This window comes from Cellulophaga tyrosinoxydans, from assembly GCF_900176415.1.
Classification (GTDB): domain Bacteria; phylum Bacteroidota; class Bacteroidia; order Flavobacteriales; family Flavobacteriaceae; genus Cellulophaga; species Cellulophaga tyrosinoxydans.
This window is the reverse complement of sequence record NZ_FWXO01000005.1, coordinates 1-230,686: the sequence shown is the minus strand read 5'-3', so window position 1 is coordinate 230,686 and position 230,686 is coordinate 1. Positions and strand designations below refer to the sequence as shown.

The window sequence follows — 230,686 nt, the reverse complement described above, 5'->3', positions numbered from 1 at the left end:
TTTTAAAGCAATAGTTCAAAAAATAAAGTAACAATAACAATATATCTCGCTTATAAAAAATCCGATTCTAACGAATCGGATTTTTTTATGCTACTTTATTTTGGCTATTGCCATTTTAAATTCTTCCCAATCTATTAATTCATCTTTACTCTTATCGTAACCTTCAACCAATTTTGAAGAGACTATACCTCTGATAAAACCGCTAATTTCTGCCTTCTTTAATAACTCGGTTATTTCTCCTTTGGTAAGTTTACCGTCGCCATCTTTATCAAAAAAAGCAAATGCTTCTTCGGGAGTTTTAAAATGATTGGTTATTAGAATTTGTATTTTATTTAAAACATCTTCTTTAGTTCCCAAATTATTATATTAAGCAGTACTAATTTAATTATTTTTTTAATGTTATACGCCCATGGCTGTTATCACTATATTTCTAGAATGTGCTTTATTTCTATGCTCACATAAATATATGCCTTGCCAGATACCAAGATTTAATCTACCATTGGTAATAGGGATTTGAACAGAAGCCCCCATTAATGACGCTTTAATATGCGCAGGCATATCATCAGGACCTTCATACGTATGAATATAATAAGGTGCATTTTCAGGCACCATTTTATTCATATGGTTTTCAAAATATATCCTTACCGTTGGATCAGCGTTTTCGTTAATAGTTAAACTCGCTGATGTATGTTTGACAAAAACGTGCAGCATACCCACTTCTATATTTTTGATTAGTTCAAGTGCGTTAATAATTTCTGTAGTTATTAAATGAAAGCCCCTCGGCAAGGCTTTTAACTTTATTTCTTTCTGATAAAACTTCATTCTATTTAAATTTAAAAGTATTATTACTACAAACTTATCTATTTATTAACGTTGTTCCCATCTTATAGAATAACTTTACATTCTTAAAACAGTATTATATGGATTTATCTCAAATAAAAATGGTGGTTACAGATATGGATGGCACATTACTAAATTCTAGCCACCAAGCGAGTAACCGTTTTTTTAATTTATTTAGAGAATTACAAAAGAGAGATATTCACTTTGTTGCGGCCAGTGGGCGCCAGTATAAAAGTATTCTAGATAAATTAGACCCCATAAAAGATAATATAACAGTGATTGCTGAGAATGGAGGTTTCGCCATTCAGAATAATACCCAATTAGTTTTTACACCATTGCCAAACCAAAGAAAGAAAGAAATAATTAATTTATTAGAAGGAGTAAATAATATATATCCTGTTTTATGCGGATTGGATAACGCATATATTAAAGGAGATTCTCCAATCTTTGAAAAAAAATTAAAAGAGTTTTATTCTAATTACGAATTACTAGATAATCTTAATGATTACCCGGGAGAAATTCTGAAAATTGCTATTTACAATTTTGAAAGCTCCGAAAAGCATATTTATCCTAAAGTCTATCATTTAGAGCAAGATTTACAAGTGAAAATTTCTGGTCAACATTGGATTGATATTTCTAGCAAAAATGCCAACAAAGGGTATGCATTAAAAAAAGTAATGGAGCATAATAACATTCAGCCACATGAATTATTAGTTTTTGGAGATTATAATAATGATTTAGAAATGTTAGCATTAGCCGATTACAGTTTTGCTATGGAAAACGCACATCCGAATGTTTTAAAAGCTGCTAATTATACGACTCGAAGTAATGACGATTTTGGGGTAGAACTAATTTTAGAAAAATTAGTGGAATCTCAAAAGTTGAAAAGTTAATGTTTGTTCTAAATATAAACTTATAAAACTCTAGAATTAAGTTTTCTGTTTCTTCTTTTTTGCGGCGGGGAACAATACGTTATTAAGTATTAATCGATATCCAGGAGAAGAAGGATGCAGCTCAAGTTCCGTTTTAGGATCCCCTACTCTATGCTGATAATCTTCAGGATCATGCCCACCGTAAAAGGTAAAAAATCCTTTCCCTTTTATACCATGAATATAACGTGCTTCTCCATTAATTTTATTTTCGCCCAAAACTAGAACAGTTGGTTTTATTTCACTTCGCTCAAAGGAAGTAGTCTGACCCATAAATCCTTTTACTAAACTGGTATGATTTTGGCAAAGCATTGTAGGGATGGGATCCCATTTTGCAGAAAAATCCATTAACGAGAAATAATCAGACTCTTTATCAATTAAACGTTTATTTGTCATATCAATAGATGAAAACTCATATTGCATCGGGTTTCTCTCCAAAGTAAAGTTGGTAAAAGCAAAAGTCTTTTCAAAGTCTAATTTAGATTGGTAATTAGCATCAGATGGATCCCCATCAAACATAGCCTCACAAATATCAACATTGTCTGAAGCAGCTAATGCTATATCGAAACTATCTGTGGCGGAACACATTGCAAACATAAAACCGCCTCCAATTACATAATTGCGTATTTTAAGTGCCACCGCTCTTTTTTCTTCCGAAACCTTACTATAGCCCAATTTAGCTGCAAGAGCTTCTGCAACTTTTTTACTTTCTAAATACCATGGAGCAGCTCTGTATGCAGCATAAAACTTTCCATATTGCCCCGTAAAATCTTCATGATGTAAATGCAACCAATCAAACAACACTAATTTATCTTCTAAAACAGCTTCGTCGTAAACCGTTTCATAAGGTATTTCGGCATAAGTTAAGACCATAGTTACAGCATCATCCCAAGGCAAAGTACCTTCTGGAGTGTAGACTGCAATTTTTGGTGCTTTTTCTAAAATTACAGCTTCTTGGTTCCTAGACGGACTTGAAATTTCTTCTAGTATCTGGTTTGCCTGAATATCTGAAATTATTTCAAATGAAACCCCTCGAATTTGACATTCCTTACGAATATTTTCTCCGTCTGGAAGTAAAAAAGAACCTCCACGGTAATTTAAAAGCCACTGTACTTTTTGCTGTTTTGCCAACACCCAATAAGTGATCCCATAAGCCTTTAGGTGATTCTTCTGACTCTCTGCATCCATAGGAATTAGAATAGCAGATGCCATAAGCTTAAAAGAGAATGTAATAAATAAGAGTGTCCAAAAATATTTAGACATTGTTTTAGCGTCTTTGTAAATTGAATTATAAAGATAACGTAAAATCATCGCAAATTTTATTTTTGCGAATTTGAACTTTCAATTAATTAGAAAGGCACATCATTATCATCTAAATCGGGAGAATCATTCATAGCACTGCCAAACGCTTGATCAGCATTTGGAAGATTTTTGGTTATAAACGGATTCTCTTGATTCGCATTCATTTTTGATTGAAACTCAAAAGGAGAGTCAAAATCATCTAAATTATCGAACTTACCTTGATTACCAATGAATTTAAGACGTATGTTTTCTAAACCACCATTTCTATGCTTGGCAACAATAAACTCCCCTTGCCCTGCTGTAGGTGTGCGCTCTTCATCGTCCCATTCATCAATTTTATAGTATTCAGGACGGTAAATAAAAGATACGATATCAGCATCTTGCTCAATGGCTCCAGATTCTCTAAGGTCAGAAAGTAAAGGTCTTTTAGTTCCTCCACGAGTTTCTACGGCACGCGATAATTGCGAAAGTGCAATTACAGGAACATTTAGTTCTTTTGCTAATGCTTTTAAGTTTCTAGATATTGTAGATATTTCTTGTTCACGATTTCCACCACCTTTTTGGCTTCCACCAGCGGTCATTAATTGTAAGTAATCAATCATGATCATTTTAATACCATGTTGAGAGGCTAATCTTCTTGCCTTTGCTCTAAGATCAAAAATTGAAAGAGAAGGAGTATCATCTATAAAAAGTGGTGCTTTCTCAAGTGTTTTCACTTTTACATTTAGCTGTTCCCATTCGTGTTTTTCCAGTTTTCCTGTACGCAACTTTTCTGATGATAATCCTGTTTCTGATGAAATTAGTCTAGTAATCAACTGTACAGAAGACATCTCTAAAGAGAAGAACGCTACCGGAATATTAGAGTTTACGGCCATATTACGTGCCATAGATAAAGTAAGAGCTGTTTTACCCATACCCGGACGTGCCGCAATGATAATTAAATCGCTAGGCTGCCAACCGGAGGTTAATTTATCTACCTTATCAAAACCAGAAGGAACACCGCTTAAACCTTCTTTATTTGCAATTTCTTCAATTCTCTTTTTTGCTTGAATAACTAAGTTTTGTGCTGTTTCTGCAGAACGCTTTAGGTTTCCTTGCGTAACATCGTATAACTTAGATTCCGCTGTATCCAATAAATCAAAAACATCGGTTCCTTCGTCATAGGCTTCTTGAATAATTTCATTTGAAATTTTAATAAGACTGCGTTGAATATATTTTTGAAGAATAATACGCGCATGAAACTCAATATGTGCTGAAGAAGCTACTTTTTGGGTTAATTTTATTAAGTAAAAATCACCTCCAACAGCTTCTAATTTGCCGTCTTTCTTTAATTGTGATGAAACGGTTAATAAATCGACCGGCTCTGATGTTTCGAAGAGTTTAAAAATAGCCTCGTAAATAAAACGATGTGCGTCTTTATAAAAAACTTCAGGGTGTAAAATATCGATTACCTCATCAATACCTTTTTTATCAATCATCATGGCTCCAATCACAACTTCCTCTAAATCAATAGCTTGAGGCGGTATTTTTCCGCGCTCTAAACTAATTAAGTTAGATTTATCTATTTTGTGTCCAATAATTGGGCTTGGTTTCTCCATAAGTACGAAAGTATGCAATTAACCTTCAGTTAGCATTAAAAATGACTATTCTATATTCACAGTTCATCAACAATAACCTTGTTAATAAGTTACAATTTTATGTTGATAACAAAAAAAATCTGAAGAATTAATTCTTCAGATTTCTCATTTGTAAGAAAAAACAGCTTTTAACCATTAAATACACCCATATTGGCATATTTATCCATTCTGTTTTTAATCAATTCTTTTGGTGATAACTTTTTTAATTCTTCAAAATGAGAAAGAATTTTACCTTGAACAATTTCAAAAGTTTTCTCTCTAAAGCTATGAGCACCGCCAGCAGGTTCACGTACGATTTCATCGATTAGCTTTAGTTTTTTCATATCTGTAGCAGTTAATTTTAAAGCATCAGCCGCAATTTCTTTATATTCCCAACTTCTCCATAAAATAGAAGAACATGATTCAGGAGAAATAACGGAATACCAAGTATTCTCTAACATTAACACTTTGTCTCCCACACCTATACCTAATGCTCCACCCGAAGCACCTTCACCTATAATCACAACGATTATTGGCACTTTTAAACGTGTCATTTCCAAAATATTACGCGCAATTGCTTCACCTTGTCCTCGCTCCTCGGCCTCAATACCCGGGTAAGCACCTGGAGTATCGATAAAACAAACAACAGGAATATCGAACTTTTCGGCAGATTTCATTAATCTTAAAGCTTTTCTATAGCCTTCTGGGTTAGCCATACCAAAATTACGGTACTGGCGCGTTTTAGTATTGTAGCCTTTCTGTTGACCAATAAACATAAAACTTTGATCCCCTATTTTACCCAGACCACCAATCATTGCTTTATCATCTTTGACATTGCGATCTCCGTGTAATTCTAAAAATGTATCGCCACAAATGGCATTTATATAGTCTAAGGTATACGGTCTGTTTGGATGTCTAGAAAGTTGAACTCTCTGCCATGCGGTAAGGTTCTTATAGATATCCTTACGAGTTTCCAGTAGTTTCTTTTCTATTTGCTTACAGGTTTCTGTAACATCAACATCGCTCTCTTCTCCAATAATCATGCACTTATCCAACTGCTCTTCAAGCTCTTTTATTGGAAGTTCAAAATCTAAATATTCCATGAGTACTCCTGTTTAATTTTATTCTGTAGACAAATATAAAACATTAAATAAGTATGCCTAACTCCTGTTGATTTTTTTTGTTTTTCGTTTGTTCTTGAGAAGTCCATTTGCTACCACGGTACTCAAAATTAATAATCCGCCAACATAGAAAAGTGGATTCATTTTTTCGCTATCACCTAAAAACAAAAATGCCAAAATAATACCGTAAACTGGTTCAAGATTAACAGTTAACATAACCGTATAAGGCGTTATATACTTCATTACCCGTACAGAAGCTATAAAAGCATAAGCTGTACATATGGATGCCAACAGAAACAAAAACAACCAATCTGCTTGTGATAATTGAAAAAAGCTAGGTTTAAAATCTCCGGCAAATGCTAAGTAAATAGACAGAAATACAACGCCAGATAATAATTCATAAAATGATATTACACTGGGGCGTTCGGTTTTAATTAGTTTACCGTTAGCGAGCGCGAAAATGGAGGATAATAAAGCCGATATTAAAGCCAAAATAATGCCTTCCATATATTGAGTCTCTACATTAAATATAATGTAAAGTCCAATAATAACTACTATTCCGAAAACAATTTCATACCAAATCATTTTACGCTTGTAAACAATTGGTTCTATTAACGCAGTAAAAAATGCACCCGTTGAGAGTGTTGCCAAGGCAACAGAAACATTAGAGACCTTAATTGCCTTAAAAAAGGTTAACCAATGTAACGCAATGACAATTCCAACAATAGCCATTATTGCTATTTTTTTTGGAGCAATTTTTAATGAAAACTTATTTATAGCAATAAACAAGATTATAATAGCAACGGCAATACCCATTCTAAACCATACTAAAGGCAAGGCATCTATACTAATAAGTTTGCCTAAAACTGCCGTAAATCCCCATATAAATACAATAAAATGTAAATGCAGGTAATTTTTAAGCTTATCGGTCATGTGATAATTAAAAGTGAGTTTAAAATTGGCACTAGTTATCGCTTAGCTTGTTTTAGCAAATAAAATGCTAGAAAACCAAACAATAAATTTGGCACTATAACTGCTAATAATGGTGAAAAACCTGATTGTTCTGCTAGGGTACCAAATACCCTATCGAAAAATATGTAGATAAATGCAACTAAAATTCCAAAAGCTAGATTTACTCCCATCCCACCTCTACGCTTTTGTGCAGAAACAGCCACAGCAATTAAGGTTAAGATAAAGGCTGTTATTGGCAATGACCAACGTTTGTATTTGACCAAAATATAGCTATTTATATTTGAGGCACCTTTTCGTTTTTGGTCTTCGATAAAAGTATTAAGTTCAAATAAATTTTTCGTCTCCGCTATATATGACACAGGTGTTAAATCATTAATTTGAAAAGGAAAAATAGTATCTAATCGCCTTTTGGTCTCCACAATTTCCTTTTCTCCCTTAATACTCCTTTTTACATAAGATGTTAATCTATATAAAGTATCTGAAGGAACCCATCGAATATTGGCTGCAGATAATTTATATTCCATTACATTATTTTCATCAAAGTGCTCCATGGTAAAATTATACCCTATCTGCCGAACTGGATCAAAACGACTTACATATATAAAATCTCTTTCGTTTAGTTGATTAAATATGTTCTCGGTAACTCTATCTTGCCTACCTTTTTTCAGATATTTAAACTGAAATTCATTAAATCCAATACTCGCATTGGGCACAATAAACATCCCCATAAAAAACATAAAAACAGCGACAAAAGTTGCCCCAATTAAATAAGGTCTTAAAAATCTGTTATAGGATATTCCTGAGCTTAAAATGGCAACAATTTCAGTATTGCTAGCTAATTTAGAGGTGAAAAAAATTACAGATAGAAACAGAAAAATAGGCAATAAGATATTCCCAATGGTTATCGAAAAGTTACCTAAGTAAACCATAATTTCATTAAACGGTGCTTCATTATCTTGCATTTTGCCCAACTGCTCAGCCAAGTGCACCATAATTCCAATAGGAATAAAAAGCAATAACATTGCCGAGAATGTTATTAAATAACGCTTTAATATGTATCTGTCAAGGATTGTCAAACTTAAAGTCTTTTATCCATTTGTTTTACCATTTTGTTTTTCCACTCGTAAAAATCACCAGCTAAAATATGCTTTCTTGCCTCACGAGTCAACCACAAATAAAATCCTAAATTATGAATTGTGGCAATTTGCTTTCCTAAATATTCATTTGCAGCAAACAAGTGTCTTAAATAAGCTTTAGAATATTCCGTATCAACAAATGTGATCCCCATTTCATCTATGGGAGAAAAATCATCTTCCCACTTTTTATTTTTAATATTAATGGTTCCATGCGCTGTAAATAACATTCCGTTTCTTGCGTTTCTCGTTGGCATTACACAATCAAACATATCTATACCCAAAGCTATATTTTCCAATATGTTAATAGGCGTTCCTACACCCATTAAATATCGTGGTTTATCTTCAGGTAATACTGCGCAAACCACTTCGGTCATTGCATACATTTCTTCTGCTGGCTCACCTACTGATAGACCTCCAATAGCATTTCCTTCTGCACCTACACCTGCGATATATTCTGCAGATTGTTTTCTTAAATCTTTATATGTTGATCCTTGAACAATTGGAAAAAAAGTTTGACTATAATCATACTTTAAAGGTGTTTTTGCCAAATGCTTTATACAACGTTCCAACCATCTATGCGTCATATGCATAGAGCGTTGCGCATATTTATAATCACAAGGATATGGGGTACATTCATCAAAAGCCATAATAATATCAGCCCCAATAACACGTTGAATCTCCATTACATTTTCGGGAGTAAAAACATGGTAAGACCCATCTATATGAGATTTAAATTTTACACCTTCTTCTTTAATCTTACGATTGCCTGACAAGGAGTATACTTGATAACCACCACTATCGGTAAGAATATTTCTATCCCAACCCATAAATTTATGAAGACCACCCGCTTTCTCTATAATATCTGTTTTTGGACGTAAGTATAAATGATATGTATTCCCTAGAATAATATCTGGATTAATTTCATCCTTTAATTCTCTTTGATGCACTCCTTTTACAGAAGCTACAGTACCAACAGGCATAAAAATAGGTGTTTCTATTTTCCCGTGGTCGGTTATCATTTCTCCTGCTCTAGCCTTGCTATGAGGATCGGTATGCTTTAATGTAAATTTCAAATCTTTTGTAAATAAGCGCAAATATAGTTAACTAAGAAGGGAATTTACTTAAGAAAAAAATAAAGTTGCTATTATGCTAAAGTTATCTTTCTTCTACTAAAGTGTTAACTAGTTTCTATAGAGAATTTAACAATCCATTATCATTTTCTTGACAATATATTTTTTGAAATCTCGTTGAGTTGGTACGAACAAAAAAGTATTATGGTATTGTTCTTGATACTATAACTTTTTTTAAATCTATAGAAAATATGAAGAAAACAATTTTTACTGCAATACTAGCTTTTGCAAGTTGTATTGCTTTTGCACAGAAAGATTCTGGTTTTGGAATTAAAGGTGGTTTAAACTATGGTGCCAACGGGGATTATTTTGATAGTGCAGCACAAGCCTACAAAAATCCTGATAGTAATGTTGGATATCACCTAGGAATTTTCGGCAAAGTTGGAGACAAGATTTATTTTAGACCAGAATTAATCTACACCAAGACAAAATCTGACTATGAAAACAACAGCTTAGATATGTCTAAATTAGATGCTCCATTACTTCTTGGAATAAATATTATTGGCCCGTTAAATGTGTTTGCAGGGCCATCATTACAGTATATATTAGATACTGATTATAATGGCATTACATTGGGTGATGTTGAAAAAGATTTCACCATAGGCCTTAATATTGGTGCTGGACTAACCATAGGAAATTTTGGAATTGATTTAAGGTACGAAAGAGGTTTCACTGAAAATGAAGTTACCGTAATTGATACCAATGGAGGTAGTTTTATTGGAGATCGTATTGACACTAGACCTGATCAATTAATTTTAAGTTTATCTATCAAACTATAATACTATAAAAGTTTAATAACGCAAAAAAGGTTCAACTTACGTTGAACCTTTTTTTATACTATTCGGACTAAATTTTATTTAGTGTCTGCATCTAAATAATCAGGTATACCGTCTCCATCTGCATCTGGAAATGTTATCGATCCGTCTGCATTAATCTCAATTTCATCAATTGTTGGTGTGCCATCGCCATCATCATCTGGGTCTAAATAATTAGGAACAAAAGTAAAAGCTTTTGCTTCTTCTACTTCATCAGTATTATCATTATTTAATCTTCCATTACCATCAATATCTTCCATATAAGACGGAATACCGTCACCATCATGATCCGTTGGATTTACAGCTAATAAATCTATCTTAAATATTATTGGAGAATATGCTGGAATAGATCCTTGGCTATTTTGATAATAACCTAATGCAGAAGGTATAAATAAAGCACCTATACCATAACCATCAACATCATAGGTTCCGTCTGGATTTTCATTTTCAGGATCATACGAGCTTCCTGACTTTAAAGCTGTTATCCCATGAGAAAATCCTGTAACTAATCCAGGAAGATTAAACCAAATTGGAGCCGCTGATGAATCAAAAATGGTCCCATCTAATAATTCACCTTGATAACGAACATAAGTTGAGTCGGCAAAAGTTGTAGCATCACCAATACCCTGACGTGCAATTATATAATATACTTTATGCTCTATTTCTTCAGTACCATCAATACCTACATTCTCAGACTTTACAGTTAGTGTTTTAAACCCAAAACTTTCAGAATCTTTTAATGCTATTTTATCACTATTATCCCCAGCAATGGTATCAATAACTATTTTATAATCAAAATCAGCTGGTGGATTTGCAAATTCTTCATAATTATAAAAATGAGTAGAAAAATATTCTTGCATTTTTTGCTCATCTTGTTCAAAAATTACGCTAATATCTGTTGGCGGTACAATTACAATACCGTCATCATCTTTCTTACAAGCGGCAAAAAGCAATACACCAGACACTATAAAAATTACACTTCTTAATTTCATCAATCTTATTTTAAGTGCCGCAAGATACAATTTTCCCCTATTTTTGTTTAAAAGATTAAGAAAGAATTACCATAGTATATGCGAATAGATAAATACCTCTGGTGTGTGCGTTATTTTAAAACTAGAAATATTGGCACAGAAGCATGCAAGAAAGGACATGTGAAGCTCAATACTGTAATTGCCAAACCTTCGCGAGAAGTTTTACCTATGGATAAAATCATAGTCCGCAAGAACCAAATAAACTATGAACTGACTGTTTTAGACATTCCTCAAAGTAGAGTGAGTGCTAAATTGGTAAACATCTATAGGTTAGACACCACTCCTGCATCTGAATTTGAAAGTAATGAACTACTACAATATTCAAAAGATTACTACCGTAAAAAAGGAACTGGAAGGCCAACCAAAAAAGACCGTCGAGATATAGAAGATTATATTGATGAATCATCAGATATTAAAAAAGATGAAGAGTAAACAACAGTTTCTTTATCTTTGATTTGAAAATTAATTGATTATGCAAAATAGAATTTTAACACATCAAGAAATACAACATAAGGTAAAACGTATTGCTTACCAGATTTACGAAGCAAATGTTGATGAAAGTGAAATCATCATTGCCGGTATAGATGGAGGTGGGTTAAATTTTGCAAAAAAAATAGAAAAGGTGTTAAAAGAAATTACACAAGCTAAAATCACCATCTGCAAAGTAAGTATGGACAAAACCAATCCGCTTCTTACAGGTGTTAAAACATCTATTCCTGAAGATGAATACGCAAACAAATCGGTTGTATTGGTAGATGATGTTCTTAATTCTGGAACAACGCTAATATATGGAGTGCATCATTTTTTACGTGTACCCTTAAAGCAATTAAAAACTGCGGTATTGGTGAATAGAAATCATAAAAAATATCCAGTAAAGGCTGATTATAAAGGCATTTCATTATCTACATCTTTACAAGAGCAAGTAAAAGTTGAGTTTAAGACAAATAACGATACTGTTTACTTAAGTTAATCTCCCTATTATTTCTGCAACCACTTGGTCTGAAGTTTTATTATCACAAGAAATACTATTTGTAGCTTGTTGATAATAGAAGCTGCGTTCAAATAAATGTTTGCCAATAAATTCTGGCATCTCTGCAGTCTCTATATTTTTGATTAAAGGTCTATGTTCTTTTTCTAAAGTTAAACGTTCAACAAGTGCGGCTATAGAAAGTTTTAAATAAAATACATTAGTTGATTTTGAGTTTATCACCTCCATATTTTGAGAATAACATGGGGTTCCTCCTCCGGTAGATAAAATAAATGAATCTTTTTTACTCATTAATTCTTTTACAAAATTATGTTCCATTTTTCTAAAATAGATCTCACCGTGCTCTTCAAAAATTGTAGAAATTGATTTTTCAAGTTGTCGTTCGATGTAATCATCAAGATCTATAAAATTGATATTCAATTTCTTAGAAAGCAATCTACCAATAGTGCTTTTACCACTTCCCATATAACCAACTAGTACAATTTTCATATTCAGATTTTGTGTAAAATTGAATTAAAATATAGTCAATTCAAAAAAAAATAATTTTTTTTAAAAATAGGCTTGGATAATTAATTATTGATAGTATATTTGCAGCCGCTAACAGGGTAACTAACCTGATAGTTTTTTACTGAAATAATGACCTGGTAGCTCAGTTGGTAGAGCATCTCCCTTTTAAGGAGAGGGTCCTGGGTTCGAGCCCCAGCCCGGTCACAAAAAAAAGCCTCTTAAATCTTGGATTTAAGAGGCTTTTACTTTAATAATCCTTTCCCTATTAGTAACGAATAGAAAACTTCGTTAATGAAACTCTTTTCTTGATAAGATATGAAATGTATTAAACTTAATGTAAAAAACATCCTATATATAATGAGTAGTGTTTAAAACAAACTCAAAATTCTCGTTTCCCAAATTCACTATCAATGAATTTAGATTTGTTTTTGGCTTTATTAAATGTATAGGATAAATTTAGTGTTATCATATCAACTTCGTAAACATAATTTGTAGTGGTATAAAATTCATTCGCTCTCCAAGTAGTAATTCGTTGCTCGTTGGCTTTTAAAAGACCCATATCTATATTTTGCCATAGCAATGTACCTACCAGTCTACCATCAAGAAATGACTTCTTAAATGTTAAATTTGGTGTATAGAATTCTGAATCTTTACCTTGTGCTGTATTTGTCTGTGACAAATAATTAAAAGTAAATTGTAATGACGTATTTGTCCAAAATGAATACGTTGAATTAATATTAAAAGAGTATATAGTTGCACTACTATGTACATCATATACTCTTTCAATACCATCTCTATGCCTAAATACAAACAATCCATCAATGGCATTATTATAAATATTTGCGCCAATAAAATTACTCCAATTTTTTGCTGCTTTAAACTGTGTACCAATTTCTAAACCATAGGTATTACTTTTTCCAACATTGGAGTACACCCGATTCAAAATGGAATCATTAACAGATCCGTTTGTCTCATAAGCTAACGTATTTACTCTGTTTATAACATTGTCTACATGCCTATAATATGCTGTTGCAAATATTGAATTTCCACCGTTCAAATTCTTTGTAATTCCAAGTTCTACCAAATCAATAAACTCCGGTAAAAGTCTATTATCTCCTTGTTCAAAGACTTCTGAATGCTCACGCTCTGCAAAACTGTTCATTTTTAACGTTGTAGTACGCTCAACTCTTTTACTGTAGGCTGCCTTTAGCTTTGTGTCCTCGTCAATTGTAAATTGTAAAGATGCAGATGGAAATAATTTTACAAAATCATAATTATAAACATTTGGAATAGTTTCACTTTTTAGAGCTTCAGTGTACACCCTATCCATTGACTCCACCCTTAAACCAGTGGCATAGTCTACTTTGTTTTTTTTACCAGTTAATTGTGCATATGCTGAATGAATCGTTCTTTTTAATTCAATATCGCTAGAGAATTCAGGTACTATAACTGCATCCCGCTCATAGACAAATTCTCCTGAATGCTTTAACTGTCTGAACTGATAACCCGTTTCTATAGTACCAAAAGAGAATGGTTTCCATGCATAATCTAAATTATAGCGTACGCCATGCAACGGATTATCATTGGTGTTATACTCTTGCTGATAGACTATCCCATATGCTGGTGTATCAACATTATCATTATAGGTAGGACCTCCTAAAAAAGTATATTCATACAAAAACGAGCTTGAGATTCTAGAATCATTTATAAAATGATGTGTATAGTCAAAATTCCCTAATGCAAAATCGCCTTTTCGCGTTCTTAAATTATGATTATAATATTGAAAAGTATATAATCTATTCGCACTCCCAATTGGACTGATCGCATGGTTGTCAAAATATGTAATATCCGCGAGTCTATCAACGGTATGTTTTCCTGCAAAAACTCCTAACGAAAATTCATCAGATGTATTTGGAGTGAATGCAACATTAAACCTACCATTATAGCTCACATCATCAAAACTTCGCTCTCCATCTGATGGTAAAAAAGTTTGCTTATTTTCAGCTTCATCAATAATAAAAACATCACCTTCTCTCCTACCAGTTTTGTCATTACGTTGATAACTTGTTCCGAAAGAAATGTTCCATTTTTCAGTTTTGTTGTTTATGATAGCATCTATTCCATAACGTTGAGCGGGAACTTGTGTATTATACGGCTGTATGGATGGAAATCCGCCACGAAGATTAATCTGTGTAAATATTCCATCAGTAGCTCCTTTTTTGGTTAATATATTGATAATACCTCCTTTTCCTTCAGGATCATATTTAGCTGATGGCGCTGTTATTAATTCTACCTTCTCTATTGCATTAGCTGGTAACTGTGCTAAAATAGCGCTAACATCACCCTGTGTAGGTTTTCCATTTAATAATACAGTAAATCCTTTACTACCTCTTACGCTAATTTCTCCTTGACCGTCAATAGTTACAGATGGTAAATTTTTAATAACATCCACTACATTTCCTCCTTGACTACTCTGAAAATTTTTAGAATCAAACACTTGTCGATCTATTTTATGAACTACTGTTTGGCGATCAGATTTTACAACAACTTCGTTAAGTTGATTTCCTAAAACTAGTTCAATTACTCCAAGATCTATTTGTGGTTTTATTTTGCTTATTTCTATATTTCTTATGGTTATTGTTGCATACCCCACAAAAGAAGCCTCTATATAATAAATTCCATTTTTTGTTTCCGATATAGCAAACGCCCCTTCTTCATTGGTTATAACACCTGTTATTAAACTATTATCGAGCTGATTATAAAGGGCCACTGTTGCATATTCTAATGGATATTGATCTGCAGATTCTTGTATTTTTCCTTTAATTTGTGCTGATGAATTTGAGAACAGCAATAACAAAATAAGCACGCTTAAAATAGTTTTGAAATCCATAAAAAGTTAACCTAAATTAATAATTGTGCGGGTCTAGCTTAAAATCATGTTTCATTAACAAGTTTAAATTAGACAAAGAAGATTTTTTGTTTTATTTTTTGGTTTTTATTAAGTTAGTTAGCCATTATTTTCCCATAGACTTTCCATTTCTTCTAAGGTTTTTCCTTTAGTTTCTGGAACAAATTTCCAAACAAACCACATTGCAATTAACGACATTATACCGTAAACCCAATAAGCAAAACCATGATTAAACATCTCGGTTAGTTGCGTATTATCATTCATCATAGGAAAAGTTAAAGACACAATATAATTTGCAATCCACTGCGCAGCAACAGCAACGGCCATTGCTTTACCACGAATTTTATTAGGAAAAATTTCTGAAAGTAATACCCATGTTACTGGACCCCAACTTAGGGCAAAACTTGCCACATATAACATCATACAAGCAAGTGCTAAATATCCTGTTGCTCCAGTAAAAAATACAAATCCCAATGCGAGCATAGCCACTGCCATGCCTAAAGCACCAATCAACATTAAGGGTTTTCTGCCTTTATTATCTACAGTTTTTACTGCTACAATAGTAAATAAGAAGTTTACAACACCAACAATTATAGTCAGCAATAAGGCGCCATCGGTATTAGGATCAATAGATTTGAATATTTCGGGCGCATAATACAACACCACATTTATACCCACAAATTGCTGAAAAACAGATAAAGCAATTCCAATTAAAATAATTCCCCATCCATATGTCAAAAGTTTTCCTGATGTTTCTACTATTGAACTTTTTATTTCAGCCAAAATTCTAATACCCTCCACTTCACCATTTACTTTTTTAAGTACTTTTAATGCCTCTTCTGATTTGTTTTTTAGCATTAATGAACGTGGCGTATCTGGTACAAAAAATAATAAACCTAAAAACAATCCTGCAGGTATGACTTCAGAAGCAAACATCCATCTCCATCCCACTTCATTTAACCACGCATCAGATCCACCACTTTTTGAAATGAAATAGTTTACAAAATAAACAACCATAAAACCTCCTACAATTGCTAATTGATTAAAAGACACCAATTTACCCCTACTATTAGCAGGTGCTATTTCAGCAATATACAATGGTGATAACATTGAGGCTAATCCCACGCCAATACCACCAAGAATTCTATAAAAAATAAAAATATTGGAAAAAGTATGATCTAAATCACCTATTGGAGCTATAAGCATTTCAGGCATTGCAGATCCTAATGCTGATATTAAAAATAAAATAGCTGCTAATATAAGACCGTTTTTCCTTCCAAATTTTTTACTAACTAATCCACCAAAAATTCCACCAATAATACAGCCAATTAATGCACTTGCTACTAAAAAACCTTTATAAGCATTTGCAGCAGCTTCTGATAAGTCCTTAGGAATTACAAAAAACGTGTCTAAGGAACCTACTGTTCCTGAAATTACTCCCGTGTCATAGCCAAACAGTAAACCTCCAAGGGTAGCAACTAAGGTTAGTTTTATTAAGTACTTTGAATTTGATGATGTTTGCATATATACTAATCAATTAGATGAATTTCTAAATAAATATTAATTTCGTTTTTCAATAATTTTCAATGATACTCTCATATATACCTCTGAACAAACTAAACCTCACTTTTACAGATTGTTATATATAATTAGTAATTTTTCAGAAACTGATGTATCTATTTTTAATATTTGTTAAATCAACAAATAATTCTAGAAAATGTAACCGCTATTTTTGAAATCGTTTACTAAAAAACAAAAAGAGAATACCACATAATAACCATGCCGGAAGAGTTACAAAAGACAGAAACACATCGAACTTAATAGATATAAAGTAAAACAATCCAAAACTAATTGCCCAAGCCCAAAAAACCGAAATGTTAAAAGATAAATTGGCAGATTCAGCATAGTTTTTAATTATTCCTGCTTTTTTATAAAAGAAATGTTCAAATACAATTATTGCGCCAAAAGGTGCTAAAATAAATCCATAAAGCGCTACGAAACCTAATAATTTCATTGCAAATGCTGGAAACAAACCTGCAATTGTAGCTACAGCACCTGCCAAAATAGTAACTTTGGCTGTTGATAATTTAGGTAATATTGCCTGAAATGCTAATCCTGCTCTATAAATAGTTGGATTTGCAGTAGTCCAACCTGCTAACACTACCGCGATGATACCAAATATTCCAATAGCATTATTCGCCAAGGGTCCAGGAGCAACTGGTGGTGCTTCGCCATTGCTCAAAAATGTTTGAGCTTCTGGAGATTTTAAATATACAGCATATAATAATGCTGCAGCTATCCATGCCATATAATGACCTACATACATCCCTGCTGCAGTTGTCCAACCAGCTTTAGCTTCTTTTGCGAATCTAAATACTGATAAATCAGACATACCAACGTGCATAGCACCATTAGCAAACCATGACCATATAACCACATGCCAAAAGGTATATTTTATTTGTCCTGGAAAAGGTTCAGCACCTTCACCCCATATATTCCAAAAATCTGCGAAACTAGTAACACCTAATTGGTTTAATGCAACAATTCCACATGCTAGAAAAGCAACTACTATAATAGGACTCATCCAATCTGCCGCTTTTGATACAGTGTCATATCCCCTAGCTGCTATAATAGATATAACTGTACCAATCAATATTACTATAATAATCCAAGTAAGACCATTAGGCATTGTATCTGTTAATTTTGGCATAGGCATATTAAAGGGAATGCCCACGGCTGTAGCAGAGACCGTTATCATGGAACCAGCTAAAAAACAAAACAATATACCATTGGCTAAATTATAACCAGTAACTAATTTTTTACCACAAATCTTTTCTAATTGAAAATATAAAGTAAGTCTGTTTTTAACAGCTATTTCAGCTGTTAAAAATCGCCAACTTAAAACAGCTAATAGATTACCAATTAATAGACCTACAATTAGATCGAAGGCACTAACACCGGCAGTTAGGAACAAAGGTCCAATCATAAACTCGGTTCCAGCGGCATGCTCCCCTGCATACATTCCTATAAAAGTCTTCCACCCCTTTAATTTGGATTTCGGAACAGGTTCTCTTTCAAATTCTCCTCCTGCAATTTCCTCCACCTCTTCATCAATATTGTATTGGCTCATATTAGTTTAGCTTTAGTTAGTTATTCGTATGCGGTATAAATTATTTTATTAAATGGTTTGGAAAATCTGTAGTTTTTTCACAACAAATTTGCTCCATAACTTGTTGCAATTCTGTTTTTAATAATGAAATGGTATGGTTTCCTCCTCTTTTCCCAAGTGCAGAAACACCGTACATAAATGAACGACCCATAAAAGTAAATTTAGCTCCACTTGCCATTGCTCTTGCAACATCTGGTCCGGAACGAATTCCACTATCCATCATTACCTCTATTTGCTCACCATATTTTTCTGCTATCGAGGTAAGCGGTTTTACTGTAGATTCACCAGCGTCTAATTGGCGCCCTCCGTGATTAGACACAATGATTCCATCTAATCCAAGACGAATAGCTTCTTCAGTATCATAATCTGATGCAACACCTTTTAAAACTAATTTACCTTTCCACATATCACGGATAGGCTTTATCTTTTCTTCATTTAATCTTCCACTAAAAGTTTGATCCATAAACTTACCTAATTGTTTTAAATCTAAACCTTTTGGCATATAAGGTTTTAATGTTTCAAAGCCTGGTTGTCCATATTTTAGCGTTTCCAAAGCCCATTCTGGCCTGCCAAAAACTTGCAAAATATTATTCAGGTTCATTTTTGGAGGCATAGCCAAACCATTTCTTATATCGCGTGGTCTAAATCCAAAAGTTGGAACATCACAAAGTATTACCAATACAGGACATTCCGCAGATTCTGCTCGTTTAATTATATCGTCACGTAGCTTGTTTTCTGTAGGATGGTACAATTGAAACCATGCTTTTCCTTCTGTAAGTTCACTCGCCCTTTCAATACTTGTTGTGGTTACTGTACTCAATATAAAAGGGATATTATGTTGAAATGCTGCTTTTGCTAATATTTCTGAAGAATTAGGCCACATTAAACCTTGGAGACCAACAGGGGCAATGCCAAAAGGCGCATCATATTCTACACCAAATAACTTTGTTTTTAATGAAGAACCTTTATGTTTTCTAAGGTAATTTGGTCTTAATTGCACCTCTCTAAGTTCAGATGTATTTCTTTTTAGATTAACATCTTCATTGCATCCACCATCTAAATATTCAAATGCAAATTTGGGTATTTTCTTTTGCGCTCGTTTTCGTAAGTCATCAATAGAAGGAAAACGGGTATCAAATTTATTAGCCATACTTTCTTTTTAGTAAAAAATGTTAAACTTTAACAATAAAAGGAACATGCTTTTTCAACGAATAGTTCTCTTTTAAAAATTTAGAATTAAGTTTATTATCTGAAATTGAAATTGCTGCACCTAATGCAGATCCAAGAGATGCATCTGTTGTACTTAATTTTTTATCTCTAAAATAATGCGAAAGTAATTTTATATAAATATCATTATTACTAAATCCTCCATCAATATAGACTCTTGAAATTTGACATTTACCTAATGCTTCTTTAATATACTTTATCTGAACCAATACAATCTCAATCATTAATTGATGATAGGCATGTTCATATTTATCATACAACATATGTGTTTTTTCAGGCATGTCCTTATCATAAATACTTTCCCATTTAAAACAATGCTTAAAATCTTGCATAATTTCGAAATAAGTATCATAATTAAACTTGACTGATCTATGAAAATCATCTTTTACACCAAATTTTTCATCTAATTTAGCTACTTGCAATTTGTATTCATTGCCTAAAAACATTCGTGTTGCTTTAACAGGCTTGCCATTAATACGCATGTAATTTATAACATCGCTTTTAGAAGCTACTGAAGGAATAGAATTTTTCGTAAAAGGATTAAATACAATACTCCATGTTCCTGTTGAAACTAAAACAAATTTTTTCTTAATACTCCTAATATAGGGCAATAACGCTGCCGAACTATCATGAATTCCAACACCAATTTTTATACGGTTGCCATTATAATTCATATTTATACTTGTTTCGGTTGAAACAATCGGCGGCAAAATCTTGTCAAGTTCTTCTTTATAAACCCAATTATGGTAATCTTTTTTTTCGTAATCCCATAAGGCCGTATGACAACCTATACTTGTATATTCACTAAGAGGTATTCCGGTAAACACATAACTTAAATATTGAGGCAAGTGTAAGGAGTACTTTATTTTAGAGAAGATTTCCGGCTTATCTTTTTTTAACCAATAGAGTTGTAGGCCAGAATTTAACATGCTTAAGTCTCCACACCCTGTAACTTTTAAAAACTCATTTTTAGGTCCATACTCTTTAAAAAATGAATTTATTATAGTTTGCGGCAATGGTTTTGTATAATTATAAAGTGGTGTCAGTGGATTACCATTTTGATCTATATGCACTAAACTTGCCCCATAAGTAGAAAAGTTAATTGCTTTTACTTCAAACCGTTTAGACTCAATAATTCGGTTAAAAACTTTTTTTAACCATTTTTGTAATTCAGAAAGGTTTTCTGTTGGATGGCCATCTTCGTCTTCAATTTCATCAAAAGAAATATATTCTTTATGCACTTCTTTAAAATCTCTATCAAACAAAAAAAACTTTTTATTAGTCTTTCCAATATCAAAAACAGCGGTTACCTTTTCCTTCATTACATTTTGATTACAAGCCTGTAGCTATAGTATTTTTTCCTCTTTCTTTTATCAATTGCCCTCTCACGCCTAAAGCTCTAAATGCATTTATAGGCTTTATTACACCTCCATTATTTATTCTGGCTTTTTCTAATAATGGTCGAACATCTGTGCGATAAGCATTTTGTAATATTTCTTGGCATTTTACAACATCATTAGCTAGTTGCGCTTCTTTTAATTGCACTTGATCTACTAATAATGCTTTAGCGTAAGCCTCTTGAATAGCCTCTAACGATTGGATTAAATCTTCTAATGGATCCTTTACATTATGACTAGCATCTATCATCCAAGCCAAATCAGGGTTTTGCGGATTATTCCGCATGCCATAAACCAATTCATTAAAAATTAAAAATAAAGCATAAGGCTTAATACTACCAACCGTTAAATCATCATCGCCATACTTACTGTCATTAAAGTGAAAACCACCTAATTTACCTTTAAGCATTAAAATAGATACAATTTGTTCGATATTACTGTTTGGCAAGTGATGTCCTAAATCTACTAAAGAAAATGCCTTCTCACCACATGCATTTGCAAGCATAAATGAAGTTCCCCAATCTTGAATTACTGTACTATAAAAATTGGGCTCATATGGCTTGTATTCAATTAGCATAGACCAATCTTTAGGTAAACCTTTGTATATGTCTTTTAGGCTATTTTCTGTATTCTGCAAAGCTGTTTGAAAGTTACTCTGTCCTGGAAAACAAGATCCATCTGCCAACCAAACTGTTAAACTTTTTGATCCTAGTTTGTCTCCAATAGTAATTACCTCTAAATTATGCGCTATAGCTTGATCTCTAACTACCTTACTGGTATTGCTCAATGATCCATATTTATAGCTCTCTTTTGCATTTTTTTGATCCTGAAAAGTGTTTGAGTTTACCGAATCAAATTTTATATTCAACGCATCTGCCTGCTCTTTAATAGCCTTATAATCGGATGGAATGTCCCACGGAATATGCAATGATACAGCGCCTGCCGTTTGCGTTAAACTATGTATTACTCCTATATCTTCAATTTTTTGTTCTAGACTAGATGGTTCTCCATAAAATGAAAAACGCCCAAAGCGCGTACCTCCTGCACCTAATGCCCAACTTGGTATAGCTACTTGAAAATCAGATAATTTAGCCACTATTTCTGCAACCTTATGGCCTTTTTTATCTAGGGTACTGGATAAAAAATCAAAAGTTTCCTTATGATTTTGTATTTCTGATTTATTACAATCTAAGATTTGATCTTTTAATATTTTCATAATTCACATTTCTCTAAAAAGAAAAGAAACTTCCATAAAACGTAACAATTATGGAAGCTATCTTTTTACTTACTAACTCAACTAACAACTAAAAACACTTATCGTACAAAGGCATTTGCCATGCCTCCATCAACATTGATTATATTTCCTGTAGATTTATCTAAAACACCAACAAACGAAAATACTCCGTTGGCAATATCTTCAGGCGTAATAATTTCATTCAATAAATTTCTCTTGGCATAAAACGCTGGCAATTCTTCTACCGTTATTCCATTTGCCTTTGCGCGTCCTTCCGCCCAAGCACCTTCCCATATTTTACTACCTACTATAACGCCATCCGGGTTTACTGTATTTACTCTAATATGATCTTTACCTAATTCCGCTGCTAATAAACGAACCATGTGCTGTTGGGCAGCTTTAGCGGTACCATATGCAACATTATTAGGTCCTGCAACTAAGCCATTTTTACTTGCTATTGAAATATAATCTCCACCAAGCCCTTGTTTACGCATAATTGCTGTAGCTTGTTTTGCTAGATCAAACTGACCTTTAACTAATATGTTTTGTAAAATATTCCAATCTTTATCTGTAGTATCTTCCAGTGCTTTAGATATTGCTAAACCAGCGCTATGCACAACTATATCTATACCACCAAATTCAATTACAGCCTTTTTGTAAGCCTTTTCAATAGATTCAGTATTTGTAACATCACATATAGCATAAGTTGAAACGTCTCTTTTATATGTTGCATTTGCTTCAATAAGACTTGCTTCATTAATATCTGTTAACACAACATTTGCGCCTTCAGCCGCCAATTTATCTGCAATAGCTTTACCTATACCTCCACCAGCTCCTGTAACGAATGCAACTTTTCTAGAAAGTGGCTTCTCTTTCGGCATACGTTGTAGTTTTGCCTCTTCTAACAACCAATACTCTATATCAAAAGCTTCTTGTCTAGGCAATGATGTGTATGATGTAATAGCCTCAGCTCCGCGCATTACATTTATTGCATTAATATAAAACTCACTAGCCACACGAGTAGTTTGCTTATCTTTAGAGAAACTAAACATACCCACTCCTGGATAGATTATTATCACAGGGTTTGCATCACGTATAGCGGGGCTATTGTCTTTTTTGCAGGTATTATAATAATCTACATATTCCTGTCTGTATACTTCAAATGCAGGCTCTAATTTCTTAAGCACAGCTTGAGCATCTGTTAAATCTTCAGTTTTATCTAAAGTTAAAACTAAGGGTTGAATTTTTGTTCGCAAAAAATGATCAGGACAAGAAGTTCCCATAGGTGCCAAGCGTTCTAGATCATTACTATTAATATATTCCATTACCACATCGGTATCTGAAAAATGTCCTATCATTCGATTTTCCGAAGAACACAAACCACGTAATAACGGCATTAATTGAGCAGCTTTCTCTAAACGCTCTTCTTTAGGCAAACTTTCCACTTTTTGCCCACCAAAAACAGAACCGTTTTGTTTAATTTTTTTTGCAATATAATCTGAAGCCATTTCTATCACCTCCAAACTATTCATATAACACTCATAGGAGGTATCGCCCCAAGTAAACAATCCATGACTTCCTAAAACTATACCTCTAATTCCGGGGTTATCAGCCAAACATTTTTCAAGCTGTAAACCTAAATCAAAGCCTGGTTTTTGCCAAGGCACCCAGCCCATAGTATCTCCCCAAATTTCTTTGGTTACTTTTTCACTATCTTTTGCAGCTGCGACAGCTATTAACGCATCTGGATGTAAATGATCTATGTGTTTAAATGGTAATAATCCGTGTAATGGGGTATCTATAGAAGGAGCTTTACTATCTAAATCGTAAATACAGTGATTAAATAATCCAACCATTCTATCTTCATCATGCAGCCCATTGTAAACGTTCTTTAAATCTCTTAACCTTTTCGTATACAAACCAGCAATGCCAGATCGTGTTAAAGTACCTATATCCCCACCAGAACCTTTAACCCACATTACTTCAACTTTTTCATTTGTAAGGGGATCAGTTTCTATAGTTTTACAACTTGTATTACCTCCACCGTAATTAGTTATTCTTAAATCGGCTCCAAGTATATTTGAACGGTAAAGAAAAAGCTCAACCTGGTTATCACCCAAACTATTTGCTTTTTTTTCATCCCAAAGGTAATCTACGTGTTTAAAGTTTTTGGTTGTGTTTTCCATATATGCCATAAAATAAAATTATACTTTCAAAATTAAATAAGAAAAAAACCAACTCTATCCTGTACTGTACTGTAATATCAAATATTGCTATTCAAAAAATTTATTTTATTCGATATTATTTCAAATATAATCTTGTTAAACAACGACTTGGCATTTTAAATTAAGACATAATTTGCAAACAACACGAATAATATCTATTCCACCTTAAAGATTTTATGTTTATTTGTGTAAATTGAGTATTATAATACAAGAGAAAAATAGTGTATGAATTTATATAAGTTTATCAACATTGATGAAAATTCTAGAGTACCAAAATATCAACAAATTGTTGACTCTGTAATTGATAATATTTCTAAAGGAAATTTTAATATTGATCAAAAAATACCATCAATTAATAGGTTTAGTGAAGAATTTTATCTTTCCAGAGATACTGTTGAAAAAGCTTACAGTATACTAAAAGAAAGAAATATTATTATTTCCATACGAGGTAAAGGTTTTTATATTTCTCGAACGAAGTTAATTTCAAAAGTCAACATATTATTTCTTGTAAATAAGTTAAGTAATTATAAACTCCGAACTTACAATCATTTTATAGAAAGAATTGGGGCAAATTCTCACACTGATTTGCATGTTTACCATTGTAATGAAACCTTATTTTTAAATCTATTTGATAAAAACAAATCAGCATACGATTACTATATTATAATGCCGCATTTTAAAACGGATACATCAAATCATGTTAGTTTTACCGATAATGTAATTAAGGCGATGCAAAAAATATCGCAAGATAAATTAATCATATTAGATAATATAAAACCTGAATTAAGTGGAGCTTTAGGAGAAGTGTATCAAGACTTTGAAAATGATATTTATAATGCATTAACTGAAGGACTGAATAAAGTCAAAAAATACCAAAAAATAATTCTCGTTTATCCTGAAAAGGCCGTTTATCCGTATCCAAGGAGAATTTTAAATGGATTTAGAAAATTTTGCATTGAACATAAGTTAGATTTTGAAATATTAGAGCGGGTTTATGAGGACATGATTTTAAAAAAAGGTGATTTATTTGTTACCATTGAAGAGGCTGATTTGGTAAATTTAGTTAAGCAAATTCGAGAGGACGAATATAAATTAGGAAGTGATATTGGCATTATTTCGTATAATGACACACCCTTAAAAGAACTTTTAGGAATAACGGTCATCTCTACTGATTTTAAAATCATGGGAGAGACTGCCGCAGAGATTATTTTAAATAATAAAAAATGTAAATTAAAGGTGCCATTTAATTTAATTGAAAGGGACTCCCTTTAAGGAAAATTACTCAAAAATAGTATAGGTATACATTTGTATGCTCGATGGATTTTTAACATTGATATCCGATGATAGTTTTGTTAGCTTTCCATTGTGAACATTACGTTTGAATACAGTTATATTATCCGAAAATTGATTAGCAACTAATAAAAACTTACCATCTGGAGATATTGAAAAATTTCTAGGATGCTCTCCATATGTTAGTTCATGTCCTATTAAAATTAGAGTTCCATTTTGTTGATTAATTGAAAATAATGATATACTATCTTCTGCAGGACCGCGATTAGTGGCATATAAAAATTTACCATCAGGTGAAATATGTATATCGGCAGCTCTATAAATTTCCTGCTTATGGCGATAAGAAGGGTAATCTTCAAGACACTCCAAGTCTCCAGAATTATATTGAAAAGCTGTGATTTTACCACTTAATTCTGCAATCATATATCCATACTTACCGTTTGGGTGAAATGCAAAATGTCTTGGGCCACTGCCTGGTTTAACCAGTAATTGATTTTCATTAGCTAAAATAGAGTCGGTATTTTTAACAACTTTAAAACGTCTTATTTTATCCGCTCCTAAATCTTGTGCAAATAAATAACTACCATCTGGTGAAAAATTTGACGAGTGAATATGTGAGGCACTCTGACGGTTTTTAATAATACTACTATCTTTAAATTTTAAAACTTGACTATAAGGGTTAATACTACCATCTGAATTAATTTTAAAAACACTTAAACTACCATCGGAATAATTTGAATTGGTTAAAAGGTTCTCTACATTACTTATTTCTATATGCGCAGGGTTAATACCTCCACAATCCTCCATATTTAACAAGTGTATTTTTGTATTTATTGCGTCCACTCTAAAAGCAGCTACTTTACCCCTATAATCCATCTGACTATCAACTACTGAATACAAATATTTACCATTAGAAGATAAGCGTAAAAACGATGTATTTGTTAAACTATCAAGGGTGAATTTCAAGATGCTTTCTCCTGTATCGTTATTAAACTTATAAATATGAATACCTTTTCCTGGTTTTTTATCGGTAAAACTACCAACAAATAACAATGTTGTCTGCTTTTTTGATACACAAGCAAAATGCATCAACGCAATTAAGAGAAGTGATAATAAATTAAGCAATTTTTTTAAACGCATAACGGTGACTTAATAGGTCCTGTAATATTTTTTTCCAAGACCAATGTTTATAACCTTATTTTTATAAACAAGTTTATCACCTTGACCTACATAAATGTTTTGCAACATTTCATTTCCATCTAGGGTAATAACAGCTAAAGTACCTTTAAAATAAATATTTAATGCATCATTTTTAAACTCCTGACCTTTAGATTGAGTAATAATATATTGGATTAATTTACCTTTTGGTGATTCACTTATAACTTTTAGACCCTTATATACACCATCTTGTTCTAATTTTGAAACTGATGTAATTGTCGCATTTTCTTTGTCATTAAAGGGTTCATAAACCACCACAAATGGATTATTCCAAGCAGCACCTTTATTGCGAATAACTAATGTTGGTGTTGGTAATTTATCATAGGGTTTTGGAGCTTCAAAAGTATATGGCGCTTTTACTTGTGTGTATTCTCGGTTTTCAAATCCCGGAATGTGCATTTGCATATATATTTTGGCTGCTTGTAATTGTTCAACATTAAAAGTTGCCTTCACAGCCTCGTTATAAGGTTTTGATGTTTTTACCTCCTCAAAAAAGTGCCATCCAGGGTTTCTATATGTTCCTCTATCCCATTTAGCATTAGCATTTTGGCTGTATTTTTCTGGTGTACTTTCAAAAGCCATATTACTGTTTTCAAACTCCAAAGTATCCCCAATATTGTGATATAAATAATCATGAAACTGGTTTGGTAATTTAGACTTTGAACGAAAAACATCTACATAATATCCTGTGGTTGGTGAAGTTCTAATTAATGCAAGCGTACGTTCTTGTGTAGCTTCAGCTTTTTCTCCACCATTATCATCAAAAGTTGTTTGGCTAAATGAATGATATGGGGAAACGCCCTTTGTTCCAACTTGAGGTTCCATGGAAACAACTTCAACGGTATTAATGCCTAAATTACTCCAGCCACCTTCTCCTTGTGAGCTGCCATTTACTATAACCGTGTTGTGCGCGGCAAATATTCTTGAATAGTTTTCATGAATATCTTTAGCATATTTGCCTCTACCATTATCTACACCTAAAACCTGACCTTCTCCATACAGCTCAATATTCATGCCTTCTGCATGTCCGTGTACCATATGCGCACCACCAACAAAACACATTAAACCATCTTTAGGGTTATTGGTGCTACTTAAATTTCGTTGCATGACGATGCCTGCATGATATACTCTGTCTGTTCTGCTTAACTCAAACGATTCTGGCTCTCCAATAATTTCATCATCGTACCAAAAAATAGATTCCATATCCTTTCTTTTATATTTCCCAACTTGTATGGCTCGATTAATTAGTGGTCCAAATTTTTCTTTTAAATCATTCAAACCATCCATTTCAGCTAGAGCGTATGCATCTTCAAATGCGTTATATAGTGAGGATCCATGACGATGTCCATCGCCCCATCTTATAATTTCATTGTTAGGGTAGACAAAATAATCTAATCTAGGTAAAGCATATAACACATTGGGATATGTCTTAGCTAATTTTAATTCTGGTTTATACTTATTTACAACAAGCATCAATTTTGCTATAATAGCTGTGGAATGATTAAGATATTGCGATGTTTCTGGCCAAATATCACCTTTATTTTTATAGTTTTTAGCCATCACATTTAGCGCGTCTTGATTTTCAGTATTTTCAGTTAGAAAATAAGACAGTAATTTTTCACGCTCCTTTTTATCATCCATTGCTAGTGCATTATACACCAAACTTGGAGCTTCTAACACCGAATGATTAGAACCTGTATGCCCATAATTAATAGTAATATCTGCGTAAGTTCTAAACACATTTTGAGCTTCATTAAAAGGAAAGTCAACTATATCACCCTTTATGATATCTAAAGATTTACCACCGTTTTGAAAATATGGATATACAAAATCGTAAATTAAAGGTAGTTTATAGCCTATAACACGTACTTCTCTAAAACCATCATAAGGAAATAACCAACCACCTCTACTATGCCAATTAGATAGTTCTGCCTTTTGCACGGATTTTACAAAACTATATAAAATGCTACTGGCTACGTAGGCGTATTTTTCGTCTTGTGTAACATAGTAAATCATGCTACAATCTAAGGCTACTTGCAGATTTTTAATTAAAAGTTCGGCAGGCTTCCATTCTTCATCTGTAGCATTATCTAAATTTTTATGAACACCATTTTCTACATGGTCTGTTTTATAAAATGGTGGGAACTGATTCTTTTGAGCTTCATCCCAATTAAATGGTAATTGTTTAAGGTAACTTTCTGGATTTTTATAAAACAAATCGACTTCGCTATCTGTTTTTTTTAATAGCTTATTATAAATATCTTGAGCCCAAGGTTGTGTTTCTATTTTTTCTAAAACATTATTACGTTCACTTGCTTTAACCAAAATAAAAGGGCGTTTTAGTTCTTGACTATAAGAGCTCAATTGAATTAAAAGTATAAATAATAATACAATTAAATTATACCCAAATTTTCTATATTTTAATGATCCCATATTAATTATTTATTTCAAAAAATCCTTACCCCATTTTTGGCGTAATTCAATCGACAAGCTTTCTACCAATTCTGAATACTCTGGCTTTTCAGCCAAATTATCAAGTTCTAACGGGTCAGTTTTATGGTCGAATAACATGCGTGCATAGGCAACACCCATAGCATCTGTCCATTCGGTATAAAATATATCATCTTTAATAAAGGTTACAGCATCCTTAAATTTACTTACTGCCCAATTTTTAGTGCTTTTTTCTCCATTTATAATAGGAACAAAACTTTTACCTTCTACGGTTTTTGGAGATTTTAAACCAACCAACTCTGCTAAACTGGGGTATATATCAATATACTCCGTAATAGCTTCTGTTTTTTTGCCATTTGTTTTTCCAGGTACTTTTATCAGTAAAGGGGTTCTTAGTGCGGTTTCAAAAGTAACGTGCTTGCACCATAATTTGTGATCACCTAAATTCCAACCATGGTCTCCCCAAAGAATTACAATGGTATTCTCTTCCAAATCCAAACGTTTTAATTCGTCTAATACCAAACCAATTTGTGCATCTATGTAACTAACACAAGCGTAATAACCATGAATGAGTTCTTTCGCTAATTCATCTGGCAAATCGCCTTTATTAGGAATATTTTCATACTGGCGTAGTTCTCCAAAATTATGAAAGGCTTGTTTTGGTGTAGTTTCAGGTTGCATATAACTTTCCGGAAGTTTTATAGCATCTCTATCGTACATATCCCAATACTTTTTTGGTGCTGTAAAAGGAAGATGTGGTCTTGATAAACCCATGGTTAAGAAAAACGGTTGATTACTTTTTTTAAGTTTTCGTAAATCGTTCATCACTTTTAGGGTTACTTTACCATCTCTATAAATAGAATCATGAACATCTGCAGATTCAAAGGGTAAACCTCTGCTGGTGTTTTTTGCTATTTTTTGATTTTCGGGGATTGCAAAATTAAATACTGGTAGTGCTTGCCAAATTTCATCCCAAGCTTTTTCATCATCTTTATTATAATGATAAATTTTGCCATTAGAAATAGTTTTGTAGCCGTTTTGTTTTAACAACATGGGCAATGAAATCGCTTCTGGGAAATCGTCATCTTTTTTAGTATGTGCATCAAGAAACCGATTTCTTGTTGGTCTTGCCCCCGTCATTAAACTAGCCCGTGAAGCGCCGCAAACGGGTACATTGCAATATGCGCTATTAAACACCAAACTCTCAGCTGCTAGATTATCTAAATTTGGTGATTGTATATGGTGGGCTCTGTAAAAATTAAGTTCAGGTCGTAAATCATCAACAGCAATAAGCAAAATATTCATTGACCTTTTTTCATTAACAATTTTTTCTTTTTTAATGTCATTATTACGAGAAATTAAAAAGACTGCTGTTGTCAAAACAGTAATTAGAGATTTATTCATAGCAAAAAATTTACCAATGTTTTATAATTCTATAATCGTCTTCTTTTAAAGTATTTTTAATAGCGTCTGGGATTTTTCTTCGAGGCGTATCTTCGTCAAGTCTGAAACCCGCTTTGCCTTTTCCCTTTATCAGTGGCATAGTACCAGGTTGCTCGTTCAAAAAGTCGCCTTGAGCTTTCATCCAGCTAAAAAGATCTATCGTTAATCGCTCTTTAATTTCTTTTAATTCGGGTTTGTTTATTAGATTATGCTGTTCAAAAGGATCGTTTTGCAAATCATATAATTCTTCAAAGGGTTCGTTTTTAAAAGCATTAGCACCTCTACGAATGAAAAAATCAACATGGGGTTTATTTGTTAGATTTTGTTCTACCACTTCTACAGAATTAAAGTTACGGATGTATTTGTAACGGCTATCACGAATCATTCGAGACGGAAAAACTTCCGAATTGAGAATGTTTTGATTGGTTCTCACCCCATAAACATATTGATGAATGGCAGTTTCTGTCCCTTGTAATATCGGTAAAAAGCTTGTTCCGTCCATATCAGGTGTAGCTTTACCGCCTGCAATTTCCATAAAAGTTGGCAATACATCGGTATAATGAATGAGCTGTTTGGATTTTGTTCCCGGTTTTATCACTTTTGGCCAACGGGCTACCAATGGCACTTTCAACCCCACATCTTTTACTGTAAATTTCCCTGAAACTCCGTGGTCTGCACTGTAAATAACTAGCGTATTATCTCCCAAATAATTGTCGGCAGCCGTAAGTACTTGGTCTAATTGTTTGTTATCTTCTGCAATGCTTCTATAATAGCCTGCTTTGTCTTTTATAAAAGCAGGATTGTTCTTTTTGCTTTCATTAAAAGGATAAAACTTGATATCTTGAGCAGTGGCGCCCTCCACATTAAAATACTCTGCATGCGGATAATAGGAAGTAACCAGCATACAAAAAGGTTTCTTAGCCTTTTTAAAATAACTCTGAATACTGTCTATGGGAATGTATTCTCTTGGCCCTACGGGTCTTTCTACCGCATGCCATTCTTTGTCCCAATCAAAAACTTCATCAGGACTCACATGGCTTTTTCCTGCCAAAACCACTTCATACCCAAGTTTTCGCAGCTGCTTGGTGATACTAACGATATCGGGTTTTACTTTGGAATGATTGGCAAAACAACCGTTTTTCAAAGGATATTTTCCTGTAAATAATTGCGATCGACTAGGCGCACAGATGGCCTGAGCGGTAAAAGCATTTTCGAACAAAATCCCTTCTCTGGCAATCCTGTCCACAGCGGGAGTTTTTACTTTTTCGTTTCCGTAACAACCGTAATCATAGACATCTTGGTCATCAGCCAAATAAAATATAATGTTGGGCTGTGTGTTTTTAACATTTGCTTGCTCATTTTTCTTTTGAGCCGAACAAGAAGTCAATATTAAAGCGATATATCCAAAAACAAAGTGTATCAGATTGTTTTTTCTCATTTTATTGTACTAATTATTGTTTGTATTTGCTAACCCCATCTGCTTTAGGATAAGGCACTGTAATTCCATCTTTTACAAAAGTTCCCGTAGGTGCTTTATTTGCTTTTAACCAAGTCACCATATCCGCATTCATTTTTAAGGCAATCTTCATGTCTTTTGCAGATGGATTTTTCAAAAGATTGTTTTTTTCTTCTAAATCTTTATTCAAATTGTATAGGGTGAACTCTTCTGTTTCATAATAATAAAACAGTTTATAATAGGTTTTACCAATACGTTTTTGAATGAGTGTGGTAGGCCTGAATCGTTCGTCCATATAGCCTGGCAAGTGCCAAAACAAGTTTTCGCGCTCAATCCTTTTTTTATTTCCTGTTAAAACATCCGCAAAAGAAGCACCATCATAAACAGCTTTTTCGCCATTGTTTTTGTTCATAGAAGAAAGCGAAGCCCCTGCCATATGAGCTAGTGTAGGCAAAAAGTCGATACAATGAACCGCTTGATTGGAAATAGTATTTTGTTTGATTACCCCTGGATATCTAAAAATAAGCGGCACTCTAATTCCTCCTTCGTCCAGACTTCCTTTTTTTCCTTTAAGCGGAACATTATCTACCAAACCTCCGTTATCCGAATAAAAAATAAATATTGTATTGTTTGTAATATCATCTGATAAATCACCGTCTCCGTTAGGGTCTTTTAAGGCATTACTAATTTTACCCACGTTTTGGTCCAAAAGTTCTATCAAAGAACCATATTCGGCCAATCGAGGACTTAAGCCTTTTTTCAAATATTTATCTGTTAAATCTTTGCGACCTACCACATCAGAGTGAACAGCATGAAAAGGTACGTACAGAAAAAATGGATTTTCGCCCCTTGCTTTCTCTCTGATATAATCTACGGCATAATCACCAATGGCATCGGTCAGGTGTTTGGGGATACCCATTAAAACCGATTGTTCACTATTGTTTTTGTAGGGCGATAAAGTTTTGTCAATATATTCTTGATTATACGGATTAGCATATTTATCTACAAATTCTGAATCGAACGTCCATCCATTCTTATCTGATTTTAAAGCCAAATAAGAGGATTCTGTTTTTTTTCCGTTCACCATCACCTTAATTTCATGGTGAATATCGGCGGGTAAATCAATGCCGTAACCTGCTTTCAGCGGGTGTGGTGTACCATGACTTTTGCCAATTAAAGCAGTAGTATAGCCCTGGGTTTTAAGTACATCAAAAATACTGGTACCTACATCAGTTATAACATTTTGTTGTTCGTGCGGTTTAATAAGTAAATTAGGAAATCCTTTGGTACGCTTGTCGGGTCTATATAGCGAACCAACATTGTACACTCCATTGTCAACCCCAGTAGCATACTGACCGCTTATCAAGGCCGCACGAGAAGGCGCACAGTTTTGATTGGTGTAGGCATTTGTAAAAGACATTCCTTGATTTGCTAATTTATCAATTTCAGGAGTTTGATAGATTTTAGAACCATTATTGAAATTCGTATTACCTGTGCTTAAATCGGTCCAGCCTAAATCGTCTGCAAAAATCAATACAATATTGGGTTTTGATTTTTGTTGACTTTGAGCATTTCCTAAAAATGAAAACAGGAAAATTAGTAGTAAAGCAAAGCGTTTCGTTTTTTTCATTTATAACTATTTATAAAATTTTAGCTTATTGAGTTTGTTGAAGTCTTCGACAAGCTCAGACTGACATTTAGATGTCAATTAATTCTTTTTTAAAAAATCCTTACCCCATTTTGCTCTTAATTCAGCAGCTAATTCCTTAACTATGTTTTGATAAACTGGTTTTTCAGCCAAATTATCCAGTTCTAAGGGGTCGGTTTTGTGGTCAAAAAGCATGCGGGCATACGCCTTGCCTTGGTCATCTGTCCATTCGGTATAAAACAAATCGTCTTTTATCAAGGTTACGGCATCTTTAAACTTACTTACTGCCCAATTTTTATCGCTTTTCTTTCCGTTGATAATCGGTACAAAACTTTTGCCTTCCACAGTAGTAGGGTTTTTCAAACCTGCTAGTTCTACCAATGAGGGATAGACATCTATATATTCTACAATATCATTGCTTACAGTCCCTTTTGTTTTTCCTGGTACTTTGATGATTAAGGGCGTTTTAAGTGCTCTTTCGAAAGTAGAATGCTTGCACCAGAGTTTATGCTCGCCTAGATTCCAACCGTGGTCTCCCCATAAAATCACTATCGTATCTTCTTCTAAATCCAAACGTTTCAACTCGTCTAGAACCAAACCAATTTGCGCATCGACATAACTCACGCAAGCGTAATAACCGTGAATCAATTCTTTGGCCATTTCATCTTGCAAGTCTCCTTTCTTTGGAATGCCATCGTATTGACGCAATTCGCCATAATTATGAAAAGCTTCTTTTGGAGTTGTTTCAGGTTGCACATAATTCTCTGGAAGTTGAATTGTATTTCTTTCATACAAATCCCAATATTTTTTAGGTGCATTAAATGGTAAATGAGGTTTCATAAAACCGAGTGCCAGAAAGAATGGTTTATTTTGACCTTTCAATTTGCGCAAATCTGCCATTCCTTTTTGAGCAATTTTGCCGTCAAAATAAGCGGTGTCGCTGACATTTGCATTTTCAAAGGCAACCCCTCCCGCTTCTGAAAGATTGGCTTGGGCATTTTTTTCAATATTTTCTGCTAATTGATAATTGCGAATATTTCCTTTTGGAAACCATCGGCTGTCCCAAGCTTTGTTGTCATCTTTTTGATGGTGATAAATTTTTCCGTTAGAAATGGTGGTATAACCATTATTCTTCAATAATAAAGGCAGTGACATCGCATCGGGATTGTCTTTGTCTTTTTCGGTATAAGCATCAATAAAACGGTAACGAGTAGGTCTGGTACCCGACAAAAGACTTGCTCTTGAAGCACCACAAACGGGAATATTGCAATAGGCTCTATTAAACACCAAGCCATCAGCGGCCAACTTATCCAGATTAGGCGATTTGATTTGGCTTGCCCCATAACATTTCAGTTCCGGACGCAAATCATCAACCGCTATAAAAAGAATGTTTGGCTTTTTCGCTTGTGATTCGTCATGCTTTTTTTGCGCTGTTTGTTGTGCATACATGGCAAGACTTGTTATAAAAAGCACTATTGATAAAAATTGCTTCATCATATTCTATTTAATTTATTATAAATGATTTAAACTCTTTATTTAGAGAATTAGCTTGGATAGATACTTTTGCTAAACTGAGTTTTTTCCCATCTCCAATATAAAGGCTTACAGTCTTTTCTCCTTTTATTTCCTCCACTCTTGCAATACCAAAACGACCTTCAAATTTTAAATTTAAATTTTTGTTTACATAACTGGCATGCGATGTATCTTGTGAAATAATAAAATCTGTTATCAAAGCTTTCCCTACTTTGGATACTACTTTTGCACCAACCACTTTTTGTCCATCCATTAAAGGCTCTACACTTTGAACACTTGATTTACTTCCTACTGATGGTTCGAAAATACTTATAAATGGTTTGTCCCATGCCTCACCGTTTTGCCTTATAGCCAACACCTGTGTTTTCTTTTTTAAATAACTATTTTCTGCTTCACGCGAAGGTGGCGCTAGGGCTTTGGTATATTCTCTTTCAATGCCTTTTGGAACAAATAGATGCATATATCTGTTGTCTTCATTGATATGAAATTTGACGTTTACAGCTTCTTGGGTTGGGTTGGTTACTTGCGTATTTTCAAAATAACGCCACCCAGGAGATTGAACAGGGTCTCCAATATCGTTTTGATAACGGTTTGTTTCTTCAAGACTAATTGGTTCATTCTTAATATTTGTAATTATAGTTTCATCACCAATATTATGATAGATATAATCATGAAACTTGTTTTTATCTAAGGATTTTGAACGAAACATATCAAAATAATAGGCTGTTTTTTCACTTGTTCTTATAATACTTAAAGTGCGTTCTTGATCACAATTATTAACCTCGTCTTTTAAAAACTGTGTTGCAAAATTGAAGTTTGTAGAAATAGGATCTTCTAAATGTTTCGGTTCTGAAGCTATGTTAACCGTTGTATTTTGCCAAACATAACTATTGCCTTTCCAAGTGTTTTTGTCTAAACCATGTGATGTGCCGTTAACAATAACCGTATTATTACCAGCATACAATCTAAAATAATTTTCGTGCAATGGAATTTGCCTTTCTTGAACCGAAGGCGGTAAACCGGCATTAGGCCCCATAACATATCCCGCGCCATATAATTCCATAGCAATGCCTGTGACATGTGAATGCACATAATGTGCGCCGCCAATAATGCCGCAAAGTCCGTAGGTTACATTATCCTTTTCAACATAATTACGTTGCAATGCAACACCAGCGTGTTTTACAAGAACCGTTGGCTTATTAAAATTAATGGCTCCCTCTGTTTTTTCAGGAATTGGAATGCCCCAAAACAAATCGAAAGGTTCAAAATTATTAAAAATATGATCATCAAGTTTTGGTTTAAAACCGCCTTTTACATCATATGCTTGTCTTAGTGCTATTTCTGCTTGTTGTTTTAAATTGGTATAACCCCTTCTTTCGGCGATGGCTAGGGTATATTTGTACAAATCTTCAGTACCATCATTATTACGTTTGGAATCTCCAAAACGTACAAATTTGCGATTCGGATATCTTAAATGGTCAAACAAAAAATTACCTTCAAAAATATGTTGATTTTCTTTTGTAACATTCATCTCTGGATAAACCCGGTCTACAATATTCAAAACCAATGTGATGATTGGCATGAAACTATAACTGGTAGATTCTGGCCAAATACCTTGTTCGCCAAACATAGGTAAAATGGTGTTTTTAAAAGAGTTTTGATGAGCTGTACCTGTTTCCCAAAAAATATCAAACAAGCGTTGACGCTCTTTGTCATTTTCAATGCATAAGATACCAAACAATGCTCCTGAAGCCGTCAGAATTGGGTGATTCGAAATGACTTTACCATGTTGATCTGGATTACCATATTCTTGTAATACATTGCCAACAATATTAGACATGGCCTTTTGCGCTTTGGCGTGACTAAAAGCAACGCGTCTTCCTTTGGTTTTGTTATACACAGTCACATTAGGTTTTTGCAAATAGGTATAGATAAAATCATACGTTAATGCAAAAGGGCCATAAGTAGTTCTAGGGTCAAAAAAATCGTAGCCACAAATGGTTGTTGTTTGAGGGGTTAATGGAGCGATATGTTCTATATAAAAAGCTAAAATATCGGCAGCAAATTGGGCATACTTTTCCTCTTGTGTGATGTAATATAGCATCCCCGCTTCAGAGGCGAGCGCCAAAACTTTGTTATGACCAGCCGCAATAGGTCCAGCTTTTTGTTCAGAATTCTCTCGATCGTGCTTTGCAAAAGCAGGAATACTATTTAAAATCCTATTGGGATTTTCTTGATGTGCTTTTAATTCGTCATCTACTTTATTATGTAATTGGTTAACAATACTTTTTGCCCAAACATATTTATCTATTTTATCTAAAATATCAACTCTTTCATCTTCGGTAACCCAAATAACAGGATGCTTTAAAGATTGCGCCTGTATGCTATGAAATAGCATAATATTGCAAAGTATAATAAGGCTTAAAACTATTTTTTTTATTATCATATTCTAAAAAAATATATGTGTGTATTTATAAAAATACTATTGAAAATAATCTATTATTTATCCGCACCAATAACCTCAACAGGTTTACCATCATCACCATTTACTCTTGCTTTTTGATCTACAAAATAGGGCTGAAACGTGTAAGAAGATTCATCATCCCAAATAACATTTACTTTGGGTAACAAACCTTTCATCAATTCTATTTGAGTTTTGTATTTTGGATTGTTAGCTTCATTAGTCCATTCATTCGGGTCTGAACTATGATCGTAAAATTCTTCTGTACCATCTTCATAACGAATATATCTGTATCCATCAACTTTAACGGTGTGGTTGTTCATTCCAAATGTTGTAATCGCATGCGCTTCTTTAAGTCCTTCATCATTTTGCATCAAGGATACTAAACTAGTCCCTTCATTTCTTTCATATGCGGGCAATCCGCTCAATTCCAACAAGGTAGGGTAAATAGAAAGCATTTCAACTGGTGCATTAATCTTTTTACCTTTAGGCAGGTTTGGTGCCGCAAACATTAAAGGTGCTTTTGTAGCAGATTCCCATAGTGCATGTTTTGCGAAGGTTCCTTTTTCACCCAAGCGATATCCATGGTCTGACCATAAAACTATAATGGTATTATCGCCATATTCACTATTCTCTAAGGCATCTAAAACGCGACCTAATTCATTATCTACAAAGCTTATACATGCCAAATACGCTTGTACAATTTTTTTCCATTCGCCACTTTCTATAGCCCATTCTGTAGAAGGCATCATGGGTAAATCGTTAATTTGTAACCCCACATTTGGTATATCATTCAAATCATCTGCTAAATAAGGTGGTGTTTGAATATCTTCTAAAGGATATAAATCGAACCATTTTTGTGGTACATAAAGCGGAACATGAACTCTTAAAAAACCTAAACCCATAAAGAATGGTTTGTCATATTTTCTATGCAAACGATCTACAACCCAATTAACAGATTGATGATCTGGCATTAAAGTATCATTTTCAGGAAAAGCACCCCAATCTGTACTGGTTCTTCCGTGTATTCCTTTGATGCCGTTGCCAAATCCATCCCAAACGAATCTTTTTTCTGGATATGGACCAAAACCTTTTACACGCCCTCCAGATTCATTAAACACACTGTCTGGTGCATGAATATGAAATAACTTTCCTATTCCCATAGTATGATAGCCATTATTCTCAAAATATTCTGGCAAAAATGTAATGTCTTTTGTTGCGGGATTTCCTTCTCGACGAACTTCATTATCATGTGTCATACCATAAATTCCTGTTGTTGATGGTCGTAACCCTGTCATTAATGATGCTCTTGATGGTCCGCACAAGGGTGCTTGACAATGAGCATTACTGAAGGTAACACCCATAGCTGCAAGCCTATCAAAATTAGGGGTTTTAACGTTTGAAAAATTATCAATGGGACCAATCATGTTGTTTAAGTCATCAACCGCAATAAACAACACGTTAGGTTTTGAGACTGCCTCTGTTTGCTCTATAGTTTTCTCCTGCTTGCAAGAAAACAAAACAGCAACCAAGGTAAATATTACAAGATTTCTTTCCATTTATATTATTATTCTGCTCTGAATGCCTTTATTTTTTCTGTCAAATCTTTTACGATTTCTGGATTGCTAGCAGCAATGTTATTTTTTTCAAAAGGATCTTTTTCGATATTGAACAACTGAACCACTTCGCCTTTCTTTCTTACTGGGTCTGGAACGATAATTTTATAAGGAGGAAAAATGGCCATGTTATAAAACATGCTATTTTCTATAGTATCAAAATCATGCGCATATACTTCACCAAAAATTCCTTTACGCTCGGTTATCGCTATGTTGTCTAAAACGCTAACACCTGGCAAATTCGCAGGTTTTTCGATACCTAAAATATCTAACACTGTAGGCACCATATCTATACTACTTGAAATGGTTTGGTTATCCATTTTAGGAATGATTTTCCCTTTCCATTTATACATAATAGGTGTTCTAATTCCTAAATCGTAAGGTGCCCTTTTTGATGTTTTTACGTAAGTATTTTTATTAGGTTCTTGTACCCAACCATTATCGCACACATAAACAAATAAGGTATTTTCTGTTAATCCTTTTTCTTCAAACATATCAAACAATTGCCCGCATGTTTCATCAAACCATTCACACATGGCCCAATATTTTGCTATGTATTCCGTAGGCGCTTTTGATACATATTTATCTAAAAGTCGCTGTGGAGGTGTGTGAGGTTGGTGTGGTAAAAACGGTGCATACCATAAAAAGAATGGTTTCTTTTCTTTTAACGCTAAATTTAAGTAGCTGTTTATAGTATCTAATCCTTTTCGCCCAATCTCTAGTCCAAAATCGCCATGTCTTCCACCTCTTTCTGGATCACCGTGTGTCATCCCATAATCAAAACCACCAACTTTATGGTTTCCATGCCACCATTTACCTGTTTGAAAAGACAAATAACCCTTTTCTTTTAGCATATCTGGAAGCGTAGTTTGCTTTTCAAAAGCCGAAATTATAGGTTTGTATGCTTCCGCTCTATTCTCTTTTCTATTACCGGAACGATCATAAACCTTATCATTTCCTAAAATACCATGGTCTTTTGGATATAGACCAGTAATAATGGTTGCTAAAGACGGTGAACACAAGGGTGTTGGAACATAAGATTGTGTAAAGGTTAAACTTTCGGAAGCGAATTTATCTAATCTTGGGGTTTCTATATGTTCATGTCCCATAAAACTGTAATCGGTCCATGATTGGTCGTCTGATAATATGAAAACGATATTTGGTGGTTGCTCTTCTGACTCGGAATTCGTATCTGTTATTGCTTTGTCATTCTTTGCTTTATTTCCGCAGGAAACAATCATGCTTAACATAACCAACATCATGCAAACATTTTTTAATTTTTCCATTTTTAGTTCTTTAGATTTTATTATTATTCAATTAATGTTATAATTTTTTTTTAGTTCAAAGATTTAACTGCTAATACATTTATCTTCACAGGACCTAATAACCCAGATGGTAACAAGTCATCATTTTTATTCCAATGTTTCCAAGATGGGAACGTTGTTCTATTTGAAGGACGCTGCGTATTATTTAGCAACCAATCTGGCAAGCTTTTCATTTTTTCTCCGTTGCGTTCAAAGTCTAACAAAAAATTCTCATCACCAATTAATCGGTTTACCCATAGATTGGTGATTTTAATTTTTAGATTATTTCTACCTTTTTTTACATAATCATCAATATTGATTCTAAAAGGTGTTTTCCAAAGTGTTGCTACTTTTTGGTCATTTACAATAACTTCTGCAATAATTGCTACACTTCCTAAATCTAACTCTAAAGCATATTCTTTAGATACGTGCTTTTTTGCCAAATTGAAAGTATTCTCATAAACAGCTGTTCCTGAAAAATGACGAATTTCTTCTTCTGAAGCTTCAGACCATGAGTTCAATGTCTTGTATGTTTTCTTTGTTAAAGTTCCATTTTTTAAAGGGAAAGTCACTTCCCAATTTTCAGAAAGCACTAATGGTTTTGGGACTATTACTTTAACATTTTTTGAAGTTCCTACATTCGTTTCATAAGACAAGGCTCCGGAAAAAGGAGTTTTCCAAATTGTATTTCCTTTTTCTATATAAATTTCTGAGGAAGAAATAGATGTATCCAGATTTAAAAATTCTCCTTCAGAAACAATTGAAGTTCTTGTGTTCCCATCTGTTTCAAAGGTAATTTTCAAGAAATTATTTTCGTTTTTCAGAGGTTTTCCTTCAACTAAATCATCTGAAATTTTGATATTATAAATTTCAGAAGCCACCTGTTTTTTAATCTTTTCAGTAACATCAAACGCTTCAAAGTTTTTAGGTACACCCGTGGTTTCAGGTTTAAATTTACCAAATATTGCCGAAATTATTTTGAGTTCTTTATTCCCTGCATCAATCGTAATAAACTCTCTTTCTTCTGCGTGAATGTATTTGATTTCATCACCAATTTGATATGCTAATCGGAATTCTTTTACATAGCCCATAGCTGGGTCACAATCGCAAAAACCTCTAGACATTTGAAAATTTAACTTTCCATTATGTACTTCTTTAACTACTTTATCTGTTATATCTATTAAACCTTCTTGCAAGAAATTTCCATATTCAGCTTTTAATATTTTTAAATTGGATAAGGGAACTGCTTGGGGTTTTTCTAAGCTCATATTCGCTTTTACAATATGACTTTCGCTTGCTAAATTCTCTCTAAAAACAACAAAAACAGAAGCTTCACTATCTAAAGTTAACGGAATGCTAGTTGTGCCGTCGGCATTTGTTTGCCAAACCGCTAATTCTTTAATTTCTCCCGTTTCCGAATTCCACAATTCAGGTTGTTTGTTTAATATTCTAAAACGAGCTGTAAAAGTGATGCTTTCTTTTTTTGCATTGGCTATAAAATAAATAGCTGCATTTGCTGTTTTTCTATGGATAAAACTGATGTCCGCTGCATTTCCTTCTTCAATAGAAAAATCTGGAGAAATCTTATTATTATTTAGGAAGTCTTCTACAGAAATATCTTGTATGAGATTGCTACCCCAAAGCGTTTGGGCTGTGGTTTTAATATAAGCATCATTTTGCGGATAATTGGTTAAACTTGGCGATTGAGTTGGTTTTGCTCCAATCACTTTTGCGCCTTTATCAACCAAAGAGGCTATTATTTTTAAGGTTTCAGCTGTTATCCAATCGCTTTTTGGTAGTAATAATACTTCATAAACAACACCAAATTTTGTTAGGATTTTTCCGTCCTTCACACTTAATTCCGCCAATTTATTCGCACCAATTAAATCGTAATCATACCCCGATTTTTTAAGTTCTGGCAATAAAAAAGCGGTATTTGGAGAAGAATCTCCCGTGAAAAATAACACATCTGCCACATTATTTCCTTGCTGCAATAAGTATTGTGATTTGGCAATATAATCTAAATACGATTTACTTTGTGTCCACCAGGTATTTAAACGATTAAAATCAAAACCGTGGTAACTTAACGCCAAGCCAGGAGCAATATCCCAAGGTTGATGCACATAGGTATGAAAAATAAAACGTGTAATACCTTCTGCCCAAGCTTTGTCTCCAATAGATTTTATAGTTGCAGGATGTTTATCCCAACCACCAATTCCGGTAAAAGACTCTGCACCTACAATTTTACTTCCATTTAAATGCGCAATGGATGATACAAATTTAGAAGAATCAAAAAATGGATAACCTCCACTCCAAAACTCACACATTACAATATCTCCTTTGGCACCTACTTGCATATTATCAAAAGGTCCCCAATACGGTTCTACAGAAAATTTTAAGTTGTTTTTATGACACAATTCTGCAAAATGGCCATAATAATTTTCAGCAATTAAATCGCCAATGGTTCTTCTAAAATCCCATTGAAAACGTTCTGTAATTTCGCCACTATCTACATAATACCCTGCAAATGTTGGCAAATAAGATAGTAAACTATAGCCTCTTAATTTTTGGAATTCATGTTCAAAACCAGCTGTCCAGTTTTGCGAACCAACCTCATAACTATCAATTAAACAATTATTAACCGTAGTGCCTACTAAATCGCCTAATTTGTTTAAAATAGGTTGAATTCCAGCATTCCAATAATTATCTAAAGCGGTTTTAGACATTTTATCGACCTCTAAACCTTGACCACCAGCTGGTGCAGGTCTATTTTTTGCGCCGTTTGCAGTATGACCAATTCGTAAAATAATCCATTCACCTTCTGGCACATTCCATTCTAAAACACCTTCACTAGAAAACTTAGAAGTGATATTAATAATGCTTTCTTTTTTTACAATGGCAGCTTCAGAAATTTCTTTAGTATCTGGCAATAAATGATTTCTAATTCTATTTGATAAAATCTTATAATCTAAACCATCAATTTTTAAAGAATCTTTTGGTTTTGGAAACGCTAAAACAGCAATATCTTTATAAAAATCAAACTTTGTTACAGGTTTGGGTAATTCGCTATGAAATTTGTTTCCACCTTTAACAGTTAGCTCACTAAAAACGACCGTTTGCATCGCATTTTCAGGGGTTACCAAAGGTCCTCCAGAAGAAGACCAACCAGGACCATTATGAAATGTCAATTCTAAGCCCAATCGTTTAGCTTCTTGAGCTGCAAAATGAAATAAATCTAACCACTCCTCGCTTAAATATTCTACAGGACCTTCTGGGAAACCTAAATGCACATTAAACAATTGCGCTTCTTGAATGCCCACTTGTTTCATGGCTTCTAAATCTTTTGTTATACCAGATCTAGATACGTTTCCACTAATCCAGTGCCACCATGTTCGAGCTTTTGCTTCGTTTGGGGGAGATACAAATTGATTTTCAAGCGTAGAAGCCTGGTTTTGGGCTGAAATTTCTAGAGAAAACAAACACAATAGGATTATAACTATTTTTTTCATAACTATTAAATTCAATAATTAAAAGCTTTTTCTTCCTCTAATTGAACTGCTGAAGCGCTTTATCAAAAGTCTTGTCATTAAATATTTCACAAGCATATTTCAAATCTGATATTAATTTTTCTTCAGAATGTTTTCTATCCTCAATTTGCTGGTGTTCCCATTTTTTTTCGTTCATTAAGTAAGGCAGCATATATTGATATCCTTTTTTTATACTTCTACCATCTTCCGATGCCAGATCCCAAAGATTTACACCAACTTTTTGACCCAAGCGCGCTAATTCCAAAAACCCATGTAAATTCATTGTAGAATAGGAAAATGATTTTGTTCTAGCTAATTCGAGTGGTTGACTGCCATCTGGCTCTATTTGACTAAAAATTCTATCTTTTGTTATTGTTGAGAGGTATTCTTTAACTTCTTCAATCTTATTTAAGTAGACCAAAATACTAAGTAGTTGAACATCATAATAGGTACCATGATTATTATCCCTGGTTGCCTCTTCCTTACCTAATTCACTGTTTTTTAACCAATTACTATATTGAGTAAACCAAATAAACATGCCTTCTTCTGTTTTTTTATCCAAAACATCTCTATCTTTCGCTAACTCTAGAAATTTTATTACTTCTATAATTCTTACAAATTCAATGATACCAAAACACCTACCCTCTGATTGTCCAGGAATGTACTGACCATAGCTAACATTAGCATTCATTTTGGTATCATCATTTAAAAACCATGTAGTAATTAACTCTAAATTTTTATCTACATATTTCTTTTCTCCACTATAATAATAGGCATTACTTAAAGTTTTTATAGTTTCAATAAAGTTTTCAATTGCTATAAAATCTGTGAAATTATTTCGCGCTTCAGGATTTATTTCTCCGTCTTTTCTAATATAAGGCAAGCCATCAGAAGTTTCTGGATTCGGCCACCAATAAGGTCCAATACTCATATAATCATGTTTGCTTCCACTAGGTGGAACACTAACTTTATTGACTACTGAAAACCCTTCAATTTTTAATAATTGGTTCGCTTTCTTTATTAATTTATTATAACCCTCTAGTGCCTTGTAGTCAAGATTTTTGATTAATATGCGTTGTTCTTCTAATACTTTATAATCTATAATACTTACTTTTTCACTGTTATTCTGTGCCCAAAGATTACTGTAGGCACCAATTAAAAGAACAGCTACAATATTTTTATAAAATGTTAATTTATTTCTCATAAAGCTATCATTAATCCACAAACATTTCATCAATGAAAGGCCCGCTTTCACCAGTTGTTTCTAGCCTAATGCTATTGGCACCCGACTTAAACACTACGATTGTATTTACAAATCCCCAATTTTGAATCCATCCGCCAGTAGCCTTAAATTCAAAGGTCTTGACGTAGGTATCATTTACAAATAATTTCATTGGATATTGCTTAACCCTATCATTATGCATATATCTAAATCGGATACTAAAATCGCCCGCTTCACCATCGTTTTCTTGATAAAAAGTGATGCTCCCTTCTTTATTATCAAATTTTACAAAACCAGTTCCTTTAAAATGTTGCGCATCGTTACTGGCTTGTGCCCCACCTGTTAAAATGGCTTCTTCTGCGGAAATATTAACACCACGACCTTTCCACGTATCTGCTGAATGTTCATCGCCCCAAAAAAGGCCTTCGTTTGAACCAAAAGTTTCCTCCATGGTTAATACCAATTTCCCATTCTGTTTTACTATGGCTTTAACTGTGATATTGTCTTTTACTTCGAAAGGTTTCGTATAAATTACACCTTCATTTAAGGGGTCAGCTCCATTAGTAGTGTATAAAATTTCGAAATTCGATTTTAAAGTTTTGCCAATCATGGCTATTTCTTTTACATCAATTGTAATTTCATTGGAAAGAAATAAAGCTTTGTCTCCTAAAATGGAAGCTGTGATAACCGATGCTTTTTTGGCATTGTCCTTTTCTCTTAAAAACAGGCGTCCTTTCCCAAAAAATAAGGCTCTAAAATCAGATTTTGTGCGACTAATGGAATCGATTGGATTTCCATTTTCCATGGAAACTTTCTCCAAATCACCTGTAATGGCATAATAGACTCTGCTCTCTCCATAAGGATACGGCGTGTTGTTGGTGTCATAAGCTTCAGAAGTTAAAATGTAACTTGCATTAAACCCATCTTCAGCATCCAACTTTGTAAGACTATTTTTTAGTTGTGAAGGTACTTTACTAGTTACCATAGCAGTTCTTTTTACTTCCTTCCCATTTTTATATGCTACGGCCTCTAACTTTCCTTCTTCGTAAGGTACCATCCATTCGCATTGCATCTCGTTCCAAACGGTACCGGGTTTGTCTTTACCTAACGATTTTCCGTTTAAAAAAAATTCAACTTCATCGGCATTTGAATAAACCCAAACTGGAATAACGGTTCCTTTTTTCATTCGAGGATGCGTCCAATGTGGTAAGATATGCACCATGGGTTCTTTGGTCCATTGACTTTGATAGAAGTAGTACAAATCTTTTTCAAAACCCGCAACGTCTAGCGCACCACCCATAAACAAATTAAAAGGAAGTCCGCCATGAACCAATCCTGCCTCGCCATAATAATCGAAACCCGTCCAACGAAAATGTCCACTATGCCAAGGCGTATCGCGCATCACTTCCCAATTTTTTCTAGCTGAAATTCTTACCGTGGCATTATCATACGATGAATTAAAACGCTGTTTTCTGTTTTTCCATTTTTTAGGATCTAAACCTTCATAAAAAAAGATTTCTTTTTCGGTTAAATTGGGTAATTCAAAAGTACCTGGTAATTCGTTATCGCGCCACCAAGTATGTGTTCTGTAATAACCTCTTGTTTGCCAAGTATGTGGTGCTTCGGTTGAAACAAAAGGCTTATCAAAACGAGCCGATTCTATAAACGATTGGGTTTCTGAACCACCATTAATGCCTGTAATTTCCATATCCTCAGGATTACCAGCTCCTGAAGAAAATAATCGTGTTGAGTCTAAACTTTTACCAAATTTCACTAACTCAGGTGCAATGTCGCCGTGTGTTTCATTACCCAAACTCCAAATAAAAACACTTGGATGGTTGCGGTCTCTGGTAATCCATTCTTGCATATCGCGTTGCCACCACACATCAAAAGCTTGTTTTCCGTAATCTTCGGGTGCTTTTTTGTGCCACCCATCAAAAATTTCATCCATAACCAACAACCCAATTTCATCACAGATATCATAAAATATAGGTGGCGTTGGATTGTGCGACGGACGAATGGCATTGATGCCCATATCTTTTAATAATTGCAATTTCCAGCGTAGCATAGGTTTAGTCCATGCGCCTCCAACAGGGCCACCTTCCCAATGTTCACAAACGCCCTTTAATTTAACATTTTCGCCATTCAACCAAAAGCCTGTTTCGGTTTTCCATGCTACAGTTCTAAAACCAAAAATGGTTTCTACTTCGTCTAATACCTGCTTATTTTTTATAATTTGAGTGCGTAATTTGTACAACACAGGTGTTTCAGGACTCCATAAAATAGGATTTTCTATTTGAAGACTTATGGTACTTTTCGTTTCGTTTATGTTTTGAGAGGTTGTTTTTAAAACCGTTCCTTCAGAAGATAATACACTGACTTTACATTCCAGATTTTCTGAAATATTTACATAATCAACATTAACTTGCACAGTAGCTTGAGACGGTTCAATTTCTGGCGTTCTAATAAACACCCCATTGGGCGCAATATGTGATTTATTCACTTCAATTAAACTAACGGGCGCATAAATACCACAAGGATGATACCAACGAGCAGAAGGTTCTAAAGAGTTATCAACTCTTACTGCAATGGTATTTATACCAGCTTTTAAATGCTTTGATATATCGTAGCGAAAACTAATATAACCATAAGGTCTTTTACCTAAATAATGACCATTCACCCACACCTCACTATTCATATACACACCATCAAAATTAACGTAGGTGGTTTTAAAAAGACTTTCTTTTTTCACATTGAATTGTTTACGGTACCAGCCAATACCACCATCGTGATAACCGCCACCTTGACCTTGATCGCCACCGTCTCTAACGCCTTTTTCGAACGACCAATCGTGTGGGATATTTAGGGTTTGCCATTTAGAGTCATCAAAATTTCCTCGAGAAAATGATAAATTATCTTCTAAAACGAAATTCCAGTTATTGTTAAAATTGGTTTCAATGCGTTGACCATAAACTGCAGATATGAATGCAAAAAAACATCCAATTGTTACTATTTTTTGGTTTAGTTTAAGCATGTTCTAAGACTTAAATTTTAATTTTCATAGCTAGCTTTTAATTGATGTTTCCCTGATGTTACTTCAACTTTCACATATTTGTCGTCTTCTTGAATTCCTATAACTTCTTTGTTCTTTTTAGCTTTTCCTTTTTGCCAAATTATGGTGCCGTTCAGAGAAATTCCGTTTATCTTTTTATCGTTTTTTGGAATTCCAAGAATGGCTTTTGTGTCCTTAGGGGCATTCAAATTCAAACTAAAGGTTTTATCATCTTTTTTCATTTCTACCTTAATGTCCCCTTTTACAGTAGGTACAATTTCGTTTAAAAAAGTTAGATGCACTAAGTTTGGCATTACCTCAAATGTATCCCATCTCGGTTCTAAAGGTTGAATTCCTGCAATGTGTTTGGATAAGATTGTATTGGGGGCATTCCAAGCGTGGTTATAGCTACCTCCTTTTGGAAACATTTCAAACAAAGTGGTTAAACTTTTATTCTCCATTTGAGGTTGGTATTGAACTTTCATTCTATCAAGTGCCGCTTCGTAATTCCCTGCCACACACATGGCCTCTTCAACCATCCATTCAAAATGAGGGCTGCTAAAACGATTTGGAATTAAAACATTCTCTATAATTTTATTGTAATTTTTAGGATCTGCAAGACCTGATAAAATAGCTATACCATTGGCCCTATCGTCCTTTAATTTTGATGCATCAGAACTATAAAAACCACCTATCCAAAATACTTTATCATAATTTGCTTTAATGGAATTTATACGATAGTTATACCAATCAATATCTTCTAATTTTCCCAACAACATAGCAATTTCTTTAGCCTTTACAAGTGCCATATAATAAAATGCAGCCTGAATTGGCTCTGTGTCAACTGTTTCTTTCACGCCCCAATCGACCCAATCCCAGGCATCTGGGCTTTGTTTGTTTCGGTATTTTGGTAAACCATTGGCTCCCATTTCAAATAAAGAGAGGTATGTTTTTACATAAGGGTATGCCTTTGCAATAGTTTCCTTATCTCCTGTATTAATGTAATATAAACCTAAGGTTTGAGAGATAAATTGGAGACTTTGCCCTACCAATTCTCTGTTTCTTAGTGGACCTAATGCTCCAAGAACACCTTCTTCACTAAAATTAATAGTAGTGAAAATTGATTTTTTTAATAGTTGGTGTCCTGTTTGATCCATAGTATAAAAAAGATAGCCTGCCTGGTCTGCAATATCACCTATCCAATGGGCGCGTTCTCTGTCTGGACAATCCATAAAATTGTCTCTTGCACATACAAATAAGGTGTTTTTGCCCATATCCCAAATGCGTTGGTAAAAAGGATCACTAGCCTCAAAATTTCCTGCCATTTGTCCTACACTCATCCAACGGTATTTTAATGCTTTTACAATAACGCCTTCTGGTATTGTGTACTTTACTTGATGCCCATTCATCCATGAAAAACTTTCAAATTGTTGTTCACCTTCTTTGGTTGTATATTCAGCATTTATTTTATTTAATCGGTTGTCTGTAGTGATTTCAATGACTTGTCCTTCTGTAGACTCTATTTCTAGATAAGGTGTAATTTGCATATTAAAAGGTAAATTGCAAATAATTGTTTCGCCTTTACTTACATATGGTAAGTTTAATTCCTTATTGTTTACGTAATCTTTTAGTTCATGGTTAATTAATCTTGGCACATAATTTTCTTCCAATCCATACCATGGGGCATCTCCTGCATTTGCCAAAACTGTAGCAGGACTCCAATTACTGTCGTTAAAATTTTGCAGATACCAAGCACTTTGAGTCCAATCCTTCAAATCATTATTGGCACTATATTTTACATTGAATTGTACAAGTGATTTACTTGCGACACAGTTTTCTGTAGCATAACCAGGGTGTGAACTTGATTTCCAACTAGCATCTGAAACTATGGTTTCACTTCCTATTTTAGCATTAAATAATAAGCCCGCTTTACCACTATCGATATGAGTTCCTTTATAAGTCTCTCTACCCCAATACCATACTAAAACCGCAATGGTATTCTTTCCTTTTTTTAGATACGGTTTAATATCAATAGTTTCGTACCAAGAATTTGCAGGTGTGATACTATCCTTTCTTATCCAATTACCTGTTTGACTTGGTCCTCTAGAAACTCCACCTTCAAAAACAACCATTTCGTCATTTATCCAAAGCCAAAATTTGCTATCAACTGAAATGCCAGCAATAGCTTCATTGAAAGAGACGTTTTCTAATTGAATATTTTTTCTAAATACAGACCAGTTATTTTCTGAACTTTGTTCTGAACTCCAAATCCATTTTGAGTTACCCCAATCTACCGACTGAGCAGAACAATTAAAACTTTGAGCTATTATTAAAAATTTAATCAATACTGTTTTTAGAACTATATTATGTTTCATTTATTTTTTTCTAGGTTGATCATTTTGTAAAAATGGTTTGCCATTTTTAGGGAATTGGGTTTCTAAAAGTGATTTCATTCTTTTTTCTACTAATGCATATTTCAAATTTCCAGACAGATTTACAAAAGATAACAGACTATTTTTATGTTCATACAATTCTGCTTGAATAACTTCGTGTGTTTTTGCGTCGCGCCATTCTGTGTAACGCCATTCCCCATCCGTTGAAGTACATCCCATGATTTTATTTCCTCTAGGATAAACACTTGTGGCGATCTCGTCCCATTTTATTTTTGGATTATCTAAAACTGGAATTAAACTTTTACCGTCAGATTTTGGGCCTTTTAAGTTGCATACATCTACCAAAGTTGAAAAAATATCTACATTTTCAACAAGCGCATCAGAAGTAACTCCAGCCAATCTAGATTCATATTTGGTTTCTCTGCTGATAATTAACGGAACTCTTACATCAATTTCTACATTAGAATGCTTATTCCAAGCTCCATATTCACCAATTTTATACCCGTGGTCACTCATAAAAATAACCATGGTGCTTTTACGTAAGTCTAACGCTTCAAGTGTTTGCATCACTTTACCAACCTGCGCATCGATGTAACTCACGCAAGCGTGATAACCCTGAATTAAAGTTTTGGTTAAATCATCATCTAAATCGCCCTCGGCAGGAATGCCATAATAGCCTCGTAATTCGCCCCAATTGGTTAATGCCAATTTATACATGTCTTTTGGCTTTCCTCTTGATGGCACTTCAAAATCGTTTTTATTGTGCAAGTCCCAATACTTTTTTGGTGCACTAAAAGGTAAATGCGGTTTACTTAAACCTACAAACATTAAAAATTTATCATCTTTAACTTTGTGCAAGGTTTCGATTGCATTTTTTGCAACCCGACCATCTTTGTATGCTTCGTCTTCCACATCGGCATCTTCAAAAGCAGGCCCATTAAGATTTTTATTACCTTCTTTTTTAAGTTTTTCTAACAATGTTATGTTCTCTGGTTTTAAATAACTATTGCCATCTTTTTCAAATTGGGTAGTCCAGCTTTCTTTATCATCAAATGAATGATGATAAACCTTTCCTAAACTTATCGTTTTGTATCCGTTTTCTTTAAAAAGTTGTGGCATGGTAACCACATCTTTATGCACTTTACGCAGCGGTGTAAATATGCTATAAATACCAAGTGTTTCTGGGCGCAAACCAGTCAAGGTACTCATTCTTGACGGTGCACAAATTGCTTGTTGAACATAAGCCTTATTAAACATAACGCCTTCTGAAGCCAATTTATCGATGTTGGGCGTAATGGCTGTTTTACTACCGTAGCAACCTAATTCTGCTCGTAAATCATCTACATAAAACACCAATACATTGGGTTGATTCTTTGTTTTGTTTGTTTTTAGTTTCTGAGCGTTGCTTAATAAAAAACCAAATAGGATGAAAATTATGTGAATGTATTTTTTCATTTAATAATAATTATTCTTGTTGAATTAATTTTGGTGACTGTACTATACCTTTCCCTTCAGCCCAACTTTTAAAATCAATGGCTCTGCCCTGCTCACCAAAAGAATAATTCCATTTTTTCATGTAATATTCTTGTGGTTTAAAGGGGTCATTAATTTTCTTTAGCTCCTTGTTTAATTGCGAATCTAATTGATTCTGAAGTTTTTTAAATTCGGGTTTATTTAATAAATTATTCATTTGATAAGGGTCATTTACATTATCAAATAGCATACTAGCCCCCTGTTGCGTTCTGGCATAGGTATATTGCTTTGTTCTAATAGCTCTATATGCCTTATCATTAAAATTATTTGCAAAAGGACGTACATTCATAACCAATGCGGCACGATCCGCATTCGGATCTGGACTCTTTATTAATTCTGAAAGGTTCTCCCCTTCTATCGTAATAGGAATCTCAATATTTGCTAATCCTAATAAAGATGGTAATATATCAGGAGTTGTAATTGGAGCATTAATAGTTGTCCCTTTGTTTTTACCAATGCCAGGGTAACTAATTAAAAAAGGGACTCTTATTGATTCATCCCAAGCTAACTGTTTGGTGAATGGTTTCACATCATGACCGCCCATCATTTCTCCATGATCCGAAGAAAAGACGATAATGGTGTTATCTGATAAATTAAGTGCTTTTATCTTATCCAATAGCGTTCCAATCGCTTCATCGGTTGCAGTACAATGCGCGTAATAACCTTGTGATTCTTGTAAAGCTTGGCCCTTCCATTGCGCTGATACATTTGGCGCTAATTTAATATTTTCAATAGGATACACATCTTTATATTTTTGAGGTGCACTGTTGTGAGGATAATGTGGTGTTGCTAATGAAACTACCATTAAAAATGGGTTTGAGTCTTTTGCATGAGTACTTATATATTCATTAACATCTTTTACTATTGCAAACGGTGAATAGCCCTCCCAATACTTTTTTTCAGAATCGTTATTTGCATAATAATGTTCTTTCTCATAATTATGATCGCATTCCGCACCTTTCCAATAATCAAAACCTTGTCGCCTTTCTGGTGCTACATTATTTTCTCTACCATGTCCGTCTAAATGCCATTTACCCCAATAGGCAGTACTATAACCTTCTGCTTTAAAGATTTCAGCCATACATAATTCTTCACTTGGCAAGTAAATATCGTTTAAAAACATGCCTGTAGTAGTTGGAAAACGGCCTGTTAATAAAGCTGCTCTATGAGGTGTGCATACAGGGGTTACCGATACGGCGTTAGTAAAATTTACAGAAGTTTTTGCGAGAGCATCTAGATTAGGTGTTTTCACATTTGGATCTCCTGCGTAGCCTAAAGCTGAACCTCTCCATTGATCCGTCAATATGTAAACAATATTAGGTTTTTTAGGATGGCTTGTTTTTACATTCTTTGCTATTTGTCCGCAACTTAGTTGCATCAAAAGCAAAAAAGATATTGAGATGATTATAGTTTTTATTTTCATGGGATACATTATTTTATTGATGATTGAAAACTATAAGTACCTGAGGGCACCATAATTTCATAAAAACCATTTTTTGCATTAATTAACTTTACATTTGAATCTTGCTTAAAAGTCTCACCATTTAATCGTAATTCTTCCTTTACATTTGCTGGTATTATAATGGTGGCTGTTGTATTTGGCGGAATCGTTGTTTCTAATTGAAATGTATTATTTTCTAACTTCCAAGAAGAAGACACTTTTCCATAAGGAGTATTCAGGATTGCTGAAGCTGAAGTTAATTTTTCATTAGGTATTGGCGAAATTCTTATTTTTTTATAACCAGCCTCAAGTGGAGCAATACCTGCAACACGTTCATACATCCATTCCCCAATAGCACCATAGGCATAATGATTTAAGCTATTCATATTTTGAGGGTTAAAACCCTCCGTTTTACTGTAACTATTCCAACGTTCCCAAATAGTGGTTGCTCCTTGGTTAATGGAGTAAAACCATGAAGGGTAAGTTTCGTTAAAAAGTAATTTATACATTAAGTCTATTTCACCCATTTCGTCTAGAACTTGAGATAATAGTGGCGTGCCTAAAAACCCCGTTCTTAAATGATTATCAGCTTCTTTAATTTTTTCCAATAAATTAGATTTTGCTATTTGTTGTTTGCTTTCTGGCAGCAAATCGAAAGCTAAAGCCAACAAGTATGACGTTTGAGTTTCAGTTACACCTTTGATTTTTCCGTTTTCATCAAAAAACTCATTTTCAAATGCCTTAGCAATCGTTTTGTATAAAGTGTGATACTTTGCTTGTTCTTCTTTTTTCCCTAACACCTTTGCTGCTTGGGCCGTTAACTTAGCTGAATAAGCAAAATATGCTGTTCCAATTAAGTTAAGAGAAGTATCCCCTTTAGTATCTCCATTTTCAGGATGTGGCTGCAACCAATCGGAAAAAGACATCATGTTTGAAATATATTTTTTCGATTTTAACTTATGATACTCCAACCAGTTTTGCATCATTTCAAAATTCTCCTCTAAAATTCTTGTGTCGCCGGTTCGCATATAAATCTTCCATGGGATAACAGTACAAACATCGCCCCAACCAGAACTTGCAATTTTATTGCCTCGAGAATCTGGAACCGTCCAAGGAATCGCTCCATCTTGTAGTTGTGCTTCTCGAACGCTTTGTAACCAACTTGCCCAAAATTTATAAACATCGGCATTAAACATAGAGGTTGGTCCAAAAACTTGTGCGTCACCGGTCCAGCCTAATCTTTCATTTCGCTGAGGGCAATCAGTAGGTATATCTAAAAAATTACCACGCAAGCCCCAAACAATATTACTTTGCAATTTGTTTAATTTATCATGTGAAGAAGTAAAAGTACCGTTATCATCAAAGTCAGAATACAAAACGATACCCTTAACCCAACTTTTTGAAGGTTCTTTTGAAGTATCAAATCCGCTTAATTCTACAAATCGGAATCCATGAAATGTAAACTTAGGCATATATTCAATATCGCCATCTTGAGCAGCTATAAAATAGTCTGTAGAATGTGCGCTTCTGTAATTTTTGGTGTAAAAGGTACCGTCCGGAGATAACATCTCAGAAAATCTAATTTTTAAGGTATCACCTTTTTTCATTGGCACCTTAACCAAAGGCACCCCAACCATATTTTGCTTTAAATCGAATATTATGCCACCATCTTTCTCTGTGATTTCTTGGGGTGTGAGCACCAACTTTCCTTTTACCGTGGTGTGGCGTTTTGGTTCTAACTTAACATTATCCTCAATAATTGCCACCTCAACTGGACTCCAATCTTTATCATCAAAATTGTTTGTAGACCAATTTGGTATTTCCAAGTTCTCATTATAAATTTCGCCATCATAGATTTCTGCAAACTGAAGCGGACCATTAGTCATTCCTTTCCAACTATTATCAGTAACAATAGTTTCTTTTGAACCATCTTTCATTGTTATTTCCAATTGTGCTAAAAATTTTGGAGATATGGTGTTATCCCATGGTGTTGTCCCCCAAAGTAAACGTCCTGAATGCCAACCCGAAGCAAGTTCCACTCCTATGGCGTTTTGCCCTGATTTAACTAGAGCGGTAACATCATAAGTCAAAGTTTCAATGCGTTTATCATAAGTTGTAAAACCTGGTGACATTACATCGTCTGAAACATTTTCTCCATTTATTGAAACGTCAAAAACACCTTTGGCTGTAATATATAATCTTGCTGAAGCTACCTCATTTGTTAAATCAAAAACTTTACGTAAATATTGAGGTTTATGAATGAGTACTTTTTCTCGACCTCTTATACTATCTTTAGCAGTATCAATACCAATCCATTGGGCTTTCCAGTCCTTATTATTTAACAATCCTAATTCGAAATGATTAATTTCACTCCAATTAGATTCCACATTTTCTTGATTCCAATATTTTACTTGCCAATATACTTTTTGACGAGAATTCAAGTTTTTACCCGCATATGCTATAAACGTTGATTGCTCTGAAACTTGTTTTTTAGAATCCCACAAATCGGCTTTATTTGGAAGCAAATCGGGATTTGAAGCCACCACAATTTGATATGCTGATTGGCTTTTTACATCTGTTTCAACGGGCAAATTCCATGAAAAGGTTGGTGCTGCATTGTAAAACCCAAGAGGATTTTTAAAGCCTTCAGAAATTGTTAAGCTTTCAGCATTTTGTAAAAAAGGTTGTTGATTTTTACAGCTTGTAAGATTAAGAATAACCAGACTTAATAAGGCATAAAAAGCAATTGCAAAATTTGATTGTTTTGTCATTTTGATTTAAAGTTTCGTTTGAAATTTATATGTTCCTGGTTCTGCTAAAACCTTGATTAGATTTTTATCAGAACTGATTAATTTTAAATTTGAAGTTTCCGTGAAATCATTTCCGTTTACGCGCAAATTTTCTTTTTCACCATAAGGAATTTGTACTTCTGCGGAAGTATTTGGAGGAATCACAATATCAAGAATAAAGGAATTACCTTCAATTTTCCAAGATGATGATGCTTCTCCATAAGGTGTTTTTACAATTGCGGAAGCCGATTTCAAATACTCAACATTAGGTATTGGTGCCATTCTAATTTTCTTATATCCTGGCTCTAAAGAAGCGATTCCTGCAATACGCTCGTACATCCATTGGCCGATAGCACCGTAAGCATAATGATTTAAACTATTCATGCTTTGTGGGTTATAGCCTTCGGCTTTACTATAACTATTCCAACGCTCCCACATGGTGGTCGCCCCCTGATTGATAGAATAAAACCAAGATGGGTAAGTTTCTTTAAATAGAATTTTATACATTAAATCTACTTCGCCCATATCATCCAAAACTTTCGGCAATAATGGTGTGCCTAAAAAGCCTGTTCCCAAATGATAATCTGCATTTTTTATTTCTTCTAGAAGGTGTTTTTGGGCTTTTAGTTTGGTTTCTGGTTTTAACAAATCAAAATATATTGCCAACAAATAGCTGGTTTGAGTTTGCTTTTTGATTTTGAATTTCCCGTTTTTATCAAAGAATTCATCTTCAAATGATAATGCTATTTCTTTATATAATTCTTTGTATTTTTTTTCATCTTCTGTTTTACCTAAAACACCCGCTATTTTAGATACTAAATGAGCTGAATGCGCAAAATAAGCTGTATTAACAAACAATCTTGGTGTATCACCTCTATTGCCAATTTTCCCTGTTTTTTCTGGGTAAGGCTGCAACCAATCTGCAAACGAATGTATATTGGGAATATTATTTTTTGCATTAGTTTGGTAGTAACCAATCCATTTTTTTCCCATTTCATAATTTTCTTCTAAAACAGTTTTGTCTCCTGTTATGTTATAAATATCCCAAGGGATAATAACACAGGCATCTCCCCAACCAGAACTGGCGTTGTTATTTTGTAACACATCTGGAATTATAAAAGGTACTAATCCATTATCATGTTCAGATTGTGTTTCACGCATACTCTGCAACCAAGCTGTCCATAAAGCATGTGTGTCATAATTAAACATGGCTGTTGGTGTGATTACTTGAGCATCACCTGTCCAGCCTAAACGTTCATCACGCTGTGGGCAATCTGTAGGCACATCTAATAGGTTATCACGTAAACCCCAAGTAATATTACTTTGTAATTGATTTAATTTTTCATGCGATGATGTAAATGAACCATTCTTTTTTATATCTGAATGTTGCACCAAGCCTTTAATCCAACTCGTATTTGGCTTTACTGAAGTATCAAATCCTGATAATTCTACATATTGAAACCCATGAAACGTGAATTTTGGAGACCATTCTATATATCCATCTTTAGCAGCAATGTAATAATCGGTTGATTTAGCAGAACGATAATTTTCGGTATAAAATGTACCATCTGATAATAACATTTCAGAAAAACGAATACTAAGCGTATCTCCTTTTTTCATGGGTACATTCACTTTTGGAACACCCAACATATTCTGTTTCATATTGAATATTACAGAAGATTCTGTAGTTGACACCATTTCAACATCCTCTAATACAGCTGTTTGCTTAACAGATTCGTGGCGTTTTGGTTCTAGTTTTACGCTATCCGCTATAGCTTCTGTTTCTGTAGTTTCCCATGTGGTGTCATCAAAGTTAGCTTCTGCCCAATTTGGTATTTCTAAGTTGGCATTATAAACTTCGCCATCATACAAACCTGCCAATCGTATGGGACCGTTTGTGGTTCCTTTCCATGTTCCATCAGAAACGATAATTTTTTTTGTACCGTCTTTCAAAGTCACTTCTAACTGACATAAAATTTTTGGTGAAGCAAAGTTTTCATAAACTGCTTTACCTCTACTGATTCTGCCTGAATGCCAACCCGATGCTAATTCTACCGCTATTGCATTTTTACCTAATGTCAGTAAGTCTGTAACATTATAAGTCATAGTTTCTATGCGATGATTATATGGTGTCCAACCAGGTGGCAGCACATCATCACTTACATCTTTTCCGTTTAAATGCACATCAAAAACACCTTTGGCTGTAATGTATAATCGAGCCGATTCAAACTCTGCTGGTAAGTCAAAACTTTTTCGTAAATATTGAGGTCTGTGCATTAAAAAGTTGCGAACGCCTTTAATACTATCCTTTGCGGTATCTAGACCTGCCCATTTGGCTTGCCAGTCTGAATTATTTAATAACCCTAACTCAAAATGATTGATTTCGCTCCACTCAGAACTAATTCCATCTTGATTCCAAAAACGTACTTGCCAGTATACTTTTTGGCGTGAATGTAATTCCTTACCCTCATATTTGATAAATATAGATTGCGAACTTAATTGCTTTTCAGAATTCCACAAATCAGCTTTGTTTGGCAACAAATCTTTTGAAGACGCAACAACTACTTGGTAAGCGGACTGAAATTTAATTTTGTCTGAAACAGGTAATTTCCAGGAAAATGTTGGTTTATTATGGTAGAAACCTAAAGGATTTTTAAAACTTTCGGAAATGACCAATTGCTCAGGCTCTTTGATCATCTCCACTTTACATGAGGTTAAGACCAAAAACAATAGGCAAAAAAGTAAAAACAATTTTTTTTCTAATTTCATTCTCCAATAAATCTCAAAACAGTGTTATACCAAGTAAGCAAGATTATTTTTTTCTTTAAAAAAACCATCCTGCTCTGTCTTGCTATTTATTGAAGAAATATACAAATGAACTACTATAACTTATTACTTAAATCTCATTTAGAAGCTCAATCCAATGTATACGCATTCCAAAACATCTTTTCCATCCAATATTTAAAAATATTTAAGCTTTTAATAGTCAGTCGTTGACCAATTACTTGCTATTACAATCGCAAAAACTTAAATTAGTTATTATAAATTTTATTATAAGTTGGGCCATATACATAAAGTGTAAATAACATCGATTGCATGACCATGAACTTTATTATATAAGTGATATGAAAGTTTTACACGTTAAATAGCATCGATTTTGTCAGTTACTTCGTCTCTTTTATGGCATCACACTATGTCTATAAAAGTTCAAAAGACTACTTTTAAAAGGCAGTCTTTTCTAATAAACTTTTTTTAGAACTTACGATACAAGAGTTTTATAGCATTAATACCCCAAAGCTAACAACTGTCGTAAATTCTACGAATAATCTTCTTTTCATATCATTCTATAATACTATTAAAAAAATAATATTTACCTAAATATAAGCGAAGTAATATGGATAGGTATCCTGTACAATACTGTGCTAGTAACATTGGAATTTAAGCCTCAATTATATTTTCTTGGCTTTCTTTTTAGTGATTTATTAGCTATTTTATTGTTTTTAAACTTTTCCTTTTCAGGGTTCCAATATAGTGTTTCATTCAATTCATAAGCAATATTCGCAATGTTACAGATACTAGCTGATCTATGACCGGTTTCAACGTCACAAATAGGCTGAGTTCTAGATTTAATTGCATTTAACCAATTTTGATAATGATTACCCTTTTCTCTTACTATTTTTCTATAATTGTCAGTTTCTGGTTGAAACAAATCAATTATACTCGAATCTAAATAGCTTCGGCTCACATCCATTGTACCTAATTCTCCAATAAAACGAACTCCCCATTCTCTACCAAAATCTTCATGCACCATTTCAATTCCATTTTCATAATACATCTTCAAACCACGTACGGCTTTAGGGTCCTTTGGTGGTATATAGGTAATTGGACCCGTATTATCCATATCTAAACACCATTGAGCAATATCAAACATATGGGTACCCCAGTCAGAAAGTATCCCACCTGCAACTTCTTTGTAATACCGCCATCTTGGATATTCTTTCACAATCTCTGGAGCAAGTATTGCATTATAAGGTAATATTGGCGCAGGGCCGCACCATAAATTCCAATCAATTCCACTGGGTACAGGTTCTGCAGGTAAATCATATGGTCGTGCTGGATCTCCAACATTAACTAACACCTTTTTTATTTTTCCCAGTTGCCCATTTCTTACAACTTCTTTTGCTTTTTCAAATCTAGCCCAGGAACGCTGCATACTCCCAACCTGCAGCACGGCTTTATTTTTATTAACTGCATTCACCATAGCTCTACCTTCAGCTATGGTATTTGTCATTGGTTTTTCACAATAAACATCCTTACCAGAATTCATTGCATCTATAGATTGAATCGCATGCCAATGGTCGGGTGTTGCAATTACCACAGCATCTACATCTTTTCGGGCAATAAGGTTTTGATAATCAGTATATGTTTTAATCCCTCGATAGGAGCTTACTTGTCTTTTTTCGGCATAAAAACCTTCTACCACATTTTTAAACCATTCTTGTTTTGGCGCCCAAACTTCTGCCCCAGCGACAATCTGAACATCTGTATTTGATATAAAAAAATTAGCGAGAATTCCACCTTGTTTTCCCAACCCAACAAAGCCTAAATTTATTTTATCACTAGGAGGAGTAAAACCTTGACCTAATACATGACGTGGAATAATACTAATACCACCTATTACTAATGAAGTATTTCGAATAAAATTTCGTCTAGATAGGGAGGATGCCTTTTTAGAATCTGTATTTTTTGAATTTTTCATAGATATTCTTTTGATTATAGTGCTTATGGTAAATAAAAAACTTCTTTTAATGGAATTGATATTGGGGAGTTATCAGGGTTTACTTCCATAATATCAGCCATAAAATTCCACCATTTTTTTACAATTTCATTATTGGCTAGATCTTGAGACCCTCCACTTCCTAGTACTTTCTGGAATGCAAAAAGGATACTTGTTTCTTCATCAAAAAATATTGAATATTCACTTACACCGTTATCTTTAAGTAATTTTTTCAAATCTGGCCAAAGTTCATCGTGTCGCTTTTTATAAGCGTCAATTTGTCCCTTATTAAGTTTCATTTTAAATGCTAATCTTTCCATCATGAGGTTATGTTTCTAAATTATTTCAAATAATGACTAAACTTTTTAGTATAAATAGTTTATTAGTAACTAGTTATAAGCTTAAATTTATGAAGCTATCTTGGGATATTATCAAACTTTTTAATTTAAATATTCTATTTGTTGTTACTATGTTTCCATAAAAAATAGCAATACCCATCTTTGAGTACCAATTTAAATTTTATTTTAGTTATTTTCAATTTTAACCACATAATAAGGTGCTATTACCTTTTCACTTAATAACCCAGGATGCATTATTACATGTCCATTATTATTTATAGACGTAAAGTAAACAAGCAAATCAAATTCGGGATTTAGGTCAGTTGAAGGTATCTGCGATACATAGTTTTTGCCATCCCAAGTCATACTTAACGTTTTAAATTTCCCTAAGGCCATATTGGCCGATCTATAATGAACTTTTGGAATTTGATTCGTATGCAAAATTGTATTTGTTATTAATGTAACGGTAATATTTTCTTTCAAATCTGCTACTTTCGGAACTAAAGCTTCAAAGTTATGTGAAATTGATTTCTCCGTATTTTTAAATTCATCCCAGTGATCTACTACTCTAACGCTCTTTAAATTAGTTAAAATCATTTTTAAGGAGTCTCTATCTTTCTCAATTTCTATTTGTCTGTCAACCCAAGTACCATTGTCATGTAAAAAAAGCGGCTTTTCATGATATGTTTTCTGGGTTTTAAACACTATACTGCTCCATTTATTTAGTGCTATTTCTAAATTATTAAGACTTGATTTAAGATAACCATTTTGATTTGTTCTTTGATAAAATGCAAAATTGGTAGCTGCCTTTATTTTAAAAGAATGATAGGCAGCAAGCAACGCCGTAATTTGCAAATCCGTTTCATTAGTTTTGTACTCCTTTTTGTAACTAATAGGAATATCATCAATTTTAACCCTAGCCAATGCCTCCAATGTTTTCAGAGAAAAATTTTCAAACTGGGCCGCTAATTGAATGGGATTAATTTTTGGCTTTAAACTATCGTTTAAAACATCATTTACATAATTTTCTATACTATAAAAAAGTCCCGGATCACCTGGTTCTGTAGATTGATAAGTTCTTTTCTTTTCTATATAATACGGATTAGCATTGTGATTAATAAATAACGCTCCACCGCTCTCTATTTCTGCCCAATTATAGTTAGCAGGATGAAAAGTAAGGTGTGAAGATGTTATTAATGGTAGAATTTTTCCGGCTACTCCATAAGCTTCAATTACTGGTTTATAAGTATTGCCATAGTGGGTTTTGAATGTTCTTTCCCATACCTCTTTTTTAGTATTAATTGAATAACCTAATCTGCCAAATAATTTATACCATGCCCAATAGCGTTGATCTTCCCACTGATAAAAGTTTAATGAATCATCTATAAAAAGATTCCATGTGTTTTCTTTTCTTGCTAAAGGTGGCGTTACTTGAAACCCTTTACTACCTGCAAAACTAGCTGTACTTGAAAAACGTTTTGCATAATCCGGATCTGCCCATGTGAACATTCGTATGGTGCCTATTCCCCATAATCTATTTATATAATCAAAATCACGAGAGCTATATAAAAAATCGGCGTAACCGTAGCGCTGACGCTTGTCAATGTTATCTAACATGGTAAGTTCACCATTACGCATTTCTGTGGGATGATATGGAAGTCCAACACCTTCCCAAGAATATTTACTTGTTACTTGTACGTTTATGCCCGTCTCTAAAGCCCACTCGCGTATGTTTACAGTGAGACCTTTAGCTCTTAAGTCTAAAAATAAGTTGCCATTACGTTCTTTGTGAATATCGCCAATAGCTGTAATAATCTCTTTCCAAAATATTTCGGCTGTATTTCCAAAACCACCAACTCCTGATTCATAGTTTACACGTAAATGAATACCATCAATTTCTGTTACTTTTCGTAATAATTCACGCATGCCGTTAGCACAATAACTGGTAAACAATGTGTCATCCTCTGGAAGCCCAATTACTAATTCATCACTTCTACCATGTCCCCAAATTCCAAAAACAAATTCTAACCCGTAATTATGGCTAATTTCACCAATGCGACTTAGTTGCTGCAGGTATTCCTGAGGGGTTTTAGTATATTGTTTTTTTAATTTTACAGTTTCAAATCCTGGAACTTCCACAAGATACGGATACACAGGTATCATAAAATCTTGATTAACACCGTCATTATAACCTGTTATTAATGTAAGTCTATTAAATCTATTTTCGGCTAATTGCTTTATATAATACTGCCAATAATCTTCAGAAAAAAACCAAATTGCGTCATTTTCATCATTTAAGAATTTATCTAATCCCCTTATTTTATTATCCGGAAATTCAACAGTGTTATTTATTTTAGTTAAGGCAGCAAGCCCTTTATCTTCAATTTGTTGGGCAAGTTCTGTTAAGGCATACATGAAGCCTTTGGCATCGGTACCTCCAATAATAAGAGCCAAACCTCCTGTTGTTTCACGCCGTTGATAAAATACACCTTCGGGTTTATTTGGCTCCAGTTCTTTATTATCAGAAACTAGCTTTTTAATAACATTATTATCTACAGTACCTAGTAAAATAAATACTTTTTGATTGGATTGTGTCCAATGCTGAACGGTTTCAATAGCCCCATTTGCTGATTCAATAGCATTATAAAATGCTTTTTTACCATATGCGATTACATTTGATTTATCATTAGAAACACCTGTTCTATCAACAATCGTAATGGTGCTATTTACAATAAGAGATTCCTTGTTTAAAGTTTGACTTGTTGCCTTAAACGCTGAACAGTATAGTAAAAACAATAATATATTAATTAGATTTCTCATATTCTAAGCCTACTTAATTCACTCTTAATGAAACTTTATTTAAATCTTTTTCTAAGGAAGAAGACCCAACGGAGATAGTGAAAGTACCAGGCTCTACCACCTTTTTCATTTCTTGATTTAGCACATTAAGTTCATCAAACCCTAATTTAAAGCTTACTTTTTTAGTTTCTCCTGGTTTTAAAGTGATCCGCTCAAAACCCTTTAACATTTTTAAATAACGTCCTACAGAAGCAAAATCATCTCTAACATACATTTGCACAACCTCATCACCTTCGCGCTCTCCCGTATTTGTAACCTCCACGGTAACCTTAGTAGAGCCATCGGTAGTTATGCTTGGGTTTTCTAATTTAGGAACACTATAACTAAACGTAGTATAACTCAATCCAAAACCAAATGGAAATAATGGTGTTTTATCCGTAAAAGCATATAATCCTTTACCAGAACCTATAAAATCAGGGCGCTCTAAATAGGTTGTTGGAATCTGCCCAACAGATCTCGGGAACGAAACTGTTAATTTACCGCCAGGATTTACGTCGCCAAAAATAGCATCGGCTATCGCATCACCTGATCTCATCCCCAAATACCATGTTTCAAGTATAGAAGGGATATTATCTGCAATGTAATTTATAGTTAATGGGCGGCCGTTAATTAACACCACAATTACTGGCTTGCCTGTTTTATGAATGGCTTCAACCAAATCATTCTGAACTCCAAATAAATCCAAATCAGATCTATCAACTCCTTCACCACCAGTTCTCCTTGAACCTCCTACTACCAAAACTACAGCATCTGATTGTTTGGCAGCACTAACGGCATCAGAAAATCCAGCTTTAGAATCACTCAACAAATCACAACCTTTTGCATAGTTTATTTTTATTTTGCCATTGGTTTTGTTCGTAATACCCTCTAAAACTGATGTGTAAAAAGGGGGTAATCCAGAATAGCCACCCAATAATGAATACGTGCCTTTATCTGGTTGATCTTCATGCGCATTTGGGCCAATAACCGCTAACGATTTTATTTTTGACATATCAAGTGGCAAAGTATTGTTCTCATTTTTCAATAAAATAATTGCCTTTTTTGCCATTTCATAAGCAAACTCTTGGTGTTCTTCTCTCCCTGCATTTACATTTTTAGTATCAATCTCTTTTGGTTCTGCATCAAACAAACCCAACTTATATTTTGCCGTTAAAATACGTGATGTAGCTTTATCAATATATTTCATCAATTCTGGATTCTTCGTTATAGTATCCTTCAATACATTTGTATGATACGATGATAGTTCGACACTCTTGCCAATGACTAAGTCCATATCAACACCCGCTTTTAATCCTAAGATAGCTGACTCAGCTCTCGTTTCAGAAATAAAATGCATGGTTTCTAAGCGGGCAACATCATTATTATCAGAAACTATAAAACCGTCGAAACCTAGTTCATCTCTAAGAATATCCTTTAGTAACCAAGTATTCATATGGTTAGGAATTCCATTATAATCTTGATGACCAGGCATAACCGAACCCACCTGCGCTTCCTTTATGGCAGCCTCAAAGGGTGGAAGATAAACCTCTCGTAAACGACGTTCTGACATATCACTAAAACCACCATTGATACCACGTCGATTTTCAGGATAACCTACAAAATGCTTAGCAGTTGCAATAACATGGTTCTCATCAAACCGCTCATCACCAATACCTTGTAAACCTTGAATAAAGGCAACGCCCATTCTTGATACCAAATAAGGGTCTTCACCATAAGATTCTTCTACTCTCCCATATCTTGGATCACCAGAAATGACATCTAAATTTGGAGAATAACAATGTGTAACACCTAAAGTACGTGCTTCTAATGCTGTCTGAGAAGCCATTTTTTTGATTAACTCGGGTTCCCATGTAGAACCAGCGGCAATAGCTTGAGGATAAACCGTTGTGTTACCATAATAATCAAGAACAAGCCATAATCCATGTAATGCTTCGCCATACTTCATATATGGAATACCCAAGCGATCATTGGCTGGTGCATCTTGCGTCATTTCAGCAATTTTTTCATCTAAGGTCATTTTACTAATAAGCTCTTCAACTTTTTCCGCAATTTCAACATCTTCTTGATTAGATGATTTTGATGTTGTGGTAGAATCTGATTTTTTTGAGTCGCAGCTAAACAATACCGCCGCAATAAAACATGTTAAGAATATTTTTTTCATTTATTTAGTTTTTAAATATTGTTAAATTTATTCCTTAAAAATTTCGTAACCCAGGTACAATTTTGATATTAGCTGCTTTATTATCTTGTGGCCATTTTAGGATAGTTAATTTTTGAGTGGATTCATCCCAAATAAAATCCGAAGAATTGAAATTAATGGGTGCCTTATAGGTTTCCAATCTTACTTTTTTTATTGGATCATTATACATAACAATAGTATCATCTATTAAAATAGAAAAACCATCTGGATAATGCCGATTTGCACCAATAAAAATTGTCGAAGCTCCTTTGCTATTGTCCGTAATAATATTAATATCTAGAGTTCTAGTAGCATGATTAAATAAAAAGAATTGAATATCACCTGCTATAGTTTGTGGAAAAGGCCGTGCAATAACATCGGTAATATACTTACGTTCAACAGTTCCTGCATCAGTACTATCACTAAAAATGGACCAAGTTGACGGGCCTCCTGGCATAAAATTCTGCATAGTTCTATTCCCCAAAAACCAAGCTTTTATTGATCCCACGCCCATACGATCAAACACCTCAGCAGTTTTTATATATAATTCTCTATACTCTAACTGCCCAAGTTTTCCTGAAATTAGAGTATCTGTAGAGGCGAATGTTGGAAAACCCCATTCCCCAATAAGAATAGGAGCATTTAGCATCTCTGATTCTTTATCAAACCTATCCATAACAGGTTTAATAAAATCTATTTTATTTTGATAGATATGTGGAGCAAAAATGATATTTTTTCTGTTAACTGGCGATGTTATTTCAGCATACTGATTGTTATCAATACCTTCTCCTTTATTCATAAATATGGATTGTAATAATACTTTTTTATTGGGGTTAATTTTTTGACTTTCATCAATTATTTCACTATAAAGAGGTATTAAGTATTTATTTGTCAAATCGTTATAAGAGATGTCCATAGTTAATTTTCTTGGTTCATTAACTACATCATACCCAAAAACAAAAGAGTCATTAGCATAACGCTCCCAGATTATTTTCCAAGCATCAATATAAGTATTGTATTCGCCTTTTTTGTTTAGCCAAAACTCTTCCCAAACAAATTTTTCCACACCGTAAACGGTCATTTTAAACACAGTCTTCATACCGGATTGCTTACCTAAATCAACCAAAGTATCTAACTTTTTTAGATAATTAGGTTCTAGTTTTCCGCCAGGGAAATTACTAAGCTTGCCTAGTTCTAATCTAATAACTTGAGTATTGGCGCCCATGCGAACCATACGTGCATAATCATCGCTATTAAAAAAGACTTCGCCACCACCGTCATTTGTATTTACAACAAAACCTCTTGGTATTATATGACGACCTTGCTCATCACGTTGACCGTGCTTTATTTGAGAAAAAGTGTGTAAGCAAGTTAAAGTTAAGGCAATTTGAAAAATAAGTTTTTTCATAACAAAAGTGTTTTAAACGAATGTAAGGTGGTGCCTATAATAAAGCATCCTGCACTATACTGCATGACAATTCATAACCAATTATGGAAAAAAAAAGCCGAAAGAAAATCTTCCGGCTTTAAAATTTAAATAATTAAATATTATCTATACCCATTATTGGTTGGGTCAGACTCCAATAATTTTGGATTTAATTGCAATTCAGTTAATGGAATTGGTAATAAAACATGCCATGGTCTTATATTAGTTGCAGGATCCCAGAAGCGGTATTCCAAATTCTGAACTACATCTAATAAAATTCCCCATCTAATTAAATCGTAACGTCTTGTACATTCCCCAGCTAATTCCCATTTACGTTCGTCATAAATTGCTTGTCTAAATTGCTCTTTGCTCAAACCTTTAATGGCTTCTGCCTCGGCTATTGTTGCAAATGATCGTTCTCTAATTTCTTTAATGTACTCATAAGCGGCATCTGGATTACCTCCAGGTCGTTCATTCTCACATTCTGCTGCCATTAATTTTACATCTGCTAAACGAAATACCAGTCTATTATCTGAATGATTAAAACGTGGAGAAGTGTCTAAATTAAGATTCCAAAATTTTGGCATGTACGGAAACGCTAATTCAAATCCTAAATAGTTATCCTGTACATTTAATGGTCTTCTTAAATCATTTAAAGGAAACTTTTCTGCAAAATCTTTTGATGCAATTTGCAAGCCTGTACCATTAAAAGCTTGTCCGTTGGCAGTAAGTGCTGCAGAAAGAGCAGCTCTTTGAGCAGTATTTTTTGGTTCATCTCTTAATCGAGGAGAAAACATACTTGGCCTCCAGTTACCGTTACCCCAAGCAGCAGATAATGGACCTCCTGCCTGACCCACCAAACCTTCTTCATATTGCCCACGTATATCTTTAGCAAAATCAAGTGACCAAATAATCTCGGCGTTATATTCATTTGAAGGATCAAAAACCTCGGCAAAAGTTGGTTGCATTTGATGCCCAGATTCATTAATAATTTCAAGACATTTATCTAATCCTTCTTGCCATTGTAGCCTTTGCATATAAATCTTAGCCATAACTATAGCTGCAGCCCACTTTGAAGCTCTTCCTCGTTGCGACTCTTCATAATTAGAACTCAAATTATCTTGAGCAAATTGTAAATCTTCCAGAACACTATCTAATATTATGTTTTTATCAGTTCTACCTAATTCTCTAATTTCATTTATTTTTAAGTTTTCTGTATAAAATGGTGCGTCTCCCCAAAGATTAGTAATATGCCAATAAGCTAAACCTCTTAAAAATCTTGCTTCTGCAATTACATCGGTTTGTGTTGTTTCAGAAATAGCATCGTTCCCCATCACTCTATCAATAATGATATTACAGTTTAAAACAATTTTATAAGCGTCTTTCCAAGTATCTGAAACGCTCATTCTTTGACTAGACTCGTCAGCAACTGCTTCATCCATTGTATAGTTTCCAATGGCATTTACTAATCCTGGACGGTTAGGTTCGATAATATCGCAGCCATTATCATAAAAAGTATCTAACCCTACTTGTCCATACATAGAGTTATTCTTATATATTGCATAAACCCCTGTTATTGCCTGCCTTGCATCAGCATCTGATGCGAAGAAATTTTCAGGTGCAACAATATCTCGAGGATCTTCTTCTAAAAAGCTCTCACAACTTGTGAAGGCAAATATTAAAATGAAGATTGATAAATATTTATAAACAGTTTTCATATATTTTTTTTTTAAAAAGTTACGTTTAATCCTAAGCTTAAAACCTTAGCATTTGGGTATTCTCCATTAGAGAAACCTTGAGCTATATTACCTAATCCATTACTACCATATGCGCTGGTTTCCGGATCTATTAATCTAAAATTTGATAATAATAATAAGTTAGTACCTGAGGCATAAACAGACATTTTCTTTACCCCTTTCCAATTTAATTTATCAATTGGTAAATTATAAGTTATAGTTGCAGTTTTTAAACGTAGGTGAGATCCATCCTCTACATCATATGAACTTGGAAAAATATTTGAAACACCATCGTGTCCTGCTCTTGGAATATCTGAAGTTGGATTATCAGGCGTCCATCTATCGGCAACTTCTATAAACTTTGGATTTTCTCCACGAGTCCAGAAATTTCCTCTTGTTCTTAAATTATAAACTTCATTACCAACTGTACCTTGAAAATATAAACCAAAATCAAAGTTCTTGTATGAGAAGTTATTTTCGAAACCAAAAATCAAATCAGGAAAAGGGCTACCAAGCACAATAAAATCTTCATTAGAAATTATTCCATCGCCATTTATATTTTCAAATTTAGGTCCTCCTACTATTTGAGTACCCGCATTTAAGCCAGATGCATCAATTTCATCTTGACTTTTCCATGTACCTAAATAATTAGCACCTGTAAAAACAGGTACCGTTTCTCCCACAATAATTCTCAAGTTACCTGCACCAACAATTTGATCTACAACAACGTCTATAAACTCTTGTCCTCCTAAGTCCAGTACCTTGTTTTTATTTGATGATAACGTTACTGTTGAATTCCAGCTAAAATTGTCATTTCTAATATTAGTAGAATTTATTAAAAACTCCCAGCCTTTATTCTGTAATGATCCAACATTCTGTAATTGACTTGTAAATCCTGTTTGTCTTGGAATAGTTACATTCAATAATAAGTCGTCAGTTTTTTTATAGTAATAATTAAATTCTGTGAAAATTTTACCTCCAAAAAGAGACGCTTCTAAAGCCAAATCTAGTGAACTTGTAGTTTCCCATTTCAGATCTGGATTTGCAGGCCTACCAAGCGTTAAACCAGGCTGTTCGGATCCGTTTAATGTAGTATTGGCTTCTTCTAATATTGCTAAAGTATTATACGGACCTATGGCTTGGTTTCCTGATTTACCATAACTAGCTCTAAATTTTAGGTCTTTAAAAAAATCTTGATCTTGCATAAATGCTTCCTCTGAAATTTTCCAAGCACCCGCAATTGATGGGTAAAACTCCCATTTATTACCTGGGGCAAAGACAGAACTACCATCTGTTCTACCAACTAAAGTTAACAGGTATTTATCTTTATACGAATAATTTAATCTACCGAAAAATGAAGCAATTTGAAAACCACTATAACCACTACCTACGACATTTCTTGTAGGATCAGTTCCTAAACCTATGTTATTAAAACCTGTAGCATCAGTAGTTATTCCAAAAGCGCGCATCTCAAAATTTTCAGTTGTTACTTTTTGAAATGATGCTCCACCAAGAGCAATTAAATTATGATCCTCGCCAAAGTTTGTTGTATATTGTATGGTATTCTCATTGTTCCAGCCAAATGAAGAAACTCCTGTAATTCTAGCATTCCCCGTTTCCCCTACTACGGTAAGATCTGGTCTTTGGCTTGAAGTAAATTCATTGCGTTTCCAATTATTTATTTCTGGATTAAATGTGGATCTGATAATTAAATTTTTTATTGGGCTGTATTCTAAATAAACAGTTCCTAAAAGGTTATTGGTTACGGTATTGTCCGTATCTAACAGTGCTGTAGCAACAGGATTATTAAATGGCGCACCAATGACATCATTAAAACCATTAAAAGAACCATCTTCATTATAAATTGGTTGTGTTGGCAGAATATTCAAAAGACCTCCATAACCTACTACACCATTATCTTGATTTAATCTAGAATAGTTAATTCTAAATCCTGCTTTTAATTTTTCACTTAATTTAAAATCAATATTTGATCTAAAAATATATTTCTTAATTCCTGAATTATCTATTAGACCATCTTGGTTAAAATAATTTAATGAGTTGTAATAATTTACGCTTCCATTTTCAGAAGAACCTGCAATTGAAACATCCACATTATGGATAGGGGATGCATTCAATAATAAATCAAAAAAATCATTGTCTGGATAATCCGATGGGTTTCCAGGGAATGGCTCAGCCACACCTCTAAATCGCGCATCTTCATTTGTATAATCTATTTGCTGCGCTTGGCTTAAATACTTTGGACGTTCAGGGACTAATTGCATACTTGTATAAGTACCAATATTTACCTGTGGTTTACCACCTCCAATACCCGAACCGTTTTTGGTAGTAACTAAAATAACTCCATTTGCACCTCTTGAACCATAAATAGCAATAGAAGAAGCATCTTTTAATATTTCAATAGATTTAATATCACTTGAGTTAATATTATTTAAATTAAAATTAGACCCAACTACAATTCCATCTATTACCCAAAGCGGTTCATTACTTCCTGTAATAGAATTACCACCTCTTACTCTAATAGAAGTTCCTGCACCAGGAGCTCCACTTGTTTGTGTTACTTGTACCCCAGCCGCTCTACCTTGGAGTGCTTGATCTACACGTGACACCGGTACTGATGTAATATCTTCAGCACTAACAGTAGATACCGAACCTGTTAAATCGGATTTACGTTGTGTACCGTAACCAATCACAACTACTTCATCTAACTTATTACCTTCTTCAAGTGTAACATTTATTTGAGTTTGATTTCCTACTAAAATCTCTTTAGTGGTATAACCAATATACGAGATTGATAATGTACTAGTTGCATTAGCCTCGATAGTGAAATTACCATCAAAATCCGTAGTTGTTCCTTTTGTTGTACCCTTTACAACAATTGATGCTCCAGGTAGTGGCTGCCCATCGGCAGATACAGTACCCGAAACTGATTGTGCGTTAGCCATTGTTACTGAACCGAGTAACAAAAACAAAAACACACATGTTTTTCGAAAACCTAAATGGTTCATTAATTTGAGTTTGAAATTCATAAATAGTTAGTTATTTTGTTATTAATATCATAAAATTATTGATTAAAAATTACGAAACCATCCTGTCCTTACCTGCTATATTATTTTAATTGATTAAAAAACCTGATAATAAGAACCTTTATGTAAAGAACAGGATAGTACAGGGTAGTAAATTAAATCTTACATTCTATTTTACATCAATTTCATCGCTACTAAAAAGCGGAGTTTTAAAACTAGAATATCTTATTTTAATGAAACATTTACTTCTTAAAACTTTTATTATTGCATTATTTGCACATACCTTTTTACATTCGCAACAACATAAACTAAGCCTTTCTATTTTTGAAAGTGATGCAGTTTTTGCTGAAAGTAATGGTTTGGTGGCTGTAGAGGCTGAATTTTTTAACAAACAAACTTTAACAGAAATTAGACAATGGTATAGAGTTTCAAAAAACGAATCAGCAAGTGTTAAAAACGATGAAGATGAATCTCATTTTACAAATGCAAGTAATTCAGAGTATCTAGAAATTTTACCCGACACCAGGGTTACACATCAAGACAAACTTATTAAAGGTGAAAATTTTAGCGATATTCCAGGGGAAATTGCCGTATTAAATTATATTATAAAATTCAATACACCAGGAAGATATTATGTTTGGGTTAGAGCCTATAGTACAGGCAGTGAGGACAATGGCATTCATGTAGGCTTAAATAATACATGGCCTGAAACCGGTAAAAGAATACAATGGTGTAATGGCAAAAATAATTGGACCTGGAGCAATAAACAACGAACTAAAGAGGAACATTGTGGGGTTCCTAATCAAATTTATTTAGACATAGATAAAGCAGGCTTACATGAGATTCAGTTTAGTATGCGCGAAGACGGTTTTGAGTTTGATAAATTTATTCTTACACAAGATACAAATTACGTTCCGGCAGGAAAAGATCAAGACGTGCTGATAATAAAAAAATCACAACTTGAGAGTAAAATACAAGGTTCCAATGCTTCCTATTTCAAAACCATTGCAACAATTTTACCAGAAAATTTAAGCATTGCTTCACTAGAGTTTCCAATAAAGGACACAAACTTTTATATTAATGGTAAAAATTGGCTTGCCATTAACCCAGAAGAACATGAAATAGCTGAAACAACTACAACTTTTGAATTTAAAAATGGAAAATATGACATCGTTTTTGTTGGAGTTGGCGAAAATGATGGTAGTTCTATTTTTACTCTTTTAATTAATGGCAAAGAAATAGGAACCTACGCACCCCCATTAACTGAAAATCTTTTTGAAGAAGGGAAAGCATTTAATGCTTTATGGGAAAATATCAAAATTAAAAAAGGAGCTAAAATAACAGTTAAAGCTAAGGTTGCCACTGATGGCAATGAATGGACTAGAGGTCGTTGGGCTGGAATTATTTTCACCCCTGTTGGTAAAGGCACGCTGATACAAGATGCTCCATCTTCCTTTTCACAAAACTAAATTTTAAAGTAACATAATTTCAATAGAATGAATCGAAAAACAGTAATAATAACATGCACCTTAATCTTATGGGTTGCCAGTGTAATTGCACAATCAGTTAACGCTCCAAAGGGTAGAATTGCCATTGTTGCCGATGGAAACTCTCCAGATCCAGATGATCTTGGGGGTACGGCTGTATCCCTTGCCTTACTGCGTTCCGCAGGTTTAGAAAACAGATTGGTCCACTATTCACACAGTTGTGATTTGGTTCGCGATGATCGTATTTCAGAAAAAGCAGAAAAAGAACGTCATCATTTAATGCAAGTAGCTTGTGATATGACCGCAAGACGCTGGGGTGGTTTTGATCATTTAACTTTTTATGATGCAATATGGCAGAAAGAAGAAACAATTAATGATTTATGCTGGGCTATAAACGCTTCTTCAATTGATGATCCCTTATGGATAATTGAAGCTGGGGAACCAGATATTATAGGAATGGCCTTAAAAAAAACACCAAAAGAAAAACACAAATTTGTAAAAGTGGTAACACATCATCCTGCAAATGATAATGCTGGGGATTTTTATACTTGGCAGCAAATTCTTGATTTTGGCATTGAAGAAGTGCGCATTCCTGATCAAAACATCAATTTAAAATTAGATCATGACCAATGGGATTGGGCTAGAGATCATACCGACCCAAGAATACGTTTGATCTGGACTATTGGAAACATTGCTGAAGTAGATGATATTGTAAAATTCCAAAAAGGAAAATGGGATTGCTCCGATGCCGGAATGGTTTTTTACTGGATAACTGGCGCAACTAATGGCGGAATTAAACAAGGTACCGTAACAGATGTCAAGAATATTTTATCCAATTATATTGACAAAAACCCAGAAATAAAAAAATAACTTGAAAACATGAAATATAAAGCAATTTTCACCCTTATTTTAATCTGTTTCAATTTTGCAATTACTCATAGTCAAAACGAACAATTAAATGTTTTGGTATTTTCTAAAACAGAGGCCTTTAGGCATAAATCGATACCTACTGGAATTGATTTTCTATCAAAAATGGGTGCCATTAATAATTGGAAAATGTATTTTTCAGAGAATTCAGATGATTTTACTATCTCAAATTTATTAAAATTTGACGTTCTTGTTTTTCTAAACACTTCTGGAAATGTTTTTTCTGAAAATCAAAAAACTGCTTTACAAGGGTATTTTGCGGCTGGAAAAGGATTTGTAGGTATTCATGCAGCATCGGATACAGAAAAAGAATGGAACTGGTTCACTGAAATGATTGGTGCCACTTTTAAGGACCATCCAAAGGTACAGTCGGCAACTTTACAAATAAATACTACTAATGTTCACCCAGCTATAGTTGGCATGAAGGTGGAAGAAGATTTTATTGATGAATGGTATAATTTTCTACAACCTGTAGGTCAACATGTTTCCGTACTAGCATCACTTGACGAAAAATCATATGAAGGCAAAAAAATGGATACCGATAATCACCCTATAAGCTGGTACCATTTATATGATGGGGGACGGGTATTCTATACCGGTTTGGGACATACTCCAGAAATTTACAACGACCCAAGGTATTATAAACATATAGAAGGTGCTATATTTTGGGCAGCGAACAAACATAAAGAAAAACCCCTTTCTAAAAAATGGGCGAATTTATTGGAAGGCAATCCATATAAATATTGGGATAAATATATTGGTGCTCCACATGCAACAGTTAAAGGAATAAGTAATATTGACCCAAAAAGTGATGGTAAAAATTTTAAAGCCTTAGGTTTGAATAATGACCCCAAAAATGTTTTTGAATTTAAAACAATAGATGGGGAACAAGTAATACATATTTCAGGTGAAATATATGGTGCCTTAACTTCAAAGAAAGAATATGAAAACTATCATTTAAAATTAAAATTTAAATGGGGAGATAAAGTTTGGGAACCTAGATTACTGCGCGAAAGGGATAACGGTATTTTGTATCATTGCACAGGAGCCTATGGCAAGTTCTGGAATGTATGGATGCAATCGCAAGAGTTTCAAGTGCAACAAGGAGATATGGGTGATTATTATGCACTATCAGGTACACAAATAGATATTCCATCAATCCAAAAGGAAGGAGAAAAAGAATTTGATTACCTTCCAAATGGCTCACTAAATACATTCTCTAGTATTGAAAAAAAGTACCCTGCACATGCTAATAAAGGCTTTGATAATGAAAAACCACACGGTGAATGGAATACTTTAGAATTGATTTGTTTTGAAGGCACCAGTTTTCATATTGTTAACGGTAAAGTAGTTATGGCCTTGTTTAATTCTCAATACAAAAATGCTGAGAACAAAACTGTTCCACTCCTAAAAGGAAGAATTCAAATACAATCTGAAGCAGCCGAAGCGTTTTATAAAGATATTAGAATTAAAGGGATTGAAAAAATACCAAGTAAGTATAAAAAATACTCCAAAAACTATATCACCCATTAATCATGAATTATAAAGAAAAGGTTGCAAACCAAATTACTCCAAACCAATAATTAATCAAATTAAATAAAGGATAATGTATCAAATGATTTATTCAAAATAGTTGAATGATTTGCATTTAACCAATTTTCCAAAATGCTGGCGTAAATTGTTCTAAAATCAATGGTATATTTTATATCGCCGTTACTATCTAAATTGGTAAGATTAGGGGCATCGTTATAAAAACCAGGTGATTTTAAGTTTTTTCCAATAATGAAAACATTATTTGCCGCACCATGATCCGTGCCTTTTGCTGCATTTTCTTTAACGCGCCTACCAAATTCAGAAAAAGTGAGGATTAAAGTATCTTTAAAGGTATTGTTTTTCTCTAAATCTTGAACAAACATAGCTATTGCCTCACTATAGGTTTGCAATAATTTATTTTGTTTGTTTTCTTGTACTGCATGGGTATCAAAACCTCCCATTGAAGCATAATATACTTTTGTATCTAGGTTAGAATTAATAAACTCCGCTGTTGTTTTTAGTTGCTTTCCAAAAGGATTGTTAGGGTAATCAAAAGTGGATTGAAACGTTTTAGTTGTTTCGTAAATATATTTAGCCGAAGATTTAGCTTCCACCATTGTTTTATACAAATACCCCAAATTATGCTCACTTAAATGTACATCACTTTGATGATGTAATACTTTTTCAAAATACGGTGTTTGAATATTTCTAAACAAAACTGAAGGGTTTTTGGTTGCAATGCCATTGATAAATTCGCCTTTCATAATTAAAGACAAACTATCGTCTAGTTCAATGCCGGAATAAGGCATTTTACCATACTTTTCAATATATCTTCCTAACCAACCCGTGCTTAAATACTCATTGGAATCACTAGCTGTATGCCAAATGTCTGTTGCTCTAAAATGTGATCTATCTGGATTCGGATACCCTACGTTATTGATTATGGTTAAATAGCCTTTGTCAAATAAATTTTTCAAAGGAGCCATATTAGAATTAAACCCTATCTCATCAGTTACTTTTAAAAGCGTTTGCTTTGGCAAGGCTAAACTTGGTCTGCTCTTATAATAAATATCATTAGTATAAGGCACTATTGTATTTAGCCCATCATTTCCGCCTGATAATTGTATGATAACTAGTTTTTTAAATCCTAAAGTTTCGATAGCTACATTTTCAAAAGCCTTGACAAAACTGGGGACAAAAAATAAACTACTGGCTAATGAACTTTGCTTTAAAAAATCTCTTCTTTCCATATTCCTTAATTTAACAAAGTTGATACTCGGGTATAGACATTAATTGTATGCAAAAGTCTTTATTGCTTGAGAATTTTAAATTTTCAATAAAAGCATTGGTATCTTTATCCATTTCTGCAACTATTAAAACTTCTTTTAATTCCGGCAGGTCTAATATGCCGTATTCAGATTCAAAAACATTCCATGATACAATTGTTTTAATATAGTTATTCTGCTTTTTCTGAATTTTATAATAGTCATCAAACGAATCCTCAAACTCTCCTTTCTCTTCAATATCGATAATGGCATTATTTAGCAAAATAGCAGATAGTTTTAATCTGAGCATTAAGGTATTGGCATCTATCCAACTTTTATTGCCTTTCCAACCTGCAACATTAGGCGGATTCAACAATATTTGCCCCATTAGTTTTTGCAAATTATAAAGTTGTTGTTTTTTCTGAAATTCTACAGGTACAATTGTCTGAATGCCTACCAACAACTCTATAGGAGATTTAATTTTTACGCCAATATTTTCATCATTATAAAACCAATCTGAACTAAAAATATAATGCATCAATTTTTTTATATCATAATCTTCATAAAAAAAATTGGCTAGTTCCTCTATATGTTTTTCATTAGGTTTCGGGTTTACAAAATAATAGTAGATTTTAGTACAAATAAATCGCGCACATTGTTTTTGTTCTAATATGATATCAATAATTTCTTCGCCATCAAAATTTCCTGTTTTCCCAAAAAAAGTTTTCTGTCCAAAATCATGTTTATTTTCGCGTAAGTAAAAATCTCCATTAAACTTAAATGACCAACCTGTGAAAGCTCTGGCAGCTGCTTTTATATCTCTTTCAGAATAGTTACCTACGCCCAATGTAAAAAGCTCCATTAATTCTCGAGCAAAATTTTCATTAGGACTTTCTTTTACGTTCTGCCTATTGTTCAAATATTTGCTCATCGAAGGTTCTTTAGCTATTGCTTTTACAAAATCCTTAAAATTACCCAATGCAAATTTTCTGAGAGTGTTATTATATTGTTGAAGATGAAAAATGTTGTTATTATCCTGACAAACGAAAACATTTGCCCAAAAAAGTGTCATTTTTTCTTTTAAAATAGACCTAGGCTGTTTTAGTCTATCTATCCACGCATAATTTAGTTCTTTTGTTTTTTGCCTGTTTAGTTTTTGAAGCCGCATTTTAGCTTCCTTTTTCGCTGTTTTTTCGCTGTTTTTTTTATTGTCATCTATTACCATAATGCGCAATTCGGACAAATCTATTTTCAAAGGAATATAATTCTCTGAATCATCGAATAATTCTTTTACCACATCCTTAGTAGCCTTATCTTCTAGTTCTTTTAGCTTATTACTATTTATGCCAAATCCTCCCCTTAGATATAAATGCTGTATGTTTCTTTTATTCATTAGCATATTAGGTTGTTAATAGTTGATTATAAGACTTATAAAACTTTAAAAAGTTTAATTTAAACAATTTATTTTATATAGGTTTTAGTTCAGTAAGTTTTACACTATGTGGCGCTTAATCTAGCTCTAAAGTTTATTTATCGTTTTCTTTTTTTACTATAGAATCCGTTATGGTTTTCGGTAGTTTACCCAAGTATCTTCAAAACGGCCAGATGATCCGTACCATAAATACGCCCGTTCGTTTTTTCGCCTACACCTGCTGCTCTAACATCTTTATACAGTTCGTGCATCATAATACCATGGTCTTTATCAACTGTCCACTCATTTATTTTACAATTTGTTCAACCAGAAATTTGTCCATCTTTTAATTAGAGGAATAAGGTGTAACTTGCCTTACTATTTCGAGTTGTATTGTGATTATATATGCTACTTTCATTTAAATATTAGGTAAGAAAACATATTTAAAATTTTGATAATCTGTATTTGCAGTATACATATAAAGCTATATTATTTTATTACCACAATAGCCCTTATTGCAGCATTTTTAGTTTAATATTCTTATATTCAACTAACATAGGTGGACCTACATGAACCTGAACACCAATAAAGCCTTTTTCAGACCTATTAATGTCATCTAAATCAGTCACTTCACTAAACAATACGCCATTTATATAATGTTGCATTTTATTACCGTTAACTTTTAAATGAACCGAATTCCAATCATTCTGATTAATGCTTGATTCGAGTACTTTTTTAGCAATGGTTTTAGTAACTGTTCTTGTTTGCCAACTGTTTTTTATTACATTTTTACGTATGTTATCCTCAGTAATACTATCAGGCATTTGCGGAATACTCACAGTTTCTCCCATATAAGCAAGAGTGGTTCGTTTTTTTTCTTCGTAATTTTGACCTGTATACTTGTTTTCTCCATCAATATCACACTGGTAGCCTTTTAAAGCATACGGTAAATTGTCAATTTTCTCACTTCTATAATTAATACCACTATTACCAGACTTTGATATTCTATACTCTAATTTTAATTCAAAATTTTTGGGTTGTTGTTTTTCAAAAATAATGAATGAATTACGTTTCAGAATTGTTTCTGGTGTAACTTCTCCTATCAAAATACCATTTTCTATGCGCCAATATGTTGGGTCACCATACCAGCCATCTAAATTTTTACCATTAAAAATCGATTGAAACTTGGTCTCTTTTTCTTTAGACACTTTGATGGTTTTGCATGATGATAGACACACAAATAAGCTTATTGCCAAATATATAATAACACGCATATTTTTAATTTAATCAACGGTAACCTTACTTTTCCACCAATCTTTATTAGGCTGAAAATCTTTTGCAAGCACTTCTAATCTGTTTTTTTCTAGCGCTGGCCATTTGTTTTTCAATGCATTACGATATCTTTCTTCTGCTTTTGAAGCATTATACTCCGAATCTAAAACAGGGTATTTTGCACCAACATTATGTAACCAGTTCATTAATGCTCTTCCCATTTTTTCAGCTAATTCGGAATGACGAGAAATTACATTTAAATTATCTATTTCCGTAGATGGTAATTTATACAATTCTTGATGTCCATCTTCCCAATAGTGAATTAGCTTCCAATTATTTTCTTGTATTATGGATACAGGCTCTCCTCCTTGATTACCATAATGCGGATAATGCCAATACAAAGGCCGGTTAAAATTTAATTGTTTTCCTTCTAAGATTGGTTTTAAACTTATACCGTCTTTATGCTGTTCTGGTTTTAAAGGTATATTGGCTAAATCCAATAGCGTTGGATAAAAATCGGTATTAATAACAGGAATCTCTGTTTTTGAAATTTCATTTTTCAACCAAGGCACCTTGATAAAAAAGGGTTCTCTAATACCTCCTTCCCATTGATAACCTTTCCCTCCTCTTAATGGCAAATTACTTGTTGAATAATTATCCCCTGATGCTACGCCACCATTATCAGAAGTAAACACCACAATAGTATTTTTATCTAATCCGTTATCTTTTAATGCTTTCAAAACAACACCAACAGCGTCGTCCATAGTTTCTACCAAACCACCGTAAATAGGATTGTCTTGTACTTGACGTATGGGTAAAACACGTTCCATTTTATAGCCCGTTTCTACAATTCCCATACTATCTGCTTTATCTCGATATTTTTTCCATTTAGCTTCAGTAGTTTGTATTGGCGCATGCACCGCATAAAAAGATAAAAATGCAAAAAACGTAGTGTCTTTATGCTTATTAATAAAATTGGCTGTTTCTTTTGCCAAACGCATGCTAAGATTTTCGCCTGGAATTTTGTTTGCTAATTTAGGATTGTTCCAAGGTGCAAAAAATCCACCATTTGGCGAACCTGCCTCTATACCACCTATATTGATATCAAAACCATGATTTTCAGGGTAAGAGCCCTCACCTCCTAAATGCCATTTTCCAGCAAAAAAGGTTTTATAGCCATTACTTTTGAATGCTTCAGCTATGGTTACGTCTTCTTCTGGTAACGTTTGCAGATAATCTGCTGGTAACATTTTATCATGTCGCTTTCTTGTTCGCCACTCCTCTCCAGATTTAGCACCAATCCAATCGGTAATACCATGACGCGCGGTAAATTCACCTGTCATGATACTCGCGCGAGATGGACTGCATACGCTACTTGCAGCATACCCTTGGGTAAACATCATACCTTCATTGGCTAATTTATCTACGTTAGGAGTTTCGTAAAAGGTGCTACCCGTAATACCTAAATCGTGATAGCCTAAATCGTCTACTAGAATAAATAGAATGTTAGGTTTGGCAATCTGTTTTTGGGTTTCTTTATTTTTTTTACACCCAAATACTGACAATACCATTAAGCAAATACAGATTATTTTTGAATGATACATATTGTAAATTGGTTAAAATCTAATCGCTTACATATTTATTTGTTTATGACTAAAACTTCATTTTGACCCGCGTTAGGGATTGCAGCGGCATCCTTTTTAATACTTAACTTAACCAAAGAAGTTTTTAAACTAGACAGTAGCAGTTTGCCACGTCACTAACTCCTCGCAATGACATATTAAAAAGGTACAGCGCAAAGCCCAACCCCTTGTGGGTAACGCCCAAATACTCAATTATCTATACTTACAGGCTTTTTGCTGCTTTTGGCCCATCATAATTATAAGTAAACCAATCGACATCAATATACCCGGCATCCTCTTTTTCGTTCCATGAAAAGAAGCCTAAACGATCTCCGGTCCACTTGCCAAAAGCAATAGTAAACGTTGGCCCAAAAGAGTTGTAGGTTTTGCCATCGAGACTATATTCGTAAGTAGCTTGGTTACTGTTGTTTGATGTTCGAACATATAAATCGCTTCCTGTTATTTCTGGCCCTTTCGTTTTTTGCGCCATAGGATCCATATAAAAGAGGTATTTTTTTCCATTTTCGTCTACTTCTATACCCAATAAATTGAATACGCCGCCATAACGCACAAATCCTGCTAATTGGTGTGGTTTCATCCCAGAAATATCGAATTTTGTAACAGCTGTTCCTGTGGTGATGCCCATAATACGCTGACTTAAGGTATTAGAAGCTCTCCAGAAATCTGAATCTGAACCATCGTTGTTTGTCCATTCGTTTATGTTCGGCCCATAACCTTTTTCGTTTGGTAATATTTTGCTTGCTTTGAGGCGTAACCACCCTGGACGCTCTGTTAAAGACCAATGCGTGTTTCTTGGATTGTGATTCCACTCCCATTGGAACCCTAATTTAGATGATGAAAAATCGTCGTCTGAACTTGGTGCCGAAATTGGGTAACCGTCTATAGGTTTTTTGTGTTGCCTTACAGGTTCGCCAATACCATCGTTATCTTCGTCTATACCTATAATTGGCCATCCGTCAACCCAATTTACAGGTTCTAAACATTGGGGACGCCCTTGAAATGGAATGCTATCATTCTGAATTAATTGATGCATATACCACCATGATTTATCTGGTGCTTGCATTAATGCGCCTTGGCTTGCACTACGATCATTAAACGCTGTACCTTTTTCTAATACGGTTTTTACTTCGTAAGGCCCGTAAATACTTTCTTTGGAACGCAGTACAATTTGTTTCCTGTCGTTTTTAGGATTTTTTACACCTGGTTTGGTAGATGTATCACCCATAGTCCATTGTGCTAAAAAGATAAACCAAGAGCCGTCAATTTTATAGATTTTGGCAGCTTCGGCCCCCATACCTGTATAGACTAATTTACCTGCGCCAAGGATTTTTGTACCATCCCAACTCATTTCGTAAATTCTATTTTCGTTACCTTCAATTGTATTACTTACAGTTTTTTGCTTGCCAGCTGTATTAATTATTGCGTAAGCTTTATGAGTTTCTTCATCCCAAAACACAGCTGGATCGTCTAGCACTTCAGCCTTTGGAAGCATCATAACCGGTTTGCTCCACGGGCCTTTTATGTCCTTTGCAGTTGCTACCATTAAACCATGTTGATAATCTATTTGGTAGCAATACCAAGTACCTTCGTGGTAGGCTAAATCGCCTGCCCAAGTCCCAAAAGAGTAGCCATTCATACGATCCCAATTGTATTCTGGCGCCCAAGATAAACTGTTAAACACGTGCCCCACATTCGTCCAGTTTACCATGTCTTTAGATTCTAGAATTGGCATCCCTGGCGACATGTGTTGTTTTGATGTAATCATATAATAGGTATCACCTACTTGTTCGATATCAGAATCTGGATAATCCGCATTTAAAATTGGGTTGATGTAAGTACCATCGCCTTGGTCTCCAAAGCTTCCTATTTTGGCTTTAACTATTTGATTTTCCTTAACTTCTTCTTTTTTTTCTGTTTTGTTATTACAAGAAAAACTTGTAATAACTATTCCTACAGTTAAAACTTTTAATGTACTTTTAAAATATAATTTCATTTAAAATTAATGTTTTGAATATTCAACGCGGTAACTACCAGAACCAATAAGAACATTCGTATTTTCAGTAAGAACTGCTTTATTGACTTTCTGTAAATCTTCAAATGATTTTCCATTTATCTTAAGAGATTCAAATTCACTTTTATTTAATATGATTTTTGCCTTCGTATTAAACGGCACTTTTAAATTCATTTCTAATATATTTTCTTTATGGGTCCAAGAATTTTCTATATTTCCATAAGGAGTTGAAACTGAAACTTCAGTATTTGTAATGGCACCTGAAAATTCTGGATTAACGGTAAACTCTTTGTATCCAGGGTTTTCTCTTGAAGATTTAATACCACCTAATGATTCGTAGAAAAAAGCTGCAAAACCACTATGCATCGGGTGATTTAACGAATTTGTTGGTCCTTCCATTTTCTCCCATTCAAATTGTCGTTCTGGCCATGTGGTGAATCCAGAATTCATTACATACGTCTGACTAGGAAATTCTGGAGTTGTTAAAATTTGATGTGCTAAATCAGCTCTTCCGTATTTTGCTAAAACAGTATAGATATATCTATTTCCATGTATTCCGGTATTATGATGCCCTCCTTTTATTTCAACAATGTCATAAGCTAAACCATTTACAACATTTTGAATATCATTATCTGGAACCATTCTGAATTGTAAAGCTTGTACGGTTGCGGTTTGGCTTTGATACCATTTGTGTTTTGTATTGGGAATATTGACTAAGTATGCTTTATTAAAAGCGTCTTTTAATGCTTGTCGTTCTTTTTGCATATCTGCTTGGTAGGCTGGATCATTATTCATTTTGGCGAAGGTTTCCATAATACCTAATACATCATAAAAATAGGCATTTGCTGAAATAATGGGGTCGCACTCCATAGCACTTGGATTTCCCTTTCTGTCCCAACGTGGGGGGCACCAATCTCCCATGCCGTCTTGGATAATTCCATTTTCATCTTTAAAAGACAGATAAAAATTGGTCAAATCCTTCATTTCTGCATAATATTCTTTTACAATTGCATCATCGCCATAATACAAATAGTTGTACCAAGGTAAATACATGGTTGCTACTCCCCAATCTAACTTGGCATAAGTTGAAGTTCGCTTCCCTGGGGCAATCATGGTTGGTACTTGAAATTTAATTTCAGGGTTATTATGTCCTTTTGTTGGACGCATTTGTGTACGTATATCTTCCATGTATTTTTTATAAAAATCATACATGTCATAATTATACAAGGCATATTCACAAAACGCATGGGCATCTCCTAACCAGCCACACTTTTCGCGATGTGGACAATCTTCTGGTATACCATGAATATTATCTACAATAGTCCACTTACTAATGCTGTGCATTTTGTTTAGTAATTCATCAGAGGAATTGAAACTCCCAGTTTCCTGAATATCGGTAGCCACTAAAACCGCTTTAATCATGTTAGCATCGGGTTTTTTAGAAATCCCCTTAATTTTGGCATAACGAAACCCATGATAGCTGAATTTTGGTTCCCAAGACTCTAAATCGCTTCCTTTACAGATGTATTTATAAATCTGAGCCATACCATTGGCTCCTCCTCCTGTAGAGCCTTGAAAAATATCTTTTCCGTTTGTAAATAAAGCTTCGGTTGTTGTTATTTCAATTAATTTACCTTCTTTTTCTTTTACATTCAGTTTTACCCAACCTGCAATATTCTGTCCAAAATCGACAATCCAATCACCATCTGGTGCCTTAAACACATTTTGAGGCATAAGCTCTTTTAACTTCTTAATCGCTGGTATTTGTTGCACACTTATTTTCGTAACCTTTGGAGAAACTATTTTTGCATTACCCCAAGATTTATCATTATAGTCTACTGAAGACCAATTTCCTAATTCGTAACTAGCGTCGTAGGTATCACCACCATATATATTATTAAATACAATAGGGCCAGTAGCTTCTTTCCATGATTCATTGGTATAAAAATCAGTTTCAGTACCATCAGTATATTTTAATTTTACCAACAACCTAACTGCTGGTGGACCGTAGGCCAAATCTCTATCAGATTCTGGATCGTTTTTCCAAGAAATGTTCTGTCCATAAAAGCCATTTCCTAAAATAATACCAAAGGCATTTTTCCCTTGTTTTAATTGATTGGTAATGTTATAATTTACATAATACGCTTGTTTATCATAATTAGAAGGTGCAGGATCTAAAACATGGTCTCCTACTTTTTCACCATTTAAATACAACTCGTAATAACCTAAACCACAAATATATACCTGAGCATTTTCTATAGGTTTTTCCGCATTAACTAAACTTCTAAAATAACTAGTTGCATAACCTTCAACCATAACTGGTTTGTCCATGGAACCCGTTATATACTCACGAAAACGGTGCTCTGATTTTCGACTGTCTTTATTTAAACTTATCCATTTTGAATTTCCCCAATTCACTTCATGCATCAGTCCCATTTCAAATTTTTGTATTTTAGACCATTTTGATGCAATACCACTTTCGTCCCAAATTTTTACTTTCCAATAATAGGATGTTAAAGCTTGCAAAGATTCACCATCATAAGGAACAAAAGAAGATTTATCACTTACTACTTTTTTTGAATTCCAAATATCTGCATCTGCCTCATTCAGTTTTTCTACAGATGATGCCACTAAAATATGGTAGGCCGATTGTGATTTATTGAACCCATCTGAAGTTACAACCCATGAAAAAACAGGGGTGCTTTTTTCGCTATTTTCTATACTAGTATTGCTTAGTTTTTTAAAACATAAGCTTACTGTTTCAGTAGTTTGATTACAGGAACTTAGTAACAATAAAACCAATATGAACCCAAATTGTTTTGATTGATATGATATTTTTGACATTTTCATAATATAGATATACTTACTCTTGTTTTTTAGATAATAATTAAAGCAATGTACTTCTTTTCAACTGGTTGTGTATCCTGTACTATATGGTTAGATTTTAGGTGAGTTTATTAACTCAAATTTTTTTAATCTAGATTGCTTGCCTAAAACAAATCCGAATAATTATATCTCCAATTTTGAATCAAGATTGTTTTTATAGATGGAGTAGTTTAAAAAAGAAGTTTTTGTTAAGATATTCTCCCTTTTTTAACTCGATATACTTTTATTTGTAAATAAAGTGCTTTTTTTTTAATAAATCAGCATAGTACAGGATGGTATTAAAACAGTGTTAAGATAATTTTCGTAAAAACCTCACATTATGAATAAAATTACTCTTAAATCATTATTATTTAGCTGTTTGGCGTTCTTTTCGCTTGTATTAACGGCACAAGACGCACCACCTTCTGATGGTGTTTTTAGATTACAAAATGTAGCAACCGGAGAATTCCTAACCACTGCGGGAGGAAGTACACAGCCTCTGACGATGTCAGCTTCAGGGGAAGCTGAAAATACCTATTGGTCGTTTGTCGAAAGTGCAAACGGAAGTGGAATATATAATATAGATAGTGAAAGCACATCTGGTGGCACGGGAATACTGCGCGCAACAGGTGCTGGTTTTTCAGCAGGGGACTATGCAATTGTAAGTACGTTAAAATCTCCACCAGCAGCCGATACTGATAAAGTGTGGACCATTGCGTACAACGCAACAGAAGATACCTATAGATTTGGATCCAATACGACAGGACGATATTTGTATCAAAATGCAGATGGGACCGTAACGCATTCACAAGTCGAAGCTACCGATAATCGAAGCAATTGGAAACTAATTCCTCTTCTGCAAATTCCGGTAGGAACAGCACTGACATTTCAAAATGTGGAAACTAGAGAATTCTTAACCACCGCATCAGAAAGCAATCTACCTGTTACTATGTCTGCATCAGGAGAAGCTGAAAATACACGTTGGTCGCTTGTAGAAAGTGGAGAATATTATAATATAGATAGTGAAAGTACGTCTGGCGGAACCGGCATACTGCGCGCACCGGGTGCTGGAAGTTCAACGGGCGCTTACGTGATTTTAAGTACCTTAAAAGCTCCGCCTGCATCTGATACCGATAAAACGTGGTCGATAGAATACAACGGTTACACAGATACCTACAGATTCGGTTCTAGAATTACTGGTAGATACTTATATCAAAATACAGATGGGACGGTAACCCATTCAGAAGCTGAAGCTACAGACAATCGCAGTAATTGGAGACTTAGTCCTTTTGTGGAAACATCGGTAGGAGCAGCACCTGATGAAGATACGAATCTAGATTTGTCCTGTTCAGGTGGCTTCGACAACAACAATACTCGAAATTTTGATATTCCAAATCCCGAAAATGTAGGAACTATAGATGACAGAACTTGTTATTCCGATTATAGTGAAGTTTCTGTTAATGGCAAAACTTGGGGTGTATATAATATTACTGATGGATCTAACCACATTGATGCCCCCAATACATTGCAACCCAGAATGGAGCGTTCTTTAACTAGATCTCAAGAAACTGGGGTGGGAAGTTTTGCAAGATTTAAAGGAATTGTAAGAATTCTTGAAGTAGGTGATGCAGGTTCTTTTAACCAAGACGGAAGCTATTTAATACAAGCCAAAGGAAAACACACAGGCGGTGGAGGCTCAGCAGACCCTGCCATCTGTTTGTATTTAGCTAAGCCTGTTTATGGTACGGGTGAAGATGCAGATAAACAAGTAGCCTTTGATATTTATGCCGAACGTATCTTGGAACGAGGAGGATCAGGTAGTGGTAGAGAAGTTGTATTCTTAAAACGAGTGGCTAAGAATGTGGAAATTGATTTTGAATTAGAGGTTGGTTTCAGAGAAGATCCAAACGATGCTACAAAAAAAATACATTATTGCGATGCAGTAATTGGAGGTGACGCTTTTAATTTTAATATTCCTGATCCGGAAAGAGGGCTTGAATCTGGTATTAGATATGGTGCCTATCGTGTAAGAGGAGGTAGAGCTCAAATGAGATGGGCAAATACTACCTACGAAAAAGTTGAGATTGTCGACAATTCGGCTCCGCCACCAACTGCTGATGTGGTTGTATTAAAAAATGTAGAAACGGGAGAATTCTTAACCGCTGGAGCAGGAAGCACTCAACCCGTTTCCATGTCTGTTTCAGGAGGAGCAGAAAATACACAATGGACGCTTGTACAAAGTGGAGCATATTATAATATAGACAGTGAAAGTAGCAGTGGTGGTAATGGAATACTGCGTGCACCTGGTGCTGGTGGCCCTGCAGGCCCTTATGTAATTGTAAGTACCACAAAAGGTCCTCCAGCAGGGGATACCGATAAAACGTGGACTATAAATTATAACGAAACTACAGATACGTATCGATTTGAATCAAGAACCGCAGGTAGATATTTGTATCAGAATGTCGATGGAACTGTAACACATAGTGCTGCTCTAGCAACTGATAATAGAAGCGTATGGAAGGCTATACCAATAGGTGAACCTTTAGAATTAGATTTAGTTGCTACAAATGTTAGCTGCGCTGGCGCAGATGACGGTACGGCCAATGTAACAGTCATTGGAGGAATAGCACCATATACTTTTGTATGGAACTCTGGTGAAATAACAGAAACATTAAACAATGTTACACCAGGCACCTATTCAGTAACGGTTACTGATGCTTTAAACGCTACAATATCAGCAAGTACTGAAATAACCGCACCTACTGAAATAGTCGTGACGGTCTCAGCTAATGCGCTATTGTACGCAGGATATGATAGAGCTGAGCAATGCGCTACCATTGGAGTAACAGCCGTTACAGGTGGAGAAGGGCCATATGATTTTAAATGGAGTACGGGGGAAACAACTGAAATGATAGCCGTATGCCCAGATAGTACACAAAACTATACGGTTACTGTAACCGACGCTAATGGCTGCGAAGCAACCGCGGAAATAACGGTTGAAGTAATTGATGTAAGTTGTGGAACAGATAAAAATCCAAAGGTGCTTATTTGCCATAAGGGTAAAACAATTTGCGTTGCACAAGCGGCCGTAAAAGCACATTTAGAACATGGCGATACAATAGGAGCTTGTATTGGCGATTCTGATAATGCAGAATTGAGTATACGTACTTATCCAAACCCATTTACTACTTCTATAAAAGCCAACATTGAAACAAAAACAAATAGCACTGTTAAATTACTACTGTTAGACAATAGTGGTAATAGCATAGCTGAAAAAACACAGCGAGTTAAGAAAGGTATCGAAACAGTTGAGTTATCATTAAATACCTTGCCAATAGGAACATATTTTTTACGGGTTTATATTGATAATGAACTCTATATCACTGAGATTTTTATTAAAAATTAAAGCTAATGTTCAATTAAAATATCTTTAGAAAGACAAAAAGATACTGTCTAAATAGGCAGTCTCTTTTTTATGAATCAATTTTAGTTTTAAATCACATAAATTTTAGAATTACAACTTTTTAATAGAAGCGGGAATACCCAATTTGGTATTCCAGTTTCTATTTATTTGTTTGCACCTTAAATTCTTAAAATTAACACCAATAAACTAAATAGAATTCCCAATACCCACCAAAACCACAGATAAAAGAATCACTACGATACCTGCTGTTATAGTCCATTTAGTTTTTTTTGCAACACCTTTCCATTCTTTACGATAAATACCCCAAAGATTAGCTGTTAAGATGATGGTAGACATGTGTAGAATCCATGAACTTGCACCGTTTCCTAGCTTACTTTCTCCCATACCATAAAAGAAAAATTGTAAAAACCAAATAGTCCCTGCCAATGCAGAGAATAAAATATTATTACGGATTGGTGTACTTTTATTTGTAAAATCTTTGTACGATTTATTTTTGATACTTAAAATGGTAGTCCAAACTAAATTAGTAGCTAAACCACCCCAAAGAATCACCACAAAAGTAACATTGTTAGCAAACAAATGGTCATATCCTGAGGCAACAGCAGCATCTGCTAAGGGTTTTCCTGCTTCTATACCAAAGCTAAAAAATGAACTTAGAATACCTGAAAGGATAGCAACAATTAATCCTTTTACCAAATTGAATTCAGATACACTCTTTTTCTTTTCTTCTTCTGATAATTCCTTTTCTTTTAGCATTCCCGCTTTTCCAGAAAGGGCAATCCCTAGAAGGCAAACTAAAACTCCTAGTAAAACAACTTGTCCGCCAGTAGAAGATATCATTTCTGTAAATGAAGTTTTACCTTCTTGAGGATTAAAATTGTAATATATAGAAGGTACTATAGAACCAAATGCGGCACAAAAGCCTAAAACTACAGAATTCCCTAAAGACATGCCTAAATAACGAACTCCAAGCCCATAGGACAAACCGCCAACACCCCAAAGCAAGCCCATTAAGAAAGTAAAGCCTAAGATAGCACTTGAACTTGATGCGATTATATCTACAAAACCAGGAACGGTTAAATAAGCGGCAATAGGTGGTACAATTAACCAAGACATAACGCCACCTACCATCCAGTAGGTTTCCCAAGACCAGCCTTTTACTTTGTTATAAGGCATGTAAAAGCTACCTGCGGCCACTCCGCCTAATGAGTGAAATATGACTCCTAATATTGCTTGCATGATTTTTTAAATATGAAATCTATTAACGTTTTATCTAACTTTTGTATTCAGGGTTTTTAGTTTTTGGAATTGGCGCATTCGTATCTTTCCACCATTTTTTCAATATTTTTAACAACTCCTCTTTCTTTTCCGGATTTGTTTCTGAAAGATTATTTCTTTCCCCTATATCTTCCGATAAATTATATAACTCAACACCATCATCTTCAAAATAATAATGAAGCTTCCAATCCCCTTTTCTTACTACAGAACCAGGGCGTGTTCTAAACAGAGTATCCCTATTTTCATTATCATTTACATTATAGGCTTGTAAATAAATGGGGAAATGCCAAAATAATGGACGTTCCAATATTTCCTCTTTTCCTTCTAATATTGAAGAGATATTATTTCCATCTAAATTTAGGCTAGCGTTTTTTATGCCTGCATAGCCTAAGATTGTTGGAAATATATCTAAATTTGTTATGGGTACATCGCTCTTAGTTTTTGGCTTAATTTTATCATTCAAAACAAAGAAAAATGGTTCTCTAATACCTCCTTCATAATAACTTCCTTTTCCAGCTCTAAGTGGTTTTTGCTTCGTAATTCCATATAGGCCTCCATTATCTGAAGTAAAAACAATTAAGGTATTATCAAAAAGATGTTTTTCTTTTAGTTTATCAATAAGTAACCCTATGTTTCTATCGAGGTTATCAACCATAGACCCATATTCTGGATTTCCCTGACCATTCCATGGTACCTTTTTTTCATATTTAGGTAAAATACTATCCACTGGCATTATAGGCACATGAACGGCATAAGGCGAATAATTAAGATAAAATGGTTTTTGTATAGTATCTATAAATTGTATCGCTTTTTCCATTATAGCATCCGTTAAATATTTATCAGAACCGCCTTCAATTGTTACATTTTTATAAGGTGGGTAATAACTTTTTGGTAACCCATTGTGCCCCCCTCCAATATTTACATCAAATCCATATTCTAAAGGATTATCGCTTAAATGCCACTTTCCTGCCTGACACGTCACATATCCATTCGCACGCAGTACCTCTGGTAAAATAGTATGTTTTTTGGAGAGTGTATGTGTGTTTTTTGTTGGAATCAATTTTCTGTGTTCAGATTTCCCACGTGTTGAAGGACTAACCGTGTAAACCCCATGACGTGGTGTCCATTGCCCAGTCATTAAACAAGCTCTGCTAGGTGCACAGTTTGAAGCTGATGCATAACCATTAGTAAAGACCATACCTAAGCTCGATAAATAGTCTATGTTTGGTGTTTCATAATATTCACTTCCCATAAAACCTACATCTTTCCAGCCCATATCATCAACGTTTATGATAATTATGTTTGGAACTGAAGATTCTAGTTCGTTAGCACAAGCTTGACTTAATAGTACTATTAAGATTAATCGTATAATTTTTATCATTTGAAAATGATTTTGAATAAAAGTTAATTTTAAATTAATTAACAAATACGAACCACTCGTAAATTTAAAATATTTCCTAACTTCTCTATTTTATTAGCAATATGTCCAACACCAATTGCACAATGATGCGATGGTCCTTGTTTAGACCATTCGTTCATAAAAGCGCGTGCGCCTATTGAAAAACGGTAACGACTATTGGTGTTTCCTATGTATAAAACAGGGCCTTCTACAGATTCACCCTCTGCGACTAATAAAAACACATCATCTTTTCCTTCTACTACTGATAATAAGGTTACAGGGCCATGTTTTACCGTCATTTGAATGGATAATCCTTTTCCTGGTTTTCCATGATAAACAGGTAATGGTACCAATTGTACATTACCTTCTGCTATGGCAAAATGCGCGGGTCCATCATGACCGAGCATAACAATATCATCATTAAAATCCATGGCATAAAATTCTGAAAACGAACCTCCAACTCCAAAAGCATCCATTATTTTCATGGCTTGGGCATTCTTTATTTCATACTCTCCTGCGACAGGTACATTTTTACCTGTTAATAGTGTATTTCCTACGATTACAGAGGTTACAATATTTTCATATTCGTTAGCCGTTTCACCTTCATAATAATAGGCTAAAGATCCTAAATCGTGATGTTCTACTAATTTATCTAAGGCTATTGATGTTTTTGCGGCACGAACCAATTCTTCTTCTTCACAGGCTTCAAGTACTTCAAACGTCCTTCTAAATTCATTTAATTTTTCATCAACCTCAACTTGTGTAACAGCATCCCTATATTTTTTTACTTCGCACATCTCCAGAATTTCTATGTGTGTTCCAAAGGCTGAGGACTGTTTGGTTAAATCAGAATACACATCCAACATTCCTGAATAATAATGACCTAAAACACCTAGTCTGTTATTTTGCATTATGGAAGCAACTTTTGTGGCATCAATCCAATCTTGAATATCATCCCAAACAACTTGCTCTCCTAAATATCCGGTTACAAATTCATAATCAATTCCTGCACGATTAAATACATTGGCAAATTCCGGCACAGAACAGGCTTGACAATGCGCCAACCATTCTCCTGTCATTTTACCTCTATCACCTAATGCATTAAAGCTTTCGTAATCTATAGCGGCGACTGGTTGTATGTTTAATATGATTATTGGGCATTTTACCTTTTGTACTACAGGTAATACTGTTGATGACAAGGCATACGTTGAGATGTATAAAAACAGGATATCTACGTCTTCTTTTTTTAGTACCTCCGCTTTCTCTCTAGCAACTACAGGAGAATCTACCAAACCAACATTTACAACCTCAACACCAAAACTTTCCATCTTATCTGCAATTTGGCTTTGATAACCTTGTAAACGTTCTAGCAGTCCTTCAAATTGAGGCCAATAGGTGTCTAATCCTATTCCAAATAATCCGACTTTTATCATTATTTTATTTATTTTACTTTAGATTTAACCTAGTTCTTAACTTCACTTTTAACTCTTTCACTAATTCTGGGTATTCTTCAGCGATATTCTTAGTTTCCTTTTCTGTTGTTGTGTGATTATATAATTCTACAAATCCATCCTGATGTAATGTCATTCTATGCGTTGAAGTTCTGATGGTTGAAGCATTATTTTTATAGGATATAGCATAGTGACCTTTAGCATTCGGGTCTATTAATATTTCTTTTAGAGACGTACCATGAGCATACTCCGGGATTTCAATTTCTGCTAAATCACATAACGTCGGAAAAATATCGACTGTTTCTACAATAGCATCTGTATTCGCCCCTTCATTTTTCATTCCTGGGTAATGAATTATTAAAGGTGCATGCAACGATTCCTCAAACAAACTATGTTTTCCCCAAATCGCATGTTCTCCTAGATGCCAACCATGGTCTCCCCAAAGTACAACAATAGTGTTTTTATCTGCTCCTGTTTTTTTTAATGCTGCAAGAATTTTGCCTACTTGGGCATCTGCATAACTCACACATGCAGCATAATGACGACGCACATCATCAGCAAAGTCCGCATCTTTATTAGGGTTTTTACCCCAACGGTTGTATCCCATAAACTCACCAGAGCCGTGCCATGTTGTTCTTCCTTTCGGTTTTTGAGAGTGTTTTATTTCAGGAAGATCAACACCATCATACCTATCATAATATGTTTTTGGTGCACCGAAAGGTAGGTGTGGTTTAATAATTCCAACAGCAAGAAAAAACGGTTTTTCTTTATTACGGGCAAGTGCTCCTAGTTGTTTGACAGCTTCATCTGTAATTGCTCCATCTGGATAACTATTGTCTTCGCCTTCTACTGTCTGAAAAACAGCCATATCAGCTGATTTCACTCGAATCTGGCCATTAGCCAACCCATGCATCATTCCTCGTGGGTGTTCCCATTCCGCAACTGGCATCAAATGCTTATCCCACGCATTGGGCATCTCTACTTTTATGCTATCATTCCAATTTTTTCCACCTCTCCCCCCAGGGTGATGTGATACTTTTCCAACCGAAACTGTTGTATAGCCATATGTTCTGAACCACTCTGGGATACTTTTATCTACTTTTTGAGTGCCTTGCTTTATTATATTTGCTCTACTAAAAAGTGCATTGTTTCCAGCTGGCCCATACTGCCCTGTTAATAAAGTATATCGAGATGGACCACAACTTGGTGAGTTTACAAAATGTTTTTGGAATTTAATTCCTTTTTCCGCTAAAGCATCTATATTAGGTGAGCTAATATATTCTGCTCCAAAACTCTTTAACTCTGGACGAAGGTCATCTACACAAATTAGCAGCACATTTGGCTTTTGAACAATTTGTTGTTTTTGACAATTCGTCAAAAGGATAAAAAATAACATTACAAAAAAAATAAGATCTATTTTTTTAACTATCATTATTATGTTTTTTATCGTTTTCAACAGTCTTTTTAAAATTTATATTTATGTTAAACTTCTATATATAATTCACTTACTTTTTTTAAACGATTGGTATCTATTTCTAGTCCAAAACCTGGTGCTGATTTAAAGGAATAATATCCATTAGATTCCTTTTTTGTAGCTGAGCTTTGCAAACAATCTAAATACGTTTTAGAATCTTCTTTTTTCTCAATCGCTTCTACCCAAGTAGCGCCAACGCCTATAGCTATTTGTTGCCAAGCAGAACAAGCTGGACCTACCAAACTATCATCGCCTATCATTACTTTTGCACCTATATCTTGTACTTTATGCGCTAATTTTGCTGTGTGGGTTAAACCTCCCATCGTAGATGGATGCAAATTATAAATACGTCCCATTCCTTTTTGCATAATGTTGATACCTTTCCAAGCAGGTCGCATAGGTGCATCTGGAATTAAAGTTAAATCTCCCACCATTTCTTGCAACTCTATCCATTGCTGCGTGTTTAAATGCGCTGGATCTTCAATAGCATTTAGTCCATTAGCTTTAAAACGATCTAAAATTCCTTTTAATTCGTCTAAAGATTTCCACTTTTTATAGCCTTTATTTACATCTGAAATTACTACAGCATCATCGCCTAAAACATCTCTGATGGTTTTTAGTAACTTCATATCTACGTTTTCATCACCATACATTTTAAATTTCATATGATGTGCAAGATTCTGTTCGATACTTTTTTCGGCTTCTTCTCTAACTTTTTTCTCGTCCTTATCTAAAATACAATACAATCCCGGAACCGGATTTGTACCTGTTAAACCTAATAGTTCAACAGAAGATTTATTTTGCAATCGGCCTGATACATCCAAAAGACCCATATCTAAAGACTCTAACATTTTTAACGAGCGTTTAGAACCTAGCACCTGTTCTGACGCCAATAATTTTTGAGCTTCACCTAGTGTTAAACCTTTAAATTGCTTTAAATAATCAACCCAAGCCGTTGGTTTAAAGTCAGGATTGTTTTTTGATGCTGGTGTTTCTGTCCAACCATAAAAATCTCCTGAAGAAATCTTAATAAATAAATGCTGACGATTATGCCAAGTTCCCCAAGAAAAATAGCGTGGGATATTAATATCGTATCTAAACAATTCGATTTTTGTGATCTTTTCGTTTAGATATTCTCTTCCGTTTTGGTTGACGCAAGATGATAACAAAGGATATGTGACCCCTAGAATACCAAGTGCAGACATACTTTTTATAAAATCGCGTCTATTCGTTTTCATTTATAACCAATTAAAAATTTTGATTTCTTTAATGGATGGTGCTTCTTTAGCATCAACAATAAAAATTCTAAATTTTGTAGATGCAATCGAATCAAATTGATGGGTTTTATTTTCACCACAAGAACTTCCAGATAATATATCTTTCCACGCGCCGTTTTCCCAATATTGAAATTTGTAAGACCTTATGTTGTTTTCATATTCATCAATAATGACTTGATTAAAGGTTTGCGGTTTCACCCATTCTACTTCTAAATATTGATTTTTAGTTTCAGTAGCTAACCAACGTGTGTCACTATCGCCATCATTAACTCTAAAGGCTTCAAAAACAGGTAATTTTTCATCTTGAATAAATAGTGTTGAACTATTCATTCTACCTAATTTCGCAAGGTTATTTAAATCATGTAAAGATTCTGGAAATTGTGTTACAGGTAATTCGTCTACTTTAAAATCATAAACACCTGATGCTAAGTCAAAAATTATATAATTCCCAACAGCATTGCTTTTCTCTGTTCCTATAAAGGCAATACCTTCAGCATTTTCAGCTAACACACCCCTTTCTTGAATACCCTCTTTACGTGTTGCTGGTAGATAAACTTTAGCGGTTGTATTTATTGGAATTTCAACATGAAAGGTCCCGCCTCTACCTTCTTTTTTCCAGTTAACTACCACCTTTCCATACGTAGATTCGTACTCGGTATTTGCAAACCTTAAATCGCCAACAGGAGCTGGTTTAATCATCATATGTTGCATACCCAATTGTTCAGGATTTGGACGAATACCACCAAAACCTTTGATAAAATAGCCTCCAATACCAGTGTAACACGTATGTATCTGACTGTTGCCAATGGCGGACCAACGTTCTGGCCATGTTGTATGTCCTTGTTCTAAAAAGTAGCCGTAACTTGGGTGGTATTTGTCTCTCAACAACTCATAAATTAAATCCATACGCTCACCAGATTCTATAAAATAGCGTGTGTACAAAGCTTGCCCTGAACTCCCAGTATCGTAATACGGAAAATCATATAGGACATTATTAACCAATTGAGCTTCTACTTTTTGTTTTTCTGATGCTGGTGTTGCTCCTGATAATAGTGCAAAAGCTTGATCTACTTGATAACCTTTTACATATTTGCCTGTTTCTGGATTGTAAGACAGTTTGTGGGTTGCCTCTTGCTGAACTTTAAGTCTGTCTTTATAGGTTTTTGCGTCTTCGGTTTTGCCTAAAGCTGTGGCGATTTGCATCGCGTTTTCTAACATATAGGCATATAAACAGTTGTTAAAGTGTACCGCTTCAGGAGAATTACTGCTATCCCAAAAATTACCCCGTGGCGTACACCAATCTCCCAAACCTGGCATTTCTCTCATCCCGCGTTCGCCAATTTTTAAAGCGCCTCCAGTATCGTAATTAGAATGTTCATATAACCAAGTCATCCATTTTTGCATAGATTCGTAATTATCTTCCAGTACTTTTTTATCGCCTAACATGCGATAGGTTTCCCAAACCGTTAAAGGACTATTGGCTTTCCACATTAAAAACGGGCGGTCTTCTTCATTTAATACTGCTCTAGTTTGACCGTCTGGAAATTGTGCATCTCTTGTATATTGCATATATTGATCCATGTAGGCACCACTCTCAAAATTAGGTAAGGCATCGCCATACATAGCAGCAACGGTTACCTCTCCCCAACCCCGGCGTTCGCGGTGTGGACAATCTACCAAAATACCATCCATGGTATTTGCTAAGTAGGTATTTAAATTGATCTGATAAATTTGGTTTAGTTGCGCACTTGAAGATTCAAATTTGCTGATTTGTTTACGGTTATTCGTAATCACATAACCTTTAATGTCCTCTAAGTTCGGTTCATAGTTTAAACCATAAACGGTAATCCATCTTCCACCAGCAACATTAAAACGGTTTTGGAATTTCCCTTTATCAGATTTTCCAAAAATGTATTTACTCTTTTGTTTCCAGTTCATTACCACTGCTTTCTGGTCGCTAATTTCAAACAAAATAGAATCGCCATCTACGCCTTTGTACAAATCCATTTCAAAAAAACCCGTGTAATTTTCTCCCATATCAATGCGATAAGTACCATTCTCCATTTTATCAACAGCAATGGCTTTTATTTCTTTAAATCTTACTTGCGGCTCTACCATTTGAGCACTTAATTGGACGTTAATAGGGCTGTACAATTCACGTAATTCTCTATCTTTATTACTATTTAAAGCAAAACTAATGTTGTTTCCTTTGGGTATTTTTGCATTAAGCGCTTCATGATTGTAAATACTGGCATGCATCCAATTACTATCATCGTATGCTGCTGCACTCCAATCGTCTTCACGTTTTCTGTCATCAATGGTTTCTCCTCCAAAACGAAGAATGTCCCAATCGCCATAATATTCAGTATGGCTTTTTTTAGTTTTCCAAGTGGTGTCAGACTTAAGTGTAATCTGTTTTTCTCCTACTACAATTTCGGCTTGTGCTTTAAATACAAAAGGAATATTTCTGTATTCGCTAATACGTCTCCAACGGGCCCAACCTGCAGCATGCCAAATGGCTATGACATTATCGCCTTTTTTAAGTTTATCTGAAATATCATAGGTTAAATAGGCTATCCTTTTTTTCATGTAGGTTGATACAGGATTCATCACATTCTCGGTGATTTTTTCTCCATTCACATACAATTCGTGATACCCAAAAGACCCTACAAATACAAATGCCGATGTTGCATCTTTTGAAAGTGTTACATTTTTTCGATACCAGTTATGGTCAGTTTTTTTTTGGTCTTCTTTTAAAATCCAGTCGCCTTTCCAATCGGATTGTTTTAATAAACCCATTGAGAATTTCGCGTAATCACTCCAGTTTGAAGCGACACCGTCTTTATCCCAAATTTTTACTTTCCAGAAATACTGTTGCGCAGATTCTAGTTCTGCGCCTTGATAGACGTTATTTACAGATTGATTGGATTCCACTTTACCTGAATCCCAAACATCACCATTGTTGGATTCTAGTTCTTCCAAACTACTTGCCACCAAAACTTGGAACGCGGTTTGTTTTTGACCTCTAGTTTGATTATTTTCAAGCAGTTTCCAACTCAATCGTGGGCTTGTATTGTCAATTCCTAAAGGATTTGTGCGGTATTCGCAGCGTAAATTTGATACAGATACTTTAGATGCTGATGAAGCGCAACTTGCCAAGAATATAAATAACACACCTCCCAAAAAATTTAAAAAACTAAATCTTAAAACTTTACCTAACATAACTTTAATTAACTACTTTGTTCTTGAATATTTTAAATTCTGAAATAGCTGATTTTTCTTTAGCATCTAGTATTACCAATCTACATTTTGAAGCTGTAACTGTTTTAAAACTGTGTGTTTTATTTTCTCCACATGATGTTCCTTCAGCAATATCGTTCCATATACTATTATTAAAATATTGAATTTTATAACTTGAAATATTACTTCCTTTTTCTTGAATTATAATGGTATTAAAGGTTTGTGGTTTAAACCACTCTACTTCCAACCATTCGTTTGATGTTGTATTTGCCTGCCACATGGTTTCTAATTTTTCATCATTAGCTCTAAACGCTTCATAAAGTGGGAGTTTTTCAGAATCTATAACCATAGACGAGGCATTCATTCTTCCAATTAAAGCAAAATTATCTGGTTTGTTTATAGGATTTGGATAAGGTACTTTAGGCATTTCAATTACCTTAAAATTATACGTACCAGAACTCACTTGGTAAATGATATAATTACCAACCGCATCACTTTTTTCGGTACCTATGTATGCAACCCCTTTGGACTGTTCTGCCAGCGTTTCTCCTTCAAACACCGCTCTACTTTCATTAGCTGGGATATATACTTTGGCTGTTGTATTTACTGGAACTTCAATATGATAATACGCCTCTGTTTCTGATTTTTTCCAGTTTACAACAATATTTCCATACATGGATTGGTGGCTTGTATTGGCATATATTATATCACTCACGGGTGCAGGTTTTACAATAAAATCTTGCATGCCTGGTTTTTCTGGATTTGGACGAATACCCCCAAAACCTTTAATAAAATAACCCCCAATGCCCGTATAACAAGTATGTATCTGACTATTTCCAGTAGCAGACCAACGTTCTGGCCATACTGTTTTACCTTGCTCTATAAAATAGCCATAACTGGGGTGGCGCCTATCTTGGAGCAGTTCATAAATTAAATCCATACGCTCGCCGTGTTCTGTAAAATAACGCGTATAAAGTGCTTGTCCTGAACTTCCTGTATCATAATATGGGAATTTATATAATACTTGGTCAACCAGATTATCGTATACTTTTTGTTTTTCTGACGCTGGTGTAACACCTGCAAATAATGCAAAGGCTTGATTGACTTGATGCCCTTCTCCATACTTTCCTGTATTGGCATCATAACTGTTGTTGTGAGTGGCTTTTCGTTGTACTTCCAATCGTTTTTTATAAACTTCAATGTCTTCTTTTTTATTTAAAGTCTCTGCCATTTGAAGCGCATTTTCTAACATAAACGCATACACGCAATTGTTAAAATGCGCCGATTCTGGCGAGTTACTAGCCGACCAAAAATTACCTCTAGGGGTACACCAATCGCCCAAACCAGGAAACTCTAACGACCCTTGTGTACCAATTTTAAGTGCACCACCAGTGTCATAATCAGAATGCTCGTATAGCCAATGCATCCACTTTTTCATTGTAGGGTAATGATTTTCAAGGAGGATTTTATCGCCTAAAATTCTGTAGGTTTCCCAAATAGTAATTGGGCTGTTTGCCATCCACATTAAGAACTCAAAATCATCGCCATTAATAACCGCACGCATCTTTCCGTCTTCGGCTTGGGCATCTTGCATAAATTGAGCATATTGGTTCATGTACGCACCACTTTCAAAATTTGGTAAGGCATCGCCATACATAGCTGCTACAGTGACTTCTCCCCAGCCACGGCGCTCGCGATGTGGGCAGTCTACCAAAATACCATCAATAGTATTCGCTATGTAAGTATTTAAATTAATTTGGTAGATTTGATTTAAGAGGTTATTTGAACTTTCAAAATGACTAATTTGCTTTCTATCATTAGTAATTACGTACCCTTTAATATCTTTTAATTCTGGTTTATAATTGATGCCGAAAATAGTTACCCATCGTCCTCCGGCCAGATTAAATCGATTTGTAAATTGTCCCTTTCCAGTTTTATCAAAAATATATTTACTGCGTTGCTCCCAAGTTGATGTGACTTCTTTATGGTCGGCAATTTCAAAAGTAACGGTATCGCCTTCCTTTCCGTTAAACAGGTTCATTTCAAAATACCCTGAGTAGTTTTCGCCCATATCTATCACATAATGTCCGTCTTCATTTTTTTCAACACCTGTAGGTTTTATGGCTTTGTATTTTACCTGAGGCTCTACCATTTGCGCACTAAGCGTTGCCGTAATTTTACTTGTTGGTGAGTTCGCGTCTGTACTTGGTGCACGAATGGCACCTTTGTTGCCTAAGTTCATATCTGCTATTCCAACTTCTACGGCATTATTATTATCAAAAACAACGGCATTTTCCCAATGGCCATCATCATACGCAACGGCATCCCAGTTCTCTTCACGTAAGCGTTCATCTATAATTTCGCCACCAAAATCTAAAATATCCCAAGACCCAATATAGGAACTATAACTTTTTTTACACTTCCATGTTTCATTGGTTTCTAAAATTAAATTGGTTTCGCCTAGGTTAATATCTGCTTGTGCTTTAAACACAAAAGGCGCATCATAATAGTCTTTTACTCTACCCCAACGAGCCCAACCTGCCGCATGCCAGACACCTATAACATTATCGCCTTTTTGTAAAAATTCTTTGATATCATAAGTAAGATAAGGCAAACGCTTTTTCATAAACGAGGACACGGGATTCATTACAGCGTTGCTCACTTTTGTTCCATTGACATAGACTTCATGATAGCCAAATGAGGCTACATAAATAAATCCTGATTCTGGTGAGTTACTTAGCTTAAATGTTTTTCGGTACCAGTTGTGGTCTTTTTTATTTTGGTTTTTTTTATAAATCCACTCGCCTTTCCAATCTGTAGCCTGTAATAAACCCATTGAAAAATAAGCAGGCTCGCTCCAATTTGAACCCATTCCTGCAGCATCCCAAATTTTTACTTTCCAAAAATACTGTTTTGCAGACTTTAAGGAATTTCCTTGATATATAGTATTTACAGATTGATTGGTTTCAACTTTCCCAGAATTCCAAACATCTCCTTTGTCATTTTGTAGCAGTTCTAAACTACTGGCCACTATTACTTGGTAAGCCGTTTGGTTTTGACCTCTTGCGTTGCTATCGTCACTAAGTTTCCAACTTAATCTTGGGGATGTATTGTCTATACCTAATGGGTTGATACGGTATTCACATTTTAAATCTGTGATTATTACTGTGGAAGTATCCTTACAACTTAAAATGGAAAACGCACAAGCGATTATAAAAAAATACAAAAGAAACTTTAAGTATGCGGTATGGTGTAGTTGTGTTTTCATTTTATAATTGGAAATATGGTTTATGATTAATAAAATAGGTCTCCATAAACACAAAAAATAGTATTGCTTTTTTTAAGTCTTATAAAAATAGACCTAACATTATAATTCATTATCCTGCAATGTCATGTACTTGATTAAGTAAGGATGAATTCAGAGTATTCTTTTGATAAATTTCGATATTAATAATACTCTTTCCTATTAACAAATTGATATATTAGTTGCACAAAATGATATGCATTTATGTACAACAAATATCAAATTATCACAGAAAAAGATAAATCTTGGGGGTTCTATATAAATAATCTAGGACGAACTGTTATTGAAAAAAACATGAATTACCCCGCTACCAACCATCCAGATAATTATATGTTCACATGGGAAAAAGGGCGGGTTTTAGATGAATTTCATTTAGTGCTAATTACCCAAGGCGAAGGTATTTTCGAAAGCAAAGCTACTGGAGTTGTTAAAGTTGCAAATGGAGATGTATTTTTACTATTCCCAGGTGTTTGGCACAGTTATAAACCTTTAAAGACCAAAGGATGGACGGAGCGTTGGGTAGGTTTTTCTGGAACTATTGCGAAACAATTTCTAACAAATGGTTTTTTCACCCCAGCAGCTCCTATAATTTCTAAGTGCGACAAACCCTCAATATTAAACCATTTCAATACACTTTTTAAATTATTTGATGAGGAACCATTAGGTTTTCAACGTTTGGCATCTGGAATATGCATTCAACTTCTGGCTGAACTGCACACCATCAAGGACGGTGGAAATCATATTGACTCTTTAAATACTATGGTTTCTTCTGCCAAGAAAAATATGTATAGTAACATTAATAAGTCTATTGACTTAGTACAAATAGCATCAGAATTAGGTGTTAGCTATTCTAAATTCAGAATAGATTTTAAAAAACAAACAGGTGTTTCTCCGCTTCAATATTATTTACTTTTAAAAATTGAAAAATCTAAAGAATTACTATTAAACACCAACAAATCCCAAAAGGAAATAGCTTTTGGATTGGGTTTTGAATCTGATGTATACTTCAATAGATTATTTAAACGGAAAACAGGTTCAGCTCCAGGTAAGTTTAGAAACCAAAAAAACTAACTCACAACTAGTGATATTTCTAATGCTTTATTTCCTTCTTCAAAAAACACTTCTAAAGGCAAGGCTTCTACTCCAGGCACCATATTAAAGGTTCTTTTTCCTACCATTTCTTTCAAGTTTATAGGAGCACTCGCTTTAATGGTTACCGACCCTTGTGGTTTTTGAATAGTAATTTCATTGTCACTAATGACTGTTACAACTTCGCTTGAAGGCGAAACAATGGGCAACACAAAAGCAGTTTGCTCTGTAATATTTTGATTCGTTATTACACAAATCTCTGTCTTTTCAGCATTACACTTATAAGTAATATAAAAGGCAGAAGCAGTTCCTAAAACTTCTGCTCTTTCTACATTTTTAAGCTTTACATCTGCAACTAATTCCACAGTTCCATTTTTATCTTGATACGCTACTGTTGCTGGTAAATCATATAAGTTTGTGTACCACACATCGTCTTTAAAAACCTCAACTCTAGGAGTTAAACAGATATCTTTATTTGGTTGCAATTGTTGATTATATGGTTCTACCATATGATATTCTGCCATACTTGCGGTACATAAAAGCCCTACTTTGTTATGATACAACACGCCTAAAGCACCTCCTGAAGCCTGACGAAAATCGTCTTTATAATGATACTCGGCATCGTAAGCACTTACAGTACCTCTCCAATCATCTCTTGCGAATAAGTAAACATCTAAATCTTTAAAATGCGTTACACCATCTGCCGTGGTTCTAGGCAACTCCGTATTTATATTTATTTCTGGTAAATGCTCCCAATGGTCTAGTAATGCTGCTAATGGTTTGGCATGTGTAAACGTATGGTGTACACAAGGCGCAATACCAGCTTCAACAAAATGAGGTCCACCGTGAATTAAACCATCAGCTGTACATCGTTGCAATAATTCTGTGTTTTTGACAGCAGCAGTTCCAAACGCTGGATTGATGTGTGCCATCATACCAAATGCAGGTTGGCTGCCATCACAAGTTCTACTTCCCCAATAGCTCCACTTATACATTCTATTACCCCAACTATTGTCCCAAGCCCCATCTGGTAGCATAAATTCTAAATGACTATTTAAAGACTTTGTTACTATTTGCAATAACTCTTCATCGTTATTTTTCAAAGCATACATAACTATGCTGTTAAGTGTTTCTTCTACATTGTAACCTAAATCTACTCCATGAAGTCCTTTTTGGCTTAGCTTTTTAGAATCTGGTTTACACTCTCCAAATAACAACCCTTCATTAGTTGTAAAATATAGCTTTATATCTTCTGCTAATTGTTTGCTTTTTTCCTTTAAAATAGTATTATTCAATACATCTCCCAAAAGGTCTAAACCATAAATTGCTGTACCACCATAATTTATATTTGTGAATGAAATAGTAAACTCATCATAAATAAATTGTGCTGCTTTTGCTAAACGTTTAGTCCAAGCATCCCGAATTTCTTCATCTAAAACATGACCATGATAATGTAATGCTTCAGCGAGTGCAATAGCTCCAAAAACGGTAATTCCTTTCCAAGATTTAGGGTTTTTAATTACAGTCCAGGCTCCATTTTCTTGTGACACATTATTCTCGGCCCAAGTCATCACCAACTTAGCAGCCTCTGTATATTTTTGGTCACCTGTAATATCTGCCATATATAGAAATGGATACACTGCATCCATACAACGTCCGTGAATGTGCGAACAAGACGGACAACCTAATGCGCCGTGTTCTTCTAAATTTTCTGGATTATTAATTTGGACTTTTATCATCCCATCACACCAATCTTTTAATAATCCTGAAATTAAATTCTTAAATTCTAAAGAATGTTCTTGATGATTTTCACATGAGTTCAATATGCCTGCCATAGGGATTGAAAGTCCTATTCCCGCGAATGTTGATAACTGTATAAAGTTGCGTCTTTTCATTTTATATTTTTTAAAATCACAGGTCCAATAAGACCAGAGTCTTCCAGTTCTGTATCATTCTTTTTAGGAGGATTTGTTGTCCATGTTTTCTTTTGGTCTATTGGCCGCTGATTATCAAAAATAAGCTGGTTACGCCATGTATTGGTTACCTTTATTTCCAATAGATTATCACCTTTTTTGATGTAATCCGTCAAATTAAATTCAAATGGTGCTGCCCATTTAACTCCAACCTTTTTACGATTACACCATAATTCGACCATATTTGCTACCTGACCTAAATCTAGAATAGTATTTTCTTTTATTTTGCCTAATACTATATTTTTAGAGTAGGTTACCGTTCCTGAATAATGTTTTATGGCATCATCATTAAACTCTGTGAGTGATTTTAATTTTGGAATATCTATTGATTCTGGAGTATCCCATCCAGATTCAAAAGAAACTTTCCAAGCGGTTTGAAGCGAATGCTTAGCAACACTAATATTTTTAGTTAATACATTTTCATTTTGAATAAAATTATATATTCCAGATTTTGAAGCTAATATTTGGTCATTTTTCCATGCTATTTTAGGATAATCTTGAGTATTCCGAATCTTATACCACCCTATCTCAGAATTTAAAATAAGGGTATCATTATAAGTTACTTTTGTAGCAAAAGGTGTTTTATTCCCTTTAGAAAAAACAATAATTTTACTTCCACTTGGCTCAAAAGATAAAGCTACATTCGTTCTTTCATTCAACACACTCCAAATTTTAGCTTCTTGTTGTTCACCATTAAAGGCATCCCATATTTGTGGATAGACATTTTTGACTCTAAAACTTAAAGCCGCATCAATTGGTTTATCATTATTGGAGGCAATAAAATAAATATGAGCGTCTGCTGTTTCACGATGAATCCATTTAATATTTAGATCATCTGGCACTATTACGTCTTGTGCAATGTGTTCCGCTATCAAAACTTCATCAATTGAGCTTCCCCAATACACCCTTCCTTTTCCTACTTGATTTACCCCATCATTAGTATTTCCCCATAGCTCATCAGCAATTTGTGATAGTTCTTTTAAATTAGTCTCATCGTCCATTAAACTTGGAGAATCTTGAGGTTTATCTCCAACAATAACCGCCCCTGCTTCAACAAGAGCTTTTATTTTTCTAGCAGTAGACAACAACATAGCTTTAGAATTTCGTAATAAAATAACACGATAATCCCCCGCATCCTTAACCTTTATAATGCCATTCTCAACCGATAATTTAGTTTGTAATATTTCTTCATTTAAATAATCAAAACGATGTCCTTTCGGAAAATAATCCAAATCAAAAGGAGGACGTTCAAAATCATCCCCATAATACCAAAGTACATCTGCAACATACTCTCCTTGCTGCAATACATATTGATTACGCGCTAAATACTCCAACCACTCGGGCATATATTTCCACCAGGTTTGTGTTCTTACCAATGGAAAACCAATATTCCCTCCAAAACTAGAACCAGGAAAAACTTCCTTTTGTGGGGTATGCGAAAAAGTATGAAAAACCAAATGATTTACTCCTTTTGTAAAATTGTAATCTATCAAATACTTTACATCGAAAGGATGCTCATTCCATTTTACATCTAATTGTGTGCAAGCCTCAGCCGCCAAGAACTTTTTATTGTATAAATGCATTGCCGATGCTGCTGACAAGATCGGTTTTGCGTATTCGTTTTGACTTGAGGGTGCTTTTGGATACCAAAACTCAGTCATAGGGATATCACTCACACCATAATAACGCATTGGGTCTATGGGTAAAACTTCGCCTCCTGCTCCTTCTGTATACACTTCAGCACCCATTTCATGAGCTACAGTGGCAAAATGGCTGAAAAAATTTTCAACATAAACATCATCCATGGTTTGGCGTATATCACGTAAAAACTTGGTAGTAACCTCAGCACTTTCCACAATATATCCCATGGTGGCAGGTAAATATTTTCTCATGCTGTAGCCTCTACGCTGTTCAAATTCTTTGAACATATCTTCGGAATTAATCGTCCAAGTAGGAATATGACTTTCCCAACTATCAATTAGCAAACCTTGTAATTTTCCGTCACCAATTGGTCCACCATCCTTAATCATTTCACCAATCATTCCGTTTCGTAAATGATTTTCAATAGCAATTTTATCCAACTTACTAGATTCCCATCCTGTAGATTCGGGCATTGCTGGCTTGTTGGTCAGTCTCATATTTACATGGCCGAAACGTACTACTGTCCAATTTCCCTCTGGAACGTCCCATGTTAGTTTACCGTCAGAACTGAAATTATTGGTAAGATTGATTATTTTATTTGGCTGAATAATGGTGTTCTTTTCATAGTTGTATACCACCTCCTTTTCTAGTGAGCGATGTGCTTTACCAGAAATTGCTTCATGATTGTGAAGCCTTGGTTTTGATGTTAAATGAATGTATTCTGGATTTATAGTATGTGAACCTCCAAAAGTAAAAACAAACGCCGTTGCTGTAGTTTCAGGAATTGCCAATGTAAGCTGTTTTTGCCTGTCGTTCCAATTGCCATCAGGTATATTGATAACTGTAATTTCTTTTAAAGTATTATTAATCAAAGCCTCTACTTTTATTGTAACATCAACTATTGGGTATTGGGTATCCATAATAATATGGCGCAAAGCAGGAAAAACTATAGAGCGAATGGTAACTGGATTTTTAAATGTGGTTTTTACCCAGCTATTTTGCACACCTACTTTCGCAATGCCCTCATACCTGTATTGGTCCAAAGCTTTATCTAGCATGGTTGTTTTAGCTGTTACAATTATTTTTGAACTAGGATTAAATATATCTTCCCAAGGAACTATAGTATTGTTACTTTCTATTTTAAAAGGATGAAGTATTTCAGTATCATCACCCTCTGGTGTTGGAAATGCTAAAATTTGCACCTCTTTATAATCAAAATCTTCAGTTTTGTACAAGGAATCAATGGAAAGAATTTCATTAAAATTCTTCCCTCCTTTTATATGATAAACCGTTTCTACAATTTCTCGTTGTGCTTCAGCAGCAGGTACCCAAGGCCCACCAGTCATAGACCAACCAGGGCAATTTTGCATAGTAAATTTTAAGCCCAATCTTCTGCATTCATCCGCAGTATGACGCACCATTTCTTTCCATTCTGGAGACAAAACTTTTATTTGTTCAACACCAGGATAAGCTCTTCCGTTTTTACTAAACAAATGAATACCTTGTAAACCTGCATACTTAATCGCTTCTAAATCAAGCGTAATACCTTCTTTAGAAATATTATTCCCATTAAAGTGAAACCAAGTTTCGGGATGATAATTAATTGGTGGTAATTTAAAATGTTCATTTAATTGAACAAATGTTGGACTTGGATGGTGCTTATGTTCATTAATAATTTTATTGGAAATACAACTAGAAAAAATTAATAAGAGAATTACCAAAGTTCTTGAATTCTTATTTATAATTTTCATTTATTTAGATTTTTGTAATAAAAGATTTAATATGAAATAAAAAAAATTACTTATTATAAAGCAAATTAATTTTAATTCTAAAAATAGAATCTTTAGGCTTCTAAACTATCCTGCGTTGTCCTGTACAACAATAATTTTAATATAGTAAAAAAACATATTGTTTAGATTTATAAGTCTTAAATGAAATTTATAGCGAAAACTTACTTTAACAGGATACAACAGGATAACTGTTTATTAATAAATTTTTAGTTTAGATAAAAATTTGTTGCAATTTTGATATGAGAAAATTAAAAAACCCTTGCCAATTAAGACTTTTACAATTAGTAATTTTTCTAGCTTTGTACTCTTGTCAAACCGATAAAATTACTTCCGAAGAGGTCCAAGAAGAGATTATAGAAAACCCTACTACTGAAGTTGGAACTAATAAAAATAATGATGAAGATATAGGCTCTTATACAACCTGTAACCCAGATGGGGCAAATGCTACAAGAACTTGCTGTGATTTACCTAATCCAGTTAATGTTGGAACTATTGACGATCGAAGTTGTTATGCTAATTATAAAGAGAGTATAAAAGATGGTATTACATGGGGAATATATAATATAACTGACGGATCTAATAATCAAGATGCACCCAACACCTTACAGCCTAGAATAGAACGATCACTAAGTAGATCTGGAAGCACAGTTGTAGGCAGTTATGCCAAATTTACTGGAACCTTTAGAATTCTTGAAGTAGGTGATACAGCAGGGACCAATCAAGATGGTACCTACATTGCACAGGCAAAAGGAAAACATACTGGAGGTGGTGGGTCCAATGATCCTGCAATTTGCTTGTATTTAGCAAAGCCTGTTTATGGCACTGGTGCTAATACGGAAAAACAAGTTGCATTTGATATTTATGCCGAACGTATATTACAACGTGGCGGAGAAGGAAGTGGTAGAGAAATTGTTTTACTAAAACAAGTAGATAAAAATGAAGTAACGAATTTCGAATTAGAGATAGGTTTTAAAGAAGATCCTAATGATTCAACTAAAAAAATTCATTATTGTAATGCCGTGATTGGAGGAGAAGCTTTTGACTGGAATATTCCGGAGCCAGATAGAGGCTTAGAATCTGGTATTAGATATGGCGCATACCGAGTTAAAGGTGGTAGAGCTCAAATTAGATGGGCGAATACTAAATATATTAAGGTGGAAAATTAGTCCCAAAATTTTTATTTACTTCTTTAAAACAAACTAAAATTGGTGAATTTAAATCACTACTGTGATGCATAAAGAGGTTCATACTTTTCGGTATGCCAAGTATTTACGATTCAAAAAAATACTTTAGTAGTTTTAATTGTTACAATAATTAATCTGCACTATTTACAGAAATCGTAACTGAATATTAGTAATAGTACTTACATATTTTTCCATTGAACCTTACTTAATCTTATGGCGAATAGTATTTTAGCTTGTTAATTAAAAAAATATAATTCTCAAATAAAATTTGGCTCATAGTGTTTTGAATTGGAATATTTCACTAAGTGCTCTCTCCCCATCTTGTAGTAAAATTTTTAAAACTATAAGACTTGCTCACTTATTAAATTCTACTGTTTTACTTGGTACATACCCAATACGATGCGCCTGTATCTTTACTGTTGAACCTTCTGGAATTGTAATAGGATTATGGTATATTTTCCATGATTCTGATGTGTTACCATAACGAGTAATAACTTTAAAACCAATTGATGCCCCTTCCGTTTCGCAACTCACACTTACTTTTCCATTTTCAAAAGTAATGATTGGTTCCTTGGTTTTAGGTTGGGAATCTTGACCTGACCATAGTTTATTAATTAATTCATCTTCTTTAAGATTTGGATTATCTCCAATAGCGTTTAACCACCGATCCATTTCAGTGCTCAATTCATCAAGTTTGTTTTTATATGCAGGGTTATCTGCTAGATTATTTAACTCAAAAGGGTCTGCTTTACAATCAAACAACTCTTCTTTTGGTTTATGATCTCTAAACCATTGCATTTGAATATTGTTTAATTTACCTTCATCTCGAAGTTTTAACAGCTCCTGCATACTTGGTATTTTTTCTCTATAATCTATGGGTAAATAGTATCCTTGCTCTGGTCTATAGTTTCTAATATATTTGTATTGTTTATCTCTAACAGCTCTTATTGCATCGGTAAAGCCATCAAATCTGTCAGCTGCAGCATAAATATATTTTCTCACTTCAGCTTTGTATTTACCCAAAAAGGCTTGTCCTTGCATATATTCTTTTGGCGCTTCATCGATAAGAGATAATAATGTGGGTGCAAAATCAACAAAACTAATTAATTCACTATCCTTTGTTCCCGCTTTTATTTTATGTGGGAATCGAATAATCATAGGTGTGTTTAAACCAGAATCATAGATTAAACGTTTTTCTCTTGGCAATGGCCCACCATGATCACCATAAAAAACAATAATAGTGTTTTCTAATAATCCATCATCTTCTAATTGTTTTAAAACAGCACCAACTTGAAGATCCATTTCTGCAATATTATTGTACAATTTCCACATATCGCGACGCGTAACCTCAGTATCTGCTAAATATGGTGGAATGCTAAAATTTGTATTTTTATCAAGATGCTTTGGAGTTTCTTCTTCCGTCATTCTATTATTGGCATGCGATGCTCCAAAATTCTTCCATTTATAATCTTTATCCCCTGCATGATATAGTCTAGTTTCAATTTCTCTTAAGCCATAGGGTTCAAATAAACCAGATTCATGTGTGTCTGTAAAATTAAATACTGCAAAGAATGGTTGATTATCTTCTCTATTTCGCCAATGGGCATATGGACTACTTTCGTCCCATGCCGTAACAGGCGCCTTAAATTGATAATCGGTTTTATAATTATTTGTACAATAGTAGCCTTGTAAACGCATCCACTCACTTATCATTTTTACATCGGAAGGTGGAACGGCTTCGTAGGGCGGCAAACCTGTTACTTCTGTATATGAATCTGTTCGCATATGATTTGCCCCTATACTAGAAGGATACATACCCGTAGCAATAGCTGCTCTACTAGGAGCACAAACTCCAGAAGGCGAATATAAATTTGGATAAATAACACCCTCTTTTGCTATTCTACTCAAATTAGGGGTCACAATAGTTGAATCTCCAAAAGGAGGTATATATGCTCCCATATCTTCGGTAACAAGCCATAAAATATTGGGACGCTCTGGTAATTGTAGCTCTGTTACAATCTTAGCCGCTGTGCTTTTTTCTTTTTTTAAATGACAACTAGAAAAGCAACAACTAGCTAAAATTAGAATTTTAATTATTTTCATGTACAATAAATTAAATTATTTTGACTAGCACCTTAGTCTAGTAACTGTATCACCTCGCTACCTGCCATTAAAAAAGCTCCAGTGCCAAAGTTTTGCCAGCTATCTGCCGTTGCTGGTTCTGGGAAAGCTCCTATATTCTGTACCCATCCTACGCGCCCATCTTCATGCTGACATTTGGCCAAAGCATTCCAGGCTTTTTTAACTGCCGGAATGTGTTTTTTATCCACTAAACCATTATTAATTCCCCAAGCAATTGCAAAAGTGTAAAAACCACTACCACTTACTTCGCCATGGTCATAGGTTTCCGGACATAATAAACTTGTTCGCCATAAACCATCTGAAGGCTGTAATTCTAATATTCTCGTCGACATTTCTTTAAAAAGATTCTCATAAAAAGGCCGATTTTCATAATCTTTCGGCATGTCTTCTAATAGTAAGGCCAAACCAGCAATAACCCATCCATTACCACGAGACCAAAATATTTTTTTACCATTAGGCTCTTTTTGATCCTTATCTGATCCTGTCCATACAAACCTCATATCTCTTGCAAACAAACGTTCTTCCTTATCGTATAATTGGTTGTAAGTTTCCATATAAAACTTATGCATTTCCTCAAGATACTTCGGCTGATTTGTATGTTTCGCATATAAATTAAGAACAGGAGGAGCCATAAATAAGGCATCACACCACCACCATAATATAGTTTTACCCATATCACTTTTATCTGCCCCTGCTTTCCACTCATCGTTTTCAAACAAATGGGCATCTAGAAACTTTTTTGTAGGCTCTAAATCCACGAAATTTCTACGACCATCATTAATATCAATATATAAATAGCTATATGAAATTGCCACATCATCGGCGTGATGTAGCCTATCAAAAGTTTGCCAATTATTCCAATAGGCCTGATTCTTTAAGGCAGCCATATACATCATATCTTTAGTAGCTTTATGTGCCCTTGTTACTCCAGTATAATATGCTCCTTCGGTCCAATCTGTTGGGGCAATTGCAAATATTGGATGAGCCTCTTGCCACTCCAAAGCTTTAATCATTGACTTTTTAATATCAGATGTACCTGTAGTTGACTTTTCTAAGGTCTTTTGAGCAGTTGAACAGCTAAAAAAAGCTATTGTAGCTATCAATACAATAATTGATTTATTCATTTTGTTAGTTTTTTAATTTAAAAGTAGTTTCCAAATATTCCTGTGAAGAAGTTCCAATTTTCACAATGTAGTCTCCGGGTTCAAGTATTTTTTCCATTTTAAGACCCGTAAATTCTAACATTTTATGAGTGATTTTAAATTTAACAGTCCTACTTTCACCTGGAGCTAACTCTATTTTTTTAAAACCTTTAAGTTCTTTATCTGGTCGTGTTACGGAGCCAATCTTATCTTTTATATACATTTGAACTACTTCTTTGGCTTTTATATCACCTTCATTTGTGACTAAAACACTAACTTCTAATTCACTATTTGGTGTGATTTCCGTGTTAGATATTTTAATATCGGAGTATCTAAACTTAGTATAACTTAATCCATAGCCAAATGGATAAATAGGACCATCTTCTAGAAACAAATACCCTTTTTTATAATTGATTTCTTTCATACTATAATGAAAAGGTAATTGACCGATAGATCGAGGTACAGTTACAGGCAATTTTCCAGAGGGGGAAACTTCTCCAAAAATTATTCTAGCAGTGGATTGGTCTCCAAATTCACTTAAATCCCAAGTATCTAAAATAGCATCTGCTTGATCTGCTATTGTATTTATAGAGAGTGTTCTTCTATGTTTTAAAACTACAATTACAGGTTTTCCTAAGGCTTTAATTCTTTCTAATAATTCGTCTTGTGCTCCAACTGGATCAATTGTTGCTCTATCCCCAAGAGCATTATTAAAAAAGGCCTCTTTTGAAGTAAACTCATCACCCCCTAAAAATAAAATAGAAAGATCTGCTTTTTTAGCCATATTCTCCAATTTATCTAATGCCGCTCCATCACGATCGAGTAATTTTGGGGCACCTACTTTTTCATCCGTTAATTGAAATCCTTTTTCTGCCAAATACTCAATACTCTCTCCTGTAACGGATTTAAACAATTCTTGAGTATTTTCTTTTAACAATGGTCCTAGAAGAGCAACTTTTATTGACTTATTTTTAGCTAAAGGCAATACATCATTCTCGTTTTTAAGTAGAATAATAGATTCTAAATCAGATTCTTTAGCTAATTCTAATGAAGAAACTGCTCTAACGCCTTTTTTCACTTCGTCCAAATTTATATATGGATTATCAAATAATCCTAATATAAATTTAGTCCTCAATACACGTCTTACCGATCTATCAATTAACTTTTCTAGTTCAGGATTTTTCTTTACCATTTCTGGAAGATATGCGTATGAATCTTCTGCATATAAATCAATATCGATACCTGCTTCTAAGCCCATTTGAGCTGCTGCTTCTGGAGATTCTGCAACATTCATAAAATAAAATAAGCGCGCTATATCATTAGAATCTGAAACTACATAACCTTCAAAACCCCAATCATCTCTAAGTACACCTGTAAGCAATTCAGGATTGCCATGGCTTGCAACTCCATTAATATCACCGTGTGAAGCCATTATTCCTAATGTCTTAGCCTCTTTTATTGCAGCTTCAAAAGGTGGGTATATTTCATCAATTAAGGTTCTAGGTGATATTTCGATTGCGGCAAAATTAGATCCTCCTAAAACTTGTCCGTAACCTGCAAAATGTTTTGCCACTGCTCCAATATGTGTGCCATTTCCCAAACCTTCGTAATTCCCTTGAACGCCTTTAATGGCATTCGTTACCATTTGCGTTGTTAAGTAGGTGTCCTCTCCGAAAGCTTCAGACATACGTCCAAAACGAGGGTCACGTACTAGATCCGCTTCTGGAGAATGGCACATATGCATGCCTCGTAAACGAGCCTCTCTCCCTACAACATCCCATTGTCTTTGAACTAATTCTGGATTAAAAGAGGCTGCAGAAGCTATAGGACGTCCAAATTTAGTACAGCCTGCAGCATCGACACCATTATATGATTCGGTTACAAATAATGCGGGAATTCCCCAACGATTGTTTTCAATAATATACCTTTGAAGCTCATTATTTAATTTTGCTGCTGCAATTGCGTCTATATGTTCGCCAGGGTTCTTGATTCCTGCAATACCAAGTTTTAGCTTTTCAATAACTTTTTTAGATAGTTTTAAATTGCCATTTTCATCATGTTCTACACCTATATTCGCATGAAAAATTCGCATTTGTGCTACTTTTTCTTCAAGAGACAATTTTGGAAGTAAAGCCTCAACACGTTCATCTATTGATAAAGAGGCGTCTTTATAATCTTTTGTTATTGGTTGGCTGCATGCTACTAATGACATAACAAAAGCAGCAGCGGCAATTTTTAATTTTAATTTCATTTTCTAATATTAATTATATTCTATGCTCTTAATAAAATTATTTAAAACTAAATCTGTTAATTTTTAAGTCTGTTGAGATTTCCGATTTAAATACAATACAAATTGTTTGCCCATTGTATAGTGAGCTTATAGTAGTAGTTTGTGTTAAAAATTGTTTTGTCTTGTTGGCTTCAAATATTAAGGTTGCTAAGAGTTTCCCATCAGGAGAACCGTCTCTAATTTCGATTTCAGAATTAGTATCCGTTAATACTTGAAATTCCATTCGGCTCTTACTATTCAAATTTTGAATGTTAGGATATAACGCAAATGCATTTTTATCTTGAGCCTTAATGGAAAAACCTCCAATTGTATTTTCTACTTTTTGAAGACCATTTGATTTAAAATAATCCTCCGCTTCAATTGCACCACTATTCGCATCATATTGCCCTACCCCAATACCATCAACTCTTATGGTGGCCATTTCACCATTTTCTTTATAATGAATGTAACTTATGAAGGTATCTCTAAAATAGCGATTTCCTGTTTGACTAATATCACAATAGGCATAATACCATTGGTTATGCCATTCAAAAAACGAGCCGTGTCTACCTTGTAAGAACCCGTTTGGCCAAGTTGGAGCAGCATAATCTTCTGTGAAACTGGTTTCTTTAATTATAGTGTCTACATACTCATAAGGGCCGTATAAATTATTAGATATAGCGTAAAAACATCCCCATGATAAATAATACTTACCCTTATATTTATGCAGAAAAGGTTTATCATCTGTTGGCATTTGGGTGTTAGATCCATCAATATTATAAGGACCTCTTGGATTGTTTATTTTAATTTTTTTTGGCTTCTCTGCCAAACTAATCATATCATCATTAAGTTTAGCAATATAATAATCCCATACTCCAAAAATTATGTAATGATCAGTATTTTCGTTAAAAATTGCCATGTCATATTCATGAGTAGACGTTAAATTAGATTTTAATAATGGCTTACCTAATGGATCACTCCATGGGCCAACAGGAGTATCACTTACTACAACACCGGTTTGTTCATTTCCTTCTGAGAAGTACCAATAATACTTCCCATTTTTAAAGGCAACATCCGTCGCCCAGCAACTTGAAAATTCTTTACCAATATAGGTGTCGTTAGGTTTAAGTATTCCTCTTTCTGTCCAATTAACTAAATCGGGTGAAGACCAAATCCACCAATCTTCCATAATAAAATTTTTATTTTCAATTGACTTATCATGTGAGGCATAAACATAAGCCGTATCATTAAAAATATGAACATGTGGATCATTTAATCCTTTATTAGGCACAATTGGATTTTGAGCGGAAACTATAGTATTTAATATTAAAAATGATAATAATGCAATTTTAGTAATATTCATACCTTAATTCTGTTTTAAACAATAAACACTTCCATAATTTGGGCCACAACAGCGGCCTCCTCTACGGAACATGGATTTGAGTTTTTATTCAAAAAATAATCCACCGTTTTCTCAATCATAGGCTGTTGTACATGCTTCGGATTGTAAAAATTATATTTTTCTTCTTTATTTTCTGACACCACAGTTAGTTCATTACCATAAAAAGAAAATGTTATACTCCCTTTATCGCCATAAATAATGCAATTATCTTTATCAAATGAAGCATTAAAGTTCCAATTTCCTTTAAACTGGACTCCATTTTTAAATACTACTTTCCCACATACCAAATTGTTCTGCGAGTCTTTAATTTCAGTATTTATTTTTTCAATAAGTGCTACCTCACCAAAATAATGGCACATTAAATCAATTTGATGAGGAGCAATATCATGAAAATATCCACCTCCAGAAATTTCCGGTATTAATCGCCAATTTTCATCACTTTTAGCTATTAAATTGGCAGTATTACTTTGGGCAATATTTATTTCTGCAAATTGAACAACGCCTATAATTTTTGCATCTAGCAACTCTTTTACCTTAAGAAAAACAGGTAATCTTCGACGATAATGAGCAATAGTTACTTTACTTTCACTATTTTTCAATGCCTCAGTCAATATTTTTGCCTCTTGTGTATTCAAGACCATTGGTTTTTCAAGATATACATCTTTCCCTGCCTTTAAAACTTGCAAAGCATAAGACAAATGTGATGAAGGAGGTGTTGCTATATAAACGGCATTAACGAGTTTATTTTCAATTAAATCAGCAGCATTTGTTGTCCAATATTGCACTTTATGTCTTATCGCATAATCTTCTACTCTTTCCCTATTTCTTCGCATAACCGATACCAATATCGAATTTGCCGTTTTCTGAAATGCTGGGCCACTTTTTACTTCAGTAACATCACCACATCCAATAATTCCCCAATTGATAGTTGATTTTTTTATCACTAGTACTAACAAATTTTAGTTTCTAAAGATAAAATATAGACAAAACAAACCTGTCCTGCACTGTTATGGTTTCTATAAAAATTATCAATGAAATGAAGGTACTAGAATAGTGATTTCGTTATTGTTGTTGCACAAGAACAACCCAATCTTCTTTAGGTTCATTGGGAGGTATTCCTAAATGAACTACGCCATTAGCTTTTACTAAGGTAATAGATCCATTTTGTAGATTACTTCCACTTCTTGGGTCGAACCATTTAACAACAAATGTCTTGTCTGACGCTCCTATATTCAACTTTATATTATCAGCATTAGATTCTGCATAAACTACATAAATCTCTTCTTCTATTGCTAAGCAATAAGACATTAGATGAGAAATTAAATCGTCACGAGGTTCCATTTTCCAAAAAGGAATATATTCATTGAAAAATTTCAAAGCATATCTGTTTTGATCCCAAAACAAATCACGACTTCTAAAATCTTGGCAGGTTAAATCAGAGTTGGCACTGGCATAGCCAAAATACCATTCCACACCATAACCACCAGCCATGAGGGTACCCCAAAGCGCTCTACTTCTTGCAAAGTTATGTTCTACATCTTCATCATCAGGTAATAAAGCGATATCTGCCTTACCTGGCTCATCAACGGCTATAGCCCATTTTCTACCTGTTGCATTTGATTTTTCACGCCATTTTAAAACTCTCGAATGCACATCATTAAAATCAGGATGACTTAATTGCAAAGATGCTCCAGTTAACGGAGATTGGTTTCCTACTAAGTTTGTAAACCTGTCATCTTTGTTTGGAAATGTATGAATTACTAAGTGACTATCATAAGCATCTAATTTGGATACATAATTGGCAGCTTTTTTTACTTCAGATAATGGCTGATCATTTTCTTCCCCTAAATTCCAATTTAGGGATAAATGATGCCCAAATCTAGCTAAAAGTTCTCTATAATAAAGTTTTGATTCTAAACCAAAAACACCATTATCCATTAAATGATCTGTTTCTGTTTCGTGTGTTTTAAAATGAAGAAACATTCCTATTGTTTCAGCATATTCAAAAATACGTTCCCACTGATCTAATTTAGATACATCAAAACGAGTTTTATGAAACATGGTTTCCCAAGCTTTCGTATTTTTTTTGACACTTGCGTATGCTTCATATTCTTGAATGGAAACTTTTAATAAATGCGGAAAAATATTTCTGTCATCACCATCTACATTAAAAGTTAAAAATGAGAATACATTTAATCCTTCACTCGCTAAATAATTTATTGCACCTAATAAATTTTTACCTTTAGTTTCTTGCCAGCAAAATTGTTTAGCATTTTCGTCAAAATCTTTTGAATGTGGCTCCCAAGCTTTTTGAAAACCCAATACATTGGTAGAAACATCAAAATCTCTATAAGCTAATAAATTTTCAGGAGCATCCACCCCTAACTTAATAAAATATTTATTTGTCTCTGCGAATTTTAAGTAGGATTCTCCAACATATTGCAAGCGCCCTTTCGCTCTATTATCAATGCCAGTTTTATCAGATGGTAAAACATTAAAAGTACCTGATACACCATCCATAAAACCAGCGCTAGAACCTTCATTTGAGTCATCAGAAACAGCAATATTTTTGCCTTTTTTAAATGAAGCTACATAAGTCCATTTTCCTATTTCGTCAGGAGTAAATCGTACTTGCCAAATATTTCCTAAACTGCTGCTCGTTTCAGCTGAATTACCATCGGAAGCATAAAATCCTGGAATAACAAATTCATTATTACCATTTTTAAAAGTAACATCTAATCGGTAATTAAGAAATGGATTATTTTCATCCATTTCGTTGGTTTCCGGCCCTTCAAAACTTAACGTTATTTTATGCCATTTTTTTAATTCCCCATCAATTAATACCCTTTTTTGTGACTCGCATGAATTTAATAGAAGAATTACAAACAAATAGAGAGAACTGATGTATTTAAACATAAGTAATATTAATAAGGATATAGCGCTTTAAAAATTGAAACTAAACAAATTATTAGCATTCCCATTTAAAATGAATTAATTTTTAATTGAATGATATGCGTTCCTGGAGACAATCTAATAGAATTAAAGGCGGGTGGTATTTTTGCTCCATTATGTAATAAGTCTTTACCATCGATATTATTTAAAGAAAATTCAGCTACCATATTTCCTGGTATCTCAATTTCATAAGTTTGTAATCTTGCTCCATTAAAGGTATATTTTGCCTTTATTGTTCCTCTTACGGTTGGCACTTCAATACTACTTGATTTTAATTTACTCATTTGAGGTTTGATTGTTGCGACTCCAAATCCTGGCGTTTTTGGTTTAATACCCCATAATCCTCTCGGAATAACATTAGCAGGAACCGCACCCCAAGCATGGTTCCAATCTAAATTGTTTTTATATTTATTATCCCATGATTCTAACGTAATGGTAGATCCTATACGAATCATATTATACCAACTTCTTTCAGCGGTACTTGACAACAATTCTAGTGCATAATCTTCTTCTCCTGCATTGTATAATCCATCCATTAAAAATTGAGCTCCGTAAACACTACATGCCATTCCTCTTGTTTTTATATAATTTACCACAGATGCAAAATGCTCTTCAGGTACTAAACCAAATGCAAGTGGCATCATATTAGCATGTAATGAAGCATGATCAGTACCAACACCATCAACATAAATACCACGCTCTTTATCAAACATTTGCTCGTTAACTGCTTTTTTAGCTTTAGCAGCACGTAGTTCAAAATCCATTACTTCATCTGTCTTTCCTAATATTTTAGCAAACTCTACCATAATTTTCATATTCTCATAGAAAAATGAATTTATTACAGTACTATAAGGCTTAAAAACAAAACCATCTAATTCACCAGGAGTTGTACTACCGTTAAAATTTGCTGGTGGCCAATCAACTATATCGGTTAATGGTTTTTTATAATCATCAGCAAAACCAAGTTTTCGCATAAATTCTTTATCAACTTTAGTTGATGTAATTAATCCGTCTTCATTAGAAAGTTCATAAAGTGTTTTATGTTTAAGTGCTTCATAATAACGTTCTATCAATTCCGTATTACCAGTATACATATAATCCGCATAAATCAATAGGGCCACATGCTGTTGCCATTCAGTTGGCCATGTTGGGTTTTTCATGAAATACTCAATAGTACGCCTTGCTATAGCGTACTCCCTATCTGTTGTATAATGACTCAATTGATTTAAAAACGCATCTGCCTCGTAAGGAATTCGTTCTCTATCACCATCAACGTATAACCCATTAAAAGTGGTTGCTTTGATGGAATATTTACATAATTCCCAAACTTGGTTTAAAATATCATTATCACATGCAAAACTGCTCGCTTCTTCATCCCAATAAGTATGAAACGCTAATTGTTCAATGTTAGTTGCCATAATAGGTTCCTGAGCCCCCTCTATTTCGGCATATCTAAATGGCACTAAAGGTGGAAAACCTTCTGGCAAAGGAATGGCTTTGTTAGCTCTCGTGTTTCTCTCATCTTCCAAGACCTTAATTTGATATTTTGATTGCCCTGGCTTAACATCCACTTTTATTTCTTGATAGCGAATATTGCTTTTAGCTGGTGGTGTTCTGTTTACATTACCCTTATCATCTAACATTTCACCAACACGAACAATTAAAGTATGTGGTTTTTTTGCGTTGTATGTAAAATCCAATGTCGCAAAAGCTGCTTTTCCAAAATCTAAAAAAATAAAATCCTTACGATTTTCAAATTTTACAGGCGCTACTTTGGTAACTACAAACTTGTTTTCTGTGGATATTATATAATTATCACTTTTACCTGTGGCAAACTTTTGAGGTTCAGAATAATCGACTAAACGATTTTCTTCATCCCAAATTCTCACTTTCCAATAATAGGTTTTACCAACCTCAAGTGCATTCCCTTCATACTCAACATTTGTTGATTCTAAAGAGCGTACCTGACCGCTATCCCAAACATCTCCATTATTATTGTTAATACTTTTTTCGTTGGATGCCACTAATATTTGGTAAGCGCCTTGGTACTTAGCTCCTAAAGGTACTGTCCATCCAAATTCTGGTTTTAGATCAAATATTTTAACTTCAGCACTCGGTTCTCTTATTAATTCTACAGTTAGATCTGTTGGGGCTGCTCTATATTCATTACTATTTTTCTTTATTAAATCATCTAATTTAATTCGAAGTTTATCGGTAACTTCTTTATATTTTTTCTTTCCTATTAAATTGTTTATCTCCTTAGGATCTTTCTTTAAATTATAAAGTTCTTCAATAGATTTATCATTTACATATCTAAAATATTTCCATTCTTCGGTTCGCACGCCTTCGCTTGGTGGAATCTCACTAAAATCCCAAATGTGCTCTATCAATATAGTATCTCTATTGATTGTATTCGTTTTTTGTTGCACTAGAGGAAGTAAACTTTTGCCTTGCCATGTTGCCGGAGATTTAACCCCTGCTAAATCTGCAATAGTTTGCGTTACATCAATATTTAACACCATATCGGAAATATCTTGGTGTTTTGCTTCTCTTGGATCGTAAATGATTAAAGGCACTCTTATTGAATTGTCATACATTAACCATTTACCAGCTAATTGTCGTTCTCCAAGAAAATAACCATTATCACCCATCACAATAATGATTGTATTTTTTTCGATTCCTTTTTCCTTAAGTTTTTCTCTTATTTTTTTGATTTCTAAATCTATTCCAGAAATCATTCTGTAATAACCTTTCAGGCTATGTTGATATTTTTCTGGTGTATCATATCGCCATGTCCAACGCAATCTATTAAAACCATCACGAACAATTTTGGGCTGTGTATTAAAGTATTTATCCTCAGCCAATTCTGGACCTGGAATAGTAGTATTTTCAAGTAATTTATCTGTCTCTGCTTGCCAAAAATATTGATCTGGAGCAGCATCGTGTGCATGAGGAGCACTAAAACTTAAGGATAGGCAGAATGGTTTTTTGTTTGTTGCATTTTTATCGATAAAATCGATTGCTTGTTGTCCAGTATACCTTGTTAAGTGTACAGTATCTTTATTAATTGTTTTATAGAAATAACCTCGTTTGTCTTTAAAATTATTATTCCTATCATATTCATCAAATTCATCAAATTGTTTATCCAATCCATCATACCGTACACCATACTTACCATAAAAACCTGTATAATACCCATTATTTTTCAACAAAGTTGGATATGAATTATCCATATATTCGTCTCGAATATTACCTGTTTGAAAATTAAAATTGTGAGAACGTTCATACAAACCAGTAAGAATACTAGCTCTACTTGCTGCACAAATTGGGGTAGTTACAATGGCGTTATTAAAGTATGTGCCCGTTTTTGCTAAATTATCCATTTCAGGCGTTTCTACATATTTATTACCTGCATAGCCGATAGCATCAAAACGTTGATCATCAGTAAGGATAAAAATTATGTTAGGCTTTTCCTGCGTGCCGTCTTGCTGTGCATTTATTAGGTTAAAACTGCAAAAAACACTTATTACAATTACTTGTATTGCAAAATCTGGTCTAAAGAACATCTTGATCATTAAATTCATATAATAGTTTTCGAATATTTAAAAATAAAATTATAAGGCACAAATTCTATCCTGCTCTGTCCTGAATTTTAGTTTCAATAATCACATCTCAATTTAGAGCACTGATTATTAATATACTACAAAAAAAATAAAACACTATTTACAATAAAATTTTAGAGTAAATAGTATTAGAATAACCATCATTTATCTTTATAATCCACTTTCAAGACTTACAAAGTTGGTTCCCAACCAGGTTCATATGTTCTTGACCATAATTTCATAGCTTTTCGGTTGTACATCATACCTGTTTTATCATCTACATCAAAACCATCATTAATTCTATAGGCTATATTGGCATAATGTACCATGGCCATACTTTTACTTGCATCATCAATAGGTGCCGTTAGTTTTGATTTGCCTCGAATGGTTTCAAAAAGATTTTGAACATGCTGAGTTGATGTATCACCACCACCACCTAATGCCGTACCTGCTTCTTTAGATGCCGAATTAAACTCTTTAACTAATTTTCCTTGACGATCATATAATATGTACTTACCTCTATCTACAAATACAGATCCTTCAGTACCATAAATTATAGTTCCTCGTCCAGTTCCATAGGTACTGTAACTGTTTCTAGATTTACCATCCCATTTAATAACTTTATTATCTGCAAATTTAAATGTGGCTTCCATATCATCATACATTTCCCATCCATCATTTTTAAAATGACGTTTTTCTGCCTCTACAGATACATGCTGTGGAAAATCTACTTGTAAAGCCCACCGTGCAACATCTAACTCATGCGTGCCATTATTACCTGCTTCAGCTGTCCCATAATCCCAACCATACCAATGCCAATTGTAATCCCAGGTTTCAGAAGTATAAGAGCGTCTTGGTGCTGGACCTTGCCATAAATCCCAGTCTAATCCTTCTGGAATTGGTGCGCTTTTTTGTAAAGGTACTTCACCTCGTCCGTTATTATAAAAAGCAACGGCCTTATATGGTTTACCTATAATACCGCTATGGATTTCATTTACAATTTCGATGGTATGACCAGATGAACGTTGCTGATTACCCATTTGAACCACTTTATTAAAGTGCTTAGACGCCTTTACCAATTGCTCATTTTCATACATATTATGACTACAGGGCTTCTCAACATACACGTGCTTGCCTGCTTTCATTGCCATGATAGATCCTGGTGTGTGCCAATGGTCTGGTGTGGCATTAATTAGTACATCTACATTCTTATCGTTTAATACTTTTCTAATATCATTCTCTAAAGCCGGATTATAGTCGATATGTTCTTTAAAAGATTTTAAAGCCTTAAACCGTTGGCTTTCCATAACATCACATAGGTAAAGCAGTTTAACATTACTATCCTTTGAAGCTATAGGTGATTTAAATGCATTTAAACGTCTACCCAAACCAGCAATAGCAACATTAAGTCGCTCGTTAGCACCAATAATATTGTTATAACTTTTTGCCGACATAGCATTTACACTGCTAGTTAAGCTTACACCAATAGCAGCTGCAGTAGTTTTTTTTATAAAATCTCTACGATTATTTTCCATCTTACTCTTTCTTTTTTTGTGGAACCTTTATTTTAATGTTTCTAAATGCCACTTTATCTCCATGGTCTTGTAGTAAAATCTGACCCTTTTCTAGGGTGCCAAAATTTGGCCATTTTTCATATTTACTCTCAGCAACTAGCTTTAAAAACTCATCACTACCGCGCTCATATTCCAAAACTTTAACGTCATTTAACCAATGTTCTACGTGGTTTCCAATTGATTTTATGTATGCTGTGTTCCATTCTCCTATTGGATTAATTGGCTTATCAGGATTAGCTTGAATTAAATCATATAAAGAACAAACCGTTCTACTACCTTCATGAGAACCTAATTTAGCATCTTCATGAAGTTCATCATCTAGAATTTGATATTCTAATCCAATAGATGAGCCTGGTCCTTTATTTATTTCAGTATCAACATAATACTTTATACCACTATTTGCTCCTGGTGATAATTTGAAATCTACTGAGAGCTCAAAATCACTATAAACATCGGTAGTAACTATGTCTCCACCTGCTGCAGATTCTGCACCACCATTTTCAGCAACAATAAGTTCGCCATTTTCAATAGACCAGCCTTCCGTAGGGAAAGACTCTAATTTAGCTCCGCGCCAACCCTTTGTTGTTTCACCATCCCATAACATTTGCCAACCTGAATTTTTCTCATTAACTGTAAGATTATTTTTTGTAATCACTGGTTCTAATGTAGTTTTAGCTGTATATTTTGATAGATTTTCAGTTAAGATTTTAGCATTCTTCCACTTAACTTGTTTTCCTAATTTGGTAGTATCTTTCCCTATAGAATGCACTTGTAATCCTATAAAACCAGACGCTGTTTTATCATCAATTAAATAAGATGCTGGCACCCCGTTTATCCATGTTTTTAAGGTGTCAGCAATAGCCTCTACTCGATAGTGATTCCATTCATTTTGTTTGAAAGCTTTTTGAGCATTTGGATTATCCTCTAGCGTGCATAACCATTTGCGTCTTCCTTCATCATAAATCCCCCCGCTCCAAGCTCGTTTAGACGGATCTATTTCTACTTGATAGCCATGTACTCTACCATCCTGATAATAGGGATAACTATTGCTTCTGAATTGTATTCCTGAATTCATTGTAGAATCAACTTTATATTCAATTTCTAATATAAAATCGTCATACATTTCATTAGTTGTTAAAAATGTATTTGGAGTATTTAATGCGGTTGTTCCAATTATTACACCATCTTGGTTTATATAGTTGGCCTCCCCACCTTTTATACTCCAACCTTCAAAACCATTTTCGTCAATAAGATGTTTCCATGGCGTTATCTCTTTTTGAGATTTACAAGAACTAACAATTGCGGCAGACATAACAATTAGCAACAAAATACAATTGATTTTTTTCATGCTTTGTAAAATTTTATAATTTGAATTTAGTGAATATACAAGATAGAAACTTATCTTTTTTACTTTAAAAAGCTGGACTTAAAAATTTAAATATAATCGATACAGCTTTAATAGGCATCCTGCTCTGTCCTGACATATATTTAGTAAAACAAAAAAACCTCCATAATATTAATTACTTTATGGAGGTTTTTATTACCAAAACATGCTATCTCTGATTGTAAAAACAATTAAGATTAGTAAGTGCTATTAATCAAGAGGCAGATTCGTGTATAACGTATATGGCTGATAACGTACCATCTCTTGTAAATAATGTCCAATACCATTATTAAAAACATAGTTATGTCTTCTAACGCTTTCATCTAAATTGGCAGTGTTAGCTGTAGCTGGCAATGGAGAACCTACATCGTTTACCCTAAGGGTAAATCTTGCATCACCATCACGAGAAAAAGCAATATCCGCCATATCATTAGACAAACTAACCGGAGCGCCAAGTGCATCTAAATTAACCTTTGGCAATAGCGTTTTAAATAAAACAAAAACATTTGCCGTTGGTACCGTTCTTTGCTCTACATAATCAGTAACAATATGATATCTTAAAATGGCTTTTAATTGATTTAATTGTTCTGGTGTCCAATTATCAAAATAGGTTTCAGGCTCTATTGTTGAATTATCAGCTAGTTGACTTCCTCGAATAGCTCTCACGATATCACGAGTGCTATTGTTTCCTGTAAATGCATTGTTATTTAATAACAAATATGTTCGACCAGAGTTAGCAGTTTGATTGTATAAATCTTCATAGCCAACACGTTTTATGGCAGCAATCATTAAATCCAATTCATCACCATTGAAGCCTAATTCATTGGTATTGCTTTGTAACTTAAATCTATTATTAGCATCTCTTGGTGTGTTAGACACTCTGGATTGTATGTAATCCCATGCGGTTATATTCTCAAAAGGATCTTCCTCACTATACGTTTCGCCTTTGTAATTAAATTGCTCTTGTAAATCTAACGAACAAGAACCTAAGGTTGCTACCATACATGTAGCTAATAGTATTTTTATATATGTTTTCATGTGTTTATATTTTAAAAATTTACCATCCTGGATTTTGTTGATAAGCTCCCAATGATTCTATTATATGGTTTTGAAATATTGGATAAAATAAGCGATCAGCTGTCAAAGGATTTTGACCTCTTGATGCTAATAGTGGATTTACAAACTCTAAAGCTTTATCATTTCTTATTAAATCCCACCAGCGTTTTCCTTCACCTAGCAATTCAAATTGACGCTCATCTAGTAAATAGTTAATTTGTTCATCTACTGTTGTTCCAAATGCTACATCAGTAGCTAGCGGTAATTTTCTTGCAGAACGAATCTGGTTTATTAATGTAAGAGCCTCTTCTGGTTTGTTAAGCTTTATTTTTGCTTCAGCCAATAACAAAATCATGTCTGCTAAACGATACATTACTACATCTGATCTATCTAAATTTACAACCATTCCATCACGATTTTTTGTCCATTTATGAAGTCTCGCCTCACCAATAACTGCTGGTCCCATACCTGTTTCAAAATCACCGCGCTCTCTTGACGCAAATTGTCTCCAATCTCCATATAAAGGCTCCTCTACAGGGGCTCCATTTTGATCCACTGTTGTTATACTTAATACTGGAGGTGTAGTAGGGTACAAATCATTCCATGTCTCATCTTGTGGAAATCTTTCTATCCATTTTTCTTCTACTAATGGCGATATAACAGTTATCGAAGACCCAGCAACCCAAGAAGACCATAAACCTGATGGTGTTGTATCAGCATCGTCATAACGAATAGAGAATATAAGTTCTGGTCCCGTTTGTATTTTACCAAGTGCATCTGGTAAGGTATTCGTAGGGGGTTGGTTGTAAAACATATCTTGCCAAGCTTGTGGAGAGGTTGTAAGACTATACGAATTAAGACCTAGTAATCTTTCTATAGCGCTTTCCGCAAGAATATTATCTGCTTGTGTTTTTTGCCACATATAAACTTCAGCTTGATGTGCCAATACACTGGGTAATGAAAAACGAAATGGAGAAGGTGAAGCAGATATTAAAGATTCGGCTTTCAACATATCTGGAATAACTACTGTATTCATGATTTCACTGTAGGATGTTACTGGTCTGTACGCATCTGACGGAGAGGTTATTGGCACTAGAAATAAAGGAACATTATTCCAAATCCGAATTAAATCAAAATATACTTTAGACCTAATTGCATATGCTTGGCCTAAAGAATTAGGGTCAATTCCTTCCAAAGCCTCGCCTGCAATAATAACTCTGTTTGCTCTATCAATTGTAGTGTAAAAATTATTCCAGCGCAAGCTGCCATCTGCCGCATCCATGTTACTATCATGAAATGAGGTTCTGGAAACATTTGTACTTGCTGGAGCAGGAAAATAACTGTCCGACCTAAACTCACCAAAAACATAATTTGCATTATCATAAACCGTCTGCAAACCATCATAAACACCCGCTAATGCTATATCTAGCTCAGCCTGATTCGAATAAAAAGTTTCAGGTGTCACAAAACTTTCCCCTTGTACGTCTAATTTGTCATCGCAAGAAAAGAACATTCCTAATGTTGCAAATAAAACAGCAGCACCTTGTAATTTATATATTTTCATAATTCCTTTTTTTTTAAAATTGTACTCTTAAACTTAGCAGAAATTCTCTATCACTTGGATACCTTAAATTATCCACACTTGGTGACAATACGCTATCTCTATTACCAAACTCTGGGCTATACCCTTGGTAATTTGTCCAAGTTAAAATATTGTTTACTTGAAAATTTAAGGTTAAATCCTTTAAACCTAAATTGAATCTATCAAGAACATCTTTTGAGAATGTGTAACCCATGCGTATATAGCGCCATTTAATAAAACTTCCATCTTCTATATATAAGCTATTTGCCGTGTTTCCGGCAAAATCAAATCTATTCTGAGGTCTTGAAGCAGCACTAGCGATTATAGGATAAATAGTTACATCTCCTTGATTTTGCCAAGCACCATCAATTCGATCTGGGCTTGGGGTAATAGTATTAGCTCTAAAACTATTACGATCATGATCATAACGTCTATAAATTTCGTTTCCAAAACTATAATCAAAAAGGACTCCCAAAGTAAAACCTTTGTATTTTAAATCATGTGTTAAACCCCCATAAACTGTAGCTAAACCGTTTCCTAAAATCTGTGTATCTTCTGAGTCGATAACGCCATCGTTGTTTTTGTCATCCCAAATGTAATCACCGCCTTGAAGAACATTGCCAGAAGGACCATGAACCAATTGTCTAACTATACCTGAATATGCTTGACCTGCACTTGTATTATACGATCCTAAAAAGGTGCCATTAGCATCAAAATTAGGAATTAAGCGATCTCCTTCTGGCGTAAAAGCGTTGGATTCATCATACTGGAATATACCATTTTGTTTATATCCTGTAAAATTACCAATCGGTTGACCTTCTTCAATTATTGAAACACCAGAAATAATTGGCGTATCTAATTCTATTACTTCATTATCTAATATTCCTATGTTAAAACCAGCATTCCATGAAAAATCTTTGGTTTTAAGTACTGTACCATTAATTGAAAAATCAATACCCTTATTTCTGATAACTCCCCTGTTCTCTCGGGCTACAGAAAAACCAGATTCTTCTGGCAACTGCGTATTTACAAGTAAATCTTTAGTGTCTTTTACCCATACCGCAGCTCCTATATTTAATCGTCTTTTAAACATCGCCAAATCAAAACCTAAATCTTTAGATTCTGTTTGCTCCCATTTTATAATTTCATTACCAAAAGTAACAGGCACAAAACCAAGAACTCCATCATAATAACCACGAGGCTCTAGACTAGATAAGAACTCAAAATTACCAATTCGGTCATTTCCAACTATACCATATGTAGCTCTAACTAAAAGATTATCTATAGATTTAACATTTTTCAAAAAACTTTCTTTGCTAACTCTCCATCCTATGGATGCTGATGGAAAATAACCAAATTGATTTTGCGGTCCAAACCTAGAAGAGCCATCACGACGAATTGTTGCACCTAATAAATATTTATTATCAAAATCATAATTAAATCCAGTAAATAAAGAAAATTGTCCTTGATCAAAATTTTGAGTAGCATTGGTAGGAACAAAATATTCTACATCAGCATTATTTAAAGTTGTAATAAGGTCATTTGATAATCTTGTAGTAAGTCCTAGTGTTTCTGTTCTTCCAACTTGTAATTGCATACCTCCGAATGCAGATAAGCTATGGTCACCCCATTTTTGATTAAAATTTAAAAAATTATCTTGTTGCAAGTTATAGGATAGAGAATGACTTTCATCTGCTGTTGCAAATGAATTTGGATTAGTTCCACCTACAGATAAAGATGAAGGCGCAAAACCTTCACGTTTATCGTAACCCATGGTTACCCCTAAAGTGGATTTTATTGATAATTGAGGCAGGATCTTATATTCTGCATAATTAAAAACATTGAATCTGTAGTTTTTTCTTAAGTTCTTACGAAGTAGTAATTGCTGTACTGGATTTCCTGATCCATTAAAACTAGTTGGTGTAGGAGATAGATCTCCATTAGGTTCAAATATAGCAATGTACGGTATACGGTTCAAAGCATTTCCTAAAACCGCACCTGAACTAATACCATTAGTTTGCTCAAAAGTCATATTCACTATGGTACCTGCACTAAACTTTTCTGATGGAGTTAAATCCAGTTTTAGACGTGTACTCAACCTTTTAAAATCACTATTAAGAACAACACCATCTTGATTAAGGTAGCCCGTATTCCAATAATACTTAGATTTTTCACCACCTCCACTTAAAGCTATGTTTGTTTGGTGTCTAAATCCGGGTCTTGTAATTAATGCCTGATTATCTGGCGAATTTCTATACCCTTGACCTAAAGAATCTAATACCGTTTGACTCCTTAAGTTTGTATTTAAAAGCCGTTCCATAATAATTCTTTGTTTCGCCGTAGAAACAGGAACAGCCCCAACTAATGAATTTACACCTGTTATTGAAGTTATATCTAAATTAAGCTTACCTCTTACTCCGCCTTTAGTGGTAATTACAACCACACCGTTTGCTCCTTGTGCTCCATATGCAGCCGTAGTGGCCCCATCTTTTAAAATTTCAAAACTTTGTATATCACTCGGGTTTAAGTTATCAATATTAAAAGTTTGTTGACCATCTACAACATACAAAGGACCAGTAGCTCCGTTTAAAGAACCGACACCTCTAATTCTAATATCAAAACCCTCTCCAGGTCCATTATTTGACAATATTTGCACACCAGAAACCTTACCTTGGACTCCCTGTAACACATCTATCGGAGTAGATTGCTCAATTGATTCGGACTTTACATTAACCGTTGATCCTAAAACTTTTTCTCTTGACACGGTTTGGTATCCAATAACTACCACTTCTTCTAATGCTGCAACATCTTCAAGTAATACAATAGATAAAGATGTTTTATTTCCAAGAGAAACCTCTTGGGTTTCATAACCTAAGGAAGAAAAAATCAAAGTTTTAGTGCTAGCAAACAATTGGAGCGTGAATTTGCCATCAAAATCAGTTGCCGTTCCTATTGTTGTACCTTTCTGCATAACTGTTACTCCTGGTATTGGAGTTCCTAATTCATCTAATACAATACCTGAAATGTCATTTACTTGGGCTTGTGATGAAAAACTCATCATGCCGAAAATTAAAAGCATCAAAGTAAAATAATTTATTTTCCAATGATGGACCTGTTCATTAATTAATTTTTTGTTCATTCCTTTTTAAGTTTAGCTTATTGTTTAACAATACTATTTTATATTAAAACCGTAGACGAAGATCATATAGTTTTAGATATATAAATTGAGTGGCGGAAAATTATATTAAGGGAAAACATAAACTATCCTGCACTATACTGGAAGTCAAAAAAAATATTTATTAATTAAAAATTTCACATAAACAAATGATTATCATTGTTTTATACTTTAAAAAAATACATGATTTTGTAGCAAACGAAGTATCTAGGATGAAACCTATGCCAAAATTTATTCAGGAAATGCTATTTTTTAATAAAATAAAAAAACCACAATGCCATTAAATTATCTAGCGGAGTTTTAAAACTAAATTAAGTTATAAATTTTAACCTTAAAATTTAATTAATTGAATGCGATTCTCAGATAACAAAATTAAAAAAACCTCCACTAAATCTGTTTTTTAGAAGAGGGTTGACAACTAACTGAAATATTAAAAATATTGCTTTATAAAACCAAAAAAAAATCTCCAATATACATTGTTATATATTGGAGATTCTAAGACTAACTCAAAAAAAACTTATTAATACGGCCTATTTCGCACAGGATCAGCAATAAAATGACCAATTCCATTATTAAACACATAATTATGAGCTCTAACATTCTCATTTTGAGAGGTCGCGCTTGTTGGTAGTGGTGCTGGCGCTCTGTTAATTTGTATTGACCATCTACTATTTCTGTTAAATGCGATTAATCCATCATCTCCAGGTATTAAAGTCTGGAATATATATCTAACTTCTGCAACTGCAAGCGTTGGTACTTGTGCCACGTAAGCATCCACAATATGGTACCTTAATACAGTTCTCAATTTTTCTAATTTTTCAGGAGTATCAACACGTTCCATGGTTTGCTCTGGAGTTTCGCCATCTGGTACAGTAGAAGATCCGGTTACAATATTAATGACATCACCCCTACCCGTAAAAGCATTGTTATTTAGCAACAAATAGGTTCTAGAAGTGTCTACTGCTTGATTGTAAAGATCTTCAAAACCTGCTTTTTTTATAGCAGCTATCATGTAGTTTAGCTCCTCCCCATTGAACGATCCATCTTCATTAAGGGCCGTTCTTGTTTGTATAAATTCCCATGCCGTTTTATTGGCATGCGGATCTGTTAAATCTACCTCTGGCTCAAAATTGAAGCTTTCTTGTAAATCTAAGTCACATGATATAAACATGAAACTTAAACATAAAATTGTTACACTTTTTAGTTTTAAAAATGTTTTCATAATTTTTTCTTATTTTAATTTCTATAACCTGTATTTTGTTCAAGCAATGGATTCTCTATTAAATGATCTACATAGATTGGCCAAACTAAACGATCTTCCGTTATTTGAACACCTTCAGGTCTTAAAGACATGATTGGATTAATAACTTCCATCGCTTTATTGTTTCTTACCAAATCCCACCATCTTTTTCCTTCTCCAAATAATTCTAATTGACGCTCGTCTAGAATATAATTTAAACGTTCTTCTGGAGTTGCTCCAAATTCTGCTGCTGATACTTGTGGTAACTGCCTAGCCGTTCTAATCTCATTAACTAAATCTAGTGATGTAGCTCCCGTAAGATCTATAAAGTTTTCTGCCTCTGCCAATAGTAAAATCATATCTGCATAGCGGTATAATGCTATATCCGTATCATCCTCGTTTGCACTATAGTTGGTTTGTTGCCATTTGGCTGTTCTTGCTTCTCCTATATCTACACTGCTAAAGCCATCTACACGTCCTTGACGTGTTAAATAGTATCTCCAATCGCCATAAACAGGCTTCTCTACTTCTATTACTCCTCCCATGCCGTCATCTTCAAAAACAGTTCTGGTCAAAACTGGATCTACAGTAGGGTATTTTGTAACCCATTCCAATGAATCTATAGGGAATTTCTCTCGCCATTTGTTCTCTACGGTTTCTGATATAACATAAGATGGAATACCTGCATAGAACAATCCCATAATACCTGACCTGTTATTTCGAGTACCCCCAAAATCACGGTCTTCAGTTATATCATAACGAATCGACAGGATCAATTCTGAGCCTACTTGTATTTTACCCCTGCCATCTGGTACTGCCGGTACGGGTTGATTGTTGTAAAACATATCATCCCATGCCTCTGCAGTTGTAACAAGCCTATGCTGTCCTAAACCTATCAAAGACTCTAAAGCTACTTTAGCTTTTGGGTAATCATTTAACCACATATAAACCTCTGCCTGTAATGCATAGATACTCGATTTCGAAAATCTAAATTCATCTGCCAATGGCGTAATTAATTCTTCCGCTCTCAACATATCCGGAATAACAACCTCGTTCATAATGATATCTCCATCGGTAACTGGTTTGGTGGCATCCGAAAGAAGTTTTACTGGTTCCGTAAACAAGGGAACAGCGCCCCAAACTCGTACAGCATCAAAATATGCTTTAGCTCTAATAGCTAATGCTTCTGCAAGTAAACTTTCATCTAAATTAGGTATATTGGGCGCATTGATAATCGCTTGATTTGCACGGTCTATCATGCGATACAAATTGTTCCATCGAACTGCCGGATTTCCCTGAGTTATGTCATTGTTAACAATCTCCAAGTTATTTTGACTGGCTTGACCGCCCGCAAAAGGCTGGTGGTTGTCTGAACGGAACTCTCCCCAGAAAAAGGTAGCTTGGTTATATGTCCCTTGCATACCGTCATAGGCCGCTATAACTCCTTCCTGAAGTTGATCGTTATTAGTGTAAAAACTGTTTGGCCCTATTTCACTTAACGGCTCTTCATCTACAAGATCATTACAAGAGTAACTAGCTGCTAATACACCTAGCATACATGTAATACCTTTTATTTTGTTTCTTTTTATATTTTTTAACATGTCTTTATTTTTTGATTACTAAAATTGAACTTTTAATCCTAATATGATTTCTCGATCATTTGGGTATCGTAAATCATCTTGGTTTACTTGCAAAGCGTTACCTCTGTTTCCAAGCTCTGGGTTGTATCCAATATAGTTGGTCCAAGTTAAAACATTGTTTAGTGCTAAGTTTATAGAGACCGCTTTTATACCAGGAATATTCTCCAATACTTTATTGGACAAACTGTAATTAAAACGAACATAACGCCACTTGATAAAGTCACCATCAGTTACATAGAAACTGTTTGGTCTTAATCGTTGTTGTGGTACTCTACTTAATCGTGGATACTCTGTAATATCTCCTGGTTCTCTCCAAGATCCTAAAATATAATCTGGACTTGGGGTTTCATTGGCTGAATTCAGGTCGTTTCTAGTCTCGTCATAACGTCTATAGATATCTTGGCCCAAACTATAATCAAAAAGTAAACTCACATTAAAGTTTTTATAACGGATATCATGAGAGAATCCTCCATAAACTGTGGCTAATCCGTTTCCTATAATCTTTCTGTCCTCAGCATCAATTATAAAGTTGCCATCTAGATCTTCCCAAATAACATCGCCTCCTTGAAGCGTTTGGTTTGCTGCCCTTAATTGATTTACCGTACCTGTATATTCTGAACCATTTAAGGTATAATTAACAAAAGTGCCTGAATTATCAAAATTTGGCGTTAATTGCACACCTTCTGGTGTAAAGGCATTCGACTCATTATATTGAAAAATACCCAGATTATTGTAACCAAAAATATTACCAATAGGCTGACCTTCTTCTATTCTATAGCTTCCAGAATCAAAGGGCGTGCCACCATCTAATTTTATAACCTCATTCTCCAGCAACCCTATATTAAAGTTACTACGCCATGAGAAATCTTTACTTTTAAGTAGTGTACCAGTAATACTGAAATCGATACCCCTGTTATTTACTGCTCCTACATTTCTTCGAATACCTGCAAAACCTGATTCTTCTGGTAATGGGGTAACAGCAAGTAATCCTGTTGTATTCTTCTCCCATAAGTCAAAATTAATTTCTAATCGTTTCTTAAACATCGATAAATCAAAACCTAAGTTTTTAGATTCCGTTTCTTCCCATCCTAATTCTGAGTTTCCTAAACGTGTTGGTGCTACACCACTTAAACCATTGTACACAAATCCTGGTTCGAAAGCACCGGTAAACTCATAGTTTCCTACACGTTCGTTACCAACAATTCCCCAGCTTGCCCTGATTAAAAGATTATTAACAACATTACTTTCTATAAGGAAGTTCTCATTACTAATTCTCCAACCTAAAGTGGCTGATGGAAAATAACCAAACTCGTTCTCGTCTCCAAATCTGGAAGATCCATCTCGACGAATGGTACCACCTACTAAATATTTATCAGCAAAATCATAGTTAACACCTGCGAATAAGGAGTAAAGATTATGCCGCTCATCAAAATTATTAGAAATTATAGCACCTGGAGTGGCATTATTAAACGTGGTAACAATATCACTGTTAAATATACTACTGAAATCAGAATACTCTCTAAAGTATTTTTGAATTTGCATACCAGCAAAAGCTGCTACATCATGCTTACCAAAAGAGTTTTTATAGTTTAAATAATTCTCCTGTTGGATGTCATAAGTTAAATCTTGACGCTCTCGACCGTTTGAATCTCCTGTACCATTATTACCTACTAAAAAACCTGGTGTAAAATCGTTTCGTTTATTCGATCTATAATTAATCCCTAACGTAGATTTAACAGTAAGTTTTGGCAAGAGTGTTAACTGCGCATAATTAAATATCTGAGCACGGAAATTTCTATTATCTTGAGTCCTTAAATCTGCCTGCGCCAAAGGATTTTGTCTTCCAAAAAGTGTAGGAACATAATCCCCATTAGGCTCAAATAGTGGATAATAAGGAATACGTGCTACAATTTGCCCTAGAACCGCACCTGCATTAATACCATTTTGCTTTTCATAACTCAATCTTGCATTGGTTCCAAATTTAAGTTTTTTGGTAACATCTATATCCACCTTGATCTGCGTGTTTATTCTCCTATAATCGCTATTTCTGACAACACCATCTTCATTTAAAAACCCACTATTCCAATAAAACCTTGTTTTATCCCCACCGCCACTTAAAGCTACGTTTGTTTGGTGTCTAAATGCAGGCCTAGTGAGTAAGGCTTGTAAATCGTACGAATTTCTGCTTAATAAACTTAGTGAATCACGTTCTTGTGTAGTAAGGTTATTTGTATTATTGCTCCTAAGTCTTTCATATAAAATACGCTGGGCGGTATTAGCAACAGCGATATCTCCTACTAAAGTATTTATTCCTGTAAGAGTAGAAACATCTAAACTAAGTTTGCCTGATTTTCCAGATTTAGTGGTAATTAATACTACACCATTAGCTGCTTTTGAACCATAAATAGCAGCCGTTGCACCATCTTTTAACACCTCTAATGAGGCAATATCTGAAGGATCAAGGTTATCTATATCATCTAATTGCTGACCATCAACAACATATAAAGGTTGCGTTCCACTGCCAAAGGTAGATACCCCACGAACTCGAATATCAAAGCCAGCTCCAGGTCCATTATTAGATAAAATTTGGACCCCTGCCAATTTTCCTTGAACAGCATCAAAAGCTTGTACCGGTGAAGCCTGTTCTATTGATTCTGATTTTACAGTTGAAATAGCGCCTAAAACCTTTTTACGCTCGATTGGAGCATAACCAATTACCACAACTTCTTCTAATGCCGCAACATCTTCCGCTAGAGTAACAATTATATTAGTTTTATTTCCTATTGAAATTTCCTTAGTTTCATAACTTAATGCAGAAAAAACTAAAGTTTTGGAGCCAGTAATTAATTCCAAAGAGTAATTTCCATCAAAGTCAGTTGCAGTACCTCTTGATGTACCTTTTTGCAATACGGTTACACCAGGAATTGGGGTACCATCAATTCCTATTACAGTACCCTTGATCCTTTGTTGGGCATGCAATTTCGTTGTTGTGAAACTGGAAAACATTAATAAAAGCACTAATGTAATACCAGAAACGAACCATTTCGTCTTGAAATTTTGTTTCATTTTGAGTTTGAGTGTTAACATATATTTAGTTTTAATTAATTGTATTTACAATTAACTCAGGTCAATTAAAAAAAGTTCTATTTTTCTTAGCAAAAATAATACGTTCTCCAAGAGGGTTTTCTTGAACGAGCTAGCAAAACAATAAATTGTTTATTTTAAAATATTGACAGAATTTAGTCTGACAGAAAAAAATAAAACATTAGATTTTTAACCAAAAAAATGCAGAGTTCGTAATAAACCCAAGTTAAAAATTAGATACTACTAATATTCGTTTACAATTTTACATTTTTAAAAAACCTAAAGCATCCTGTACTATCCTGCACTTTACAACCCTTCTAAAGGCTATTAAACACAGGGATTACCATAGATATCACTATTTAACTACTAAAATTAATAATTAGAATAATTCTTATTCAATAACTAATTGGTTAAAAAATATAACCAATTTTAACAATAAGATTTAAAAAAAAATAGAAATTGCTTTTAATCTAAACCTTAAAAACCTTGAATTTACTAATACCATCTTCACAAGAAAAAATGTAAAAAACAATGAAAGTTATAAGTGAAATTTATGGCCAACAATAGAAAGAATAGACTACTTTAAAGTCTAATGAATTAAAAAAGTTAATCCATTTTAGCCATTTTATAAACTCAATTTAGCAATATATAAAAGCTACCAAACCATTACAATTCGCCCTAGTTGTTTGTAAAAGTTGTGTTTATGTATAAGTGCAATTTAAATTACACTAATAGTTTATTTACAATTCAAATAAACTTGGCAGCCACATTGATATTTGAGGAATATATGTGATTATAAGTAAAACTAGTACCATTATTAATAAAAATGGAATTAATGGCTTAATCACCTGCGATACAGAAACATTTGCAATTCCACTTCCTACAAATAATATAGTACCTACTGGAGGAGTGCACAAGCCAATACATAAATTAAGCACAAGTACTATTCCGAAATGTACGGGATCCATTCCTAATGCTACTACAACCGGTAAAAATATAGGAGTAAATATTAAAACTGCAGGAGTCATATCCATAAATGTTCCGATGACTAATAAAACCAAATTAATCACTAAAAAAATTACTATTTTATTACTAAACTGTTCTAATAAAAATCCACTTATCAGTTCGGGGATTCCTTCAAAAGAAAACAACCATGACATAGCCATCGAGGTGCAAATTAAAAACATAACTACAGCTGTTGTTTTAGCGCTAGTAAGTAATATATTTGGAAAATCTTTTACCCGCACATCACCATATATTAAGGCTAAAACAGTCGCGTATAATACAGCAATTGCAGACGCCTCGGTTGCCGTAAAAACACCTGCGACAATTCCGCCTACTACAATAACTAATAATAATAGACTAAAAAATGCTTTTCGAAAATAAGTCCAAATTAAAGAAAAAGGAGTCCGAGTACCCTTGGTGAATTTTTTAGCAGAGGCGACAAAAGCAATATATGCCATAATTGCTACTCCAAGTAAAATACCAGGAAAATAACCAGCCACAAATAATGCTGCTACAGAGGCCGTGCCACCACTTGCCAAAGCATAAACAATTAGAATGTTGCTCGGCGGAATTAATAAACCAGTTGTAGAAGATGTAATATTTACAGATGCACTAAACTCTCTAGGGTATCCCTCTTCCTCCATTCTGTCCGTCATGATACTCCCAATAGCTGAAGTAGCGGCAATTGCAGAGCCCGAAATAGCTCCAAACAACATAGATGCCAATACATTTACATAAGCCAGACCTCCAGGCATACTAGCCACTAGAGATTTCGCGAAATTTATAAGCCTATTGGCTATTCCACCACGTTTCATTATTTCTCCTGCTAAAACAAAGAAGGGGATTGCCAGTAATGCAAAACTATCAATACCAGTTGTCATTCGCTGAGCTATTGTTGTTATTCCTGGTAAATTATCAATATTTAAAAGTAAACTTAGTGCTGTTGCAATACCAATACTGTAAGCCACAGGAACTTTAAGAATTAAAAGAATAAAAAAACTTACAAATAAGACGAGGATACTAATAACTTCAATACTCATGATTATTCGGTTATAAGATTAGCTTTAATTTTAAAAAAATGATAAACTGAAAAACACATAATAAGCAAACCACTAATTGGCATTATGACATAAATATACCCTAGAGGAATTTCTAAGGTTCCTGACAATTGTTCTAAATGAAGGGTTATATAGACCAAATTAAAACCACCAATAACCATTATTATTAAAGCAAATGAAAAAATACACAACTCTGAAAATAGTAAAGCTTTTTTCTTATTCTTTTCGGAGAATTTCTGATACAAAAAGTCCATTGATAAATGCATTCTTTTTGCACTAAGGTATGCTGCGCCTAGAACCGACAACCAGATTAGTGAAAATCGTGCTAATTCTTCAGTAAAGGCAAATGAAGTATTTAAAATATAACGAGAGAAAACTTGACTTAGAACATCAACAACTAACAATCCAAAAATAAACACTAAAATAAATTCTAAAACCTTACATGTTTTATTAAAAATAGCTTCAGCAATTTTCATACTTATTGATTTTTTATAGAGTTTATAATTTCAGTCATTTCAGGATGCTCCTTAATAAACGTTTCTAAAACTGATTTTGATTTATTTTCAAATAAGGATTTCTCTGGGAGAATTATCTCAACACCAGCTTTTTTAGCAATTTCCATTGATTCATCTACTGATTCTTGCCAGAATTTCTTTTGTGCTTTAGATGATTTATCTGCAGCTTCTTGAACCCATATTTTTTCTTGATCCGAAAGTTTGTCCCAAAATTTTGTTCCAATTAATAATACATCGGGTACTGATGAATGCTCGTCAATAGTATAATATTTACTAATCTCGTAGTGATTAGATGACACAAATGAGGGAGGGTTATTCTCTGCGCCATCAACAACACCTTGCTGTATAGCAGTATATAATTCCCCATATGACATGGGGGTAGCTGAACCACCCATAGCAGTGACCATATTTATAGACATTTGATCATTCATCACCCTAATTTTAAGCCCATTTAAATCCTCGGGCTTTCGTATTGCTTTATTGGCGGTATAAAAACTTCGGCTCCCTGCATCATAATACACAAGGCCTCGTAACCATAATTTACTACCTTTTGCTAGAATAGACTTCCCCACCTCTCCCTCTAGAACATCAAATTGATGTTGCTTATCTCTAAAAACATATGGTATACCAAGTACTTGATACTCGGGTACAAAATTAGACAAGGTAGCAGCACTTACTTTAGTAATTGCAACACTACCAATTTGCAAAAGCTCTAACACTTCACGCTCAGAACCTAGCTGCCCATCAGGAAAAATTTTTACCTGCATCTTCCCCTTAGATTTTTCATCAAGCGCCTTCTGGAATTCTAAAATCCCTTTGTGTACTGGATGCGTTTGAGGCAGCGTATGTGCTAAATACAACATTTTAGTATTTCCTTCCTTTTTGCAGGATAAAAGTAGAAAGGCAAGCATACAAACAAAGCCAATTTTTTTCATATTTTTATTATTTCATGTTAAAATCAAAATATTTTTTAGCATTGAAATAGCATATATTTTGCACCATTTTACCTAAAAAATCTATATCATTTGGCACTAAACCATTTTGAACATCCTCGGCAATTAAGTTGCACAAAATACGACGGAAATACTCATGCCTAGGGAAGGATAAGAAGCTTCGACTATCCGTTAACATACCTACAAAATTGCTCAACAAACCCATATTAGACAAACAGTTAAGTTGCTTTTCCATACCGTCTTTTTGATCTAAAAACCACCAACCAGATCCCCATTGCATTTTTCCAGGAATACCACTTTCGCTATAATTTCCCATCATGGTTGCAAATACCTCATTCTGTGATGGGTTTAAATTATAGGTGATAGTTTTAGCTAATTGATTGGTGTTATCTAGGGCATTAAAAAGTCTAGACATTGCTTTTGCCACCGTAAAATCACCTATTGAATCCACCCCAGCATCTAAACCAACTTGCTCTAATAACCGACTGTTATTATTTCTTAATGCACCCAAATGAAACTGTTGTGTCCATCCTTTTTTGTGATACAGTTTACATAATGTATGCAATAAAAATGAGGCATAAATTTTAATTTCTGCCTCCGCTATTTTTTGTCCTTTCAGTTTTTTAGAAAAAATTTTATTCGCCTCTTTCTCTGTATACTCGTAGGCATATATTTCTTCCATGCCATAGTCTGATAATCTACAGCCTTGCTCATGAAAATAATTTATTCTACTTTCTATTGCCTTTATTAAATCATTCAAAGAATGTATTTCAAAACCTACCCTTTGCCCAAGTTTACTAATATAATTAGTAAAGCTTTCCTTCTCAATAAATAATAAATTATCTGGTCGGAAGGTTGGGAACACCTTTGTATAAATACCTAATTCTTTGATTTTTTTATGTTCTTCTAAATCATCTGCAGGATCATCTGTGGTGCAAACTACCTCAACTTTTAGGTCTTGTAACAATTGGGCTGGTGTTTTTTGTTTTAAAACACTATTTACTTTTTCAAAAATAGAAGTTGCTGTTTTTGGCTGCAAAAGCTCATCAATATCAAAATAACGCTTTAGTTCTAAATGGGTCCAATGAAACAAAGGGTTGCGTAAAGTGTAGGGCACAGTTTCTGCCCATTTATCAAATTTCTCTTTATCTGTTTTATTTGTACCAGTAATATAGGCTTCATCAACACCATTTGCACGCATGGCTCTCCATTTATAATGATCCTCACTCAACCATGCTTTAGTAATATTAGCAATAGGTTTGTTATCTGCTATTTGCTTTGCTGATAAATGATTGTGATAATCTATAATAGGTAAATCTCTGGCATATTCGTGATATAAACTTTCAGCAATGGAACTTTGCAAAATAAAATTATCAGTAATAAAATTTTTAGTCCTAAGCATATTTATCAATTATAACGCACCGTTAATGGGTTATTCACTTTTAGCGCAAACTGGGCTAAATGGTTTTCCCAATCTTCTTGTGAAGTGAACTCCTTTGCTTCTTTCCAGCCAAATCCTGCATAATAGACTGCTTTACCATTTAGAACTTTAATTTGGGCATAAAAATTACTCCAATCTTTAGTAGGTGTATTATATAATTCTGATGTAATTAATCCATTATTAGGAATTATTATAGCCGTACCTAACTCCGAATTTTCATGTGGTTGCCAATAGGATATCCAACCTTCTGTATTTCTTTGTGTGGTTTGCCCATCTTTTTCGTGTAGTGTTAATCCAGCAAAAATAGCATCGGTTCCAGTTAGTTCTATTTCAAACTTAGAAAAATTACTTCCATAATCTAATGAAATATATTTTTTTTCGGTAATAGGTTGTCCATTAGCTTCCCAAGCTGCATATTCTAAAACAAAGCTGGTTCTAATAGGTCCTGTGGTAATAGTTTTCCAACTGGTAAAGTTTTTAGATACATAAAATGAGGTGTCTTTCTTTACAGCAATACCTCCCACTCCTCTGCTTATACCTACATGAAAATTATCTAATCCTTCTCCAGTATCTTCGTGATAAGAGCCTTGACCTGTTGTGGTTTTTTCATACCATTTATTTATTATTGGATATTCCACCTTTTTCAACCAGGCATCTATTCCACTAGACAAAGTGCCTCCTTTGATGCCATCTTCAATCATTTTTTGAGCAACTGGGCCATAAGTTCTAAAAGCCACTTTATTATTCTCCCAAGCGTAATCATCTGTTCGTTCTGGCACAAATCTGGAATAACAGAATACTTCTGCTTTAGGTTTTAAACTTTCGTCAACCACAAGTAATTCAAATTGTTTACTCTTTTTCGCTTCCACTTTAGGTTGAAATAAAAGAATATCCATTTTTCCATCTTGATTTTCGTCTACCAGTTGCGAAATTAAAATTTCTTTAGACGCTACATCCTGAACAGAAAGGTTTTCAAAATTTATGCCTTTTCTTAAAGACAAATCAGATTTTCTTATTTCTACTGTTTCAAATGAACGAGGAGTTTCTAAGGAATTAGTTATACGTACAATTAATTTAGATCGACTTTTACAAGCTCCCAAAAAAACAAAAGCAGTTATAAAAATAAAAAATGACACCTTTTTCATATTTAATTTTCATTAGAAGGTTTACCTATAGTCGCTAAAATACCCCCATCCACATATAGAATATGTCCGTTTACGAAATCACTTGCCTTTGAAGACAAAAATATTGCTGCACCTGCTAAATCATTAGGATTTCCCCATTTTTCAGCTGGCGTTCTATTAATTATAAAATCATTAAAAGGATGCCCATCTACCCTAATAGGAGCAGTTTGCGAAGTTGCAAAATATCCAGGTCCAATACCATTTACCTGAATATTATGTTTTGCCCATTCCGTAGCCATATTTTGGGTCAACATTTTAAGTCCACCTTTTGCCGCTGCATAAGCACCAACACTATTTCTACCTAATTCACTCATCATCGAACAGATATTTATTATCTTTCCTACCTTTCGGTTAATCATACCTTTTACAACATGCTTAGAAACAATAAACGGACTCACAAGATCCACGTCTATGACTTGTCTAAAATCGGCGACCTCCATCTCTACTAATGGCGTTCTTTTTATTATACCTGCGTTATTTATTAAAATATCGATTGGTCCAACTTCTGCTTCAATTTGCGCAATTGCAGATGCAACTTCTGTTTCATCTACCACATTAAACTTATAGCCAACAGCTTTTATTCCTTCGCTTTTATAAGCAGCCACAGCCGAGTCGATTTTTTCCTGCGACGAATTTCCGTTTACAATTATTGTTGCTCCAGCCAAACCTAAGCCTCTTACCATTGCCATTCCTAACCCATGAGTACTCCCGGTTACTAATGCAATTTTTCCTTTTACATCAAATAATGCTATGCTCATAATCTATCTTAATTCTGTTATTTTAGCAACATCCATATCGCTATAATCTAAGTTTTCACCTGCCATACCCCATATAAATGTATAATTTGAAGTACCAGAACCAGAGTGTATTGACCATGGTGGCGAAATAACAGCTTGATCATTCCGCATCCAAATATGACGAGTTTCCTGAGGTTGCCCCATAAAATGGCAAACAGCTTGATCTTGAGGAATATCTAAATAATAATAAACTTCCATTCGACGATCGTGTACATGTGCTGGCATTGTATTCCAAACACTTCCAGCTTTTAACTCGGTCATCCCCATTTGCAATTGACAAGTATCTACGATACCTCCAATTATCATTTGATTTACTGTTCTATGATTTGCTGTTTCTAAAGATCCTAGTTCTATTTTATTAGCTTCGGACTTACTAACTTTTTTGGTGGAATAACTTTTATGTGCCGGAGCAGAGTTTAAATAAAATTTAGCAGGATTATTTTTATCCTCACTTTTAAAAATAACTTCCTTTTTACCACTTCCAATATACAAAGCATCTTTATGCTCTAAAATATAAACAACTCCATCAACTTCAATGGTGCCAGAGCCTCCAATATTTATAATTCCAATTTCTCTTCTATCTAAAAAGCAAGTAGACTTTAAAGGATCTATGGTTTCTAAATTTATGGCTTCTTTTACAGGAACTGCAGAGCCAGCTATATATCTATCATAATGTGAATAAACTAAGACTAATTGATCTTCTTGCATTAAGTTTTCAATCAAGAATTCATCTCTAAGTTGCTGAGTATCGTAGTTTTTTACTGATTGCGGATTTGATGCGTATCGTGTTTCGTAATGTAATTTCATATCTTCAAATTCAGTTTTTTAAATAATGCTTTAATCCGTATTCTAATCCTCTTAATTCTGCTAAACCACGTAATCTACCTATTCCTGAGTATCCTGGATTTGTTTTCTTATGCAAATCATCCAGCATTTGATGTCCGTGATCTGGCCGTACAGGTATATTAAAATCGGTCATCCCCGCCGCTTTTCTTCTTTTCTCTTCTCTTACAATAGCTTTAATTACGCCGAACATATCTACATCACCCTCTAAATGATTGGCTTCGTAAAAATTACCTTCTGCATCGCGTTTTGTACTACGTAAATGTAAAAAGTGTGTTCTATCGGCAAAGCGATTAAAGATTTGAACCAAATTATTATCTGCACGCACACCTAATGATCCAGTACAAAAAGTAATTCCGTTAGCTCTGTCCGGCACATTTGTAAACAAATAAGCATAATCTTCCTCTGTACTCACTACTCGTGGTAAACCTAAAATAGGATATGGCGGATCATCTGGGTGAATACACATGTTTACCTTATTTTGAGATGCTACTGGAATTATTTCTTTTAAAAATAATACTAAATTTTCTCTTAAAATCTGAGCATCAATGTTTTTATAAGTATCTAACCTTGCCTGAAACTGTTCTAATGTATAACCCTCTTCGGCACCTGGCAGGCCAGCAATAATATTATTAACTAGTTGACTTTTTTGTTCCTGACTAAGATTCTCAAAATAGAATTTAGCTGCTTTTTTCTGCTGATCAGAATAGGTATATTGTGCTCCTGGCCTTTGTAATAAAAAAAGTTCAAAGGCTGCAAATGCAGTTACATCAAAACGTAAGGCTTTAGATCCATCTTCAACTTCAAAAGCCAAATCGGTGCGTGTCCAATCCAAAACAGGCATAAAATTATAGCATACAATTTGAATACCACATTTTGCTAAATTTTCAATGCTTTTTTTGTAATTATCAATATATAAAGCATAATTACAAGTACGTGTTTTTATATTTTCATGTACAGGTATGCTTTCGACAACACTCCAAGTAAGCCCAGCGCTTTCTATAATTGATTTTCGTTTTTCAATTTCATCTATAGTCCATATGTCACCATTGGGAATATGATGCAAAGCAGAAACCACTCCAGTAGCCCCAGCTTGTTTTACATCAGACAAAGAAACAGGATCATTTGGTCCGTACCAACGCCACGTTTGTTCCATATTTTTTAATACCTTAAATTATTTTTATACTCCACTGTAAGCACTAAATCCGCCATCTATAGGCACTACTATACCAGTAACAAAATTAGACCCTTCGCTACATAGCCATAATGTTGTTCCTATTAAATCATCAGGCTCTCCGAATTTACCCATTGGTGTTTGCTCAATTATTTGATTTCCTCTTTGCGTTAAACTACCATCACTATTTGTTAATAAGGTTCTATTTTGATCGGTTAAGAAAAACCCTGGAGCCAGAGCATTTACGCGAATACCGACTTTAGAAAAATGAACCGCAAGCCATTGCGTAAAATTAGAAACAGCGGCCTTAGCTCCACTATAGGCAGGAATTTTTGTTAAAGGAGTAAAGGCATTCATAGAAGAAATATTGATAATACTACATCCCTTTTTTCCTATCATATCTTTTGCGAAAATTTGTGTTGGTAATAATGTGCCAATAAAATTTAAATCAAAAACAAACTTAATCCCAGCAGGGTCTAAATCAAAAAAAGTTTTGAAGCCACTAGTCGAGTTTGCCAAATCACTCTCTTGAAAATATGGGTTTGACGTTGTACCAAGAGGATGGTTGCCTCCTGCCCCATTAATCAATATATCACATGAACCTAAAGAATTGTTTATTATTCTTTTTGCACTTTCTAAGGATTCTTTTTCAAGCACATTTGCTTCAACTCCAATAGCATTTCCTCCACTCGAATTAATTTCATTTGCTATATTATCAGCAGCTTCCTTTTTCAAATCAATTACTGCAATTTTATAACCCTCTTTTGCTAAAGCTCTAGCCAATGTTCCACCAAGTACTCCTCCCGCACCTGTTATAACAATAGTTTTGTTCATTAATTTATTCCTTTAATTATAATAGCTACGTTTTGAAAATAGTCAAAACATAGAAAAAATTTGATTATTCTCCATTATCAATCACTAACAATGAAGTTAGTCATACTGCACCGAAAATAAGAAATAGAAATAATGAATCCGTCCTGCTCTGTCCTGAATTGAAAATTACTTTCTTAAAAAACCATACTAAAAACAATATTATAATGATTCTCTCAAAATGAGTTTTGTTGGTAAATAAGTTTGCATTTGCTCATTTTTAGTCACAAATTCTGCTGCTTTTATTCCAAAGTCTTTAAAATCTATTGAAACAACGGAAATTCCCTTGAAGGTGAATCTTTTTATAGGTGTCTCATTATAAGAGAGTACACCAACATCCTTACCTAATTCATAATTAGCACTAAGACATTGATCTAATAGCCCATATAACATTCTATCATTTACTGTTATATACGCATTCTTTTTGTTAACTATAAATTCTTTTGCTTTTTTAATTACTTTGTATTTGAAGCCATTATCTTTACAAAACTTTTTAAAGAAAACTACACTCTCCCAAGGATGATAGGTGAATTCAGGATATAAAAAATTTAATGCCTCATATTTTTTAAATAAAAACAAACCCTCCTCTAGACAATTATAAAAGCTTTTTCCAAAATCTTGTAAGAGATAGTTAGTTGTTTTTTTTGAAGACAAATCCCAATCAATAAGCAATAACTTATCGGCCTCTATTTTATGTATTGCTCTAATTACTTCAGGATCCTTAAAACCCATAATAATATATTTATAATATCCTCCATTATTTGTGTTTAGCATAGATTTGAAGTTTTTCACATTATAATGGTGAAATTGCAAATCAACTATGACATTATCGGGCAAGTTTTGCATAAACGAATGATATAAAACCTCCTTATAGGCTTTAAATGTACTTATTAATAATAATACTTTGATTTTACTATCAGCAATGTAGTAGCCTTTATGCGGTGTAGAATTTATATACCCTTCATTTTTCAAAAGTTTATATGCCTTAAATACTGTATCTCTAGATATGCTATATAATTTGCTAAATTCATTTATTGAAGGAATACTTTGGCCTGATTGGTATGCCTTTGTTTCTATTGCCTCTTTGTATGCATTAAATACCCGCATGTATTTTGGGATGTCATAATTTTCAATATTTTTCAAATTTATCATAAGCGGCCAATCATTTAAGAAATAATATTACAGATTAAAATTAACAATAAATCAAACACTATAACATTTACGCAAAAAATTAATACGATATTCTATAGAAATTCACAAGTTCAAAATCAAGATTTAAATTAGGTTGGTTTTAAATAAATAATTACTATGTAATTAATATATCTTTATAAAACGAAACAAATCGACTCAATTATCATGAAATTGAGGTTCACAATTCGTCAACATAGGTAACTAGATTTACTGAAAGTATTGATATCATTGGGCTGAAAGAATTAGGTTAAAACCCCAGCCCGGTCACAAAAAAAGCCTCTTAGATCATAAATTTAAGAGGCTTTTTGCTTTATTAACACTAATTTAAATTAGTTGATCTCCGCAATACTAAAATCAGCAAAAAGTAGTGTTTCATCCCTTAGGTCTTGTGCATTTATTAAACTTCTATATATTCCCCATTTTGGTCTTACAAATGCAGCTCCTGGTCGCCAATTTACAATTGACGAATTGGAATATGAAAACAATACAGTGCCATCACTAACCTTTTTAATAACCAATTCGTAGGTACCTGAAGTACCATAAGTAATAGTTTCAGTTACATCTAACCAGGTATCTAATAGCGGTGCTATTTCTGTTTGTGCTAATGTAACTTGGTTATCGGTTTCTGCATAGCGTAATTCAAATTTGTCAGGAGTGCCTTTTCTAGTTGTAAATGTATACATAGGCATGCTTTCCAATGATCCACCAACCGACTTTAATTGGTGTAAATGTGTGAAATTTGGTGAAGACTGAAAGCCTGCAGCTAATTTAAATTTCCATTTATATGTTACCTTTTCATTTTCTGTGCCCAACAAATTGTCAGGCGATTGGTCATAGGTTTTTATCTCGTTGCGTTGTCTATCAAAATTTATGCATCTGTCATTATCTAGTGTTGTATGAATATGAAATCTAAAAACATTTGTATTTAACGCATTATCAAATACCTCATCTATATGGTCACCAAATTCAGCATGATTACAATCAGGAGCTTCAATTGGGTTGTTACCTGGTGCTAAAACCGAAGTGATTAAAGCATAGGTGTCACCCAGACCATCTGCTTTTAATGTTATGGCGTTTACTGCTACCACCTCTTTCTCAAGCAAAACGGTTACTGAATTATTGTTACTATTTGGGTCTGTATAGGCACTTTGAAATGCAATTTTAAAATTAATACTTGCACTTGCCAAAGTAGAATCGTTCGTAATTGTAATGGCCTTTTCAATTTCGCTTTCAAGTGCAGCTCCGTAATTATAAACTAAAGTGCTTTCTAATTTTTGCATTAAATCACTTTTATCTGTCCAGTTAATTTTACCTGAAGCTGCTGAAACTGATATATCTGTGCTTATAGGTGTTATGTTCTCCGAAGATTCTTCATTGCTACTACAACTCCATAGAATACCTTGTACAATCAATATAATTAAAATCTTTTTCATAAGTAAAGCATTAGTTTGAATATCAATATTTACAGAACTAAAAGACAAAATGCAATTAAAATCTGTGATTACAACAAATATACTTATATTTGGTAAACCAGTTTGGAAAACCAATTTATTGCAAATTAAATTTTTGTGATAATTATTTATGAATCTTTAGTAATAGCTAGATTTATGCCATTACTTTATGCGTGCCGCCATTTTTATGTCTAATTAATTAGAGGTGAAAAGTCACTCTTGATAAAAAGAGTATCAAACTAAAAAGAATCTATTTTTAAAACACCAAAATCATGAAAAAAAGTCTAATACTTTTTGTTTTATCCCTGATCTCAGTTTTTTGTCAAACCAAATCAGTTGCTCAAACAATAAAAGTTGTTAATGCTTCAGAATTACAAACGGCAATAGCAAAAGCAAACCCAGGAGACGAAATTATCATGAAAAATGGTATCTGGAAAGATCTACAAATTAAATTTTATGGAACTGGCACCAAAGATCAACCCATAACTTTACGTGCAGAAACTGCTGGTAGAGTAACAATTGAGGGTGAATCTAATTTACAAATTGGTGGTACCTACTTGGTTGTTCAAGACCTACATTTTAAAAATGGATACACCCCATCAAAAAGTGTTATACAATTTAAAATTAATAACGATTCTATTGCTAATTTTAGTCGTGTAACTCATTGTGTAATTGACGAATTTACCCAACCCAATAGAGAAGATACCGATCATTGGGTGGAACTTTGGGGCAGAAACAACCAATTAGATCATTGTTCCATTATAGGTAAATCTAATTTTGGACCTACAGTTAGAGTGTTTTTAAATGGAAATGAAAACATCTATAACTACCATCAAATTGTTTACAACCATTTTGGACCTAGACCACGAAAAGGAGGACCACATGGAGAAACTTTACAAATTGGTGATAGTAATACCTCTATGGCACCATCTTATACAAATGTCTCCAACAACTTTTTTGACAGATGTAATGGTGAAGTAGAAATAATATCAAACAAATCTAACTTCAATGAATTCAGAAATAATATCTTTTTTGAAAGTGAAGGTTCTTTGGTATTGCGTCATGGCAATTATTGCGTTATAGATGGTAATGTTTTTATTGGAAATGAACAATCAGATTTTATTGGTGGTATTCGTGTAATAAATACAGGACATTGGATAACTAACAACTACTTTTATAAAATAAAAGGGAATGAATTCAGAAGTGCCTTAGCAGTAATGAATGGCATCCCTAAATCTCCATTAAACCGCTATAATCAAGTAACTGATGTTGTTGTTGCCTATAATACGTATATAGATTGTATATCGCCTTTTCAATTTGGTGTTGGTGCAAATGTGGATAAAAAAGACGTTTTGCCCGCTTCCGAAATACGTTCTGCGAGCCCAGAACGAATGCTTGTAGCAAATAATCTATTATATAATCATATACCAGATACTAATCCGATTATAAACTATGATGATGTTAGTGGAATAACCTTCAAGAATAATATTTTCAATAGTGAAAATAAAAGTAGCGTTACCAATAATGGACTAATTACCCAAGCTTTGGAACTTAACAAATTATCTGAGGCACTTTACGCTCCAAGTCAAAATTTGGAGGATGTATATAATGGTTTCGATTTTGATAAAATTTCTACGGATTTATTCGGTTCTGAACGATCAAAACAAAATAGCATTGGAGCCATAACTGTGCCTGTTGATGGGAATCCATTATTAATAAAAAAAGAACGCTATGGAGCCAAATGGTTAATTAAAGAATCCTCGAATTACAAATCAAAAACAATAGCAGTAAGTTCTAAAAAATCGCTAATTAACTCACTCAAAAATGCAAACTCAGGAGATGTTTTATCGCTAAAGGCAGGTATTTATAAAATAGATGGTAGCTTGGCGATTACTAAAAATATTACCTTAACCTCTAGTGATAAAAACAAAAAAGCGGAACTAAGATTTACTTCTAATCAACCAGGATTTGTAATGCACCCTAAAGGCGATTTACACCTAGAAAATGTGATATTAAAAGGAGATAAAAAACAAGTAGCAATAACCACCCTAGACAAAAACATGTCTAAAGCCTTTAATCTTTTTATAGAAGATACTGAAATAGCTAACTTTCAAAGTGTACTGCACGTGTATAAGGCTGCTTTTGCTGATTCAATTACTATAGCGAACAGCAACATTAAAAATTGCTCCAAAGGCATTCTTTTAAATACTGAAATAGATGCAAAAGGTGATTACAATGCAGAGTTTGTAACTATAACCAATACTAGTTTTGATGCCATTTTATCTGATGTTCTCAATTACTTTCGTGGTGGATATGACGAGTCCACTATTGGAGGAAATTTAGTATTGGAAAATAACAGTTTTACCAATTGTGGCGAAGCTGATGAAAGTGGCATTCTAATTCAAAACCACGGTATTGTAAATGTCGTTTTATCCAATAATACCTTTAAAAATAACCCAGTAAAAGATATTGCCATTTTATGGGGAGAAAAAGGTCAAAAACCATTCAACAATTCTATTTCTAATTCAGGTGAAATTAGAATTGAACAGAATTTGAAACAAAAACTAATGTACTAAACTCCATGTTTATGGCATCTTTTAGAACTGTATTTACCATTATATTTTTAGTATCTTCCAATGTAGCAATAGGCCAAACAATTCCGGAAGATAAAGTCATTGCTACTAATAACCTTATAGATTTTTTAACACCTGAAGTTAAAGCGAGCTTAAGTAAAAATGGCACGATTACCGAAGCTACCTTAGCGCACTATTTTCGTGAGAAATTTTCTGAACGATATTTTTACAATTGGCAAGATTTTGACTCTAGGTTTGAAGAGTATAATATACTATATGCCGGATCTGATGTTTACCATGCGGAGAATGCCAATGATCATATGGGCAAATACGAAGGAAATACCAACTGGAAATTACCCTTTAATTATTTAAACAACCATCCTGTAAATGCCTATGCCCTGCGCCATTTGGCGCGCCAACACAAAATGGTTGATGTTGCTTTTGAATACTACTATCAGGATAAAAACCCTGAATACATTCATTATTTTACGAAGCAGATGCAGTCATTAAACCATGCTTTGGCTACTAATAATTATGAAAAAATTGAAGATGGTAATGGGGTTTATGAAGTTTTTCGCTCAGGCTACCGAATTCTAAATTGGTTGCAAATACATAATATGTTTTTAGACCAAGAAGCATATTCAGATAAGGATCAGTTAACAACCATTGCCACATTATTACAACATGGTGCACACTTGTATAAAAACAATCCAGAATTTACATCAGGAAATCATCAAACAAGAGGGATGTCCGCCTTAGCTATGATTTCAATTTTATTTAGAGATTTTAAGGATACAAATAGTTGGAATCAACGTGCAATGTCGCTTTTAGAACAACATATGGCAAAAGAGATTAATGATGACGGATTTCAATTTGAGCGCACTGTTCACTACCATTTGAGCGATATAGACAATTATTTTTATGTGTACCAATTGGCAAAAATTAGCAATTTAGAAGTAACTCCTTTTTGGGAGGAGCGTTTAAAATCACTTTTTATCACCTTAATTAAAATAGCCTATCCGGATAAATCTGCTCCGGTATTATCCGATGACACTGATAATCCTTGGGGAGAAAAAAATGATATATCTGGTGCTATGACCTTAGGCTATTTATTATTCGAGTTGCCAGAGGTTGCCTACTTTGCCAACAACCAAGTGGAACGTAAAATGTTTTGGTATGTAACTAATGAGCAATTAAAATTGTTGGAGAACATTAAGGTTGAGGAACCCACATTAAAATCTAGTAACCTTCCAATAACGGGATACTACATTATGCGCGAAGGTTGGGAGGCAGAAAATAAAATGATGATTATAACTGCAGGCTTAGACAAAGATAAACCAGACCATCAACACGGTGATATGTTGGGTATACAAGCCATGGCGAATAGCAAAGTTATACTGCCTAATTATCAAGTACGTTATTCTCTGGAGGACTATGGCTTTTTTAAAAATTCTATGGTAAAGAATGTGGCCTTGGTTGATGATGAATTACAAGGCAAGCAATACACTTCCAATCAAGGAGGCAGCGGATTTGGAAAATTCCTAGAATTACCCCAACCAAAAACTATTGCTTGGAGTACTAATAGTAATTTAGATCTTTTTGTGGGAAGTCATGATGGTTTCGTTCAAAGTGGAGTAAACTATAGTAGACAAGTCATATATCTAAAAGATGATTTCTGGATTGTAAAAGATAATTTTTCATCCGACAAAACCCACGAATACAAACAAATTTGGCAAGGACATTATTCCTTAGAAAATGCTCCTAACCTACTTCGCTCTACATTCGACGATGCCTCTGGATTTGATATTTATCAAATTAAAAAAACAGATGCCATTACTAATTCAGGAAAACGGGGAAAGCAATGGGCAATTGTGAGTAAGAAAGGCACAAATAATTTTAGTTTTATTTCTGTTTTATTTCCCTATAAAGGATTTGACAACAGAATTGATGAAGTTTCAGAAAAACCAAGTTTTAAAGGATGGCTATTAAATAGTACTTTATGGAAAGTTTCTGGCAATGAACCCACAACATTATCCAAGGATAATAAAATAGTTTGTTTTTCAACAAACAAAATAGAAACGGCAGATTTTACCTTTCAATTCTCTGTTGCATCAGACGTTTTTGTGAGCCAGACTAATAATATAGTTCAAATTCAGTCAATAGGTGAAAACGAAACATCTTTGACATTCTTTGCAAAAAAAACAAAGAAAACTGTTATATTAAAGCCTGGTGAAACAGTTGAATTTACTGTTAAATAAAAAAACAACCTGTACTAGTATAGATTTAATAATCAGTGTCACATTTTTATTTTTAATGCCTACCATCTAGTTCTATGGGCAAAATTTTAAATTGTAGATGCGTCCGCTTCTCGATTAAATTTCAAATAATAAAACTTAATAAAAGAGATTATTTAAAACTTTACTAGATTTGCGACCGTATTTGCCCACGTGGTGAAATTGGTAGACACGCCACCTTGAGGGGGTGGTGTTCGCAAGGATGTGCTAGTTCGAATCTAGTCGTGGGCACAAAAGCCATTTAAGACGTAACTTAAATGGCTTTTTATCTTTCTATGGCTCAAAATTTTCTAGATTAATTCCTCTTTCTATTAAATTTAGCGCAACTTAAAAAAAATTATCCTTAAACATGTCAATACCATTCTAAAAATATGTAGATTTGTTTAACTTTTATTTTTAAAAGATGAACAATGTAAAGACGAGCTTTAGTATTCGTGATCTAGAAAACCTTTCTGGAATAAAAGCACATACTATAAGAATCTGGGAGAAAAGATATAATTTATTAGAACCTGAACGCACAGATACCAACATAAGAAATTATAGTTTAGCAAGTCTTCAAAAGCTTTTAAACATAACATTGTTGTATAACAACGGATATAAAATTTCTAAAATAGCCAGTATCGCCGAAGAAGAAATTCCTGAGGTTGTTCAACAAATTATTTCAAAAAATTCTATAAAACACCACTCCTTTAATTCGTTTAAAATGGCCATGGTGAATTTTGATGCTGTTTTATTTAATGAAACGTATCATAACTTAATTAAAGAAAGCTCTTTTACTTCGGTATTTTATGATGTTTTTATTCCTTTCTTAAATGAATTAGGTCTTTTGTGGCAAAGCGATGCTGCTAGCCCTTCACATGAACATTTTATCACGAATTTAATTAAGCAAAAAATCATATTAAATACGGAGTTATTACAGACCAAAAATATTACTAATGAGGATAAAACTTTTGTTTTATTTCTTCCCGAAAATGAAATCCATGATATTGGTTTGTTATATTTAAACTATGAATTAACACATAAAGGTTATAAAACCATATATTTAGGACCAACATTGCCAATTTCATGTTTAAAAGAGTTGTTAAGTTATGACAATAACCTTTATTTTATTTCTTATTTCACTGTTGAACCCAATAAAGACAAACTACTTAATTACATTGAAAGTTTTAATGAAGAAATGGGAACAGAAAGTGATTTTTCGTTATGGCTTCTTGGCTATCAGGTACAATTTCTTATGCCAGAACAATTACCTAAAAATATGAGAGCATTTAAATCAATTGAAAATTTGCTTAGCGAAATTTAAAAAACCTACTGCTACCTATCTATGAAAAGAAAAATAATCGTTATTGGTTCTGGATTTTCCTCACTATCTGCAGCCTGTTATCTAGCTAAAGATGGTCATGAGGTTGTCATCTATGAAAAAAATAATACGGTTGGTGGTAGAGCAAGACAATTAGTAAAAGACGGTTTCACCTTTGATATGGGGCCAAGCTGGTACTGGATGCCAGACATCTTTGACAAGTTTTTTGCTGATTTTGGTAAAAAAACAGCTAACTACTACCAATTAGATAAATTAAGTCCTGCTTACAAAATCTTCTTTTCAGACGACGTAATTACTATAGGCGATAGTTTAGATAAAATTTGCGAAGAATTTGAACGCATAGAAAAAGGTAGTGCTAAACACCTTAGAAAATTTATTAAACAAGCACAAGACAACTACCACATTGCAATTGATAAAATTGTACTTAGGCCAGGCTTATCACCACTAGAATTAATAACTCCTGAAACTATTACTAGAGTAGATCAGTTCTTTAAAACCATAAGCTCTCAGGTACGTAAAAAATTTAAGAATCCTAAACTAATTTCAACCTTAGAATTTCCTGTTTTATTCTTAGGAGCAAAACCAAATAAAACGCCATCTTTCTATAGTTTTATGAATTTTGCCGATTTTGGACTTGGCACCTGGCATCCAAAAGGGGGGATGTATGAAATTATAAAGGCAATGAAGCATTTAGCAGAAGAATTAGGTGTAATACTTAATACTGATAGTGCTATTGATGAGATAGTCGTAGAAAACAAAATTGCAAAAGGTGTTGTAATAAAAGGAAAAACTTATTTGGCTGATGTAGTTTTAAGTGGGGCAGATTATCACCATACGGAGACATTATTGAATAAGGATAACAAACAATTTTCAGAAGCCTATTGGAACAAGAAAACCTTTGCTCCTTCTTCCCTACTATTTTATGTTGGATTCAATAAAAAACTGAAAAACATAGAACATCATAATTTGTTTTTCGATACAGATTTTGAATTGCACGCAAAAGAAATTTATGACGATCCTGTATGGCCTAAAAATCCGCTATTTTATGCAAATTTTCCATCAGTAACGGATAGTTCTATGGCGCCAGAGCATTGCGAAACAGGATTCTTTTTAATACCAATTGCACCTAATTTAGAAGACACACCAGAATTAAGAGAAAAATATCTTAATCTTATTTTAAAAAGATTTGAAGAGAAAACGCAACAAACTATTGAAAACAATATTATATTAAAGGAATCTTTTTGTGTTAATGATTTTAAATCGGAATACAATTCTTATAAAGGTAATGCATATGGATTAGCCAATACATTAACACAAACCGCATTTTTAAGACCAGGCCTTAAGAGTAAAAAAGTAAAAAACTTATATTTTACTGGTCAGCTTACTGTGCCAGGCCCAGGGGTGCCTCCTGCACTAATTTCAGGAAAATTAGTGTCTGAACTAATAGCCAAATCTCTAAACTAGAAAATTATGAAACGTATTTTTGATCTTGTCTCCTATAAATGCAGTGAAGCTGTAACAAAAAGTTATAGCACATCATTTTCATTGGCTACAAAGATGCTTCATTCTTCCATACGCAGTGATATTTATAACATTTATGGTTTTGTACGATTTGCCGATGAAATTGTAGATACGTTCCATGACTACGACAAAACTTATCTTTTTAATAAGTTTGAAACCGATTTAAATGAAGCTATTGAGCAAAAAATTAGTTTAAATCCAATTCTAAACTCTTTTCAATTTACTTTTCATAAATATAATATTCCTTACCATTTGGTTGCCTCTTTTATGAAAAGCATGCGAATGGATCTACACAAAACAGTCTATAAAACCGATGAAGAATATAAAGAATATATTTACGGCTCTGCAGATGTTGTAGGCTTAATGTGCTTAAAGGTGTTTGTAAAAGGTAATAAAGAAGCCTATGAAGATTTAAAAGAATCAGCTATGGCTCTAGGTTCCGCTTTCCAAAAAGTAAATTTTCTTCGTGATTTAAAAGACGATTTTGAGGGATTAAATAGAACCTATTTTCCGAATACCAATCTCAATGCATTAGATGAAACATCAAAAAGGAGAATTGTAGAAGAAATACAAGCTGATTTTGCTTTAGGGTATTCAGGCATTAAAAAATTACCAAATACCGCTAAATTCGGTGTTTATACGGCTTATAAGTACTATTTTAAATTATTGCAAAAACTACAAAAAACGCCACCAATGGATATTCAAAATACTCGCATAAGAGTTAATAACTATCAAAAATTTGGACTTTTGGCGAAATCATATGTAAATTATAAACTAAATTTGGTTTAATATGAACACAATTATTTGGATTCTTATTTTTCTAGGCACTTTTCTTATTATGGAATTTATGGCATGGTTTAGTCATAAATATATAATGCATGGATTTCTATGGGTTTTACATAAAGACCACCATAAAAAAGATCATGATTCGTGGTTTGAAAGAAACGACGCATTTTTCATTATTTATGCTGTTGTAAGTATGTCGTTTATTCTAGCAGGAGTAAAAACTTGGTTTTGGTATGGATGGCCAATTGGCCTAGGCATTATGGCTTATGGTGCTGCATATTTTCTTGTCCATGACATTTTTATTCACCAACGCTTTAAATTATTTAGAAATGCTAATAATTGGTATGCTAAAGGAGTACGTAGAGCACATAAAATGCATCACAAACATATAGGAAAGCAAGATGGCGAATGTTTTGGAATGCTATTTGTGCCTTTTAAATATTTTAAAAAATAGTTTTTATTACGATAAACTTTAATCCTCAGCTATTAATTTATCGAGTAAGTTTCTGGTAACCGTACCGTTCCAATTAGCAACTCCAGTTTCAGCAATTACTAGCTGACCGTTTTTACTTATTACAAAAGTTTTTGGAATTGATTTTGATTCTAGCGCTTTTGGAGCTTTACTATTTTGATAATAAACGGGTAAACCAAATCCCTTCTTAGCAAGAAAGTTATCAACCTTAATTTTCTCGTCTTGAGCAATAAACAAAAATGAAACTTTATTCTTATAATCGGCATAAAGCTTTTGAAATTCTGGAATTTCCGCCACACATGGCGGACACCATGTTGCCCATATGTTTATAACAACAACCTTATTTTTAAAATCTAGTAAATTGGCAATATCACCATTGGCATCTGTTAATTGCCAATTATAATTGGTAAGAGTAATACTATCTTCTTGCTCCAACTGCGTAGGATTAAAAGAAAAAATCTTATTTACTAGCACCTTAAATTGAAACCCTATAGGCGTAAAAAGTAGTGCTCCTAAAGCTAAAAGAATTAAAAGATTAACAATTTTATCTTTAGATAATTTTATCATTTTGCTAAAAGCTTATCAAGCAATTCATATATTTTAGAATTGTCCCAATCCGCAATACCTTTCTTATAAATAACAATATTTCCTTCCTTATCTATCAGATAAGAAGACGGAGCTTCAATTTGTTTTAGCGGCATTTTTTCACCTATAAATAAATAAGTTACTGGAAAAGTCAAATTATGTGCTGCCATGAAAGCCTCAACAGGTTCTCTTTCTTCGTTAGTTATGATATAAAAATCGACTTTACCTTGGTATTTATCATACAAGCCTTGAATACTTTGTAATTCTGCTTCACAAGGAAGTACCCACGAGGCCCAGAAGTTTACAAAAACAACTTTCCCTTTAGACTGTTTAAAATTGAACAAATCCCAATTAGCATCTTTCAGTTTCCAATCGTAATCTGTGATCTTATTTCTATCTGATTCTTCTGTAACAGATGGACTAAAGGAGAATATTTTATTTAAAAGTACCTTACTATAATCACCTAAAGGAGTGACAAAAAAAGAAATTATAAAGGCAAATAATAAAATATTTAATACAGTTTTCTTAGTGATTTTCATTCTTCTTTAGATTTCTCCAAAACTAAAAAACTCCTGACTAATATCAGGAGTTTTATTCAATTATATTTAACTTATTTTTAAGATAAGTATATTACTAAGCTGCATTTTCTTTTTTAATAACATTTAAAGCAGAACCTTCTCTGTACCAATCAATTTGGGATTGATTATAGGTATGGTTTACTTTAATAGTATCTTTACTTCCGTCTTTATGAACTATTTCAATAGTCAATTGTTTATCTGGAGCAAATTCAGCAATATCTATAAAATTAAATGTATCATCTTCTTGAATTAAGTCGTAATCACTTTCTTTTGAAAAAGTAAGACCTAACATTCCTTGTTTTTTAAGGTTTGTTTCATGAATACGTGCAAAAGATTTTACTAAAACAGCGGCAACTCCTAAATGTCTAGGCTCCATAGCTGCATGCTCACGTGAAGAACCTTCTCCATAATTATGATCCCCAACCACTATTGATCTAACGCCAGCTGCTTTGTATGCACGTGCCGTATCTGGTACACCACCATATTCACCTGTCAATTGGTTTTTTACAAAATTTGTTTTATGACCAAATGCATTTACTGCTCCAATTAAACAGTTATTAGAAATATTATCTAAATGCCCACGGAAACGCAACCATGGTCCTGCCATAGAAATATGGTCTGTTGTACATTTACCGAATGCTTTAATTAATAATTTAGCACCCATTAAACTTTCATCCTTAATTGGAGTAAAAGGTTCTAATAATTGTAATCTTTCAGAATCCGGATCTACTTTTACAACTACTCCTGAGCCGTCTTCATCAGGCGCTAAATAACCAGCATCTTCAACAGCAAAACCTTTTGGAGGTAGCTCCCATCCTTTTGGTTCATCAAACATTACTTCTTGCCCTTTATCGTTGATTAGTTTATCTGTCATTGGGTTAAAATCTAATCTACCTGCTATCGCTATTGCTGCAGTTATTTCAGGTGAAGCCACAAAAGCATGTGTATTTGGGTTTCCATCAGCACGTTTAGCAAAGTTTCTATTAAAAGAATGTACAATGCTGTTTTTAGGTGCATTTTTTGGATCACTGTATCTAGCCCATTGACCAATACAAGGTCCACAAGCATTTGTAAATATTTTAGCGTTCAAGTTTTCAAACACTTGTAAAATACCATCTCTTTCAGCGGTATAACGCACTTGCTCTGAACCAGGGTTAATACCTAATTCTGCTTTCATTGTAATTCCTTTGTCTAATGCTTGTTGTGCAATCGACGAAGCTCTAGACAAATCTTCGTATGATGAATTGGTACAAGAACCAATTAATCCCCATTCTACAGCTAAAGGCCATTCATGTTCAGTAGCCTTCTTATTCATATCCTTACCAACTTTTGTAGATAAGTCTGGAGTAAAAGGACCATTTAATAATGGTGTTAATTCTGATAAATTAATTTCAATTACTTCATCAAAATATTTTTCAGGACTTGCATAAACCTCAGCATCAGCTGTTAAATGCTCTCTTACTTTGTTTGCTGCATCTGCAATATCTGCTCTATCTGTAGCTCTTAAATAACGCTCCATAGCATCATCATAACCAAAAGTTGATGTAGTTGCACCAATTTCAGCTCCCATATTACAAATGGTACCTTTACCTGTACATGATAATGATATAGCTCCTGGACCAAAATATTCTACTATTGCACCAGTTCCACCTTTTACAGTTAATATTTCCGCAACTTTTAAGATAACATCTTTAGGTGCAGTCCATCCAGAAATGGTACCTGTTAATTTAACTCCAATTAATTTAGGGAATTTAAGCTCCCATGCCATTCCGGCCATTACATCAACTGCATCAGCTCCACCAACACCAATTGCAACCATTCCTAAACCACCAGCATTTACGGTATGCGAATCTGTTCCAATCATCATTCCTCCAGGGAATGCATAATTCTCAAGCACAACTTGGTGTATAATCCCTGCGCCTGGTTTCCAAAAACCAATACCATATTTATTTGATACAGATTCTAAGAAATTAAAAACTTCGGCACTTGTAGTATTTGCAGACTTTAAATCAGCAACCGCACCACTTTTTGCTTGAATCAAGTGATCACAGTGTACTGTTGTTGGCACAGCAACTTTAGCCTTACCAGCCTGCATAAATTGCAATAATGCCATTTGGGCAGTAGCATCTTGACAAGCAATACGATCAGGTGCAAAATCCACATAATCCTTACCTCTTGCAAAAGCTTTAGTAGGTGTACCATCCCAAAGGTGGGAATATAAAATTTTCTCTGAAAGTGTAAGTGGCTTACCAACAACCTCACGTGCTTTATCAACACGTTCAGCCATATTGGCGTACACTTTTTTAATCATGTCTATATCAAATGCCATTATTCTATATATTTTAATTATTGCAATCTTACAAAATTACTAAAATCTAAAGGGTAAATAAAAGAATTGTATTACGATTCCATCGATTTTAATAAAAAAACTGAAAAATGTGATCTAAAAAACGAATCTAATAATTTTTGAAGATTATTTTAACATTATTCGTTGCGAAAACGTTTGAAACTTAATTAATAACTACAGCAAATTACTTATGATGGTATCCTCAGAAATACCCTCCGCCTCTGCTTTATAGTTTTTTATAATCCGATGTCTTAAAATGCCATAAGCGACTGCTTTTACATCTTCAATATCTGGTGAGTATTTTCCATGTATTGCTGCATGTGCTTTGGCTCCTAAAATTAAATTTTGAGATGCTCTTGGACCTGCACCCCAATCTATGTATTGTTTTACGTAATCTGTTGCCGTCGCTAAATTTGGTCTTGTGCTATTTACCAATTTCACCGCATAGTTCACCACGTTATCAGGTACTGGAATTCTACGAATTAATTGTTGTATAGCTACTATTTCATCCGCTGTAAATAGGGCATTTATTTTATGAATTTCATCGGAAGTTGTTGCTTTTACAATAGCTATTTCTTCTTCAACGGAAGGATATTGCAATTCTATTGCAAACATAAATCGGTCTAATTGCGCTTCTGGCAATGGATATGTACCTTCTTGTTCTATAGGGTTTTGAGTTGCCAAAACAAAATATGGCGCAGGCAGCTTGTAATTTACCCCTGCAATTGTAACGGTTCTTTCCTGCATTGCTTCTAACAAGGCAGCTTGAGTTTTTGGTGGTGTTCTATTTATCTCGTCGGCCAGAATAATATTTGAAAAAATTGGCCCTTTTATAAACTTAAACTTTCTATCCTGATCCAGAATTTCACTACCAAGTATATCACTTGGCATTAAATCTGGTGTAAATTGTATTCTCTTAAAATCTAAACCTAATGCTTGTGCAATTGTATGTACCATTAAGGTTTTCGCCAAACCTGGCACTCCTATCAATAGCGAGTGGCCTCCAGTATAAACAGATAACAATATCTGTTCTACTACATTTGTCTGCCCTATAATAGTTTTTGCTATTTCCTTTTTTAATATAGCATGCTTTGTTACAAGGTTGTTAATGGCAGTAACATCTGACATAAATTTACTTTTTTACCCAGTTGTTAGTAAAATCGCAATCCTGATTTGAAGCATTAACACTCACATAGGTATCTTCAATATGCTCTTTCATCCATTTACCAATGGCATCGGCTTGCTTTTGCGTAAGTGCCAATTGCTGAATTTTTAAATAATCCTTTGAAAAATCAGCTTCATGCTCATCGTAACGATTGGTGATTTTCATTATTTTATAACTAGTACCTTCGCGTGGATCTTCTTCTAAAATAGGTTGAGAAATCTCGTTATCTTTTAAATTTCTAATTTGATTGTAGAATGTAGGATCCATATTGGTTAATTCAAATCTAGAGCCATAATCTGATGGATTTCTTAATTGACCACCATCGAATTTTGTTTCGGTTTGATCTGAAAAATTTAAAGCTGCTTCTGCAAATGTAAATTTACCGTCTATAATACCTTGTCTAATAGTATCTAGTTCTTTCTTAGCAGCATCTAAGGCACTTTGCGGCACTTTAGGAATCATTAAAATATGGCGCACATCTCTTTGCTGACCTAATATTTTATCTACTGTTAAAATATGAATACCAAAACTTGTTTCAAATGGTTCAGAAACTTCGCCTACATTTAGGCTAAAAGCCATATCCTTAAATTCTTTAGCAAAACCTGTTTGCTTGGTGATACCGGTATATAAACCTCCATTTTGCTTAGATCCAGGATCTTCGGTATATAAAATTGCTTTTACCGCAAAGCTAGAACCTCTTTCCAAAACATCTTCTCTAATTTTGTTTAGACGATCAAGGACTTTTTGTTTTTCTTCTTCCGGCGCTTCTGGCTTTTTAACTATTTGAGCTATTTCTAATTCTGCTCCAAAAACCGGACGCTGATCTTCTGGAATTTTATTGAAAAACTGTCTTACTTCTTCTGGAGTAATCTCTATTTCTTCTACAATTTTACGCTGCATTTTTTCAGAAAGCATACGCAATTTGTTAATCTTGTAAAGTTCTTCTCTAAAGCTTTCTTCGTCTTGCTTTTTGTAGAATGCCAATACTTTTTCTATTGATCCAACTTTTGAAACCAACTGTGCTATTTGGGCATCACTTGTTGCGTTTACTTCATCATCCGCCACAAGAATACTATCTTGGACAGCTTGGTGCGCATATAACCTGTCTTCCATTAATTTACCCAATAACCCACATCTTGAAACCTCATCTGCAGAAACTCCTTGATTACGTAAATCGATTAAAGTTTTATCGATATCAGATTCTAAAATTAAATAATCACCTACTACAGCGGCAACTCCATCTAATTTTATTTTTTTAAATGGCTTTATGGAATCTGAAACTTGGCTTACTTGAGCCACATCATTTATAGGTTCAGCTGTTGCAGCTTCAATCGTATCTTGTGCTTGTACTGCTCCAAAAATCAATACTAGTAAAATGGTAAGGGTGTTCTTAATCTTTAACATAGATTTCAAATTCTTTATCTTTAATTGCATCGTCAATAATTTCAGTTTCAAGTTTTCTGATTAATTCTAATCGTCTTCGGTTTAATAAAACTTGCTTTATAGATGGTTTAATAAATGACAACGGTGCCGTATCATTTGTGTTTAAAACATCGGTAACCTTTGCCAAATATACCCCTAATGAATCCTGTAATTCAAAAAATTGTGATTTTTTTAAGTATCCAGCCTCATTTTCATAGGTTAAAGGTGGTATTTCATTTATAATTCTTGAAGCTTTTACCCAAATAGAATCATTAAAATTTATTTTTTTAAACTGAATCCCAATAGAATCTAAAAACTTAGCATCTTTAGCATTAAACCTATCTAAACGTTTTACGACTTCGTCTTTATTTAAAAATTGCATAGGCAATTCAACAAATCGCAATTTTACAAGCTTTTCTTTAAGCTTAAAATTTTCCTTTTCTCGTTCATAAAAGTCGCTTAACTCTTGTGCAGAAATAACAGTATCTTGTGACTGACTCACCAATGCTTCTTTATAAGCTCTGGTATATAAATCTGTTTTATAATTTTCTATAAGTTGATTAAATTCTTGTAATTTTTCTTCAGGTAAATTTATTTTAGATTTAGATAACAATAACTGCTTGGTTGCCCAATTATTAATATAATTTGATACAAAGGTTGCGCTATCTTCTTTAGAAACATTATCTTGGAATAATGCATTTATTTCGTCTTTATACAAATAAGTATCACCTACACGTGCCACTACTTCTTTGTCTTCTTTCTTTTGCCAAAAAGAATCACATGATGAAATTAACACTGTAAAAGACAGTAGCGATAAGAATCCAACCTTTTTAATGGTAAAATAGCTTTGTAGTTGCATCTTGCAAAAATAACAAATAACAGATGTTGTGCAAGCACCTAATTTCTGCCTTAAATCACCTAATTTTATCATAGCAAATATAATTATCACTGTTTCCGGTGATATAAATACGTAAACAAAGCGCTATTTTTATCTTATGAATGCAAAAAAAATTAAATTAATTTGGGATTTCAGAGGACCAGCAGCCGAAAAAACAGCGGAGCACCATGAAAAACATTTAATTGAATATATCCTAGCCGAAAAACTCAACTTAAATATTACTGGACATACAACTATAAATGATATGTACAGTATTGCTTTTTTAGTTGTTGAAGAGCAAGAATTAATACAAGTTAGAGATGCATTAAAACCGCATAGAGGTGAAATTTACAGCACATAAGAAAAACCAAACATGCAAATTAAACATACCTTCTACATTTTTTTTCTACTTACGTTGTTCTCCTGTAAAGAAGAGGTAAAAATCACAGCCCCTTTAGCTGATGCTTTAGCTTCGCAATCACCTAAAATTAAAATGGTGATGGATAGCTTGGAGCACTATGAAGTGCAAATAAAATTTACTCAAATAGATCGCAACAATACCAAAGAAGTTGTTTTTACAGATTATAAGTTTCAAGTAAATGCCAATAACTATTTCTACCCAGCGAGCACAGTAAAATTGCCAATTGCAGTTTTAGCCTTAGAAAAACTAAATTCTCTTGAAAATTTAGATATGAATTCTGTTTTCTACATAGAAGGAGACACTTTGGAAACCACTTTTGCAAAAGAAATTTCTAAAATATTCGCTATTAGCGATAACGAAGCTTACAATAGGTTGTTTGAATTTTTAGGACAAGATGAAATCAACCAAAAGCTTACCGAAAAAGGAATAAATAACGCAAGAATATCACATAGAGTTTCTAGCCCAAATGCTGATAATATAACTACAAAACCGCTAATTATTTATATTAATGACAGCACTATTAGAGTAACCGATAGAATAATAAACAAACCAATTAAACCTTTAAATTTACAAGGAATAAAAAAAGGAACTGGTTTTTATGAAGAGGACATCTTAATAAACAAACCTTTTGATTTTTCTTTAAAAAATTACTACGCAATTGATGCACAACATGAAGTTCTAAAACGTATTATTTTTCCTGAAAGTTTTGAACCAAGCCAACAATTTAATATCACCGAAACACAAAGAGCCTTTTTACTAAATACAATGCATTCACTTCCTAGAGAATTAGGCTATACTGCAAATGAGTATTATGATAGCTACGTAAAATTCTTTATGTACGGCGACAGCCATGAATCTATACCTGAAAATATAAAAATTTACAACAAAGTTGGTTATGCACATGGCACATTAACCGATTGTGCCTATATAAAAGATACTCTAAACAATATAGAATTTTTACTTACTGCTACAATTTTAGTGAATAAAAACGGGATTTTTAATGATGACACCTATGAATTTGATAGTATTGGAATTCCGTTTTTAGCACAGTTAGGACGTGAATTATACCAGCAAGAATTAGGTCGTAAAAAAATAAAATAATAGAAAGCTGCATTCAATAAATGCACAAGTTCAGTTTTTAATAAGCCCTTATGAATAATAACCAAGATTACATAAAAAGTCTCGAAGAAAAACTGGAGCTACTTTTATCAAAACAAGAAGGTTTTGCCAAAGAATTAATGGATGTTTACAAGGAAATTGAATCTTTAAAAAAAGGCAATTTTCCAAAAACAGAAAATACTACATCAATGACATCTCCATCAGAAGATATCATTGTCGAGCCAACAACTGCACTTTCTCATAAACAAGAAAACAAAGCAACGGTGGAAAATGAAGTCTCCCAAGTTACAAGTCCGGTTAAGCCACTAACGGAGACCATAAATACTACTGCAAAAACGCCGAAGGAGAAATCTAATATTGAAAAATTTATTGGTGAAAATCTTATCAATAAAATTGGAATACTTATTACGGTTATTGGTGTTGTAATTGGCGCAAAATACAGCATTGAAAACAATTTAATAAGTCCACTTACACGAATAATACTTGGCTATCTTACAGGATTAGCTTTATTAGGTTTTGGCATTAAACTTAAATCCAAATATGAAAATTATAGTGCTGTACTTGTCAGCGGCGCTATTGCCATACTCTATTTTATAACTTTTGCTGCTTATAGTTTATATGGTCTATTACCACAGATAGTTGCTTTTATTTTTATGCTCATTTTTACGGTATTTGCAGTAATAGCATCGTTAAATTATAACAAGCAAATTATTGCCCATATAGGTTTAGTTGGCGCCTATGCCATACCTTTTTTATTAAGCACCGGCTCTGGAGATGTTCTTACCTTATTTAGCTATATGACCTTAATTAATATAGGCATTCTAATTCTTTCATTTAAAAAATACTGGAAACCGCTATACTACGTGTCCTTTGCTTTTACATGGTTAATATATTTCTCTTGGCTAACAACATCTTATTCTCAAGAAGCTCATTTTAGTATTGCTTTACTATTTTTAACAGTATTCTTTTTAATATTCTACTTTGCTTTCATGGGGTATAAACTTATTAAAAAAGAACAATTTAACACTAGCGATGTGGTACTGCTATTTTTTAATTCATTTATATTTTATGGATTAGGATATTATGTATTAGAAGCGCATAGTACTGGAAACCAGTTGCTCGGATTATTTACTCTCAGCAATGCTGTACTACATTTTATAGTGGCTGCTGTTGTTTTTAAGCAAAAGCTGGCAGACCAAAAACTTTTCTATTTAATTAGTGTTTTGGTATTAACATTTTTAACCATCACCATCCCCGTGCAATTAGACGGCAATTGGGTTACACTTTTATGGGCTGTTGAAGCAGCATTACTATCTTGGGTAGGAATAACCAAAAAAATAGACATTTATAAAAAGTTTGGTTACCTATTAATGACCCTTGCTTTTTTTAGCATCTTTCAAGATTGGTCGCAAAGCAATACGCACTCTTATGACAACACCAATACCTTCACGCCAATAGTTAATATAAGCTTTTTAAGCGCCCTATTGGTGTCGATTTGTTTTGGATTTATTACGTGGCTGAATTATAATAAAAATGATGATAATGAAAATAAATCTTCGAACAGTTTAGAACATTTAATGTCGATACTTATTCCTGTTTTATTTTTAATTACAAGTTACTTTATCTTTTTCGCCGAGATAAATATGTACTGGGAACAATTATTCAATAATTCAAAGGTATCATCAGTAGCGAATGATGGATATGACATGAGTAATTACAATTTCTCATTATTAGATTTTAAAAATATCTGGCTACTTAATTATTCTCTTTTATTTTTCTCAGTGTTATCTTTTATCAATATCAAAAAAATAAAAAACTACACATTAGGCATTACCAATCTAGCCATAAATATACTCTTACTTTTTGCTTTTTTAATTTATGGCCTTTATGTTATAAGCGAATTACGAAGCACATATATAGAACAAACGTATGCTGAGTATTATAATTCTGGAATCTTTAATTTGGGTATTCGGTATATTTCATTTCTCTTTTTAGGGCTTATCTTATTTGCCGTTAAAAAATATACTGAGGCGGCTTTTATGAAAAACAATCTTTCTAAGTTTTTTGAAATTCTTTTGCACATTACCATAATATGGGTGCTGAGCAGTGAACTTCTTCACTGGATGGATATTGCTGGCTTTAGCGATTCTTATAAAATGAATTTGAGTATACTTTGGGGCACCTATTCGCTATTACTTATTATACTAGGAATCTGGAAAAGAAAAAAACAACTTCGTATCGGAGGAATTGCACTATTTGGACTAACACTTGTAAAACTATTCTTTTACGATATAGCCAACCTAGATACCATCTCTAAAACCATTGTCTTTGTTTCTCTTGGACTATTGTTATTGGTCATCTCCTTCCTTTATAACAAGTACACTAAACAAATTGAACATGAATCAAAAGATGAATAAAATTTTGCCCTTAATTATCTTTTTGAGTTGCTATATGGTTAGTGCTCAAATGAAAAATTACGACTATAAAAGGGAAATAAAAGGTATATCGGAGCAATGGCATAGTATACGTATTCCAGATGCAATTTTTGAAAAAACTAAAAATAATCTAGATGACATTCGCATATATGGTGTTACTAAAAATGATACTATAGAAGCACCTTATATGCTGAACATAAAAAATAGCAAAACAAATATTAAACCTGTTGATTTTAAAATTATTAACGAAAGTCATACTGCAAATCAATATTATTATACGTTCCAATTACCAACTAAAGCCACAATAAACGAGTTGTTTCTAAATTTTGAAGTTGCCAATTTTGATTATAGACTAAAATTGGAGGGTAGTCAAAATCAAATGGATTGGTTTACCATTAAAGAAGACTACAGAATATTGTCCATTGAAAACGCCAATACCAATTACAAGTATACCACGCTTAGGTTTCCAGAAGCATCATTTTTATATTACAGAGTTACCATTAACACCGTTGAAGACCCAAAATTAAATGGGGCTCAAATATTTGAAAATACTTCAATACCACCCGTGTATAAAAATTATACTCCAAAAAATACTAAAACTATAAATGATAAAAATTCTAAAGAAACCATAATAGAAATTGATTTGGAGCGTGCAATACCGGTAAGTTTTGTAAAAATAAATATAAAGGATACAATTGATTATTTAAGACCCACCACAATCACCTATTTAGCAGATAGCATTCAAACAGAAAAGGGTTGGAAGTATAATTATAGAAATTTAACCTCTAGTATTCTTAGCTCCTTAAATAATAATGAATTTACTTTCTTAACCACCAAAGCTAAAAGAATAAAAATTAGTATAAGCAATCAAGATAATGAGCCATTAGAAATAAAGGGAGTAACTATAAAAGGGTTTGAATATGAAATAAAAGCTAGATTTACTAAACCTGCGACCTATTATATGGTATATGGTAATAAACTTGCTCTGGAACCTATTTATGACATCAACTTAATGGCCAATGTAATACCTGAATATGCAAAACCTGTAACCTTAGGTGAGGAAATGCTTGGAGATAGTATTCCTGAAAAAATAACAAAGCCACTCTTTGAAGATAAAAAATGGCTTTGGCTAATTATGTTTTTGATAATAGCCCTGATTGGCTATTTTACAGTAAAAATGATAAAGAAAACCTAAACAGGCTCACCATATAAATCAAAATCGGCAGCTTCGTTAATTTTTACATTTACAAATTCCCCAACTTTTAAATAGTATTTAGAAGCATCTATTAATACTTCATTATCAACATCAGGAGAGTCAAATTCAGTTCTACCAATAAAATGTGGTCCCTCTTTACGATCAATAATACAACGTAGTGTCTGGCCCACTTTTTCTTGGTTCAACTCCCAAGAAATTTGTGATTGGAGCTCCATTATTTCAGATGCACGTTGTTGTTTTATTTCTTCAGGAACATCATCAACTAATGAATATGCATGCGTATTCTCTTCGTGACTGTAAGTAAAACAACCTAAACGTTCAAAACGCATTTCTTCTACCCAATTTTTCAAAATTTGGTAGTCTTCTTCGGTCTCTCCTGGATATCCCACAATAAGTGTAGTTCTTATAGTCATTTCAGGAACCAAGGTTCTAAAATCTTTAATAAGCTTAGTTGTTTTTTCTTGTGTTGTTCCTCTTCGCATGCTTTTCAAAATAGCATCGGAAATATGCTGCAAAGGAATATCTAAATAATTACAAATTTTAGGCTCACGCTTCATCAGCTCTAAAACATCCATTGGAAAACCTGTTGGAAAAGCATAATGTAATCGGATCCATTCGATTCCATCTACTTTTACTAATGCTTCAAGCAACTCTGCTAAATTTCTTTTTTTATACAGATCTAATCCGTAATAAGTTAAATCTTGAGCAATTAATATTAATTCCTTAACACCTTTAGCAGCTAGTTTTTCGGCTTCAGTTACCAAATCTTCTATCGGGGTACTCTTGTGTTTGCCTCGCATTATTGGAATAGCACAAAAAGAACACGGTCTATCACAACCTTCCGCTATTTTTAAATAAGCATAATTCTTTGGAGTAGTTGTTAATCGTTCTCCAATAAGTTCATGTTTGTAATCTGCACCTAAAGCTTTTAGCAACCCAGGTAATTCGGTTGTTCCAAAATACTCGTCAACATTTGGAATTTCTTTTTGCAAGTCTGGTTTATAGCGCTCACTCAAGCATCCTGTTACAAAAACCTTATCTACGACACCAGCTTCTTTTTTTTGAACAAACTCCAAAATTGTATTTACACTCTCTTCTTTAGCATTAGCAATAAAGCCGCAGGTATTAATTACAACAATATTCCCTTCTCCTTCATGAACAACATCTTTCTTATTGGCTTTTAATTGCCCCATAAGAACTTCAGAATCGTAGACATTTTTAGAACAGCCTAGAGTAACTACATTAATCTTGTTCTTCTTAAGTGTTTTTGTACGCATAGTTATAAATAAAGTGCAAAAATACAACAAGGAAAAAGATCCTACTTATTTATATTACTTTTTATTGTTTTTACGTTATGCATATACATGAAGATTTAATCCTTTTTCAGAAAATTAAGTCTTATCCTAAAATAAAACTTTATGAAATTACACAGTCTTTTTATACTAGGTCTTATTTCGTTGCTTACTATTTCTTGCTCTAAAGATGGAGAACCAAATCCTATTCCTGAAGAAAACCTATATTTTCCACCTATTAATTCTGATACTTGGGAAACCATTTCACCAACAGATTTAGGTTGGAATACCAATGAGCTTCAACCATTATTAGATTATCTAGAAGAAAAAAATAGTAAGAGTTTCATTATGCTATACAATGGTAAAATTGTTGTAGAGCATTATATGAATGATCATTCCGATGCTAAAATATGGTATTGGGCAAGTGCAGGAAAAACTTTAACAACTGCTCTATCTGGTATTGCCCAAGAGGAAGGTTTACTCAATATAGATTCAAAAGTCTCAGACTATTTAGGTAACGGATGGACAAGTGCTCCTATTGAAAAAGAAGATTTAATTTCTTGCAAAAACCTATTGTCTATGAACTCAGGTTTAGATGATAGTCGTGGTGATGATGTGAGCCCGGAAAATTTAGATTATGTTGCTGACGCAGGTACACGTTGGGCTTATCACAATGTGTATGTAAAAATGCAAGATGTGATCGCAACAGCTAGCAACCTAACTTGGAGTCAATACTTTAATACTAAATTAAGAGACAAAATAGGTATGACTGGAAATTGGGTTGATATTGGCGGTTTAAGTGTGTACTGGAGCAATACTAGAAGTATGGCCAAGTTCGGCTTATTAATATCAGCAAAAGGAAAATGGGAAAACACCCAGATTATTCCAGAAAATTATTTAAATGATGCTACCACTACATCTCAAAACATAAATCTCGCCTATGGCTATTTATGGTGGTTAAATGGCAAACAATCATATCATTTACCGCAATCCCAATTACAGTTTAATGGAACCTTAATTCCGAATGCACCGTCCGATATGTACGCTGCTCTAGGCAAAAATGATCAGAAAATATACGTGATCCCAAGTAAGAATTTAGTAATCGTAAGAATGGGCGATGCTGGTGATGGCGAAAACTTTGCTGTATCAAACTTTGATAATGATTTATGGGGTAAGATTAATGCTTTTATTAATTAATGATAACTTTGAGGCATTTTTCTAACCTTAGTTGCTTTTTCAAAGGCCAATCCAAGTTGAAGTAGGGCTGCTTCTTGAAATTGTTTAGCAATAAAGGTAAGACTTAAAGGTTCTCCAGATTTTTTATAACCCATTGGCACTGTCAAAGCTGGATATTTAGCTACTGCAGCATACCCTGCATGATAATTATTGATGCTTAAAATTGCATCTAAATGATTCGCATCCATTGCTTTATCAAAATAAGAACGACCTATATTTTCTAAATCACTAACTATAACTTCTAATTCTTCTAGCGAAGTTGTATCAGCAATAATTCCTTTAAATAATGCTTGTCCGTAAGGTATTCGAATTAATGAATCTTGATTATTAAACTCAATAACATCTGCTATTGATCCAATTTTAACAACTTCTTTATTTTTAACATTTGCCTTTATATATGCTGGCAAATCATTTTTCATATCAATATTAAGTATTGACAAAAATCCAGGTAGCCCAACTTGGTCGGGAGTAAATTCTATAATAATTCCTCCAAGCGATTTAATTTTAGTAATGGTCTCTGCATAAATAGAATCAGATTCCATTAGATTTTTAAATACCCCAAAACGTTTTCCTTGTAAGGTATTACCTTTAAAAGTATCTTGAAGATAATTTTTACTTGTTGAGACAGATTTACTATCTGTTACATCATGACCAGTCATTGCTGTTAATAGAATTGCATTGTCTACCACATTTTTTGTCATAGGTCCCGGAGTATCAAGTGTACTTGATATTGGTACAATTCCACTTCTGCTCAATAATCCAATAGTGGGTTTTAATCCAACTACCGAATTTTGACTTGAAGGTGATAATATAGAACCCGAAGTTTCTGTTCCAACAGCTGCAACGGCGTAATTTGCGGCTACCGAGGTTCCGCTTCCAGCACTTGAACCTCCTGTTTCAAAAATCATACGTCCGTAAGGATTTAATGTTTGACCACCAACAGCACTATAACCCACCGGACAATCTGAACATAAAAAATAGGCCCACTCACTTAAATTAACCTTTCCTAAAATCAGCGCACCATTTTCTTTTAACCGTTCTACAATAAAAGCATCATTAGTACTATTATTCATTAATGCTATAGCACCTGCCGTTGTGCTCATGCCATCCGTATCTATATTATCTTTTAATAAAATTGGCATTCCAAAAATAGGATTACGCTCTTTGGATGGAGACTTTTTAAACTCTTTATCCGCAGCCCTTGCTTCTTCTAAGACGTTGCTATTTAATGCTAGAATAGTATTTAGCGTAGTTTCATTATTTAGTTCGTATTTATAGATACGATACAAATAAAACAATGTTAATTCTTCATAAGTTAAATCGCCATCTGCTATGTGAAATTGTATGGATAAAATATCTTGCTCTAGAATGAAAGGCTTCCATTTTTGATAATCTGCTTCAGTAACCTTAGATACTTCGTTATAAAGTGGTAGAAAGATTTCGTTTTTATTCAACACTTTAGACTGAATAAGCTTATAACGCATTCTTTTTATTTCATGATCACTATTGCCAGCTACATCAATGGAGTCATTGTAAGGCTGCCAAATCACTTCCTTGACAGTAGATTCCTTTTCGGTTTTACAAGAGAAAATAAGTGTAAGTGCAACTAGAGTTAGTAGTCTTGATATCATATGTTTAATCTTTTGCTCTAAAAATACCTAAAAAGTATTAGTTATTCAACGCTTATTAGAAATAGAAAACCTCCAAGAACAATAAATTAAATTCTTGGAGGCTTTTTGTTTTATTAAAGTCCGCTTATTTATTACTAAAAAATGAATCCACAAATTCATATTTATTAAATACTTGAAGATCTTCAATACCTTCACCAACTCCTATATATTTTACTGGTATTTGAAACTGATCTGAAATTCCTATAACAACACCGCCTTTTGCAGTCCCATCTAATTTTGTAACCGCAAGTGAGGTTACGTTTGTAGCTTTTGTAAATTGCTTTGCTTGCTCAAAAGCATTTTGACCCGTAGAACCATCAAGCACTAATAATACATCATGTGGTGTTTCAGGAACAACTTTTTGCATAACTCGACTGACTTTTGAAAGTTCATTCATTAGATTAATCTTATTATGAAGTCTCCCTGCAGTATCAATAATAACCACATCTGCAGCTTGCTTAACCGCCGAACTTAGTGTATCAAATGCTACCGAAGCAGGATCACTACCCATTTGTTGCTTTATTATGGGGATGCCAACTCTATCTGCCCAAATTTGTAACTGATCTATGGCTGCAGCTCTAAAAGTATCGCCAGCACCTAACACTACTTTGTATCCTTTTTTCTTGAACTGATAAGCCAATTTGCCAATAGTGGTAGTTTTTCCAACACCATTAACACCTACTACCATAATTACATAAGGCTTTTTATTTTTAGGAATTACAAAATCTGTTTCTTCCCCAGAATTAGTTTCTGATAATAATCGTGCAATTTCCTCTCTTAAGATTGTATTAAGTTCATCGGTACCCACATATTTATCTTTAGCAACTCGTGCTTCAATCCCTTTAATTATTTTTAACGTGGTGTCCACACCTACGTCCGAAGCAACAAGCACTTCTTCTAGATTATCGAGAACATCATCATCTACCTTAGATTTACCCGCAACGGCTTTACTTAATTTTCCAAAAAAAGTAGTTTTAGTTTTCTCTAAACCTTTATCTAAGGTTTCCTTTTTTTGTGTGGAAAATATCTTTTTAAATAAACTCATATTAATTTAAAATTCGTTGTACCAAATATAAGAAATAAGGTACAGGATAACGTTTAAAAACTTTTGTAAGATGTTCTAATTTTTAAAAATTAAAACAAAAAAAAGCTACTCTCTTACGAAAGTAGCTTTTTAACCAATAAAATTGGAATTTCTTATTGCTTACTTAACCAAGCATCAACCTCTTCAGGTGTCATTACAGATTCTGTAAATGTATAAGCACCAGATTTTGGAGACTTCACCATTTTTATAGCTTTAGTCAATCTTTTAGAGCTGGTTTGTAAACTTGCTACCGTCTTCTTTGCCATGATTTATACTTTTTATCATTTCCGTTTATAACGGAAAATTACTTAATTTCTTTATGAACAGTCATTCTCTTAAGGATAGGATTAAATTTTTTAATCTCTATTCTGTCTGGAGTATTTTTCTTGTTTTTTGTTGTAATGTATCTTGAAGTACCAGGTTGACCTGATTCTTTATGCTCTGTACATTCCAAAATCACTTGGATTCTATTACCTTTCTTAGCCATTTTACTAGATTATTTTTTTTATGGATTACTTAGTTAATCCATTTGCTTTAGCTTCTTTTAAAACTGCAGAGATCCCTTTTTTATTAATGGATTTTAAAGCTCTTGCAGAAACTTTTAAAGTAACCCAACGGTTTTCTTCTTCAATATAGAAACGTTTTTTGGAAAGATTTACATCGAATCTTCTTCTTGTCTTATTAACGGAAAACGATACGTTGTTTCCAAACATAGCTTTCTTTCCAGTAATTTCGCAAACTTTTGACATAGCGCTAGGGTTTGTGTTATTTTTAAACAGGATGCAAATTTATATCTTTTTTATCGGACAGACAAAATTCTTTTTTAGAATTTTAAAATTTCTTTTTGAAGCATCTCAAATGCCTTATTTACAGACTTTTGCACAACGCGTTCTCGCTGGCTTCCCATCATAAATTGCTCCGACAACACTCCTTTTGGTGTCGCAATCGCAATAAATACAGTTCCAATTTCCTCATTAGAGTCGCCTTTTGTAGGTCCGGCATTACCAGTTGTAGCAATTGCAAAATCTGTTTTTAACAACTTCTGCACATTCATAGCCATTGCTTCCGCAACTTGTGCACTCACCACGGAATGTTCAGCTATAAGCTGTTTTGGTACTTTTAATACTTCAATTTTAGTTTCTGTAGCATAACTTACAACACTTCCTTTATAATACTGCGATGCACCTGGTATTTCTGTAATTTGTTCCGCTATTTTGCCTCCGGTAAAACTTTCAGCAGTTGCTAAAGTTAATTTTTTCTTTATCAGGAGCTTACCAATTACCTCTTCTATGGTTTCATCATCTTCTTCACCGTAAATAACATCGCCAATTAGCGCATACAGTGCTTTTATTTGACTCTGTATTTTATCTTCTATGTCTTTTTGATCTGTTCCTTTAGCCGATAAGCGCAATCTTACTTTACCTAAACTAGGCAAGTAAGCCAGTTTTATATTTGCTGGCAGATTATCTTCCCATTCCGAAATACGCGCTGCTAAAGCGCTTTCTCCAACACCATAAGTAACAATTGTTTTGTGTAAAATAAATGGACGATCAAACGTTTTTAGAATTTTTGGAACAACCTCATTCTGAATTAAATATTTCATTTCAAAGGGTACACCCGGAAGTGAAACAAAAACGGTGTGATTTTTTTCCATCCACATTCCTGGAGCTGTACCATTTGCATTATGCAAAACAGTAGCTCTTGAAGGCACTAGTGCTTGATCTACATTAACTTGCAATAAAGGAGCCGTAGTAATATACTTTTTAAAAAGCTCTTTTACATGTGCCAAAACTGCATCATTCTGAACTAAATGATCTTCAAAATATTCACAAAGTGTATGCTTTGTTAAATCATCTTTTGTCGGACCTAATCCACCCGTTATAATAACTATATCAACTCTGGATTCTGCTTCTTGTAAGGCATGGAGAATATGGTTTTTATCATCTTGTACAGATGTAATTTGATATACAGATATACCAATTTTATTTAATTCCTTAGCTATAAAAGCTGAATTTGTATCAATAATTTGCCCAATGAGAATCTCATCTCCAATAGTAATTATCTCGGCAAACATTTAAAGTTGAAAGTCTTTTTTAAGCTCACCAATAACCTGATGAATATCACGTTTTAAAATAGGAAAAATTTGATCTATTTCATTTCCTTTGTTACCTGCTTTACCTAAATTTTCAATTTCTAAAGCTGCAGCACGCGTTTGCTCCATGCCTAACAAATCCACATTTGGCTTTATTTTATGCGCCAATTGATAGATTGATGGATAATTTTTCTGATTTACAGCGACTTCTAGTAGCGCTAAATCTTCAGGAACTTCATCTAAAAAAACAGAAACTACAGAATGAATAAATTCTTCATCCCCATCTGCCAGCTCATTTATTTTATCCAAACTATAAATCATTTTCTTTATCTGATATTTAAGTTAAACATTTCAACTCCTTCTAACTTACCTGAAAGGTAATCATTAGTTTTAACACTGCCAACACCTGCTGGTGTTCCAGTAAAGAGAATGTCTCCTTTTTTTAATGTGAAAAATTTACTCACGTAGGCAATCAACTCATCTATTTTCCAGAGCATCAAGTTGGTATTACCCTCTTGAACTATTTCATTATTCTTTAAAAGTGAGAAATTAATATCATTAATATTTTTAAATTTTTCTTTTGAAACCCACTGCCCTATTACAGCTGCCCCATCAAAACCTTTTGCTTTCTCCCATGGCAAACCTTTTTCTTTCAGCGATTGTTGCAAATCTCTTGCTGTAAAATCTATTCCTAAACCAATTTCATCATAATAATTAGGTGCAAATTTTGTTTCAATATGCTTACCTACCTTTTTTATCTTTACCAATACCTCAACTTCATAATGAATATCATTAGAAAACTCAGGAATGTAAAAATCTTGCTCTTTTGGCAAAACAGAAGAATCTGGTTTAATAAAAACTACTGGATCTACCGGTTTTTCATTTTTTAACTCTTCAATATGGGCAGTATAATTTCTCCCAATACAAATTATTTTCATAGAAAATTATAGTTCTAATTATTACTCTCTTGCTATTTTTAGGCTAATGGCAGGTATAAAGTTTTCTGATTGATTTTTTGATTTCACCACAAAATCTGTCCATTCTCCCATACCATATACCATAACTCTAAAATTTTGGTTCTTAGTATAAACACCTCCAAAAGTTGGAGCAAACCTATCTTCTAACACTAATTTATTAGTAATAGTATGCTTTTCGGTATTCTTATACCAATTATATGGAATAAAAAACCATTCTAAACCAATGTACACCCCTTCTTGCGGCATTTTAATCTGTAAAGCGGCTAAATCTAGTGATACATAATCTTTAGATGAATCTGTTTCTAATACAATACTTTTATACAATAAATCTTTTCCAGGTTTTTTTGTGTTCTTATCTAGATTATAAATTCTTATTCTAAATTTAGAAGCTTCACGCGTAAACTCTTGATTTTTTTGAAAGAAAATAGTAATCTTTTCCAAATATTTTGTTTGCTGACCAATGTTAGGAAAATACAAGGCCAAAACCCATGGAGTAGACGATGATGAAAATCCGCTTGTAATACTATAACTGCTAATAGGGTTTAAAACATCAGAATTCCCAAGACTTTCTGATACCACAACCTCATTTAATTCAAAAGATTCCGGAACCAAATCGAATCGTTTACTTTTAAAAATTTTATTCGCAGAAACAATGGTATCCTTATACCCAAGAGAGGAAATATGTACCTGTTTTTCTAAAAAACTAGAAGGTAAGTCCATAAAAAAATGTCCTTCCTCGTCTGAGGAAGTTCCTTTTAAAGTATTTAGAAAACTAAGATTAACAAAAGGAATAGTTTCTTTGGTCTGGCTATCATAAACAACCCCTTCAAAATAAACTTCTTGAGCTACTAAATTTGACGTTATGAATAAAAATAGAAGAAAAAAACGCATTATCCCAATTTGTTATTTAGCTTACTTAACTTAATTTGGGTAAGTATTTTCTTCGTGTATAACGGAAAGTCTGCATTCAAAATCCAACTAAAATAGCCTGGTTCATTTTCTAAAACTTCATGAACCTTTTTTCCTTTATGTTTTCCAAATGAAAAAACTTCATCGTCATCTTCATCTAGCACAATAAAGCCAGCAAAATCTACCGTTCTTTTGTGTGATGAGAATTCAGCTAACATTTTAATGTTATTTTCCAATTCAGGATATCTTTCTAACTGTGACAACAACACTTCGTAGGTAGCATTTGTATCTGCTTCTGCACTATGCGCATCAGTTAAATCTTTATCACAATAAAACTTATATGCAGCACTTAGGGTTCGTTTTTCCATTTTATGAAAAATGGTCTGCACATCAACTGAGACAGTATTTTTCATGTCAAAATCTATATCTGCGCGCAACATTTCTTCAGCTAAAAGAGGAATATCAAAGCGATCAGAATTAAAACCACCTAAATCACTATCCTTTATCATTTTATAGATTTCTTTAGAAAGTTCTTTAAAAGTTGGTTCGTTGGCCACTTTTTCATTAGTAATCCCATGAACTGCTATAGATTCTTCAGGAATCACCATTTCAGGGTTTACAAGCCATGTTTTACTTTCTTTATTTCCGTTTGGAAATACTTTTAGAATTGCAATCTCAACAATCCTATCCTTAGCTACATTTATGCCCGTTGTTTCTAAATCGAAAAAGCAAATAGGACGTGTTAATTTTAACTGCATTTTACTATAATTTCAGCAAAGATAGTGCATTCAACAGGTACCAAAAAAAGGATTGCAGTATTTTTAATACGTATGTAAAAAAAATGCCCCTTGGTTAAAGGAGCATTTTTAAATTATTATTCTTAAGAAAATTATATTTCTCTATTCATATCCCAAGCCTCAAGATAATCCGCTACAGCTTTCACAAACATTCCGCCAAGAGCACCATTAACCACACGATGATCATAACTGTGAGATAAAAACATTTTACTGCGCACACCTATAAAATCTCCCTCTGGAGTTTCAATAACCGAAGGCATTTTTCGTATAGCTCCAAGAGCTAAAATTCCTACTTGGGGTTGGTTTATGATTGGCGTACCAAAAACACTTCCAAAGGTACCTACATTTGTAACGGTATATGTTCCCTCTTTAATCTCGTCTGGCTTTAATTTATTATCTCTACTTCTGGCAGCTAAATCATTCACCGCCTTAGCCATACCTACTAGATTTAACTGGTCTGCATTTTTAATTACAGGAACAATTAAATTACCATCCGGCAACGCTGCGGCCATGCCTATATTTATATTTTTCTTTTTTATAACCGTATCGCCATCAACAGAGATATTCATCATCGGAAACTTCTTAAGCGCAATAGCTACAGCCTCCATAAAGATGGGGGTAAATGTTAGTTTTTCGCCTTCACGTTTTTCAAAAGCGTCTTTAACTTTATTTCTCCAATTAACAATATTGGTTACATCAACTTCTATAAAACTTTGAACATGGGCAGAGGTTGAAACACTGTCTACCATGTATTGTGCAATAAGTTTACCCATTCTACTCATTGGAATCACTTCATGCCCACCTGAAACAGTTGTTTTTGCAACTTCTTTTACAGGTTCTTGTTTCTGCTCAGCAATTTTTTGTGGTTCTACAGCCTTAGTAGCCATTGCCGTCATTTCTGGTTGCACACTACTTTGCTGCGGTACAGTTGTTGGTTGCCCAGTAGATTTACGATTTTGAACAAAGTCTAAAATATCATTCTTGGTAACTCTACCTTCTTTTCCAGTACCTTGAATTTGATCTAACTGTTCCACAGAAATGCCCTCCTGCTTTGCTATATTCTTAACTAGTGGCGAATAAAAACGCTCAGTACTGGAATAATCCGCTACTGGCGCACTTACCGAATTACTAATTACTGTAATTTCCTCTTCTATTTTCTCCGCTTCTTCTTTATGCTCCTCTACTACAACATTAGGTGTGGCATTTGCAGTATCGTCTCCTCCTTTTATTTCAATAATAGCAACAGTTTGTCCTACAGAAATAACGTCGTCTACATTAAAAAGTTTTTCTAATAAAACTCCCTCTACCTCACTAGGAACTTCTGAATCTACTTTATCCGTTGCAATTTCAAAAACTGCTTCATCCATTTCAATTGTGTCGCCTACTTCCTTTAACCAAGTAGTTAGCGTTGCTTCAGCAACACTCTCACCCATTTGCGGTAATTTTAATTCAAATTTTGACATATTATCAAATACAATACTTAATTAGAATATTATTTTGCGAAAATAATAAAAATATCATGCTTTTCTTAGAATTTCTTTATCAATTTTCAAGACATTTTCATTGAGCTTTCAAATGGAATTCTGTTTAAAATGCTTCTTCCAAGGGTTACTTCGTCTGCATATTCCAATTCATCACCAACAGCAATACCTCTAGCTATAGTAGAAGTTTTTACACTAAAACCTTCAATTTGTTTAAAAATATAAAAGTTAGTAGTGTCGCCTTCCATAGTGGAACTCAACGCAAAAATCAATTCATTTATTTTTCCTTGCTTCACTTTTTCAACTAAAGATGCAATTGTTAAATCTTGTGGCCCTACACATTCCATAGGAGAAATTTTGCCGCCTAATACATGGTATAACCCTCTAAACTGTCCGGTATTTTCAATGGCCATAACATCTCTTATGTCTTCCACTACACAAACAACTGTTTCGTCTCTTTTTGGGTTGGAGCAAATTTCACATAATGCAACATCTGAAATATTATGACAGCTAGAACAAAATTTTATTTGATTTCTAAGATTTAATAATGCACCCGTAAGATGGCTTGTTTGGTCTTCTGGTTGTTTTAGTAAATGTAAGGCTAAGCGCAATGCAGTTCTTTTACCAATTCCCGGCAATTGAGAGATTTCATAAACCGCATTTTCCAATAATTTAGAAGAGAATTCCATAGGGCCAAAATTACGATTTTAAACGAAATTTTATATTCTTAAAATCAGAAAAGAAACTTAAATATTTAATTCTGCCCTAAGTCTTTAGTTGATAATAATAGCTTCAAAGCATTAACTTCATCTAATATAGATTCTCCAGCAGCAAGCAAATATTCCTGAGAATACGAAGTAATAACGTCACTTGAATCTATTTGATGTACCAATTTTTCATTGACGAAATAACTTTTTGTTTCGAGATAAGTCAAATAATCTTGCTGTTCTGAAGCGTTAGACTCCGCGCTTTTAGCAAAAATTAATTCATTATTATTGAAATAATAAACATTTAATTGCTTTGCATTTTCATTGCTTGCATTTAAAACTAGTTTAATTAACTGTTTATTTTTCTTGGAAGCACTTAATGAAGCATTCTCCAATGGAAAATTTTCCAACTGAAAATTAAGAGTTTCATCATAATATTTGTCTGACTCATAATTTGTAATTTTATAATCGATTATTTTCAATAAAGAATCCAAAACTATTTGCTGTCCAAATGAAAATTTAACACATAGAATAAAGAGGATTGTAATGACAAATTTCATTTGGCTTATTCGTATTGATTTAATGACAATAAAACTAAAGTACAGGCTATTTCTACTTCTATATTTTTAGCCTTCAACAACTTATAAAATTCTGGATTTTCAGTTCCGGGATTAAATATTACTCTTTTCGGATTCAAATTTAGTATGTCATTATAATACGGTTTTTGATTCTCCGGATTTAAATACAAAGTTACTGTATGTATATTTTGAAAATCATCAAAATTGGTTTTAATTTGTACACCGTTAACAGAGCCTTCCTTTAAACCAAATGCTTCGGTTCTGATAGATTTTTCTGTTAACCTCTTTATAGCTACGTAGCTATACCTGTGTGGTTTTAAAGACGCTCCGATTACTAGAGTTTTTTGCATTTTATCGATTAACATGTTAAATTATGTTAAGATAAGTAACTTTTAAATATATTTTGCGTCTATTCGTTAGTAAAGAAATAAAAATTTTGTCGTTAATGCTGTATTTTTATAGTTAATGGTTAGTGTTTAGTGCACATTATCGATGATAGAAACCCCAATGTAAATATTGGGGTTTTGTTTTTTAACACAATACATTTCTTTCTATTCTACCAAAGAATAACTACTGGTTTTTGTTAAAATATGTTAAAAGGTAATTTTCTCAGTAACATATTTTGCTTAAAGGCGTCCTGTAGGTATTAACATCATCAATCAATCACAAAAACGAACAAAACATGAGAAAAGTAATTTTACTTTTTGCGCTATTTATATATAGTGCAATTTCCGCGAACCCATTACCTAACACTACTGATGTAGTTGTTGGGACAATTACAGGTACAATTGTTGACAAAACATTGCAAGAACCTATTGCTTATGCTGCAATTGTTATTAAATCTGAAGATGAAACTACTATAATTACTGGTGGTATTACTGAAGAAGATGGTAGTTTTGAAATTAAAAATGTCCCAGAAGGGAAAATTAAATTTTTAGTTCAATTTATTGGCTACAAAACATATACTAGACTAGTAACGATAGATAAAGATCACAGAAAAATAGACCTTGGAAAGGTATTTCTTGAAGATGAAACTCAAGAATTGGCAGGTGTTGAAGTAGTGGCAGAACGTACAACGATTGAACAAAAAATAGATCGTAAAGTAATAAATGTTGGAAAAGACTTAACAACATCTGGGGCAACTGCAGCAGATATAATGAACAATATACCTTCGGTTAATGTAGACCAACAAACAGGCGATCTTTCTTTACGAGGAAACGCCAATGTTCGCGTTATGGTAGATGGTAAATTATCTAATGTACCGGTGGCTCAGTTATTAAAACAAATACCATCTTCTTCTATAAAATCAATAGAGTTAATTACCAATCCGTCTGCCAAATACAATCCGGAAGGCATGAGTGGTATTATAAATATTGTGCTACACAAAAATGCCAATAATGGTTTTAATGGTACTTTAAACACAGGTTTAACCGTTGGAGAAGAAGCTAAGTTTAATAGTTCGCTTGATTTAAACAACAGAACTGGAAAGTTTAATATTTATGGAAATATTGGAACAAACATAGGTAAGTATGTTAATGATGGTAATATATTCAGAGTTGAAGAAAACTCCGAACAAATATTCCAATTTTTAAATAACAACAAATCCTATTTATATAAATTAGGAGTTGATTTTTATCTTAATGATTATCATACCATATCCATATTTACCAATCAGAATAGTTTTAAAGGAAAAGGTACAGGCCTTACGGATATACTTTATTATAATGATACTCAAAGAAACCAAAACCAATTATTCTCGAATCTTCAAGATAATTTAAGTGAGCAGTATAATTTTGACTACAAACTAAATTTTAAAAAAGAAGGACATAACATTGAGTTAGAGGTTGACTACAATCGTTTTAATGAAGGTGAAGATGCCAATTTTGCAACACAAGGCAATACTACTTTTCCAAACTACAAAGATTTTGTAGATACAAAACGCCAGCAAACTATTGCCAATCTTGACTATGTTAATCCCTTAGATTCTATTTCTAAACTGGAACTAGGTGTAGAAGCACGTATATTCGAAACTAATGTTGATTATGCGTCTACTGGATTAACATTCAATAATAGTGGAGCCCTAGTACCAACACCGGATACCGATTTTATTTATGGAATGGATATTTATTCGGCTTACGCAACATTTGGACAGAATTTTAAAAAATGGTCCTATCAAGGTGGTGTAAGAGTAGAAAATGTTGAAGTTAAAGCAGACACAAATACCGTTAGAGCATTTACAGATAAATACACGCAAATTTATCCGTCTGCTTTTGTAACCTATTCCCCTAGTGAAAAAAACCAATATCAAGTAAGTGTTAGTAGACGTGTAGACAGACCCGGTTTGCAACAAGTAAACCCAATAAGAGAATGGGCCACTCCACTAATTTCATCATTTGGTAATCCAAGTTTAGTGCCACAATTCACCAATTCTTATGAACTTAACTATACCCGACGTTTAGAAAATGGAAGTATAACTACCGGATTATTTTACCGAAGCATCAATAATGAAATCAATAGAGCTGTTTATGTGGATCGTCTTGATTTAAATAAACTAATATTAACTTTTGACAATTTTGACAATACCTCAGCCTATGGAATGGAATTATCATTGAATTATAAGTTTACTAAATGGTGGAGCGTTAATGGTAGTTTTGATATGTTCTCACAAACTCAAAGGGGAATTACTGAAAGTTTAGTTACCGACAATTCTTCTACAACCATAGATGATATTATTGTAGAAAAGGTAGAAGTTGAAAATACCGCTTGGAACTTACGTTTAAATAATAGTTTAAAAGCTACTAAAAATTTGACTTTTCAGGTGTTTGGATTTTATAGAGGAGCCAATCAAAATATACAGTTTAAGGTAAAACCCATGTATTTTATTAATACAGGAGCCCGATACAACTTTGCAGAAGGCAAAGGAACAATAAGCTTAAATTTTAACGACGTTTTCAATACTATGCGTTTTGCATTTGATGGTAAATTACCTTTTGAACAAACTGGACAATTTACGTGGGAAAGTAGAACAGTATATGCTGGACTATCTTATATGTTTGGAAGCAATAAAAATAGAGTCGCTCAGAGAAAAAGAAGAGATAACAACACTAAAGAAAATGGTGGAGGTATTTTATAAAAAATGTAATAGTTTATGGTTTTATAAAGGTTGGTTGGTTTTATAAAACTTAACTATTACTAAAAAACCCTGGCAAATGCCAGGGTTTTTGCTTTTACCATCTAATTATGGCACTTCCCCATGTAAAGCCACTACCGAAGGCAGCTAGAACAACGAGATCACCTTTTTTAATTTTACCTTGCTCCCATGCTTCAGTAAGAGCTATAGGAATAGAGGCTGCGGTTGTATTACCATAATTCATTATATTATTAAAAACTTGATCATCAGATAATTGAAATTTCTTCTGAATAAATTGTGATATTCTCAGGTTGGCTTGGTGTGGTACCAACATATCAATAGCTGTAGGTGCTAATTTATTTGCTTCAAGCCCTTCCATAATAACTTCACTAAAACGAACCACAGCATTTTTGAACACAAATTGTCCATTCATATAAGGAAAATAGGATTCATCATTAGGATCGTTATCTGCAATAATATCATTTACCCAACGCTTACCCATTCCTGGTGCTATTAAGGACAACTCTTCAGCATGTTGCCCTTCAGAATGTAAATGGGTAGATAAAATACCTTTAGTAGTATCTTCTTCTCGCGACAAAACCGCTGCACCAGCACCATCACCAAAAATTACAGAAACCCCTCTACCTCTTGTGGTCATATCCAAACCATGAGAATGCAACTCAGATCCAATAACCAAAACATTTTTATACATTCCGGTTTTAATATATTGATCGGCTACAGAGATACCATATACGAATCCAGAACATTGGTTTCTTACATCTAAGGCACCAACAGTTTTAATACCCAAATCTCTCTGAACTAGAACTCCAGGACCAGGAAAATAATAATCAGGACTTAATGTAGCGAATACTATAAAATCTATATCATCCTTGTCAATTCCTGCTCTCTCTATAGCAATTTTTGCGGCTTTTACTCCCATTGTCGTGGTCGTATCGCCATCACCTTTTACAACATGTCGTCTTTCCTTTATCCCTGTACGTTCTTGAATCCAAGCATCATTTGTATCCATGACCTTAGATAAATCATCATTGGTTACTACATTATCTGGCACATAATATCCTAATCCTATTATTTTTGAATTATACATATTTGGTTTTTGTGTGAAATTTTAAATTGATAAATACTAAATCTACGAATTAAATAAATAAGACCGCAATTTAAGGAATAATATATAATATTCTATTGAGAATTATAAGGACAAAAATGGATAGGCTTTTTATAAAAAACCAAGTGTATTTACATACTATTTCTATAATTTTTACATCAAATTTTTTACAGAAAAAACTGATTTTCAGCACATTTAATGGAATATTTCCATGTAGATAATCCATAAACTAGTAGAATATGTAAAAAAAGAGCTAAATAGTCTTTCCGGTTTGAAGTATTCCTATTTTTTTTACAATTCATTATATTTTTTTTAACAAAAATACATTATAATTAACCTTTTGTAAATCAGTTATTTAAATCAAATAATTAACTTATATTTAACACTTATAACAACTATTGATTTTAACATTGGATTGATTTTTAAATTACTTTGGCGTCGCTAAATTCCTACATATGAAAATCATCCTTTTCACTCTCTTTTTATTCACTCAGTTTGCACAAGTTAATGCACAAGATAAGTTAGCTTTCAAATACGACACCGCAGGTAATCAAACCTCTCGACAACGTATTTGTTTAAACTGTACCCCAAGCCTAAAAACATCAGTAGAAGTCTTGGATTCTATACCTTTAGAGGCTTTAGTTGACACTGACCTAAAAGACTACAAAATTGCAGCATATCCAAATCCCGTTGTGGATGAACTCTATATGGAATGGATAGATAATCCTGAAAAAATGCCAACTAGAATACAAATTAACTCCTTTGATGGCCGCGTTCTGCATCAACAACTTTTAAAAGAGAATCAACGAGAACAAATTGTAGATTTCAGCAATTACGCATCTGGCGTTTATGTATTAACAATCTACTTCACAAATGACAAAAAAGAATCCATTAAGATTATTAAAAAATAACCACAAATGACTAAAAAATTACTTCTATTAATTGGGTTACTTATAACTTCTTTATGCCTAGGGCAGCAAAAAATTAATCCTTTAGATGAGTTTACCTATGAATATTTAAAAACTACAGGAACTAGTCCGTCTACTAAAATGTTGGAACCACAAACAAGTTCCTCCATTATGAACTCCGCGGAACTAATGGCTTCTGCCGCTGGGGGAAATTCAGGTATTGGTGAAACTACAGGTGATTTATCTGTTTCTTTGACTGGCGCAGCTGGTTATACCATACCTATAGCGGTACCTCCAGGAATAAATGGAGTAGTGCCAACACTATCCCTAGCCTACAATAGTCAAGGTGGCAACGGACTTGCGGGCTATGGTTGGAATGTAAATGGTGTATCTATTATTTCTAGAATACCAGCCACAAAATTTCATGACAACGCTATTGCTCCTGTTGATTTTAGTTTAACCGATAGATTTAGTTTTGATGGACAGAGACTTGTTGCAAAAACTGGCACTTATGGCGCAAGCGGCACACAATATGAAACCGAAAATTATTCCAATGTAAAAATCTTTTCCTATGGTATTTCCCCTTTTGGAGCTGCTTATGGCCCATCATATTTTGTAGTTAATTATCCTGATGGATCTTTTGCTTATTATGGCAATACTAATGATTCAAAATCAAGATCAGATTATGCAATTAATTACTGGGAAAATCCTCAAGGTGTGCGCATTAGTTACACTTATGTTCAAGCAGATAATAGTATCAGTATAAGTAGTATCAAATATGGCACAAGAAACACCATAGCTCCAATAAATGAAATTCAATTTGTTTATACACCTAGAAAAAGACCCGAACAGGCCTATGTAGGAGGCGTTGCATTTATTAGAAAAAACTTATTAAAAGAAATAAAAATACTCACAGGCTCGGTTGGGTATAAAAGTTATGTTTTAACGCATAACCAAAACTCGATAGGTTACGATAGATTAATTTCTGTTCAGGAAAAGAATGGTGATAATACATTATCGCATTCGCCAATTACCTTTGCATATACTTCCAGTAATGCAATTATAACTAATGATCGTAACATTATTACTGAAATTGGTATAGGAAACATAGAACAACGTAATGCCGAAACAGTATCATTAGATTTAACTGGTAATGGCAAAATGGATTTTGTAGTCTATCCAAAATCAGCAAGTTTAAAAACCAAGTTTTGGGTATTTAAGGACTTACAAAGTGGTAGTTTTAATTATCCTATAACCGTAAATTCGGGATCCTTTGAAGCTATATTTCCAGTGTCTTGGTTAACTTGGAATAATAAGCTATGGCCTGGACAGGGTTTAGCTATAGTCCAAAAATCTACTAATAATCAGGTTAAATTTAAGGTATACTCAGAGGGAACCACAACACCTATCTACTATCAATATGAAAAAGTATGGAATGCACCTACCTATACTTATACAAATATTTGTAATCAGACACCACAAACCTACGCAATACCCCAACAATATATTTCAGGAGATTTTAACGGCGATGGCTTAACGGATGTCATTGCGGTAGGTAAACCTTACTCGTATCAAAATTGTGTTCCTACAGGTACATCTGGAGCAAATTGTGGAGGAAATAATCCTATTCCGGTAAAGGAGAAGCCAATAGCCTCTTCAAAAAGTGAGACTAACCAAAATGCAGCAGCTCCTATAGATGGGGAATGTTGTGATTGCAGTTATAATAATGTTACATCATCAAGAGTAAGCTTTATTAACCTCGACAGAAGATTAACCACTAATTTCTCTAAAACTTCAGGTTTTTTAACTGCCGGTTTAAAATCCACAGATCAATTAATAGCTATGGATATGAATGGAGATGGTAAAACAGATATTGTTCATATTACAGAAGGAAAAATATATGTGTATACCTTAAATAGTTCTGATGGCCTTACGCTATTATGGCAAACCACCGATACCAGAATAAAGTTGAGTCTACAACCCATGATTGGAGATTACAATGGGGATGGTAAAATAGATGTTATGTATCCAACAGCGAATAACAGTACACTTTTCGCTTTGTTTTTATCCACAGGTTCTTCCTTTGTTAAAACAGAAAACACGTATCCATTTACCTATAAAGAAAGTTCTCTTTCTTCCACCGTTAATACTTATAATTTAATTGCGGTAGATATTAATGGAGATGGCAAATCAGATATTTTGGATTATCGCACCACAACTTACAACGGCAATAATAATGGATCACAAACCATTATGGCTTATAATAACACCTTTAGTACCGCCACAACGGCTTTGCCAGCTTTTAGTTATACTACATCAATAACTAAAACAGGAAATCTTCAACATTTTCCAATCCCTGTATTTTTAAGTCCAGACAAACCCAATAGCAATCTAAACTTTGCTTCCATTAGTAATAACTGGATAACATCGTTTGCATTTACGCAAGATAATAAAGAAGATATGCTCTTGCGATCAGTATCTAATAACGGACTCACCTACGGTATCACGTATAACCGATTAAACCCTAACGAGACTGGTCCAAATTACAGCACTATTTATAATCAGGGATATGACCAAGCTTACCCTAATGTAGATTTAGAAGTAGTGCTTGGAGTAAAAGTAGTAAGTCAATTACAGCGTGTTTCTTCGGGAGTTACAACACTTTATCAAGATTTTAGATATAGCGGCGCAGTATCCAATGTAGAAGGCCTAGGGTTTATGGGATTCCAAGGTGTAGCGCGTTCTAACTGGAATACAAATAATAACGATCAAATTTGGGATATCTCTAAACACGATATGACACTTAGAGGTGCCATATCCTCTCAATATAGTATGCTAAATTATCCTTCTTTTACCGTACCCACAAGTTCCTATATATCAAAAACACTTTATTCCTATTCTAGCTCTCTAGCTACTAATAAAGTTTTTAAAATAGCCAATACTTCAATGGTTACCCAAAATGCACTGGAGGGGAATACCGTAACAACACAATCATTTATTTATGATACCTACAACAACCCAACCAAAGCCACCACAGATTATTCGGGTCAAGGGAGCAGTGTATTAGATATCACTTATGCTAATAGTACAGGAAATCCTTATTTTATTGGAAGACCATTAACTAAAAAAACAACCAATACCATTAACGGTAATTCCTTTAGTACGGAAGAACAATATACCTATAGCAACAATTTAGTTACTACCAAATCATCTAAAGGAAATGGAACACAATTTGATGCTGAAACATATGTATATGATAGCTTTGGAAATATCACCAGAAAGACAACAACACCCTACAACACCCCTTCTCGAATTGTAAATTTTGAATATGACAGTTCTGGAAGATATCTTACCAAAGCGACTGATGTAGAAGGCTTAATCACACTTTTTGAGTATAATACAAACACGGGCACTTTAAAGAAAGAAACTAATCCTTATGGATTAGCTACTAATTATCTATATGATGGTTGGAATCGACTAATTAAAGTAACTGATTATTTAGGAAAAAGTGCCAATACCAACTATGTTGAATCTGGATACTCGTATACGGTTACTGTATCCGCTGATAATGGAGGAAGCAAAATAGAAGTTTTTGATCCACTAAAAAGATTAACAACTATTAAAACTAAAGACGTACTAGGACAATGGATCAGTAAAAGTTTTCAATATGACAAATTTGATAGGGCTTACAAAGAAAGTGAACCATACACCAGTTCTGCTACACAATGGAACACTACTGAATATGATGTTTATGGGAGAATAACAAAACTTACCACATTTACTGGTAAAGTCACAACGATTAGCTATTCTGGTTTAACAACAACTGTAAATGATGGGACTAAAACCTCCAGCACTGTAAAAAATGCTGTTGGTCAAATTAGCCAAGTAACCGATCCTGGTGGCACCATCAACTATACCTATTATGGTAATGGCGTTATGAAGACCGCCGATTATGGAGGAGTTATATTAACTTCAGAACAAGATGGTTGGGGACGTAAAACAAAAACAACTGATCCAGCGGCAGGCTCATATACGTATACCTACAATGGTTTTGGTGAATTATTAACCGAAACCACTCCAAAAGGGACCACTACAAATACTTATTCTTCGGTTGGAAAAATAACTCAGACCAAAATTGTGGGTGACTTAACCAATATGACCACCAATTATACCTATGATGGGACAAGTAAATTAGTCACAAGTTTATCTCTTATCAATACTGACGGCAATAATAGTACGTATTCTTACACTTATGATAGCTATAAACGCTTATTAACTTCAACCGAGGTTACACCCTATGCACAATTTGTTAAAACTTTAACCTATGATGCTTTTGGTCAAGTTGCAACAGAAAAAAGCGAGGCCAAACTACTAGCAAACAATAAAGTAAGCTCCAAAACAATTAAAAATAATTATCAATACGGGGGACTTAAATCTATTACTGATAATAGTACTTTAGAAGTATTATGGAACGTAACTGGGCTTAACGCAAGAGGTCAAGTTACAACATCAACAATGGGTAATAACCTGCGTAAGAATTATACTTACGACAGTTATGGTTATTTAACGCAATTTAAAAGCGAAAAGAACATTACTGCAACAGCAGTTGAATTAATGAAACTAACTTTCATTTTTAATACGCAAAAAGGCCTCTTAACAAGTAGAACCAACAGTTTGTTTGCATGGAATGAGAGCTTTACTTACGACAACCTTAACAGACTTGTTTCATTTAATGACAACAATGGCAATAAAACTCAATCGTACGATGCCCAAGGACGAATTACTAATAATTCTAATTTAGGATCCTATACTTATACAGGTAAATCATATCAACTATCAAGCTTAACCCTTAATACCACTGGACAAGCACAATATGCTCCTACGACTAGACAAGATATTACCTATTCAGCTTTTAAAAGTCCCGTAGAGATTACTGAAACAGGTAAGGACAAGATTAATTTTCAGTATAATTCATTTGAAGGTAGATCCAACATGTTTTATGGGGACACCAATAGTGATAAATTGTTACGCCCTCTTCGCAAGCATTATTCTGCCGATGGCACTATGGAAATCACTTACGAGAAAAATACTGGAAAAACTACATTTGTAACTTACATGGGTGGTGATGCCTATTCAGCACCAGCTATTTGGCGATCAGAACAAACCACAACTACGAGTGAACAATATTTGTATTTACACCGAGATTATTTAGGCAGTATAATAGGTATTACTGATAAAGATGGAGTATTTAAGGAAAAACGTCATTTTGATGCATGGGGAAATTTAGTAAAGTTAACCGATGGCAGTAACGTTAATTTAACCAAATTTAAAATACTAGATAGAGGTTACACAGGTCATGAACATTTATTAGGAGTAGGGTTAATTCACATGAATGGTCGTTTGTATGATCCAATGCTCCATCGTTTTTTAATGCCAGATAATTTTGTTCAAGATCCTTACAATACTCAGATTTATAACAGATATGGATATGCATTGAACAATCCATTACTTTACACAGATCCAAGTGGTGAAATTTTACCTTTACTAATTTGGGGAGGTGCAGCTTTAATTGGAGCATATATAGGCGGCGCTCAAGCGAACGGAAGCTGGAATCCATTAAAATGGAATTATAAAAGTAGTAGTACATGGATTGGAATTGTTGGAGGAGCAGCTATTGGTGTTGCTTCTGCAGGTATAGGTCTTGCCGTCACAGCTGCAGTAGCACCTGCATTAACTAGCTTAGGAATTTCAGGTGGAATTTTAGGGGGTAGCATTACTGGATTATTAAGTGGTGTTGCTGCCGGTGGGTTTTCAGGTGGTTTCACAAGTTTACTTCCTGGTGGAAGTGGTAATTTTTGGGGAGGATTAGCAAATGGAGCAGTTATGGGCGCTTGGACAGGTGGGCTTATGGGAGCTACTTTAGGTGGACTTATGACACCGAAAGGAAATAATATATGGACTGGTGCGGCTCCACGACCTGCAGTTTCTCCTGTAAGTACCGTTCAACCAGCAGGAATTACTATGGCAGAAGATACAGCCTCAATAAAAGCAGAAGTATTGTCTTCCAAAATTGCAAGTCCTACTCCATCAACTAACCCATCAACGTCTCCAGCACCTAGCACACCAATAAAAGATGGAATGGGGCTTGTTGAATTAAACATTCCAGCGACGAAAAACCCTTTTGATTTGGTTAAAGTGCCAACAGCTTCAGAAGGCATTGCGAATTCAAGGGTATTAGGCTTGGCTGGAGAAAATGCAGTAGGTGTTGGGTCTAAAACAAGAATTCCATCAATAACCAATACAGCGGCATATAGAATTCCTGATCAATTAACTCCAACAACGCTTGGAGAGATTAAAAATGTGAGCAATTTAAGTTTAACTAGACAATTAAATGATTTTCATTTATTTTCACAACAAAATGGACTACAATTCAATTTATTCACCAGACCAACTACAACTTTTTCTGGACCATTACAAAACTTAATAAATAATGGTAGTATTATTGTACACCCAATCCCCTTTAAATAGTTAGAAATATGAATCTAATCGAGTTGACAAATAAATTTAAAGTATTGGTTCAAAAGCCTTCAAAAACAAAGCAAGAATTAGAATTACAACAAGAACTGGGCAATAGAATTGAAAAAGCTTTAAATGAAGAACTGGAACCTTTAATATATGAGCTCAAAAAATTAGGATTAAATGTGTCCTCCATTTGGGATTTAGTAAACTCTAAAAAAAAATATTCAAATGCGATAGATATACTAATAAATCATTTAAACAAAGCGTATAGTGATAAGAACAAAGAAGGAATAGTTAGAGCATTGGCGGTTAAGGAAGCTACTGGAAAGGCAAATGAATTTTTATTTGATGAATACGACAAAACTCCAAAAGAAAAATCAATGTTACGATGGACTATTGGAAATACTATTCAGTCTATAGCTACCACAAAAGATATTGATCGAATATTATCAATTGTACAAAATAAAGAAAATGGTACATCAAGACAAATGTTCGTTCTTACTTTGGGTAAATTGAAAAGTACAAAAGGTGAGGATATTTTGATTAAATTACTTGATGATGATGAAGTTAATCTTCATGCATTAAAGGCATTAAGCAAAATTAAATCGCCGAAAGCAATTAATAAAATCAACGAACTTACTAAGCACCCCAATACAATTATAAAAAAGGAAGCTCTATTAGTTTTAAAAAAAATATTGAATTAGTATTCATTTTAAATTCAATTATAATGTAACTTAAAAAGTTAAATAATTCAAGTATGATAGTCTTTGGCATAACGTTGACTAAAACCAACAGTTTTAGTCAAATAAGCCCTGATAATGCTAGGATTATAATTATACTGATACTTTAATTAAATTTAAAAATAGAAAAAAGTTCTTTGAAATAATGATTCGATAGCTCAGTTTGTACTTTGAACTCCACAATAACAACTAGTTTTAGTTGGTAACCACCAAAAAACATATACAAAGAGTCATATAACATGAATGGCAGATTGTATGCTCCTGTAATCAACAGGTTCCTGATACCTAATAATTTTGCACAAGATCCTTATAATACACAGGTTTATTAGATATGGATATGCTTTAAACAATCCTTTACTATATACAGATCCAAGTGGTGAAATTATACCTTTACTAATTTGGGGAGGTGCCTCTTTAATTGGAGCATATATAGGTGGAGCTCAAGCTAACGGAAGTTGGAATCCTTTAAAATGGAATTATAAAAGTAGTAGTACATGGATTGGTATTGTCGGAGGTGCTGCTATTGGTGTTGCCTCAGCGGGTATTGGTCTCGCAGTCACTGCCGCAGTAGTTCCTGCTTTAACGAGTTTAGGAATTTCAGATGGAATTTTAGGGAGTAGTATTACTGGATTATTAAGTGGTGTTGCTGCCGGTGGGTTTTCAGGTGGTTTCACAAGTTTACTTCCTGATGGAAGTGGTAATTTTTGGGTAGGATTTGTAAATGGAGCAGTTATGGGCGCTTGGACAGGCGGGCTTATGGGAGCTACTTTAGGTGGACTTATGACACCGAAAGGAAATAATGTATGGACTGGTGCGGCTCCACGACCTGCAGTTTCTCCTGTAAGTACCGTGCAACCAGCAGGTATTACTATGGCAGAAGATGCTGCCACAATAAAAGCAGAAGTATTATCCTCTAAAATTGCAAGCCCAACACCATCTATTAATCCGTCAATTACACCTGCTCCTAGCACACCAATAAAAGATGGTATGGGAATAGTTGAGTTGAATCTACAAGCTACCAAAATCCATTTGATTTGGTTAAAGTGCCATAAACCACTCAAGGAATGAAACCTGTAGGTTCTTATTCATTAGAATTTTAAGGTACAACGGGTAATGGAAATATGTTTTATGCTGGTAAAGGAACCGAATCAAGAATGCTACAATCTATAAATAGAATCGAAAATACTTTTGGGGATAAATTAATAAAAAGCAATTTTATTCCCGCAAATGCAACAAAAGATGTCTTTATTCAGGAACATATTTTTATGATGCAATTTGGAGGGCCTAAAAGTTTTAATTCAATGTCTCCAACATATAATTTAATATTTTCAACAGGCAAAAAATTAGGAGGATTTTAATATGAAACCAGAAATTATAGACGGAATTAAATTTCAAATTGGGATTGACGGCTCAAAAACTTTATTAATTGAATCTGATAGGTTAAATGAATGTATCAATTATGTTTTAGAAGGACATGCAAAATCTATTTTTATAAATTATTTTCAGGGTTATTTACTTCCTGAGATTGATTTCTTAAGCAAATTATCAGATGTATTAGAAGGTTTACATCTACCAGAATCAAAATTTAATATTGAAGTGGTTAATAGCCTTCATAAGTTAAAATATTTAGGTATTGCAGATAATAAAATTGACAACTTAAATCTTTCTAACTTCCCAAATATGGTTAGTTTAGCATGTGAATACTCTCCTCGATTAAAAAATTTAGAAAGTTGCAAAAACTTAACAAATTTAACAATCACTGGCTATAAGCCTCGTAGCAAAGATTTGGAGGAATTATCAGTACATACCAAACTTGAAGAATTACATTTATTTAAACCTGATATACTAAACTTAAAAGGTATTGAAAATTGTACACAGCTCAAAAAAATAGAAATATTTAGTGCGCGTAATTTAACTATCCTTAATGCCTTAACGCCATTAAATAATTTAAATTCATTGGAGCTATTCCAATGCAAAAATATTCAGGACTTTGATCAATTAGGGAATCTAAAAAACATAAAGAAAATAATACTTTCTGAATGTGGTGAAATTAAAAATTTAAAATTTTTAAAAGAATTAAAGGAGCTTGAATTTTTTAGTTTCTGGGACACCACTGTTTTAGATGGAAATTTGAATTATTGTAACGGCATTAAATTCGTAGGATTTAAAGATAAAAGAGAATATACTCACAAGGTAAATGATTTTAAAAACAAATAACAAAAAGTCCATTCCGCTATGACATAGGAATTTAGCTTTCTACATGCTAAAAAAGTATAAATTTTTGTTTAAAAATAATTACAACTATCTATTTTTTCCAATTGAGTTGAACAAGAATAATCTAAAAATTAATTATTTGGGATTACAAAAATGGCATTTCATATCGTTTTAGATACCTTAGTTATAATGTCGCATTATTTTTTAGGGAAGAGAAAATTAAGAAAAATTGAATAGTGAAAGAATCAAAAAAAGAAAATTTAATTGAACATTAAACTTTTCCCTTTTTCAAAAAAAGTGTAGTGTCAAAATTAATAATACGTTTTTCAGAACTACCAAAAACAAGCCTGAAGATATAAAATTTATGAAAATTCATGTCAAAATATTTATACTCTTAATTGTCTTAATTTTTATTGGTAGTGTAATTTATGAAATGAATTTTAATAATATCCCAGGCATTCCAATAGAGGATAAAATTGATTTAAAGGTTGAAAAAATTAAACTTCAAAAAGGAATAATTTTTATTAATGATAGTCTTTATTTGGTGGGCAATACATATTTATTTGAAGGTGAAGCGCGAAGAAAAAAATTAAACTTCAAACCTCGTTTTTCATTATACGATATGAAATCGCCTTATCAAATTATAAAAAAGACTAATAACGATACCTTAACTATTATTCAAGGTTATGACACACTATTTTTTAAATTTTATAATGAAGAATCCATTGATACAAATGACTTAACTATAAAGCAATATTTTGAAAAATTATTTAAATCTTAAACTATAACATTGCTAATCTTAACTTTTAAAATTGAAAAAACAAACCCATATTTTTAGAATGTTATTCTATTCAGTATTCATAATATTTACAGTAAACTCTTGTGCGTTGAAACCTGTAAACATGGATGCTAGTTTTACGAAATTTACCTTGGAAAAAGTAGATTTAAATGACTTAGGTAATGGTAAAGTACTGTTTTATAACGGATCAGACGTACTCCACAATTTGGACAATACAGGCAGATTAAATATTTGGATTGACAAGAAAGTAGTAGGCCAAATTAAGCCCAAGGAATATTTGATTTTAAGTTTGCAAAATGGAAATTATCTTTTGACTCTTTTACATATTGATGTTGTAAAAATGAAAAAAGATTTTAACGTTGAAATTACTAATAAAACTAAGGTTATCAGAATAGAACCTACCATAACGTCCAATAAATTAACTATTACCAATGAGTTGCCCAAAAATTTTGATAAATTTAAATATGTAGGTGATAATTAAACTGCTATTTAGACACACTAACACTATAATTATCTTTCGAATCGACACTGAAATCAGCATATACTTTATATATGGAAAAAATAACGATTGTTTTAATACTATTTCTAACGATGGGTAATTGCCAAGAAAAGACTCAAGAGTTAATATTTAACTCCAATGAATACCAAAAGTTCGCAAAGGAAGAAGTAATAAAAAGATATAAGTTAACGAACACCTTTTTTAACAAATATCCTGATATATATGAGGCTAATAAGTTAATTCCATTCCAATATAATCTTGATTCCATAGCATACGTAAGCACGCCAATCTATACGTTTAAAGGTCATAAGACGTTTAATTGTGGTGATAATGTAATTGATTATATACAATTTGAGAACAACCCTAAATATCAGTATGTAAATCTAGAAGTTGATGAGAGTTATATTGGCACTACCAAAATAACTCCTTTAGATTCTCTACCAGAATTTGAAAGTGCCACACCTTTTGATTTTATGGACTATATCTTAATTATAGATAACCAAGACGTTCCAATATTAGGCTCTGATATTAATGTGTATGCCTATAAAGAAAAACTGGAAAAAGAATATTTCACCTTTTATCTAGAGGGTATTTTGGGATTGTTCATCATAAAAGATGAAAAAGTATACTTTGTTAAAATGGTAAATAATAATACAGATAGTAATTGGAATGATTTAGGAAAATATCTTGAAAAAATTACACCTGAGTTTGTTGAAATCAACCAATACTTTTATCAAAATTATAATCCTGAAGAAATTAACGACATAATGCAGGGAAAAATTGAATATTCGAATAAGTCTGCAAAAAAATGCACCGAAAAAACCATCAATAAAATCGTGAAAACAAAAATTATATTGAAAAATAAATACTAAACTAGCAACATCAAACTAAGAACTAATATATTGTCTAAAATCATTTACCTGAACCTTTGCTTTTAGATCATGTAGGAGATTAAATAAACCAAAAAATGTTCTATTCATATATAAAAAATGTTTAGAACCTCTATTTCCGTTCATTTTTCTAATCTGTTCATCTTTTGCATAACGCTGACTCAAATCTGCTATCTTATTCCAGAAATCATCAGAACCAAAGTCAAAAGTATCTGAATTAAATGGTGATGTGAACAAAAGAAGCATTTCTTTAAACAAGGCTTTGAAAAAAATTATTTCTGCATCAGAATCAGTAGGAGTTAAAATTTCTAACTCGTATAGTTTATTCATAAAAAGCGCATCATTCTCTATAACCTCTTTTTGAGCTAGCTCAAAATAAGGAATATAAAACTCGTCTGGCACTTCCTTAATACAACCAAAATCTATAGCAATTAAAGTCTCTTTTTTGCTTACTAAAAAGTTACCTGGGTGCGGATCGGCATGTACTTTTCTAAGTCCATGAATCTGAAACATATAAAAATCCCATAGTGCTTGACCCAACTTATTACCTAGTTGAGTACTAAAATTGGTCTTAGCAAATTCGCTTAAATGCAATCCACTCATCCAATCCATAGTTATAATGCGCTCACTAGATAACTCTGGATAGTATTTTGGAAATTCCATATTCGGAATGATACCACAAGCCTTTGTAATTTCTTGACTCTGCTGTAATTCTAAATTATAATTAGTTTCTTCAACTAGTTTATTTTCTACTTCTTTAAAATATTTGTCGGAATCTTTACCTTGTAAATTAAACATTCTTATGGCAATAGGCTTAACAATTGCCAAATCGCTTGATATACTTTCTGCAACTCCGGGGTATTGTATTTTTACAGCAAGTTCCTTACCGTTTTTGGTTGCTTTGTGCACCTGACCAATACTCGCAGCATTTATAGAATCTTTATTAAAAGTATCAAATACTTCTTCCGGATATTTATCTAAATATTTCTTGAAAGTTTTACGCACTAGGGGAGCCGATAACGGAGGTACAGAAAATTGAGAAAGCGAAAATTTTTCCACATAAGCACTTGGTAAAATATTCTTTTCCATACTCAACATTTGAGCAACTTTTAGTGCACTTCCCTTTAAGCTTTTTAAACCATCATAAATATCTCCAGCATTATCTTCGTTTAATTCATCCTTAGATAATTCTGGATTTACCAATTTTTTACTATAATATTTCACATAATTTCCACCTATTTTCACTCCAGTTTTCACCAACTTTCCTGCTCTTTCTATTTTACCCGTAGGTATTCTATCCAATGTTTTCATAAGTATAATTTATCAACTGAAACAATTAAGGCTAAATACTAGTTTTAAAGAAAGCTATTAGGCAAATTTTTCTTTATACAAAAACTTACCAAAATCTATAATACTCTCCAATGGCGTATTTTCAAAAACATCAAAAATAGTTTTCACAGATTTCTCGATGGCTAAGTCGGTTTTTTCAAAACCAGTGCTTGTGTCGTCCATCCAGAATTTAAGTAAAAATAAAAATTGCAACCAAGCACCTTCAGCATATAACTGTGGTGACTTTTTAGTAATTTTATAATTTTTATCGGCATTAGCATCTTGCACCAATTCCGTAGCAAAGCTTTTTATATTTGTACGCAATCCTTTTAACTGACTTAAATTTTTCAGTACACTTTTATGCTCTTTTAGTGCAAATAACACATAACTTCTATTCATGGTTAACAGCTCGAACATGGTAAAGAAAAATGTGAGCATCTTGTCTTTATTGGAAAAAGACTCATAGGCTTCTTCATTCATCACTACTTTAATTGTGTTTGAGTAAAACTTATCCCAAATTGCAGCTTGCAATGCTTCAATAGAACTAAAGAGTTTATAAAATTCTTCCTCTTTTAGATTATTAATTTTACAGAATTTGTAGACAGATTTTGGTACTGTCTCGTGTTCTAAAACATAATCCATATACATACCAATAATTTGGTCGTCAGTATTCTTTTTTGTTTCGGATTTTTTAGCCATGTTTTTTAAGTTTTGTTAGAAAAAATAGTTTTTTATAGAAAAACGTACCTCCGGGGGAATGGAAATACGTTTTTCAAACAACCTAACCAATAAGTAATAATCAATTATAGAACTAAAATCTTTTTCATAGCAATTAATCTTCCTTGATTACGACGTAAAGATATATATTTTGTTTAAGTATTTAAGAATTAAATTAAACAAAATTTTGTTAAATTTTCAATTATTGACTTTGTTGAAGTAAATAACTTTCACCTATTTCGTCGTAAATAGCTTTAAATACTTACAAAAAGAACTAATCCATAGAAAACAATGTCAGTTTGTCATTTAATGTCATATTGGTATTTTTTTTGACTAGTATGATGCATAGTAACAATTAAAAAAAACAATTTAAATATGGCAACAGGTAAAATAAATGTGTCCGTTGATAATATATTTCCGTTAATAAAGAAATTTCTTTACAGCGATCATGAAATATTTTTAAGAGAGTTAATTTCTAATGCCACGGATGCCACTTTAAAATTAAAACACTTAACTTCTATTGGAGAAGCTGCAGGTACAGAATACGGCAACCCTATTATTGAGGTAAAGGTTGATAAAGAAGGAAAGAAAATCCATATTATTGATCAAGGTCTTGGAATGACCGAAGATGAAGTAAAAAAATACATTAACGAAGTAGCATTTTCAGGAGCAGAAGAGTTTCTTGATAAATACAAAGACTCTGCAAAAGATTCTGGCATTATTGGTCATTTTGGTTTAGGTTTCTATTCTGCTTTTATGGTTGCAGAAAAAGTAGAAATCATCACCAAAAGTTTTAAAGACGAACCAGCAGTACATTGGTCTTGTGATGGCTCACCTAATTTTGAATTAGAACCATCTGATAAAACAGATAGAGGAACAGAAATTATACTTCATATTGCTGATGATTCTACTGAGTTTTTAGAAAAAAGCAGAATCAGTGCCTTATTGACCAAGTATAATAAGTTTATGCCTATTCCAATAAAATTTGGAACAAAAACTGAAACCTTACCTAAACCAGAAGGCGCAAAAGAAGAGGATAAAGCACCTACAAAAGAGGTAGACAACATTATAAACAATCCTACACCTGCTTGGACCAAACAGCCTGCAGATTTAGAAACTAAGGATTATCAAGAGTTCTATAGAGAATTGTATCCAATGCAATTTGAGGAGCCATTATTCAATATTCATTTGAATGTTGACTATCCTTTTAATTTAACAGGTATTCTATATTTTCCAAGATTAACAAATGATCTTAATGTTCAGAAAGATAGAATTCAGTTATATCAAAATCAAGTATATGTAACTGATAATGTTGAAGGTATTGTACCTGAGTTTTTAATGATGCTTCGTGGTGTTGTTGACTCTCCAGACATTCCATTAAACGTTTCGCGTTCATACCTTCAAGCAGATGGGGCCGTTAAGAAAATATCATCTTACATTACCCGTAAGGTAGCAGATAAACTTTCTTCTTTATTCAAAAATAACCGAGAAGATTTTGAAGCAAAATGGAACGATATTAAAATCGTGATTGAATATGGTATGCTTTCTGAAGATAAATTCTTTGAAAAAGCAGACAAATTTGCCTTATACCCAACAGTAGATGGCAAGTTCTTTACGTTTGAAGAATTGCAAGAAAAATTAAAAGCAAACCAGACTGATAAAGATGACAAATTAGTAATTCTATATGCCTCTGATAAAGAAGCACAACATAGTTATATCGAAGCTGCAAAGGCTAAAGGATACGAAGTATTGCTATTAGATTCTCCTATAATTTCTCACTTAATGCAGAAGTTAGAGACATCAAAAGAAAACATTTCGTTTGCTCGTGTTGATGCGGATCATATAGACAATTTAATTAAGAAAGATGAAGCTCAAATTTCAAAACTTTCTGATGAAGAAAAAGACAGCCTAAAAGCTGAATTAGAAAGTGTTATAGCTAATAAGAGTTATACCATTCAATTAGAAGCTATGGACAGTTCTGCTTCCCCATTCATTATCACAGAACCAGAGTTTATGCGTAGAATGAAAGAGATGCAACAAACTGGAGGTGGTGGAATGTTTGGAATGGGTAAAATGCCAGAAATGTACAACCTAATTGTAAATACAAATAGCGATTTGGTTTCTGAAATTTTAAACACTAAAACAGCGAAGAAAAAAGAACGATTAATCAATCAGTCTTTAGACTTGGCTCGTTTATCAAAAGGACTATTAAAAGGTGAAGAACTTACAAACTTCATTAAACGTAGTTACGAGATGGTGAAATAAATTCACATTTGTTTATAAAAACCAAAGCCACTTCAAAATAATTGAAGTGGCTTTTTTAATACTAAAAAGTTAGTATCTTTCAAGTCTAATAATCATCTATGCCCCTACCTTTTCATTTATACCTCATGGCAGCCTTGTACATTTTTGCTGGTGTTATGCATTTTGTAAAGCCCAAAACGTATTTGAGAATAATGCCTAGATATATACCTAATCATAAGTTAATGGTTACCTTAAGTGGTGTTGCCGAAATAGGTTTAGGTTTAGGTCTATGTTTTCCTAAAACAAAAAACATAGCTATTTATGGTATTATTGCCATGTTATTGGTATTTCTGTTAGTGCATTTTTACATGCTTTCTGGCGAAAAACAAGCTGCCGGAATTCCAAAATGGATTTTAATTCTTAGAATACCGCTTCAATTTGCTTTAATGTATTGGGCCTATCTCTATCTATCGCTCTAATTTATAGTGCAAGCTTGTTATTTAAGTATTTTTTTAAAGCAAATATTTGAACATACAGAAAAACGAGTAAACCAATAACTCCATACGTATAAATCTCAGAAACTTGAAAATCAGGAATTTTATTGATAAAGTTTAGATTCACTAATTTATTTAGAAGGCTTATGTACATACCGTCCGTTTTTTGACCTTGTCCAAAAAACAAGACAGAGGCAACAAGTGCGATAAAACTTATCCATATAAGAATCCAACCCACTAATGGTATAAGTGGTTTAGCATTTTTTATATGACTTACTTTGTTTAACTCAAGTTTTGAAAAAATAGCTTGGTTAAAATTTGTTCTTGGTTCTTCTAAACCAACTTCCTTCACGGCCTTTCTTAAGAAAGCATCAAAGTCCTTTATTTTATTTTCTTCCATAACTTTTTATCGTTTCTGGTGATAATTTCGTTTCTATTATTTCTGCTAAGCGTTTTCTGGTTCTAAATAACCTAACCTTAATTACATTGGGCGAAACATTAATTACTTCTGATATTTCTTGCAATGATAATTCTTCAAAATAATGCAATGTCACTAAAAACGCTTCTTCAGGTGACAACTCGTCTATTGATTGTTTTATGATATTTTCACGATCTTGTCTTTCAAATTGTTCCAAAACAGTAATATAATCCGATGCATTAATATCGTGATCCGAATCAATTGAACTAGTTTCCATTCTTCTATTATCCTTTTTCAGATAATCTAAACATCCGTAATACGCAATTTTATAAAGCCACGTAGAAAACTTAGCATCTCCTTTAAATGTTGATAAAGAACTGTATGCCTTTACAAAAGTATCTTGCGCAACCTCTTCTGCATTTTCTCTATTCTTAAGCATTTTTATAGCTAAGGTAAATACCATATGTTTATACCTATCTATTAACACAGAAAAAGCATGAGTATCTCCGTTAATGGTAGCTTTAATATAAAATAGGTCTTGGTTTTGGCTCATTTGCTTTATTTGACGAAAAAGTAACAATCAAGGTTACAGAAAGAATAAAAAAAATAATTTATGTAACCTAGAATATAAAAAAATCGTCATACTGATAAACGCTTTAAATTAATCAATTAAAAAACAATCAGTATGGATGCAGAAATTTTAATTCCAGTTAGCTTATTCTTAATGATTTTCGGAATCATTTATCTTTATTTTTCAACACGTAACAGAGAGCGCATGGCGCTAATTGAGAAAGGTGCGGATGCCAGTATTTTTTTAATGGGCAATAATCAAAACTCTTTACCTGTTTGGAAAATTTTTCTTTTGAATTTTGCTTGTTTACTTATCGGTATAGGCATGGCTATTTTTATAGCATCAATAATGGTCTATAATTTTGGGGTAGATAAAGGCGTAGCCTATCCAGGAACTATTTTCCTAATGGCTGGTATTGGACTTTTAGCAGGATTCTTCTTGACCAAAAAATTAGATAAATAATCCTAAACCTTATTTGAATTAAATTTAAAACCATTGTATTAGTTTACAATGGTTTTTTACCTTTATAACATGAAGGTAATCTCAACTAATTTAGGCAAACCGGTAACCTTTCTTTGGAATGGCAAAGAAGAGCAAACGGGCATTTTTAAATATCCCACTAATCATAAATTAGAATTAGGTAAATCTGATGTAAGCCACGATACCGTAATAGATCGCATACATCATGCTGGTGAAAATAAAGCCTGTTACTTATATTCCGCAGATCAATATCCGTATTGGAAAAATTTATACCCACATTTAGAATGGAACTGGGGAATGTTTGGGGAAAATTTAACCATAGAAGGGTTAGACGAATCTACAATTAGAATTGGAGATATTTACAAATTAGGCTCTGCCCTAGTGCAAATTTCACAACCTAGAGAACCTTGTTATAAATTAGGTGTACGTTTTAATGACCAAAAAGTTATTAAACAGTTTGTAAAACACAACTATCCTGGCACTTATGTGAAAATTTTAGAAACAGGAACCGTTACCATAAATGATGAAATGATATTGGTAAAAAAATCTGAAAGCACACTCACCATTAACCAATATTATGAGTTTTTGTTTGCCAAAACTAAAGATCCAGAAACAGTTGAAATTATTCTCGCAAATGATGCATTACCGGAATACAAAAAACAACGACTAAGAGACTCACTTAAATAACACTGAAGATTATGAAAAAAATTCTACTAATAGGTCTATGCCTTGTAAATCTTTATTCTTGTAAAGAGGAACCTAAAAAAGAAGCATTGGCCGTAACGGACAATAAAGCTTTCGATAGTATTTTAAATAATTACTATGAAGAAAGTTTAAAACTGTATCCTTTAAATGCTACTTTTCAAGGAGACTCTAGATATAATGATATTCTGCCTAATAATTTAACGGATGAATTTAGAGCTTCTGAAAAAGAATTCTACGCCAATTACAAGCAAAAAATCACAATAATAAAAGATGAAGCCCTTACGCCTAGTCAACAAATGAGTAAGGAAATTTTACTTTGGGAATGTGATCGTAATTTAGAGCGATTAACTTTTAGAGAAGATCTTCATCCAATAGATCAAATGTGGACCATGCAGCTCATGATGGGACAACTTGCTAGCGGCGGGTCTTCGCAACCGTTTAAGACAGTTCAAGATTATAAAAACTGGCTCTTACGTTTAAATGCATATGTAAATTGGTTAGAAACAGCCGAATTAAAAATGAAAGAAGGTATAAGCTTAGGAAATGTTCTACCTACATCTTTAATTAAGAAAGTTACTCCTCAATTATTAGAAATGACCAACCCGAATATTGAGGAGCATTTATTTTATAGTCCAATTAAGATTTTCCCTGAAACTTTTAGTACAGAAGAAAAAGAGCAACTTAAAGGGTATTATATAAGTATGATTAAGGAGAAGATAATTCCAAGTTATCAAAAATTATATGACTTTATGAATACCGAATATCTGGCAGCAGGAAGAAACACTAGTGGTATAGAAGGGATTCCGAATGGTAAGGAATACTACAATTATTCCATTAAACTTTATACCACAACAGATATGACTGCGGATGAAATACACCAGTTAGGTTTAAACGAGGTAGCCAGAATAGGTACTGAGATGGAAAAAGTAAAAAAAGAGGTTGGTTTTGAAGGTGATCTAAAAAGTTTCTTTGATTATGTCCGAAATAAAAAAGAATTAATGCCTTTTACTTCTCCAGAACAAGTCATTGCTAATTTTAATAAAATACATGCCAGAATGAAACCTCAAGTAGATAAATTATTTGGTAAGCAACCCAAAACACCTTTTGAGGTTCGTAGAACTGAGGCATTTAGAGAAGCATCAGCAAGCGCTGAATATAATCCTGGTTCTATAGATGGTACTAGACCTGGTATTTTTTATGTTCCAATACCTGATGTTAAAGCTTATAACATGTACTCCGATGAAGATTTATTTTTGCATGAAGCAATACCTGGGCATCATTTTCAGATTTCATTAACTCAAGAAAATGAAGACCTACCAAAATTCCGAAAAACCTTATGGTATAGTGCATATGGTGAAGGCTGGGCATTATACACGGAATCGTTAGGTAAAGAACTAGGCTTATATGCAGACCCATATCAATATTTTGGCATGCTTGGCGCAGAAATGCATAGAGCAATTCGTTTGGTAGTAGATACCGGATTACATGCTAAAGGATGGACACGTGAACAAGCTATTCAATATTCGTTAGACAACGAAGCGGAATCCGAAGCTAGTATTACTTCAGAAATAGAACGTTATATGGCAAATCCTGGGCAAGCCTTGTCTTATAAAATTGGTCAATTAAAAATAAGAGAGCTAAGAGCTACTGCTGAAAAAGAGTTAGGAGCTAAATTTGATATTAGAGAGTTTCACAATCAAGTACTCGAAACTGGCTGTGTACCATTGGCCTTACTGGAGAAAAAAATAACAGCATGGATTGCTACAGAAAAATAAAATTCTACCTAACATACCAAAAAGAAAAAGGGGAGCTAGCGCTCCCCTTTCGGTTTAAAAAAATTAACTCAACTTAACTTAAAACCAAAATCTTACTTGATACTTATATTTTCAGTGTAAATTCCATCTGCACTAGATACTGTAATGGTGTAACTACCCTTGTAAGCATTTTTAAAATTTAATGCTTTCTCAACAATAAGTTTATTTTCAACCATTTCTGAATGTAATAATCTATCACTAGCATCGTAAACTTTAACATCTACGTTTTTCATCTCTTGATTAAAGAAATTAATAAAAACCATACCTTCTTTAATTTTAAAGATTGGCTTAATAGTTTCTTTAGATTCTAAAACTGAAATAGCATCATCTTTAATTAATATAGTATATGCTATAACTTTCGTTGTTGAATCCATTTTCAAGGTATAAACACCCTCTTCAAGTTTACTTAAATCGTACTTTTTACGTAAATCGTTATTATTTAAATACCCTGAAGAATAGATTACATTATTTTCGCTATCTAGGAATTGTATTTTTGCGTCTTTAGATACTTTATCTAATTCAAAAACTAAACTTTTAGCCTCACTATCAGCTATTAATTTCATTTTTGGTTCATTGGCCATTGCTGTTACTGTATTAAATAATAAAGCTGCCATTACTGTAAATTTTAGAACTGTTTTCATAACTTCTTGTTTTTAAGGATTACTAAATTATTTACATGACAAATGTAGCGCCGAAAAGCGAAGGAAAGTAGTGCGCTTTTTTCCAATTTCTATGCTATTTTAACATAGGCATACTTACAATAATAACTTAACGTTAATATAACATATATTATAGGTAAATTTGCACATATTAAAGCAATTAGGCTTTTTTAATTTTATAAAGTAATTAAAAGAGGTATGATATTACAGAAACCTACTTTCGAAGTTATAGCTCCAGATTTTGGGCATTCTTTTACGTATCAAAAGTTCGATGAAAATAAAGTAAACGCAAACACCGTTTGGCATTATCATCCAGAAATAGAACTAGTATATATAAATGGTGGCTCGGGTAAACGGCAAATTGGCAGCCATGTATCTTATTACTCCGATGGTGATCTTATACTTATAGGTTCTAACTTACCGCATTGCGGATTTACCGATAGTTTCACCGGCAATAAAACCGAGACCGTTGTTCAAATGAAACAAGATTTTCTAGGGAATGACTTTTTTAATATTCCAGAAATGAAAAAAGTTCAGAACATTTTCGAGGTTTGCAAAGGTGGAATTGCTTTTTACGGTAAAACAAAAAAGAAGATTGGTGAAAAAATTGAAGTACTTGAATACCAAACCGATTTTCAACGTTTACTTTCTATCCTTAATATATTAAATGAATTAGGTAATTCTGATGAATTTAAAATATTGAATGCCGATGGTTTCTCTATGGAAGCCTCTATGAAAGACAATGACCGAATAAATATGGTTTTTAATTTTGTAAAAAATAACTTCAAAGAAGAAATAACTTTAGAAGAAATTGCAGACTTAACCAGTATGACGGTACCTTCATTTTGTCGCTATTTTAAAAAGATCACCAAAAAAACCTTTGTGCAATTTGTGAACGAATATAGATTAGTGCATGCTTCAAAACTATTAGCAGAAAAACCCATGAGTATTTCTGAAGTATCATTTGAAAGCGGATTTAATAACTTTTCGCACTTTAATAAGTCATTTAAACAGTTCACAGGTCAAAATCCGTCTGAATACAGAAACCAATTAAAGTCTGTTTTACAATAATGTTTTCTAATAATTCACCAATAAATTTAAACCTACCGGATAGTGATATCATTTATTATCCTAAATTTTTAAACGATGGTGAGGCATCGGAGTACTTCGAAGTAATAAAAAAAAATACGCCTTGGCAGCAAGACAACATTACTGTTTACGGTAAAAAGTATGCGCAACCAAGACTTACTGCATTATTTGGGAATAATGGAAAGCCTTACTCCTACTCAAATATAACTATGCAACCACATGAATTTACGGAAGAATTACTAGCTATTGGATCTAGAATTGAAACTATAACCAACATTAACTTTACAACTTGCCTATTAAACCTATACCGAGATGGTAAAGATAGTAATGGTTGGCATGCTGACAATGAAAAGGAATTAGGAAAAAATCCGATAATTGCCTCAGTAACATTAGGTCAAGAGCGCTTTTTTCATTTAAAACACAGAACCAATAAAAATCTGAAGTCCAAAATTCTTTTACAACATGGAAGTTTGTTAGTTATGCAAGGCGAAACACAACACCAGTGGTTACATCAAATTCCAAAAACTGCGAAACCTATTGGTGAACGCATAAACCTAACTTTCAGGATAATAAAGTGAAAAATTTTATTTAAAAATATCATTTAAAACTTGGGCTAAACGTAAACCGCCTTTTTGCAATTGCGTTTCTACCATTCCCCAATATTTATAACTATACTCGTATCCTAATTTTTCTCCAATTTCAACAGAACCATACAATTCATTTGCCAAATCTTGAGATTCTTCAACCCAAGTAAAAACATCACCTTTTTGTATTGCTTTTATTTCAGATTTATTAAGTTTAGGTAAGCTATTCGCTATTTCAGTAAAACTCATACCAAAATCATCAATCATATTGCTATCCCAAACCCTGTGCAAATTAGTTCCTTTTCCAAACCATTGTACTTGAATATCATTACCGCCTTTATCTTCCAATCTGCCTACATGCATTGGCTGATGCAAATCACCTACCAAATGAACTAGCAACTTTAAATAAAAAACACGGTCTTCCTCAGTGCTTTTTTCATCTTTAACTATTGATATACATTTTTGAATCCCTATGACAATATCTCCCTCTGGACTTGGCTCAACATCCGTATATTTTTTATCGGCAGGAAAATTCACGTAATGCCACGCGCTAAACTCCCTGTAGGCTTTATCTGCCTTAATATCATCCCCGTAGGTCGAAACCAGAGCAAGACTTTGACCATTTAATAATTTATCCAATGCTTTTCGAGCTTTTCTAGATAAATGTCTTTCTGCAACTTCTCCCGTAGTTCTATGTCCGGTTTTTGACCATTCAAAATCATTTGAGAATACCAATTGAATGGATAGGGTTAATAATAAAAGGGTAATTTTCTTCATCTTTTAATAATTTGCACAATATTTACTCCAAAAATAGACAATACAACTTTAACGCATTGTTAAGTCGTATATAGTTTTAAATATTTTTAACTAAAAACAAGTACTATTGATTTTTAAAAAAATTAAATCTCCAATTTTAAGATACCTTTTAGTGGTCTTATTAGCAGCTATAATTAGTATTTTGCTTTTTTTACTTAGTATTCGGTTTGGATTGTGGGGTAATATTCCAAGTAAAAAAGAATTGTCAAATTTAGAATATCAGAAAGCAAGTGAAGTATATTCTGCTGATAAAGTACTTATTGGAAAATTTTATTTGTTTGATAGACAACCCATTGCCTTTGAAGAATTCCCAAAATCATTACTAAATGCTCTTGTAGCTATAGAGGACGAACGATTTTATAATCATTCTGGTGTGGATTATCCAAGCCTTTTCCGAGTAGGTATTAAATCTGTTTTAATGCAAGACAAAAGTGCTGGAGGTGGGAGTACCATTACGCAACAATTAGCAAAAAATTTATATCCAAGAAAAGATCGTGATATAAAAAACCTCGCTATAAATAAAATAAAGGAAATGTTTATTGCTTCTAGACTAGAAGCTATGTACTCCAAAGAAGAAATATTATATCATTATCTAAATACGGTAAGTTTTGGAGATAACACTTTTGGTATTGAAAGTGCAGCATTAAAATTTTTCAACAAAAAAACAAAAGACTTAAAAATAGAGCAAGCTGCGGTACTAGTTGGAATGTTGAAAGCCACTTATGGGTACAATCCTAGAATACATCCTGAAAATAGTCTTAAACGTAGAAATCTAGTTTTTCAAGCTATGTATTCTAATGGCTTAATTAGCCAATCAGAAAAAGATAGCCTAAGTCAAATTCCACTAAAATTAAATTATAGAGAATTTAATTATAATGATGGAATTGCACCTTATTTCAGGGAAGAAGTACGCAAACAAATGACGGAATGGAGCAAAAATGAAAATGAAGGTGGGGCTGACTACAACATCTACACTTCTGGCTTAAAAATTTATACCACCTTAGATTATAAAATGCAAAAAATGGCAGAAGAAGCCATGAAGGAACATTTAACGGTCTTACAAAATAGTTTTGAAAAAAGCTTTGGCAAAAATGCTCCTTGGTTAACCAATAAATCCTTAATTACAAAACTAGTAAAACGCACAAATTCATATAAACAACTAAAAGAAAAGGGACTTTCAGAAAATCAAATATTGGATTCCCTATCTAAGAAAAAAAATATAACACTCGCAGATTGGGATGGGGAGAAAACATCCAGTGCTAGTACTATAGACAGTCTACAACATTATATGAAGTTTCTTAATACAGGATCACTAAGTATTGACCCAACAACAGGAGCAGTAAAAACATGGATAGGTGGTATTGATTTTAAATATTTTAAGTACGATCATATATCCCAAAGTAAGCGCCAAGTAGGTTCTACTTTTAAGCCTATTGTGTATACCGCAGCAATTGAAAAAGGCATTTCACCCTGTACCTATTTTTCTGCAGAAGAGGTTGCCTATAAAAATTTAAAAGGATGGTCGCCTAGTAATTCTGGAACTAAAGATGAAGCTTACCTCAACTATTCTATGGAAGAGGCCCTTAGCAATAGCGTTAATACTGTAGCAGTAAAAGTATTAGAAGAGGTAGGTATACTAGAGGTCATCCGCCAAGCTAATAAAATGGGAATAATAGAAAAGTTACCGAATGAACCATCATTAGCTCTTGGGACGGGAGAAATTAAAATCACTGAGTTGGCGGGAGCATATGCATCTTATGTAAATAACAGTAAACCCGTAGCGCCTTTTTTAATTCAGAAAATTACAAATAGTAAAGATGTTACTATTGCAGAATTCTCGCCAAAAGTTGCTGAAAAGGAAGCCTTTTCCGCAGATACAAGACAAATAATGATCGAAATGATGAAATCCACTATTAATTCTGGCACAGCATCTCGCATTCGAAGCAATTATAATTTAAATAATGATATTGCTGGAAAAACGGGAACAACTCAGAATAATAAAGACGCATGGTTTGTTGGGATTACTCCTAAACTAGTACACATAACTTGGGTAGGATTAGATAATCATGAACTTGGATTCAAAAGCACAAATCTTGGCCAAGGGGCGAATGCTGCTTTACCCATGTTTGCACTTTTTATGCAGAAATTGAACAAAGACAGTGCATTTAATTCTATCACCAAAGCAAAATTTGAAAAACCGAGCTCGGCAGTTTTAGAACTATTAGATTGTGATCCTGTAAAAAAAGACGGGTTCTTAAAACGTCTATTTAAAAATCCGGATAAAAAGAAGACCAAAAAATTTAAGGGGAATTAAATTAAAAGTATTATTTTCTAGCATCAATGTCATTAATATGTAGTTATGAAGTCACTCTTAATAATACTTTTTAGTTTATTAGTTTCACTTACCCTGTCGGCGCAAGAAATAACCGGTAAATGGTATGGTGTATTAAAAGTTCAAGGAATACAATTAAGTCTGGCTTTTAATGTAGAAAAAACGGATACTGGATTAGTATCAACCATGGATAGTCCAGATCAAAATGCATTTGGTATTCCTGTAACCAATACTGTTTTTGATAATTCAAAAATATCTTTTGAAGTTAAAAATGCAGCTATCCTATATCAAGGGGAGCTCGTAGGCAACGAAGTTAAAGGTGTATTTAAACAAGCAGGACAAGAATTTCCGTTGAATTTATCTAGAAAAGAAATAGAAAAAGAAATTCTTAAAAGACCACAAGAACCAAAAGAACCCTTTTCTTATTTTTCAGAAGAAGTTAATTTTGAGAATTCAAAAGCTAATATTTCATTAGCTGGCACATTAACTTTACCTAAGAATGAAGGTAATTATCCAATTGTAATTTTAATTTCTGGTAGTGGTCCACAAGATAGAAATGAAGAAATACTTGGACACAAACCTTTTCTGGTAATAGCTGATTATCTAACAAAAAACGGCATTGGAGTACTCCGTTTTGATGACAGAGGAGTCGGAAAATCTACAGGAAATTATGCCATTGCAACATCAGAAGATTTATCCACAGATGTTGAAAGTGCCATATCGTACATAAAATCAAGAGGAGACATTAATAAGAGCAGTATAGGTTTAATTGGACATAGTGAAGGCGGTTTAATTGCTCCAATGGTGGCAGCAAAAACAGCTGATGTAAACTTTATAGTGTCGTTAGCAGGGCCAGGAATTAGAGGTGATAAATTATTATTATTACAGCAAGAATTAATTTCACGTGTTTCTGGTGGCACAGAAGAAACTATTATAAAATCGCATGATTTAAATAAAAAAATCTTTGATTTAATTATTAAATCCAAAGATGAAGAAAGCGTAAAAGAAGAATTAATACCACTAATGACGGCATTACTTCAAGTAGATCCTAATTTTGCATCACTTGATGAAGATATTAAAAAGGAAGCTATTACTCAACACATACTACAATATACAAGTCCTTGGATGAGATATTTTATAAGCTATGACCCTGCACCAACTTTGGAAAAAGTTACATGCCCGGTATTGGCATTAAATGGCGCCAAGGATATGCAAGTTCCGGCTAAAGAAAACTTAAATGCAATCAAAAGTGCCTTAGAAAAAGGAGGAAATAAAAATGTTTACATAAAAGAGTTTGCAGAGGTTAATCATTTATTTCAAAAGTGCAGCTCAGGATCGCCAGCAGAGTATGCTACCATAGAGGAAACAATTGCGCCTTTAGTTTTAGAGGAAATTACCAATTGGATAACTACTCAACGTTTAAAAAGTGCCATAAGCGCTTCGAAAACAAAGAATTAAAAATCCAATGAAGTGATTTAAGATTTTATTAACAAATAAAACCTTTAAATTTGAGTACTAACTAAACTCAACTTAATGGCAAAATATCTTTGCTTATACTATATTTTATTATTTTCCATAATTGCTTCGAGCCAAAATAATGACAAAGCTTTTACTGTAAAGTTTATACCAGAAATACCTGAAATAGATGGTATACTCGATGAAGATGTATGGAATAATTCCGAAAGTGCTATAGGTTTTCAACAATATTTTCCTTCAGATTCTATTTTAGCCAAGCAAGACTCCGAAATAAAAATGTTCTATGATGGCATTACACTTTATATAGGCATTAGATTGGAATCTGCCGGAAACACTTATGTAATACCATCATTAAAACGCGATTTTAGAGCCGGAGGTAATGACAATATTAGTTTAATGTTTGATACTTTTAATGATGCTACAAATGCATTTCTTTTCGGTATAAACCCTTTTGGAGTTATACGAGAAGCCTTAATATCCAATGGAGGTGGAGAAAGTGGTGGATTTAATACGTCGTGGGATGTTAAATGGAAAGGCGAGGCAAAAGTTTTTGATAACTATTATACTGCGGAACTAGCTATTCCCCTCACCTCTTTTAAATTTAAAGAGGGCGAAACAAAATGGCGGTTTAATGCCTACAGGTTTGATACACAACAAAATGAAACCAGCACATGGGCAAGAATTCCTCAAAACCAGTCGATCTATGGATTGGCCTTCATGGGCGAAATGAAATTTGAAAAACCACTTGGAAAATATAGAACGCCTATTGCTATTATCCCTTATATTAATGGAATATCGCAAAAAGACTTTGAAAATGGCACGAATAAAACAAATCTAAAAGTTGGTGGTGATGCAAAGATTGCCATTGGCAATGGCATGAATCTAGATGTTACTCTAAATCCAGATTTTTCTAATGTTGAAGTAGATAACGTGTTTACCAATCTTACCCGTTTTGAAGTATCTTTGCCCGAAAAAAGACAGTTTTTTGTAGATAACAGCGATTTATTTTCAAGTTTTGGAGGAGGAAGAGATGCGAATCCATTTTTTTCAAGGCGAATAGGAATTGCAAAAGACAAAGATGACAACTCCATTGAAAATAGAATTATAGGTGGTGTTCGTTTAAGTGGAAAGCTGAGTAATGATTGGCGTTTAGGAGTACTGAATATTCAAACAGCTGAAGATTTAGAAAATGATATTCCATCGAACAACAATGCTATGCTTGCCATACAGAAAAAAGTATTCTCGCGCTCTAATATTGGTTTATTCTTTATTAATAGACAATCTTTTAAAAAGTACGACTTTGTTGCTCCAGAAGATACCTACAATAGAGTTTTAGGAATAGATTATAATTTAGCATCTGCCGATAATACGTGGAATGGTAAATTATACACACATAAATCCTTTGAACATAACGGCAGTAATAAAGACCTTTCTACAGGGGCATTCTTATCCTATAATACTAGACAATTAAACGTTTTTACAGATTGGGTATATATTGGCGAAGATTTTAGATCAGATTTAGGCTTTATAAGAAGAACTGATATTTTTAAATTCGTTACAGGTTTAGAACGTATTTACTGGCCAAATAGTGGAAAAATAAACAGACATAGTTTTGAGTTATTCCCCATTTTCACCTTAAGTCCTTCTTTAAACTTAAAAACAACTGATTACACTATTAAAGGATCTTGGGGCGCTGAATTTAAAAATCAGACCAAAATAAGTACCAGTATTGAGAATAATTTCACCTATTTAATTGAGGAATTTGATCCAAGCGGTGAAGATGATGCAATTCCACTACCAGCTGACAAAAATTACAGCTATAATATATTCTCTATTGAATATTCCTCTGATCGGAGAAAAGCATTTTCATATAAATTTGAACAAACTCTTGGCGAATTTTTTAATGGCAACCAATTTTCATTTGGCACAGAATTAAACTTACGAATACAACCTAAAGCCACTATTTCGTTGGCGATAAATTATGATCAAATAAAACTTCCTGAACCTTACTCAAGCGCTAATTTTTGGCTTATAAGCCCAAGTTTTGATTTTACTTTTAGCAAATCAATTTTTTGGTCCACTTTAGTACAATATAGTAATCAAAGAGATAATCTAGGTTTCAACTCTAGACTACAATGGCGTTTTGCTCCACTTTCAGATTTGTTTATTGTTTATAATGATAATTACTTTGTGAATAGTTTTGAACCGAGAAATAGGTCTATAAATTTAAAATTCACTTATTGGTTAAACATATAAACTAAAAGAATATTTACTGCATATATAAAGCACATTAAAACTACTAAAAATTGAATTACAAAATATTATGCTCAGATTTAGATGGAACGCTACTTTCAACAAAAAGTGATGTCTCTGAAGCAACAATCACTGAAATTTACAGAATAAAAGAAAAAATTAAGGTGGTTTTAGTTTCCGCTAGAATGCCAAAATCTATGACCTATTTACAAGAAAGACTAGGCATAGAACACGAACCGATTATATGTTATAATGGTGCGTTGGTATTGGATCAAAACAAGGAGTTAAATTCTGTTACAATAGCCATTTCTACCCTAAAATCGGTATATCAGTTAGCAGAAAAACACAACATAAAACTTGGCCTGTATTACAAAGATGAATGGTATGTAGAAGAATCATCAGAGCGAGTAGAAAAAGAAATAAACTACACTAAGGCTTACCCAACTTTTCGAAAAACCACTGATACTTTTTACGATTGGAAAACCAGAAAAATTAGTGGTGCCCATAAAATTATGCTAATGGGTACAAAAGAAACATGTGATGCTATATATTCACAATTAGAAGATAAATTTCATAAGGATATTGCTATTTACCGATCTAATGATACCCTAATTGAACTTGCCCCCAAAAGTGTTTCTAAACTTTCAGCCATTCAACTATTACTTTCTCAAAATCAAACATTAGAAGATATAATTGCTTTTGGCGATAATTATAATGACTTAGAAATGCTAAAACAGGTTGGTTGTGGTGTTGCTGTGGCCAATGCTCGAGAAGAAGTAAAAGCCATTGCTAATTTTGTTACCGCAAGTAATACTGAACATGGTGTTGCAAAGTTTATTAAAGAACATGTTATAGTTTAATTATATTTGAAAAATCTACCAATATAACACATATGCAAAAAGTAATTTTACCAGAACCTTTAATCACAAATGATACTGTTGTTTTTGGCCTTTTGGCGCTTTGTTTAGGAATTATTTTTTATACCTCTTCAATCAAAACAGGGTTTTGGTCAAAATTTTATTCTTTTGTTCCTGCGGTATTAATGTGTTATGCCTTACCTGCAATTTTAGCGTCTACAGGAGTAATAGCAGAAGTTTGGCACACCGTAGATATTAATGGCAATATTTCTGAACATAACTCCAATTTATATTTTGTAGCCAGTAGATATCTGCTACCAGCTGCCTTAGTTTTAATGACTTTAAGTATAGATCTTAAAGCAATTGCTAATTTAGGTTCCAAAGCACTTATTATGTTTTTAACCGGTACCGTTGGGATTATTATTGGAGGTCCAATTGCTATCCTCATTGTATCTATATTCTCACCAGAAACAGTTGGGGGAAATGATTTTGATGCCGTATGGCGTGGATTATCAACTATAGCGGGTAGTTGGATCGGTGGTGGAGCTAACCAAGCAGCTATGTACGAAGTATTTAATTACAACCCTTCAAAGTATGGGGCAATGGTACTTGTTGATATAGCGGTAGCAAATATTTGGATGGCCGTATTATTATTTGGTGTTGGTAAAACCGCTAAAATAGATCGATGGTTAAAAGCCGATACTTCTGCTATTGAAACTTTAAAACAAAAGGTAACTGCTTTTTCTGAGAAAATAACTCGCGTTCCTACGTTAAATGATTATATGATGATGCTTTGTTTTGCATTCGCAGCAGTTGGAATAGCACATTTTTTTGGTGATTCTATAAGCGACTTTCTTGTAAACAACGTTCCTGCCGTTGCAGACCCAATTAATTTCTTATCCTTTCTAGGTTCTAATTTCTTTTGGATGGTGGTAATAGCCACAATTGTTGGTGTTGCATTATCGTTTACCAAGGCAAAAAATTATGAAGGTGCAGGCGCAAGTAAAATTGGCGGTATGTTTATTTACATTTTAGTTGCAACTATAGGTATGAAGGTAGATATAGCTCAAGTTTTAGAAAATCCGGGTTTAATAATGGTAGGTATAATTTGGATTAGTATTCATGCAATATTACTTATTATCGTTGCTAAATTAATTAAGGCGCCTTATTTTTTCTTGGCAGTTGGGAGTCAAGCAAATGTAGGTGGTGCAGCCTCTGCTCCAGTGGTTGCTGCAGAATTTCATCCATCTTTAGCTTCTGTGGGTGTACTATTGGCAGTATTTGGATATGTAGTTGGTACCGGAGGCGCATTGCTATGTGCATACCTTATGGAGATAGCCTCTAACTTATAAAAATGTGTATAAAATCTTGTAGTATACAGTATAATTGTCCGCAGGAAATGAAAAAAATAATGATATTTGCCCCTCAAAATTAAAAACATGAAGAAACTACTTTTTATGTCCTTAATAGGACTTTTATTAATTTCCTGCTCAGGAGATTCTAAGGATACAATGATTGTGAATGGTACAGTAAAAGGATTAAAAAAAGGAAAACTTTATCTACAGCATTTACAAGATACTACATTAGTTGTTTTAGATTCATTGGAAATAAAAGGTAATGGTGACTTTAACTTTGAAACCAACATTGAAAGTCCAGATATTTATTATTTATACCTTGATAAAAACGATTTTAATGATGTCAATGATAGAATTACCTTTTTTGGTGAACCTGGCACCATTACTATAAATACCATTTGGGATGCCTTCGATACGGAAGCAAAAATAACGGGCTCTAAGTCCAATGAAAAATTTGAAGAGTACAAAAAAGGCATGACGCGCTACAACACCAAAAATTTAGAATTATTACAAGCTAGATTTGATCCAAAGGTTAAGAAAGATTCATTAACCCTAGATTCTTTAGCTAAACAAGGTGATAAAAATGTGTACCGAAGCTATGCTTATGCTTTAAATTTTGCCCTTAACAACAAAGATTCTTATGTGGCTCCATATATTGCTGTAAGAGAAGTTGGAGATGCTAATGTTAAGTATTTAGATTCTATAAGTAAAATGCTAACGCCAGAAGTAGCTGCATCAAAATATGGTAAAGAATTAAAAAAATATCTTGAAGATCTAAAAAAGAAGAATTAACTATAGATTTTAAATTAAATAAAAAAGCATCCAACTAAGTTGGATGCTTTTTTATTTATAATGATAACTTTAAAATATTATCCTAATTTGTTTAATTTTTCAACTAAAGTAGTTGCTTTTTCTTCTAATTCAGCTTTAACAGCATTTAAATGCTTGCCTCTTTTTTCAACACTTTTCTGATTTACTTTTGCAATTAAATCATCAAAAGTATTGATTGCTTCATCTATTAATGCAGAGCCTTCTTTAGAACTTTTTTTACCATTTGAAGCTTCCCAAAAATATACTGCTTCTATAATATCACCTAAAACGTAATTGATATCTTTTTTTAAATCTTTTATACTTGCCATTGTTACTAATTTAATTTCTTTTTTGCAAAAGTACTCTTTTTAAAAGTATATGAATCTTAATAGTTCATTTTTTAAATAGTAACTTCTAAAAGAGTTACATCTGTAGTTTCTATTGTAATGTTTTTAGAATTTGCAGGCAACAAAACTGTTTCTCCTTTTTTAACTTTAGCTGTTCCCAAATCATTACTTATTGTAGCAGAACCACCTACACACATGTATATGGTAAATGAATCACGCTGTGTAACATCTTGACTTAAACTGTCGTTTAAATTAATATAGTTAGTTTTAAAATACGGACAGTTCACCATTTCATTAACAACATTTTTATGTTTGTCGTAGGCAACAATGAAATCATCTTTCTTTTCATAATCCATTGCATCCAATGCCAAATCAGTATGTAGTTCTCTGTAATTACCATCTTTATCTTTTCTATTAAAGTCAAATACACGGTAAGTAACATCTGAAGTTTGCTGAATTTCGGCTAAAACTACACCTGCTCCAATGGCATGAATTTTACCCGTATTAATAAAAAATGTATCCCCTTCTTTTACTTTTTCATAATTCATTAAATCTATTAAAGTATCGTTCTCAATACTCTTTTGATACTCTTCTTTGGTTACCGTTTTATTAAAACCAACAATAAGACTTGCATCTTTATCGGCATCCATTATATACCACATTTCGGTTTTACCAAATGAGTTGTGACGCTCCTTTGCTAATTGATCATTTGGATGTAATTGAATAGATAAATCCTGCTTGGCATCTATAAATTTAATAAGAATTGGAAATTCTTTTCCAAATCGCTCCACTACACTTTTCCCTAGCAAAGCTTCTGCATTTGTATCTATTAAATCTTGTAAAGAGGAGCCCGCTAATGCACCATTAGCCACAACAGAGATGTCTCCTTTAACGGTTGACAACTCCCAGCTTTCGCCTGTTATATCATTTTCTATTGGCTTTCCAAAAATATCGCCAAGTTTAGAGCCACCCCAAAGGCGCTCTTTAAGAATAGGGTTAAATTTTAACGGATACAAATTCATGAAATAATAATTAGAATAATTTAAATTATAAGGTATTTCCTACATATGTAACGAAATTTCTAGGAGTCTCGTATAATACCACCTCAAGATCTTTAGAATTATCAATATGCGGTCTTAGTTTATCCCAAATAACGACCGCAATATTCTCCGCGGTTGGATTCAAATTTTTGAACTCTGGGACTTCAATATTTAAATTTTTATGATCAAAAGCGTCTTCAATTTCACTTTTAATTAGATCTTTTAAAACTTTCACATCTATTACAAAACCTGTTTCTGGGTCTATTTCTCCAGTAACACTTACAATTAATTCGTAATTATGACCATGAAAATTTGGATTGTTACAGAGCCCAAAAATTGCATCGTTTTTTTCAAAACTCCAATCAGGTCTATATAATCTATGAGCGGCATTAAAATGTGCTTTTCTACTAACCTTTACTTTCATGATTCAAATTTATGTTTAGTTATATGGCTATAGAATTTTTCGAAAATAATTTTGAACCAAGCAGTATACGCATTTGGATTTTCAGCAATATCTTCTTTAATTGCCTCAGGTTTCATCCATTTCCAATCCGCAACTTCCTCTTGGTTTATTATCGGAGCATTATCGTAGTATCCCACCATTACATGATCTAATTCATGTTCCGTAAGTCCGTTATCAAAAGGAGCTTTATAAATAAATGAAAACAGTTCTTTTAAGTCTGCTGTAAATCCCATTTCTTCTTGAAGCCGTCTCTTACCAGCTTCAATATTGGTTTCTCCTACTCGTTGATGACTGCAACACGTATTTGTCCATAGCAATGGAGAATGGTATTTGTGAGCAGCTCGTTGTTGCAGCATGGTCTCACCATTTTTATTCATAATAAAAACAGAAAAGGCTCTGTGCAAAACAGCTTTTTCATGAGCTTCCATTTTTGGCATAGTACCAATTTGCTCATCTAAATGATTGACAAGTATTACGTGTTCTTCCTTCAAGTTATTTTCTTTTTCTTAGCAATAGTGATTTTCATCACTCTTACAAAAATAACATCTTTAAAGGATTTATAAAGATTTACTAAAAAATAAATACTTCTGGCAAATTGCCTTCCTACCCAAAAATTTTATAAACCAAAAGATTAAAAGAATCTAGGTGATTTTAGGTTGCCTTTTGTTTTGATGAAATCATATCTTAAAATAACTTCAAAAGAACCATTATTAAATCGTGTACTTCCAAGATCAGTAATTTCCCTATCGTAAGCAATACCTATAAGAAATTCGTTAGACAAATTAAAACCTAGCATACCACTTAATGCAGCGTCCCATCGGTAGGCAGCTCCAAGTATAAACTTATCATTAAGCATAAAATTAGCAGACAAGTCTACTTGTAATGGTGCTCCTTGAACAACCTTAGTTAGTAATGTGGGTTTAAACTTTAAGAAAGGGTTTAATTCCCATACATAACCTGTAATTAAATAAAAATTCATCTGCTCTTTTGCTGTAGATAAGGAGGAAGAGTCAAAATGAGAAGTTTCTAATATTCTTGGTACTGAAACACCTAAATAAAATTTATCGGTATGGTAGTAAACACCAGCACCAACGTTAGGTGACAATCTATTATCTATATCTTGCTGCAATGTTTGGTCCGAAGCATATTGATTTAATTCAGAAAACCTTACATCCAATAAATTAATACTTCCCTTTAACCCAAAACTAACCTTACCCTCAGAACTCACGGGGATGGTATAGGAAAAATCAACATCAAAATTAGTCTCTGAAGTTGGTCCTATTTTATCGTTTACTATTGAAAATCCTAAACCAACCCCTTTATAGCCTATTGGTGAGTGAATATTAAGAGTTTGTGTTACCGGCGCACCTTCTAAGCCTACCCATTGCGATCTGTGCAACGCTCCAATGCTCATATGCCCTCTAGAACCTGCATAACCCGGGTTTACACTTACGGTATTATACATGTATTGAGTGTACTGCGCATCTTGTTGCGCAAGTGCAATGTTACCGCTGAGCAATCCTATAAAACATAGCACTGCAAAAAGGTATTTATAATAGGTTTTATTATGATTTGGGGTTTTCATTCTATCTATTTATGTATAAATATCCTGTTTTTGATTTCATGTTATTTGTTCCGTCTTCGTAATCCAAAATATAGAAATAGGTACCTACAGGCAATTTATTATCCTTGTCAATAGTTACGCGTCCATTTGATGTACCATCAAATACATTCCCTTGTGTATTATAAGCCTTTGTTACATACACTAAAACTCCCCATCTATTATAAATTTTGATGGTATTATTAGGGAAATTCTCTAATCCTGCAATGGTTAAAACGTCGTGTACTCCATCTCCGTTTGGTGTGACAACATTAAACACTTCTACTTCATCTCCACCAGTAACTACTAAATCAGGATCTAAATAATTTGGAATACCATTACCGTTAACATCATCATTTGCATAATCTCCGTCTAGATTTACATCCTCGTCAATAGTTAATATTCCATCATCGTCATCATCGGTATCTCTATAATCTGATTCGTCATCATTATCTGTATTTGGTAAATCTGAGTATGGATCATTTATTTCATCATTAACGTCAATATCAATCACAGTATTGCCTTCATAACCATCATCCAATCCGTCATTATCTTTATCTGAACCTGTGAATACTACATCTGGTATACCATCGTGGTCATGATCATGTGCCTCGATATTATCAGGAACATTGTCATTATCACTATCGTCATCCAAATAATCTGGTAAATCTGCATTATCAGTATTTACAGGAATTATACCTAGATTACCATTTTGTTCGTACGCATCATCAAGCCCGTTATCATTAGCATCAACTCCACTTGGCGCAATATAATCTGCTGTAGTTTGTGCTTCAACGTTATCTGGAATACCGTCATCATCACTATCAATATCTAAATAATCCGGAATACCATCTCCATCAGAATCTGTAGGGTTTGTAGACGGATCATTATCACCATCAGTATTTAAATCTTCCCATGCATCTAAAATGCCATCATCATCACTATCCAGATCAACTGTACTTGTAATTAGTATAGTAATTGTTGATGTACTACAATTTCCAAGAGTATCACAAACTGTATAATCAAATGAATCTGTACCATAAAAATCTAAATTAGGTGTATATGTAAGCACATCATCCGATGGGTCATTTGGCGTACCATTATCATCAAGAACCACTCTACCATTAATTGGAGCCGTAGTTGTAAAGGTTCCTATAGTAGGAATATCGTTATCATTTGCTGCCCAATTATCTATTGTTATAGGCTGATTTTCATCTGTAGTAACAACATCATCATTTGTGTCTACAATTGGCAATACATCTACTACTACTGTAGCAGTACTGCAATCTCCAAAGGAATTACAGATGGTATAAGTAAAGGTATCCTGACCATTAAAATCTGGATCTGGTGTATAGGTAACTACATCATCAGAAGGATTATTAGGAGTACCATTATCATCTATCGTAATGGTACCATTCGTTGGATTCGAAGTTGTTAAAGTACCTAAAATGGGCAAATCAGCGTCATTAGCAAAAATATCAACCACTACCGATGAATCTTCATCCACTGTTACTGTGTCATCCATTAGGTTACTAGCCTGACTCATACAAACCACAGTAAAAGAAGGAAGATTTTTAGAATTTCCTGCTTTCAAAAGCGTAGCAATATACTTTTCCACATCCTTAGTGGCTAAAATTTGTGGTGCTGTTTGGCTTCCTGTCAATGCAGGACTCCAAGTAATAGTTGCTCCAACAGGAACATTAGCTGAAATATCTAAGGTAACCTCATTATTTGGAGATTCGCAATCGGTTAGAATAAAATAACTAGTCGCATTTTTACCACATACTGTACCATCGTAGGTTGCAAAATAAACTCCAGGTTGATTTACTTCATAGAAAAAATCAGTTCCTAATACAGTGTTTGTATCTTCGGCATTGTACCATCTATAATTATTTTCATCCGTACTATTCGGTGCTTGTAGTAAAAATTGTGCACTCACCAAATTGGAACAAAATAGTCCGATTAGGATTGCGAATACAAGCTTATATGTGTTGTTTGATTTCAAACTCTTATTTTCTTTTATTCGCTTAAATTATTTTACTACAAAAACTACGTTTATTAATGAATTATAACTACTTGGAGGTGCAGTTACGGTTAATGTTAATTTACCATCTGCAGTTATAACCATTGCAGAAGGTCCTGTTGTCGCGGTAGTATTAAAAACCGTAGGATCAGCATATGTAACATAATAGTATAATTCTGTTGCCCCATAAGTTGGAATTGCAGCAGGTGCTCCTGCACTACCACGCAATGGAGAACCAAATTGTGCGATATATTGTGCATACAAGTCTATTGTTCGCGTTCCTGTTGTTGAAGCATCTACCTCTATTGAAGGTGGATAGAAAATTCTTGCAGCTTTAGAAGTAATTGGTGCTATCGCATCAATAACCTGTTTTACAGTCGTCTCCGTTGTAAATCCTTGGGCTGCAGACTTACCTGCATCATCAACATCAATTGCCGTTCTTAACTGAACTTCATCATCAAACTGATCATCTGTATTTACTCC

General features: G+C 33.6%; 163 protein-coding genes and 2 tRNA genes (1 of these 165 cut by a window edge). 48 read left to right on the top strand and 117 right to left on the bottom strand.

The features are described from left to right. Positions 1-31, top strand: partial view of a 50S ribosomal protein L20 gene (gene rplT / locus B8963_RS14090; RefSeq protein WP_084062564.1) — the 3' portion only. 314 nt of this gene lie to the left of the window's left edge; only the last 31 of its 345 coding nucleotides appear in the window; its start codon lies beyond the left edge, outside the window; the stop codon is at positions 29-31. Between the two features lie 59 nt (positions 32-90). Here the strand turns inward: rplT and B8963_RS14085 are convergent, their stop codons facing one another. Further along, positions 91-357, bottom strand: coding sequence for an EF-hand domain-containing protein (locus tag B8963_RS14085; RefSeq protein WP_084062559.1), 267 nt, complete (start codon positions 355-357; stop codon positions 91-93). A 42-nt stretch (positions 358-399) separates the two neighbouring features. Then, positions 400-822 (bottom strand): secondary thiamine-phosphate synthase enzyme YjbQ, encoded by a 423-nt coding sequence (locus B8963_RS14080; RefSeq protein WP_084062554.1) that lies wholly within the window; start codon positions 820-822, stop codon positions 400-402. A 98-nt stretch (positions 823-920) separates the two neighbouring features. Here B8963_RS14080 and B8963_RS14075 point away from each other — a divergent pair, with 98 nt between their 5' ends. After that, the gene (locus tag B8963_RS14075) at positions 921-1,733 is read left to right on the top strand and encodes an HAD family hydrolase (RefSeq protein ID WP_084062550.1); all 813 of its coding nucleotides are present in this window, start codon (positions 921-923) and stop codon (positions 1,731-1,733) included. Between the two features lie 36 nt (positions 1,734-1,769). On the opposite strand, the gene B8963_RS14070 is transcribed toward B8963_RS14075, so the two are convergent. The 6 genes from B8963_RS14070 to tgt form a co-directional block, all read right to left on the bottom strand. Then, positions 1,770-3,032: an asparagine synthetase B gene (locus tag B8963_RS14070; RefSeq protein ID WP_084062617.1), complete on the bottom strand. Its 1,263-nt coding sequence runs from the start codon at positions 3,030-3,032 to the stop codon at positions 1,770-1,772. Positions 3,033-3,118: 86 nt separating this feature from the next. Then, complete coding sequence (dnaB, locus tag B8963_RS14065; RefSeq protein ID WP_084062545.1) at positions 3,119-4,669, bottom strand: replicative DNA helicase; 1,551 nt, start codon at positions 4,667-4,669, stop codon at positions 3,119-3,121. 167 nt (positions 4,670-4,836) lie between these two features. Continuing rightward, positions 4,837-5,790 carry an acetyl-CoA carboxylase carboxyltransferase subunit alpha gene (locus tag B8963_RS14060; protein WP_084062541.1) on the bottom strand — a complete coding sequence of 318 codons (954 nt, stop codon included), beginning with the start codon at positions 5,788-5,790 and terminating at the stop codon, positions 4,837-4,839. A gap of 57 nt (positions 5,791-5,847) precedes the next feature. Next, positions 5,848-6,741, bottom strand: coding sequence for a DMT family transporter (locus tag B8963_RS14055; RefSeq protein WP_084062537.1), 894 nt, complete (start codon positions 6,739-6,741; stop codon positions 5,848-5,850). A 35-nt stretch (positions 6,742-6,776) separates the two neighbouring features. Beyond that, positions 6,777-7,856: an LptF/LptG family permease gene (locus B8963_RS14050; protein ID WP_084062533.1), complete on the bottom strand. Its 1,080-nt coding sequence runs from the start codon at positions 7,854-7,856 to the stop codon at positions 6,777-6,779. 2 nt (positions 7,857-7,858) lie between these two features. Further along, positions 7,859-8,989 carry a tRNA guanosine(34) transglycosylase Tgt gene (tgt, locus tag B8963_RS14045; protein WP_084062529.1) on the bottom strand — a complete coding sequence of 377 codons (1,131 nt, stop codon included), beginning with the start codon at positions 8,987-8,989 and terminating at the stop codon, positions 7,859-7,861. Between the two features lie 248 nt (positions 8,990-9,237). On the opposite strand from tgt, the gene B8963_RS14040 reads away from it, so the two are divergent. Next, positions 9,238-9,825: an outer membrane beta-barrel protein gene (locus B8963_RS14040; protein WP_084062615.1), complete on the top strand. Its 588-nt coding sequence runs from the start codon at positions 9,238-9,240 to the stop codon at positions 9,823-9,825. A gap of 74 nt (positions 9,826-9,899) precedes the next feature. Here B8963_RS14040 and B8963_RS14035 read toward each other — a convergent pair whose 3' ends face one another. Beyond that, the gene (locus tag B8963_RS14035) at positions 9,900-10,853 is read right to left on the bottom strand and encodes an FKBP-type peptidyl-prolyl cis-trans isomerase (protein ID WP_084062526.1); all 954 of its coding nucleotides are present in this window, start codon (positions 10,851-10,853) and stop codon (positions 9,900-9,902) included. A gap of 78 nt (positions 10,854-10,931) precedes the next feature. Between B8963_RS14035 and B8963_RS14030 the strand changes: the two genes are divergently transcribed. Both B8963_RS14030 and B8963_RS14025 read left to right on the top strand, forming a co-directional pair. Then, positions 10,932-11,324, top strand: a complete 393-nt coding sequence (locus B8963_RS14030; protein WP_084062521.1) for an RNA-binding S4 domain-containing protein — start codon at positions 10,932-10,934, stop codon at positions 11,322-11,324. A 40-nt stretch (positions 11,325-11,364) separates the two neighbouring features. After that, positions 11,365-11,862: a phosphoribosyltransferase family protein gene (locus B8963_RS14025; protein WP_084062517.1), complete on the top strand. Its 498-nt coding sequence runs from the start codon at positions 11,365-11,367 to the stop codon at positions 11,860-11,862. Here the strand turns inward: B8963_RS14025 and B8963_RS14020 are convergent. Beyond that, positions 11,854-12,369, bottom strand: coding sequence for a shikimate kinase (locus B8963_RS14020; RefSeq protein ID WP_084062514.1), 516 nt, complete (start codon positions 12,367-12,369; stop codon positions 11,854-11,856). The two genes, B8963_RS14025 and B8963_RS14020, sit on opposite strands and share 9 nt — an antisense overlap. A 149-nt stretch (positions 12,370-12,518) precedes the next feature. Here B8963_RS14020 and B8963_RS14015 point away from each other — a divergent pair. Next, positions 12,519-12,591 (top strand) — tRNA-Lys (locus B8963_RS14015). Between the two features lie 175 nt (positions 12,592-12,766). Here B8963_RS14015 and B8963_RS14010 read toward each other — a convergent pair. The 7 genes from B8963_RS14010 to B8963_RS13980 form a co-directional block, all read right to left on the bottom strand. Further along, on the bottom strand, positions 12,767-15,277 hold the full coding sequence (locus B8963_RS14010; RefSeq protein ID WP_084062510.1) for a TonB-dependent receptor: 2,511 nt from the start codon (positions 15,275-15,277) through the stop codon (positions 12,767-12,769). A 117-nt stretch (positions 15,278-15,394) separates the two neighbouring features. Further along, positions 15,395-16,819 carry a D-xylose transporter XylE gene (gene xylE / locus B8963_RS14005; protein WP_084062506.1) on the bottom strand — a complete coding sequence of 475 codons (1,425 nt, stop codon included), beginning with the start codon at positions 16,817-16,819 and terminating at the stop codon, positions 15,395-15,397. Between the two features lie 202 nt (positions 16,820-17,021). Then, the gene (locus B8963_RS14000) at positions 17,022-18,425 is read right to left on the bottom strand and encodes a purine-cytosine permease family protein (protein ID WP_084062501.1); all 1,404 of its coding nucleotides are present in this window, start codon (positions 18,423-18,425) and stop codon (positions 17,022-17,024) included. A 40-nt stretch (positions 18,426-18,465) separates the two neighbouring features. Beyond that, on the bottom strand, positions 18,466-19,614 hold the full coding sequence (locus B8963_RS13995; protein ID WP_084062497.1) for an alpha-hydroxy acid oxidase: 1,149 nt from the start codon (positions 19,612-19,614) through the stop codon (positions 18,466-18,468). Between the two features lie 22 nt (positions 19,615-19,636). Beyond that, positions 19,637-21,013, bottom strand: coding sequence for an FGGY-family carbohydrate kinase (locus tag B8963_RS13990; protein ID WP_084062493.1), 1,377 nt, complete (start codon positions 21,011-21,013; stop codon positions 19,637-19,639). Positions 21,014-21,023: 10 nt separating this feature from the next. Then, a complete protein-coding gene (locus B8963_RS13985) occupies positions 21,024-22,304 on the bottom strand; it encodes a sugar isomerase (protein WP_084062489.1) in 1,281 nt (426 codons plus the stop codon). Positions 22,305-22,402: 98 nt separating this feature from the next. Beyond that, complete coding sequence (locus B8963_RS13980; RefSeq protein WP_084062612.1) at positions 22,403-24,508, bottom strand: bifunctional aldolase/short-chain dehydrogenase; 2,106 nt, start codon at positions 24,506-24,508, stop codon at positions 22,403-22,405. 264 nt (positions 24,509-24,772) lie between these two features. On the opposite strand from B8963_RS13980, the gene B8963_RS13975 reads away from it, so the two are divergent. Beyond that, complete coding sequence (locus tag B8963_RS13975; RefSeq protein ID WP_084062486.1) at positions 24,773-25,819, top strand: GntR family transcriptional regulator; 1,047 nt, start codon at positions 24,773-24,775, stop codon at positions 25,817-25,819. A gap of 6 nt (positions 25,820-25,825) precedes the next feature. Here B8963_RS13975 and B8963_RS13970 read toward each other — a convergent pair whose 3' ends face one another. The 24 genes from B8963_RS13970 to B8963_RS13855 form a co-directional block, all read right to left on the bottom strand. Then, on the bottom strand, positions 25,826-26,977 hold the full coding sequence (locus B8963_RS13970) for a lactonase family protein (protein WP_084062482.1): 1,152 nt from the start codon (positions 26,975-26,977) through the stop codon (positions 25,826-25,828). 9 nt (positions 26,978-26,986) lie between these two features. Further along, on the bottom strand, positions 26,987-29,488 hold the full coding sequence (locus B8963_RS13965) for an endo-acting ulvan lysase-like protein (protein WP_084062478.1): 2,502 nt from the start codon (positions 29,486-29,488) through the stop codon (positions 26,987-26,989). Between the two features lie 9 nt (positions 29,489-29,497). After that, entirely contained in the window at positions 29,498-30,910 is a 1,413-nt protein-coding gene (locus B8963_RS13960; RefSeq protein WP_084062475.1) for a sulfatase, read from the bottom strand. A 10-nt stretch (positions 30,911-30,920) separates the two neighbouring features. Then, a complete protein-coding gene (locus B8963_RS13955; protein ID WP_084062472.1) occupies positions 30,921-32,387 on the bottom strand; it encodes a sulfatase family protein in 1,467 nt (488 codons plus the stop codon). A 13-nt stretch (positions 32,388-32,400) separates the two neighbouring features. Then, positions 32,401-34,035: a sulfatase-like hydrolase/transferase gene (locus tag B8963_RS13950; RefSeq protein WP_084062469.1), complete on the bottom strand. Its 1,635-nt coding sequence runs from the start codon at positions 34,033-34,035 to the stop codon at positions 32,401-32,403. A 78-nt stretch (positions 34,036-34,113) separates the two neighbouring features. After that, on the bottom strand, positions 34,114-35,550 hold the full coding sequence (locus tag B8963_RS13945; protein WP_234989677.1) for a sulfatase: 1,437 nt from the start codon (positions 35,548-35,550) through the stop codon (positions 34,114-34,116). A 7-nt stretch (positions 35,551-35,557) separates the two neighbouring features. Further along, positions 35,558-37,984, bottom strand: a complete 2,427-nt coding sequence (locus B8963_RS13940; RefSeq protein ID WP_084062467.1) for an endo-acting ulvan lysase-like protein — start codon at positions 37,982-37,984, stop codon at positions 35,558-35,560. Positions 37,985-38,085: 101 nt separating this feature from the next. Continuing rightward, positions 38,086-39,606 (bottom strand): sulfatase, encoded by a 1,521-nt coding sequence (locus tag B8963_RS13935; protein WP_084062465.1) that lies wholly within the window; start codon positions 39,604-39,606, stop codon positions 38,086-38,088. 8 nt (positions 39,607-39,614) lie between these two features. Continuing rightward, positions 39,615-40,949, bottom strand: a complete 1,335-nt coding sequence (locus tag B8963_RS13930) for a sulfatase-like hydrolase/transferase (protein ID WP_084062462.1) — start codon at positions 40,947-40,949, stop codon at positions 39,615-39,617. Between the two features lie 50 nt (positions 40,950-40,999). After that, positions 41,000-44,476: a glycosyl hydrolase gene (locus B8963_RS13925; protein ID WP_084062459.1), complete on the bottom strand. Its 3,477-nt coding sequence runs from the start codon at positions 44,474-44,476 to the stop codon at positions 41,000-41,002. Between the two features lie 37 nt (positions 44,477-44,513). Then, positions 44,514-45,698 (bottom strand): alginate lyase family protein, encoded by a 1,185-nt coding sequence (locus B8963_RS13920; protein WP_159447302.1) that lies wholly within the window; start codon positions 45,696-45,698, stop codon positions 44,514-44,516. Between the two features lie 10 nt (positions 45,699-45,708). Then, positions 45,709-48,750 carry a glycoside hydrolase family 2 TIM barrel-domain containing protein gene (locus B8963_RS13915; protein ID WP_084062454.1) on the bottom strand — a complete coding sequence of 1,014 codons (3,042 nt, stop codon included), beginning with the start codon at positions 48,748-48,750 and terminating at the stop codon, positions 45,709-45,711. Between the two features lie 17 nt (positions 48,751-48,767). Continuing rightward, a complete protein-coding gene (locus tag B8963_RS13910; protein ID WP_084062452.1) occupies positions 48,768-51,143 on the bottom strand; it encodes an alpha-L-rhamnosidase-related protein in 2,376 nt (791 codons plus the stop codon). Beyond that, positions 51,144-52,616 carry a sulfatase gene (locus B8963_RS13905; RefSeq protein WP_084062448.1) on the bottom strand — a complete coding sequence of 491 codons (1,473 nt, stop codon included), beginning with the start codon at positions 52,614-52,616 and terminating at the stop codon, positions 51,144-51,146. 10 nt (positions 52,617-52,626) lie between these two features. Then, positions 52,627-54,117, bottom strand: a complete 1,491-nt coding sequence (locus tag B8963_RS13900) for a sulfatase family protein (RefSeq protein ID WP_159447301.1) — start codon at positions 54,115-54,117, stop codon at positions 52,627-52,629. Between the two features lie 8 nt (positions 54,118-54,125). Next, positions 54,126-56,906, bottom strand: coding sequence for an alpha-L-rhamnosidase (locus tag B8963_RS13895; RefSeq protein ID WP_084062442.1), 2,781 nt, complete (start codon positions 56,904-56,906; stop codon positions 54,126-54,128). A gap of 6 nt (positions 56,907-56,912) precedes the next feature. Next, positions 56,913-59,621, bottom strand: coding sequence for an alpha-L-rhamnosidase (locus B8963_RS13890; RefSeq protein ID WP_234989676.1), 2,709 nt, complete (start codon positions 59,619-59,621; stop codon positions 56,913-56,915). 748 nt (positions 59,622-60,369) lie between these two features. Next, positions 60,370-61,683 carry a Gfo/Idh/MocA family protein gene (locus B8963_RS13885; RefSeq protein WP_084062436.1) on the bottom strand — a complete coding sequence of 438 codons (1,314 nt, stop codon included), beginning with the start codon at positions 61,681-61,683 and terminating at the stop codon, positions 60,370-60,372. A 23-nt stretch (positions 61,684-61,706) separates the two neighbouring features. Continuing rightward, a complete protein-coding gene (gene rhaM, locus B8963_RS13880) occupies positions 61,707-62,024 on the bottom strand; it encodes an L-rhamnose mutarotase (protein ID WP_317043721.1) in 318 nt (105 codons plus the stop codon). Between the two features lie 201 nt (positions 62,025-62,225). Next, positions 62,226-64,859, bottom strand: coding sequence for a hypothetical protein (locus tag B8963_RS13875; protein WP_084062429.1), 2,634 nt, complete (start codon positions 64,857-64,859; stop codon positions 62,226-62,228). Between the two features lie 13 nt (positions 64,860-64,872). Continuing rightward, entirely contained in the window at positions 64,873-67,059 is a 2,187-nt protein-coding gene (locus tag B8963_RS13870) for a beta-xylosidase (protein WP_084062425.1), read from the bottom strand. A 34-nt stretch (positions 67,060-67,093) separates the two neighbouring features. Next, entirely contained in the window at positions 67,094-68,485 is a 1,392-nt protein-coding gene (locus tag B8963_RS13865; RefSeq protein WP_084062422.1) for a cellulase family glycosylhydrolase, read from the bottom strand. 140 nt (positions 68,486-68,625) lie between these two features. Further along, a complete protein-coding gene (locus B8963_RS13860; protein WP_084062418.1) occupies positions 68,626-70,221 on the bottom strand; it encodes a RagB/SusD family nutrient uptake outer membrane protein in 1,596 nt (531 codons plus the stop codon). Between the two features lie 11 nt (positions 70,222-70,232). Further along, positions 70,233-73,286 carry a SusC/RagA family TonB-linked outer membrane protein gene (locus tag B8963_RS13855; protein WP_234989675.1) on the bottom strand — a complete coding sequence of 1,018 codons (3,054 nt, stop codon included), beginning with the start codon at positions 73,284-73,286 and terminating at the stop codon, positions 70,233-70,235. A gap of 230 nt (positions 73,287-73,516) precedes the next feature. Here B8963_RS13855 and B8963_RS13850 point away from each other — a divergent pair, with 230 nt between their 5' ends. Genes B8963_RS13850 through B8963_RS13840 form a run of 3 tightly spaced genes read left to right on the top strand, consistent with a single transcriptional unit; the run spans position 73,517 to position 77,230 of the window. Continuing rightward, complete coding sequence (locus tag B8963_RS13850; RefSeq protein WP_143312545.1) at positions 73,517-74,752, top strand: hypothetical protein; 1,236 nt, start codon at positions 73,517-73,519, stop codon at positions 74,750-74,752. A 27-nt stretch (positions 74,753-74,779) separates the two neighbouring features. Beyond that, the gene (locus B8963_RS13845) at positions 74,780-75,640 is read left to right on the top strand and encodes a hypothetical protein (RefSeq protein ID WP_084062411.1); all 861 of its coding nucleotides are present in this window, start codon (positions 74,780-74,782) and stop codon (positions 75,638-75,640) included. Between the two features lie 9 nt (positions 75,641-75,649). Next, a complete protein-coding gene (locus B8963_RS13840; protein ID WP_084062408.1) occupies positions 75,650-77,230 on the top strand; it encodes a ThuA domain-containing protein in 1,581 nt (526 codons plus the stop codon). A 59-nt stretch (positions 77,231-77,289) separates the two neighbouring features. On the opposite strand, the gene B8963_RS13835 is transcribed toward B8963_RS13840, so the two are convergent. From B8963_RS13835 to B8963_RS13810, 6 genes are all read right to left on the bottom strand, one after another. Then, positions 77,290-78,480 (bottom strand): DUF1501 domain-containing protein, encoded by a 1,191-nt coding sequence (locus tag B8963_RS13835; RefSeq protein WP_084062403.1) that lies wholly within the window; start codon positions 78,478-78,480, stop codon positions 77,290-77,292. A 10-nt stretch (positions 78,481-78,490) separates the two neighbouring features. Further along, positions 78,491-79,888, bottom strand: coding sequence for a DUF1800 domain-containing protein (locus tag B8963_RS13830; RefSeq protein ID WP_084062603.1), 1,398 nt, complete (start codon positions 79,886-79,888; stop codon positions 78,491-78,493). Between the two features lie 530 nt (positions 79,889-80,418). Then, positions 80,419-81,114 carry a 3-keto-disaccharide hydrolase gene (locus B8963_RS13825; protein WP_234989674.1) on the bottom strand — a complete coding sequence of 232 codons (696 nt, stop codon included), beginning with the start codon at positions 81,112-81,114 and terminating at the stop codon, positions 80,419-80,421. 75 nt (positions 81,115-81,189) lie between these two features. After that, positions 81,190-82,749 (bottom strand): sulfatase, encoded by a 1,560-nt coding sequence (locus B8963_RS13820; protein ID WP_234989673.1) that lies wholly within the window; start codon positions 82,747-82,749, stop codon positions 81,190-81,192. A gap of 274 nt (positions 82,750-83,023) precedes the next feature. After that, positions 83,024-84,814, bottom strand: a complete 1,791-nt coding sequence (locus B8963_RS13815) for a glycoside hydrolase family 43 protein (RefSeq protein WP_084062394.1) — start codon at positions 84,812-84,814, stop codon at positions 83,024-83,026. A gap of 6 nt (positions 84,815-84,820) precedes the next feature. Then, positions 84,821-87,676 (bottom strand): alpha-L-rhamnosidase, encoded by a 2,856-nt coding sequence (locus tag B8963_RS13810; protein WP_143312543.1) that lies wholly within the window; start codon positions 87,674-87,676, stop codon positions 84,821-84,823. Between the two features lie 361 nt (positions 87,677-88,037). On the opposite strand from B8963_RS13810, the gene B8963_RS13805 reads away from it, so the two are divergent. Further along, entirely contained in the window at positions 88,038-91,103 is a 3,066-nt protein-coding gene (locus B8963_RS13805; protein ID WP_084062389.1) for an RICIN domain-containing protein, read from the top strand. Between the two features lie 204 nt (positions 91,104-91,307). Here B8963_RS13805 and rhaT read toward each other — a convergent pair whose 3' ends face one another. The 7 genes from rhaT to B8963_RS13770 are packed head-to-tail and all read right to left on the bottom strand — an operon-like array spanning position 91,308 to position 104,508. Next, positions 91,308-92,360, bottom strand: a complete 1,053-nt coding sequence (gene rhaT / locus B8963_RS13800; protein ID WP_084062388.1) for an L-rhamnose/proton symporter RhaT — start codon at positions 92,358-92,360, stop codon at positions 91,308-91,310. Between the two features lie 34 nt (positions 92,361-92,394). After that, positions 92,395-93,780, bottom strand: coding sequence for a sulfatase (locus B8963_RS13795; protein ID WP_084062599.1), 1,386 nt, complete (start codon positions 93,778-93,780; stop codon positions 92,395-92,397). Between the two features lie 38 nt (positions 93,781-93,818). Then, on the bottom strand, positions 93,819-95,231 hold the full coding sequence (locus tag B8963_RS13790) for an L-fucose/L-arabinose isomerase family protein (RefSeq protein ID WP_084062387.1): 1,413 nt from the start codon (positions 95,229-95,231) through the stop codon (positions 93,819-93,821). A 13-nt stretch (positions 95,232-95,244) separates the two neighbouring features. Then, positions 95,245-96,681, bottom strand: a complete 1,437-nt coding sequence (locus B8963_RS13785) for a sulfatase (protein WP_084062386.1) — start codon at positions 96,679-96,681, stop codon at positions 95,245-95,247. A gap of 50 nt (positions 96,682-96,731) precedes the next feature. Next, positions 96,732-97,961, bottom strand: coding sequence for a mandelate racemase/muconate lactonizing enzyme family protein (locus B8963_RS13780; protein WP_084062385.1), 1,230 nt, complete (start codon positions 97,959-97,961; stop codon positions 96,732-96,734). Further along, the gene (locus tag B8963_RS13775; RefSeq protein WP_084062384.1) at positions 97,962-101,222 is read right to left on the bottom strand and encodes a family 78 glycoside hydrolase catalytic domain; all 3,261 of its coding nucleotides are present in this window, start codon (positions 101,220-101,222) and stop codon (positions 97,962-97,964) included. A 4-nt stretch (positions 101,223-101,226) separates the two neighbouring features. After that, positions 101,227-104,508 carry a family 78 glycoside hydrolase catalytic domain gene (locus B8963_RS13770; RefSeq protein WP_084062383.1) on the bottom strand — a complete coding sequence of 1,094 codons (3,282 nt, stop codon included), beginning with the start codon at positions 104,506-104,508 and terminating at the stop codon, positions 101,227-101,229. 240 nt (positions 104,509-104,748) lie between these two features. On the opposite strand from B8963_RS13770, the gene B8963_RS13765 reads away from it, so the two are divergent. After that, positions 104,749-105,615, top strand: coding sequence for a helix-turn-helix domain-containing protein (locus B8963_RS13765; protein WP_084062382.1), 867 nt, complete (start codon positions 104,749-104,751; stop codon positions 105,613-105,615). On the opposite strand, the gene B8963_RS13760 is transcribed toward B8963_RS13765, so the two are convergent. Beyond that, complete coding sequence (locus B8963_RS13760; RefSeq protein WP_084062381.1) at positions 105,612-107,528, bottom strand: ulvan lysase-like protein; 1,917 nt, start codon at positions 107,526-107,528, stop codon at positions 105,612-105,614. The two genes, B8963_RS13765 and B8963_RS13760, sit on opposite strands and share 4 nt — an antisense overlap. Next, positions 107,525-110,998, bottom strand: coding sequence for a glycosyl hydrolase (locus B8963_RS13755; RefSeq protein WP_084062380.1), 3,474 nt, complete (start codon positions 110,996-110,998; stop codon positions 107,525-107,527). The genes B8963_RS13760 and B8963_RS13755 overlap by 4 nt, the downstream gene beginning before the upstream one ends. A 278-nt stretch (positions 110,999-111,276) precedes the next feature. Here B8963_RS13755 and B8963_RS13750 point away from each other — a divergent pair, with 278 nt between their 5' ends. Next, a complete protein-coding gene (locus tag B8963_RS13750; RefSeq protein ID WP_084062379.1) occupies positions 111,277-112,203 on the top strand; it encodes a hypothetical protein in 927 nt (308 codons plus the stop codon). A gap of 372 nt (positions 112,204-112,575) precedes the next feature. Here B8963_RS13750 and B8963_RS13745 read toward each other — a convergent pair whose 3' ends face one another. The 26 genes from B8963_RS13745 to B8963_RS13620 form a co-directional block, all read right to left on the bottom strand. Further along, a complete protein-coding gene (locus B8963_RS13745) occupies positions 112,576-114,324 on the bottom strand; it encodes a sulfatase family protein (protein ID WP_084062378.1) in 1,749 nt (582 codons plus the stop codon). A 32-nt stretch (positions 114,325-114,356) separates the two neighbouring features. Beyond that, complete coding sequence (locus B8963_RS13740; protein WP_084062377.1) at positions 114,357-115,487, bottom strand: glycoside hydrolase family 88/105 protein; 1,131 nt, start codon at positions 115,485-115,487, stop codon at positions 114,357-114,359. A gap of 4 nt (positions 115,488-115,491) precedes the next feature. Continuing rightward, positions 115,492-117,756 (bottom strand): glycoside hydrolase family 3 N-terminal domain-containing protein, encoded by a 2,265-nt coding sequence (locus tag B8963_RS13735; RefSeq protein ID WP_084062376.1) that lies wholly within the window; start codon positions 117,754-117,756, stop codon positions 115,492-115,494. A gap of 37 nt (positions 117,757-117,793) precedes the next feature. Then, positions 117,794-119,137: a family 43 glycosylhydrolase gene (locus tag B8963_RS13730; protein WP_084062375.1), complete on the bottom strand. Its 1,344-nt coding sequence runs from the start codon at positions 119,135-119,137 to the stop codon at positions 117,794-117,796. A gap of 14 nt (positions 119,138-119,151) precedes the next feature. Further along, complete coding sequence (locus B8963_RS13725; protein ID WP_200810847.1) at positions 119,152-120,120, bottom strand: Gfo/Idh/MocA family protein; 969 nt, start codon at positions 120,118-120,120, stop codon at positions 119,152-119,154. 118 nt (positions 120,121-120,238) lie between these two features. Then, positions 120,239-122,092, bottom strand: coding sequence for a DUF5060 domain-containing protein (locus B8963_RS13720; protein ID WP_084062373.1), 1,854 nt, complete (start codon positions 122,090-122,092; stop codon positions 120,239-120,241). 65 nt (positions 122,093-122,157) lie between these two features. Beyond that, on the bottom strand, positions 122,158-125,712 hold the full coding sequence (locus tag B8963_RS13715) for a sulfatase-like hydrolase/transferase (RefSeq protein ID WP_234989672.1): 3,555 nt from the start codon (positions 125,710-125,712) through the stop codon (positions 122,158-122,160). Between the two features lie 209 nt (positions 125,713-125,921). Beyond that, positions 125,922-127,265 carry a Gfo/Idh/MocA family protein gene (locus B8963_RS13710; protein ID WP_084062370.1) on the bottom strand — a complete coding sequence of 448 codons (1,344 nt, stop codon included), beginning with the start codon at positions 127,263-127,265 and terminating at the stop codon, positions 125,922-125,924. A gap of 1 nt (position 127,266) precedes the next feature. Then, a complete protein-coding gene (locus B8963_RS13705; RefSeq protein ID WP_084062368.1) occupies positions 127,267-128,652 on the bottom strand; it encodes a 3-keto-disaccharide hydrolase in 1,386 nt (461 codons plus the stop codon). A gap of 246 nt (positions 128,653-128,898) precedes the next feature. After that, complete coding sequence (locus tag B8963_RS13700; RefSeq protein ID WP_143312542.1) at positions 128,899-129,726, bottom strand: hypothetical protein; 828 nt, start codon at positions 129,724-129,726, stop codon at positions 128,899-128,901. Between the two features lie 19 nt (positions 129,727-129,745). Beyond that, positions 129,746-131,308, bottom strand: a complete 1,563-nt coding sequence (locus tag B8963_RS13695; RefSeq protein ID WP_084062362.1) for a RagB/SusD family nutrient uptake outer membrane protein — start codon at positions 131,306-131,308, stop codon at positions 129,746-129,748. 13 nt (positions 131,309-131,321) lie between these two features. Continuing rightward, complete coding sequence (locus B8963_RS13690) at positions 131,322-134,465, bottom strand: SusC/RagA family TonB-linked outer membrane protein (protein WP_084062359.1); 3,144 nt, start codon at positions 134,463-134,465, stop codon at positions 131,322-131,324. A gap of 556 nt (positions 134,466-135,021) precedes the next feature. Continuing rightward, positions 135,022-135,723 carry a hypothetical protein gene (locus B8963_RS13685; protein WP_143312541.1) on the bottom strand — a complete coding sequence of 234 codons (702 nt, stop codon included), beginning with the start codon at positions 135,721-135,723 and terminating at the stop codon, positions 135,022-135,024. A 14-nt stretch (positions 135,724-135,737) separates the two neighbouring features. Further along, positions 135,738-137,342, bottom strand: coding sequence for a RagB/SusD family nutrient uptake outer membrane protein (locus tag B8963_RS13680; RefSeq protein WP_084062354.1), 1,605 nt, complete (start codon positions 137,340-137,342; stop codon positions 135,738-135,740). A gap of 18 nt (positions 137,343-137,360) precedes the next feature. After that, positions 137,361-140,447, bottom strand: coding sequence for a SusC/RagA family TonB-linked outer membrane protein (locus B8963_RS13675; RefSeq protein ID WP_159447300.1), 3,087 nt, complete (start codon positions 140,445-140,447; stop codon positions 137,361-137,363). 758 nt (positions 140,448-141,205) lie between these two features. Next, the gene (locus tag B8963_RS13670; protein WP_200810846.1) at positions 141,206-142,510 is read right to left on the bottom strand and encodes a TRAP transporter large permease; all 1,305 of its coding nucleotides are present in this window, start codon (positions 142,508-142,510) and stop codon (positions 141,206-141,208) included. Positions 142,511-142,512: 2 nt separating this feature from the next. Continuing rightward, complete coding sequence (locus B8963_RS13665; RefSeq protein ID WP_084062352.1) at positions 142,513-143,004, bottom strand: TRAP transporter small permease; 492 nt, start codon at positions 143,002-143,004, stop codon at positions 142,513-142,515. A 2-nt stretch (positions 143,005-143,006) separates the two neighbouring features. Further along, positions 143,007-143,978, bottom strand: a complete 972-nt coding sequence (locus B8963_RS13660; RefSeq protein ID WP_084062351.1) for a TRAP transporter substrate-binding protein — start codon at positions 143,976-143,978, stop codon at positions 143,007-143,009. Between the two features lie 7 nt (positions 143,979-143,985). Then, the gene (uxaC, locus tag B8963_RS13655; RefSeq protein ID WP_084062350.1) at positions 143,986-145,398 is read right to left on the bottom strand and encodes a glucuronate isomerase; all 1,413 of its coding nucleotides are present in this window, start codon (positions 145,396-145,398) and stop codon (positions 143,986-143,988) included. 5 nt (positions 145,399-145,403) lie between these two features. Beyond that, the gene (locus tag B8963_RS13650) at positions 145,404-146,582 is read right to left on the bottom strand and encodes a DUF4861 family protein (RefSeq protein WP_084062349.1); all 1,179 of its coding nucleotides are present in this window, start codon (positions 146,580-146,582) and stop codon (positions 145,404-145,406) included. Between the two features lie 2 nt (positions 146,583-146,584). Continuing rightward, positions 146,585-147,379 (bottom strand): gluconate 5-dehydrogenase, encoded by a 795-nt coding sequence (locus tag B8963_RS13645; protein WP_084062348.1) that lies wholly within the window; start codon positions 147,377-147,379, stop codon positions 146,585-146,587. Positions 147,380-147,382: 3 nt separating this feature from the next. Further along, positions 147,383-148,225 carry a 5-dehydro-4-deoxy-D-glucuronate isomerase gene (kduI, locus tag B8963_RS13640; protein ID WP_084062345.1) on the bottom strand — a complete coding sequence of 281 codons (843 nt, stop codon included), beginning with the start codon at positions 148,223-148,225 and terminating at the stop codon, positions 147,383-147,385. A gap of 10 nt (positions 148,226-148,235) precedes the next feature. Beyond that, a complete protein-coding gene (uxuA, locus tag B8963_RS13635) occupies positions 148,236-149,417 on the bottom strand; it encodes a mannonate dehydratase (protein ID WP_084062343.1) in 1,182 nt (393 codons plus the stop codon). Positions 149,418-149,441: 24 nt separating this feature from the next. Further along, positions 149,442-150,269 carry an SDR family oxidoreductase gene (locus tag B8963_RS13630; RefSeq protein ID WP_084062340.1) on the bottom strand — a complete coding sequence of 276 codons (828 nt, stop codon included), beginning with the start codon at positions 150,267-150,269 and terminating at the stop codon, positions 149,442-149,444. A gap of 198 nt (positions 150,270-150,467) precedes the next feature. Further along, positions 150,468-151,457: a GntR family transcriptional regulator gene (locus B8963_RS13625; RefSeq protein WP_084062337.1), complete on the bottom strand. Its 990-nt coding sequence runs from the start codon at positions 151,455-151,457 to the stop codon at positions 150,468-150,470. Between the two features lie 368 nt (positions 151,458-151,825). Next, positions 151,826-152,929 (bottom strand): hypothetical protein, encoded by a 1,104-nt coding sequence (locus tag B8963_RS13620; RefSeq protein ID WP_200810845.1) that lies wholly within the window; start codon positions 152,927-152,929, stop codon positions 151,826-151,828. Positions 152,930-153,219: 290 nt separating this feature from the next. Between B8963_RS13620 and B8963_RS13615 the strand changes: the two genes are divergently transcribed. The 7 genes from B8963_RS13615 to B8963_RS13585 all read left to right on the top strand — a co-directional run bounded on the left by B8963_RS13615 (position 153,220) and on the right by B8963_RS13585 (position 161,896). Next, positions 153,220-155,523, top strand: a complete 2,304-nt coding sequence (locus B8963_RS13615; RefSeq protein ID WP_084062334.1) for a chondroitinase-B domain-containing protein — start codon at positions 153,220-153,222, stop codon at positions 155,521-155,523. A gap of 11 nt (positions 155,524-155,534) precedes the next feature. After that, entirely contained in the window at positions 155,535-157,778 is a 2,244-nt protein-coding gene (locus B8963_RS13610; protein ID WP_234989671.1) for a heparinase II/III family protein, read from the top strand. 183 nt (positions 157,779-157,961) lie between these two features. After that, positions 157,962-158,045: transfer RNA gene (locus B8963_RS13605), tRNA-Leu, on the top strand. A gap of 172 nt (positions 158,046-158,217) precedes the next feature. Continuing rightward, positions 158,218-159,117 (top strand): MerR family transcriptional regulator, encoded by a 900-nt coding sequence (locus tag B8963_RS13600; RefSeq protein ID WP_084062328.1) that lies wholly within the window; start codon positions 158,218-158,220, stop codon positions 159,115-159,117. Positions 159,118-159,138: 21 nt separating this feature from the next. Then, on the top strand, positions 159,139-160,599 hold the full coding sequence (locus tag B8963_RS13595; RefSeq protein WP_084062327.1) for a phytoene desaturase family protein: 1,461 nt from the start codon (positions 159,139-159,141) through the stop codon (positions 160,597-160,599). Between the two features lie 6 nt (positions 160,600-160,605). Next, positions 160,606-161,445: a phytoene/squalene synthase family protein gene (locus B8963_RS13590; protein WP_084062326.1), complete on the top strand. Its 840-nt coding sequence runs from the start codon at positions 160,606-160,608 to the stop codon at positions 161,443-161,445. A 1-nt stretch (position 161,446) separates the two neighbouring features. Next, entirely contained in the window at positions 161,447-161,896 is a 450-nt protein-coding gene (locus B8963_RS13585) for a sterol desaturase family protein (RefSeq protein WP_084062325.1), read from the top strand. An 18-nt stretch (positions 161,897-161,914) separates the two neighbouring features. On the opposite strand, the gene B8963_RS13580 is transcribed toward B8963_RS13585, so the two are convergent. The 6 genes from B8963_RS13580 to B8963_RS13555 all read right to left on the bottom strand — a co-directional run bounded on the left by B8963_RS13580 (position 161,915) and on the right by B8963_RS13555 (position 168,942). Further along, on the bottom strand, positions 161,915-162,481 hold the full coding sequence (locus tag B8963_RS13580) for a TlpA family protein disulfide reductase (protein WP_234989670.1): 567 nt from the start codon (positions 162,479-162,481) through the stop codon (positions 161,915-161,917). Continuing rightward, positions 162,478-163,038, bottom strand: a complete 561-nt coding sequence (locus tag B8963_RS13575) for a TlpA family protein disulfide reductase (protein WP_084062324.1) — start codon at positions 163,036-163,038, stop codon at positions 162,478-162,480. Before B8963_RS13575 ends, B8963_RS13580 begins: the two co-directional genes overlap by 4 nt. A gap of 94 nt (positions 163,039-163,132) precedes the next feature. After that, positions 163,133-165,406: an aconitate hydratase gene (locus B8963_RS13570; protein ID WP_084062323.1), complete on the bottom strand. Its 2,274-nt coding sequence runs from the start codon at positions 165,404-165,406 to the stop codon at positions 163,133-163,135. A gap of 192 nt (positions 165,407-165,598) precedes the next feature. Next, positions 165,599-166,552: an AAA family ATPase gene (locus B8963_RS13565; protein WP_084062322.1), complete on the bottom strand. Its 954-nt coding sequence runs from the start codon at positions 166,550-166,552 to the stop codon at positions 165,599-165,601. Between the two features lie 4 nt (positions 166,553-166,556). Beyond that, positions 166,557-167,993: a peptidylprolyl isomerase gene (locus tag B8963_RS13560; protein WP_084062585.1), complete on the bottom strand. Its 1,437-nt coding sequence runs from the start codon at positions 167,991-167,993 to the stop codon at positions 166,557-166,559. Continuing rightward, positions 167,980-168,942 carry a peptidylprolyl isomerase gene (locus tag B8963_RS13555; protein ID WP_317043720.1) on the bottom strand — a complete coding sequence of 321 codons (963 nt, stop codon included), beginning with the start codon at positions 168,940-168,942 and terminating at the stop codon, positions 167,980-167,982. Before B8963_RS13555 ends, B8963_RS13560 begins: the two co-directional genes overlap by 14 nt. 64 nt (positions 168,943-169,006) lie before the next feature. Here B8963_RS13555 and B8963_RS13550 point away from each other — a divergent pair, with 64 nt between their 5' ends. The 4 genes from B8963_RS13550 to B8963_RS13535 are packed head-to-tail and all read left to right on the top strand — an operon-like array spanning position 169,007 to position 174,058. After that, on the top strand, positions 169,007-169,249 hold the full coding sequence (locus tag B8963_RS13550) for a hypothetical protein (RefSeq protein ID WP_084062319.1): 243 nt from the start codon (positions 169,007-169,009) through the stop codon (positions 169,247-169,249). Positions 169,250-169,261: 12 nt separating this feature from the next. Next, positions 169,262-170,410 (top strand): serine hydrolase, encoded by a 1,149-nt coding sequence (locus tag B8963_RS13545; RefSeq protein WP_084062316.1) that lies wholly within the window; start codon positions 169,262-169,264, stop codon positions 170,408-170,410. A 50-nt stretch (positions 170,411-170,460) separates the two neighbouring features. Beyond that, complete coding sequence (locus tag B8963_RS13540; protein ID WP_084062314.1) at positions 170,461-172,845, top strand: DUF2339 domain-containing protein; 2,385 nt, start codon at positions 170,461-170,463, stop codon at positions 172,843-172,845. Then, on the top strand, positions 172,826-174,058 hold the full coding sequence (locus tag B8963_RS13535; protein WP_084062311.1) for a DUF3999 family protein: 1,233 nt from the start codon (positions 172,826-172,828) through the stop codon (positions 174,056-174,058). Before B8963_RS13540 ends, B8963_RS13535 begins: the two co-directional genes overlap by 20 nt. Here the strand turns inward: B8963_RS13535 and rimO are convergent. Beyond that, positions 174,055-175,356, bottom strand: a complete 1,302-nt coding sequence (gene rimO / locus B8963_RS13530; protein ID WP_084062309.1) for a 30S ribosomal protein S12 methylthiotransferase RimO — start codon at positions 175,354-175,356, stop codon at positions 174,055-174,057. The two genes, B8963_RS13535 and rimO, sit on opposite strands and share 4 nt — an antisense overlap. Before the next feature lie 141 nt (positions 175,357-175,497). On the opposite strand from rimO, the gene B8963_RS13525 reads away from it, so the two are divergent. Continuing rightward, positions 175,498-176,568, top strand: coding sequence for a serine hydrolase domain-containing protein (locus B8963_RS13525; protein ID WP_084062306.1), 1,071 nt, complete (start codon positions 175,498-175,500; stop codon positions 176,566-176,568). On the opposite strand, the gene B8963_RS13520 is transcribed toward B8963_RS13525, so the two are convergent. The 14 genes from B8963_RS13520 to B8963_RS13455 form a co-directional block, all read right to left on the bottom strand. Beyond that, on the bottom strand, positions 176,565-178,238 hold the full coding sequence (locus B8963_RS13520; RefSeq protein WP_084062304.1) for an amidase family protein: 1,674 nt from the start codon (positions 178,236-178,238) through the stop codon (positions 176,565-176,567). The two genes, B8963_RS13525 and B8963_RS13520, sit on opposite strands and share 4 nt — an antisense overlap. 124 nt (positions 178,239-178,362) lie before the next feature. Further along, on the bottom strand, positions 178,363-179,322 hold the full coding sequence (gene ftsY / locus B8963_RS13515) for a signal recognition particle-docking protein FtsY (RefSeq protein ID WP_084062301.1): 960 nt from the start codon (positions 179,320-179,322) through the stop codon (positions 178,363-178,365). 152 nt (positions 179,323-179,474) lie between these two features. Next, the gene (locus B8963_RS13510; protein WP_084062298.1) at positions 179,475-179,627 is read right to left on the bottom strand and encodes a DUF4295 domain-containing protein; all 153 of its coding nucleotides are present in this window, start codon (positions 179,625-179,627) and stop codon (positions 179,475-179,477) included. A gap of 38 nt (positions 179,628-179,665) precedes the next feature. After that, positions 179,666-179,848 carry a 50S ribosomal protein L33 gene (rpmG, locus tag B8963_RS13505; protein ID WP_084062296.1) on the bottom strand — a complete coding sequence of 61 codons (183 nt, stop codon included), beginning with the start codon at positions 179,846-179,848 and terminating at the stop codon, positions 179,666-179,668. Positions 179,849-179,873: 25 nt separating this feature from the next. After that, positions 179,874-180,110, bottom strand: a complete 237-nt coding sequence (gene rpmB / locus B8963_RS13500) for a 50S ribosomal protein L28 (protein WP_084062295.1) — start codon at positions 180,108-180,110, stop codon at positions 179,874-179,876. Positions 180,111-180,184: 74 nt separating this feature from the next. Beyond that, positions 180,185-181,435: a competence/damage-inducible protein A gene (locus B8963_RS13495; protein ID WP_084062294.1), complete on the bottom strand. Its 1,251-nt coding sequence runs from the start codon at positions 181,433-181,435 to the stop codon at positions 180,185-180,187. After that, positions 181,436-181,774 carry an Hpt domain-containing protein gene (locus B8963_RS13490; RefSeq protein ID WP_084062293.1) on the bottom strand — a complete coding sequence of 113 codons (339 nt, stop codon included), beginning with the start codon at positions 181,772-181,774 and terminating at the stop codon, positions 181,436-181,438. 5 nt (positions 181,775-181,779) lie between these two features. After that, positions 181,780-182,391 (bottom strand): fumarylacetoacetate hydrolase family protein, encoded by a 612-nt coding sequence (locus tag B8963_RS13485; protein ID WP_084062292.1) that lies wholly within the window; start codon positions 182,389-182,391, stop codon positions 181,780-181,782. A 21-nt stretch (positions 182,392-182,412) separates the two neighbouring features. Beyond that, positions 182,413-183,321, bottom strand: coding sequence for a carboxypeptidase-like regulatory domain-containing protein (locus B8963_RS13480; RefSeq protein WP_200810844.1), 909 nt, complete (start codon positions 183,319-183,321; stop codon positions 182,413-182,415). Continuing rightward, a complete protein-coding gene (locus B8963_RS13475; protein WP_084062290.1) occupies positions 183,321-184,097 on the bottom strand; it encodes a 3'-5' exonuclease in 777 nt (258 codons plus the stop codon). Before B8963_RS13475 ends, B8963_RS13480 begins: the two co-directional genes overlap by 1 nt. Before the next feature lie 131 nt (positions 184,098-184,228). Further along, entirely contained in the window at positions 184,229-185,599 is a 1,371-nt protein-coding gene (locus B8963_RS13470) for a dihydrolipoamide acetyltransferase family protein (protein WP_084062287.1), read from the bottom strand. 86 nt (positions 185,600-185,685) lie between these two features. Further along, entirely contained in the window at positions 185,686-186,306 is a 621-nt protein-coding gene (recR, locus tag B8963_RS13465; protein WP_084062284.1) for a recombination mediator RecR, read from the bottom strand. Positions 186,307-186,371: 65 nt separating this feature from the next. Continuing rightward, positions 186,372-186,884: a hypothetical protein gene (locus B8963_RS13460; RefSeq protein ID WP_159447299.1), complete on the bottom strand. Its 513-nt coding sequence runs from the start codon at positions 186,882-186,884 to the stop codon at positions 186,372-186,374. A gap of 5 nt (positions 186,885-186,889) precedes the next feature. Beyond that, complete coding sequence (locus tag B8963_RS13455; protein ID WP_084062581.1) at positions 186,890-187,252, bottom strand: CoA-binding protein; 363 nt, start codon at positions 187,250-187,252, stop codon at positions 186,890-186,892. A 332-nt stretch (positions 187,253-187,584) separates the two neighbouring features. Here B8963_RS13455 and B8963_RS13450 point away from each other — a divergent pair, with 332 nt between their 5' ends. Then, positions 187,585-190,035 (top strand): TonB-dependent receptor, encoded by a 2,451-nt coding sequence (locus B8963_RS13450; RefSeq protein WP_084062279.1) that lies wholly within the window; start codon positions 187,585-187,587, stop codon positions 190,033-190,035. Positions 190,036-190,129: 94 nt separating this feature from the next. Here B8963_RS13450 and B8963_RS13445 read toward each other — a convergent pair whose 3' ends face one another. Then, complete coding sequence (locus B8963_RS13445) at positions 190,130-191,140, bottom strand: 3-oxoacyl-ACP synthase III family protein (RefSeq protein ID WP_084062276.1); 1,011 nt, start codon at positions 191,138-191,140, stop codon at positions 190,130-190,132. A gap of 473 nt (positions 191,141-191,613) precedes the next feature. Here B8963_RS13445 and B8963_RS13440 point away from each other — a divergent pair, with 473 nt between their 5' ends. The 9 genes from B8963_RS13440 (at position 191,614) to B8963_RS13400 (ending at position 203,709) form a co-directional block, all read left to right on the top strand. Next, positions 191,614-192,069: a T9SS type A sorting domain-containing protein gene (locus B8963_RS13440; RefSeq protein ID WP_084062274.1), complete on the top strand. Its 456-nt coding sequence runs from the start codon at positions 191,614-191,616 to the stop codon at positions 192,067-192,069. A gap of 6 nt (positions 192,070-192,075) precedes the next feature. Beyond that, positions 192,076-198,594: an FG-GAP-like repeat-containing protein gene (locus tag B8963_RS13435; protein WP_084062271.1), complete on the top strand. Its 6,519-nt coding sequence runs from the start codon at positions 192,076-192,078 to the stop codon at positions 198,592-198,594. An 8-nt stretch (positions 198,595-198,602) separates the two neighbouring features. Next, positions 198,603-199,289 (top strand): HEAT repeat domain-containing protein, encoded by a 687-nt coding sequence (locus B8963_RS13430; protein ID WP_084062268.1) that lies wholly within the window; start codon positions 198,603-198,605, stop codon positions 199,287-199,289. Positions 199,290-199,619: 330 nt separating this feature from the next. Further along, a complete protein-coding gene (locus B8963_RS13425) occupies positions 199,620-200,393 on the top strand; it encodes a hypothetical protein (RefSeq protein ID WP_084062265.1) in 774 nt (257 codons plus the stop codon). A gap of 86 nt (positions 200,394-200,479) precedes the next feature. Beyond that, the gene (locus tag B8963_RS13420; protein WP_143312539.1) at positions 200,480-200,683 is read left to right on the top strand and encodes a hypothetical protein; all 204 of its coding nucleotides are present in this window, start codon (positions 200,480-200,482) and stop codon (positions 200,681-200,683) included. Position 200,684: 1 nt separating this feature from the next. Beyond that, a complete protein-coding gene (locus tag B8963_RS13415) occupies positions 200,685-201,542 on the top strand; it encodes a leucine-rich repeat domain-containing protein (RefSeq protein WP_084062260.1) in 858 nt (285 codons plus the stop codon). Between the two features lie 361 nt (positions 201,543-201,903). Beyond that, on the top strand, positions 201,904-202,320 hold the full coding sequence (locus tag B8963_RS13410) for a hypothetical protein (RefSeq protein ID WP_143312538.1): 417 nt from the start codon (positions 201,904-201,906) through the stop codon (positions 202,318-202,320). A gap of 31 nt (positions 202,321-202,351) precedes the next feature. Then, on the top strand, positions 202,352-202,819 hold the full coding sequence (locus B8963_RS13405) for a hypothetical protein (protein WP_234989669.1): 468 nt from the start codon (positions 202,352-202,354) through the stop codon (positions 202,817-202,819). 71 nt (positions 202,820-202,890) lie between these two features. Continuing rightward, complete coding sequence (locus tag B8963_RS13400; RefSeq protein ID WP_143312537.1) at positions 202,891-203,709, top strand: hypothetical protein; 819 nt, start codon at positions 202,891-202,893, stop codon at positions 203,707-203,709. Positions 203,710-203,724: 15 nt separating this feature from the next. Here B8963_RS13400 and B8963_RS13395 read toward each other — a convergent pair whose 3' ends face one another. Together B8963_RS13395 and B8963_RS13390 are read right to left on the bottom strand one after the other, a co-directional pair. After that, the gene (locus B8963_RS13395) at positions 203,725-205,038 is read right to left on the bottom strand and encodes an ABC1 kinase family protein (RefSeq protein WP_084062256.1); all 1,314 of its coding nucleotides are present in this window, start codon (positions 205,036-205,038) and stop codon (positions 203,725-203,727) included. Between the two features lie 57 nt (positions 205,039-205,095). Beyond that, on the bottom strand, positions 205,096-205,755 hold the full coding sequence (locus tag B8963_RS13390; RefSeq protein WP_084062255.1) for a TetR family transcriptional regulator C-terminal domain-containing protein: 660 nt from the start codon (positions 205,753-205,755) through the stop codon (positions 205,096-205,098). A gap of 393 nt (positions 205,756-206,148) precedes the next feature. Here B8963_RS13390 and htpG point away from each other — a divergent pair, with 393 nt between their 5' ends. Together htpG and B8963_RS13380 are read left to right on the top strand one after the other, a co-directional pair. Further along, entirely contained in the window at positions 206,149-208,038 is a 1,890-nt protein-coding gene (htpG, locus tag B8963_RS13385) for a molecular chaperone HtpG (RefSeq protein WP_084062254.1), read from the top strand. Positions 208,039-208,136: 98 nt separating this feature from the next. Continuing rightward, positions 208,137-208,496, top strand: coding sequence for a DoxX family protein (locus B8963_RS13380; protein WP_084062251.1), 360 nt, complete (start codon positions 208,137-208,139; stop codon positions 208,494-208,496). 1 nt (position 208,497) lies between these two features. On the opposite strand, the gene B8963_RS13375 is transcribed toward B8963_RS13380, so the two are convergent. Both B8963_RS13375 and B8963_RS13370 read right to left on the bottom strand, forming a co-directional pair. Further along, positions 208,498-208,911, bottom strand: a complete 414-nt coding sequence (locus tag B8963_RS13375) for a hypothetical protein (RefSeq protein WP_084062248.1) — start codon at positions 208,909-208,911, stop codon at positions 208,498-208,500. Further along, complete coding sequence (locus B8963_RS13370; RefSeq protein WP_084062246.1) at positions 208,898-209,482, bottom strand: RNA polymerase sigma factor; 585 nt, start codon at positions 209,480-209,482, stop codon at positions 208,898-208,900. The genes B8963_RS13375 and B8963_RS13370 overlap by 14 nt, the downstream gene beginning before the upstream one ends. Positions 209,483-209,614: 132 nt before the next feature. Between B8963_RS13370 and B8963_RS13365 the strand changes: the two genes are divergently transcribed. The 3 genes from B8963_RS13365 to B8963_RS13355 all read left to right on the top strand — a co-directional run bounded on the left by B8963_RS13365 (position 209,615) and on the right by B8963_RS13355 (position 212,460). After that, a complete protein-coding gene (locus B8963_RS13365) occupies positions 209,615-209,962 on the top strand; it encodes a DUF6249 domain-containing protein (protein ID WP_084062245.1) in 348 nt (115 codons plus the stop codon). A 69-nt stretch (positions 209,963-210,031) separates the two neighbouring features. Then, positions 210,032-210,667 (top strand): MOSC domain-containing protein, encoded by a 636-nt coding sequence (locus B8963_RS13360; protein WP_200810843.1) that lies wholly within the window; start codon positions 210,032-210,034, stop codon positions 210,665-210,667. Between the two features lie 11 nt (positions 210,668-210,678). After that, positions 210,679-212,460, top strand: a complete 1,782-nt coding sequence (locus tag B8963_RS13355) for a DUF885 domain-containing protein (RefSeq protein WP_084062243.1) — start codon at positions 210,679-210,681, stop codon at positions 212,458-212,460. A 92-nt stretch (positions 212,461-212,552) separates the two neighbouring features. Here the strand turns inward: B8963_RS13355 and B8963_RS13350 are convergent, their stop codons facing one another. After that, entirely contained in the window at positions 212,553-213,140 is a 588-nt protein-coding gene (locus tag B8963_RS13350) for a hypothetical protein (RefSeq protein ID WP_084062242.1), read from the bottom strand. 216 nt (positions 213,141-213,356) lie between these two features. Between B8963_RS13350 and B8963_RS13345 the strand changes: the two genes are divergently transcribed. Both B8963_RS13345 and B8963_RS13340 read left to right on the top strand, forming a co-directional pair. Beyond that, positions 213,357-214,229 (top strand): AraC family transcriptional regulator, encoded by an 873-nt coding sequence (locus B8963_RS13345; RefSeq protein WP_084062241.1) that lies wholly within the window; start codon positions 213,357-213,359, stop codon positions 214,227-214,229. Continuing rightward, on the top strand, positions 214,229-214,825 hold the full coding sequence (locus tag B8963_RS13340; protein ID WP_084062238.1) for an alpha-ketoglutarate-dependent dioxygenase AlkB family protein: 597 nt from the start codon (positions 214,229-214,231) through the stop codon (positions 214,823-214,825). Before B8963_RS13345 ends, B8963_RS13340 begins: the two co-directional genes overlap by 1 nt. Positions 214,826-214,831: 6 nt before the next feature. Here B8963_RS13340 and B8963_RS13335 read toward each other — a convergent pair whose 3' ends face one another. Next, a complete protein-coding gene (locus tag B8963_RS13335) occupies positions 214,832-215,608 on the bottom strand; it encodes a S1/P1 nuclease (RefSeq protein ID WP_084062236.1) in 777 nt (258 codons plus the stop codon). A gap of 106 nt (positions 215,609-215,714) precedes the next feature. Here B8963_RS13335 and B8963_RS13330 point away from each other — a divergent pair, with 106 nt between their 5' ends. The 6 genes from B8963_RS13330 (at position 215,715) to B8963_RS13305 (ending at position 224,712) form a co-directional block, all read left to right on the top strand. Continuing rightward, positions 215,715-217,961, top strand: a complete 2,247-nt coding sequence (locus B8963_RS13330) for a transglycosylase domain-containing protein (protein WP_084062234.1) — start codon at positions 215,715-215,717, stop codon at positions 217,959-217,961. 45 nt (positions 217,962-218,006) lie between these two features. Then, a complete protein-coding gene (locus B8963_RS13325) occupies positions 218,007-219,437 on the top strand; it encodes an alpha/beta hydrolase family protein (RefSeq protein ID WP_084062231.1) in 1,431 nt (476 codons plus the stop codon). A 75-nt stretch (positions 219,438-219,512) separates the two neighbouring features. Next, positions 219,513-221,711 carry a DUF5916 domain-containing protein gene (locus B8963_RS13320; RefSeq protein WP_084062228.1) on the top strand — a complete coding sequence of 733 codons (2,199 nt, stop codon included), beginning with the start codon at positions 219,513-219,515 and terminating at the stop codon, positions 221,709-221,711. 50 nt (positions 221,712-221,761) lie between these two features. After that, a complete protein-coding gene (locus tag B8963_RS13315) occupies positions 221,762-222,568 on the top strand; it encodes a Cof-type HAD-IIB family hydrolase (RefSeq protein WP_084062225.1) in 807 nt (268 codons plus the stop codon). A 32-nt stretch (positions 222,569-222,600) separates the two neighbouring features. Beyond that, a complete protein-coding gene (locus B8963_RS13310; RefSeq protein WP_084062222.1) occupies positions 222,601-223,917 on the top strand; it encodes a DUF819 family protein in 1,317 nt (438 codons plus the stop codon). A gap of 87 nt (positions 223,918-224,004) precedes the next feature. Beyond that, complete coding sequence (locus tag B8963_RS13305) at positions 224,005-224,712, top strand: DUF4369 domain-containing protein (protein ID WP_200810842.1); 708 nt, start codon at positions 224,005-224,007, stop codon at positions 224,710-224,712. Between the two features lie 77 nt (positions 224,713-224,789). Here the strand turns inward: B8963_RS13305 and B8963_RS13300 are convergent, their stop codons facing one another. The 7 genes from B8963_RS13300 to B8963_RS15970 form a co-directional block, all read right to left on the bottom strand. Next, positions 224,790-225,059, bottom strand: a complete 270-nt coding sequence (locus tag B8963_RS13300; RefSeq protein WP_084062216.1) for a hypothetical protein — start codon at positions 225,057-225,059, stop codon at positions 224,790-224,792. Between the two features lie 71 nt (positions 225,060-225,130). Continuing rightward, positions 225,131-226,093: a type I phosphomannose isomerase catalytic subunit gene (locus tag B8963_RS13295; RefSeq protein WP_084062577.1), complete on the bottom strand. Its 963-nt coding sequence runs from the start codon at positions 226,091-226,093 to the stop codon at positions 225,131-225,133. 31 nt (positions 226,094-226,124) lie between these two features. Then, on the bottom strand, positions 226,125-226,541 hold the full coding sequence (locus B8963_RS13290; RefSeq protein WP_084062213.1) for a 6-pyruvoyl trahydropterin synthase family protein: 417 nt from the start codon (positions 226,539-226,541) through the stop codon (positions 226,125-226,127). Further along, complete coding sequence (gene idi / locus B8963_RS13285; RefSeq protein WP_084062210.1) at positions 226,538-227,071, bottom strand: isopentenyl-diphosphate Delta-isomerase; 534 nt, start codon at positions 227,069-227,071, stop codon at positions 226,538-226,540. The genes B8963_RS13290 and idi overlap by 4 nt, the downstream gene beginning before the upstream one ends. A gap of 140 nt (positions 227,072-227,211) precedes the next feature. Beyond that, a complete protein-coding gene (locus B8963_RS13280) occupies positions 227,212-228,165 on the bottom strand; it encodes a PorP/SprF family type IX secretion system membrane protein (RefSeq protein ID WP_084062207.1) in 954 nt (317 codons plus the stop codon). Between the two features lies 1 nt (position 228,166). Beyond that, on the bottom strand, positions 228,167-230,185 hold the full coding sequence (locus B8963_RS13275; RefSeq protein ID WP_084062204.1) for an Ig-like domain-containing protein: 2,019 nt from the start codon (positions 230,183-230,185) through the stop codon (positions 228,167-228,169). A gap of 27 nt (positions 230,186-230,212) precedes the next feature. After that, on the bottom strand, positions 230,213-230,686 hold a 474-nt coding region (locus B8963_RS15970), incomplete at its 5' end, for a hypothetical protein (RefSeq protein WP_084062202.1).

Bases quoted from the DNA above. Each gene is read 5' to 3' on its own strand.
- B8963_RS13855 (WP_234989675.1), bottom strand. From the start codon at position 73,286: ATGAATTTCAAACTCAAATTAATGAACCATTTAGGTTTTCGAAAAACA.
- B8963_RS13720 (WP_084062373.1), bottom strand. From the start codon at position 122,092: ATGTTTAAATACATCAGTTCTCTCTATTTGTTTGTAATTCTTCTATTA.
- ftsY (WP_084062301.1), bottom strand. From the start codon at position 179,322: ATGAGTTTATTTAAAAAGATATTTTCCACACAAAAAAAGGAAACCTTA.
- B8963_RS13440 (WP_084062274.1), top strand. From the start codon at position 191,614: ATGAAAATCATCCTTTTCACTCTCTTTTTATTCACTCAGTTTGCACAA.
- B8963_RS13310 (WP_084062222.1), top strand. From the start codon at position 222,601: ATGCAAAAAGTAATTTTACCAGAACCTTTAATCACAAATGATACTGTT.
- B8963_RS13390 (WP_084062255.1), bottom strand. From the start codon at position 205,755: ATGGCTAAAAAATCCGAAACAAAAAAGAATACTGACGACCAAATTATT.
- B8963_RS13610 (WP_234989671.1), top strand. From the start codon at position 155,535: ATGGCATCTTTTAGAACTGTATTTACCATTATATTTTTAGTATCTTCC.
- B8963_RS13940 (WP_084062467.1), bottom strand. From the start codon at position 37,984: ATGCTATTTCATAGCATACAGGCGCAATCTTTAAAGCATCCTGTTATT.
- B8963_RS13870 (WP_084062425.1), bottom strand. From the start codon at position 67,059: ATGAAAAAAATATTCTTAACATGTTTTATTGCGGCGGTATTGTTTAGC.
- uxuA (WP_084062343.1), bottom strand. From the start codon at position 149,417: ATGGAACAAACGTGGCGTTGGTACGGACCAAATGATCCTGTTTCTTTG.
- B8963_RS13970 (WP_084062482.1), bottom strand. From the start codon at position 26,977: ATGCGTTTAAAAAAATTGCTTAATTTATTATCACTTCTCTTAATTGCG.
- B8963_RS13915 (WP_084062454.1), bottom strand. From the start codon at position 48,750: ATGCTTAAACTAAACCAAAAAATAGTAACAATTGGATGTTTTTTTGCA.
- B8963_RS13810 (WP_143312543.1), bottom strand. From the start codon at position 87,676: ATGTCAAAAATATCATATCAATCAAAACAATTTGGGTTCATATTGGTT.
- B8963_RS13565 (WP_084062322.1), bottom strand. From the start codon at position 166,552: ATGTCAGATGTTACTGCCATTAACAACCTTGTAACAAAGCATGCTATA.
- B8963_RS13715 (WP_234989672.1), bottom strand. From the start codon at position 125,712: ATGAATTTAATGATCAAGATGTTCTTTAGACCAGATTTTGCAATACAA.
- B8963_RS13510 (WP_084062298.1), bottom strand. From the start codon at position 179,627: ATGGCAAAGAAGACGGTAGCAAGTTTACAAACCAGCTCTAAAAGATTG.
- B8963_RS13960 (WP_084062475.1), bottom strand. From the start codon at position 30,910: ATGAATAAATCTCTAATTACTGTTTTGACAACAGCAGTCTTTTTAATT.
- B8963_RS13415 (WP_084062260.1), top strand. From the start codon at position 200,685: ATGAAACCAGAAATTATAGACGGAATTAAATTTCAAATTGGGATTGAC.
- B8963_RS13555 (WP_317043720.1), bottom strand. From the start codon at position 168,942: ATGATAAAATTAGGTGATTTAAGGCAGAAATTAGGTGCTTGCACAACA.
- B8963_RS13820 (WP_234989673.1), bottom strand. From the start codon at position 82,749: ATGGTATTGTCAGTATTTGGGTGTAAAAAAAATAAAGAAACCCAAAAA.
- B8963_RS13490 (WP_084062293.1), bottom strand. From the start codon at position 181,774: ATGATTTATAGTTTGGATAAAATAAATGAGCTGGCAGATGGGGATGAA.
- B8963_RS14075 (WP_084062550.1), top strand. From the start codon at position 921: ATGGATTTATCTCAAATAAAAATGGTGGTTACAGATATGGATGGCACA.
- B8963_RS13910 (WP_084062452.1), bottom strand. From the start codon at position 51,143: ATGAAACATAATATAGTTCTAAAAACAGTATTGATTAAATTTTTAATA.
- B8963_RS13590 (WP_084062326.1), top strand. From the start codon at position 160,606: ATGAAACGTATTTTTGATCTTGTCTCCTATAAATGCAGTGAAGCTGTA.
- dnaB (WP_084062545.1), bottom strand. From the start codon at position 4,669: ATGGAGAAACCAAGCCCAATTATTGGACACAAAATAGATAAATCTAAC.
- B8963_RS13895 (WP_084062442.1), bottom strand. From the start codon at position 56,906: ATGACAAAACAATCAAATTTTGCAATTGCTTTTTATGCCTTATTAAGT.
- B8963_RS13705 (WP_084062368.1), bottom strand. From the start codon at position 128,652: ATGAAAAAAATCAATTGTATTTTGTTGCTAATTGTTATGTCTGCCGCA.
- B8963_RS13765 (WP_084062382.1), top strand. From the start codon at position 104,749: ATGTACAACAAATATCAAATTATCACAGAAAAAGATAAATCTTGGGGG.
- B8963_RS13995 (WP_084062497.1), bottom strand. From the start codon at position 19,614: ATGGCTAATAAATTTGATACCCGTTTTCCTTCTATTGATGACTTACGA.
- B8963_RS13545 (WP_084062316.1), top strand. From the start codon at position 169,262: ATGCAAATTAAACATACCTTCTACATTTTTTTTCTACTTACGTTGTTC.
- B8963_RS13410 (WP_143312538.1), top strand. From the start codon at position 201,904: ATGAAAATTCATGTCAAAATATTTATACTCTTAATTGTCTTAATTTTT.
- B8963_RS13375 (WP_084062248.1), bottom strand. From the start codon at position 208,911: ATGGAAGAAAATAAAATAAAGGACTTTGATGCTTTCTTAAGAAAGGCC.
- B8963_RS13975 (WP_084062486.1), top strand. From the start codon at position 24,773: ATGAATTTATATAAGTTTATCAACATTGATGAAAATTCTAGAGTACCA.
- B8963_RS13775 (WP_084062384.1), bottom strand. From the start codon at position 101,222: ATGTTAGGTAAAGTTTTAAGATTTAGTTTTTTAAATTTTTTGGGAGGT.
- B8963_RS13570 (WP_084062323.1), bottom strand. From the start codon at position 165,406: ATGGCATTTGATATAGACATGATTAAAAAAGTGTACGCCAATATGGCT.
- rhaM (WP_317043721.1), bottom strand. From the start codon at position 62,024: ATGATGGAAAGATTAGCATTTAAAATGAAACTTAATAAGGGACAAATT.
- B8963_RS13885 (WP_084062436.1), bottom strand. From the start codon at position 61,683: ATGAAAAATTCAAAAAATACAGATTCTAAAAAGGCATCCTCCCTATCT.
- B8963_RS13470 (WP_084062287.1), bottom strand. From the start codon at position 185,599: ATGTCAAAATTTGAATTAAAATTACCGCAAATGGGTGAGAGTGTTGCT.
- B8963_RS13730 (WP_084062375.1), bottom strand. From the start codon at position 119,137: ATGAATATTACTAAAATTGCATTATTATCATTTTTAATATTAAATACT.
- B8963_RS13770 (WP_084062383.1), bottom strand. From the start codon at position 104,508: ATGAAAACACAACTACACCATACCGCATACTTAAAGTTTCTTTTGTAT.
- B8963_RS13925 (WP_084062459.1), bottom strand. From the start codon at position 44,476: ATGAAAAAAATAGTTATAATCCTATTGTGTTTGTTTTCTCTAGAAATT.
- rpmG (WP_084062296.1), bottom strand. From the start codon at position 179,848: ATGGCTAAGAAAGGTAATAGAATCCAAGTGATTTTGGAATGTACAGAG.
- B8963_RS13345 (WP_084062241.1), top strand. From the start codon at position 213,357: ATGATATTACAGAAACCTACTTTCGAAGTTATAGCTCCAGATTTTGGG.
- B8963_RS13525 (WP_084062306.1), top strand. From the start codon at position 175,498: ATGAAATTACACAGTCTTTTTATACTAGGTCTTATTTCGTTGCTTACT.
- B8963_RS13945 (WP_234989677.1), bottom strand. From the start codon at position 35,550: ATGATGAAGCAATTTTTATCAATAGTGCTTTTTATAACAAGTCTTGCC.
- B8963_RS13620 (WP_200810845.1), bottom strand. From the start codon at position 152,929: ATGAAAAAGATTTTAATTATATTGATTGTACAAGGTATTCTATGGAGT.
- B8963_RS13955 (WP_084062472.1), bottom strand. From the start codon at position 32,387: ATGAGAAAAAACAATCTGATACACTTTGTTTTTGGATATATCGCTTTA.
- B8963_RS13900 (WP_159447301.1), bottom strand. From the start codon at position 54,117: ATGAAAATAAAAACTATAATCATCTCAATATCTTTTTTGCTTTTGATG.
- B8963_RS13430 (WP_084062268.1), top strand. From the start codon at position 198,603: ATGAATCTAATCGAGTTGACAAATAAATTTAAAGTATTGGTTCAAAAG.
- B8963_RS13695 (WP_084062362.1), bottom strand. From the start codon at position 131,308: ATGAAAATATATAAATTACAAGGTGCTGCTGTTTTATTTGCAACATTA.
- B8963_RS13965 (WP_084062478.1), bottom strand. From the start codon at position 29,488: ATGGGATCATTAAAATATAGAAAATTTGGGTATAATTTAATTGTATTA.
- B8963_RS13585 (WP_084062325.1), top strand. From the start codon at position 161,447: ATGAACACAATTATTTGGATTCTTATTTTTCTAGGCACTTTTCTTATT.
- B8963_RS13325 (WP_084062231.1), top strand. From the start codon at position 218,007: ATGAAGTCACTCTTAATAATACTTTTTAGTTTATTAGTTTCACTTACC.
- B8963_RS13805 (WP_084062389.1), top strand. From the start codon at position 88,038: ATGAATAAAATTACTCTTAAATCATTATTATTTAGCTGTTTGGCGTTC.
- rhaT (WP_084062388.1), bottom strand. From the start codon at position 92,360: ATGCAAGCAATATTAGGAGTCATATTTCACTCATTAGGCGGAGTGGCC.
- B8963_RS14055 (WP_084062537.1), bottom strand. From the start codon at position 6,741: ATGACCGATAAGCTTAAAAATTACCTGCATTTACATTTTATTGTATTT.
- B8963_RS13685 (WP_143312541.1), bottom strand. From the start codon at position 135,723: ATGAAAACATTTTTAAAACTAAAAAGTGTAACAATTTTATGTTTAAGT.
- B8963_RS13335 (WP_084062236.1), bottom strand. From the start codon at position 215,608: ATGAAGAAAATTACCCTTTTATTATTAACCCTATCCATTCAATTGGTA.
- B8963_RS13480 (WP_200810844.1), bottom strand. From the start codon at position 183,321: ATGCGTTTTTTTCTTCTATTTTTATTCATAACGTCAAATTTAGTAGCT.
- B8963_RS13865 (WP_084062422.1), bottom strand. From the start codon at position 68,485: ATGAAAAAACTTATTTTTCAAATTGCCTTAACTTTAACTTGCTTACAC.
- B8963_RS13675 (WP_159447300.1), bottom strand. From the start codon at position 140,447: ATGAAACAAAATTTCAAGACGAAATGGTTCGTTTCTGGTATTACATTA.
- B8963_RS13560 (WP_084062585.1), bottom strand. From the start codon at position 167,993: ATGTTAAAGATTAAGAACACCCTTACCATTTTACTAGTATTGATTTTT.
- B8963_RS13320 (WP_084062228.1), top strand. From the start codon at position 219,513: ATGGCAAAATATCTTTGCTTATACTATATTTTATTATTTTCCATAATT.
- B8963_RS13930 (WP_084062462.1), bottom strand. From the start codon at position 40,949: ATGGAAAAATTAAAAAATGTTTGCATGATGTTGGTTATGTTAAGCATG.
- B8963_RS13435 (WP_084062271.1), top strand. From the start codon at position 192,076: ATGACTAAAAAATTACTTCTATTAATTGGGTTACTTATAACTTCTTTA.
- B8963_RS13680 (WP_084062354.1), bottom strand. From the start codon at position 137,342: ATGTTAAAAAATATAAAAAGAAACAAAATAAAAGGTATTACATGTATG.
- B8963_RS13575 (WP_084062324.1), bottom strand. From the start codon at position 163,038: ATGAAAATCACTAAGAAAACTGTATTAAATATTTTATTATTTGCCTTT.
- B8963_RS13495 (WP_084062294.1), bottom strand. From the start codon at position 181,435: ATGTTTGCCGAGATAATTACTATTGGAGATGAGATTCTCATTGGGCAA.
- B8963_RS13290 (WP_084062213.1), bottom strand. From the start codon at position 226,541: ATGAAAGTAAAGGTTAGTAGAAAAGCACATTTTAATGCCGCTCATAGA.
- B8963_RS14040 (WP_084062615.1), top strand. From the start codon at position 9,238: ATGAAGAAAACAATTTTTACTGCAATACTAGCTTTTGCAAGTTGTATT.
- B8963_RS13985 (WP_084062489.1), bottom strand. From the start codon at position 22,304: ATGAAAATATTAAAAGATCAAATCTTAGATTGTAATAAATCAGAAATA.
- B8963_RS13815 (WP_084062394.1), bottom strand. From the start codon at position 84,814: ATGAAATTATATTTTAAAAGTACATTAAAAGTTTTAACTGTAGGAATA.
- B8963_RS13520 (WP_084062304.1), bottom strand. From the start codon at position 178,238: ATGATATCAAGACTACTAACTCTAGTTGCACTTACACTTATTTTCTCT.
- htpG (WP_084062254.1), top strand. From the start codon at position 206,149: ATGGCAACAGGTAAAATAAATGTGTCCGTTGATAATATATTTCCGTTA.
- B8963_RS13300 (WP_084062216.1), bottom strand. From the start codon at position 225,059: ATGGCAAGTATAAAAGATTTAAAAAAAGATATCAATTACGTTTTAGGT.
- B8963_RS13990 (WP_084062493.1), bottom strand. From the start codon at position 21,013: ATGAAGGAAAAGGTAACCGCTGTTTTTGATATTGGAAAGACTAATAAA.
- B8963_RS14025 (WP_084062517.1), top strand. From the start codon at position 11,365: ATGCAAAATAGAATTTTAACACATCAAGAAATACAACATAAGGTAAAA.
- B8963_RS13535 (WP_084062311.1), top strand. From the start codon at position 172,826: ATGAATCAAAAGATGAATAAAATTTTGCCCTTAATTATCTTTTTGAGT.
- B8963_RS13395 (WP_084062256.1), bottom strand. From the start codon at position 205,038: ATGAAAACATTGGATAGAATACCTACGGGTAAAATAGAAAGAGCAGGA.
- uxaC (WP_084062350.1), bottom strand. From the start codon at position 145,398: ATGCTTAGGACTAAAAATTTTATTACTGATAATTTTATTTTGCAAAGT.
- B8963_RS13600 (WP_084062328.1), top strand. From the start codon at position 158,218: ATGAACAATGTAAAGACGAGCTTTAGTATTCGTGATCTAGAAAACCTT.
- B8963_RS14070 (WP_084062617.1), bottom strand. From the start codon at position 3,032: ATGTCTAAATATTTTTGGACACTCTTATTTATTACATTCTCTTTTAAG.
- B8963_RS14030 (WP_084062521.1), top strand. From the start codon at position 10,932: ATGCGAATAGATAAATACCTCTGGTGTGTGCGTTATTTTAAAACTAGA.
- B8963_RS13845 (WP_084062411.1), top strand. From the start codon at position 74,780: ATGAATCGAAAAACAGTAATAATAACATGCACCTTAATCTTATGGGTT.
- B8963_RS13905 (WP_084062448.1), bottom strand. From the start codon at position 52,616: ATGAAAAAATACATTCACATAATTTTCATCCTATTTGGTTTTTTATTA.
- B8963_RS13700 (WP_143312542.1), bottom strand. From the start codon at position 129,726: ATGAAAACATATATAAAAATACTATTAGCTACATGTATGGTAGCAACC.
- B8963_RS13840 (WP_084062408.1), top strand. From the start codon at position 75,650: ATGAAATATAAAGCAATTTTCACCCTTATTTTAATCTGTTTCAATTTT.
- B8963_RS13665 (WP_084062352.1), bottom strand. From the start codon at position 143,004: ATGAAAATTGCTGAAGCTATTTTTAATAAAACATGTAAGGTTTTAGAA.
- B8963_RS13755 (WP_084062380.1), bottom strand. From the start codon at position 110,998: ATGAAAATTATAAATAAGAATTCAAGAACTTTGGTAATTCTCTTATTA.
- B8963_RS13360 (WP_200810843.1), top strand. From the start codon at position 210,032: ATGAAGGTAATCTCAACTAATTTAGGCAAACCGGTAACCTTTCTTTGG.
- B8963_RS13920 (WP_159447302.1), bottom strand. From the start codon at position 45,698: ATGAGAAATAAATTAACATTTTATAAAAATATTGTAGCTGTTCTTTTA.
- B8963_RS13690 (WP_084062359.1), bottom strand. From the start codon at position 134,465: ATGAACAAAAAATTAATTAATGAACAGGTCCATCATTGGAAAATAAAT.
- B8963_RS13615 (WP_084062334.1), top strand. From the start codon at position 153,220: ATGAAAAAAAGTCTAATACTTTTTGTTTTATCCCTGATCTCAGTTTTT.
- B8963_RS13475 (WP_084062290.1), bottom strand. From the start codon at position 184,097: ATGCAGTTAAAATTAACACGTCCTATTTGCTTTTTCGATTTAGAAACA.
- B8963_RS13740 (WP_084062377.1), bottom strand. From the start codon at position 115,487: ATGAATAAATCAATTATTGTATTGATAGCTACAATAGCTTTTTTTAGC.
- B8963_RS13745 (WP_084062378.1), bottom strand. From the start codon at position 114,324: ATGAAAATAATTAAAATTCTAATTTTAGCTAGTTGTTGCTTTTCTAGT.
- B8963_RS13795 (WP_084062599.1), bottom strand. From the start codon at position 93,780: ATGATAAAAATTATACGATTAATCTTAATAGTACTATTAAGTCAAGCT.
- xylE (WP_084062506.1), bottom strand. From the start codon at position 16,819: ATGCAAACATCATCAAATTCAAAGTACTTAATAAAACTAACCTTAGTT.
- B8963_RS13630 (WP_084062340.1), bottom strand. From the start codon at position 150,269: ATGAACAAAACTATTGTTATAACAGGTGCGGGAGGAGTACTTGGTGGA.
- B8963_RS13355 (WP_084062243.1), top strand. From the start codon at position 210,679: ATGAAAAAAATTCTACTAATAGGTCTATGCCTTGTAAATCTTTATTCT.
- B8963_RS13445 (WP_084062276.1), bottom strand. From the start codon at position 191,140: ATGTATAATTCAAAAATAATAGGATTAGGATATTATGTGCCAGATAAT.
- B8963_RS14020 (WP_084062514.1), bottom strand. From the start codon at position 12,369: ATGAAAATTGTACTAGTTGGTTATATGGGAAGTGGTAAAAGCACTATT.
- B8963_RS13455 (WP_084062581.1), bottom strand. From the start codon at position 187,252: ATGCAAAAAACTCTAGTAATCGGAGCGTCTTTAAAACCACACAGGTAT.
- B8963_RS14000 (WP_084062501.1), bottom strand. From the start codon at position 18,425: ATGAGCCAATACAATATTGATGAAGAGGTGGAGGAAATTGCAGGAGGA.
- B8963_RS14080 (WP_084062554.1), bottom strand. From the start codon at position 822: ATGAAGTTTTATCAGAAAGAAATAAAGTTAAAAGCCTTGCCGAGGGGC.
- B8963_RS13860 (WP_084062418.1), bottom strand. From the start codon at position 70,221: ATGAAAACTGTTTATAAATATTTATCAATCTTCATTTTAATATTTGCC.
- B8963_RS13485 (WP_084062292.1), bottom strand. From the start codon at position 182,391: ATGAAAATAATTTGTATTGGGAGAAATTATACTGCCCATATTGAAGAG.
- B8963_RS13650 (WP_084062349.1), bottom strand. From the start codon at position 146,582: ATGAAAAAGGTGTCATTTTTTATTTTTATAACTGCTTTTGTTTTTTTG.
- B8963_RS13305 (WP_200810842.1), top strand. From the start codon at position 224,005: ATGAAGAAACTACTTTTTATGTCCTTAATAGGACTTTTATTAATTTCC.
- B8963_RS13350 (WP_084062242.1), bottom strand. From the start codon at position 213,140: ATGAAAACAGTTCTAAAATTTACAGTAATGGCAGCTTTATTATTTAAT.
- B8963_RS13420 (WP_143312539.1), top strand. From the start codon at position 200,480: ATGCTACAATCTATAAATAGAATCGAAAATACTTTTGGGGATAAATTA.
- B8963_RS13670 (WP_200810846.1), bottom strand. From the start codon at position 142,510: ATGAGTATTGAAGTTATTAGTATCCTCGTCTTATTTGTAAGTTTTTTT.
- rpmB (WP_084062295.1), bottom strand. From the start codon at position 180,110: ATGTCAAAAGTTTGCGAAATTACTGGAAAGAAAGCTATGTTTGGAAAC.
- B8963_RS14060 (WP_084062541.1), bottom strand. From the start codon at position 5,790: ATGGAATATTTAGATTTTGAACTTCCAATAAAAGAGCTTGAAGAGCAG.
- B8963_RS13760 (WP_084062381.1), bottom strand. From the start codon at position 107,528: ATGAAAAGACGCAACTTTATACAGTTATCAACATTCGCGGGAATAGGA.
- B8963_RS13830 (WP_084062603.1), bottom strand. From the start codon at position 79,888: ATGAATAAAAGAAACATACAGCATTTATATCTAAGGGGAGGATTTGGC.
- B8963_RS13835 (WP_084062403.1), bottom strand. From the start codon at position 78,480: ATGGAAAGAAGAGATTTTTTAAAGCAAAGTTCATTAGCCAGTAGTTTA.
- B8963_RS13460 (WP_159447299.1), bottom strand. From the start codon at position 186,884: ATGAAATTTGTCATTACAATCCTCTTTATTCTATGTGTTAAATTTTCA.
- B8963_RS13450 (WP_084062279.1), top strand. From the start codon at position 187,585: ATGAGAAAAGTAATTTTACTTTTTGCGCTATTTATATATAGTGCAATT.
- B8963_RS13750 (WP_084062379.1), top strand. From the start codon at position 111,277: ATGAGAAAATTAAAAAACCCTTGCCAATTAAGACTTTTACAATTAGTA.
- B8963_RS13550 (WP_084062319.1), top strand. From the start codon at position 169,007: ATGAATGCAAAAAAAATTAAATTAATTTGGGATTTCAGAGGACCAGCA.
- B8963_RS14035 (WP_084062526.1), bottom strand. From the start codon at position 10,853: ATGAAATTAAGAAGTGTAATTTTTATAGTGTCTGGTGTATTGCTTTTT.
- B8963_RS13950 (WP_084062469.1), bottom strand. From the start codon at position 34,035: ATGAAAAAAACGAAACGCTTTGCTTTACTACTAATTTTCCTGTTTTCA.
- B8963_RS13580 (WP_234989670.1), bottom strand. From the start codon at position 162,481: ATGATAAAATTATCTAAAGATAAAATTGTTAATCTTTTAATTCTTTTA.
- B8963_RS14010 (WP_084062510.1), bottom strand. From the start codon at position 15,277: ATGGATTTCAAAACTATTTTAAGCGTGCTTATTTTGTTATTGCTGTTC.
- recR (WP_084062284.1), bottom strand. From the start codon at position 186,306: ATGGAATTCTCTTCTAAATTATTGGAAAATGCGGTTTATGAAATCTCT.
- B8963_RS13340 (WP_084062238.1), top strand. From the start codon at position 214,229: ATGTTTTCTAATAATTCACCAATAAATTTAAACCTACCGGATAGTGAT.
- B8963_RS13850 (WP_143312545.1), top strand. From the start codon at position 73,517: ATGAAACATTTACTTCTTAAAACTTTTATTATTGCATTATTTGCACAT.
- rimO (WP_084062309.1), bottom strand. From the start codon at position 175,356: ATGCGTACAAAAACACTTAAGAAGAACAAGATTAATGTAGTTACTCTA.
- B8963_RS13380 (WP_084062251.1), top strand. From the start codon at position 208,137: ATGCCCCTACCTTTTCATTTATACCTCATGGCAGCCTTGTACATTTTT.
- B8963_RS13595 (WP_084062327.1), top strand. From the start codon at position 159,139: ATGAAAAGAAAAATAATCGTTATTGGTTCTGGATTTTCCTCACTATCT.
- kduI (WP_084062345.1), bottom strand. From the start codon at position 148,225: ATGAAATTACATTACGAAACACGATACGCATCAAATCCGCAATCAGTA.
- B8963_RS13980 (WP_084062612.1), bottom strand. From the start codon at position 24,508: ATGGAAAACACAACCAAAAACTTTAAACACGTAGATTACCTTTGGGAT.
- B8963_RS13625 (WP_084062337.1), bottom strand. From the start codon at position 151,457: ATGATAAATTTGAAAAATATTGAAAATTATGACATCCCAAAATACATG.
- B8963_RS13645 (WP_084062348.1), bottom strand. From the start codon at position 147,379: ATGAGCATAGCATTATTTGATGTAAAAGGAAAAATTGCATTAGTAACC.
- B8963_RS13735 (WP_084062376.1), bottom strand. From the start codon at position 117,756: ATGAAATTAAAATTAAAAATTGCCGCTGCTGCTTTTGTTATGTCATTA.
- B8963_RS13935 (WP_084062465.1), bottom strand. From the start codon at position 39,606: ATGGAAAGAAATCTTGTAATATTTACCTTGGTTGCTGTTTTGTTTTCT.
- B8963_RS13540 (WP_084062314.1), top strand. From the start codon at position 170,461: ATGAATAATAACCAAGATTACATAAAAAGTCTCGAAGAAAAACTGGAG.
- B8963_RS13710 (WP_084062370.1), bottom strand. From the start codon at position 127,265: ATGGAAAATAATCGTAGAGATTTTATAAAAAAAACTACTGCAGCTGCT.
- B8963_RS13400 (WP_143312537.1), top strand. From the start codon at position 202,891: ATGGAAAAAATAACGATTGTTTTAATACTATTTCTAACGATGGGTAAT.
- B8963_RS13890 (WP_234989676.1), bottom strand. From the start codon at position 59,621: ATGATCAAAGAGCCTGAGCAATTGGTCATTTCCGAAAGTTTTAAAAAT.
- B8963_RS13780 (WP_084062385.1), bottom strand. From the start codon at position 97,961: ATGAAAACGAATAGACGCGATTTTATAAAAAGTATGTCTGCACTTGGT.
- B8963_RS13280 (WP_084062207.1), bottom strand. From the start codon at position 228,165: ATGAAAACCCCAAATCATAATAAAACCTATTATAAATACCTTTTTGCA.
- B8963_RS13875 (WP_084062429.1), bottom strand. From the start codon at position 64,859: ATGAGAAATCTAATTAATATATTATTGTTTTTACTATACTGTTCAGCG.
- B8963_RS13365 (WP_084062245.1), top strand. From the start codon at position 209,615: ATGGATGCAGAAATTTTAATTCCAGTTAGCTTATTCTTAATGATTTTC.
- B8963_RS13790 (WP_084062387.1), bottom strand. From the start codon at position 95,231: ATGATAAAAGTCGGATTATTTGGAATAGGATTAGACACCTATTGGCCT.
- B8963_RS13785 (WP_084062386.1), bottom strand. From the start codon at position 96,681: ATGATAGTTAAAAAAATAGATCTTATTTTTTTTGTAATGTTATTTTTT.
- B8963_RS13370 (WP_084062246.1), bottom strand. From the start codon at position 209,482: ATGAGCCAAAACCAAGACCTATTTTATATTAAAGCTACCATTAACGGA.
- B8963_RS13660 (WP_084062351.1), bottom strand. From the start codon at position 143,978: ATGAAAAAAATTGGCTTTGTTTGTATGCTTGCCTTTCTACTTTTATCC.